Annotated in this window: 207 protein-coding genes, 3 tRNA genes, 2 pseudogenes and 2 riboswitches (2 of these 214 running past the window's edge); of the genes and pseudogenes, 134 read left to right on the top strand and 78 right to left on the bottom strand. The window is 67.5% G+C overall.

Annotated features, from left to right (window positions below; translation table 11 throughout):
* From MRBLAR12_RS17130 to sufU, 3 genes are all read left to right on the top strand, one after another.
* On the top strand, positions 1 to 335 hold the 3' portion of the coding sequence (locus MRBLAR12_RS17130; RefSeq protein ID WP_364747273.1) for a glycerophosphodiester phosphodiesterase. The gene continues 1,222 nt to the left of window position 1, outside the view; only the last 335 of its 1,557 coding nucleotides appear in the window; its start codon lies beyond the left edge, outside the window; it ends in the stop codon at positions 333 to 335.
* Between the two features lie 91 nt (positions 336 to 426).
* On the top strand, positions 427 to 1,734 hold the full coding sequence (locus MRBLAR12_RS17135) for a SufS family cysteine desulfurase (RefSeq protein WP_364747275.1): 1,308 nt from the start codon (positions 427 to 429) through the stop codon (positions 1,732 to 1,734).
* A gap of 11 nt (positions 1,735 to 1,745) precedes the next feature.
* A complete protein-coding gene (sufU, locus tag MRBLAR12_RS17140; RefSeq protein ID WP_229993208.1) occupies positions 1,746 to 2,201 on the top strand; it encodes a Fe-S cluster assembly sulfur transfer protein SufU in 456 nt (151 codons plus the stop codon).
* Positions 2,202 to 2,211: 10 nt separating this feature from the next.
* Here sufU and MRBLAR12_RS17145 read toward each other — a convergent pair whose 3' ends face one another.
* From MRBLAR12_RS17145 to MRBLAR12_RS17165, 5 genes are all read right to left on the bottom strand, one after another.
* Positions 2,212 to 3,525: a UDP-glucose dehydrogenase family protein gene (locus MRBLAR12_RS17145; protein WP_229993209.1), complete on the bottom strand. Its 1,314-nt coding sequence runs from the start codon at positions 3,523 to 3,525 to the stop codon at positions 2,212 to 2,214.
* A gap of 29 nt (positions 3,526 to 3,554) precedes the next feature.
* Entirely contained in the window at positions 3,555 to 3,956 is a 402-nt protein-coding gene (locus MRBLAR12_RS17150; RefSeq protein ID WP_229993210.1) for a VanZ family protein, read from the bottom strand.
* Between the two features lie 153 nt (positions 3,957 to 4,109).
* Positions 4,110 to 4,331 (bottom strand): SCO4848 family membrane protein, encoded by a 222-nt coding sequence (locus MRBLAR12_RS17155; RefSeq protein ID WP_229993211.1) that lies wholly within the window; start codon positions 4,329 to 4,331, stop codon positions 4,110 to 4,112.
* A 4-nt stretch (positions 4,332 to 4,335) separates the two neighbouring features.
* Positions 4,336 to 4,833, bottom strand: coding sequence for a DUF2505 domain-containing protein (locus MRBLAR12_RS17160; RefSeq protein ID WP_229993212.1), 498 nt, complete (start codon positions 4,831 to 4,833; stop codon positions 4,336 to 4,338).
* A gap of 48 nt (positions 4,834 to 4,881) precedes the next feature.
* Positions 4,882 to 6,447 carry an SDR family oxidoreductase gene (locus MRBLAR12_RS17165; RefSeq protein WP_229993213.1) on the bottom strand — a complete coding sequence of 522 codons (1,566 nt, stop codon included), beginning with the start codon at positions 6,445 to 6,447 and terminating at the stop codon, positions 4,882 to 4,884.
* A gap of 209 nt (positions 6,448 to 6,656) precedes the next feature.
* On the opposite strand from MRBLAR12_RS17165, the gene mfd reads away from it, so the two are divergent.
* A complete protein-coding gene (gene mfd, locus MRBLAR12_RS17170) occupies positions 6,657 to 10,328 on the top strand; it encodes a transcription-repair coupling factor (protein WP_229993214.1) in 3,672 nt (1,223 codons plus the stop codon).
* A gap of 4 nt (positions 10,329 to 10,332) precedes the next feature.
* Positions 10,333 to 11,175 carry a metal-dependent hydrolase gene (locus tag MRBLAR12_RS17175; RefSeq protein WP_229993215.1) on the top strand — a complete coding sequence of 281 codons (843 nt, stop codon included), beginning with the start codon at positions 10,333 to 10,335 and terminating at the stop codon, positions 11,173 to 11,175.
* Positions 11,176 to 11,276: 101 nt separating this feature from the next.
* On the opposite strand, the gene MRBLAR12_RS17180 is transcribed toward MRBLAR12_RS17175, so the two are convergent.
* The 6 genes from MRBLAR12_RS17180 to nirB form a co-directional block, all read right to left on the bottom strand.
* The gene (locus MRBLAR12_RS17180; protein WP_229993216.1) at positions 11,277 to 11,501 is read right to left on the bottom strand and encodes a hypothetical protein; all 225 of its coding nucleotides are present in this window, start codon (positions 11,499 to 11,501) and stop codon (positions 11,277 to 11,279) included.
* Between the two features lie 53 nt (positions 11,502 to 11,554).
* Positions 11,555 to 12,253 (bottom strand): deoxyribose-phosphate aldolase, encoded by a 699-nt coding sequence (gene deoC / locus MRBLAR12_RS17185; protein WP_364747280.1) that lies wholly within the window; start codon positions 12,251 to 12,253, stop codon positions 11,555 to 11,557.
* Between the two features lie 160 nt (positions 12,254 to 12,413).
* A complete protein-coding gene (locus MRBLAR12_RS17190; RefSeq protein WP_229993238.1) occupies positions 12,414 to 13,331 on the bottom strand; it encodes an FAD-dependent oxidoreductase in 918 nt (305 codons plus the stop codon).
* A gap of 183 nt (positions 13,332 to 13,514) precedes the next feature.
* Entirely contained in the window at positions 13,515 to 14,726 is a 1,212-nt protein-coding gene (locus MRBLAR12_RS17195; protein ID WP_229993218.1) for a uroporphyrinogen-III synthase, read from the bottom strand.
* A gap of 8 nt (positions 14,727 to 14,734) precedes the next feature.
* The gene (gene cobA, locus MRBLAR12_RS17200) at positions 14,735 to 15,769 is read right to left on the bottom strand and encodes a uroporphyrinogen-III C-methyltransferase (RefSeq protein WP_364747281.1); all 1,035 of its coding nucleotides are present in this window, start codon (positions 15,767 to 15,769) and stop codon (positions 14,735 to 14,737) included.
* A gap of 2 nt (positions 15,770 to 15,771) precedes the next feature.
* On the bottom strand, positions 15,772 to 18,453 hold the full coding sequence (gene nirB / locus MRBLAR12_RS17205; protein ID WP_290369345.1) for a nitrite reductase large subunit NirB: 2,682 nt from the start codon (positions 18,451 to 18,453) through the stop codon (positions 15,772 to 15,774).
* 257 nt (positions 18,454 to 18,710) lie between these two features.
* Here nirB and nirD point away from each other — a divergent pair, with 257 nt between their 5' ends.
* The gene (nirD, locus tag MRBLAR12_RS17210; protein ID WP_229993220.1) at positions 18,711 to 19,109 is read left to right on the top strand and encodes a nitrite reductase small subunit NirD; all 399 of its coding nucleotides are present in this window, start codon (positions 18,711 to 18,713) and stop codon (positions 19,107 to 19,109) included.
* Here the strand turns inward: nirD and MRBLAR12_RS17215 are convergent.
* Positions 19,106 to 20,845 (bottom strand): phospho-sugar mutase, encoded by a 1,740-nt coding sequence (locus MRBLAR12_RS17215; RefSeq protein ID WP_229993221.1) that lies wholly within the window; start codon positions 20,843 to 20,845, stop codon positions 19,106 to 19,108. The two genes, nirD and MRBLAR12_RS17215, sit on opposite strands and share 4 nt — an antisense overlap.
* Positions 20,846 to 20,973: 128 nt before the next feature.
* On the opposite strand from MRBLAR12_RS17215, the gene MRBLAR12_RS17220 reads away from it, so the two are divergent.
* Positions 20,974 to 21,453 carry an RrF2 family transcriptional regulator gene (locus MRBLAR12_RS17220; RefSeq protein WP_229993222.1) on the top strand — a complete coding sequence of 160 codons (480 nt, stop codon included), beginning with the start codon at positions 20,974 to 20,976 and terminating at the stop codon, positions 21,451 to 21,453.
* A 47-nt stretch (positions 21,454 to 21,500) separates the two neighbouring features.
* Here the strand turns inward: MRBLAR12_RS17220 and MRBLAR12_RS17225 are convergent, their stop codons facing one another.
* On the bottom strand, positions 21,501 to 22,319 hold the full coding sequence (locus tag MRBLAR12_RS17225) for a purine-nucleoside phosphorylase (protein WP_229993223.1): 819 nt from the start codon (positions 22,317 to 22,319) through the stop codon (positions 21,501 to 21,503).
* Positions 22,320 to 22,427: 108 nt separating this feature from the next.
* Here MRBLAR12_RS17225 and MRBLAR12_RS17230 point away from each other — a divergent pair, with 108 nt between their 5' ends.
* Both MRBLAR12_RS17230 and MRBLAR12_RS17235 read left to right on the top strand, forming a co-directional pair.
* Positions 22,428 to 23,843 (top strand): NAD(P)H-quinone dehydrogenase, encoded by a 1,416-nt coding sequence (locus tag MRBLAR12_RS17230; protein ID WP_229993224.1) that lies wholly within the window; start codon positions 22,428 to 22,430, stop codon positions 23,841 to 23,843.
* A gap of 34 nt (positions 23,844 to 23,877) precedes the next feature.
* Positions 23,878 to 24,570, top strand: coding sequence for a hypothetical protein (locus tag MRBLAR12_RS17235; RefSeq protein ID WP_364747285.1), 693 nt, complete (start codon positions 23,878 to 23,880; stop codon positions 24,568 to 24,570).
* A 122-nt stretch (positions 24,571 to 24,692) separates the two neighbouring features.
* Here the strand turns inward: MRBLAR12_RS17235 and MRBLAR12_RS17240 are convergent, their stop codons facing one another.
* Complete coding sequence (locus MRBLAR12_RS17240; protein ID WP_364747518.1) at positions 24,693 to 26,150, bottom strand: benzaldehyde dehydrogenase; 1,458 nt, start codon at positions 26,148 to 26,150, stop codon at positions 24,693 to 24,695.
* Positions 26,151 to 26,338: 188 nt separating this feature from the next.
* Here MRBLAR12_RS17240 and MRBLAR12_RS17245 point away from each other — a divergent pair, with 188 nt between their 5' ends.
* Complete coding sequence (locus MRBLAR12_RS17245; RefSeq protein WP_364747287.1) at positions 26,339 to 26,866, top strand: flavodoxin domain-containing protein; 528 nt, start codon at positions 26,339 to 26,341, stop codon at positions 26,864 to 26,866.
* 35 nt (positions 26,867 to 26,901) lie between these two features.
* On the opposite strand, the gene MRBLAR12_RS17250 is transcribed toward MRBLAR12_RS17245, so the two are convergent.
* The 5 genes from MRBLAR12_RS17250 to MRBLAR12_RS17270 all read right to left on the bottom strand — a co-directional run bounded on the left by MRBLAR12_RS17250 (position 26,902) and on the right by MRBLAR12_RS17270 (position 34,363).
* Positions 26,902 to 27,606 (bottom strand): hypothetical protein, encoded by a 705-nt coding sequence (locus MRBLAR12_RS17250; RefSeq protein WP_229993227.1) that lies wholly within the window; start codon positions 27,604 to 27,606, stop codon positions 26,902 to 26,904.
* 76 nt (positions 27,607 to 27,682) lie between these two features.
* Positions 27,683 to 28,321, bottom strand: coding sequence for a hypothetical protein (locus tag MRBLAR12_RS17255; protein ID WP_229993228.1), 639 nt, complete (start codon positions 28,319 to 28,321; stop codon positions 27,683 to 27,685).
* Positions 28,322 to 29,110: 789 nt separating this feature from the next.
* The gene (locus tag MRBLAR12_RS17260) at positions 29,111 to 30,670 is read right to left on the bottom strand and encodes an FAD-dependent oxidoreductase (protein ID WP_229993230.1); all 1,560 of its coding nucleotides are present in this window, start codon (positions 30,668 to 30,670) and stop codon (positions 29,111 to 29,113) included.
* Positions 30,667 to 32,949, bottom strand: coding sequence for a molybdopterin oxidoreductase family protein (locus MRBLAR12_RS17265; protein WP_229993231.1), 2,283 nt, complete (start codon positions 32,947 to 32,949; stop codon positions 30,667 to 30,669). The genes MRBLAR12_RS17260 and MRBLAR12_RS17265 overlap by 4 nt, the downstream gene beginning before the upstream one ends.
* Before the next feature lies 1 nt (position 32,950).
* Positions 32,951 to 34,363, bottom strand: coding sequence for an MFS transporter (locus MRBLAR12_RS17270; RefSeq protein ID WP_414645527.1), 1,413 nt, complete (start codon positions 34,361 to 34,363; stop codon positions 32,951 to 32,953).
* Between the two features lie 294 nt (positions 34,364 to 34,657).
* Here MRBLAR12_RS17270 and MRBLAR12_RS17275 point away from each other — a divergent pair, with 294 nt between their 5' ends.
* A complete protein-coding gene (locus MRBLAR12_RS17275; RefSeq protein WP_229993232.1) occupies positions 34,658 to 36,070 on the top strand; it encodes an MFS transporter in 1,413 nt (470 codons plus the stop codon).
* Between the two features lie 69 nt (positions 36,071 to 36,139).
* Here MRBLAR12_RS17275 and MRBLAR12_RS17280 read toward each other — a convergent pair whose 3' ends face one another.
* The 3 genes from MRBLAR12_RS17280 to MRBLAR12_RS17290 all read right to left on the bottom strand — a co-directional run bounded on the left by MRBLAR12_RS17280 (position 36,140) and on the right by MRBLAR12_RS17290 (position 39,682).
* Positions 36,140 to 36,871: a glutamine amidotransferase gene (locus tag MRBLAR12_RS17280; protein ID WP_229993233.1), complete on the bottom strand. Its 732-nt coding sequence runs from the start codon at positions 36,869 to 36,871 to the stop codon at positions 36,140 to 36,142.
* Between the two features lie 64 nt (positions 36,872 to 36,935).
* On the bottom strand, positions 36,936 to 38,786 hold the full coding sequence (locus tag MRBLAR12_RS17285; RefSeq protein WP_414645528.1) for an acetyl/propionyl/methylcrotonyl-CoA carboxylase subunit alpha: 1,851 nt from the start codon (positions 38,784 to 38,786) through the stop codon (positions 36,936 to 36,938).
* A 179-nt stretch (positions 38,787 to 38,965) separates the two neighbouring features.
* Entirely contained in the window at positions 38,966 to 39,682 is a 717-nt protein-coding gene (locus MRBLAR12_RS17290; RefSeq protein WP_229993234.1) for a Maf family protein, read from the bottom strand.
* 134 nt (positions 39,683 to 39,816) lie between these two features.
* Here MRBLAR12_RS17290 and MRBLAR12_RS17295 point away from each other — a divergent pair, with 134 nt between their 5' ends.
* The 4 genes and pseudogenes from MRBLAR12_RS17295 to MRBLAR12_RS17310 all read left to right on the top strand — a co-directional run bounded on the left by MRBLAR12_RS17295 (position 39,817) and on the right by MRBLAR12_RS17310 (position 43,260).
* Positions 39,817 to 39,984, top strand: coding sequence for a hypothetical protein (locus MRBLAR12_RS17295; RefSeq protein WP_223914108.1), 168 nt, complete (start codon positions 39,817 to 39,819; stop codon positions 39,982 to 39,984).
* A complete protein-coding gene (locus MRBLAR12_RS17300; protein WP_364747291.1) occupies positions 39,981 to 40,706 on the top strand; it encodes a cytochrome b N-terminal domain-containing protein in 726 nt (241 codons plus the stop codon). Before MRBLAR12_RS17295 ends, MRBLAR12_RS17300 begins: the two co-directional genes overlap by 4 nt.
* The gene (locus tag MRBLAR12_RS17305) at positions 40,703 to 41,656 is read left to right on the top strand and encodes a hypothetical protein (RefSeq protein ID WP_364747293.1); all 954 of its coding nucleotides are present in this window, start codon (positions 40,703 to 40,705) and stop codon (positions 41,654 to 41,656) included. Before MRBLAR12_RS17300 ends, MRBLAR12_RS17305 begins: the two co-directional genes overlap by 4 nt.
* Positions 41,657 to 41,843: 187 nt before the next feature.
* Positions 41,844 to 43,260: pseudogene (locus MRBLAR12_RS17310) on the top strand (DUF222 domain-containing protein).
* A gap of 133 nt (positions 43,261 to 43,393) precedes the next feature.
* Here the strand turns inward: MRBLAR12_RS17310 and MRBLAR12_RS17315 are convergent.
* The 3 genes from MRBLAR12_RS17315 to MRBLAR12_RS17325 all read right to left on the bottom strand — a co-directional run bounded on the left by MRBLAR12_RS17315 (position 43,394) and on the right by MRBLAR12_RS17325 (position 47,396).
* On the bottom strand, positions 43,394 to 43,846 hold the full coding sequence (locus MRBLAR12_RS17315; RefSeq protein ID WP_364747295.1) for a hypothetical protein: 453 nt from the start codon (positions 43,844 to 43,846) through the stop codon (positions 43,394 to 43,396).
* A 285-nt stretch (positions 43,847 to 44,131) separates the two neighbouring features.
* Positions 44,132 to 46,678 (bottom strand): MMPL family transporter, encoded by a 2,547-nt coding sequence (locus MRBLAR12_RS17320; protein WP_364747297.1) that lies wholly within the window; start codon positions 46,676 to 46,678, stop codon positions 44,132 to 44,134.
* 1 nt (position 46,679) lies between these two features.
* Positions 46,680 to 47,396 (bottom strand): TetR/AcrR family transcriptional regulator, encoded by a 717-nt coding sequence (locus tag MRBLAR12_RS17325; protein ID WP_229993237.1) that lies wholly within the window; start codon positions 47,394 to 47,396, stop codon positions 46,680 to 46,682.
* A 399-nt stretch (positions 47,397 to 47,795) separates the two neighbouring features.
* Here MRBLAR12_RS17325 and MRBLAR12_RS17330 point away from each other — a divergent pair, with 399 nt between their 5' ends.
* Complete coding sequence (locus tag MRBLAR12_RS17330) at positions 47,796 to 48,365, top strand: hypothetical protein (protein WP_364747299.1); 570 nt, start codon at positions 47,796 to 47,798, stop codon at positions 48,363 to 48,365.
* A gap of 131 nt (positions 48,366 to 48,496) precedes the next feature.
* Here MRBLAR12_RS17330 and MRBLAR12_RS17335 read toward each other — a convergent pair whose 3' ends face one another.
* The 4 genes from MRBLAR12_RS17335 to MRBLAR12_RS17350 form a co-directional block, all read right to left on the bottom strand.
* Positions 48,497 to 49,939 carry a dicarboxylate/amino acid:cation symporter gene (locus MRBLAR12_RS17335; protein ID WP_364747301.1) on the bottom strand — a complete coding sequence of 481 codons (1,443 nt, stop codon included), beginning with the start codon at positions 49,937 to 49,939 and terminating at the stop codon, positions 48,497 to 48,499.
* 260 nt (positions 49,940 to 50,199) lie between these two features.
* Positions 50,200 to 51,900 carry a DUF885 domain-containing protein gene (locus MRBLAR12_RS17340; RefSeq protein WP_414645529.1) on the bottom strand — a complete coding sequence of 567 codons (1,701 nt, stop codon included), beginning with the start codon at positions 51,898 to 51,900 and terminating at the stop codon, positions 50,200 to 50,202.
* Between the two features lie 96 nt (positions 51,901 to 51,996).
* Positions 51,997 to 52,251: an acyl-CoA carboxylase subunit epsilon gene (locus MRBLAR12_RS17345; RefSeq protein ID WP_414645537.1), complete on the bottom strand. Its 255-nt coding sequence runs from the start codon at positions 52,249 to 52,251 to the stop codon at positions 51,997 to 51,999.
* Entirely contained in the window at positions 52,251 to 53,834 is a 1,584-nt protein-coding gene (locus MRBLAR12_RS17350) for an acyl-CoA carboxylase subunit beta (protein WP_229993782.1), read from the bottom strand. The genes MRBLAR12_RS17345 and MRBLAR12_RS17350 overlap by 1 nt, the downstream gene beginning before the upstream one ends.
* Positions 53,835 to 54,037: 203 nt before the next feature.
* Between MRBLAR12_RS17350 and MRBLAR12_RS17355 the strand changes: the two genes are divergently transcribed.
* From MRBLAR12_RS17355 to MRBLAR12_RS17400, 10 genes are all read left to right on the top strand, one after another.
* Positions 54,038 to 54,928 carry an SDR family oxidoreductase gene (locus MRBLAR12_RS17355; RefSeq protein WP_229993781.1) on the top strand — a complete coding sequence of 297 codons (891 nt, stop codon included), beginning with the start codon at positions 54,038 to 54,040 and terminating at the stop codon, positions 54,926 to 54,928.
* A 186-nt stretch (positions 54,929 to 55,114) separates the two neighbouring features.
* Positions 55,115 to 56,053, top strand: coding sequence for a biotin--[acetyl-CoA-carboxylase] ligase (locus MRBLAR12_RS17360; RefSeq protein ID WP_364747304.1), 939 nt, complete (start codon positions 55,115 to 55,117; stop codon positions 56,051 to 56,053).
* Entirely contained in the window at positions 56,046 to 56,645 is a 600-nt protein-coding gene (locus MRBLAR12_RS17365) for a PH domain-containing protein (protein ID WP_229993779.1), read from the top strand. The genes MRBLAR12_RS17360 and MRBLAR12_RS17365 overlap by 8 nt, the downstream gene beginning before the upstream one ends.
* Positions 56,635 to 57,915 (top strand): adenylate/guanylate cyclase domain-containing protein, encoded by a 1,281-nt coding sequence (locus tag MRBLAR12_RS17370; RefSeq protein ID WP_364747306.1) that lies wholly within the window; start codon positions 56,635 to 56,637, stop codon positions 57,913 to 57,915. Before MRBLAR12_RS17365 ends, MRBLAR12_RS17370 begins: the two co-directional genes overlap by 11 nt.
* Before the next feature lie 155 nt (positions 57,916 to 58,070).
* The gene (locus tag MRBLAR12_RS17375) at positions 58,071 to 58,859 is read left to right on the top strand and encodes a PP2C family protein-serine/threonine phosphatase (RefSeq protein ID WP_229993777.1); all 789 of its coding nucleotides are present in this window, start codon (positions 58,071 to 58,073) and stop codon (positions 58,857 to 58,859) included.
* Between the two features lie 110 nt (positions 58,860 to 58,969).
* Positions 58,970 to 61,330, top strand: a complete 2,361-nt coding sequence (ligA, locus tag MRBLAR12_RS17380; RefSeq protein ID WP_364747308.1) for an NAD-dependent DNA ligase LigA — start codon at positions 58,970 to 58,972, stop codon at positions 61,328 to 61,330.
* Complete coding sequence (locus tag MRBLAR12_RS17385; protein WP_364747310.1) at positions 61,327 to 62,169, top strand: inositol monophosphatase family protein; 843 nt, start codon at positions 61,327 to 61,329, stop codon at positions 62,167 to 62,169. The genes ligA and MRBLAR12_RS17385 overlap by 4 nt, the downstream gene beginning before the upstream one ends.
* A 139-nt stretch (positions 62,170 to 62,308) precedes the next feature.
* Positions 62,309 to 62,812: a GNAT family N-acetyltransferase gene (locus tag MRBLAR12_RS17390; protein ID WP_229993774.1), complete on the top strand. Its 504-nt coding sequence runs from the start codon at positions 62,309 to 62,311 to the stop codon at positions 62,810 to 62,812.
* Between the two features lie 115 nt (positions 62,813 to 62,927).
* Complete coding sequence (locus MRBLAR12_RS17395; RefSeq protein ID WP_364747311.1) at positions 62,928 to 63,311, top strand: RidA family protein; 384 nt, start codon at positions 62,928 to 62,930, stop codon at positions 63,309 to 63,311.
* Positions 63,312 to 63,426: 115 nt separating this feature from the next.
* Positions 63,427 to 65,145, top strand: coding sequence for a SulP family inorganic anion transporter (locus MRBLAR12_RS17400; protein ID WP_229993772.1), 1,719 nt, complete (start codon positions 63,427 to 63,429; stop codon positions 65,143 to 65,145).
* A 36-nt stretch (positions 65,146 to 65,181) separates the two neighbouring features.
* Here MRBLAR12_RS17400 and MRBLAR12_RS17405 read toward each other — a convergent pair whose 3' ends face one another.
* On the bottom strand, positions 65,182 to 65,853 hold the full coding sequence (locus tag MRBLAR12_RS17405; RefSeq protein ID WP_229993771.1) for a response regulator: 672 nt from the start codon (positions 65,851 to 65,853) through the stop codon (positions 65,182 to 65,184).
* Complete coding sequence (locus MRBLAR12_RS17410) at positions 65,846 to 67,585, bottom strand: sensor histidine kinase (RefSeq protein ID WP_364747314.1); 1,740 nt, start codon at positions 67,583 to 67,585, stop codon at positions 65,846 to 65,848. The genes MRBLAR12_RS17405 and MRBLAR12_RS17410 overlap by 8 nt, the downstream gene beginning before the upstream one ends.
* Positions 67,586 to 67,754: 169 nt before the next feature.
* On the opposite strand from MRBLAR12_RS17410, the gene MRBLAR12_RS17415 reads away from it, so the two are divergent.
* The 4 genes from MRBLAR12_RS17415 to gatB all read left to right on the top strand — a co-directional run bounded on the left by MRBLAR12_RS17415 (position 67,755) and on the right by gatB (position 72,739).
* Positions 67,755 to 69,239 carry a CitMHS family transporter gene (locus MRBLAR12_RS17415; protein WP_229993769.1) on the top strand — a complete coding sequence of 495 codons (1,485 nt, stop codon included), beginning with the start codon at positions 67,755 to 67,757 and terminating at the stop codon, positions 69,237 to 69,239.
* A 140-nt stretch (positions 69,240 to 69,379) separates the two neighbouring features.
* Positions 69,380 to 69,676 carry an Asp-tRNA(Asn)/Glu-tRNA(Gln) amidotransferase subunit GatC gene (gene gatC / locus MRBLAR12_RS17420; protein ID WP_026537696.1) on the top strand — a complete coding sequence of 99 codons (297 nt, stop codon included), beginning with the start codon at positions 69,380 to 69,382 and terminating at the stop codon, positions 69,674 to 69,676.
* Positions 69,677 to 69,680: 4 nt separating this feature from the next.
* Positions 69,681 to 71,234, top strand: a complete 1,554-nt coding sequence (gatA, locus tag MRBLAR12_RS17425; protein WP_364747316.1) for an Asp-tRNA(Asn)/Glu-tRNA(Gln) amidotransferase subunit GatA — start codon at positions 69,681 to 69,683, stop codon at positions 71,232 to 71,234.
* A complete protein-coding gene (gene gatB, locus MRBLAR12_RS17430; RefSeq protein ID WP_229993767.1) occupies positions 71,234 to 72,739 on the top strand; it encodes an Asp-tRNA(Asn)/Glu-tRNA(Gln) amidotransferase subunit GatB in 1,506 nt (501 codons plus the stop codon). The genes gatA and gatB overlap by 1 nt, the downstream gene beginning before the upstream one ends.
* 3 nt (positions 72,740 to 72,742) lie before the next feature.
* Here gatB and MRBLAR12_RS17435 read toward each other — a convergent pair whose 3' ends face one another.
* Positions 72,743 to 73,651, bottom strand: a complete 909-nt coding sequence (locus MRBLAR12_RS17435) for a LysR family transcriptional regulator (RefSeq protein ID WP_229993766.1) — start codon at positions 73,649 to 73,651, stop codon at positions 72,743 to 72,745.
* 122 nt (positions 73,652 to 73,773) lie between these two features.
* On the opposite strand from MRBLAR12_RS17435, the gene tdh reads away from it, so the two are divergent.
* The 4 genes from tdh (at position 73,774) to MRBLAR12_RS17455 (ending at position 78,893) form a co-directional block, all read left to right on the top strand.
* On the top strand, positions 73,774 to 74,820 hold the full coding sequence (tdh, locus tag MRBLAR12_RS17440) for an L-threonine 3-dehydrogenase (protein ID WP_229993765.1): 1,047 nt from the start codon (positions 73,774 to 73,776) through the stop codon (positions 74,818 to 74,820).
* Positions 74,821 to 74,908: 88 nt separating this feature from the next.
* Positions 74,909 to 76,120, top strand: coding sequence for a glycine C-acetyltransferase (locus MRBLAR12_RS17445; protein WP_229993764.1), 1,212 nt, complete (start codon positions 74,909 to 74,911; stop codon positions 76,118 to 76,120).
* A gap of 389 nt (positions 76,121 to 76,509) precedes the next feature.
* The gene (locus MRBLAR12_RS17450; RefSeq protein WP_364747319.1) at positions 76,510 to 77,652 is read left to right on the top strand and encodes an NAD(P)/FAD-dependent oxidoreductase; all 1,143 of its coding nucleotides are present in this window, start codon (positions 76,510 to 76,512) and stop codon (positions 77,650 to 77,652) included.
* A gap of 11 nt (positions 77,653 to 77,663) precedes the next feature.
* Positions 77,664 to 78,893 (top strand): amidohydrolase family protein, encoded by a 1,230-nt coding sequence (locus MRBLAR12_RS17455; protein ID WP_229993762.1) that lies wholly within the window; start codon positions 77,664 to 77,666, stop codon positions 78,891 to 78,893.
* A 47-nt stretch (positions 78,894 to 78,940) separates the two neighbouring features.
* On the opposite strand, the gene MRBLAR12_RS17460 is transcribed toward MRBLAR12_RS17455, so the two are convergent.
* The gene (locus tag MRBLAR12_RS17460) at positions 78,941 to 79,621 is read right to left on the bottom strand and encodes a histidine phosphatase family protein (RefSeq protein ID WP_229993761.1); all 681 of its coding nucleotides are present in this window, start codon (positions 79,619 to 79,621) and stop codon (positions 78,941 to 78,943) included.
* Between the two features lie 100 nt (positions 79,622 to 79,721).
* Between MRBLAR12_RS17460 and MRBLAR12_RS17465 the strand changes: the two genes are divergently transcribed.
* Positions 79,722 to 80,489, top strand: coding sequence for a CPBP family intramembrane glutamic endopeptidase (locus MRBLAR12_RS17465; RefSeq protein WP_229993760.1), 768 nt, complete (start codon positions 79,722 to 79,724; stop codon positions 80,487 to 80,489).
* Between the two features lie 97 nt (positions 80,490 to 80,586).
* On the opposite strand, the gene MRBLAR12_RS17470 is transcribed toward MRBLAR12_RS17465, so the two are convergent.
* Complete coding sequence (locus MRBLAR12_RS17470; protein ID WP_229993759.1) at positions 80,587 to 81,225, bottom strand: VOC family protein; 639 nt, start codon at positions 81,223 to 81,225, stop codon at positions 80,587 to 80,589.
* Between the two features lie 170 nt (positions 81,226 to 81,395).
* Positions 81,396 to 81,511: riboswitch (SAM riboswitch) on the top strand.
* A 62-nt stretch (positions 81,512 to 81,573) separates the two neighbouring features.
* Between MRBLAR12_RS17470 and MRBLAR12_RS17475 the strand changes: the two genes are divergently transcribed.
* The 3 genes from MRBLAR12_RS17475 to MRBLAR12_RS17485 all read left to right on the top strand — a co-directional run bounded on the left by MRBLAR12_RS17475 (position 81,574) and on the right by MRBLAR12_RS17485 (position 85,818).
* Positions 81,574 to 82,890, top strand: a complete 1,317-nt coding sequence (locus MRBLAR12_RS17475) for a bifunctional o-acetylhomoserine/o-acetylserine sulfhydrylase (RefSeq protein ID WP_229993758.1) — start codon at positions 81,574 to 81,576, stop codon at positions 82,888 to 82,890.
* A 115-nt stretch (positions 82,891 to 83,005) separates the two neighbouring features.
* Positions 83,006 to 83,121, top strand: a riboswitch (SAM riboswitch).
* Positions 83,122 to 83,132: 11 nt separating this feature from the next.
* Positions 83,133 to 84,272, top strand: coding sequence for a homoserine O-acetyltransferase MetX (metX, locus tag MRBLAR12_RS17480; protein ID WP_229993757.1), 1,140 nt, complete (start codon positions 83,133 to 83,135; stop codon positions 84,270 to 84,272).
* A gap of 166 nt (positions 84,273 to 84,438) precedes the next feature.
* Positions 84,439 to 85,818: an MFS transporter gene (locus tag MRBLAR12_RS17485; RefSeq protein WP_364747323.1), complete on the top strand. Its 1,380-nt coding sequence runs from the start codon at positions 84,439 to 84,441 to the stop codon at positions 85,816 to 85,818.
* Positions 85,819 to 85,909: 91 nt separating this feature from the next.
* Here MRBLAR12_RS17485 and MRBLAR12_RS17490 read toward each other — a convergent pair whose 3' ends face one another.
* Positions 85,910 to 86,809: a LysR family transcriptional regulator gene (locus tag MRBLAR12_RS17490; RefSeq protein WP_229993787.1), complete on the bottom strand. Its 900-nt coding sequence runs from the start codon at positions 86,807 to 86,809 to the stop codon at positions 85,910 to 85,912.
* Between the two features lie 203 nt (positions 86,810 to 87,012).
* On the opposite strand from MRBLAR12_RS17490, the gene mmsB reads away from it, so the two are divergent.
* From mmsB to MRBLAR12_RS17505, 3 genes are all read left to right on the top strand, one after another.
* Positions 87,013 to 87,915: a 3-hydroxyisobutyrate dehydrogenase gene (gene mmsB / locus MRBLAR12_RS17495; protein ID WP_229993755.1), complete on the top strand. Its 903-nt coding sequence runs from the start codon at positions 87,013 to 87,015 to the stop codon at positions 87,913 to 87,915.
* 77 nt (positions 87,916 to 87,992) lie between these two features.
* Entirely contained in the window at positions 87,993 to 89,477 is a 1,485-nt protein-coding gene (locus MRBLAR12_RS17500) for a CoA-acylating methylmalonate-semialdehyde dehydrogenase (RefSeq protein WP_229993754.1), read from the top strand.
* 138 nt (positions 89,478 to 89,615) lie between these two features.
* Positions 89,616 to 90,182, top strand: coding sequence for an isochorismatase family protein (locus MRBLAR12_RS17505; RefSeq protein ID WP_229993753.1), 567 nt, complete (start codon positions 89,616 to 89,618; stop codon positions 90,180 to 90,182).
* On the opposite strand, the gene MRBLAR12_RS17510 is transcribed toward MRBLAR12_RS17505, so the two are convergent.
* Both MRBLAR12_RS17510 and MRBLAR12_RS17515 read right to left on the bottom strand, forming a co-directional pair.
* Positions 90,179 to 90,727: a hypothetical protein gene (locus MRBLAR12_RS17510; protein WP_229993786.1), complete on the bottom strand. Its 549-nt coding sequence runs from the start codon at positions 90,725 to 90,727 to the stop codon at positions 90,179 to 90,181. The two genes, MRBLAR12_RS17505 and MRBLAR12_RS17510, sit on opposite strands and share 4 nt — an antisense overlap.
* Positions 90,728 to 90,826: 99 nt before the next feature.
* Entirely contained in the window at positions 90,827 to 91,690 is an 864-nt protein-coding gene (locus tag MRBLAR12_RS17515) for an SGNH/GDSL hydrolase family protein (RefSeq protein WP_229993785.1), read from the bottom strand.
* A gap of 94 nt (positions 91,691 to 91,784) precedes the next feature.
* Between MRBLAR12_RS17515 and MRBLAR12_RS17520 the strand changes: the two genes are divergently transcribed.
* A complete protein-coding gene (locus MRBLAR12_RS17520; RefSeq protein ID WP_364747326.1) occupies positions 91,785 to 92,441 on the top strand; it encodes an alpha/beta hydrolase in 657 nt (218 codons plus the stop codon).
* Between the two features lie 51 nt (positions 92,442 to 92,492).
* Here the strand turns inward: MRBLAR12_RS17520 and MRBLAR12_RS17525 are convergent, their stop codons facing one another.
* Positions 92,493 to 92,729 (bottom strand): RNA-binding S4 domain-containing protein, encoded by a 237-nt coding sequence (locus tag MRBLAR12_RS17525; RefSeq protein ID WP_229993751.1) that lies wholly within the window; start codon positions 92,727 to 92,729, stop codon positions 92,493 to 92,495.
* Positions 92,730 to 92,762: 33 nt separating this feature from the next.
* Here MRBLAR12_RS17525 and MRBLAR12_RS17530 point away from each other — a divergent pair, with 33 nt between their 5' ends.
* The 3 genes from MRBLAR12_RS17530 to MRBLAR12_RS17540 all read left to right on the top strand — a co-directional run bounded on the left by MRBLAR12_RS17530 (position 92,763) and on the right by MRBLAR12_RS17540 (position 96,256).
* Complete coding sequence (locus MRBLAR12_RS17530) at positions 92,763 to 93,728, top strand: DMT family transporter (RefSeq protein WP_229993750.1); 966 nt, start codon at positions 92,763 to 92,765, stop codon at positions 93,726 to 93,728.
* A 135-nt stretch (positions 93,729 to 93,863) separates the two neighbouring features.
* Positions 93,864 to 95,249, top strand: coding sequence for a glycine--tRNA ligase (locus MRBLAR12_RS17535; protein WP_229993749.1), 1,386 nt, complete (start codon positions 93,864 to 93,866; stop codon positions 95,247 to 95,249).
* A gap of 2 nt (positions 95,250 to 95,251) precedes the next feature.
* The gene (locus MRBLAR12_RS17540; RefSeq protein WP_364747329.1) at positions 95,252 to 96,256 is read left to right on the top strand and encodes a GNAT family N-acetyltransferase; all 1,005 of its coding nucleotides are present in this window, start codon (positions 95,252 to 95,254) and stop codon (positions 96,254 to 96,256) included.
* Positions 96,257 to 96,327: 71 nt separating this feature from the next.
* Here the strand turns inward: MRBLAR12_RS17540 and MRBLAR12_RS17545 are convergent, their stop codons facing one another.
* The 4 genes from MRBLAR12_RS17545 to MRBLAR12_RS17560 all read right to left on the bottom strand — a co-directional run bounded on the left by MRBLAR12_RS17545 (position 96,328) and on the right by MRBLAR12_RS17560 (position 99,092).
* Positions 96,328 to 96,549 (bottom strand): hypothetical protein, encoded by a 222-nt coding sequence (locus MRBLAR12_RS17545; RefSeq protein WP_364747330.1) that lies wholly within the window; start codon positions 96,547 to 96,549, stop codon positions 96,328 to 96,330.
* Between the two features lie 20 nt (positions 96,550 to 96,569).
* Positions 96,570 to 97,439, bottom strand: coding sequence for a lysophospholipid acyltransferase family protein (locus tag MRBLAR12_RS17550; RefSeq protein ID WP_364747525.1), 870 nt, complete (start codon positions 97,437 to 97,439; stop codon positions 96,570 to 96,572).
* Between the two features lie 76 nt (positions 97,440 to 97,515).
* Positions 97,516 to 98,328 carry a DUF1295 domain-containing protein gene (locus MRBLAR12_RS17555; RefSeq protein ID WP_364747332.1) on the bottom strand — a complete coding sequence of 271 codons (813 nt, stop codon included), beginning with the start codon at positions 98,326 to 98,328 and terminating at the stop codon, positions 97,516 to 97,518.
* Positions 98,328 to 99,092 (bottom strand): alpha/beta hydrolase, encoded by a 765-nt coding sequence (locus MRBLAR12_RS17560; RefSeq protein ID WP_364747527.1) that lies wholly within the window; start codon positions 99,090 to 99,092, stop codon positions 98,328 to 98,330. Before MRBLAR12_RS17560 ends, MRBLAR12_RS17555 begins: the two co-directional genes overlap by 1 nt.
* Before the next feature lie 270 nt (positions 99,093 to 99,362).
* On the opposite strand from MRBLAR12_RS17560, the gene MRBLAR12_RS17565 reads away from it, so the two are divergent.
* The 7 genes from MRBLAR12_RS17565 to MRBLAR12_RS17595 all read left to right on the top strand — a co-directional run bounded on the left by MRBLAR12_RS17565 (position 99,363) and on the right by MRBLAR12_RS17595 (position 107,229).
* On the top strand, positions 99,363 to 100,736 hold the full coding sequence (locus MRBLAR12_RS17565) for an FAD-binding oxidoreductase (RefSeq protein WP_364747333.1): 1,374 nt from the start codon (positions 99,363 to 99,365) through the stop codon (positions 100,734 to 100,736).
* Between the two features lie 140 nt (positions 100,737 to 100,876).
* Positions 100,877 to 102,343, top strand: a complete 1,467-nt coding sequence (locus tag MRBLAR12_RS17570) for a YibE/F family protein (protein WP_364747335.1) — start codon at positions 100,877 to 100,879, stop codon at positions 102,341 to 102,343.
* Positions 102,344 to 102,444: 101 nt separating this feature from the next.
* A complete protein-coding gene (gene dusB / locus MRBLAR12_RS17575) occupies positions 102,445 to 103,623 on the top strand; it encodes a tRNA dihydrouridine synthase DusB (RefSeq protein ID WP_018774562.1) in 1,179 nt (392 codons plus the stop codon).
* Positions 103,616 to 104,905: a deoxyguanosinetriphosphate triphosphohydrolase gene (locus tag MRBLAR12_RS17580; protein WP_364747337.1), complete on the top strand. Its 1,290-nt coding sequence runs from the start codon at positions 103,616 to 103,618 to the stop codon at positions 104,903 to 104,905. The genes dusB and MRBLAR12_RS17580 overlap by 8 nt, the downstream gene beginning before the upstream one ends.
* A gap of 52 nt (positions 104,906 to 104,957) precedes the next feature.
* Positions 104,958 to 106,895 (top strand): DNA primase, encoded by a 1,938-nt coding sequence (gene dnaG, locus MRBLAR12_RS17585; protein ID WP_364747339.1) that lies wholly within the window; start codon positions 104,958 to 104,960, stop codon positions 106,893 to 106,895.
* Positions 106,896 to 106,948: 53 nt separating this feature from the next.
* Positions 106,949 to 107,021, top strand: a tRNA-Asn gene (locus MRBLAR12_RS17590).
* Between the two features lie 135 nt (positions 107,022 to 107,156).
* Positions 107,157 to 107,229: transfer RNA gene (locus MRBLAR12_RS17595), tRNA-Asn, on the top strand.
* A gap of 100 nt (positions 107,230 to 107,329) precedes the next feature.
* On the opposite strand, the gene MRBLAR12_RS17600 is transcribed toward MRBLAR12_RS17595, so the two are convergent.
* Together MRBLAR12_RS17600 and MRBLAR12_RS17605 are read right to left on the bottom strand one after the other, a co-directional pair.
* Complete coding sequence (locus MRBLAR12_RS17600) at positions 107,330 to 107,737, bottom strand: hypothetical protein (protein WP_229995753.1); 408 nt, start codon at positions 107,735 to 107,737, stop codon at positions 107,330 to 107,332.
* A gap of 465 nt (positions 107,738 to 108,202) precedes the next feature.
* Entirely contained in the window at positions 108,203 to 109,426 is a 1,224-nt protein-coding gene (locus MRBLAR12_RS17605) for a multidrug effflux MFS transporter (protein WP_229995752.1), read from the bottom strand.
* A gap of 184 nt (positions 109,427 to 109,610) precedes the next feature.
* Between MRBLAR12_RS17605 and MRBLAR12_RS17610 the strand changes: the two genes are divergently transcribed.
* The 6 genes from MRBLAR12_RS17610 (at position 109,611) to MRBLAR12_RS17635 (ending at position 114,293) form a co-directional block, all read left to right on the top strand.
* Positions 109,611 to 110,489 carry a phage holin family protein gene (locus MRBLAR12_RS17610; RefSeq protein ID WP_229995751.1) on the top strand — a complete coding sequence of 293 codons (879 nt, stop codon included), beginning with the start codon at positions 109,611 to 109,613 and terminating at the stop codon, positions 110,487 to 110,489.
* A 55-nt stretch (positions 110,490 to 110,544) separates the two neighbouring features.
* A complete protein-coding gene (locus MRBLAR12_RS17615) occupies positions 110,545 to 111,168 on the top strand; it encodes a CDP-alcohol phosphatidyltransferase family protein (protein ID WP_229995750.1) in 624 nt (207 codons plus the stop codon).
* On the top strand, positions 111,168 to 112,070 hold the full coding sequence (locus MRBLAR12_RS17620; protein WP_229995749.1) for a DMT family transporter: 903 nt from the start codon (positions 111,168 to 111,170) through the stop codon (positions 112,068 to 112,070). The genes MRBLAR12_RS17615 and MRBLAR12_RS17620 overlap by 1 nt, the downstream gene beginning before the upstream one ends.
* A 106-nt stretch (positions 112,071 to 112,176) precedes the next feature.
* A complete protein-coding gene (locus tag MRBLAR12_RS17625; RefSeq protein WP_229995748.1) occupies positions 112,177 to 113,373 on the top strand; it encodes a glycosyltransferase in 1,197 nt (398 codons plus the stop codon).
* Between the two features lie 143 nt (positions 113,374 to 113,516).
* Positions 113,517 to 113,590: transfer RNA gene (locus tag MRBLAR12_RS17630), tRNA-Ile, on the top strand.
* A 364-nt stretch (positions 113,591 to 113,954) separates the two neighbouring features.
* Positions 113,955 to 114,293, top strand: a complete 339-nt coding sequence (locus MRBLAR12_RS17635; RefSeq protein ID WP_229995747.1) for a helix-turn-helix transcriptional regulator — start codon at positions 113,955 to 113,957, stop codon at positions 114,291 to 114,293.
* Between the two features lie 101 nt (positions 114,294 to 114,394).
* Here MRBLAR12_RS17635 and MRBLAR12_RS17640 read toward each other — a convergent pair whose 3' ends face one another.
* Positions 114,395 to 114,958, bottom strand: coding sequence for a recombinase family protein (locus tag MRBLAR12_RS17640; protein ID WP_229995746.1), 564 nt, complete (start codon positions 114,956 to 114,958; stop codon positions 114,395 to 114,397).
* Between the two features lie 501 nt (positions 114,959 to 115,459).
* Here MRBLAR12_RS17640 and MRBLAR12_RS17645 point away from each other — a divergent pair.
* Both MRBLAR12_RS17645 and MRBLAR12_RS17650 read left to right on the top strand, forming a co-directional pair.
* On the top strand, positions 115,460 to 116,827 hold the full coding sequence (locus tag MRBLAR12_RS17645; RefSeq protein WP_364747343.1) for a sialate O-acetylesterase: 1,368 nt from the start codon (positions 115,460 to 115,462) through the stop codon (positions 116,825 to 116,827).
* 757 nt (positions 116,828 to 117,584) lie between these two features.
* Positions 117,585 to 117,686: pseudogene (locus MRBLAR12_RS17650) on the top strand (IS3 family transposase); the annotation flags it as partial.
* Positions 117,687 to 117,826: 140 nt separating this feature from the next.
* Here MRBLAR12_RS17650 and MRBLAR12_RS17655 read toward each other — a convergent pair.
* Positions 117,827 to 118,234 (bottom strand): YybH family protein, encoded by a 408-nt coding sequence (locus MRBLAR12_RS17655; RefSeq protein ID WP_364747344.1) that lies wholly within the window; start codon positions 118,232 to 118,234, stop codon positions 117,827 to 117,829.
* A 227-nt stretch (positions 118,235 to 118,461) separates the two neighbouring features.
* Here MRBLAR12_RS17655 and MRBLAR12_RS17660 point away from each other — a divergent pair, with 227 nt between their 5' ends.
* The gene (locus tag MRBLAR12_RS17660; RefSeq protein ID WP_364747346.1) at positions 118,462 to 118,935 is read left to right on the top strand and encodes a hypothetical protein; all 474 of its coding nucleotides are present in this window, start codon (positions 118,462 to 118,464) and stop codon (positions 118,933 to 118,935) included.
* A gap of 55 nt (positions 118,936 to 118,990) precedes the next feature.
* On the opposite strand, the gene MRBLAR12_RS17665 is transcribed toward MRBLAR12_RS17660, so the two are convergent.
* The 5 genes from MRBLAR12_RS17665 to MRBLAR12_RS17685 form a co-directional block, all read right to left on the bottom strand.
* Positions 118,991 to 119,131, bottom strand: a complete 141-nt coding sequence (locus tag MRBLAR12_RS17665; RefSeq protein ID WP_364747348.1) for a hypothetical protein — start codon at positions 119,129 to 119,131, stop codon at positions 118,991 to 118,993.
* Between the two features lie 211 nt (positions 119,132 to 119,342).
* Positions 119,343 to 119,906 carry a hypothetical protein gene (locus tag MRBLAR12_RS17670; RefSeq protein WP_364747350.1) on the bottom strand — a complete coding sequence of 188 codons (564 nt, stop codon included), beginning with the start codon at positions 119,904 to 119,906 and terminating at the stop codon, positions 119,343 to 119,345.
* A gap of 362 nt (positions 119,907 to 120,268) precedes the next feature.
* A complete protein-coding gene (locus tag MRBLAR12_RS17675; protein ID WP_364747352.1) occupies positions 120,269 to 120,946 on the bottom strand; it encodes a hypothetical protein in 678 nt (225 codons plus the stop codon).
* 363 nt (positions 120,947 to 121,309) lie between these two features.
* Entirely contained in the window at positions 121,310 to 121,636 is a 327-nt protein-coding gene (locus MRBLAR12_RS17680) for a hypothetical protein (RefSeq protein ID WP_364747353.1), read from the bottom strand.
* Positions 121,637 to 121,794: 158 nt separating this feature from the next.
* The gene (locus tag MRBLAR12_RS17685; RefSeq protein WP_229993444.1) at positions 121,795 to 121,932 is read right to left on the bottom strand and encodes a hypothetical protein; all 138 of its coding nucleotides are present in this window, start codon (positions 121,930 to 121,932) and stop codon (positions 121,795 to 121,797) included.
* Positions 121,933 to 122,013: 81 nt separating this feature from the next.
* Between MRBLAR12_RS17685 and MRBLAR12_RS17690 the strand changes: the two genes are divergently transcribed.
* Together MRBLAR12_RS17690 and MRBLAR12_RS17695 are read left to right on the top strand one after the other, a co-directional pair.
* Positions 122,014 to 122,343 (top strand): hypothetical protein, encoded by a 330-nt coding sequence (locus MRBLAR12_RS17690; RefSeq protein ID WP_356815720.1) that lies wholly within the window; start codon positions 122,014 to 122,016, stop codon positions 122,341 to 122,343.
* A gap of 306 nt (positions 122,344 to 122,649) precedes the next feature.
* A complete protein-coding gene (locus tag MRBLAR12_RS17695) occupies positions 122,650 to 123,840 on the top strand; it encodes an acyl-CoA dehydrogenase family protein (RefSeq protein ID WP_364747356.1) in 1,191 nt (396 codons plus the stop codon).
* 56 nt (positions 123,841 to 123,896) lie between these two features.
* Here MRBLAR12_RS17695 and MRBLAR12_RS17700 read toward each other — a convergent pair whose 3' ends face one another.
* On the bottom strand, positions 123,897 to 124,508 hold the full coding sequence (locus tag MRBLAR12_RS17700) for a M23 family metallopeptidase (RefSeq protein WP_364747357.1): 612 nt from the start codon (positions 124,506 to 124,508) through the stop codon (positions 123,897 to 123,899).
* Between the two features lie 709 nt (positions 124,509 to 125,217).
* On the opposite strand from MRBLAR12_RS17700, the gene rpsB reads away from it, so the two are divergent.
* From rpsB to MRBLAR12_RS17730, 6 genes are all read left to right on the top strand, one after another.
* On the top strand, positions 125,218 to 126,117 hold the full coding sequence (rpsB, locus tag MRBLAR12_RS17705) for a 30S ribosomal protein S2 (RefSeq protein WP_229993441.1): 900 nt from the start codon (positions 125,218 to 125,220) through the stop codon (positions 126,115 to 126,117).
* Between the two features lie 133 nt (positions 126,118 to 126,250).
* Positions 126,251 to 127,087 (top strand): translation elongation factor Ts, encoded by an 837-nt coding sequence (gene tsf, locus MRBLAR12_RS17710; RefSeq protein ID WP_364747359.1) that lies wholly within the window; start codon positions 126,251 to 126,253, stop codon positions 127,085 to 127,087.
* Between the two features lie 176 nt (positions 127,088 to 127,263).
* Positions 127,264 to 128,001, top strand: coding sequence for a UMP kinase (gene pyrH, locus MRBLAR12_RS17715; protein WP_018774549.1), 738 nt, complete (start codon positions 127,264 to 127,266; stop codon positions 127,999 to 128,001).
* 112 nt (positions 128,002 to 128,113) lie between these two features.
* On the top strand, positions 128,114 to 128,671 hold the full coding sequence (frr, locus tag MRBLAR12_RS17720; protein WP_018774548.1) for a ribosome recycling factor: 558 nt from the start codon (positions 128,114 to 128,116) through the stop codon (positions 128,669 to 128,671).
* A complete protein-coding gene (locus MRBLAR12_RS17725; RefSeq protein WP_364747362.1) occupies positions 128,671 to 129,591 on the top strand; it encodes a phosphatidate cytidylyltransferase in 921 nt (306 codons plus the stop codon). Before frr ends, MRBLAR12_RS17725 begins: the two co-directional genes overlap by 1 nt.
* Before the next feature lie 31 nt (positions 129,592 to 129,622).
* Positions 129,623 to 130,249, top strand: coding sequence for a DivIVA domain-containing protein (locus MRBLAR12_RS17730; protein WP_364747364.1), 627 nt, complete (start codon positions 129,623 to 129,625; stop codon positions 130,247 to 130,249).
* A gap of 145 nt (positions 130,250 to 130,394) precedes the next feature.
* Here MRBLAR12_RS17730 and MRBLAR12_RS17735 read toward each other — a convergent pair whose 3' ends face one another.
* From MRBLAR12_RS17735 to MRBLAR12_RS17750, 4 genes are all read right to left on the bottom strand, one after another.
* On the bottom strand, positions 130,395 to 131,858 hold the full coding sequence (locus MRBLAR12_RS17735) for a cation acetate symporter (protein ID WP_364747366.1): 1,464 nt from the start codon (positions 131,856 to 131,858) through the stop codon (positions 130,395 to 130,397).
* A gap of 40 nt (positions 131,859 to 131,898) precedes the next feature.
* Positions 131,899 to 132,294 (bottom strand): hypothetical protein, encoded by a 396-nt coding sequence (locus MRBLAR12_RS17740; protein WP_364747368.1) that lies wholly within the window; start codon positions 132,292 to 132,294, stop codon positions 131,899 to 131,901.
* Positions 132,291 to 133,010, bottom strand: coding sequence for a LytR/AlgR family response regulator transcription factor (locus MRBLAR12_RS17745; RefSeq protein ID WP_229993435.1), 720 nt, complete (start codon positions 133,008 to 133,010; stop codon positions 132,291 to 132,293). Before MRBLAR12_RS17745 ends, MRBLAR12_RS17740 begins: the two co-directional genes overlap by 4 nt.
* 98 nt (positions 133,011 to 133,108) lie before the next feature.
* On the bottom strand, positions 133,109 to 134,326 hold the full coding sequence (locus MRBLAR12_RS17750) for a sensor histidine kinase (protein ID WP_364747370.1): 1,218 nt from the start codon (positions 134,324 to 134,326) through the stop codon (positions 133,109 to 133,111).
* Positions 134,327 to 134,551: 225 nt separating this feature from the next.
* On the opposite strand from MRBLAR12_RS17750, the gene MRBLAR12_RS17755 reads away from it, so the two are divergent.
* On the top strand, positions 134,552 to 134,932 hold the full coding sequence (locus MRBLAR12_RS17755) for a DUF485 domain-containing protein (protein ID WP_229993433.1): 381 nt from the start codon (positions 134,552 to 134,554) through the stop codon (positions 134,930 to 134,932).
* On the top strand, positions 134,929 to 136,545 hold the full coding sequence (locus MRBLAR12_RS17760; protein WP_229993432.1) for a solute symporter family protein: 1,617 nt from the start codon (positions 134,929 to 134,931) through the stop codon (positions 136,543 to 136,545). The genes MRBLAR12_RS17755 and MRBLAR12_RS17760 overlap by 4 nt, the downstream gene beginning before the upstream one ends.
* Before the next feature lie 90 nt (positions 136,546 to 136,635).
* Here MRBLAR12_RS17760 and MRBLAR12_RS17765 read toward each other — a convergent pair whose 3' ends face one another.
* Both MRBLAR12_RS17765 and MRBLAR12_RS17770 read right to left on the bottom strand, forming a co-directional pair.
* Entirely contained in the window at positions 136,636 to 137,316 is a 681-nt protein-coding gene (locus MRBLAR12_RS17765) for a hypothetical protein (protein ID WP_229993431.1), read from the bottom strand.
* Positions 137,317 to 137,450: 134 nt separating this feature from the next.
* Positions 137,451 to 137,924, bottom strand: coding sequence for an Lrp/AsnC family transcriptional regulator (locus tag MRBLAR12_RS17770; RefSeq protein WP_229993430.1), 474 nt, complete (start codon positions 137,922 to 137,924; stop codon positions 137,451 to 137,453).
* Between the two features lie 195 nt (positions 137,925 to 138,119).
* Here MRBLAR12_RS17770 and pdhA point away from each other — a divergent pair, with 195 nt between their 5' ends.
* Genes pdhA through MRBLAR12_RS17785 form a run of 3 tightly spaced genes read left to right on the top strand, consistent with a single transcriptional unit; the run spans position 138,120 to position 141,723 of the window.
* The gene (gene pdhA / locus MRBLAR12_RS17775; protein WP_229993429.1) at positions 138,120 to 139,298 is read left to right on the top strand and encodes a pyruvate dehydrogenase (acetyl-transferring) E1 component subunit alpha; all 1,179 of its coding nucleotides are present in this window, start codon (positions 138,120 to 138,122) and stop codon (positions 139,296 to 139,298) included.
* Positions 139,298 to 140,308, top strand: coding sequence for an alpha-ketoacid dehydrogenase subunit beta (locus MRBLAR12_RS17780; RefSeq protein ID WP_364747374.1), 1,011 nt, complete (start codon positions 139,298 to 139,300; stop codon positions 140,306 to 140,308). The genes pdhA and MRBLAR12_RS17780 overlap by 1 nt, the downstream gene beginning before the upstream one ends.
* On the top strand, positions 140,305 to 141,723 hold the full coding sequence (locus MRBLAR12_RS17785; protein WP_364747375.1) for a dihydrolipoamide acetyltransferase family protein: 1,419 nt from the start codon (positions 140,305 to 140,307) through the stop codon (positions 141,721 to 141,723). Before MRBLAR12_RS17780 ends, MRBLAR12_RS17785 begins: the two co-directional genes overlap by 4 nt.
* A gap of 236 nt (positions 141,724 to 141,959) precedes the next feature.
* Here the strand turns inward: MRBLAR12_RS17785 and MRBLAR12_RS17790 are convergent, their stop codons facing one another.
* Positions 141,960 to 142,631: a TetR/AcrR family transcriptional regulator gene (locus MRBLAR12_RS17790; protein WP_290369351.1), complete on the bottom strand. Its 672-nt coding sequence runs from the start codon at positions 142,629 to 142,631 to the stop codon at positions 141,960 to 141,962.
* Positions 142,632 to 142,780: 149 nt separating this feature from the next.
* Between MRBLAR12_RS17790 and MRBLAR12_RS17795 the strand changes: the two genes are divergently transcribed.
* From MRBLAR12_RS17795 to MRBLAR12_RS17825, 7 genes are all read left to right on the top strand, one after another.
* Positions 142,781 to 144,388 carry a carboxyl transferase domain-containing protein gene (locus MRBLAR12_RS17795; protein ID WP_364747377.1) on the top strand — a complete coding sequence of 536 codons (1,608 nt, stop codon included), beginning with the start codon at positions 142,781 to 142,783 and terminating at the stop codon, positions 144,386 to 144,388.
* Between the two features lie 34 nt (positions 144,389 to 144,422).
* Entirely contained in the window at positions 144,423 to 146,585 is a 2,163-nt protein-coding gene (locus MRBLAR12_RS17800; protein WP_364747379.1) for an acetyl/propionyl/methylcrotonyl-CoA carboxylase subunit alpha, read from the top strand.
* Between the two features lie 96 nt (positions 146,586 to 146,681).
* Complete coding sequence (locus MRBLAR12_RS17805; RefSeq protein ID WP_364747381.1) at positions 146,682 to 147,845, top strand: acyl-CoA dehydrogenase family protein; 1,164 nt, start codon at positions 146,682 to 146,684, stop codon at positions 147,843 to 147,845.
* A 19-nt stretch (positions 147,846 to 147,864) separates the two neighbouring features.
* Positions 147,865 to 148,665, top strand: coding sequence for a CoA transferase subunit A (locus tag MRBLAR12_RS17810; RefSeq protein WP_229993423.1), 801 nt, complete (start codon positions 147,865 to 147,867; stop codon positions 148,663 to 148,665).
* Between the two features lie 2 nt (positions 148,666 to 148,667).
* A complete protein-coding gene (locus tag MRBLAR12_RS17815) occupies positions 148,668 to 149,429 on the top strand; it encodes a CoA transferase subunit B (RefSeq protein ID WP_290369350.1) in 762 nt (253 codons plus the stop codon).
* A complete protein-coding gene (locus MRBLAR12_RS17820) occupies positions 149,426 to 149,986 on the top strand; it encodes a MaoC family dehydratase (RefSeq protein ID WP_229993422.1) in 561 nt (186 codons plus the stop codon). Before MRBLAR12_RS17815 ends, MRBLAR12_RS17820 begins: the two co-directional genes overlap by 4 nt.
* Entirely contained in the window at positions 149,983 to 150,816 is an 834-nt protein-coding gene (locus MRBLAR12_RS17825) for an HpcH/HpaI aldolase/citrate lyase family protein (protein WP_364747384.1), read from the top strand. Before MRBLAR12_RS17820 ends, MRBLAR12_RS17825 begins: the two co-directional genes overlap by 4 nt.
* A 1,022-nt stretch (positions 150,817 to 151,838) precedes the next feature.
* On the opposite strand, the gene MRBLAR12_RS17830 is transcribed toward MRBLAR12_RS17825, so the two are convergent.
* Positions 151,839 to 152,558, bottom strand: coding sequence for a response regulator (locus tag MRBLAR12_RS17830; protein ID WP_364747386.1), 720 nt, complete (start codon positions 152,556 to 152,558; stop codon positions 151,839 to 151,841).
* Positions 152,555 to 154,135, bottom strand: a complete 1,581-nt coding sequence (locus MRBLAR12_RS17835) for an ATP-binding protein (protein ID WP_229993419.1) — start codon at positions 154,133 to 154,135, stop codon at positions 152,555 to 152,557. Before MRBLAR12_RS17835 ends, MRBLAR12_RS17830 begins: the two co-directional genes overlap by 4 nt.
* 172 nt (positions 154,136 to 154,307) lie before the next feature.
* Between MRBLAR12_RS17835 and MRBLAR12_RS17840 the strand changes: the two genes are divergently transcribed.
* The 3 genes from MRBLAR12_RS17840 to MRBLAR12_RS17850 are packed head-to-tail and all read left to right on the top strand — an operon-like array spanning position 154,308 to position 157,388.
* The gene (locus MRBLAR12_RS17840; protein WP_364747388.1) at positions 154,308 to 155,339 is read left to right on the top strand and encodes a Bug family tripartite tricarboxylate transporter substrate binding protein; all 1,032 of its coding nucleotides are present in this window, start codon (positions 154,308 to 154,310) and stop codon (positions 155,337 to 155,339) included.
* 2 nt (positions 155,340 to 155,341) lie between these two features.
* On the top strand, positions 155,342 to 155,863 hold the full coding sequence (locus tag MRBLAR12_RS17845; RefSeq protein WP_229993417.1) for a tripartite tricarboxylate transporter TctB family protein: 522 nt from the start codon (positions 155,342 to 155,344) through the stop codon (positions 155,861 to 155,863).
* Positions 155,856 to 157,388 (top strand): tripartite tricarboxylate transporter permease, encoded by a 1,533-nt coding sequence (locus MRBLAR12_RS17850; protein WP_229993416.1) that lies wholly within the window; start codon positions 155,856 to 155,858, stop codon positions 157,386 to 157,388. Before MRBLAR12_RS17845 ends, MRBLAR12_RS17850 begins: the two co-directional genes overlap by 8 nt.
* 118 nt (positions 157,389 to 157,506) lie before the next feature.
* On the opposite strand, the gene MRBLAR12_RS17855 is transcribed toward MRBLAR12_RS17850, so the two are convergent.
* The gene (locus MRBLAR12_RS17855) at positions 157,507 to 158,991 is read right to left on the bottom strand and encodes a lipase maturation factor family protein (RefSeq protein WP_364747390.1); all 1,485 of its coding nucleotides are present in this window, start codon (positions 158,989 to 158,991) and stop codon (positions 157,507 to 157,509) included.
* Positions 158,992 to 159,098: 107 nt separating this feature from the next.
* Between MRBLAR12_RS17855 and dxr the strand changes: the two genes are divergently transcribed.
* The 10 genes from dxr (at position 159,099) to MRBLAR12_RS17905 (ending at position 169,969) form a co-directional block, all read left to right on the top strand.
* On the top strand, positions 159,099 to 160,283 hold the full coding sequence (gene dxr, locus MRBLAR12_RS17860) for a 1-deoxy-D-xylulose-5-phosphate reductoisomerase (protein WP_364747392.1): 1,185 nt from the start codon (positions 159,099 to 159,101) through the stop codon (positions 160,281 to 160,283).
* 19 nt (positions 160,284 to 160,302) lie between these two features.
* On the top strand, positions 160,303 to 161,634 hold the full coding sequence (locus MRBLAR12_RS17865) for a M50 family metallopeptidase (protein ID WP_364747393.1): 1,332 nt from the start codon (positions 160,303 to 160,305) through the stop codon (positions 161,632 to 161,634).
* 126 nt (positions 161,635 to 161,760) lie between these two features.
* On the top strand, positions 161,761 to 162,459 hold the full coding sequence (locus MRBLAR12_RS17870; RefSeq protein WP_364747395.1) for a MarR family transcriptional regulator: 699 nt from the start codon (positions 161,761 to 161,763) through the stop codon (positions 162,457 to 162,459).
* Positions 162,456 to 162,998: a hypothetical protein gene (locus MRBLAR12_RS17875; RefSeq protein WP_229993411.1), complete on the top strand. Its 543-nt coding sequence runs from the start codon at positions 162,456 to 162,458 to the stop codon at positions 162,996 to 162,998. The genes MRBLAR12_RS17870 and MRBLAR12_RS17875 overlap by 4 nt, the downstream gene beginning before the upstream one ends.
* A 59-nt stretch (positions 162,999 to 163,057) precedes the next feature.
* Positions 163,058 to 163,348 (top strand): YciI family protein, encoded by a 291-nt coding sequence (locus tag MRBLAR12_RS17880; RefSeq protein ID WP_364747397.1) that lies wholly within the window; start codon positions 163,058 to 163,060, stop codon positions 163,346 to 163,348.
* Between the two features lie 48 nt (positions 163,349 to 163,396).
* Positions 163,397 to 164,563: a flavodoxin-dependent (E)-4-hydroxy-3-methylbut-2-enyl-diphosphate synthase gene (ispG, locus tag MRBLAR12_RS17885; RefSeq protein WP_028277109.1), complete on the top strand. Its 1,167-nt coding sequence runs from the start codon at positions 163,397 to 163,399 to the stop codon at positions 164,561 to 164,563.
* Positions 164,517 to 165,413 (top strand): GNAT family N-acetyltransferase, encoded by an 897-nt coding sequence (locus tag MRBLAR12_RS17890; protein ID WP_414645530.1) that lies wholly within the window; start codon positions 164,517 to 164,519, stop codon positions 165,411 to 165,413. Before ispG ends, MRBLAR12_RS17890 begins: the two co-directional genes overlap by 47 nt.
* Positions 165,414 to 165,845: 432 nt before the next feature.
* Positions 165,846 to 167,657, top strand: a complete 1,812-nt coding sequence (locus tag MRBLAR12_RS17895; RefSeq protein WP_229993409.1) for a proline--tRNA ligase — start codon at positions 165,846 to 165,848, stop codon at positions 167,655 to 167,657.
* 29 nt (positions 167,658 to 167,686) lie between these two features.
* Positions 167,687 to 168,481: a sulfite exporter TauE/SafE family protein gene (locus MRBLAR12_RS17900; RefSeq protein WP_364747399.1), complete on the top strand. Its 795-nt coding sequence runs from the start codon at positions 167,687 to 167,689 to the stop codon at positions 168,479 to 168,481.
* A 75-nt stretch (positions 168,482 to 168,556) separates the two neighbouring features.
* A complete protein-coding gene (locus MRBLAR12_RS17905) occupies positions 168,557 to 169,969 on the top strand; it encodes a pyridoxal phosphate-dependent decarboxylase family protein (RefSeq protein ID WP_364747400.1) in 1,413 nt (470 codons plus the stop codon).
* Positions 169,970 to 169,978: 9 nt separating this feature from the next.
* Here the strand turns inward: MRBLAR12_RS17905 and fdhF are convergent, their stop codons facing one another.
* The 5 genes from fdhF to MRBLAR12_RS17930 all read right to left on the bottom strand — a co-directional run bounded on the left by fdhF (position 169,979) and on the right by MRBLAR12_RS17930 (position 177,701).
* Complete coding sequence (gene fdhF / locus MRBLAR12_RS17910) at positions 169,979 to 172,663, bottom strand: formate dehydrogenase subunit alpha (protein ID WP_364747402.1); 2,685 nt, start codon at positions 172,661 to 172,663, stop codon at positions 169,979 to 169,981.
* A complete protein-coding gene (locus MRBLAR12_RS17915) occupies positions 172,651 to 174,351 on the bottom strand; it encodes an NAD(P)H-dependent oxidoreductase subunit E (protein WP_364747404.1) in 1,701 nt (566 codons plus the stop codon). The genes fdhF and MRBLAR12_RS17915 overlap by 13 nt, the downstream gene beginning before the upstream one ends.
* Before the next feature lie 84 nt (positions 174,352 to 174,435).
* On the bottom strand, positions 174,436 to 175,527 hold the full coding sequence (locus MRBLAR12_RS17920; RefSeq protein WP_364747406.1) for an aminoglycoside phosphotransferase family protein: 1,092 nt from the start codon (positions 175,525 to 175,527) through the stop codon (positions 174,436 to 174,438).
* A 67-nt stretch (positions 175,528 to 175,594) separates the two neighbouring features.
* Positions 175,595 to 176,323 (bottom strand): VIT1/CCC1 transporter family protein, encoded by a 729-nt coding sequence (locus tag MRBLAR12_RS17925; RefSeq protein WP_364747407.1) that lies wholly within the window; start codon positions 176,321 to 176,323, stop codon positions 175,595 to 175,597.
* A gap of 79 nt (positions 176,324 to 176,402) precedes the next feature.
* The gene (locus MRBLAR12_RS17930) at positions 176,403 to 177,701 is read right to left on the bottom strand and encodes a DUF4439 domain-containing protein (RefSeq protein ID WP_364747409.1); all 1,299 of its coding nucleotides are present in this window, start codon (positions 177,699 to 177,701) and stop codon (positions 176,403 to 176,405) included.
* Positions 177,702 to 177,805: 104 nt separating this feature from the next.
* Between MRBLAR12_RS17930 and rimP the strand changes: the two genes are divergently transcribed.
* The 6 genes from rimP (at position 177,806) to trxA (ending at position 184,450) form a co-directional block, all read left to right on the top strand.
* Positions 177,806 to 178,423, top strand: a complete 618-nt coding sequence (gene rimP / locus MRBLAR12_RS17935; protein WP_229993401.1) for a ribosome maturation factor RimP — start codon at positions 177,806 to 177,808, stop codon at positions 178,421 to 178,423.
* Complete coding sequence (gene nusA, locus MRBLAR12_RS17940) at positions 178,423 to 179,403, top strand: transcription termination factor NusA (RefSeq protein WP_018774503.1); 981 nt, start codon at positions 178,423 to 178,425, stop codon at positions 179,401 to 179,403. Before rimP ends, nusA begins: the two co-directional genes overlap by 1 nt.
* 269 nt (positions 179,404 to 179,672) lie before the next feature.
* Positions 179,673 to 180,005 (top strand): YlxR family protein, encoded by a 333-nt coding sequence (locus MRBLAR12_RS17945; RefSeq protein ID WP_364747412.1) that lies wholly within the window; start codon positions 179,673 to 179,675, stop codon positions 180,003 to 180,005.
* A 152-nt stretch (positions 180,006 to 180,157) separates the two neighbouring features.
* The gene (infB, locus tag MRBLAR12_RS17950; protein WP_364747413.1) at positions 180,158 to 183,061 is read left to right on the top strand and encodes a translation initiation factor IF-2; all 2,904 of its coding nucleotides are present in this window, start codon (positions 180,158 to 180,160) and stop codon (positions 183,059 to 183,061) included.
* Positions 183,062 to 183,353: 292 nt separating this feature from the next.
* Positions 183,354 to 183,863 (top strand): 30S ribosome-binding factor RbfA, encoded by a 510-nt coding sequence (rbfA, locus tag MRBLAR12_RS17955; protein ID WP_364747414.1) that lies wholly within the window; start codon positions 183,354 to 183,356, stop codon positions 183,861 to 183,863.
* Positions 183,864 to 184,012: 149 nt separating this feature from the next.
* The gene (trxA, locus tag MRBLAR12_RS17960; protein ID WP_364747415.1) at positions 184,013 to 184,450 is read left to right on the top strand and encodes a thioredoxin; all 438 of its coding nucleotides are present in this window, start codon (positions 184,013 to 184,015) and stop codon (positions 184,448 to 184,450) included.
* A gap of 100 nt (positions 184,451 to 184,550) precedes the next feature.
* On the opposite strand, the gene MRBLAR12_RS17965 is transcribed toward trxA, so the two are convergent.
* Entirely contained in the window at positions 184,551 to 184,760 is a 210-nt protein-coding gene (locus tag MRBLAR12_RS17965) for a hypothetical protein (RefSeq protein ID WP_026266615.1), read from the bottom strand.
* 91 nt (positions 184,761 to 184,851) lie between these two features.
* Positions 184,852 to 186,066, bottom strand: a complete 1,215-nt coding sequence (locus MRBLAR12_RS17970; protein WP_364747416.1) for a pyridoxal phosphate-dependent aminotransferase — start codon at positions 186,064 to 186,066, stop codon at positions 184,852 to 184,854.
* An 85-nt stretch (positions 186,067 to 186,151) separates the two neighbouring features.
* Between MRBLAR12_RS17970 and truB the strand changes: the two genes are divergently transcribed.
* Genes truB through MRBLAR12_RS17985 form a run of 3 tightly spaced genes read left to right on the top strand, consistent with a single transcriptional unit; the run spans position 186,152 to position 188,053 of the window.
* A complete protein-coding gene (gene truB, locus MRBLAR12_RS17975; RefSeq protein ID WP_364747417.1) occupies positions 186,152 to 187,132 on the top strand; it encodes a tRNA pseudouridine(55) synthase TruB in 981 nt (326 codons plus the stop codon).
* Positions 187,132 to 187,485 (top strand): hypothetical protein, encoded by a 354-nt coding sequence (locus MRBLAR12_RS17980; RefSeq protein ID WP_229993013.1) that lies wholly within the window; start codon positions 187,132 to 187,134, stop codon positions 187,483 to 187,485. The genes truB and MRBLAR12_RS17980 overlap by 1 nt, the downstream gene beginning before the upstream one ends.
* A gap of 19 nt (positions 187,486 to 187,504) precedes the next feature.
* The gene (locus MRBLAR12_RS17985; protein WP_364747418.1) at positions 187,505 to 188,053 is read left to right on the top strand and encodes a hypothetical protein; all 549 of its coding nucleotides are present in this window, start codon (positions 187,505 to 187,507) and stop codon (positions 188,051 to 188,053) included.
* Positions 188,054 to 188,113: 60 nt separating this feature from the next.
* Here the strand turns inward: MRBLAR12_RS17985 and MRBLAR12_RS17990 are convergent, their stop codons facing one another.
* Positions 188,114 to 188,668 carry an NUDIX domain-containing protein gene (locus tag MRBLAR12_RS17990; RefSeq protein ID WP_229993011.1) on the bottom strand — a complete coding sequence of 185 codons (555 nt, stop codon included), beginning with the start codon at positions 188,666 to 188,668 and terminating at the stop codon, positions 188,114 to 188,116.
* A 374-nt stretch (positions 188,669 to 189,042) separates the two neighbouring features.
* Here MRBLAR12_RS17990 and MRBLAR12_RS17995 point away from each other — a divergent pair, with 374 nt between their 5' ends.
* Complete coding sequence (locus MRBLAR12_RS17995; protein WP_229993010.1) at positions 189,043 to 189,747, top strand: GntR family transcriptional regulator; 705 nt, start codon at positions 189,043 to 189,045, stop codon at positions 189,745 to 189,747.
* A 40-nt stretch (positions 189,748 to 189,787) separates the two neighbouring features.
* On the opposite strand, the gene MRBLAR12_RS18000 is transcribed toward MRBLAR12_RS17995, so the two are convergent.
* On the bottom strand, positions 189,788 to 190,246 hold the full coding sequence (locus tag MRBLAR12_RS18000) for a PTS sugar transporter subunit IIA (RefSeq protein WP_229993009.1): 459 nt from the start codon (positions 190,244 to 190,246) through the stop codon (positions 189,788 to 189,790).
* Positions 190,246 to 190,476 carry a glucose PTS transporter subunit EIIB gene (locus MRBLAR12_RS18005; RefSeq protein ID WP_229993008.1) on the bottom strand — a complete coding sequence of 77 codons (231 nt, stop codon included), beginning with the start codon at positions 190,474 to 190,476 and terminating at the stop codon, positions 190,246 to 190,248. Before MRBLAR12_RS18005 ends, MRBLAR12_RS18000 begins: the two co-directional genes overlap by 1 nt.
* A gap of 204 nt (positions 190,477 to 190,680) precedes the next feature.
* Between MRBLAR12_RS18005 and MRBLAR12_RS18010 the strand changes: the two genes are divergently transcribed.
* From MRBLAR12_RS18010 to MRBLAR12_RS18070, 13 genes are all read left to right on the top strand, one after another.
* Entirely contained in the window at positions 190,681 to 191,931 is a 1,251-nt protein-coding gene (locus MRBLAR12_RS18010; RefSeq protein WP_364747419.1) for a PTS transporter subunit EIIC, read from the top strand.
* A gap of 46 nt (positions 191,932 to 191,977) precedes the next feature.
* Entirely contained in the window at positions 191,978 to 192,754 is a 777-nt protein-coding gene (nagB, locus tag MRBLAR12_RS18015) for a glucosamine-6-phosphate deaminase (protein ID WP_364747420.1), read from the top strand.
* Positions 192,739 to 193,578 (top strand): copper homeostasis protein CutC, encoded by an 840-nt coding sequence (locus tag MRBLAR12_RS18020; protein ID WP_229993005.1) that lies wholly within the window; start codon positions 192,739 to 192,741, stop codon positions 193,576 to 193,578. Before nagB ends, MRBLAR12_RS18020 begins: the two co-directional genes overlap by 16 nt.
* On the top strand, positions 193,568 to 194,794 hold the full coding sequence (locus MRBLAR12_RS18025) for an N-acetylglucosamine-6-phosphate deacetylase (protein WP_364747421.1): 1,227 nt from the start codon (positions 193,568 to 193,570) through the stop codon (positions 194,792 to 194,794). The genes MRBLAR12_RS18020 and MRBLAR12_RS18025 overlap by 11 nt, the downstream gene beginning before the upstream one ends.
* Positions 194,795 to 195,086: 292 nt before the next feature.
* Complete coding sequence (locus MRBLAR12_RS18030) at positions 195,087 to 196,142, top strand: DNA polymerase IV (protein ID WP_229993026.1); 1,056 nt, start codon at positions 195,087 to 195,089, stop codon at positions 196,140 to 196,142.
* A gap of 74 nt (positions 196,143 to 196,216) precedes the next feature.
* Complete coding sequence (locus MRBLAR12_RS18035; RefSeq protein WP_364747422.1) at positions 196,217 to 196,600, top strand: hypothetical protein; 384 nt, start codon at positions 196,217 to 196,219, stop codon at positions 196,598 to 196,600.
* A gap of 190 nt (positions 196,601 to 196,790) precedes the next feature.
* Entirely contained in the window at positions 196,791 to 197,774 is a 984-nt protein-coding gene (locus MRBLAR12_RS18040) for a bifunctional riboflavin kinase/FAD synthetase (protein WP_364747423.1), read from the top strand.
* Between the two features lie 95 nt (positions 197,775 to 197,869).
* Complete coding sequence (gene kynA, locus MRBLAR12_RS18045) at positions 197,870 to 198,724, top strand: tryptophan 2,3-dioxygenase (protein ID WP_229993001.1); 855 nt, start codon at positions 197,870 to 197,872, stop codon at positions 198,722 to 198,724.
* Positions 198,721 to 200,049 carry a kynureninase gene (kynU, locus tag MRBLAR12_RS18050; RefSeq protein ID WP_229993000.1) on the top strand — a complete coding sequence of 443 codons (1,329 nt, stop codon included), beginning with the start codon at positions 198,721 to 198,723 and terminating at the stop codon, positions 200,047 to 200,049. Before kynA ends, kynU begins: the two co-directional genes overlap by 4 nt.
* 138 nt (positions 200,050 to 200,187) lie before the next feature.
* Positions 200,188 to 200,457 (top strand): 30S ribosomal protein S15, encoded by a 270-nt coding sequence (gene rpsO, locus MRBLAR12_RS18055; protein ID WP_120953920.1) that lies wholly within the window; start codon positions 200,188 to 200,190, stop codon positions 200,455 to 200,457.
* Positions 200,458 to 200,704: 247 nt separating this feature from the next.
* A complete protein-coding gene (locus MRBLAR12_RS18060; protein ID WP_229992999.1) occupies positions 200,705 to 202,945 on the top strand; it encodes a polyribonucleotide nucleotidyltransferase in 2,241 nt (746 codons plus the stop codon).
* 105 nt (positions 202,946 to 203,050) lie between these two features.
* Positions 203,051 to 204,394, top strand: coding sequence for a M16 family metallopeptidase (locus MRBLAR12_RS18065; RefSeq protein WP_229992998.1), 1,344 nt, complete (start codon positions 203,051 to 203,053; stop codon positions 204,392 to 204,394).
* 136 nt (positions 204,395 to 204,530) lie between these two features.
* Positions 204,531 to 205,028 carry a DUF1579 domain-containing protein gene (locus tag MRBLAR12_RS18070; protein WP_229992997.1) on the top strand — a complete coding sequence of 166 codons (498 nt, stop codon included), beginning with the start codon at positions 204,531 to 204,533 and terminating at the stop codon, positions 205,026 to 205,028.
* Between the two features lie 91 nt (positions 205,029 to 205,119).
* Here MRBLAR12_RS18070 and MRBLAR12_RS18075 read toward each other — a convergent pair whose 3' ends face one another.
* From MRBLAR12_RS18075 to moaA, 3 genes are all read right to left on the bottom strand, one after another.
* Positions 205,120 to 205,401, bottom strand: a complete 282-nt coding sequence (locus MRBLAR12_RS18075) for a hypothetical protein (protein ID WP_229992996.1) — start codon at positions 205,399 to 205,401, stop codon at positions 205,120 to 205,122.
* A 101-nt stretch (positions 205,402 to 205,502) separates the two neighbouring features.
* Entirely contained in the window at positions 205,503 to 205,769 is a 267-nt protein-coding gene (locus tag MRBLAR12_RS18080) for a MoaD/ThiS family protein (RefSeq protein ID WP_229992995.1), read from the bottom strand.
* Positions 205,770 to 205,776: 7 nt separating this feature from the next.
* Entirely contained in the window at positions 205,777 to 206,916 is a 1,140-nt protein-coding gene (moaA, locus tag MRBLAR12_RS18085) for a GTP 3',8-cyclase MoaA (RefSeq protein WP_229992994.1), read from the bottom strand.
* 132 nt (positions 206,917 to 207,048) lie between these two features.
* Here moaA and MRBLAR12_RS18090 point away from each other — a divergent pair, with 132 nt between their 5' ends.
* From MRBLAR12_RS18090 to MRBLAR12_RS18120, 7 genes are read left to right on the top strand one after another with little or no spacing between them, the layout of a single operon-like run.
* A complete protein-coding gene (locus tag MRBLAR12_RS18090; RefSeq protein WP_229992993.1) occupies positions 207,049 to 207,792 on the top strand; it encodes a response regulator transcription factor in 744 nt (247 codons plus the stop codon).
* The gene (locus MRBLAR12_RS18095) at positions 207,779 to 209,176 is read left to right on the top strand and encodes a sensor histidine kinase (protein WP_229992992.1); all 1,398 of its coding nucleotides are present in this window, start codon (positions 207,779 to 207,781) and stop codon (positions 209,174 to 209,176) included. Before MRBLAR12_RS18090 ends, MRBLAR12_RS18095 begins: the two co-directional genes overlap by 14 nt.
* Before the next feature lie 35 nt (positions 209,177 to 209,211).
* Positions 209,212 to 210,912 (top strand): molybdopterin-dependent oxidoreductase, encoded by a 1,701-nt coding sequence (locus MRBLAR12_RS18100; RefSeq protein ID WP_364747426.1) that lies wholly within the window; start codon positions 209,212 to 209,214, stop codon positions 210,910 to 210,912.
* A gap of 26 nt (positions 210,913 to 210,938) precedes the next feature.
* On the top strand, positions 210,939 to 212,162 hold the full coding sequence (glp, locus tag MRBLAR12_RS18105) for a gephyrin-like molybdotransferase Glp (protein WP_229992990.1): 1,224 nt from the start codon (positions 210,939 to 210,941) through the stop codon (positions 212,160 to 212,162).
* A complete protein-coding gene (gene moaC / locus MRBLAR12_RS18110) occupies positions 212,150 to 212,686 on the top strand; it encodes a cyclic pyranopterin monophosphate synthase MoaC (RefSeq protein ID WP_414645532.1) in 537 nt (178 codons plus the stop codon). Before glp ends, moaC begins: the two co-directional genes overlap by 13 nt.
* The gene (locus MRBLAR12_RS18115; protein WP_229992989.1) at positions 212,683 to 213,195 is read left to right on the top strand and encodes a MogA/MoaB family molybdenum cofactor biosynthesis protein; all 513 of its coding nucleotides are present in this window, start codon (positions 212,683 to 212,685) and stop codon (positions 213,193 to 213,195) included. Before moaC ends, MRBLAR12_RS18115 begins: the two co-directional genes overlap by 4 nt.
* Positions 213,185 to 213,700 carry a molybdenum cofactor biosynthesis protein MoaE gene (locus tag MRBLAR12_RS18120; RefSeq protein ID WP_229992988.1) on the top strand — a complete coding sequence of 172 codons (516 nt, stop codon included), beginning with the start codon at positions 213,185 to 213,187 and terminating at the stop codon, positions 213,698 to 213,700. The genes MRBLAR12_RS18115 and MRBLAR12_RS18120 overlap by 11 nt, the downstream gene beginning before the upstream one ends.
* A 60-nt stretch (positions 213,701 to 213,760) precedes the next feature.
* Here the strand turns inward: MRBLAR12_RS18120 and MRBLAR12_RS18125 are convergent, their stop codons facing one another.
* Positions 213,761 to 214,156: a Clp protease N-terminal domain-containing protein gene (locus tag MRBLAR12_RS18125; RefSeq protein WP_364747431.1), complete on the bottom strand. Its 396-nt coding sequence runs from the start codon at positions 214,154 to 214,156 to the stop codon at positions 213,761 to 213,763.
* A 93-nt stretch (positions 214,157 to 214,249) separates the two neighbouring features.
* Between MRBLAR12_RS18125 and dapB the strand changes: the two genes are divergently transcribed.
* On the top strand, positions 214,250 to 215,008 hold the full coding sequence (dapB, locus tag MRBLAR12_RS18130; RefSeq protein WP_364747433.1) for a 4-hydroxy-tetrahydrodipicolinate reductase: 759 nt from the start codon (positions 214,250 to 214,252) through the stop codon (positions 215,006 to 215,008).
* A 5-nt stretch (positions 215,009 to 215,013) separates the two neighbouring features.
* Positions 215,014 to 215,496, top strand: a complete 483-nt coding sequence (locus MRBLAR12_RS18135) for a hypothetical protein (protein ID WP_229992984.1) — start codon at positions 215,014 to 215,016, stop codon at positions 215,494 to 215,496.
* 6 nt (positions 215,497 to 215,502) lie between these two features.
* On the opposite strand, the gene MRBLAR12_RS18140 is transcribed toward MRBLAR12_RS18135, so the two are convergent.
* Entirely contained in the window at positions 215,503 to 216,756 is a 1,254-nt protein-coding gene (locus MRBLAR12_RS18140) for a heparan-alpha-glucosaminide N-acetyltransferase domain-containing protein (protein WP_364747435.1), read from the bottom strand.
* Positions 216,757 to 217,058: 302 nt separating this feature from the next.
* On the opposite strand from MRBLAR12_RS18140, the gene MRBLAR12_RS18145 reads away from it, so the two are divergent.
* The 8 genes from MRBLAR12_RS18145 to MRBLAR12_RS18180 all read left to right on the top strand — a co-directional run bounded on the left by MRBLAR12_RS18145 (position 217,059) and on the right by MRBLAR12_RS18180 (position 225,894).
* On the top strand, positions 217,059 to 217,352 hold the full coding sequence (locus MRBLAR12_RS18145) for a hypothetical protein (protein WP_364747437.1): 294 nt from the start codon (positions 217,059 to 217,061) through the stop codon (positions 217,350 to 217,352).
* A 100-nt stretch (positions 217,353 to 217,452) separates the two neighbouring features.
* Positions 217,453 to 218,217: a carbon-nitrogen hydrolase family protein gene (locus MRBLAR12_RS18150; RefSeq protein WP_229992973.1), complete on the top strand. Its 765-nt coding sequence runs from the start codon at positions 217,453 to 217,455 to the stop codon at positions 218,215 to 218,217.
* A gap of 104 nt (positions 218,218 to 218,321) precedes the next feature.
* Complete coding sequence (gene dapA, locus MRBLAR12_RS18155) at positions 218,322 to 219,230, top strand: 4-hydroxy-tetrahydrodipicolinate synthase (RefSeq protein WP_229992972.1); 909 nt, start codon at positions 218,322 to 218,324, stop codon at positions 219,228 to 219,230.
* A gap of 60 nt (positions 219,231 to 219,290) precedes the next feature.
* Positions 219,291 to 220,982, top strand: coding sequence for a ribonuclease J (locus tag MRBLAR12_RS18160; RefSeq protein WP_229992971.1), 1,692 nt, complete (start codon positions 219,291 to 219,293; stop codon positions 220,980 to 220,982).
* 198 nt (positions 220,983 to 221,180) lie between these two features.
* Positions 221,181 to 224,114: an FtsK/SpoIIIE family DNA translocase gene (locus MRBLAR12_RS18165; protein WP_229992969.1), complete on the top strand. Its 2,934-nt coding sequence runs from the start codon at positions 221,181 to 221,183 to the stop codon at positions 224,112 to 224,114.
* A gap of 25 nt (positions 224,115 to 224,139) precedes the next feature.
* Complete coding sequence (pgsA, locus tag MRBLAR12_RS18170) at positions 224,140 to 224,778, top strand: CDP-diacylglycerol--glycerol-3-phosphate 3-phosphatidyltransferase (protein WP_290369337.1); 639 nt, start codon at positions 224,140 to 224,142, stop codon at positions 224,776 to 224,778.
* Positions 224,775 to 225,302, top strand: coding sequence for a CinA family protein (locus MRBLAR12_RS18175; protein WP_229992967.1), 528 nt, complete (start codon positions 224,775 to 224,777; stop codon positions 225,300 to 225,302). The genes pgsA and MRBLAR12_RS18175 overlap by 4 nt, the downstream gene beginning before the upstream one ends.
* 139 nt (positions 225,303 to 225,441) lie before the next feature.
* Entirely contained in the window at positions 225,442 to 225,894 is a 453-nt protein-coding gene (locus MRBLAR12_RS18180) for a helix-turn-helix domain-containing protein (RefSeq protein ID WP_066434909.1), read from the top strand.
* A gap of 39 nt (positions 225,895 to 225,933) precedes the next feature.
* Here the strand turns inward: MRBLAR12_RS18180 and MRBLAR12_RS18185 are convergent, their stop codons facing one another.
* On the bottom strand, positions 225,934 to 226,311 hold the 3' portion of the coding sequence (locus MRBLAR12_RS18185) for a MarR family winged helix-turn-helix transcriptional regulator (protein ID WP_229992966.1). 147 nt of this gene lie beyond the right edge of the window; 378 of the gene's 525 nt are visible here — the last part of the coding sequence; the start codon falls outside the window, past its right edge — the gene reads right to left on this strand; the stop codon is at positions 225,934 to 225,936.

The following is a 226,311-nucleotide window of genomic DNA, read 5'->3' on the forward strand; positions in this document are numbered from 1 at the left end:
CCGGCTATGTCCTGGACGTCGCCGGGGACGGCACGCTGGCGCTCTACCGGCACGACGCCGGCACCGCGGCCCCGGTCCGGCTCGCGGAGTCCGGCAGCCCGGCGCCCCGGCCCGGGGAGTGGATGAAGTTCGTGGTGACGCTGGGGCCGTGGCACATCAGCGTCCGCCGGGACGGGGGCGGCACCTCCGGCGCTAACGTCTCCGCCGAAGACACCCGCTACGGCGGGGCATGGCTGACCCTGCGGAAGAATTACGACGCCGGACCTCCCGTCGAGTTCCGCGGTGTGCGGGTCCGCGCGGTGGCCGCGCAGGAGGGCTGCGGGAACGTGGGATAATTAGGTTTAATCTGTGTGACGTATTTCGTGCCGCCGGCTGCCCGGCCGGCAGGGGTACGCCGCAGCGAACGCCGATCCAGGAGTCTCCGCCATGGTTGCCACCCCAGCCCACCTCCGCCGCTCTGCCGCTGTGCTCGGAAACGAGGAGGTTCTGAGGATCCGCAACGACTTCCCGATCCTGCAGCAGCACGTCAATGGCCGGCCCCTCGTCTACCTGGACTCCGGGGCCACCTCGCAGAACCCGCTCAGCGTGCTCGAGGCGGAGCAGGAATTCTACGAGCAGCGGAACTCCGCGGTCCATCGCGGGGCCCACCACCTCGCCGTCGAGGCCACCGAGGCCTTCGAAAACGCCCGGGAAACAGTGGCGGACTTTGTCGGCGCGGAGTGGGATGAACTCATCTGGACCTCCAACGCCACGGAGGGCCTGAACCTGCTCACGTACTCCTTCCTCAACGCGTCCCTGCCCGGCGCCGGACCCGAAGCGGCCCGGTTCGCCCTGGCCCCGGGCGACGAAATCGTGGTCACGGAGATGGAACACCACGCCAACCTGATCCCCTGGCAGGAGCTGGCGGCCCGGACCGGCGCTGTCGTGAAGTTCATCCCGATCGACGATGCCGGCGCCCTGGACCTGGCGGCCGCCGCCGGCCTCGTCGGCCCCCGCACCCGCGTCCTGGCGTTCACCCACGCGTCCAACGTCCTGGGCACCATCAACCCGGTGGCCGCCCTGGTTGCCCTGGCCCGGTCCGCGGGGGCCCTCGTGGTGCTCGATGCCTGCCAGTCCGCGCCGCACCTGCCCCTGGATGTCAAGGCCCTCGACGTCGACTTCGCGGTGTTCTCCGGCCACAAGATGCTCGCCCCCACCGGTATCGGCGCCCTCTATGGCCGCTCGGAGCTGCTGAACGCGATGCCGCCGTTCCTGACCGGCGGCTCCATGATCACCACCGTCACGATGGAACGGGCGGGTTTCCTGCCGAGCCCGCAACGCTTCGAGGCCGGCACCCAGCGCATTTCGCAGGCGGTGGCGCTCGCCGCGGCGGTAAACTACCTCAGCGAAACCGGGATGGACCGCATCCACGCCTGGGAAGCCGAACTCGGCCAGCGCCTGGTGCAGGGCCTGGGATCCATCCCCGGAATCCGGGTGTTGGGTCCCGCGGCGGGGCAGGAACGGATTGGCCTGGCGGCGTTCGACGTCGCGGGCGTCCACGCACACGACGTCGGCCAGTTCCTGGACAGCCGGGGCATCGCCGTGCGGGTCGGTCACCACTGCGCCCAGCCACTGCACCGCAGGCTGGGACTGACGGCGACGACGCGCGCCAGCACGTACCTCTACAACACCACGGACGATGTGGACGCGTTCCTGAACGCGGTCGCCGATGTCCGTGCCTACTTCCAAGCCTAGGACGGACATCCATGAGTCTTGACCAGCTCTACCAGCAGATCATCCTGGAACACGCCAAGGCCCGGCACGGCAGTGGCCTCGCCGCCGCGGACGCACCCAATGGCGCGAGCAGCGGCCAGTCCCACCAGCTGAACCCGACCTGCGGCGACGAAATCACGGTCCGGGTGTCCGTGGCCGGCGGGAAGGTCAGCGAGCTGCGCTGGGACGGCGACGGCTGCTCAATCTCGATGGCCTCGGCGTCCGTCCTGACGGACCTCGCCGAGGGCATGACGGTCGGGGAGCTCCGCACCGTCATTGACAGCTTCCGCGAAGTGCTGCGTTCGCGCGGCAAGGTGCCGGCCGATCCGGAGGTGCTGGGTGACGCCGCCGCGTTTGAGGGCGTGTCCCGTTATGCCGCCCGGGTCAAGTGCGCCATGCTCTCATGGGTCGCCGCGGAAGACGCCCTGGGCCAGGCGCTGGCAGCCTGAGCCCACCTCGTCACGGCCGGCCCAGGCCCTTGTAGATCCAACCGGCGGCCCGCCACTTCGCCGGATTCAGGACGTTGCGGCCGTCCAGGATGCGGGGCGCGGACACGAGCGCCTTGGCCGCGTGCGGATCAAGCTCCCGGTAGGCCTGCCACTCGGTCAGCAGCAGCACGGCGTCGGCCCTGTGCAGCGCCGTGTCCAGATCCGGCTCGAGCGGCAGCTCCGGGAAGCGCTTGGCGGCGTTGGCCAGCGCCTGGGGGTCCGTGACCGTCACCACGGCGCCCTGCAGCTGCAGCTGCGCGGCGGCGCTGAGCGCGGGAGAGTCCCGGACGTCGTCGCTCTCGGGCTTGAAAGCCGCCCCCAGCACGGCGATCCGCTGGCCCAGCAGGGACCCGCCACACAGTTCGCGCGTCAGTTCCACCACCCGGGTCCGGCGCCGCATGTTGATGGCATCCACTTCCCGCAGGAACGTCAGCGCCTGGTCCGCCCCCAGCTCACCGGCGCGGGCCATGAACGCCCGGATGTCCTTGGGCAGGCAGCCGCCGCCGAATCCGATGCCCGCGTTCAGGAACTTCCGTCCGATCCGCTCATCGAGCCCGATCGCATCAGCCAGCCGGGTGACGTCGGCCCCGGTGGCTTCGCAGACCTCGGCCATGGCGTTGATAAAGGATATTTTGGTCGCGAGGAACGAGTTGGCGGCCGCCTTGACCAGTTCCGCCGTGGCGTAGTCGAGCACGAGCCGGGGTGTCCCGCCGGCGAGCGGCGTCGCATAGACCTGGTCCAGGACGGCCACCGCGGGATGTTCTTCGTTGCCGTCCGGTGTCCCGTAGACGAACCGGTCGGGGTTCAGGGTGTCCGCCACCGCGTGGCCTTCGCGCAGGAATTCAGGATTCCACACCAGCGTGGCGCCGGGTTCCGTCTCCGCCAGCACGTCGGCCAGCCGAGCGGCGGTTCCCACGGGCACCGTGGATTTCCCGGCGACGACGTCGCCGGGGGAGAGCTGGGCCGCGAGGGACGCGACGGCGGCATCCACGTAACGAAGGTCCGCGCCGTTTTCGCCGCGCTTTTGTGGCGTTCCGACGCAGATGAAGTGGACCTCGGCGCCGCGGGCGGCCGCCATGTCGGTGGTGAACCGCAGCCGGCCCGAGTGGGCCAGCTCCGCGAGGAGGTCATCCAGCGCCGGTTCGTAGAACGGGGCCGTGCCAAGGGACAGCTGCGCCACCTTGTGCCCGTCCAGGTCGATGCCGACAACGTCGTGCCCCAGGCTGGCCATGGCTGCCGCATGGACCGCGCCGAGATAACCGCAACCGATAACCGAGATCCGCATAGCTGCCGTGTCCTCTCGCCGTGGATAGTTCACAGCGTACGTGCCGGGTCCGGGTTTCGTACACGGCCGTGGAATGCCATGAGCAACAGGGCCGCGAAGGCGCCGACCATGGCACCGAACGTGTTCGCGGCGACGTCGGCGACCGAGGGAAAGCGCGCCGGGAGGAAGACAAGCTGGGCGAGCTCAATGAGGACCGAGACGACGAAGCCGACGGCAACCCCGCCCCACCACAGCCGTGCGCCCAGGATCCGGGCCACCAGGGCGCCCAGGGGAAGGAACAGGAGCACGTTGGCGGCCAGTTCCACCACCCCGTAGTCGAAGGAGGCGGGGACGCCCCAGCGGTGCAGCTTCCGCAGCGCCCGCATCAGGAGATCGGACGATCCCTGGTCCACGGGAACGGGCCAGAGCGCAATAAGGCCAAGGGCAAGCACATAGGCGCCCAGTGCCCATATAGCCGCACGACGGGGTAGCAAACGGCGTCCCCTTTCAGCGGTCCACCTTTTTGCCGATTCTAGCCGCCAGCACGCCGCCAGGGCAGGAAATCCGGCACACCGGCGGTCGTATTACCGCCGGTGTGCCGGATGCTAGCCGATCAGCCCGGCAACGCCAATCGCCGCCGTCGCGGCCCCGAGCAGCATGGAGATGCTGACGAGGACCACGTGGACGGTCAGGAAGCGCGTGGCCTTGCCGTCGGCGTCACGGGCGCGCGGGTCCTTCATGACCCGGCGCAGGAACTGCGGCCAGACCACCAGGGACCAGACGCCGGCAATGACCAGGACGACGGCGAGGAACGCGGGCAACTCCACGGCGCTAGTGGCTCTCGAGCCAGGCCTGGGCCTGCTGGGACTGAATGTTCAGGGCCTTGCCGACCATCGGTTCGGCTGCATCGGCGATCTTGCCGCCAAGGAACGGCACTGAGGAGGTGACGTTGCCCTCAAGCTCGATCCGGGTGCTGCCGCCGTCGGAGACGAGGCGCTGGACAGCGTTCACGTCCAGCGGTGCGCCGGAGACCTTGAGGGAGATCTTGCTCTGCCGCGAGCCGTCGGCGGCGGGGGCCTCCCAGTCCTCCAGCTGGGTTACTTTCAGGCTTTCGCCGACAAATTTCCGCGCGATGTCAGGCATCCGCGTGGTGGGGATGGTCCGCACAGTGGTGGTGCTGAACGCGCCGGCGGGGTCTCCGTCAAGGGCGAAGGATTCCAGGGTGCCGCCGACGAGTTCGCTCGTGTGGCGCAGGAAGTCTTCATTGACGAAAACCGCGGTAACACGGTCAACGCTGTGCGGAACGGTAGTGGATGCACTCAGGGCCATAGGGGGGTCCTCCGTGATAGGGAAGTGGACGTTTCGGGCTCCAACATCCTACGTCGTGTGCCCGGCAGGCTTCGATTCGAGGTCTTCCAGGTCCCGGGCGGCGGCAGTGATATTCCGCGACATGGCCGGAAATATGACGCTGTGAAAAGGCAGCACGGCGAGCCAGTACAGACGGCCGCTGAGGCCTTTGGGGAAGAAGATGGCGCGCTGGCGGTAGCGGCTGCCCGCCCCCTCCGGCTCCACGGAAAGTTCGAGCCAGGCCCTGCCCGGGGCCCGCATTTCGGCCCGCAAACGCAGCAGCCGGCCACGGTCGATCCGCTCGACTCGCCACCAGTCCACCACCTCGCCCTCGGCCAGCAGGTGCGGGTGCCGGCGGCCCCGCAGCAGCCCCGCGCCGCCGGTGAGCTTGTCCAGCCAGCCGCGCACCTGCCAGGCAAGCGGCAGGGAGTACCAGCCGTTCCGGCCGCCGATTCCTTCGATGACGGTCCAAACGTGCCGCGGGTCCACGTCGCTGGGGAAGCTGCGCTCGTCCACGTACACCGTGTGGCCGGACCAGTCCGGGTCGCTCGGCAGGGGATCGGCGTCGACACCGGCACTGGCCCAGGTGGTTTCCACCTGACCGTCGCGTTCCTTGCCCAGGGCGAGGGCCACGGCCCGCCGGTAGGGGGTCAGGCCGACTTCCGGTACCCGGATGTACGCATCTATGTCGTGCTCGCCGGCGACGGCGTCGTGCTGGAGCGATTCCACGAGCGGCAGGGACATGGAGAGCGGGATCGGCGTAGTCAGCGCCACCCACACGCCGGCCAGCTTGGGGGCAGGGACCGGCAGCGCCAGAACCACCCGGTGCGGCAGGCCCGCCTCGGCCGCGTACTCCTGCATCATTCCCGCATAGCTGAGCACCTGGCGGCAGCCGATGTCGAACGTCCGGTTGATGGTTCCTTCCAGCGACGCCGCGGCCACGAGGTAGTACAGGACATCGCGGACGGCGATCGCCTCGATCTTGTTGCGCACCCAGCTCGGTGCCGGCATGAGCGGGAGCGTCTCAGACAAATGCCGGATCATTTCGAACGACGCCGAGCCTGAGCCAATGACGACGCCGGCCTGGAACACCACTGCGTCCACCGGGCTGTCCAAGAAAACTTTCCCCACCGCCTCACGGGAACGCATGTGGGTGGACAGCTCGGCCCCTGCCGGGTGCAGGCCGCCGAGATAGACAATCCGGTCCACTCCGGCCGCGGCTGCGGCCCGGGCCGCCGTCCCGGCCATCGCCTTTTCCTTGGCTTCGAATCCGGCCCCCGCCGCCATGGAATGGACCAGGTAGTACAGGACGTCGACGCCGCCGAGCGCCTCCCGCAGGGCCTCGCCGTCGTCGAGGCTGCTGTGGACCACCTCGACGTCATCCAGCCACGGCACGCCGGCGATCTTGGCCGGCGTGCGGACCACGACTTTGACCGTGTGCCCGGCTTCCAGGAGCCGGGGGACCAGCCGCCCGCCGATGTAGCCGGTGGCCCCGGTGACCAGCACGGTTTTCGGGGAGGCGGCCTTGGCGGAGACCGCCTGCGGGGCTGGAGCAGGCGTTCGGGCGGGTTCAGGGGTTGCTGTTGTGCCGTTCATGGTGACTCCTTGTCAGCCAGCAGTTGGCGGGTGGCCTACCAAGCGATTCGGTGCCCAGGGCACTTCGGATGGGCCACCCGCTCCTCCCGCCAGCCTAGCCTCGTCGGTCTGGCCCGGGGCTCCGCGGTAGGCTTGGAGGACCCGGGATTCTCACGAATTCCGGCTATTCGTGTTGCCTGCACCCCGTGATCACATCAGGAGCAACAGCTATGAGCCTCAACGGCCCCTCTCTCACCGGTTTGCGCCGTGTCCTCGCCGAAGACCGGAATTACGCCCGGATCCAGGCCGAGGCCGCCCGCGGGTTTGCCGCCCGCAGCGAGGACTACCAGATCAGCGCCCCGGCCGGAATGCGGTCCACATTGCTCGCCGAAATGGCGGACGGACTCACGGCGCATGCGGCGAACGAAACCGGCTCTGCCGGGGCCGGCTCTCCGGTGCCCGTGGTCCTGGCTGTCACCGCGACCGGCCGCGAGGCCGAGGACCTGACCGAGGCCCTGCGCGCCTTCCTGCCCGCCGACGCCGTGGCCGAGTTCCCCAGCTGGGAGACCCTGCCGCATGAGCGGCTCTCCCCGCGCTCGGACACCGTGGGCAGGCGGTTGTCCGTGCTCCGGCGGCTCGCGCACCCCGAATCGTCCACCGCCGGTGCTCTGCGCGTCGTGGTGGCCCCCGTGCGCGCCGTCGTGCAGCCGATCGTCGCAGGCCTGGGTGAATTGGTGCCCGTGACCCTGAAGCTCGGCCAGGAGGCCCCCTTCAGCAGTGTCGTCAAAAGCCTCGCCGACGCCGCCTACGCCCGGGTGGACATGGTCACGCGCCGCGGCGAGTTCGCCGTCCGCGGCGGCATGCTGGACGTCTTCCCGCCCACCGAGGACCACCCCATCCGGGTCGAGTTCTTTGGCGACGAGGTGGACCAGATGCGCTGGTTCGCCGTCGCCGACCAGCGCTCGCTGACAGCGCCCGGCCTGCACCATCCCACCGAACTCCATGCCCCGCCGTGCCGCGAAATCCTGATCACGCCCTCCGTCATGTCCCGCGCGGCCACCCTGAAGTCCCAGCTCCCGGCCGCCGCGGACATGCTGGAGAAGATCGCCGGCGGCATCGCCGTCGAGGGCATGGAATCGCTGGCTCCCGTGCTGGTGGACGCCATGGTGCCGTTCCTGGACCAGCTCCCGGCCGGTTCCATCTCGGTGGTGATCGAACCGGAGAAGGTCCGCACCCGGGCCCACGACCTCGCCGCGACCAACGAGGAATTCCTCGAGGCCGCCTGGTCCACGGCGTCCGACGGCGGCCCCGCGCCCCTGGCGCTGGACACTGTTTTGGCCTCTGCGGCGTCCGAAGCGCTGCACTCGGCCAGCTTCCGCTCGCTGACCGATACCCGCACCGCAGCACTGGAGCACGGCGTCTCCTGGTGGTCCATCACCTCGCTGGCCAGCGACGAAGAGCTGCTGCCCGACGTCGACGTGCTGAACCTGCACGCCCGGGAACCCCGCGGCTACCAGGGCGACGTGGCGGAAATGATGGACTTCATCGGCTCCCGCGTCCGGGACCAGTGGCGGATCGTCGTGGTCACCGAGGGTCCAGGCCCGGCGCAGCGCCTCGCGGAACTCTTCCACGACAACGACATCCCCTGCGCCCGGGTGGACACCCTCGAGGCGGACCCGCAGGCCGGGCTGATCGAGGTGACCACCGCCGCCGTCGGCCGCGGTTTTGTCCTGGATCCGCTCAAGCTGGCGCTGCTGACCGAGGCGGACCTCCTGGGCCGGACCTCCGCCGGGTCCACCAAGGACATGCGCCGGATGCCGTCCAAGCGGCGGAACGCCGTGGACCCGCTCCAGCTCGTGGCCGGGGACTCGGTGGTGCACGAACAGCACGGCATCGGCCGGTTCGTGGAGCTGATCCAGCGTCGGGTGGCCGGAGGAGGCGACGGGGTGCGCGAGTACCTGGTGCTGGAATATGCCCCGTCCAAGCGCGGAGCCCCCGGCGACCGGCTCTTTGTGCCCACCGACCAGCTGGACCAGGTCACCCGGTACGTGGGCGGGGACACTCCGGCGCTGAGCAAGATGGGCGGCGCGGACTGGGCCAGCACCAAGTCCAAGGCCCGCAAGGCGGTCAAGGAGATCGCCGGCGAGCTGATCCGGCTCTACTCCGCCCGGATGGCTTCCCGCGGCTACGCCTTCGGCCCGGACACCCCGTGGCAGCGGGAACTGGAGGAGGCCTTCCCGTACGTGGAGACCCCGGACCAGCTGACCACCATCAACGAGGTCAAGGCCGACATGGAGCGCGAGATCCCGATGGACCGGCTGATCTCCGGCGACGTCGGCTACGGAAAGACCGAGATCGCGGTCCGGGCTGCGTTTAAGGCCGTCCAGGATGGCAAGCAGGTGGCCGTGCTGGTGCCCACGACCCTCCTCGCCCAGCAGCACTACGAGACGTTCACCGAACGGTTTTCCGGGTTCCCGCTCGTCGTCAAGCCTCTGTCCCGCTTCCAGAGCGGCAAGGAGGCCAAGGAAACCGCCGACGGCGTCAAGAGCGGTTCCGTGGACGTCGTGATCGGCACGCACCGGCTGCTGTCCAAGGACTTCGGCTTCAAGGACCTCGGCCTGGTGATCGTGGACGAGGAGCAGCGCTTCGGCGTCGAACACAAGGAGGCGCTGAAGAAGATGCGCACCAACGTGGACGTCCTGGCCATGAGCGCCACCCCGATTCCGCGGACCCTGGAAATGTCCCTGACAGGCATCCGCGAAACCTCCACCCTGGCCACCCCGCCAGAGGAGCGGCACCCCGTGCTGACCTACGTGGGCCCGTACACGGACAAGCAGACCTCCGCCGCGATCCGCCGCGAACTGATGCGCGAAGGCCAGGTGTTCTTCGTCCACAACCGGGTGTCCACGATCGACCGCACCGCGGCGAAGATCCGCGAACTCGTCCCGGAGGCCCGGGTGGAGGTGGCGCACGGGCAGATGTCCGAGAGCCGGCTGGAACAGATCATCGTGGACTTCTGGGAAAAGCGCTTCGACGTCCTCGTCTGCACCACCATCATCGAGACCGGCCTGGACATCTCCAACGCCAACACCCTGATCGTGGACGGCGCGGACAAGTATGGCCTGTCCCAGCTGCACCAGCTGCGCGGGCGTGTGGGCCGCGGCCGCGAACGCGCTTACGCCTACTTCCTCTACCCCTCGGAAAAGCCGCTCGGCGAGGTGGCGCTGGAACGGCTCAAAGCCGTCGCGACGCACAATGAGCTCGGCGCCGGCATGCAGCTGGCCATGAAGGACCTGGAGATCCGCGGCGCCGGCAACCTGCTCGGCGGCGAGCAGTCCGGCCACATCCAGGGCGTCGGCTTCGACCTCTACATCCGGCTGGTCGGCGAGGCCGTGGCCGAATACCGGGGCGAGGCCGAGGAGAAGGCCGCCGAAATGAAGATCGAACTGCCGGTCAACGCGCACCTGCCGCATGACTACGTGCCGGGCGAGCGGTTGCGCCTGGAGGCCTACCGCAAACTCGCCGGCGCCATCACCTACGAGGCGATCGATGAGGTCCTCGCGGAGCTCGTGGACCGCTATGGCGAACTGCCGCTGCCCGCGACAAACCTGATCGACGTCGCCCGGTTCCGGGTGGGCGCCCGCGAGGCCGGATTGTCCGACGTCGCGCTGCAGGGCAACTTCATCAAGTTCTCCCCGGCGCAGCTGCCCGAGTCCAAGCTCATGCGCCTCACCCGGATGTACCCCGGCGCGCAGGCGAAGCCGGCCCTGGACGCAGTGCTTGTCCCGAAGCCCAAGACCGCCAGGATCGGCGGCCGGGACCTGCAGGACGCCGAGATCCTCGAGTGGGCCAACGGCGTCATCCGCAACATCTTCTCCGACGCCCCGTTAGCGGTGAAATAGAACAATGATGGGAGGACATCACGCCGCGTCGGGAGCCGCGGCGTGGGTAGCCATTGCCTCGACCGGCCCGTATGCGCTTGGCTGGTACCCGCTGGATCCCGCGGGAATCGTGATCGGTGCCATGGCGACGGCGGGGACTGCGCTGGTCTGCGACTGGGACCACCGCGCCAGCACTGTGGCGCATGCGCTGCCGCCGCTGTCCAACCTGGTGGCGCGCGGCATTGAGAAGGTCAGCGGGGGCCACCGGCAGGGCACGCACTCGGTGCTGGGCGCGGCGTTCTTCGTGCTGCTGGCCACGATCGCCGGGCAGTGGCAGGTGCAGACCCAGTGGGGGCTGCTGTCCGTCGGGGCCGGCCTGCTGTGCATGTTCATGATCAACATCGCGGTGAAGGCACTGAAGCTCTTTCCCAAGTACGGCTGGATCAGCAACTGGATCTTCGGGCTGCTCATGGCAGGAGTCGTGACGTGGTTTGCGCCGCACCAGTGGACCTGGCTGCCGGTCTCGATGCTCACCGGGGTGCTGGTGCACATTGTGGGGGACATGATCACCACCGGGGGAGTGCCGCTGCTCTGGCCGCTGGTGATCAAGCCGCCGAAGGTCCTGCGGAAACTGCCGCTGCTCAAGAACATCTGGAAGGCCAACGGGGCGTTCTCCATCCCGCTGCTGGGCCGGGCGGGCTCACGGCGGGAATGGTTCGTCCTCATCCCGGTGAGCGGCTATGCGATGGTGGGGATGTTTGGCGCCGGCCTGGCCGTGGCCAAAGCGCACTTCCCGGCAGCCCTGGCTCTGGGCACGGGGCTGGTCGAGGGCCTGGTGAAGGGCCTGCTCGGGCTGGTGTCCGGCTAGGCTGCGCTCCCCAGAAGACTGAGGCTCCCCGGGCACCAGAGGTCCTTAAATGACTGAAGCTCCGGAAGATCCGGAGCTTCAGTCATCAAGAATGGGGGAGCCTAGTTTTCGCCGGCCGAATCCGAGCGGCCCAGCAGCGTCTGCGGGATCCAGAACGAGAGGGCAAAGAGGACCAGGCAGACGGCCATCGGCCAGACGTTGTCCAGCGTCAGGAAGGCCAGGGAGTAGATCGCGCCGAGGAACAGGACCATCATCGGCACGAACAGGGCGATGCTGGATCCGAGGCTGTTCTCAACGCGTCGGGACTGGGTGGTGTTGCTGGACATTCGTTCCTCCTCGGCCCCGGGGGGCTCAAAACTGTGGGCGCTGCCGGCGTGGATCAGTACGCGGATGAACCCTGTTCACCCTTGACGATCGCGATGCCGGAGCTGGCGCCAATACGTGTTGCACCTGCAGCAATCATAGCCTGAGCATCGGCCAGGGAACGCACGCCGCCGGAGGCCTTGACCCCCAGGTCCGGACCGACGGTGCGCCGCATGAGCGCGACGTCCTCGGCCGTGGCCCCGCCGCCGTTGAAGCCGGTGGAGGTCTTCACGAAGTCCGCCCCGGCCTCCACCGCGGCCTCGCAGGCGAGCACTTTCTGGTCATCGCTCAGCAGAGCCGTTTCGATGATGACCTTCAGGATGGCCCCGCCCTCGTGCACGGCGTCGGCGACGGCGGCGATGTCATCCACCAGCGCGCCCTTGTCATTGGCACGGGCAGCGGCGATGTTGATGACCATGTCCACCTCTTCTGCACCGTCCATGACCGCGCCGCGGGCCTCGAAGGCCTTGACGTCGCTCGGCGTGGCGCCCAGCGGGAATCCCACCACGGAGCACGTCAGCACGCCGGATCCCTTCAGCGCGGTCTTGACGGTTTTGACCCAGACCGGATTCACGCAGACCGACTTGAAATGGTATTCGGCCGCCTCGGCGCAAACCTTGAGCACCTCCGCCTCGCTGGCCTCCGGCTTGAGCAGCGTGTGGTCGATGTAGGAGGCGATGTTGGGCGTGCCCGCGGTAGCGGCTTCGTGGCTCATGGTGGTCCCTTTCGTGGCGGGCCTGGGACGCGGCGGTCCCTTCCCGGGCCTTGTGGGCCTGCGGGCCCTGGCGGCGCCGCATGGTGCGCGGCTTATCAGGGAACCATCTTGCCATAGGAACATGCCCGGCGGACGCCCCAGCCGGGCCGCCCCCGCACACTCAGGCCGCGGCCGCCAGGGGCCGGCCCATGGTGGCCTGAAGCAACTGGGAGGCACACACCGACGCGGCCGACCCGGAGGCCACGAGCAGTCCCAGCCGGACGCCGTCGTAGGCCGCGGCGTCACCGATCGCCCATATGCCCGGCACGGAGGTGCGGAAGTCCTGGCCGATGACAATCCCGCCGCCGGGCGCGGTGGTGAGCCCGGCCGTGGCGGCCAGTTCGTCGCGGGCGATGCGCTCCTCGGCGAGGATCACGAGGTCACCGTTCATGCTGGAGCCGTCCTCGAAGACGATGCCGGACGCCGGCAGGACGGACCCGGCAATGGTGGGAACGACGGCGGCGGGGCGGACGGTGGTGCGGATGGGGCGGACGCCGCGGGCCCGGAGGACGGCCTCGGCCTGGCCGGCGGCCGAGCCCGTGCCGACCAGGATGCCCAGCGGGCGCCGGCCGAGGACCCGGGTGACGTCCTTGACGGCCTCGCCCAGCCGGGCGGCGTCGTCGATCGTGGAATAGCTCAGGCACCGGGCGGCGCCTTCCACCGGCGCCTCGGCGGGAGCGGAGCCCGTGGCGATGACGAGCTCGTCGTAGTCGAATTCCATGCCGTCGGCGGTGGTCACGCGGCGGTTTTCCGCGTCGATGTAGCTGGCCGGCTGGCCAAAGCGGATGGACACCTGGGGCAGGACGGCGAGCTCCAGCAGTTCCTCGGGGGCGTCGTCCCGGTTGCTGAGGACCGTGATGGCGCCGGCAAACGGGGTCCGGGTGAGCTGCCGGACGAGGGCCTGGGCGGCCCGGCCGGCGCCGGCGACGACGATCCTGGGCCGGGCTGCCGTCGTGACTGCTGTCTTGTAGGCGGAGGAGGAGGCGGCTGCCGTCGAGGTAGACGTGCCGGAGGTGGGAGACAATGCCGGAGCGGACATGTGCAGGCCCTTTCGCTGGGTGGCCATCGTGTGGCCGGTGTGCTTGATGAACCCCAGCGTAGGCGTCCGATTTTTCCGGGGTGTTTCCCGGGTGTTGCCGCTTTTGCCCTGCCTGTTCGCCAGTATTTACCGGCCGGTAATGCCGTGCGTCACACCTCCGCGGCGGCCCGTTCTGCCACTGCGTTACACGCGGATCCGGTAGCCGCGCTTCACCACGGTTTCCACGAGCCGGGTGTCCGGCAGCGCGGACCGCAGCCGGCTGACGGTCATGTCCAGGGCATGCACGGAACCGCGCAATTCCAGGAGGTCCGAGAGCGCCTCGCGGGACAGCACGGCCCCGCCGGCGCCGATGAGCGCGCGCAGCAGCAGCAGGGGCGCCGGTGCCATGTCGACCGCCTCGCCGTTGATCCGCAGCGAGCGGCCGCGCAGCTCCACGCTGCCGGAAACGGTGTCGAGCCGGCGGACGTGGTTGAGCGCCAGGTGCTCGCAGACCAGCCGGATCAGGGCGCCCATCCGGAAGCGTTCCGGGATCAGCGGATGCAGCCCGGCGTCGAGCAGCGGCTGCGCGGTGATGGGCCCGACGACGGCGGTCGCCACAGTGGTCTTCAGGCTCTCCACGAGCTGTTTGTAGACGCCCATCTCATGCGCCGTGCTCCACATCGCGTCCACGGCGGGGGCGCTGGTGAAGGTCAGGACATCGAGGTTGCCACTGCACGCGGCCTCGATGAGCTTGGGCAGCCGGTCGGCGCCGTCGGGCTTGACCCAGCGGTACGGGGTGACCGTCAGGACGGTGGCGCCGGACATGCGCAGGCGCTCGAGCTGGCGGACATCGGTGTAGCCGTGCAGCTGGACCGCGACTGTCTTGCCCCGCACACCCTCGGCAAGGAGCATGTCCACGAGCGTGGCGGTGGTTTCGTCGCTGCTGATTCCGACGTCGGCGAGCCCGGCAGCACGCACGGCGCCGCGGGCTTTGGGCCCGCGGACGAACATCCGTGTGGCCGAGAGGGTCTCCAGCAGCTGGTCGCCAATGCCAAAGGTGTCCGCGGCCTCGCACCAGCGGCGCATGCCGTAGGCGGTGGTGGCGATACAAAGGTCGGGCCGGGCGGCGATGATCGCCCGGGTGTCCTCGATCAGGCTCTGGTCCTCCCGGACCGGGGCGATCTTCAGCGCCGGGGCGTGAAGCACCTCGGCACCGCGGCGCTCGAGGGCCTCGATGAGGTCCTGCGAGCGGCGGTGCGAGGTGACGCCGATCCGGAAGCCGTCCAAAGGAAGGTCCCGTTCGGTCGCGTCGTCTGCAGGTTCCGGCGCGGGTGCGCCGGACGTGGCGGGGATCAACGGGGTTAAGGGTGCGCCGGGCTCCGGGAAGGTTGCGGCGACGGCGTTCAATGCGCTCATGGGAATCCTTACGCCTCCATCAGTGATGCGGCCAGTCGGTCGAGCTCTGCCGTGGCCTCGGCACAGCCCCGGTTGGCCTCGGCCACCCGGACAACGTCCCCGATCACCAGGACGGCGGGGTTACTGCAGCCCGCGGCTGCGGAGGTGATGGTGCCCAGCTCGGCGATCGTGGTGCGCTGGCCGGGGCGGTAGCCGCGTTCGACGACCGCCATCGGCATGTCGGCCCGCATCCCCGCCCGGCGGAGTCCGGCTGCGAGGTGGTGCAGGGTGCCGATGCCCATCAGGACCACAATGGTTCCGCCGAGCCCGGAAAGGTGCGTTAATTCGTTCTCAGTCAGCGGGGCATGGCCGGAGACCACGGTGAACATGTGGCTGACTTCGCGGTGCGTGACCGGGATGCCGGCGGCGGCCGGAACCGAGATGGCGCTGGTGACTCCGGAGATGACGCGGACCGGGACCCCGGCCGCGACGCAGGAGGCGACTTCCTCTCCTCCCCGGCCGAAGACATAGGGGTCCCCGCCCTTGAGGCGGACCACATTGTTGCCGGCCAGGGCGCTTTCCACCATGAGCTTTTCGATGTCGGCCTGGCTGACCTTGTGGTGGCCGGGCTTCTTGCCCACATCCACGAGCTCTGCCGAGGTCAGGGACGGCAGGTCCTGGTACGGGGCGAGCCGGTCATAGAAGACGGCGTCGGCGTCCCGCAGCGCCGCAACGGCCGCGATGGTGAGCAGCTCGGTGGTCCCGGGGCCGCCGCCGACGAGGGTGACGTGTCCTACCGGGCCGGCCGCTGGCTCGGCCGCCACCGGAATGCCGGTGGCATGGCACCGGCCCAGGAGGGCGTCCCAGCCGGGCTGGCCGTCGTCGACTGCCGCCACCAGGAACGGACGCTCGGGCAGCGGGCCGTCCATGCCGGCGCCCTGCGGCGTGCTGAGGCGGAACACGATGGCGCCGGCCGCTTCATAGCGCCGCACGGCCTGCCGCGCGGCGTGGTCCGCGCCCGTGACCAGGACTTCGCGTCCGGTGAGGTCAATGGTGAGCTGCATGGCTATACCTCGTTCTCGTCAAGCAGTTCCGGGGTGGTGGCGCGGACCGGAATGGAAGCGCCGATCAGGACTGGTTGCTGACCGGCCAGCGCCTTCTCCTCGGCCGTGGCGGGGCGCATCTGGCCGCGCTCGTCGGAGACGAAGGTAATGGAATCGTCCTTCTGGTCCGGGGCGTTGACGAAGGAGCGGAAGCGGCGGAGGCGCTCGGGATCCTTCAGGGTGTCGGCCCATTCGTCGACGTAGGTGTCAACGTGCTTGGCCATAGCGGCCTCAAGGTCCTCGGCGATGCCCAGGGTGTCATGCACCACCACGTCCTCGACGTGCTTAATGCCGCCGTCGAGCTCTTCCTGCCAGCGCGCGGTGCGCTGCAGGCGGTCGGCGGTGCGGATGTAGTACATGAAGTAGCGGTCGATGTACTTGATCAGGGTTTCGTCGTCGAGGTCCTTGGCCAGCAGCTGGGCGTGCGCCGGGGTGGCCCCGCCGTTGCCGCCGACGTACAGGTTCCAGCCGTCCGCGGTGGCGATGACGCCGACATCCTTGCCCCGGGCCTCCGCACATTCGCGGGCGCAGCCGGAGACGCCCATCTTCAGCTTGTGCGGGCTGCGGAGTCCGCGGTAGCGCAGCTCAAGCGCGATGGCCATGGCCACCGAGTCCTGGACCCCGAAGCGGCACCAGGTGGAGCCGACGCAGGACTTCACCGTGCGCAGGCTCTTGCCGTAGGCCTGGCCGGATTCGAAGCCGGCGTCCACGAGGATCTTCCAGATTTCCGGCAGCTGCTCCAGCCGGGCGCCGAACATGTCGATCCGCTGGCCGCCGGTGATCTTGGTGTAGAGGCCGTACTGCTCGGCGACAGCGGCGATCACGCCGAGCTTCTTCGGGGTGATCTCGCCGCCGGCGATGCGCGGAACCACCGAGTAGGTGCCGTCCTTCTGCATGTTGGCCAGGGCACGGTCGTTGGTGTCCTGCAGGGTGCCGCGGCCGGCGTCCAGGACGTAGGCGCTGTTCTGGCTGGCCAGGATGTTGGCGATGGTCGGCTTGCAGATATCGCAGCCGGCCCCGGTGCCGTACTTGGCCATGATCTCCTCGAAGGAGGTCAGTTCCAGGACACGGATGGCGTCGAAGAGTTCCTGGCGGGACAGCTCGATGTGTTCGCAGAGTGCCTTGGAGACCTCGACGCCGGACTTGGTCAGTTCGGTCTCGAGCAGCTTCTTGAGCATCGGCACGCAGGAACCGCAGCTGGTTCCGGCCCGGGTGCAGCCCTTCAGCTCGCCGAGTTCCTGGACGGGCGCGTTGCCGTCGCAGGCCCCGCAGCCGTTGACGGTGTCGCGGATGGTTCCCGCAGAGACGTTGTTGCAGGAACACAGGATGGCGTCGTCCGGCAGTTCGGTCTCCGGGGCCTCGCCGCCGCCGGCCGCGGTGAGGTAGGCGCCGGGTTCGGCGGCCAGTTCGCGGCCCAGCATGGGGCGCAGGGAAGTGTAGGGCGAGGCGTCGCCGACGAAAATGCCGCCGAGCAGGGTCTTGGCATCGTCGGTGGTGACGATCTTCTGGTAGACGCCGCGGGCGGGGTCGGCGTAGACAATTTCGAGCGCGTGTTCCGTGCGGGCGAAGGCATCGCCGAAGCTGGCGACGTCGACGCCGGAGAGCTTGAGCTTGGTGGCCGTGTCGAAGCCGGGGAAAGTTGCGTCGCCGCCGTGCAGCCGGTCCGCGACGATTTCGGCCATCGTGTTGGCCGGGGCCACCAGGCCCAGGCACATGCCGCCGAAGTTGGCGACCTCGCCGATTGCCCAGATGCCGGGAACCTCCGTGGAGCAGTCGTCGGAGATGACGACGCCGCCGCGCTGGCCGAGCTGGAACTGCTGCTCTGCACCCTCCGCAGCCCGGAAGAGCTCATCGCGGGGCCGCACACCGATCGCAACGATCACGATGTCGGCGTCGATGATCCGGCCGTCGGCCATGAGGACGCCGGTGACCTGGCCTTCGTCGTCGGAGAGGACCTCGGAGGGGAACACCCCGCCGTGGACGGTGAAGCCCTTGGCCTCGATGAGGCGGCCGAGCGCCTGTCCGGCACCCTCGTCCAGCTGGGTGTTCATGAGCCACGGCGAGCCGTTGATGACGATCGGGGTGGCGCCGAGCTGCTCGGTGCCGGCCGCTGATTCCAGACCCAGCAGACCGCCGCCGATTGTGACAGCGTTGACCTTGCGGCCAAGCTTCTCGGTGAGGTCCGCGATCGCCTTGTTGATGGACCAGACGTCCTCAAGGGTGCGGTAGACGTGGGTGAGTTCAGAGCCCGGGATGGGCAGACGGGCCGCGTCCGAGCCCGTCGCGACCACAAGCTCGTCATACTCAAAGACGGTTCCCGCCGCGGTCTTGACCGTCTTGCCGGCGGCGTCAATGCTGATGACGCGTTCGCCGGTCTTGAGGTTCAGGGCTGTGTGGTCCCACATGGAAGCGCTGCCCAGGGTGAGGTCGACGTCGCTGTCGGTCAGTGCCTTGCTCAGCGCGACGCGGTCGTAGGGGAGGTGGGCTTCCTCGGTGAGGACGGTAACGTGCCAGCCATCGAGTCCGCGGGCGTGCATGGCATCGGCAAAACGGTGCGCTGCGGGGCCGCCGCCGGCCACCACAATACGGCGCGGGGCGGCGCTGGCTGCGCCCTGGTTCGGGTGGCTTGAGGGGTGTCCGGTCACGGTGGGCCTTTCGCATGGGCCGCAGACGGTGCTCTGCAGCTTGTCGTCCCAGACTAGGCAACGGGAATTTCGCTTCAGTTTCCCTTATGTTTCGTGATCTTAACTTCTGCATCACGAATGCATTTCCGGCCGTGTTAGCTCTCTTTTACGCGCCGGACACATCCGGCGCGTCCGGATGAAACACCGCGGGCCTAGCTTGAATATGTGGCCGCAGCAGCGGTTCAGCCCGTAAAGGGATGTATCAGAGAGGGGCCGGGATGACCGCCGTACTAGAAACCGCAGTACTTGACGCAGTACCCGACATTGAGGACCAGACCGCTGAGCAGGCAGCCGCAGCCGGCTGGCACCGCGTGTGCGCCGTGGCGGACCTCGAACCCGCCTGGGGCGAGGCAGCACTGATTGCGGGCCGCCAGGTGGCCCTGTTCCGCACCGTGTCCGGTGAGGTTTTCGCCGTCGCGCAGGAAGACCCGGCCACCGGGGCGCACGTCATGGCCCGCGGCATCACCGGTTCCCGCGGGGACCGCCCCACGGTGGCTTCGCCGTTGCACAAGGAGGTCTACGACCTCGCTACGGGTGAGTGCCTCGGCAGCCCGGAACTCCGGCTCGCCACCTTCGGTACCCGGGTTGTGGGCGGGTACATCGAGGTAGAGCTCTAGAGGCCCAGGGCTTCGCGGACGTCCGCCAGGACGCCGTCCAGCGCGGCACGCGCCTCGTCCCGGGCCGCCGGAAGCTCGGCGGCCGAGCCGACGCTGCGGATGACTTCCAGGTAGCACTTGAGCTTCGGTTCCGTGCCGCTGGGACGGATGATGACGCGGCTGAGGTCCCTCGTCAGGTACATCAGGCCCTCGGTGGGCGGGAGTTGCTCGCTGCCCACGGCCAGGTCCGTGACGGCCTCGACGCCGGAGCCGCCGAACGATTCCGGCGGGCTGACGCGCAGCCGGTTCATCATCGCGTCCAGCAGGCCGAGGTCTGCCACCCGGATGCTGAGCTGGTCGCTCGCGTGCAGCCCGTGCACCAGGTAGAGCTCGTCCAGGGTGTCGAAGATGGTCTTGCCCTCGGCCTTTGCGGCCGCCGCGAGCTCGGCGATCAACACCGCCGCGGAGATGCCGTCCTTATCGCGCACCAGCGACGGGGCGACGCAATAACCCAGCGCCTCCTCGTAGCCGTAGACCAGTCCCGGCACGCGGGCAATCCATTTGAAGCCGGTCAGGGTTTCCTCGTGGGCGTAGCCTGCTGCGGCCGCGATCCGCGCCAACAACCGGGACGACACAATCGAGTTGGCGAACACGCCGGCCGGTGCCTCGCCGCCCGCGGCCTGCCGGGCTACGACGTGGGCGCCGAGCAGGGCGCCCACCTCATCACCGCGCAGCATGCGCCACGCGCCGGTGCCCGGGTCCTTCGCCGCCACGGCCGCCCGGTCGGCGTCGGGATCGTTGGCGATCACGATGTCGGCGTCCTCACGCGTCGCCGCCTCCAGGGCCAGGTCCAGAGCCCCGGGCTCTTCCGGGTTGGGGAAGTTCACCGTGGGGAAGTCCGGATCCGGGTGCGCCTGTTCCGTGACCAGCGTGACGTCGTCGAAACCGGCGGCGTTCAGCACCGCCACCGCCGTTTCCCCGCCCACGCCGTGCATGGGGGTCAGGACGATCTTCAGCCTGCGGGCCGGGAAGTTTTCCGGAACCGCCAGGGCCGCGACGGCGCGCTGGTATTCGGTGGCGATCGAGGGCTCCAGTACGGTCCACCCGTCGGCGGCCAGGAGGATGGAGTCCAGGTCGCCGACGGCGTCGATCTTCGCCGCTATCAGGGCGTCGTAGGGTGCCACGATCTGGGCGCCGCGGCCGCTTTCCTCAACCGCGTGGCGGCCCAGGTACACCTTGTACCCGTTGTCCTGCGGCGGGTTGTGGCTGGCGGTGACCATGACGCCGCCGTCGCAGTCCAGCGCCCGGACCGCGTACGCGAGCAGCGGGGTGGGCAGCGCGGCCGGCATCAGGAAGGTTTCGACACCGGCCGCGGTGAGGATCGCAGCGGTTTCTTCGGCGAAAATATCGGAGTTGTAGCGGGCGTCGTAGCCGACGACGGCGCGCGGCCGGGTGCCGGGGGAGGCCTGCTCGACGGCGTTGGTGAGGAAGGCGGTGAAGCCGGCGGCGGCGCGGCGGACCACCACGCGGTTCATCCGGTTCGGCCCCGGGCCAAGGGCCGCCCGTAGTCCGGCGGTGCCGAACTGGAGGGTGCCGCTGAAGCTGTCGGCCAGCTCCTGGCGGGCCGCGGCGACGCCGCCATCGGTGAGACGAATCAGCTCAGACAAGGTGGCGGCGGTGGCGGGGTCCGGGTCCCGGTTTGCCCAGTCTCGGGCATCGCTCAGGAGTCGGGCGAGTTCGGCATCAGAAGACGTCATAGGAACCAAACTATCGCCAATCGCGAGGGATTCCTGCCCAAAGAATCGGGAGTTGGGGTTTCAGTTCCATCTCAACGCCTCAAGCAGGACCTTGACACCCAAATTTCCGGACACGTAGCGTCTGGAATATGAAGATGGGCCGTGGCGTGGAATGGGCCGTGCACAGTTGCGTCAACATGGCATGGACACCGCCGGGCGAGCCGGTGAACAGCGCACGGCTGGCCGAATTCTACAGACTCCCGGCCGCTTATCTCAACAAGCAGTTTCAGTCGCTGGTCCGGGCCGGTGTGCTGGAGTCAGTCTCCGGGCCCCGCGGCGGATTTCTTTTGGCGCGCCGGCCGGAAAACATCACCGTGCTGGACATTGTGCTGGCGCTGGAGGGCCAGGACCCGGCCTTCCGGTGCGAGGCGATCCTCGGGAATGTCCCGGATCCGGATCGGCGGGATAACTTCGCACGGACGTGCCTTATTTCCCAGACCATGCGCCAGGCCGAACTCGCCTGGCGCCAGGCGCTGGCGCGCCAGAGCATCGCCGGAATCGCGGACTCGATCGAGCGGCGGTTCCCGTCGGACAAGGCAAAGGTCCTGGACTACCTGGCTGCGGAATAACCGCAGCGAGGTAGTCCAGGACCTAGCCGGCACCAGTAATGCAGTGATCAGAGCTTGGCGATGATCTCTGCGAGCAGCTTGGAAATCCGCGGTCCGGCGGCCTGGCCGGCCTCAAGGACTTCCCCGTGGCTGAGCGGCACGGGGCTGATCCCGGCGGCGAGGTTGGTCACGAGCGAGATGCCGAAGACTTCCATGCCGGCGTGGCGGCCGGCGATGGCCTCCAAGGCCGTGGACATGCCCACCAGGTCGGCGCCGATCCGTTTGGCGTACTGCACCTCGGCGGGCGTCTCGTAGTGCGGGCCGGTGAACTGGGCGTAGACGCCCTCCTCCAGGGACGGGTCCACTTCGCGAGCGAGGCCGCGGATCCGGGAGGAGTACAGGTCTGTCAGGTCCACGAACGTGGCGCCTTCCAGCGGAGAGGTGGCGGTGAGGTTGATGTGGTCGCTGATCAGCACCGGGGTGCCGGGCGTCCAGTTCTCGTTGAGCCCGCCGCAGCCGTTGGTGAGCACGAGGGCCTTGCAGCCGGCGGCCGCGGCGGTGCGTACGCCGTGAACCACGGCGCGGACTCCCTTGCCCTCGTAGTAGTGGGTGCGTGCGCCCAGGACGAGGGCCCGCTTTCCCTCTTTGGTCAGCACCGAGCGGATGGTGCCCACGTGCCCCACTACGGAGGGTGCGGAGAAGCCGGGGATTTCGGCGGCGGACAAGGTGGCGGTGGTCTCGCCGATCAGCTCGGCGGCGTCGCCCCAGCCCGAGCCGAGGACCAGCGCGACGTCATGGGAATCGACGCCCGTCTCTTCGGCGATGTAGTCGGCGGCGGCGCGGGCGGCGTCGAAAGGGTCCGTGTTCAGGAATTCTGTTGTACTCACCGGTACAAGTTATCGCGGCTCGGCCCTGCTGCCCAGCATGCGCGGCGGGACGAGCGCAGGGCCCGGATTCTTGGTGGCTCCGGTTCGGATGGTGGACAATGGTTGATTGTGACTACGCATCCTGACTTCAGCTCACCCCGCATCGCAATTCTCGGCGGAGGGCCCGGCGGCTACGAAGCCGCCATGGTCGCCGCTTCGCTGGGGGCGCAGGTCACCATCATCGAGCGTGCGGGACTCGGCGGCTCCGCGGTGCTGACCGACGTCGTGCCCTCCAAAACCTTGATCGCGACGGCGGACCTGATGACCCGCGTCGGTGAGGCGGGGGAGCTGGGCGTCAAGTTCGACGTCGACGGCGGCGACTTTGCCCCGTCGATGCGCGCGGACCTCAAGCACATCAACGACCGCCTGCTCCGCCTGGCGCGGAAGCAGTCCGAGGACATCCAGGCCGGGCTGGAACACCAGAACGTCCGCATCCTGATCGGCTCCGGCAAGCTGCTGGACAACCACACCATTGAGGTCCTGACCGCCGACGGCACCGAGACGGTGGAGGCGGACACCATCCTGCTGGCGGTCGGCGCCCACCCGCGCGAGCTGCCCACGGCGCGTCCGGATGGTGAGCGCATCCTGAACTGGGCCCAGATCTACAACATGGACGAACTCCCCGAGGAGCTCATCGTGGTGGGTTCCGGTGTCACGGGCGCGGAATTCGCCTCGGCCTACAACGGCCTGGGCTCCAAAGTCACCCTGATTTCCAGCCGCGACCGCGTGCTGCCGGGCTCGGACACCGACGCCGCCGAGGTCCTCGAGGGCGTCTTCGAGCGCCGCGGGCTGAAGGTCCTCTCCCGGGCCCGCGCCGAGACCGTGGAGCGCACGGAGGACGGCGTGGTGGTCACCCTCGGCGATGGTTCCAAGGTGACCGGCAGCCACTGCCTCGTCTGCGTCGGCTCCATCCCGAACACGGCCGGAATCGGCTTGGAGGAAGCCGGCGTCGCGCTCACCGAGAGCGGCCATATCAAGGTCGACGGCGTCTCGCGCACCACGGCGCCGAACATCTACGCCGCAGGCGACTGCACCGGCGTCCTGGCCCTGGCCTCGGTGGCCGCGATGCAGGGCCGGATTGCCGTGGCCCACTTCCTGGGCGACGCCGTCATGCCGATCAAGCTGCACCAGGTGGCATCCAACATCTTCACCTCGCCCGAGATCGCCTCCGTGGGCGTGTCCGAGGCGGAGATCGAATCCGGCAAGTACCAGGGCGACATCATCAAGCTGTCCCTGCGCAGCAACGCCCGCGCCAAGATGCGCAACCACCGCGACGGGTTCATCAAGATCTTCGCCCGCAAGGGTTCTGGCACCGTCATTGGTGGGGTGGTGGTGGGCCCGAACGCCTCCGAGCTCATCTTCGCGCTATCGATCGCCGTGACCCAGAAACTGCATGTCGACGACATTGCCAGCACCTTCACCGTGTACCCGTCGCTGAGCGGCTCCATCTCCGAAGCGGCCCGGCGGCTCCACGTTCACATGTAACAGTTCACATGTAGCAAAACCGGAGGCCGAAGCCATGCAGAGTCCCCGCTCGCTTGTTGAGCCGATGGAACAGAACTGTGCGCTGCCCTCCGGTGCGGAGGAACGCTTTGCCGGCTACGCCGTCATGGGCGTTCCGTTCAGCTCCGGCTACGTCCTGGCCTTTCGGCATTTTCCGGCGTCGTCCGTCGGCCCGGGCTACATCTCGGTCTGGATCCGCGACCCTGCCGGTGTCTGGACGATTCACAGCACCACCGACCCCGGGACCTCCTGCCCCCGCTACTTCGGCAGCGCCATCGGCTCGGCGTCCACTCGCCGGATCTCCATCCGGTGGCGCGACGGCTATTCCTTCAGCGTGGACGTCGGAGCCGGCGTGGACCTGAGCTGGGACCTGAAGCTGGCGGCGACGCCGGTCACCCGGCTTATGTCCGCGGTGTCCGGCGCCGTTCCGGAGCGGCTGTGGCGCAGCCGGACGTTCCTGCGTGCCATGGGGGCCGTTGCCGGCCCGGTGCTGGGGGCGGGGCACCTCGGGTTGACGGGCGCGGCGCCCAACGGCCAAACCTTTTTGGCGCGCCCGCGGCGGATGTGGTTCGTCCGCGATAGCAAGGCGCAGTTGCAGGGGCACAGCCTGGGACAGACGTCGGCACTGCCCGTCCAGGAACGGCTCGGGGAATTCTGGGTCCCGCAGCGCGGCATCTTCATGACCGGTTCGGTCTTATTCGAGCCCTAAGTACCGGGAGCGGCCATCTTACGGGCAGATCAGGGCGAATGACCGCCGGACATTCGCCCTGATCTGCCCGCGGAGTCCGGCTCCGCGCCATCCGCGGCGGGGAACTCCCGCATTTACCCGGCCTAAAACGGGTACGGTGCGATGTCCGGCCGCACGGTCAGCCACTGGATTTCCGTGAAGGATTCGATGTTGGCATGATGGCCGCCGATCCGCGAGCCGTTGCCCGAGTTCTTGACCCCGCCAAAGGGCGAGTTGGCCTCGTCGGACACCGTCTGCTCGTTGATATGGATCTTTCCGGAGTCGAGCCGGTCGGCGATCGCCATGGCCATCCCGACGTCGCCGAGGATTCCTATCGAAAGCCCGTATTCATTGTCGTTGGCCAGGGCAACGGCCTCGTCCACGGTGGAGAACTTCATCACCGGGGCGACGGGGCCGAAGATCTCGTCCTTCCACGCCGGGCTGGCGAGGTCGAGGTCGGCGAGCACGGTGGGCTGGTAGAACCGGCCGTCATGGCTGCCGCCGGCGGCCAGGCGCGCGCCGCCCTGCACCGCGTCCTGAACGATCGTGTCCACCCGGTGGAGCTGCTTCTCGTCGATCACCGGGCCCAGCGCCACTGTTCCGCTCTTCGGGTCGCCTACCGGTAAATGGCGGGCCTTTTCCGCCAGGGCGCTGACGTAGTCCTCGTAGATATCCTCGTGCACGATATGCCGGCCGGACGCCATGCAGATCTGACCCTGGTGCATGAAGGAGCCAAACGCGGCGGCGGAGACAGCTTTGGGGAAGTCGACGCCGGGCAGCACGATCAGTGCGTTGTTCCCGCCGAGTTCCAGATGGGCACGCTTGAGCAGCCGGCCGGCCGCCTCGCCCACTTTGCGCCCTGCCGCCGTCGACCCCGTGAAGGCGATGACGCGAACCTCGGGTGCCTCTACGACGGCCGAGCCGATCTCGGCGCCTCCGGGCAACAGGGAGAGCAGGCCGGGCGGAAGACCTGCCTCCTCGAACACCCGGACCAAGGTGACGCCACCACAGACCGCAGTGCGCGGGTCCGGTTTGAGCAGGACGGCGTTGCCAAGGGCCAGCGCCGGGGCGACTGCGCGGATGGAGAGGATCAGCGGAAAGTTGAAGGGTGCAATCACCGAAACGACGCCGACGGGCCGGCGCCGGGCGAAGGACCAGCGGCTCTCGTTCGAGGTCAGCACGTCGCCAGCTGGGAGTGAGGGCAGGGCGGAGGCGTCGTAGCATTCGTTGGCCGCGATGTGGGTTTCCAGCCCGGCTTTGGGCGGGATGCCGCCGGATTCGCGGACGATCCAGGCCTGGATTTCCGCCGAGTGTTCCTCCCAGAGCTGTCCCGCGCGGCGGAGCACGGCGGCGCGGTCCTCCGGGTTGCGGGCGGCCCAGTCCTTCTGCGCTTTCGCGGCCACCGCGGCGGCTTCGCGGACATCCTCCACTGAGGCCACGCCATAGCGGCCCAGCGTTTCTCCGGTGGCTGGTTCGACGGCGTCACCGGTCCCGCCGCGCCCGGGCCGCCAGCCGCTGAGGTAGATCTTGCCGTCCCAGAGGGCGGAGTCGAGCAGGGACATGTTGCGTCCTTTCATCGTGGGTCCTGCTTGTGTACCGGCCGGTCGAATCAGAACCGGACCGGGCCTTCGTCCATCACATGTCGGTACGCCGCCGCCGTCAAGAGTGCGGGCGTCAAGAGGGCCGTGCGTTGCCGCCCGCGGGACCTTCGGCCGTAGTGCGTCACAGCCGGGGGAGGTCAACTTGGCACATGGCCAAAATCTATATCCCCTACGGGACCGTTGAAGGACAAACAGCAAAAATCGCGGATTATATTGCCGAGGTAATCCGGGCGAACGGGCACCAGGCAGAGACGGCGGACCTCAAACATTCTGCAGACCCTCTGCCGGGCGGCTACGACGGCGTGATCGTGGCGGCCTCGGTGCACGTGGGAAAGCACGAGGGATACGTCGCAGACTTCGTCAAGAAGAACCGCGCTGAGCTCGAGCGGCTGCCTTCCGCCCTGGTTTCGGTGAGCATGGCCTCCCAAGGGGACGAGGAGACGGCGGAGGGCTACGTGGAGAAGTTTGAGCAGGACACGGGGTGGCGGCCCGCGCACGTCGGTTTGTTTGCCGGCGCCCTGCTCTATACCCACTACGGGTTCATCAAGAAGCTCGTCATGAAGAAGATCGCCAAGGACAAGGGATCCCTCGACACCGACACCACCCGGGACTATGTCTACACCGAGTGGGACGGCGTCCGGCGTTTCACCGAAGACTATCTGGCGGCATTCGCCTAGCGCGGGCAGTCAGAAGTAGGACTCAGAAGCAGGGATCAGGAGTAGGCGTACGGCGGAACGGTATCGCCGGGCGCAAAGGGCCGGTACCAGTGCTCGAAACCCAGCTTCCCGGCGTCGGCGTCGGCACTGTCCGGGCTGTCGCCGTCGTCGTCGGAGTACAGAGCGTCGCTTTCGGCGTCCTCCAGCAGGACTTCCCCGACGGCGGCCCGCCAGTTCTCCGGAAGGTCCAGTTCGTAGATTTCCTCAGTGATTTCCGCCTGATCGAGCAGGCAGCGGACGGCGAGTTCCGCTGCGAGGCATCCGGGCGCGGTCCAGCCCCGGACCAGGGACGCGGTGACATCTGCTGCGACCACGATGAACTTCTGGGTGAACTTCGCGTCGTAGCTGGCGGCGAACTGAGGCGGCAGCGAGGACAGGACGGAGGTCCCGGCGATGTCGGCCGGCGTGACAACCTCCAGCGTGCTGAGGGTGCCGAGATCGCGGAATAACTGGTCGATGAGGATGCTGGACGAGTTCCACAGGAGTCCGGCCAGCAGGCGGGTCTGGCCCACGGCCTTGTGACGGTCGTCCGGATCGACGGCGGCCATCTCGGCCAGGTCCTCGGGATCAAACTGGAGCCGCTGCTCGGCCGTCATATCATCCGGGTGCGGGTCGAGCCCGAGCAGTTCCAGGCTCAATCCGGTCAGCTTCCCGGCGTCGGCCAGCAACTCTTCGGTGATGTCGTCGTCTTCGGCGCTCATGCCCCCGATGCTACCCGCCGATTGCCCGTGGCCCGATTTGCGTTACGCGGCCGGGTTCGGCGGCGGCGCGGCAGTTTTAGGCGGCCGCCGGGTGAATGGTTCCCGACGTCGAACTGGCCCCAGCCATCCGGGCGGACAGCAGATAGGCGATCCCGCAGACCAGGGGAACCAGGCTGGCAGCGATCAGCGATCCGACCGCGCCCGACCTTCCGATGACCGTAATCAACAGCGGCAGAACCCCCAGGGCCACCAGCAGCCAGCCGGCCAGGGCGGTGAGTTTCAGCCCGAGGATGGCGGCCGGGAAAGCCAACGCGAGCACGCTGACGGCTATAACGGGGCCGTTGTCACTGAGGAAGGTGCTCAGGGCAGCGGGGTCGAAGGCGAGCCACACGCACGCGGCAATGAAGGCAGAGGCGAGGGCGAGCAGCAGGGGGGCGGTTGCCGCCGGCCAAAACCAGGCCGAGACCCCGAGGATGAGCATCGGCACGACCCAGGCGAGCGTTATCAGCGTTCCGGCTGTTCCGCCCGGCTCCTGCATCGCGAACCCGCCGATGAAGATTCCCCCGAGGACCGTGAACGCCGCCATGACGGCCGCTCCGGTGCGCGTCAGCGCGGCGGCCCGCCGCTGCGGATCCTTTTCTCGTGACATGACAACACCCATCACGACGGCGAACACAATTATTGCACCGAGCGCCAAAATAACCGGGACGTTCATGGAATGCCTCCTGCAGACGAACGGACCTCAGTCCATTGCATCGCTGCAGCAGCGGCTGCGCCAAGGGGAGAAAGGCCCGCTTCGCGACGGGGAGTCGAGTTGTGAGCGTTGAACGCACTGAACTCCGCGACGCCAGATTCCAGCGCAAAAGCGTCCCCGGCAACTTCCGGGGACGCTTTTGCGTTTGTCGGAGGTTACGGCGCAAGCAACTTGCAGCAACCGAACCCCTTCGCAATCCGGCGGGCATTCCGCCGCCCGTGGACCTCATCATCCGGACGGCGGGGAGGACCATGCGGACGACAATTCCCGTGCGGGCGATCAGGGATTAAGTCCTCTACCTCCGGGCGTGTCCCATATGCATAATGTCGCCATGTGGATCCCCGCTCTATTCCTAATCTTGGTCGTCATCTCGATACTGGTCACTTACTGGCAACTCACCTTGACCGGACTCGCCATTTGGGCGCTTGTGGCCTGGAAGAGGCACGCCGCGGCCGACACGAGGCCGAGCTACCCCCGGAAGCCCGTCCAGACCCGGCCTGTGTCTAAGCCTGTCCAGACGCGTCCTAAACCCAAGCCTGTCCAGACCCGGCCTGAGCCCAAGTCCAAGCCCCAGCCTGCCCGCGAGATGCCCGCGCCCGAATACCTGCCCAGGTGGACTGCGAACCGCCGGCTGGACGCAGGCCGCGAGCATGCCCAGTGGCAGAAGACGTTCGACAGCGCAGCGCAGTAAACGTTTCTGAACTGTGCCTCAGGCTGGTCCGGGCTCCCTGCCTTCAGGACACCCCACGATCAGGCAACCGCCCCCTGAAAGTGGGCCTCGATGATCCCCTTGATGTCGTCGTGGCAGCCGCCGCAGCCGGTGCCGGCGCGGGTGGCCGCGGATACCTCGGGCACCGTCCCGCAGCCATCGGAGGCAGCGGCGGCTATGGCCGTCCCGCTGACGCCCGCACACCGGCAGACCGTCCGGCCCGGGTCGGCGGAACCCGCGGCAGCGGCCTGGTCCGGCCCGTCCAGGCGCAGCAGCAGCGACCTGTCCGCGGGGAGTTCCGCGCCGCGTTCAAACAGCTGCACCAGCTCGGCCGAGGTGCGCGGCATACCCACGGACACGAGGCCCTCGAGCACGCCGGCCCGGGTGGTCATCTTCACGTAGCGGCCGTGCTCGGGATCGGCCCACTGGGCAATCTGCAGCCGCGCCCGGCCGTTCACGGCACCGGCCGTCAGGGCTTCCTCGTCCCACGGGTCTGCGGAAACATCCCCGGCCACGGCCATGTTCATGCCGCGGGCCTTGAGCACGATCACGCCCGGAAGCTCCGCCGCAAGGGACGGCAAGGCTTCCGCCTCGGCAGAAGCGCCGGACGCCAACAGGGTCAGATAGTCGGCGAGCCATTCGGCCTGCCGCCAGCCCGGGCCCACCAGGCCGGACGGGCCGCGCGCGGTCCGGCACTGAACGCACTCGGGGTCCGGGCAGCGGACTTCGGCGCAGTCGCCGATCGCAAAGATGTGGGGTTCGTGGTGGGCACGGAGCTTGTGGTCCACCAGGATCCCGGCGGCGGTGGAGAGCCCGCAGCCTTCCGCCAGTTCGGTCCGCGGCCGGACACCGCAGGAGAGCACCAGAAGGTCGCCGTCGATCGCGGAGCCGTCATCGAGCAGCAGGGCCGAGAAGCCGCCGTCGGGCGCGTTGTGCTCCACGCCGACCGAGCGGGCGTTGCCCGCCACCCGCACGCCGCAATTCCGCAAGGAAGCCGCGAGTACGGAGCCGCCGCCGCGGTCGATGTTCCGGCCCAGGGGGTGCGGGCCGTTGTGCACCACAGTCACGGTGGCGCCTTCCTCGGCCGCGGCGAGGGCCGTCTCCAGGCCCAGCACGCCGCCGCCCAGGACCACCACCCGCTTTCCGCCTGCAACGGCGGAATGGAGCACGGAGGCATCGCGGAGATCCCGCAGGGCGGTCACGCCCGGCGGCAGCACCGGCGCGGCCGGGTCCGGGTTGAGGCCGGTGAGGTTGGGGATGACAGGGCGCGAACCGGTGGCGAAGACGAGCCGCTCATAGCCGGGGGAGGTGCCATCGCTCAACAAAACTTGCTGCCGGGCACGGTCCACACGGCGGACGCGGACGCCCAGCCGGACGTCGACGCCGTCGGCCACCAACGCTGCCGCGTCGGCGAGGGCCAGGGCGGCCGGCGTGGTCCGGCCGACGCCAAGATCGGCCACCAGCACGCGGTTGTACGCCGCCTCGGGCTCGTCACCGATCACCGTCAGGTGGGCGATGCCGCTGCGCACGGCCGGCAACAGCTCGTCGATCAGCCGCGCGGCGACGGGCCCGAAGCCCACCACCACAATCCGCTCAGTCATGAGGTCTCCTCTGCTTGAAGAACGCGGGCCGGAACTCCGCTGCGATTGCCCGCCGCGCCCACGGAAACTGCGTCCCCGCACATCGCGCCGCCGGGAACCGCCAGGCGGATCCACACCTTGCTGGTCTTGAACTCGGGCATCCCGGATATGGGGTCCGTGGCGGACTCGGTGAGCCGGTTGGCGCTCTCGAGTTCCGGAAAATGGAACGGCAGGAACACCGTCTCCGGGCGGATGTCCGTGCTCAGTTCGGCCCGGCAGCTGACCACGCCTCGTTCGTTGGAAATCGAGACGTAGTCGCCGTCGGCGATTCCCTGGGCGGCGGCCGCGGCGGGGTGGAGCTGCAGCCGCGCCTCCGGCTGGGCTTCGGCCAGCGCGGCCACCCGGCGGGTCTGCGCGCCGGACTGGTAGTGCTCCATGAGGCGGCCGGTGATGAGGGTCATCGGCGTTCCGGACTGACCAACACCGGCGCGGTCCGCAGAGCTCGAAGAAACAGAACGACGCCGGGGCGTCACTGCCGTGAACACGGCCCGGCCGCCCGCGTGGGCAAAGGCCTCCAGGAAGAGCCGCGGCGTTCCTTCGCTTCCGGCGGGGTAGGGCCAGTAGGCGGCCTCGCCGCGGTCCAGCATGGCGTAGTCGATCCCGGAGTAGTCGGCCAGGCCGCCGGAGGACGCGAGCCGGAGTTCCTCGAACACGGTTTCCGGGTCCTCGCTGAACGCGGACGGCGCGTCCAGCATTTCGGCCAGCCGGGTCATGATCCACAGCTCGCTGCGGACACCGGGCGGGGGAGTGAGGGCCCGGCGGCGGCGCAGCACGCGGCCCTCGAGGTTGGTCAGGGTTCCTTCTTCCTCGGCCCACTGGGTGACCGGCAGGACCAGGTCCGCCTCGGCGGCGGTCTCGGAGAGGAAGAAGTCGCACACCACCAGGAAGTCCAGGCTGCGCAGGCCCGCGATCACGGCGTTCGCATCCGGGGCGGACACCGCCACGTTGGCGCCGTGCACGAAGAGGCACCGGACGCCGTCGGGCTGTCCAAGGGACTTGAGGAGTTCGACGGCGGGGAGGCCGGGGCCCGGGATCAGGGCTTCGGGCACGCCCCAGACCTTTGCCATGTGGGCGCGGGCGGCGGGATCGGTGATCTTCCGGTAGCCGGGGAGCTGGTCCGCCTTCTGGCCGTGTTCGCGGCCGCCCTGGCCGTTGCCCTGGCCGGTGAGTGTGCCGTAGCCGCTGCGCGCGGAGCCCGGCAGGCCCAGCAGGAGGGCGAGATTGATGGCGGCCGTGGCGGTGTCGGTGCCGTCGACGTGCTGTTCGACGCCGCGGCCGGTGAGGATATAGCTGCCGCCCTTGCCGGCGCCGTCGGCCAGCCGCCGGGCGGTTTCACGGATCAGACCGGCCGGGACGCCGGTGATCGACTGGACGCGTTCCGGCCAGAAGCTCGCGACGCTGCGGACCGCGGCTTCGTAACCGGTGGTCCGGTCCGCGATGTACCCGGCGTCGGCGAGGCCCTCGTGGATCACCGCGTGGGAGATCCCCAGGAGCAGGGCGAGGTCGGTGCCGGGCAACGGCTGCAGGTGCAGGCCGCCGCCGTCGGACGTGAAAGCGGCGGTGGCGGAGCGGCGGGGGTCGACCACAATCAGCCCGCCGGCGTCGCGCGCACCCTGGAGGTGCTGGACGAAGGGCGGCATGGTCTCGGCCACGTTGGAGCCGAGCATCAGGATGGTGCTGGCGGCGTCGAGGTCCGCCAGCGGGAACGGCAGCCCGCGGTCCAGGCCGAACGCGCGCATGCCGGCCGCGGCGGCCGAGGACATGCAGAACCGTCCGTTGTAATCGATCCGCGAAGTGCCCAGGGCCAGCCGGGCGAACTTGCCCAGCTGGTAGGCCTTCTCGTTGGTGAGGCCGCCGCCGCCGAACACGCCGACGGCGTCCGCCCCGTGCTCGGCGCGGGCCTGCTTCACAGCCGAGACGATCCGCCCGAGGGCCTCGTCCCAGCTGACCGGGCGGTGGACGCCGTCGGCGCCCTTGAGCAGGGGCTCCGTGACGCGGCCGGTGTGGTTCAGCAGTGAGGCCGAGGTCCAGCCCTTGCGGCACAGACCGCCGCGGTTGGTGGGGAAATCCCGGCCGGCGACTGTCAGAAGAGGCAGGGCGACGGGGGTGTCGGCCGCAGACTGCTCCGACACGGGGTCTGACCCCGGCTGGACAGCCGGGGTCAGAGCCGCTGGAGATGTGAGCGTCATGGCGCACTGCAGGGCGCAGTAGGGGCAGTGCGTGTCGGCGCCGGTGGTCATGTTAGACGTGTCCCATCGCGTTTCGGTTGGCGTTGCGGATGTAGAAGAACCAGCAGACCACCAGCATCAGGACGTAGGCCCCGATGAAGCCGTAGAAGGCTGACGTGTAGGAGCCGCTGGCGGTGTTGGAGGCGTTGAGGACCTGAGGGATGATGAATCCGCCGTAGGCGCCGATGGCCGAGATCAGGCCCAGGGCCGAGGACGCGAGCCGCTGGGTGGTCACCGTGCTGGCACCGGAGCGGGCGGCCCGGCTGGAGGTGGCGAAGATGATCGGGATCATGCGGTACGTGGCGCCGTTCCCGAAGCCGCTGGCGGTGAAAAGGAGCAGGAACAGGAACAGGAAGAGCCAGAAGTTCTTCAGCGGCAGGGTCCAGAGCATGGTCAGGGTGATGACGGCCATGGCCGCGAACGCCGCGACGGTCATGCGGGCCCCGCCCATCCGGTCCGCCAGGCGTCCGCCGAAGGGGCGGGCCAGGGATCCGACCAGCGGGCCGAGGAAGGCCAGGGACAGTGCCACAGTGCCGACGCCGATTGAGGAGAACGCCGGGAAGTAGTCCTTGATGAGCTTGGGGAACACGCCGGCGAAGCCGATGAAGGAGCCGAAGGTGCCGATGTACAGCAGCGCCATGATCCACAGGTGCGGTTCCTTGAGCGCGGCGAGCGAGCCCGCGACATCGCCCTTGGCGCTGGTGAGGTTGTCCATGTACTTCCAGGCACCGAAGGCTGCCAGGAGGATCAGCGGAACCCACATGAGGCCGGCGACGGGCAGGTTGACGGTGCCGGCTGCCAGCAGCGTGATGGCGATCGGAACGGCAAGCTGTGCGACGGCGGCACCGAGGTTGCCGCCGGCGGCGTTCAGTCCCAGGGCCCAGCCCTTTTCGCGGGCCGGGTAGAAGAAGGTGATGTTGGCCATCGAACTGGCGAAGTTGCCGCCGCCGAAGCCGGCGAGGGCTGCCACGAACAGCATGGTGCCGAAAGGGGTCTCCGGGTTGGAGACGCACATGGCCAGCCCGATCGAGGGGAGGAGCAGCAGCAGGGCCGAGGCGATGGTCCAGTTGCGGCCGCCGAAGCGGGGGACCATAAACGTGTAGGGGATCCGCAGCGTGGCGCCTACCAGGCTGGGCATGGAGATCAGCCAGAAGATCTCGCTGGTGGAGAATGTGAAACCAGCGGCGGGAAGCTGGACCACAACAATCGACCAGAGCTGCCAGACCACGAAGCCCAGGAACTCGGCGAAGATGGACCAGTTCAGGTTGCGCCGGGCGATGGAGCGGCCGGCCGATTCCCACTGTTCCTTGTTTTCTGCATCCCAGTTGGCGATCCAGCGGCCGGGCCGGTGGTCGAGGGTAAGGGCGTCGGTGCGGGCGGCGCCGGCATCTGCGGTGCCGATTTCGGCGGTGCGTTCAGCAGTCACTTAGGAGACCTCCTTGGGGGGTGTTGTCCTTCAAAGGTAGGGATGCCGCGTTTCAGGGACGGTCGCGGTTTATTAACGCGCTGTGACTTTTGCCTATCGGGGCTTTTATGACGGTGTGAGAATGGGTGTGACGACCACCACGTGAGACAACGACACGGTGTCCAAATAACGGACCATTTGTCCATTTACTGGACGGTGGGAACTAATATCGGACTTATACGAATCCCTAGCCGGCGGCCCCGGGCATCGGGCTCTTGGGGAACATCCGACCGGTCTTCATGAAAGCGTTACTACATGTCATCCACTGCAACCTCCGCGGAGCGTGGGTCTACCAAGCAGGTGAATTCGCGCGGCCGCGTGATTGTCGCCAGCCTGATCGGCACCACCGTCGAGTTCTATGACTTCTACGTGTACGCCACCGCTGCCGTGCTGGTTTTCCCGAAGCTCTTCTTTCCCGGGCAGAACGAGACCACCCAGCTGCTGGCATCCTTCGCTGTATTCGGCGTCGCGTTCATCGCCCGCCCGCTCGGCTCGGTGGTCTTCGGCCACTTCGGTGACAAGTTCGGCCGCAAGGGCACGCTCGTTGCCTCGCTGCTGACCATGGGCATTGCCACCTTCCTGATCGGCTGCCTGCCGACGGCGAGCGTCCCGGGCTGGGCCTTCTGGGCCCCGGCGCTCCTCGTGGTCCTGCGCTTCTGCCAGGGCCTGGCCCTCGGCGGCGAATGGAGCGGCGCGGCGCTGCTGGCCACCGAAAACGCCCCGTCGAACAAGCGGGCCATCTACGGCACGTTCCCACAGCTGGGAGCCCCGATCGGCTTCATCATCGCCAACGTGATCTTCCTGGTCTTCAGCTACACCCTGACGCCGGAGGCCTTCATGGAATGGGGCTGGCGGGTGCCGTTCCTGCTCAGTGCCGTCATGGTCATCATCGGCCTCTACGTGCGCCTCAAGCTGATCGAAACCCCGGCCTTCACCAAGGTCCTCGAATCCAATGAGGTTGCCAAGCTGCCGCTGGCACGGGTCTTCAAGACCAGCTGGCGTCCGCTGATCCTGGGCACGTTCATCATGCTCGCCACCTACGTGCTCTTCTACCTGATGACCACGTTCACGCTGACCTACGGCACCCGGGCGTCCAGCCTGGACACCGCTAAGGCCGCCGCCGAAAAGGCCGGCAAACCGATGACCGAGGCCGCTGCCGCAGCGTTCGTCCCGGGCCTGGGCTACAGCCGGAACGACTTCCTCTGGATGCTGATCGCCGGCGTCGTATTCTTCGGTATCTTCACGCTGGTCTCCGGCCCGCTGGCTGAGAAATTCGGCCGCCGCAAGATGCTGATTGTTGTAACTTCCGGCATCCTCGCCTTCGGCCTGCTGTTCGTTCCGCTGTTCAGCGCCGGATTCGTGGGCGCCATGGCACTGCTGATCATCGGCTTCTCGCTCATGGGCCTGACGTTCGGTCCCATGGGTGCGCTCCTGCCGGAGTTGTTCCCGGGCAATGTCCGGTACACCGGCTCCGCCATCAGCTACAACGTCTCCAGCATCCTGGGTGCAGCCGTGGCTCCGTTCATCGCCGTTTGGCTCTGGGAACTGGCGGGAGGCAGCACAGTGCTGGTGGGCGTCTACCTCGCCTCCATGGCCGTGCTGACGCTGATCGCCCTGTTCGTGAGCAAGGAAACCCGGGACATCGACTACACCAACAATGTGGCCTAACGCTCTCCACTAAGGCAAAAAGCCCGGTGTGTTCAGTGAACACACCGGGCTTTTCCGTGGGCGGGGCCCTCAGCCGGCGTAGCGCTCCACGAAGTTCCGCAGGATTTTCATCGGTTCCGTCGCGGTGAACCGTCGGGCGTCCTCCATGAGCATTTCGGCCGATTCCGGCGGGAAGTAACCGGCGTGGCGGTAGATATCGATCCTCGTGACGAGCCCTTCGGCATCGAGCTCAGGGTGGAACTGGGTGGCGTACAGGTTGGTCTTGATCCGGAACATGTGCACCGGGCAGGCGGCCGAGCTCGCCAGCAGCACCGCGTGGGAGGGCAGGACGGTGCAGGCTTCCTTGTGGCCGGTGAACGCCGTGAAGCTCTCCGGCAGTCCGCGCAGGAGGGGATCCTGCAGCCCTTCCGCCGTCAGTTTGATGGTTACACCGCCGAGGCCTTCACCGTAGGTCCGGTCGATCACGGCGCCCTGATGCAGTCCGAGGGTGCCGACGCCGTAGCAGGCGCCGAGGAACGGGAAGTCCTCGGCCACGATCCTGTCCAGCAGCCCGGCGAGTTCTCGCTCCACCCGGTGCTGGGTGGCGCTCTTGTGCTCGGCCGGGTCGCTGGAGGTGAAGGGACTGCCGCCCACAATGACGCCCGAATAGTCCGACAGTTCCAGGTCAGGCAGCGGTGCGGCTTCCATCCGGATGCGGTGCAGCTGCTCCGGCTTGAGCCCGCAGTAACGAAGATAGGCGCGGTATTCTTCCTCGGCGGCGGTGTCTTCCGCGCGCGAGGCGAGGAGCAGGAATGGCTTCACACACCTAGTCTCTACTGGCCGGTCACGGAGGCGCCAGAGGCGCGCCCGCGACCGGCAGCGTCGACTACTCCTCGCCGTCCTCGATCATGGCGATCACGGCGCCGGCGGAGACAGTCTCGCCGGCCGCCGCGGAGAGGCCGATCACGATCCCGGCGCGGTGGGCGGTGAGCGGCTGTTCCATCTTCATCGCTTCGAGCACGACGACGAGATCGCCCTCGGCCACGGTGTCACCTTCGGCCACGGCCACCTTCACGATGGTCCCCTGCATGGGGGAGGTCAGCGCGTTGCCGCTCGCGGCCACGGCTGCGCCGCCACCGCGGGAGCGCTTCTTGGCCTTGGCCGGCTTGGCGCCTGCCGCGTTGCTGATCGAGCCCAGCGACGCCGGCAGAACCACTTCCAGGCGCTTGCCGCCGACCTCGACGACGACGCGCTGGCGGTCGCCGGAATCGGCCGCTTCGGTCTCGGTGCCCGTGGGGGTCCAGGCGGGAATGTCGTTGACGAACGCGGTCTCGATCCAGCGGGTGTGCACCTTGAACGCGCCGTCGGCCGGTGCGAAATCGGGGTTGGTGACAACCGCGAGGTCGAACGGGATGACGGTGGGGATACCTTCCACCACCATTTCCTCAAGGGCGCGGCGGGACCGCTGCAGGGCCTGGGTGCGGGTGGCGCCGGTGACGATCAGCTTCGAGAGCATGGAGTCGAAGTTGCCGCTGATGACATCGCCCTGCTCCACGCCGGAATCGATGCGGACGCCGGGTCCGGTGGGGTTCTTCAGTGTCGTGATGGTGCCCGGAGCAGGCATGAAGTTGCGTCCCGGGTCCTCGCCGGTGATGCGGAATTCGATCGAGTGGCCGCGGACTTCCGGGTCGCCGTAGCCGAGTTCTTCGCCCCAGGCCAGCCGGAACTGCTCGCGGACGAGGTCGATTCCGGTGACTTCCTCGGAGACGCAGTGCTCCACCTGGAGGCGGGTGTTGACCTCGAGGAAGGAGATGGTGCCGTCCTGGCCGACGAGGAATTCGCACGTGCCGGCGCCTAGGTAGCCGGCTTCCTTGAGGATGGCCTTGGAGGATTCGTAGAGCCGGCGGTTCTGTTCCTCGGTGAGGAAGGGGGCCGGGGCTTCTTCGACGAGCTTCTGGTTACGCCGCTGGAGCGAGCAGTCGCGGGTGGAGACCACCACGACGTTGCCGTGGGCGTCGGCGAGGCACTGCGTCTCGACGTGCCGCGGGGCGTCCAGGAAACGCTCGATGAAGCACTCGCCGCGGCCAAAGGCGGCGGTGGCCTCGCGCACGGCGGATTCAAAGAGTTCGGGGATTTCTTCGCGGGTGCGGGCCACCTTGATGCCGCGACCGCCGCCGCCGAAGGCCGCCTTGATGGCGACCGGCAGGCCGAACTTGTCCACGAACTCGAGGATTTCCTCGGCGGATTCGACCGGGTCGGCGGTGCCGGGGACCTGCGGGGCGCCGACCTTCTCGGCGATGTGGCGGGCCTGGACCTTGTCCCCGAGAGCAGAGATCGCTTCGGGGGAGGGCCCGATCCACGTGATGCCGGCACCGATCACCTTGGCGGCGAATTCGGCATTCTCGGCCAGGAAGCCGTAGCCGGGGTGGATGGCGTCCGCGCCGGACTGGCGGGCGACGTCGATGATCTTGTCCATCACGAGGTAGGACTCCGCCGCGGTGTTGCCACCGAGGGCGTAGGCCTCGTCGGCGAGCCGGGCGTGGAGCGCGTCGCGGTCGGGGTCCGCGTAGACAGCCACCGAGGCGATGCCTTCATCGCGGGCGGCGCGGATGATGCGCACCGCAATTTCTCCGCGGTTGGCGATCAGCACCTTGGTCAGTCGGCGGGTGCCCGCGGCTGTAGATGACTGTGTTGATCCCGGCACGGTGGGTGCGGACTGCTCCGAATTTGCTGACAAGGCGTCTCCTTCTTTCCTTCAGGGAGCCTAGCGCGGTTTTGAGGGTTCCGCCGATATTACTTGCGGATTCCGCGCGTATACGGCCCTTCCTTTGTAGGGTTGCCACAAAGGGCGGCGAAATGGCTCACTCCGCGCTCACTCTGTCGCTGCTCTGTCTCTGCTCTGTCCTTACTGCGTCCTCACTCGGCGCGGACGTCCGCCGGGTCCACGGCCCCGCCCGTCCAGAGCTCGGTGATGCCCACATTTGCCTGGCCGAGCAGCGCGCGCAGGGTAGAGATGGAGAGCCCGACGACGGTGTGGGGGTCGCCGTCGACCTTGCGGATGAACGCCCCGCCATAGCCGTCGATCGTGAAGGAGCCGGCGCACTGGAGCGGCTCGCCGGTAGCGATGTAAGTTTCGATTTCCTCGGCGCTCATCTCCATGAAGTGCACCTCGGCGGAGGACACCGAGCCCAGGGTGGCGCCGGTGCCGCGTGCGGTGCCGGCGCCGTCGTCGTCCGCCCCTTCGCCGTCGGTATCGCCATCGGTATCGCCGTCCGTGTCGCGGCAGTCCACGAGCCAGTGGCCGGTGTGCAGGACGCCCATGCTGCCGCTCATGCGGAGCATGCGTTCGCGGGCGACGTCGGCAGTGTAGGGCTTGCCGTGGGCCTCGCCGTCGAACTCGAAGACCGAGTCGCAGCCGATCACGATTGCACCGTCCGCCTCGGGCAGCGAAGCGACGGCCTCGGCTTTGGCCCGGGCGAGCAGGAGGGCAGTGTCATGCGGATCCGTTACGCCATAGCGGGCCTGGACGGCGTCCTCGTCCACATCCGAGACGAGGACCTCGTGCCGGATGCCGGCATGGCTGAGCAGCTTGGTGCGGGCGGGGGACTGGGAGGCAAGAATGAGGCGGGTCACCGTTCCAGCCTAATCCACCGCAGCACAGCCACACGGGGTCCCGGATGGGCGCCTGGACGGGGCAGAAGACCCTGTTTGCGGATACGTGACAGTGGTGGAGTTGAACCGGCATCCTAAAAAGAATCGAGCAGCTCATGTCTGGATGGCTCGTGGCAAGCGTTGGCATGGTTGGTGATGGAACATATTTTGGCTGGGACGGCTTCACCATCCAATCCGGAAACCTGATCGTGATCGTCGTGATGATCATCTTGTTCATCCTGGCCTTGGTCCTGCCTTTTCCCGGAGGGAAGCGGCGGAAATGACTGCCCCTGCAACACCGGGACACGGCGCGCAGGTCGATGAAACAGACGCCCGCACCTTGACCGGCAGGGCCCGCCGGTGGCTCCTGAGGAAGCTTCCGCCGGACAAACTCTTGCCCGAGGACCAGCCAAGCTTTGTGGCATCCTGGGCGTACGTATTCGGCATGGGGGCGATCGCGTCCCTGCTGTGGATCATCGTTTCCGGGATCGTGCTGGGACTGAACGGACCCCAGTGGTATCACGTGTCCTCGCTGGGGAGTTTCGTCAACAGCACGCATTTGTGGAGCGTGGAGTTCTTCTTCATCTTCATGGTGGTGCACCTGTGGCTGAAATTCTGGATGGCGGCCTGGCGCGGGGGCCGGGTCCTGACCTGGATCACCGGCGTGATCTCCTTTGTCGTTTCCATCGTGGCGGCCTTCACCGGGTATCTGCTCCAGACGAACTTCGATTCGCAGTGGATTGCCTTCGAAGCGAAGGATGCGCTGAACGCGGTCGGAGTAGGCGCTTGGTTCAATGTGGCCAACGTCGGTCAGCTCTTCACCTGGCACGTCACGCTGCTGCCCTTGGCCGTGGGCGCTGTGGTGGTCCTGCACGTCCTGCTGGTCCGGGTCCACGGCGTTGCACCTCCACTAGATGCCGCGCAGTCCGACGCCCAGCTGCTTCACAACCGCCCGGAGGCCACCGAACCTCCGAAGGCCACCGAATCCGGGGGCGCAGTGCAATGACCAGGAAAAGCAGCAGTACCTCCTGGCGGAAGGCGGACGACGTTGCCAGCAGGCCCTGGACGGGCAGCGTCCGCGAATATGACCTCATCAAAGAACTGATCATCGGCGTTGTGGTGGTCGGCCTGCTCGTGCTCGGTGTGTCCGCCATCTTCGGGTCCCCTGATGAGCCCAGCGTGAGCCTCAAGACGTGGGCCACGGCCGCCCCCGCGGATTTCGTTGGCACCGCCGCGAAAGAGCTTGCCGGCACCAGCGATACTGCCGGATACGGGCCGCCCTACAACTCGACCCCGGACGCGACGCAGAAGATCGGCCCCGTGGACCTTCAAAGCCTCTCCGGCGTCCGCCTTCCGGTTGATACCGCCAATGACTTCGTGATCGCCCCGCTGGCGACGCTGCCGTCGCCGCCGGCAGAGCTGGCGAGCTGGACGGCCGCCACGGATCAGCAGCGCTCAGCCTGGGCAGCTGCCTATTCGGACGCCCTTGCCGCTGCGCCGGATAACGACCCGGCCCAGGTGGGCGACGGCGACTATGGCCCGGTCCCTGCACTGACCGGAGCGTTGCTGGATATGGCGCGCCAAGGCAGTTTGGACGGCGTGCTGCAGAACGGTGGAAACTTCTACAACATGAACTACACGCGCGGCCTCCTCTTTTTGGGCGACGGCGGCTACTTCCCGGATCTTGCGGCCAGCCAACACCTCTCCGGGGATCAGTGGGGCGTGATGAACGAAACCGGCGATACGCCTGGGCAGTCCTGGTTGTGGCTCTTCTCGCTCCTTTACCAAGTGGAACCGTTCAAGTCCGCGCCCAATGCCGATGCCCTCGTAGTCGTCACGATGTTCGTGCTGACGGCGTTGCTGGCCCTGTTGCCGTTCATCCCCGGACTACGGTCGCTGCCGCGGGTGATCCCCCTCCATCGCCTGATCTGGAAGGACTACTACCGCAACCGCTGAGTCTGCCGGCAATCCGTGACGCCTAGCTTCGGCTGAGGAGTACAGGCGCGTTATTGTCAGAGGTCCCTGAAACACTGGATTCATGGACGGCAATTACGGGCCCGAAGTGGCTCCGGCAGGACACGGCGACGGTGGCTTCAGCCGCGCCGGGAGCGGCGCGGCCGCCGGACCGCTGGGTTCCGTGCGCATGGCCACGGACAGTGCCGGGATCATTGACAGGATCCGGGAACTGGAAGACTGGAAGTCCGCCGCGTCCGCGGAACAGGCCCGGCTCGCCGTGGCCTTCGACCTGCTCCAACGCCGCGAACAAGCCCGGCTCGGGGTCCCGGCCGAGAAGCTCGGCGCCGGGATCGGCGCGCAGATCGCCCTGGCCCGGCGCGAATCCCCGGCCAAGGGCGGCCGGCTCCTGGGCCTGGCCAAAGCCCTCGTGACCAAAATGCCCCACACCCTCACCGCCCTGCAGACCGGTCAGCTCAACGAATGGCGCGCCACCCTGCTCGTGCGCGAAACCGCCTGCCTGACCGCCGCGGACCGGGCCGCCGTCGACGCCGACCTCGCCGCCGACGCCGGGACGTTCGCCGGCGCCGGTGACCGGTCCCTGGTCGCCGCGGCCCGGGCCGCCGCGTACCGGCGTGACCCCCGCTCCGTGACCCAGCGCGCCGCGCACGCCGCCACCGAGCGGCACGTCAGCCTCCGCCCGGCCCCCGACACCATGTGTCATCTGACCGCCCTGCTGTCCGTGGCCCAAGGCGTCGCCGTCTACAAGGCGCTGAGCGGGCACGCCGACACCCTCCGCGCCGCCGGGGACCCGAGGGGCCGCGGGCAGCTCATGGCCGATGCCCTGGTCGAACGCACCACCGGGACCCCGGGCGGGATCAGCGGGGTCGAGATCCAGCTCGTCATCACCGACCGCACCCTCTTCCAGGCCGGCGCCGAACCCGCCCGGCTCCCCGGCTACGGCACCGTCCCCGCCGCCTGGGCCCGCACCCTCATCAACGGCACGGCCGGCGCCCACAGCGGTGACGGCGGCAGTCCCCCTGGACCCGGCGCCGCGGCCCCGAACACGGACAGAAACGATGACGGCCAGTCCGGCGGTCGCCCTGGACCGGGCGGCACCCGCCGGGAGCGGCGATGACCCCGCGTTCCGACTCTGGCTCCGGCGGCTCTACACCCACCCCGGGTCCGGCGACCTCGTCGGCATGGACTCCCGCGCCCGGCTCTTCCCGCCCGGCCTGCGCCGCTTCATCCAGGCCCGCGACGACACCTGCCGCACCCCCTACTGCGACGCGCCCATCCGCCACCTGGACCACATCATTCCCTGGCACACCGGCGGCCCGACCACCACGGACAACGGCGCCGGCCTCTGCGAAGCCTGCAACCACACCAAAGAAACCCCCGGCTGGAGAGCCCGCCCCGCACCCGGTCCCCGCCACACCCTCCAGCTGACGACACCGACAGGCCACACCTACAACTCCACCGCGCCACCGTTGCCCGGATCGCCTGCCGGCGAAGCGAGCGCGGATTCCCGCCGCCAGCGCCGCGACGAGCGCCACCGCACGAAGACGCTCAAGCGTATGCGGCCCTCAGGCTCACTGGCGGCCTGAGCGGCCCGGAGGCTTGACGTGGTTTGAGAAGCACTTTCTACCGGTGAAGGAAGCGGGACGGTTCGACGAGTCGGCTGGTTAGGAATCGCTCAATGGCAGTGAACACCTGAACGTGCGCGGCCAAGGAGGCACGTCAGTCGTTCGGGACTTCCAACGAGTGATTGGCGTCCAGAATGTCAACGAACGTCGGTGCGGTTTCTGACAACGCAGCGGTTGCCCAAGACTTGTCTTTGGATCCACCGATGAGCAGATCCGGATTACTTGTTTCAGCAAGTGTCCGCCGAATGACGTCATCCGTGAGGATAGGAGTGAGCCAAATAGCTGGCACTTGAGCCTCTTCTGCCCAAGGAATGGAGAACGTGCCAAACGACTTGGCCACGATGAGTCGATGGTCGGCGTGCGGAAACTCGGCGAACGCCTGTTGAACTGCACGAGCCGCGAACCCGTGGGGGTCATCCCCAGGTTCATCATCGTCGGTCCAGCGAATTGCCTGCACTTGCCAGCCGCGGTCTCTCAACTGTTCTGCAGGCCAGTAAAGAAGAGGCGATTCGACCTTGTACCCCGCACCTGGCACGAGCACAGTCACGTTGGTCTCTCACCGTGAGTGGACTCACAGCCCGGCCAGAGGAAAGTTTCCATGCCGGAGATACTACCGACAGGGCTTGCTTTCCGGCCGGATGGCAGAAGGTGATGAGCAGAATGTGACCGCTGCGGCGTTGGTGGGGAACCGGCGTCGAACGGATCTCAAGCTGTCCAGGCTTGCACGCACAAAAAAGCCGCCCGCCGATCGGAATGATCAGCGGGCGGCTTTAGGGCAACTCGGCTTCAGGGCAACTCGATTTTGGGGCGACTCATCGGCCAACCGTGAGTGTCAGCGCGCGCCGATCTCCTCCGGCTCGGGCTCGCTGTCGGCCGAGGCTGAGGCCGAAGCCGCGGGCCGGAGCTTCGCGCCTTCAACATCCACATCCGGCAGGATCCGGTTCAGCCAGCGGGGCAGCCACCACGCCTTATCGCCGAGCAGGTACATCACGGCCGGAACAATCGTCATGCGGACCACAAACGCGTCCACCAGGACACCGAAGGCCATCGCGAAGCCCAGCGGCCGGACCATGTTCAGGTGCGAGAAGATGAAGCCGGCAAACACGCTGACCATGATGATGGCGGCGGCGGTGACCACGGTCGCGGCATGGCTGAAGCCGGTGCGGACCGCATGCTTGGCCGATTCCCCGTGCATGAATGATTCGCGCATGCCGGAGGTGATGAACACCTGGTAGTCCATGGCCAGGCCGAACAGCACGCCGATCAGGATGATCGGCAGGAAGCTCAGCACTGCGCCCGGGTTTTCGACGCCGAACACGGGACCCAGCCAGCCCCACTGGTAAACCGCGACGACGGCTCCGAAGGCGGCCGCCAGCGAGAGCAGGAAGCCGCCCGTGGCCAGCAGCGGCACGACGATCGAGCGGAACACGAGCAGCAGCAGGATCAGCGACAGTCCGACGACGATGCCCAGGTACGGGGGCAGGGCGTCGCCGAGCTTTGTGGAGACGTCGACGTTGCCGGCTGTCTGGCCCGTGAGGCCGATGCTGACACCGGTGGAGTCCTTGATGCGGTCCTTTTCGGCGCGGAGCTCGGAGACCACCTTGACCGTGCTGGCGCTGGCGGGGCCCTCCTTGGGAATGACCTGGAACACCGCGGTGCGGCGGTCCTCGCTCAATGCCACCGGAACGGCTGCGGTGACGTTGGCCGTGCCGCGGAGGATGCCGGCGACGTCGAGCTGCATTGCCGTGGCTTCGTCCTCGCTCAGGCCGGCGGGGAAGTCGCCCACCACCACGATCGGGCCTGTCATGCCTTCGCCGAAGCTGCGGCCGGTGACGTCGTAGGCCTTGAACGCCTGTGACTCAACGGGCTCGGACCCGCCGTCGGGCAGCGCGAGACGCAACTGGCTGGCCGGCAGCGCCACGATGCCCAACAGCAGGACACCGGCCAGCAGCGCCAGGACCGGGTGCCGGGTGACAAGGCCGCCCCAGCCCTGTTTGCTGCGGCGTTCGTCGCGGGCACGGTCCGCGCTTTCGTGGCCGGGGGCGGCGTTGTGCTTCTCCGCCTTGGCCCAGACGCGGCGGGAAATGAGCCTGGGCCCGATCAGGGACAGCATGGCAGGGGTGAGGGTCAGGGCGACGACGACGGCGACTGCCACCGTTGCGGCGGCGGACAGGCCCATGACGGCCAGGAAGGGAAGGCCCGGAATAACGAGGGCCGCAAGGGCGATGATGACCGTCAGGCCCGCGAACAGCACGGCGTTGCCGGAGGTGCCGGTGGCGAGGGCGACGGATTCCTCCCCGTCCATGCCGGCCAGGAGCTGGCCGCGGTGCCGGTTGACGATGAAGAGCGAGTAGTCGATGCCGACGGCGAGGCCCAGCATGAGCGCCAGCATCGGGGAGATGGAACTCATGTCGACGGCGCTGCTGAGCGCGAAGGTGCCGCCGACGCCCACGGCCACACCGACCAGGGCCATCAGCAGGGGGAGACCGGCGGCGATGAGGGTTCCCAACATGACGATGAGCACCAAGGCCGCGATGGCAATGCCGAGGATCTCGGAGATGCCGAACAGCTCCGAGACGTCCTCGGTGATTTCCTTGCTGGCCAGTGCGGTCACGCCGTCAGAAGAGACTTCGTGGGCGATGTCCTGGACCTGCTGGCGGACTTCGGGGGCCAGCCCGTTGATCGAGGTCTTGAACTGGACCTGTGCGATCGCCGCCGTGCCGTCTTCGGAAACGAACCGCATGCCCTGCGAGGCTTCAAGCTGGCGCTTGGCGAGGGCGAGCTTGGCCGCGCCGGCCTCAAGTTCTTTGGTCCCGGCGTCGAGCTTTTCCTGGCCGGCCGCGAGGGCAGCCTTCTGCTGGCCGAGCTGGGCGTCGATGGCCTCGGCGGACATGCCGGCCGCGGTCATCTGCTCCTCGGCGGCGGCCAGCTTGGACTTGCCAGCGGCCAGTTGGGCGGCTGAGGCGTCCAGCTGCGCTTTGCCTGCGGAGGCCTGCTGCTCGCCGGCGGCAAGGTCCGCGACGGCCTTGTCCAGCTGGGCCTGGGTGGCGAACGGGTCCACGGTGCCCTGAACGTCGGGAAGGGTTTTCAGCTTGGCCAGGGCAGCGGAGACCGCGTCTTTGCCGGCCTGGGTGAATTGGCCGTCCTTCGACTCGAACACGATGCCGGCCGAGCCGCCCGAGGACTTGGGCAGTTCCCGCTTCAGCTTGTCCGCCATCTGCTGGGTTTCAGTGCCCGGAATCTGGAAGTTGTTGGACATGGTGCCGTGAAAGGCCGCCGCCGCGCCGCCGACGGCCACCAGGACGGCGAGCCAGAGGGAGATGACGAGCCAACGGTGGCGGTAGGAAAACTTGCCGAGACGGTAGAGCAATAGGGCCATGTCAGTGCCGATCTTGGGAAGGGGTGGCGGGGGAGTGTGATGCGAAACCGGAGCCGAGCAAGCTCATGGAATCAATGAGGAGCTGGCGCAGGTTGGACAGGGAATCCGGGCTGAGGTCGCCGCCGCACCGGGCGAACCAGACATCCATGGCGGCCTTTCCGCACGAGATGATGGAGCCCGCGAGGGCGCGGAGGTACAGTTCGTCGATCTCGACGCCGGAGCCCTGGGCGAAGCGCTCACGGGCGGCGTCGATGATCTCAACGGTGCAGTGGTCCCAGGCTTCCAGTTCGGAACGGCTGAGCATCGGGTTCGCCTGGCCCATGCTGTACAGCTCGGCTATGGGCGCCACTGTCATGGGGTCGGCGAGTTCAACCAGGGCCGCCCGCGCAGATTCCAGGATGGGCTCGCCAGCAGGGCGGAGCCGGAACTGCTGGAGTGCCTTGTCCAGGAACCCGTGGGTCACCGAGGCAATGACCACTTCGGTGCTGGCGAAGTAGTTGAAAAACGTGCGGCGGGATATGCCGGCTGCCTCGGCAATGTCCTCCACCGTGAAGTTTCCGGGACCCCGCGTGCGGAGCAAGTCCATGGCGGCGTCCGTGATGGCCTGCCGGGTGGCCGCCTTATTCAGTTCGCGGCGCGATGGCGGTGCGGCGCCGGATTCGCCGGACTCACCGGATGGCGAAGCCTGGGCGGCGGAAGGAGGTGGTGGTGTGGACACGCGCTTACACTACGTGCATGTTTGCACTCTGCGCAAGTATTTTTAGGAGTCCGGTAAGCGTGGAGTCAGGGCTTGAGCGGGACCTCCGTGCCGCCTGAATTGGTCTGGCCGCCTGAATTGGTCAGGCCGCCGGAATTGGCCCATGACTTCGCCGAAGACGGCGTCGATCCGATGGCCCGGAGTGTCATTCGATGTCACGATCAGCATGCCCGGAGCCTACCCACCTTTGCCGCCCGCGCGACCGATGCCATGCTGCACAGTATCCCTGCCGGATTCACAGGAAAGTGAAAGCTGGGAAACAGCTATCCCTGCTGGGGCGGATGCAGACTGGAGGTGCTCGCGGAGCAGAACCATCAGCTTCAAGCGCCGTCACCACTGCGCAGATCCAGGAGACAGCACATGTCACGCACAACCAAAATCGCGCTCGGCCTCGGGGCGGCGGCCGTGGCACTGGGCGCCGGGCTCGGAGTCGCCGGGATGGCCTCCGCCACCACGGCGCCCACCCCCACCCCCACCCCCACCCCCAGCTCGAGTGCCCCCGGGACCAACCCTGCCGACGGCTACGGCATGCGCGGTGGACGCCACGGCCACGGCGGCGCGGAGTTCGGCGCCCGCGCCAAGGAGCTCGCGGCCAAGCTGGGTGTCGACGAGGCCAAGGTCGCCGACGCTCTGAAGGCCTTCCGCGAAGCCAACAAGCCCACCACCCCGCCGGCCCCCGGGCAGCCAGGACAGAAACCGGACCGTGCCGCGATGGAGAAGGCCCTGGCCGCATCCCTGGCGAAATCGCTCGGCATCGAGGAAGCCAAGGTCACTGCCGCCCTGGAGGAACTGCGCACCGCCGAGCAGGCCAGGCATGCGGCAGCCCTGAAGCCCCGGCTGGACCAGGCCGTCAAGGACGGCACCCTGACCCAGGCAGAAGCGGATGCCGTCACCAAGGCCGCCGAAAAGGGTGTGATCGGCGGCCGCTAGGCTGCTGTGGAATTGGGCCGGTGGATTTGGGCCGATGGATTTAGGTCAACGTTGGTTAAAACCAGAGAAGTCCCCGGGGGGTCCCGGGGACTTCTCCTGTACACGCTTCCTGTAAAACGCTCGTTCAGCAGCTACGCCTTCGCGTCGGCCAGTTCGCGTTCGTCCCGTCCACTCGCGGGAGCTGCGGCAGCGGACGGATCAACGGCGGACGTGTCGACGTCGTCGCTGAACGGGTCGCCGTTGCGCGGCGCGTTGTACAGCGCTTCGTCCAGGATGCCCTGGCGCTTTGCCACGATCGCCGGGATCAGGGCCTGCCCGGCCACGTTGACGGCGGTGCGGCCCATGTCCAGGATCGGGTCGATGGCCAGCACGAGGCCGACGCCGGCCAGCGGCAGTCCCAGCGTGGAGAGCGTCAGCGTCAGCATGACGACGGCGCCCGTGGTGCCGGCGGTCGCGGCGGAGCCGAGGACGGACACCAGCGCGATCAGCAGGTACTGGGTGAAGTCCAGCTGGATGCCGAAGAACTGGGCCACAAAGATCGCCGCCACGGCCGGGTAGATCGCGGCGCAGCCGTCCATCTTGGTGGTCGCGCCGAGCGGCACCGCGAAGGAGGCGTAGGCGCGGGGCACGCCCAGGTTCCGCTCGGTCACGCGCTGGGTCAGCGGCAGCGTGCCGATCGAGGAGCGTGAGACGAAGGCCAGCTGCACGGCCGGCCACACACCGGAGAAGTACTGCCTGACAGACAGGCCATGGCTGCGGACCAGGGCGGGGTAGACCACGAACAGCACAAGCGCCAGGCCGATGTAGATTGCCACAGTGAACTTGCCGAGCGAGCCGATGGTGTCCCAGCCGTAGACGGCCACGGCGTTGCCGATCAGGCCCACGGTGCCCAGCGGCGCGATCCGGATGATCCACCAGAGGACTTTCTGGATGACGGCGAGGGCGGACGCGTTCAGGGCCAGGAAGGGTTCGGCCGCCTTGCCCACTTTGAGGGCGGCGATGCCGACGGCGATCGCGATCACGAGGATCTGGAGGACGTTGAAGCTCACAGCGGTGGTGGCGACGCCGTCGGTGACCGTGGTGCTTGCGCCGAGGCCCAGGAAGTTCTTCGGGAACAGCCCGGTGAGGAAGGCCCACCAGTCACCGGACTTGCCGGCGTACTTCGCTTCCTGGCTGATGCCGGTGCCGGCGCCGGGCTGCAGCAGCACGCCCAGGCCGATGCCGATCAGGACGGCAATCAGCGAGGTGATCGCGAACCAGAGCAGCGTGTTCCAGGCCAGCCGGGCAGCGTTGGAAACGGCGCGCAGGTTGGAGATTGAGCTGACGACGGCGGTGAAGATCAGGGGGACCACGGCGGTCTGCAGCAGCGAGACGTAGCTCGAGCCGATGGTCTGCAGCGTGGTGCCGAGGGCGTTGGGGTTTGCCTTGGTGCTGCCGGTGTACTTGGCCAGCAGGCCAAGGCCCAGGCCGACGATCAGGGCGGCGATGATCTGGAAGCCGAACGAGCCGGCCCATTTGGGCAGCTGGAACCCGGTCTTTCCAGCAGGTGCGGGGGTGCTTGTCTGAGTGGTCACCGGAACACGCTAGGACCGTCACGAATAGCATGACCAACGGATGTTGAGAAATGTTACGCGGCGGTATTTTCGCCGCGACGGCCAAATCCCGGGAATTCTGCCGGAAGACTGCCCGATTGTGAAGTTATTCCCGGGCGGAATGTGGTGATTGTCTCGTCCCGGGCGCCGCCGGTCACGCGAGATGGCAGTTCGCGGCAGTGTTTTTTGGGAAACACTGCCGCGAACTGCCATGCCGAGTTTCGGTTCGCGCGGAACGCGACCTACCCCAGCAGCGCGCGCTTGAGGGTGTCGAGGCCCACCGAGCCGATGTTCAGGGCCTTTGTGTGGAAGGCCTTGAGGTCGAAGCCGGGGCGGGATTCCAGCTCTGCCCGGATCTGCTCCCAGAGCCGCTGGCCCACCTTGTAGGACGGTGCCTGTCCCGGCCAGCCCAGGTAGCGCGTGAACTCGAACTTCAGCTGGCCCTCACTGATCGGCAGGTTGGCGCGGAGGAACTCAAAACCCTTGTCCGCTGTCCAGATGCCGCTGCCCCAGCGCTTGGGGACCTCAAGCTCCAGGTGCACGCCGATGTCGAACACCACGCGGGCCGCACGCATGCGCTGCATGTCCAGCATGCCCATGTGGTCGCCCGGATCGCCGAGGTAGCCGAGTTCCTGCATGAGCCTCTCCGCATAGAGCGCCCAGCCTTCCCCGTGGCCCGAGGTCCAGCACACGCTGCGGCGCCACTTGTTCAGCAGCTCGCGGCGGTAGGTGGCGGTAGCAACCTGGAGGTGGTGGCCGGGTACGCCCTCGTGATACACCGTGGTGGTTTCGGCCCAGGTGGTGAAGGTGTCTTCGCCGGCCGGCACGGACCACCACATCCGGCCGGGACGGCTGAAGTCCTCCGAGGGGCCCGTGTAGTAGATGCCGCCCTCGTCGGTGGGTGCGATCCGGCACTCCAGCGTTTTCATGACGTCCGGGATCTCGAAGTGGACGCCGGCGAGCTCCGCGACGGCTTTGTCGGAAAGTTCCTGCATCCAGGCCTGGAGGGCGTCGGTGCCTTTGAGCTGGCGGGCGGGATCGTTGTTCAGGATCTCCTTGGCTTCCTCGACTGTGGCGCCGGGCCGGATTTCCCCGGCCACGCGTTCCTGTTCGGCGATGAGGCGGTCGAGTTCCTGGACGCCCCACGCGTAGGTCTCCTCCAGGTCCACGGTGGCGCCGAGGAAGTCCCGGGATGCCAGGGCGTAGCGCTCGCGGCCCACGGCGTCCTTGGCCGGGGCGACGGGCAGGAGTTCGGCCTCGAGGAAGCCAGCGAGCCGGGAGTACGCCACCCGGGCGGCGGCCGTGCCGGCGTCGAGCTGGAACTGCAGTTCCGCCGGGAGCGGGCCCTCCGCGGTCTTGGCGCCGGCGGCGAGCTTCGCGAAGAAGCCGTCTTCCGCAGCGTGCTTGGTGGCCTGCTCGATCACGATCGACACCTGGCGGGCAGCGGCCACCTTGCCGTCCTGCATCGCCGAACGCAGCGACTCGATGTACCCGTCGATCGCGGCGGGGACATTGTGCGCCCGGCCCGCGATGTGCCCCCACTGCCCGGCGGTGTCCGTCGGCATGAGGTCAAAGATCGCGCGGATGTCCTGGGACGGGGACGCGATGTTGTTCAGATCGGCCGTGTGCCAGCCCGATTCGTGGATTTCCAGCTGCAGGCCCAGCCGCTCGTGCATGGCGTCGAGGGTGACGGCGTCGACGTCGTCAACCGGCTCCAGCCCGTCCAGCGCCGCGAGGGCCTCGCGCGCGGCGGCCGCGAATTCCTCGTGGCCGGAGGGGGAAAAGTCCTGGTACTCGGTCTCGTGCCCGGGCAGGCCGAGCTCGGTAGCGAAGCTCGGGTTGAGCCGGATCAGGGTGTCCGTGTAGGCGTCGGCGACGGCGTCAATGGCGGTCTGCGGGCGTGCGGGGGCAGTGTTGTCTGAGGCGATGATTTCGGTAGTCACCCGACGAGACTAGCCCGGCCGCGGTGGTTATGAAAGAGTCACTGAACTTTTTTCCGGGGCAGGGTGAGAAACAGGCTGCCGCCCAGCCGAGGACGCTCAGCCGAGGCTGCGGCGCCAGGCTTCCGGGCCGGGCCTGGGTGCCAGCCGAAGCTGCTGCCGGCGGACCCAGTGCCGGACACCGGGGCTTTCCGGTGCGGCCTGCTGGGCCTGCCCCAGGGACAGCACGACGGCGGTCAGCGCCGCCAGCTCTTCCGGCGTCGGTTCTCCCTTGGCGACGGAGAACAGGACCTCGGGTGTGGCCTCCGGCCCGGTGGCTGGCTCGAGGGGGCTGGTGGCTGGGCCGGTGGGGATCACAGCGGGATGTTCCCGTGCTTCTTGGCGGGCAGGGCGGCCCGCTTGTCCCGGAGGGCGCGCAGACCCTTGATGATCTGCACCCGGGTCTCGGACGGTGCGATGACGGCGTCCACGTAGCCGAGCTGGGCGGCCTGGTAGGGGTTGAGCAGCTCTTCCTCGTACTGGCGGATCACCTCGGCGCGCTTGGCCTCGACGTCGCCGCCGTTCTCTGCCACCGCGGCGAGTTCACGGCGGTACAGGATGTTCACGGCGCCCTGGGCGCCCATGACGCCGATCTGGGCGGTGGGCCAGGCGAGGTTGAGGTCCGCGCCAAGCTTCTTGGAGCCCATCACAATGTAGGCCCCGCCGTAGGCCTTGCGGGTGATCACGGTCAGCTTGGGCACGGTGGCCTCGGCGTAGGCGTACAGCAGTTTCGCGCCGCGGCGGATGATGCCCTGGAACTCCTGGTCCTTGCCGGGCAGGAAGCCCGGGACATCAACGAGCGTGATGATGGGGATGTTGAAGGCATCGCAGTGCCGGACGAAACGGGCGGCCTTCTCCGATGCCGCAATGTCCAGGGTGCCGGCGAACTGCATGGGCTGGTTGGCCACGATGCCCACTGTGTGGCCCTCCACCCGGCCGTAGCCGATGATGACGTTCGGGGCGTAGAGGGACTGCATCTCCAGGAAGTGAGCGTCGTCGACGATCTGCTCGATGACCTTGCGCATGTCGTACGGCTGGTTGGCCGAGTCCGGGATCAGCGCGTCCAGGGCGAGGTCGTCGTCGTCGACCTCCAGCTCCTGGGAGTGCTCCAGCGCCGGAGCTTCGGCGAGGTTGTTGGAGGGCAGGAAGTCCAGCAGTTCGCGGACGAACTCGACCGCGTCGGCTTCGTCGGAGGCCAGGTACGTCGAGGTGCCGGTGTTGGCGTTGTGCTGGCGGGCACCGCCGAGGGTTTCCATGTCCACGTCTTCGCCGGTGACGGTCTTGATGACGTCCGGGCCGGTGATGAACATGTGGGAGGTCTTGTCCACCATGACCACGTAGTCGGTCAGGGCGGGGGAGTACGCCGCGCCGCCGGCGGAGGGGCCCATGATGAGGGAGATCTGCGGGACGACTCCGGAGGCGTGGACGTTGTTGCGGAAGATGTCCGCGAACATGGCCAGGGAGGCGACGCCCTCCTGGATGCGGGCACCGCCGCCGTCGAGGATCCCGACCACCGGGCAGCCGTTGCGCAGTGCGAACTCCTGGACCTTGACGATCTTTTCGCCGTTGACCTGGCTCAGCGAGCCGCCGTAGACGGAGAAGTCCTGGCTGTAGACCGCGACCGGGCGGCCGTCCACCGTGCCGTAGCCGGAGACGAGCCCGTCGCCCAGCGGCTTCTTCTTCTCCATGCCAAACGCGGTGGAGCGGTGCACGGCCAGCGCGTCAAATTCGACGAAGGAGCCGGCGTCCAGCAGCAGGTCGATGCGCTCGCGGGCGGTGTTCTTGCCGCGCGCGTGCTGCTTGGCGATCGCTTCCGGACCGGAGGGCTGCTCGGCACGGGCCTGGCGGTCGCGGAAATCTGCAATCTTTCCCGCAGTCGTGGTCAGATCGTGGCTCATCAAATGTCTCCGGCTCTGTCGCTATGTTGTACGGCGCCCGTCTGCGGTGTCCTTTGGCTGGAATCCACAAAAGCAGGGCTCTGCTGGCAAGTCTAGTGACGGTATTGGCAGGTGCCGCTGTAGGGAACCTACAATTTTCCCGCCGCGAAGCTCCCGCACCGCTTTGTTACCCGTCGGTAACATCAGTCCGCTAGAGTGTGGGCATGACTTCAAGCAATGATGCTTCGGGCACCGCCGCAGGGCCGTACCAGGCCGCCGGTTCCCTTCAGGGCCGCACTGTCCTCATCTCCGGGGGCAGCCGCGGCATCGGCCTGGCGATCGCGCTCCGCGCAGCCCGGGACGGCGCCAACATCGTCCTGATGGCCAAGACCGGCCAGCCGCACGCCAGGCTGGAAGGCACTGTCTATACCGCCGCCGAACAGATCGAGGCCGCCGGCGGCCAGGCGTTGCCGCTGGTCGGCGACGTCCGCAACGACGCCGACGTCGCCGGCGCTGTCGGCGCCGCTGTGGACCGCTTTGGCGGGATCGACGTCGTCATTAACAATGCTTCGGCGATCGATCTCTCCGCGACCGACGACGTGGACATGAAGCGCTACGACCTCATGCAGGACATCAACGTCCGTGGCACCTTCCTGCTCTCGAAGATGGCGCTGCCGGCCCTGCGGGCATCCGAGGCCGGGCACATCCTCACGCTCTCCCCGCCCCTGAACCTGGACCCCAAGTGGGCCGGCCTGCACCTGGCCTACACCATGGCGAAATACGGCATGAGCCTGACCACGCTGGGGCTGGCCGAGGAGCTCAAGGCCGACGGCGTCACCGTGAACTCGCTCTGGCCCTGTACGTTGATCGACACCGCGGCGATCCGCAACATGCCCGGCGGCGACAGAATCGTCAAGGGCGCCCGCAGCCCCGAAATCATGGCCGACGCCGCCCACGCCGTGCTGACCGGCGCCAATGCGGTTCCGGCTCACGGCAGCCGGAGCGGAAACTTCTACACGGATGAAGAAGTTCTGGCGGCGGCAGGGGTGACGGACTTCAGCCCGTACAGCCTCGGCGCGCCGGAGGATCAGCTGGTGCCGGACATCTTCCTCTGAACTTGCTGAGTGTTTTCGGCCGCCTGCCCTGCGGAAATTCCCCTGCTTTGAGGATCTGACGCCGAAAATCCCCGGCGTGTCCGGCCGACCCGCCGGACATGCCGGCCAAAGGTGGGGAGTTTCAGCAGAGGTTTTGAGTCAACGGGGGCGGGAGCCTCGGTGCGCTTTCCTCGGTAGGATTCAAGCATGGAAGCCGTGCAGGAAACCCCGGACCGTCCGCCCCTCGACCTGAGTGCCCTCAGCGATGAGGCGTTCCTGTCCGCCAACGGAATTCCGCGGCTGACGGTGGTTGAGTCCACCGGCTCCACCAATGCCGATCTCCTCCGCGGCGTGACCGAGGATCCCACCGCCTGGCCGGACCTGTCGGTGCTGACCGCCGAGTACCAAAGCGCCGCGCGCGGCCGGCTCGACCGCCGCTGGGAGGCGCCGGCCCGCAGCTCCGTCTCCGTCTCGCTGGTGCTGCGGCCCGTCAACGCTGCCGGCCGGCCGCTGCCGACCCACAGCTACTCCTGGCTCTCCCTCCTGGCCGCCCTTGCCCTGCGTGAGGCCCTGACGGAAACGGCTGGCCTTCCGGCGGAACTCAAATGGCCCAACGACGTCCTGGTGCGGGGCCGGAAGATCGCAGGCATCCTGGCCCAGCTCGGTCCGCTCGGCGGCGCCGGCACGCCCCCGGTCATCCTGGGAACGGGCCTGAACGTCACGCTGACCGAGCCCGAGCTCCCGGTCCCCACCGCCACGTCCGTGTTGCTGGAGAATCCGGACACGGTGGACCGGACGGAGCTCCTGAAGAGCTACCTGTCCCGCTTCGCCACCCTCTACCGGAGTTTCTGCAACGCCGACGGCGACCCCTCCGCCGGCATGGCCGGCGGCCCGTCGCTGCATAAGAGGGTGGAACACCTGCTGTCGACCCTCGGCAAGCAGGTCCGTGCCCAGCTCCCGGGCGATCACGAGATTATTGGCCACGCCACGCGCCTGGACGAATACGGTTCGCTCCTGGTGGTCGACGCCGCGGGCCATGAGCATGTGGTGACGGCCGGCGACGTCGTGCACCTGAGGCCGTGGAGCCCGGCCGGAACCGGCGGGCAGGGCGACGGCCGCGGCGGCGCGGAAAGCGGTTATGCGTAAAGTGCTCCTGCCGGGAGAGCAAGTGATTGTGGTGACCCGGCCCCAGCCCAGGATGCTCATTGTCCCGGGGCTGATGTTCATTGTCGTTCCGGCGTTGGCGGCCTACGCCTGCGCCTGGGTTGTCAAGGGCGGGCCGGCGCGGCTCATTCCGCTCATCCCCAAGGACTGGACGCCCTGGCTGGTTGCCGTGTGCCTGGGGTTGGCGGCGTGGGTGCTGGTGGGCTACTGCCTCTCGCGGGTCATTGCGTGGCACGCCACCCGCTACATCCTGACCAGCCAGCGCTTAGTTACCCGGTACGGCATGTTACGGCGGCGCGATGAACAGGTTGCCCTCGCCGCCGTCCGCCATGTGGCCATTGAGCAATCGTTGTTGCAGCGGCTATTGCGCTCCGGGAATATATCCTTGGAGACCGGGTACCCCGTTGGAATGGTGGTCCCAGATGTCCCGGAGGTCGCGACATTCCGCAACTTCATGCTGGACGCTATCGGCGATCTCCCCAAGGACGAGGTGTTCGGGGCCGATGGCATGACCTACAACCCGGGCGAGGCCTGGCCATGGGAGACGAGAGAAGGTGGAAGAGATGAACGCTGAGAACGTCCACCAGGACATCGACCTCGCTGCCCCTGATTTGCCCCGGGAGCCCGAAGACGTCGCCGGCCCGGCTGCGCCCGGCAGCGGCGCCGAGACCGCCTTCGACACTGAAGCCGGCGCGCTCATCGGTCCCGAAGCCGAATTCGAACCCGCCGAATCCGAATCTGAACCCGCCGAACCCGAATTCGAGCGCGCCCCGGAACCTGCCACTCCGCCTACTGGAACGATGTCCGCCGAACGGCTTGCCGCCAAGGCCCTCGAAGCCCGCCTGCTGGGCGGCGAACGCAAGCTCCGGCGCCGTGAAGTCGCCGCCGGCGCCGGACTCTCGCTGCTCTCTGCCCGGAAACTCTGGCGCGCCCTCGGCTTTCCCAACCTCGGGGATGAGGATGTGGCCTTCACCGAGCGCGACCAGTCCGCCCTGTCCACCATCGTGGACCTCGTGCGTGACGGCAAGCTCACGGAGGAAGCCGCCATCTCCATCACCCGGGCCATCGGTCAGATGACCGACCGGATGGTCGTGTGGCAGATCGAGGCCCTGGTGGAGGACATGGTCCAGGAACAGGGCGTGCCGGACGCCGTCGCGCGCAAGCGGCTGGTCAGCGAGCTGCCGAACCTTATTGACGCCCTCGAGGAAATGCTCGTCTATTCTTGGCGCCGGCAGCTCAACGCCGGTGTGCAGCGCCTGGCCGTCCGGGCCGAGGCCGGACTGCAGTCCAGCGAAGAGGGCCGCGAAGGCGACGAGGACGATTCGCCGCTGCCGCTGGCCCGGGCCGTTGGCTTCGCCGATCTGGTGTCCTACACCAGCCTGTCCCGCCGGATGAACGAGAAAACCCTCGCCCAGCTGGTGCAGCGCTTCGAGAACAAATGTGCCGAAATCATCTCCGTCGGCGGCGGCCGGCTGGTCAAGACCGTCGGCGACGAAGTCCTCTACATTGCCGAGACCCCCGCGGCCGGCGCCGAGATCTCCCTGGCACTGTGCCGTGCCTTCACCGAGGACGAGATCCTGCCCCAGGCCCGCGTGGCCATGGTCTGGGGCCGCATCCTCTCCCGCCTCGGCGACATCTACGGACCCACCGTCAACCTCGCCGCCCGCCTGACGGCCCTCGCGGACCCCGGAACGGTACTGGTGGATTCGATGACCGCGGCCGCGCTGGAGCAGGACGAACGCTTCGTCCTCGTGCCCCGCCCGGCCGAGGACGTCCGCGGGTTCGGTGAAATCCACCCGGTGCAGCTGCAGCCCGGCAGCGGCCGGGGCCTGATCCTGGACTGATCGCCGGATCAGCCCGGCGGTAGCCCGTGGCGGGCTTCTCAGTTGTGCGGCGCATATGCAATAGTCGGACCGGCAGTTGCGATCCGGCCGGGTTTGTGACCGCCGTCAACCCTCGCGCACCACCGCAGCCGCGCACCACTTCATTGAGGACCGCCATGAACCCAACGCCAGACGCCCCCTTCCCGCCGTCGGACGGGAAACGGGGACCGCGCCTGCGCTGCGGGTACGGCACGGACCGGGGACTGCGCCGGGAGGCGAACGAGGATTCCTTCATTGCCGCAGACCCCGTCTTCGCCGTGGCGGACGGCATGGGAGGGCATGAGGCGGGCGAAGTTGCCAGCGGCATCTGCGTGCGCACCCTGGCCGAGCTGCCACAGTTCAAGACCGGCAGCCGGGACGCGACGGCGGACATCCTCCAGGAGTACCTGCTCATGGCTGACGCCGGCATCCGTCACGCCACCGGATCCCGCGCCGGAACCACCTTGTCCGGCGTCGTGGTGGTGGAACAGCTGGACGTTCCGTACTGGCTTGTCCTCAACATCGGTGATTCACGCACCTACCGGTACAGCCACGGCCAGCTCGCCCAGATCAGTGTGGACCATTCCGAGGTGCAGGAACTCCTTGACACCGGGCAGATCACCGAAGCCGAGGCCGCCGTGTATCCGCGCAGGCATGTCGTGACGCGAGCCCTGGGAACCGGACACGACTCCGAGGCCGACTACTGGCTGCTGCCCCTCGAAGACGGCGACAGGATCCTGGTCTGCTCCGACGGGCTCAACGGGGAACTGGGCGATGAGCAGATTGCCGGCATCCTTGCGGCCGAAGCGGACCCCCAGGCGGCGGTAGACGAACTGATCCAGGCGGCACTGCGCAGCGGCGGCCGGGACAACATCACGGCGATCGTGGTCGACGCCCGGACTGCAAACGAGGATGCGCCCGTCTGACCTCGGCCCCTTGACCGGCCCCACGACCGGACCCCTGACCGGACCATGGGCCGGCCCGGGGCCCTACCCCTGGACCGGACAATGTCGTGGATCTAGGGCAGGATAGGTCTGTGAGCACAGGGAAGACCGCAGCAGAGACCGCAGCAGGGATTGAAAAAGCAGCCGAAGCAGCCCCCGGGCACGCCACGGATCCTCGAGGTCCCGACGGGGGGCAGGTCCCGTCCGGGGACATCCGCGCGGAGTATGAGGACCTTGTGGAACAGGTCCGCAAACACCGTTTTGCGTACTACCAGGAGGACGCTCCGATCATCTCCGACGCCGAGTTCGACGAGCTTTACCGGCGGCTGGAAACGATCGAGGCCATGAATCCGGAACTGGTGGCCAACGATTCGCCCACGCAGGAAGTCGGCGGCGAGGTGTCAGCGGCGTTTACCGCCGTCCAACACCTGCAGCGCATGTACAGCCTGGAGGATGTCTTCTCGCTCGAGGAGCTTGAGGCCTGGATGGTGAAGGCCGAGGCGGGCGTCGCCAAGCTCGGCAACGGCAGCAATGGCGGCAACCCGCCGTCGTGGCTCACCGAACTGAAGATCGACGGCCTGGCCGTCAACCTGCTCTACCGCGACGGGGCGCTGGTCCGGGCCGCCACCCGCGGCGACGGCACCACCGGCGAGGACATCACGCACAACGTCCTGACCATCAAGGAAATCCCGCAGCAGCTCAGCGGCAGCGGCTTCCCGGCGGAGATGGAAGTCCGCGGCGAAGTGTTCATCCCGTCCCAGGCCTTCGCGGAATTCAACGAAGCCCTGATCGAGGCCGGCAAAGCGCCGCTGGCCAACCCGCGCAACGCCGCAGCCGGCTCGCTGCGGCAAAAGGACCCCGCCGAAACCGCCAAGCGTCCGCTGCGGATGTACGTCCACGGCATCGGCGCCCGCGAGGGGCTCGACATTGCCAGCCAGTCGGAGACTTACCGCAAGCTCGCCGAGTGGGGACTGCCCACGAGCCCCTACTTCGAGGTCCTCGCCGGGCTGGCGGACGTGCTGGACTTCATCAAGCGCTACGGCGACAAACGGCACAGCCTCACCCACGAGATCGACGGCATTGTCATCAAGGTGGACGACTTCGCCACACAGCGGGCGCTGGGTTACACCACCCGGGTGCCGCGCTGGGCCGTGGCCTACAAGTACCCGCCCGAAGAGGTCCACACCAAGCTGCTCGACATCGCCGTCAACGTCGGCCGCACCGGCCGGGTCACCCCGTACGGCGTGATGGAACCAGTCAAGGTTGCCGGCTCCACCGTGGAAATGGCCACCCTGCACAACCAGGAAGTAGTCAAGGCCAAGGGCGTGAAGATCGGCGACATCGTGGTGTTGCGGAAGGCCGGAGACGTCATTCCGGAAATTGTGGGCCCGGTCCTGGCGCTGCGGGACGCCCAGGACCCGCCCGTCCGCGATTTCATCATGCCCACCGAATGCCCCGCCTGCGGCACGCCCTTGGCCCCCGGAAAGGAAGGGGACGTGGACATCCGCTGCCCCAACTCCCGGTCCTGCCCGGCGCAGTTGCGCGAGCGCGTCTTCCACCTCGCCGGCCGCGGTGCCTTCGACATCGAGGCCCTCGGCTGGGAAGCCGCCATCGCCCTGACCCAGCCCGCCGAGCCCGCAACGCCGCCGCTCACCACCGAGGCGACCCTGTTCAACCTCACTCCGGAGCAGCTCGCGGACGTCCGCGTCCGCCGGGAGAAGCGCTCCAAGGGCGTGGGCACGGGGGAAATCGAGCTGGTGCCCTACTTCTACACCAAGGCCACCACCAAGACCCCGTCCAAGCCCACGGCCACCACGGACAAGCTCTTCCGGGAATTGGAGAAAGCGAAGTCCCAGCCGCTGTGGCGGGTCCTCGTGGCCCTGTCCATCAGGCACGTCGGCCCGCGGGCCTCGCGCGCCCTTGCTACCGCGTTCGGCAGCATGGACGCCATCCGGCGGGCCTCCGAGGAGGAGCTCGCCAGCGTCGACGGCGTGGGTCCGGTCATCGCCCAGGCGCTGACCGAATGGTTTGCCGAGGACTGGCACCGCGACATCGTGGACCGCTGGGCGGACGCCGGCGTCCGGATGGCGGACGAACGCGACGAGTCCACGCCCAGGACCCTGGAAGGGCTGACCATCGTGGTGACCGGAAGCCTCGAGGGCTTCAGCCGCGATGAAGCCAAGGAAGCCATCCTGATCCGCGGCGGCAAAGCGGCCGGCTCGGTCTCGAAGAACACCAGCTACGTGGTGGCGGGCGATAACGCCGGCACCAAACTGGACAAGGCCGAACAACTCGGAGTCCCGGTGCTGGATGAGGACGGCTTCCGGGCGCTGCTGGCGGACGGGCCGGCCCGGACCACCGCGGACAGCGTTACGGACGGCGTCCCGGAAGGCGTCCAGGATACTGGCGACGACGGCGAGTTCCTCGGCGTCGAGGCTGCGGCGACCGAATGAGCACGCGCCCCGCCGGTCCTCCCGAGTCCGCGCCCGGCATTCCTGCCTTGCTGGAGCTGGCCAAGTCGGCCGCGGCGGCGGGGGCCGCTGTCCTGGCCACCCGGAAAACCGCCGCCCTGGACGTCAGCAACAAGGGCGACTCAGGAGACTGGGTGACGGCCTTCGACCTCGCCGCCGAGGCCGCCGTCCGGGACGTCATCACCGCCGCCCGGCCGTGGGACATCATCACGGGGGAGGAGGGCGGCACCGTCCTGCCGGCGGCGCCCAGCGGCTACCGCTGGTCCATCGACCCGCTCGATGGCACCACCAATTTCATCCGCAACATCGTCTACTACGCCACCTCCGTGGCAGTGGCGGACGCCGACGGCGTCTGGCTGGCCGGCGTCGTCAGCGCACCGGCGCTGGGACGCACCTACTACGCGTCCCGCGGCGAGGGGGCCTGGCTCCAGGAGCAGGGCCAGCTGACCGCCCTCTTCGGGCCGGTCCCCGGCCGCACCGGCCAGATCCTGGCCACCGGCTTCAGCTACGATCCCGACGTCCGGGCGGAACAGGCCACAGGCCTCGGCAGCCTGATGGACGGCTTCGCCGACATGCGCCGGCTCGGCTCGGCGGCGCTGGACCTCTGCCTCGTGGCGGACGGCACCCACGACGCCTACGGTGAGCGTGGGCTCAACGAACACGACTTCGCCGCCGGGGCCCTGATCGCCGAGGAAGCAGGCTGCTGGGTGCGCAGGCCGCGGCTCACCAGCCCCCTGGCCGGCGGCCCCTCCGACGACGAGCGCCTCGCCGCATGGACGTGCGCCGGACCGCTGGAACTCTCCGGCAAGTTCCCGCTCTAACGTCGTCTCGCCGGGCCGGCCCTGGCCGGAATGATGGGCCCGAATGATGCTCCTGAGTGATGGGCCTCCGAGTGATAGTTCAGTCACGGAAACGGCTTTTCCGGGCACGGCCCGGTCCGGGCGCCCGTACCATTGACAGGTGCCTTCGCAGATCCTCATTCGCCCCGCCGTTCCGGCCGATTACGACGCCATAGCGCGCATCACCCGGGACGCCTACCTGGCGGCGGGCTATTTTGAGAGCGCCGACCACCCGTACATGCAGCAGATCCAGAAGGTCGGGCAGCGCGCGTCCGCCGCGACGGTTTGGGTCGCGGAGCGCGAGGGCCGGATCCTGGGCTCCGTGACGCTGGCGGTCGCCGGTGAGCCCTACGCGGACATCGCCCAAAGCGACGAGCTCGAGTTCCGGATGCTCGTGGTGGACCCGTCCGTCCAGCGCAGCGGCGCCGGCAAGGCCATGGTCCAGGCCATCATCGACCACGCCAAGGCCCTGCCCGGAATCCACGCCGTGGCCCTCACCACGGGCGAGAGCTGGGAAAGTGCCCACGGCCTCTACCGGAAGACCGGCTTCCTGCGGGCGCCGGAGCGCGACTGGCTGGTGCCGGGCACAAACATCAAACTGCTCGTTTACCGCCAGGAGCTCTAGCCAGGGCAGAGGCCCCGCGCAGGGCCGCCGACACAAAGCAACCCGGTTTGGCAGCTCTTGGCCCTGGCGACCTAAAGTTGTGCCGATCCCCTGCGGCAACTGCGAAAGGCCCACCATGCGCAAGACCTTCGGTACCGGCTCCACCTGGGAACAGGCCCTCGGCTATTCCCGGGCTGTCCAGGTGGACAACACCCTTTACATCTCCGCGACCGCCGCCAGCGGCGAGGACGGAGTTGTGGGCGACGACTTCTATGCCCAGACCAGCTACATCCTGCAGAAGCTCGGCGCAGTGCTGGCCGAGGCCGGCTTCGGCTTCGAGGACGTGGTGCAGTCCAAGCTGTACCTGACGGACATCAGCAAGTGGGAAGAGGCCGGCCGCGCCCACGGCGAGGTCTTCGGCGACATCCGTCCCACGCTGTCCCTCGTGCATGTGCTGCCGTTCCTGGATCCCAAGATGCTCGTCGAGATCGAACTCGTCGCCCAGAAGAGCGCCAGCTAGAAACCAACGCGGGGTCTTACCGCCCGTTCCGGCGCTCCCCTTGGGCCGTGGCTGACCCCGCGTTGCTGGAACCGGGACTCTGGCGGAACGTCCGGACTTGGAGTATGAAGGGCGCATGACCAAGGCGCACGGGCAGGGGCCTACCAGGATTCCCCTCATCGGCCAGTTCCGCTCCTATGACCGCTCGTGGCTGCGGGGCGATCTGATCGCCGGCGTCACCGTCGCGGCCCTGATCGTTCCTAAGAACCTGGGCTATGCAGGCATCGCGGGGATTCCGCTGCAGAACGGGCTGTATGCCGCGGCCGCCGGCGCCATCGTGTACGCGATCTTCGGCACGTGCCGGCAGATCTCGATGGGGCCCAGCTCGGGTCTGGCGGCGGTGGCCGCGAGTGCCGTGCTCGCGGCAGGCATCACCGGCGAGCAAGATATCGCCTCGTTCGTTGCGGGAATCACCCTCGCCGCCGGGATCCTGTTCCTGCTTCTTGCCGTCTTCAAGATGGGCTGGATTGCGCAGTTCCTCTCGAAGGCCGTGGTCACCGGCTTCCTTTTCGGCGCGGCGATCGACGTCGTCATCGGGGAGCTCCCCAAGCTCACCGGTACCGAGGTCACCGGCTCCAACCCGATTCAGGAACTGTGGTCCTGGCTGGGGACCCTGGGCGAGGCGCAGCCGACCACCGTACTGGTGGGAGCCATCGCCCTGGCTGTCGTCTTCGGGCTGAAAGCTGTCGCGCCTTCAGTCCCAGGTGCCCTGGTCCTGGTGGTGGGCGGATTGCTGGCTGAGGCGCTGTTCGATCTCGGGGCCAAAGGGGTTGCACTGGTGGGGGACGTGCCCAGTGGGCTGCCCTCGCTCGAGGTCCCGGACGGCCAGCTGATGTGGGACCACGTGGGGACCGTGGCTCTCGCGGCGGTGGCGGTGGTCCTGATCGGCTTCTCCCAGACCGCCGGGGATGCGAGGGCGTTCGCTGCCAAGCACCGCTACCAGATCGACATCAACCAGGAATCGATTGCCCAGTCGCTGGCCAACATTGCCGCTGGACTGTTCAAGGGGATGCCCGTCTCGACGAGTCTGTCAGCGAGCTCGCTGAACGACCACTCCGGGGCGAAGACCGGCCTTGCCTCCCTCACTTCTGGGGTCACAGTTCTGCTGACGCTGCTCTTCCTGGCGCCGCTGTTCTCGAACCTGCCTAAGCCCGTGCTGGCGGCGCTGATCATCGAGGCCGTCGTCATGGGCATGATGAACTTTCCGGAGATGCGGCGGCTTGCCCGGGTGCAGAGGTTCGACTTCTGGATTGCGGTCGCAGCGATCATCGGCACCCTCATCTTCGGCGTGCTCGCGGGCGTCGTGATCGGGATCGGCCTCTCGATCTTCTGGCTCGTCCGGGTGGCCACTCACCCGGAGATGCCGTCGCTGGGCCGCGAACCGGGCACCCAGGTCTTTCGTGAAGCCGATGGGCACCCCAGCGACGAAATCGTTCCCGGCGTTGCCGTGATCCGGTTCGACGGCGGCCTGTTCTTCGCCACCGCCGACGCGCTGGAGGACCGGCTGCGCGAGGTCATTCATTCAACACCGGGGCTCACTGGCATTGTGCTCGACTGCGGCGGGATCAATTTCGTCGACTCCCAGGGTGCAGCAAAGATGGCGGACATCGCGACCCTCGCCCGCGAGTCGGACGTCAACTTGCGTCTGACCCGGCTCAAACCCGCGGTTCGGGCGGTCCTGGAGCGCGACGGCGTGATCGAGCGCATCGGGGCGGACATGATTCACGGCAACGTCTACCGGGCCGTGCAGGCGGAGCAGGCCGCAGCCCGGAAAGAGCGTGACGGGACCAGCTAGAAGCGTTGCCCGTGTCCCGGTGCTGCCCAGCCGGGGCTAGTGGCCGGCCGTGGCCGGGATCCCGTAGCGGTGCTCGGGCCGCCCGGTGGTGCCGTAGCGCAGCTGGATGTCGACGGCCCCGTCGTCCGCCAGCGCGGACAGATACCGTTGGGCGGTGGCCCGGGACACGCCTACACGGGCAGCGACGTCGGCGGCCGAATACTGCTCACCGGGAACCAGGGATTCCAGCACCGCGGCCTCGGTGGCCGAACGGGGACGCGCCGAGGCGACCACGTCGCCCGGGATCAGGGCGCGTTTGGCGCGCTCCACCGTCTCCTGGCTGACGGACCCCGGCTGCGCCAGGATCCGGCGGTAGCGTGCATAGGAGCGCAGCTGCTGCGAGAGGGATTCGGACGTAAACGGCTTGAGCAGGTAGCCCAGTGCCCCGCGACGGAACGCCAGGCGCAGCGAGGCCGTGTCCGAGGCCGCGCTGAGGACCACGGTGTCCACGTCCAGCTGGTGCAGCAGGTCCAGGCCCGAGGCGTCCGGGAGGTAGACGTCCAGCAGTACCAGGTCCGGGCGCAGGCTGTGGATGGCCTGCAGGGCCTGCGACGCCGAGCCGGCCGGCGGCAGCGCCAGGAACCCGGCCACCGAATCCACGTAAGCGGCATGCAGCTTGGCGACGTGGAAATCATCGTCGACAATCAGCACCCTGAAATCTTCAGACATCGTTGTCCTCTCCGCTTGATTCAGTGGTTCCCGGCATTGTTGGCCCGGATTCGGTGGTTCCCGGCAGGGTGGCGACGAACACGGCGCCCGGGCCGCCGGGGGAGCCGGCTTCGAGCAACCGCACGTCTCCGCCGCGGCGGCGCGCGAGCTGCCGGGACAGCGCCAGCCCCAGGCCCTGCCCGGCACCCGCCCGCGCCGGCCGATCCGAGGTCGTATAGCCTTCCGTGAAGACCCCTTCGGCCTCCGCGGCTGTCAGTCCGGTGCCCAGGCCGTCACCGGAATCCGCCACCACAATGTGAAGTGTGCCGGCGCCTCCGTTGATGCCCGGTTCGTCCAGGACTTCCACTTCCACCCAGCGCTCGGCCGCCGAACCGGCGACGGCGGCGTTCACGGCGTTGTCGATCAGGTTCCCCAGCACGGTGGTGACGTCCTGCGGTTCGGTGACGTGGCCGCGGACCACGGATTCCGGGCCGAGGCGCAGGCTCACGCCACGCTCGTCCGCCTCGACGCCCTTGGCGCCCAGGAAGGCCTGCAGGTAGGGATCCTGAAGCAGCTCAGCCTGGTCCACCGGGAACGCCAGCGGCCCGGTGCCCGCCAGCTTGGCCAGATAGTCCTGCGCCTGCTGGGGCTGGCCGATGCTCATGAAGCCTGCGATCGTGTGCAGCTGGTTGGCAAATTCGTGGCGCTGCGCCCGCAGGGCAGCGGACATGGTGCCGACGGCGTCGAGCTGGCGGGTCAGCTGCTGCAGCTCGGTGCGGTCCCGGAGCATCACCACCCAGCCCAGGTCCTCGCGGCGATGCAGGGCCTTGCGGGCGCTCGCCACCAGGACCCGGCCGCCGGCCACGAGCTCCACCGCCTCGCCCTCCGCCGCGTCGGCCCGGGTCAGGGCCTTCAGCTGCGCCGGCACCGGCGCGGCAGCCCAGGCGGTGCCCGCGAGGTCGGGGACGCCGAGGAGCCGCTGGGCAGCGGCGTTGAAAACGCTGACCCTGCCGTCGGCCGCAACGCCGATCACGCCGTCGTCGACGCCCTGCAACACGGCCACCTGGTCGTGCACCAGGGTGCTGATCTCCTCGGGCTCCAGTCCGAGCGTCAGCCGCTGGAGCCGCCGCCGCAGCAGGAAGGAGGCCAGCACGCCGGCCAGCAGCGCGCCGGCGGCCGTGGCGGCGATGGGGATGATGTCCCGGGCCAGGCTTTGGCTGATTGTTTCGGTGGAGTACCCCACGCTCACCTCACCCACCACCGCTCCGGAATCCGGGGCGTACACCGGGACCTTGGCGCCGGCGGACGGTCCCAGCGTGCCCGTGTTGCGGGTGGTGACCTCCCGGCCGGCAAGGGCCTCCGAGGGGTCGGTGCTGACCTTTTCACCCAGCCGTTCCGCGTCCGGGTGCGCCAGCCGGATACCGGTCTCGTCCGTGATGACCACGAACAGCGCCCCGGTGCGGGTGCGGGCACCCTCCGCGGCAGCCATCAACGGACCGGACAACAGCTCGGCCGCGGGGGGAGCGGCGGGAAGGGCGCTGATGGACCGGACCTGCGACCGCACGGACGGGTCCGAGGCCACCGTCCGGGCCAGGGTCAGCGCCTGGTTCTCCGCCTCCCGGCCCAGCCGGTCGTAGGTCAGCCAGGCATGGACGGCGCTGCTCAACAACACCACCAGCGCCACGACGCCGAGCTGCAATAACAGTGTCTGGGTCGAAAAGCGCAGGGCCGGCAGAGCTGTGCGGCGCTTCATCGGGCTCCTGCCTGGGGTTGGAACGGACGTGAGCAAAATGCGCAAAATGCATCCAATAAGCAGTATGCCAATCAATTGAGCCAAAGGCCCAGTCGTGACGGGCGCCACTCTAACGTCTGTAGTGCGCATCACACCGGAGTGGTGTCATTCAACGAAGAAGGAGCCGGCCGTGCTGGTATTACTAGGATTCGCCATGATCGCGGTATTCATGGTGCTGATCATGACGAAGAAGTTGACGCCCGTGCTGGCGCTCATCATCGTCCCCACAGTCTTCGGGCTTTTCGCCGGCGCGGGCCTCGGCATCGGCCCGATGGTGCTGGACTCGATGAAGTCCATGACCTCCACGGCGGCGCTGCTGATGTTCGCGATCATCTACTTCGGTTTGATGATCGACGTCGGGCTCTTTGACCCGCTGGTCCGGTTCATTCTGCGCAAGCTCGGCAACGACCCCGCCAAGGTGGTCCTCGGCACGGCCATCCTCGCAGCAGCTGTTTCGCTCGACGGCGACGGCTCCACCACCTTCATCCTGACCACCGCGGCCATGCTGCCGGTCTACCTGCGGCTCAAGATGAGCCCCGTGGTCCTGACCTGCGTGGCCGGCCTTGCCAACGGCACCATGAACATCCTGCCCTGGGGCGGTCCCACCGCCCGCGCCGCAACCGCGCTGAAGCTCGACGTCAACGACGTCTTCGTGCCCATGATCCCGTCCCTCATCGCAGGACTCATTGTGGTGCTGGTCTTCTCCTGGCTGCTCGGCCTGCAGGAACGCAACCGCCTCCGCAGCACCGCCCCCGAGATCTGGGGCGTCCCGGATTCAGCTGAATCGTTCGACGGCGGCAGCCGCACCGGCCGCTTTGGCTTCGGCCGCAAGGGCGCTGGCCCCAAGGTTTCCGGCCCCGCCGGCGGCATTGCCGCCGTCGGAAGCCCCTCAACCGGCGGTTCCTCCGTTGCAGTGCTTGAGCGCACCGAGGACCTGGTTGACGACCGCGACTCCGCCATGGCCGACACCGCCCTGGACCCCAACCGCAAGACCCTGCGTCCCAAGCTGTTCTGGTTCAACCTCGGCTTGACGGCCGCGGTCATGGTGACGCTCGTCGCCAACGTCATTCCGCTCCCGTTCGTCTTCATGGTGGGCTCCGCCATTGCACTGCTGGTCAACTTCCCCAAGGTCAAGGACCAGAGCGCCCAGCTGATCGCCCACGCACCCTCGATCGTCGCCGTCGTCAGCATGGTCATGGCCGCCGCGGTCCTGACCGGCGTCCTCAACGGCACCGGCATGGTCAAGGCAATGTCGGAATGGCTGGTCCAGATCATCCCGTCCGACATGGGCCCGCTGATGGCCATCATCACCGGCGTCCTGAGCATCCCGATGACGTTCTTCATGAGCAACGACGCCTTCTACTTCGGCGTCCTGCCGGTCCTTAGCGAGACGGCGGCCCACTACGGCGTCAGCGCCGCCGAGATGGCCCGCGCTTCCATCACCGGCCAGCCCTTCCACCTGCAGAGCCCCCTGGTCCCGGCGATCCTGCTCCTGGTCTCCCTCGCCAAGGTGGACCTGGGCGACCACCACAAGAAGGTCCTCTGGCGCACGGCCGTGATCTCCCTGGTCATGCTCGGAGTAGGAGTCCTTACGGGAGCCATCGGCATCGGCTAACCAACCCCACGAGATGACAGTTCGCGGCAGTGTTTGTACAAAACACTGCCGCGAACTGTCGTCTCGGCGTCCGACGGTAACAGCAGTTCAACCCACGTAGACTGGGACGGAAAATAATCCTTTACTTGCAGGGGAGATCCATGGCTGCGATCAACCGCGACGACGTCGCGCATCTCGCGCAACTCGCGCACATCGAGATGAGTGCTGAAGAGCTGGACAGGATGGCCGGCGAACTCGCCGTCATCGTGGATTCAGTGAAGTCCGTCAGTGAAGCTGCCGGTGATGACGTCCCGGCCACGTCCCACCCGATTCCGCTGACCAATGTGTTCCGCGAGGACGTCGTGGGCCACACGTTTACGGCCGAGCAGTCCCTCTCCGGTGCCCCCGACGCGTACGAAGGCCGTTTCAAGGTCCCGGCAATCCTGGATGAGGACTAAGACCATGACTGAGAACAACGAACTGATCCGCCTCTCCGCCGCGGCGCTCGCCGAGAAGCTGGCCGCCCGGGAGGTCACCGCCGTCGAGGTCACCCAGGCCTACCTGGACCGCATCGCCGCCGTCGACGGCAAGGTCCACGCCTTCCTTCACGTCAACGCCGACGAGGCGCTCGCCGTGGCCGCCGAAGTGGACGCGATCCGCGCCGCCGGCGGTGCCGCCGCCGCCGAGCTCCATGTCCTCGCGGGCGTGCCGATCGCCGTCAAGGACCTCATTGTCACGATCGGGCAGCCCACCACGGCCGGCTCGAAGATCCTCGAAGGCTGGAACAGCCCCTACGACGCCACGGTGGTCGAGCGCCTGCGCGCCGCCAAGATGCCGATCCTGGGCAAGACCAACCTGGACGAGTTCGCGATGGGCTCGTCCACCGAACACTCCGCGTACGGCCCCACGCACAACCCGTGGGACCTGGACCGCATCCCCGGCGGCTCCGGCGGCGGTTCCGCTGCCGCCGTCGCGGCCTTCGAAGCCCCGCTGGCCCTCGGCACCGACACCGGCGGGTCCATCCGCCAGCCCGGCGCCGTCACCGGCACGGTCGGCGTCAAGCCCACGTACGGCGGCGTCTCCCGCTACGGCGCCATCGCCATGGCCTCCTCGCTGGACCAGATCGGCCCGGTGTCCCGCACCGTGCTGGACTCGGCCCTGCTGCACCAGGTGATCGGCGGACATGACCCCCGCGATTCCACCTCGCTGCCGGATCCGCTCGAGGACCTCGTGGCCGCGGCCCGGACCGGCAACGTCGAGAGCATGAAGATCGGCATCATCAAGGAGCTCCACGGCGAGGGCTACCAGGCCGGCGTCGAGAACCGCTTCAACGAATCCCTCGAGCTGCTCAAGGGCGCGGGCGCCGAGATCGTTGAGGTCTCCTGCCCCAACTTCAAGTACGCCCTGGGCGCCTACTACCTGATCATGCCCTCGGAGGCCTCCTCCAACCTGGCCAAGTTCGACGGCGTCCGCTACGGCCTGCGGGTCCTGCCCGAAGAGGGACCGCTGACGATCGAACGCGTCATGGGCGCCACCCGCGCCGCCGGCTTCGGCGATGAGGTCAAGCGCCGCATCATCCTGGGCACCTACGCCCTGAGCGCCGGCTATTACGACGCCTACTACGGTTCGGCCCAGAAGGTGCGCACCCTGATCCAGCGCGACTTCGAGGCCGCGTTCGCCAAGGCCGACGTGCTGATTTCCCCGACGGCGCCGACCACGGCGTTCAAGCTGGGCGAGAAGCTCAACGACCCGCTGGCGATGTACCTCAACGACGTCGCCACCATCCCGGCCAACATGGCAGGCGTCCCAGGCCTGTCCCTGCCCGGCGGCCTGGCTGACGAGGACGGACTGCCTGTCGGCATCCAGCTGCTGGCCCCGGCCCGCCAGGATGCCCGGCTGTACCGCGTCGGCGCAGTCCTGGAATCCCTGCTCGAGGCGCAGTGGGGCGGCCCGCTGCTGGACAAGGCTCCTTCCCTTACTGACGCTGCCGTTTCAAGCCACGGAGGTTCACACTAATGACTGACGCAACCCTCAGCTTCGAAGAGGCGATGGAGAAGTACGATCCCGTCCTGGGCTTCGAGGTCCACGTGGAGCTCAACACCAAGACCAAGATGTTCTCCTCCGCGCCGAACGTCTTCGGCGACGAGCCCAACACGAACGTCAACGAGGTGGACCTTGGCATGCCCGGCGTGCTGCCGGTGGTGAACAAGACCGCGATCGAGTCCTCGATCAAGATCGGCCTGGCGCTGAACTGCAAGATCGCCGAGAAGTGCCGCTTCGCCCGGAAGAACTACTTCTACCCGGACACCCCGAAGAATTTCCAGACTTCCCAGTACGACGAGCCCATCGCGTACGACGGCTACCTGGACATTGAGCTCTCCGACGGCACCATGTTCCGCGTCGAGATCGAACGCGCGCACATGGAGGAGGACGCCGGCAAGCTGACCCACATGGGCGGCGCCACCGGCCGCATCCAGGGCGCGGACTACTCCCTGGTGGACTACAACCGCTCCGGCGTGCCGCTGGTCGAGATCGTCACCAAGCCGATCGAGGGCGCCGGCAGCCGCGCACCCGAACTCGCCAAGGCCTACGTGGCCGCGGTCCGCGAAATCGTCAAGAACCTCGGGGTCTCGGACGCCAAGATGGAACGCGGCAACGTCCGCTGCGACGCCAACGTCTCGCTGCGCCCGCACGGCCGCGAACGCTTCGGCATCCGCTCGGAAACCAAGAACGTCAACTCGCTGCGCGCCGTCGAACACGCCGTCCGCTACGAGATCCAGCGGCACGCCGCCGTCCTGGACTCCGGCGAGCCGGTCACGCAGGAAACCCGCCACTGGCACGAGGACACGCGGACCACGACGTCGGGCCGGGCCAAGTCGGACGCCGACGACTACCGCTACTTTCCGGAGCCTGACCTGGTCCCGATCACCGCGTCCCGCGAATGGGTCGAGGAACTCCGGGCCACCTTGCCCGAGCCGCCGGCCGCCCGCCGCAAGCGCCTCCAGGCCGACTGGGGCTACTCGGACCTGGAGTTCCGCGACGTCGTCAACGCCGGCGTCATGGACGAGATCGAGGAAACCATCGCGGCCGGCGCCACCGCCACCGTGGCCCGCAAATGGTGGATGGGCGAAATCGTTGGACGCGCCAAGAACGCCGACGTCGATCCCGGCCAGCTCGGCGTCGCACCGGCGACCATCGTGGAACTGAACCAGATGGTCGAGGACGGCAAGATCAACAACAAGATGGCCACCGAGGTCCTCGACGGCGTGCTCGCCGGCGAAGGCACCCCGGCGGAAATCGTCGAAAAGCGCGGCCTCGCCGTGGTCTCCGACGACGCACCGCTGCTCGAAGCCATCGACGCGGCCCTCGCCGCGCAGCCCGGCGTCGCGGACAAGATCCGAGGCGGCAAGATCCAGGCCATCGGCGCGATCGTCGGCGCCGTCATGAAGGCCACCCGCGGCCAGGCCGACGCCGGCCGCGTCAAGGAGCTGATCCTGGAACGCCTCGGCGTCGAAGGCTAGCCCCTAGCCGCCCACTAAATCGGTCATGATGGTCTGCAGAGCTTCGCAGACCATCATGACCGATGTGCGTTTAAGGTTCTCCGGCCTGGCCAGGAGGTCGATCCGGCGCCGGGTGCTGATGCCCTCCAGCGGCCGCAGCACAATGTCCGGGTTCAACACCGGCCGTGCGGTGTGCCGCGGCAGCAGCCCGATCACGCCGCCAGCCGCCACGAGCGCCGCCACAGTCGAGTAGTCGTTGATACGGTGCACGATGTTCAGCTCACGGCTGGAGACCGCCGCGACGGCGGACAGCACGTCTGCCGGGGAGTAGCCGGCACGGCTCGTCACCCACGGTTCGCCCACGACGTCGTCGGCGGTCACTGCCGGCTGGCCGGCCAGCCGGTGCCCGGCCGGCAGGGCCACGTCCAGCGGCTCGTGCGCGAGCGGGATCACCGCGACGCGTTCCTCGGGCCAGCGCGGGCTGTGATCCATCCGGTGCGCCAGGACCAGGTCGTAGCGGGCCGTCAGTGCCGGGAAATCCTGCTGGGCGACGTCCTCGTCGGAGAGTAGGATCCGGGGTTGCCCGGGGCCGTCCAGGAGCCGGGCCAGCGGCGCGAACAAGGCCTGCCCGGCACTGTGGAAACCGCTGAGCGTCACCGGCGCCACCGGCGAGCCGTGGTAGGCGCCGATCGCCATCTTCGCATCCGCCATCGCGCTGACCACCGCGGCTCCGGCATCCGCCAGGACCTGGCCGGCCTCCGTGAGCACCAGGTTCCGGCCCTCCTTGCGCGTCAGCGGCACCTCAACGGTCTTCTGCAGCGCGGCCAGTTGCTGGGACACGGCCGACGGCGTCACGAGGAGGGTTTCGGCGACGGCCTTGACGCTGCCCAAGGCTCCGAGTTCGCGCAGCATCTCCAACTGGTGGATTTCCATGCCAGCCATTCTATGCAACAGCATTTCCTAATTCGTCGATTGAGAAAAATTCGGTTGTGCTAATGCTTTCTGATGGGTCTAATGGGGTGAGTTGTCCCACAAAAGCACAGTTAGGAAGGCCCATGAAGGCTCTCTACAAGGCCGGCGCCCACGCAGGGTTCGAGCTCGTCGACCGTCCCGAGCCGAAGACCGGCCCCGGCGACGTCAAGATCCGCGTCATGACCACCGGCATCTGCGGCACCGACCTGCACATCCAGGCCTGGGACGCCTGGGCGCAGGGCATCATCAACGCCCCCCTGATCGCCGGCCACGAGTTCTACGGCGAGGTGGTGGAGACCGGCGAGGACGTCCTGGACGTCAAGGTGGGGGACCGGGTCTCCGGTGAAGGCCACATCGTCTGCGGCATCTGCCGCAACTGCCGTGCCGGCCGGCGGCAGATGTGCATCAACACCGTCAGCGTCGGCGTCCAGCGCGACGGCGCCTTCGCCGAGTTCGTGGTGATCCCCGAGACCAACGTCTGGGTTCACCAGGACCCCTCCGTCACGCCGGAACTCGGCGCCATCTTCGACCCCTTCGGCAACGCCGTCCACACCGCCCTGAGCTTCCCGCTCGTCGGTGAGGACGTCCTGATCACCGGGGCCGGGCCCATCGGCCTGATGGCGATCGCCGTCGCCCGGCACGCCGGGGCGCGGAAGATCGCGATCACCGACGTCTCCGCGCCGCGGCTGGAACTGGCCCGCAGGCTCGGCGTCGACCTCGCGATCGACGTCTCGAAGATGCGGGTCAAGGACGCCCAGCGCGAACTCGGCATGCGCGAAGGCTTCGACATCGGCATGGAAATGTCGGGACACCCCACCGCGCTGCCTGAGATGATCGACAACATGAACCACGGCGGCCGGATCGCAATGCTGGGACTGCCCAGCCAGTCCATCGACATCAACTGGGGCAAGGTGGTCACGCACATGCTGACCATGAAGGGCATCTACGGCCGCGAAATGTTCGAGACCTGGTACGCGATGAGCGCCATCCTCTCCTCCAACCCGGTCCTGCACGCGAACATTTCGGCCGTAGTCACGGACACGCTGCCGGCCACCGACTGGGAAAAGGGTTTCGAGGTGGCCCGCGCCGGAGTCGGCGGCAAGGTGGTCCTCGACTGGACCGTTTTCTAGGCCCGCCGCTTTTCAGAACCCCCCTGCCAGACACCGCCTTCCACGCACAGCATTTGCCCCCGCATCCAACCAGCCGAGGAGCCAACCCATGTATTCCGCCATCAAGGACCAGCTGCAGCACGAACTCGATGAGATCCGCAGCGCCGGACTGTTCAAGACCGAGCGGCACATCGACTCGCCGCAGGCCAACCGCATCAAGGCCGGGCAGATCGGCGAGTCCGGCGCCGACGTGCTGAACTTCTGCGCCAACAACTACCTGGGCCTCGCCGACCACCCGGACATCATTGCCGCGGCGAAGACCGCGATGGACACCCGCGGCTTCGGCATGGCCAGCGTGCGCTTCATCTGCGGCACCCAGGACCTGCACCTGGCACTGGAGCAGCGCGTCTCGGCGTTCCTCGGCACTGAAGACACCATCCTGTTCTCCAGCTGCTTCGACGCCAACGGCGGCGTGTTCGAGTCCCTCTTCGGCCCGGAAGACGCCGTCATCTCCGACGCCCTGAACCATGCCTCCATCATTGACGGCATCCGGCTCTGCAAGGCCCAGCGCTTCCGCTACGCCAACCAGGACATGGCGGACCTTGAGGCGAAGCTGATCGCGGCCAGCACGCAGGAGAACCCGGCGCGCCGCAAGATCATCGTCACCGACGGCGTCTTCTCGATGGACGGCTTCCTGGCCCCGCTCGAAGCGATCTGCGACCTCGCCGAAAAGTACGACGCCCTGGTCATGGTGGACGACTCCCACGCGGTGGGCTTCATGGGCGCCACCGGTGCCGGCACGCCGGAACACGCCGGCGTCTCAGACCGCGTGGACATCTACACCGGCACGTTCGGCAAGGCACTCGGCGGCGCGTCCGGCGGCTACGTCTCCGGCCGCAGTGAAGTCATCGCCATGCTCCGCCAGAAGGCCCGCCCGTACCTGTTCTCCAACTCGCTGGCCCCGGCGATCGTCGCGGCCACGCTCAAAGCCTTGGACCTCGTGGAAAACTCCGGCGAACTGCGCGGCAAGCTCTTCGCGAACGCGGAGCTCTTCCGGAACCGCATGAGCGAGGAAGGCTTCGACTTGCTCCCCGGCGAGCACGCGATTGTCCCGGTAATGTTCGGCGACGCCGTCATGGCGGCCAAGGTGGCCGACGCCATGCTCCACAACGGCGTCTTCGTCACGGCGTTCAGCTACCCAGTGGTGCCCAAGGGCGCCGCGCGGATCCGCGTCCAGCTTTCGGCCGCGCACAGCACGGACGACGTCGAGGCCTGCGTCCAGGCATTCGTGCGCAGCCGCGCGGCGGTGGCCGCAGCCTAGGGCGGCTGATCCCTGAGGCCGGGCCCCAGTTCAGCACGGGGTCCGGTCTCACTCCAGGGGTCCGGCCTGCCCCGGCCGTGCTCGTTCATCCAGGCTTCCTCCACTGGCTTATCCGCGGGACATGCCCAGCTCCGGCAGCGAGGACTGGACATAATGCCACTTCGTCCAACGGCCACGACCAACGAAGGGCATGTCCCGGGCCGGCATGCGGCAACGAGGGACATGTCCAGCGATGCGGACCGGGGAAGGGCATGTCCCGGGCCGGCACGCGGCAACGAGGGACATGTCCAGTCGTGCGGACCGGGGAAGGGCATGTCCCGGGCCGGCACGCGGCCGCGCTGGCGCAGGTGTTGGAGCGGCCTGACGCCACAATCTGCAAGGATGGGACCATGTCAGCTCATTACGATGTCGTAATTGTCGGCGGCGGTATCGCCGGCCTGTCCCTTGCCTCCACCCTGGCCGGGCAATGCAGCGTGGCCCTGATCGAAGCCGAGCAGACCCTGGCCTACCACACCTCGGCCCGCTCGGCCCGGCAACTGATTCCCAGCTACGGCCCGCCCGTGGTCCAGGAACTGACCGTCCGGACCCTGGACCTCATCGCGGCCCAGGACGCCGAACGTCCGGAACCGGTGCTCACGCCGCGCAGCTTCATGCTGATCGGGGACGACGCCACCGTCCGGGCGGAGGCCAGCGGCCACATGCGCCCCATCACCCACGCCGAGGCGCTGGAGCTGTGCCCCGCCCTTGTCCCGGAATCCTTCAGCGCCGCCGGCCTGGACACGGGATCCTTCGCCTGCAACGCCCCCGTCCTGCTCGAGGACCACCGGCGCCGTGCCGAGGCCGGCGGCGTGGACATCATCACCGGCGCCAGGGTCCATTCGGCCCAGCGGCTCGGCACCGGCTGGGAACTGGGTGCCGGGCAGGAAGGCTTCCAGTCCGCCGTCGTGGTCAACGCCGCCGGCGCCTGGGCAGACGAACTCGCCGTCCTCAGCGGCGTCGAGAAGCTGGGCCTGCAGCCGTACCGGCGCACCGCGGCGATCGTCGACGTTGAGAATCCCCTCCCGGAGGCCTGCCCGATGGTGGCGGCGGCCGATGACAGCTTCTATTTCCGGCCCGACGACGGCCAGGTCCTGATCTCGCCCGCCGAACACGTGCCCAGCGGGCCCGAGGACGCCCGGCCCTATCCCGGCGACATCGAACGGCTCGTCGCCCGGCTCAACACGATCACCACACTCGGGATCCGGGGCGTCCGCACGGCCTGGACGGGGCTGCGGACGGAGGCGGCCGACGGCGTCCCCGTGGTGGGGTTCGACGCCGAGGCCACCGGATTCTTCTGGCTCGCCGGCCAGGGCGGGTACGGATTCCAGACCTCATCCGGCATCGCGGAACTGGCCGCCGGGCTGATCCTGGCCGGCCAGGGATCCGCAGCCGCAGCCGCAGCTGCCCCGGCTGTGCCCTCCGCGCGGGACGCTAGTCCGGCATCCCGGACAGCGGAGGCGCTGGCCGCAACCCGCTGGTCCATCCGGCGCTGAAGAATGGATCCATGAGCACCCTCATCACCAATATCGCCGAACTGATGACCCAGGACGCGGAACACCGCGTCCTCCGCGACGCGGCGGTGGTGATCGAGGGGGAGCGGATTTCCTGGCTCGGCCCCGCGGCGGACGCTCCGGCGGCCGACGAAGCCGTGGACGCCGGGGGCCGGGCGCTCCTGCCGGGCTGGGTCGATTCGCACACGCACCTGATCTTCGCAGGGGACCGCACGGCCGAGTTCGAGGCCCGGATGGCGGGGGAGAGCTACAGCGCCGGCGGGATCGCCGTGACCACCGGTGCCACCCGGAGCACGAGCGACTTCGACCTCACCCGGCTGGCGATGGGCCGCGTCGCGGAGGCCGTGTCACAGGGCACCACTTACCTGGAGACCAAAACAGGCTACGGCCTGGACCTCGAGAACGAGGCCCGCAGCGCCCGCATCGCCTCTACCGTGGCGGACGAGGTGACCTACCTTGGGGCGCACCTCGTTCCCGCCGGGATAGACGCAGAGGACTACACCGAGCTGGTCTGCGGGCCGATGCTCACCGCGGTCAGGCCCTACGTCCGCTGGGCCGACGTCTTCTGCGAGCAGGGCGCCTTCAACGAGGACCAGTCCCGCCGGGTGCTGCTGGCCTGCAAGGCGGCCGGGCTGGGGCTGCGGGTCCACGGCAACCAGCTCGGGGAGGGTCCCGGCGTCCGGCTGGCCGTGGAAGTCGGCGCCGCGAGCGTGGACCACGTGAACTACCTTTCTGCTGCGGACGTCGACGCGCTCGCCGCCAGCTGGTCCGGCTGGGACGGCGGCGGCAACGGCACGCCTGGAGCCGGGCAGCGCGGCACGGTGGCCACCTGCCTTCCGGCCTGCGATCTTTCCACCCGGCAGCCGCTGGCCCCCGGCCGGGAGCTGCTCGACGCCGGCGTGCAGCTGGCGCTGGCGTCCAACTGCAACCCCGGCACGTCCTACACGAGCTCCATGGCCTTCTGCGTCACCACCGCCGTGCTGCAGATGCGCCTCAGCGTCCATGAGGCGGTGCGCGCCGCGACCTACGGCGGCGCCCTGGCCCTGGGCCGGGAGTCCGGGAGGGACGTCGACGGCGAACGCGCGGTGGGCTCGATCGCCGTCGGACACCGCGCGGACCTGCACCTGCTCAACGCGCCTTCCGCCACGCACCTGGCCTACCGGCCCGGCATCCCCCTGACGCACGCGGTGTGGCGGGCCGGCGCAGCGCAGCCGGTCCGTTAGCCAGGCCGTCCGTTAGCCAGGCGGCTCTCTGATCCGGCTCGAGCCGGTTAGAACACCATGGGCGGAGCGTCGAGGACGGTCTCGTCCACGCGCCTCTCCTCCCACTGCGTGAACGGCTTGTCGAGCTCGTACTTGCCGCGCGAGGTGCGCAGCAGGGTGCGGACCTCGGCGTTTTCCGGGTTGTTCAAGGACTCAAAATATTCCACGGACCAGTGGAACCAGCGCATGCAGAACAGCCGCATGGTCAGCCCGTGCGTCACGAACAGTGCGTTCGGGGCATAGCTGGGCTTCGACCAGTGCCGGTGCAGGGTTTCCATGAAGGAGGAAATCCTGTCGTACACATCCGAACCGGACTCGCCCTCGCGGAAGCGGTAGAAGAAGTGCCCGTAGGCGTTGCGGAGCTCCTTCTGGTCCTCGATGTCGCCGGCGATCTGAAAGTTGGCCCAGTCCTGTTCGCGCAGGCGCGGTTCCTCGATCACCCGCTCCACGAGGGGACCGAGGTTGAGCGCCTCGAGGGTCTGGTAGGCGCGCAGGTACGGGGAGACGTAGACGCACACCGGACGGCCGCCCAGCTGGCGCCGGACCTCCTCCCCGGCCGCGGTGGCCTGCTCCAGGCCCAGGGGTGTCAACGGGATCCGGTAGTCCGGAACACGGTTGTAGATCGAGGTATCGGCATTGGCGGCAGACTGGCCGTGCCGGATCATGATGATTTTCCGGGGCGCACTCATAATCCCCAAGCATAGGGCTCCCAAAAAGCCGGTGGCACCGGCGCGGCCGGCACCACGCGGGCACCAGCAAACAATCGGCAACTGCAGGCAAGATAGGAACATGTTGGTTCCCTCCCGCCGTCGGCTGCGGTTCGAAATGTTGATTGTCCTGGGCCTGTCGCTGGGGCAGTCCGCGGTCTACTCCCTGGTGCAGTTGCTGGACAAGATGACCACGGCGCCACTGGCCCAGGGGACGTCCACGCTGAACCGTTCGCAGAGCCCGCGCGAATACTTCGACCTCACCTACCAGATGCTGGACATCTTCTTCGCGCTGGTCCCGGTGGCCCTCGTGATCTACTTCCTCACCGAACACTGGCCGGCCGGAGAGCGCGGAACCTCGGCGTTCCGAAAGATCGGCTTCGACTTCGCCCGGCCCGGCAAGGACCTCCTGCAGGGGCTGGGGCTCGCCGCGCTCATCGGCATTCCGTCCCTGGGACTCTACGCCGCCGGCCGGGCGCTGGGGATCACGACGTCGATCATCCCCAGCGCGCTGGACCCGTACTGGTGGACCGTGCCGGTACTGGTCCTGTCCGCGATCCGGCACGGGATCGTGGAGGAAGTGATTGTGGTGGGCTACCTGCTGGACCGGCTCGGGAAACTGGGCTGGGGCATGCCGGCGGCCATCGCCGCCAGCGCCCTGCTCCGCGGCAGCTACCACCTGTACCAGGGGTTCGGGCCGTTCATCGGCAACGCGATAATGGGCGTCGTCTTCGCGCTGGTCTACACGCGGACCAAACGGGTGATGCCGCTCGTGATCGCCCACGCCATCCTGGACACCGTGGCGTTCGTGGGATTCAGTCTGTTCGGCAAGGCCGTGGGCCTGGGCTGAGTACCTGGCCGGCCTTTAAATGATCTCGGCCGCCATCTCCTAGGTGACATCGTTGGCACCTAAGAGATGGCGGCCGAAGCGTGGGGCAGGTGGAGCGTTAGATCGTGACCGCTCCGGAGGCTGTCTCGAAGGTGACAGAGAGGATGCCCGGAGTACCGTGCGGCGCGATCCAGTTCACGGCGACGTCTTCCAGCGGCTTTTCAACCGGCTCGCCCAGCCATTCCGTCACGCGCGCTGCCGAACCGGCAATGGTCAGTGCGGACATCTTGACTTCGCTCGCGTAGGCGTTGGACGGGTGCAGCTCCGGGTCGCCCTCCCATTTGAGCATGTAGGGCACTTGGGGGTCCGCGATGAGCCCCAGGATGCCGATCTGCTTCCAGACCAGTTCGCGGCCGTCCGGAAACTTCCGGTTGCCGTTGACGGCCGCGCGGCCCAGCCGCTCCTCGAACGGGGCGAGATCGTCAACCTCGACGCACCAGCCCATCCAGCCGCCGCCCGCTTCCGAGCGTGCCCGGACTGCCTGGCCGAACGGGGCCTTGTCCGATGCCGGGTGGTTCAGGACCTCCACGACTTCCAGGTACTTGTGTCCCGCGAGCGGGATAATCATGTTGCGTGTCCCGAAACGGGGGTGCACTCCACCCTTCACGGCTTCAACGCCGAGGGCAGACGCAATACGTTCAGTGGTGGCTGCCAAGCCATCGTGTTCACAGGCGTAAGAGACGTGATCCATGCGCATGCCATCATCTTGGCACTTTGTGATGGACCTCTCAGCTTAGGTTCCCCTAACCGTCATGGGATGTCCGACGGCGGCAGGCGCGGTGTCCCGCGAGGCGCCGCCACGGCAACCGTCTTCATCTTCGTCACAAAGCTATCCAGGGCTCCGCCGCCATTCCTACACTGAAGCCAGGTCATGAGTGCCAGCGCACAGCCCCGGCTTGCTGGCCGGCAACCCTCGTATCGCGGTGGGGTGCCCCGGGTGAAGACCTGGCCGTCCGGCGCCCGCCGGAGGGCAAGCGCGGCGCCTGTGCCGGTCCGGGCCCAAAGCCCTGGCCGGTGCTGTGCCCGGTCCCTTTGAGGAGCATCAATGTCCAACGCCTGGTCCTTCGAAACCCGCCAGATCCACGCCGGCCAGGAGCCGGACAGCGCCACCGGCGCGCGGTCCCTGCCCATCTACCAGACGACGTCGTTCGTGTTCCCCAGCGCCGAAAGCGCCGCCAACCGCTTCGCACTCGCCGAACTCGCCCCCATCTACACCCGGATCGGCAACCCCACGCAGGACGCCGTCGAGCAGCGCGTGGCCAGCCTGGAAGGCGGCCTCGCGGCCCTGCTGCTCAGCTCCGGCCAGGCCGCGGAGACCTTCGCGATCCTCAACGTCGCCGAGGCCGGGGACCATGTGGTGGCCAGCCCCAGCCTCTACGGCGGAACCTACAACCTGCTCGCCCACACGCTGAAGAAATTCGGCATCTCCGTGACCTTCGTGGAGGACCCGGACAACCTGGACCAGTGGCGGGACGCCGTCCGGTCCAACACCAAGCTGTTCTTCGGCGAAGTGGTCTCCAACCCCCGCCAGGACGTCCTGGACATCGAGGGCATCTCCGATGTGGCGCACGAGGCCGGGGTGCCGCTGATCGTCGACAACACGCTCTCCACCCCGTACCTGATCCGGCCCATCGAGTGGGGCGCGGACATCGTGGTCCACTCCGCCACCAAGTACCTCGGCGGCCATGGCGCCGCGATCGCCGGCGTGATCGTGGACTCCGGCAACTTCGACTTCGGCAAGGACCCGGAGCGGTTCCCCGGTTTCAACACCCCGGACCCTACCTACAACGGCCTGGTTTACGCCCGCGATCTCGGTGCGGAGGGGGCGCTGGGCGCGAACCTTTCCTACATCCTCAAGGCCCGCGTCCAGCTCCTGCGCGACCTCGGCTCCGCCGTTTCCCCGTTCAACGCCTTCCTCATCGCCCAGGGCATCGAAACGCTGAGCCTGCGGGTCGAACGCCACGTGGCCAACGCCACCAAGGTGGCGCACTGGCTGGAGGCAAGGGACGACGTCGAATCGGTCGCCTACGCCGGGCTGCCGTCCAGCCCCTGGTACGAGCGAGGCCGCAAGTACGGGCCCAAGGGGACCGGCGCCGTCGTGGCGTTCAACATCGCCGGGGGAGCCGAGGCCGGCAAGCGGTTCGTCGATGCGCTCGAACTGCACTCGCACGTCGCGAACATCGGCGATGTCCGTTCCCTGGTAATCCACCCGGCGTCGACCACCCACAGCCAGCTCTCGCCCGAACAGCAGGCGATCGCCGGCGTCAATCCTGGGCTGGTGCGGCTTTCGGTGGGCCTGGAACACATCGACGACATCCTCGCGGACCTCGACGCCGGATTCCGCGCGGCCAAGGGCGCCTAGGCAAGCAGGGCGGCCGGCGGCCGGTGTCCCCTCGACGGGACGGCCGGCCGCCGGGCTGTCACATGGAAGTCACAATCTTCGTGATTTCCGCCCCCTGTTTCGTAGACTCGTACCAGGTCATGAGTGCCAGTGACAGCCCCGGCTTGCTGGCCGGCAACCCTCCTATTGCGGCGGGGTGCCCCGGGTGAAGACCTGGCCTGCCGGTCAGCTGACGGCAGGCAAGCGCGAAGATAGGTCCTCACATGACGATTGCCGTCACCCGCACGGGTGCTCCCGAAACCAAGCCATCCCGCAACCCGGACGGGACCGTCCAGTACGTCCGGATCGGCGACCTGCAGCTCGAATCAGGGATTCCGCTGCCCGATGTGGTCCTCGCCTACGAGACGTGGGGGACCCTGAACGCGGACGCCTCCAACGCCGTCCTCATAGAACACGCCCTGACCGGCGACACGCACGTGACCCGCGGCGACAGCGAGGAACCCGGCTGGTGGGAACAGCTCGCCGGACCCGGGGCTCCCGTGGACACTGACAAGTACTTCGTCGTTTCAATCAACATCCTGGGCGGCTGCCACGGTTCCACGGGACCCTCCACCCCGGCCCCCGACGGGCGCCCCTGGGGATCGCGGTTCCCGCTCGTCACCCTGCGGGACACCGCCGCTGCCGAGGCGCGGCTGGCCGACGCCCTGGGCATCGGCAGCTGGTATGCCGTGCTGGGCGGCTCACTCGGCGGCGCGCGCGCACTCGAATGGGCCGTCACGTTCCCCGGCCGGGTCCGGCGCTGCGCCGTGATTTCCGTCGGCGCCAGCAGCACGGCCGAACAGATTGCCTTCGCGCAGGCCCAGACCCTGGCCATCCGCCAGGACCCCCATTTCAACGGCGGAAATTACTACGGCGGCCCGGAACCCGAAGCAGGTCTCGCCCTCGCCCGCCGCATCGCGCACATCACCTACCGCTCGGCGGCCGAACTGGACGGCCGGTTTGGCCGGAACGCCCAGGAGTCCGAGGCGACCCTGGAAGCCGGGTCGCTGGCCGGACGCGGGCGCTACCAGGTGGAAAGCTACCTGGACCACCAGGGCAGCAAACTGGTCCGGCGCTTTGACGCGAACAGCTACATCGCCATCACCGAAGCCCTCATGAGCCACGATGTCTGCCGGGGGCGCGGAAGCCTCGGGGAGGCCCTGGCTCCGGCCACCGCAGAGTTCCTGGTGGCGGCCGTGGACTCGGACCGCCTGTATTTCCCGGCCCAGTCCCGTCAACTGGCCGAGGCCTTGCCGGGCGGCCCGGAACTGCACATCATTGAAGCGCCGATCGGCCACGACGGCTTCCTGACCGAAATCGGCCAGCTCAGCGCCCAGCTGCGGGAGGCCTTCTTCGGCCACTAGACCACATCGGTTGTGCATTTTTGCAGACGCGCTCTGCACTAATGGCCGTTGATGCTCAGGGCGGGAGCGTCCATACTCATGGGGAATGACGCCATGTGCCCTACATCACGGGCGTCCTCAGCCCAATGGTCCACAGGGTGTCGACGGAGACACCGAAGGAGTCACGATGAGTACGGAAAACGCCGCGAGGCGCGCTGAAGAAACGGACGTCAAATCGTCCGGCCTGAAGAAGGTAGTCACGGCCTCCATGGCCGGCACGGTGGTTGAGTGGTACGAATTCTTCCTCTACGCCTCCGCCGCCACCCTTGTCTTCGGCAAGCTGTTCTTTCCCAATACCGGTTCGGAATTGGACGGCATCATTGCCGCGTTCGTCACCTATGCGGTCGGCTTTGTTGCCCGCCCCATCGGTGGCATCGTCTTCGGCCACTTCGGCGACAAGTTCGGCCGCAAGAAACTGCTCCAGCTGAGCATCATCCTTGTCGGCGTTGCCACCTTCGCGATGGGCTGCCTGCCGACTTTCCAGCAGATCGGCTACTGGGCCCCGGCCCTGCTGGTCTTCCTGCGCTTCGTCCAGGGCTTCGCCGTCGGCGGTGAGTGGGGCGGCGCAGTCCTCCTCGTTGCCGAGCACAGCCCGAGCAAGTCCCGCGGATTCTGGTCAAGCTGGCCGCAGTCGGCGGTTCCGATGGGCAACCTGCTGGCCACCGGTGTGCTGTTCACCCTGTCCGCCACGCTGTCCTCCGCCGAGTTCCTCAGCTGGGGCTGGCGTGTGGCCTTCTGGCTCTCTGCTGTGATCGTGATCGTCGGCTACTACATCCGCACTAAGGTCCAGGACGCCCCGATCTTCCTGGAGGCCCGCAAAGAGGTCACCGTTGAGAACAAGGGCTACGGCGTCGCCGAAGTCTTCCGCCGCTACCCGCGCGGCGTCTTCACCGCCATGGGTCTGCGCTTCGCGGAGAACATCCTCTACTATCTTGTGGTCACCTTCTCCATTACCTACCTGAAGGTGATTGTCCAGACGGACACCTCGCGGATCCTGCTGCTGCTGCTCGTTGCGCACCTGGTCCACTTCGCCGTGATCCCGATGGTCGGCAAGCTCTCGGACAACGTCGGCCGCAAACCGGTCTACATGGCCGGCGCTGTCCTCGGCGGCACGTGGGGCTTCTTCGCCTTCCCGATGATGGACACCAAGAACGACCTCGTCATCTTGGCCGCGATCACCATCGGTCTGCTGTTCCACGCGCTCATGTACGCCGGCCAGCCGGCACTCATGGCCGAAATGTTCCCGACCCGGATGCGCTACTCCGGTGTCTCGCTGGGCTACCAAGTCACCTCGATTGTGGCCGGTTCGCTGGCTCCGATCATCGCCGTCGCCTTGCTGAGCCAGTACAAGTCCTCCACGCCGGTGGCGATTTACCTCCTCGGCGCCTGTGTGGTCACGATGGTGGCCGTGTTCTTCCTCAAGGAAACCCGCGGCATCTCCCTGCGCGACGTCGACGCCGCCGATGCCCGTGGCACGGCCGATCTCCTCGCCGCCACCAAGAAGTAACAACGGACTAACACGGCAACAGCCCGGGCCCCGCACTGCGGGGCCCGGGCTGTTGCCGTGTGTGCCGGCAGGCTCAGCCCGCCAGGGCGGCTCAGCCCGCCAGGACCGCCTGGCGGTCGGCAATCTCGGTCCGGATCGCCTCCAGCACGGCACGGACGGGGGCGGAACGCAGCGACTCGGGCCTGGCCACTGCCCAGATGGGCAGCTGGCGCTGGAAGTCGTCCGGCAGGACGGGCAGGAAATCGGGGCTTCCGGCCACCAGGAAGTTGGGGAGCAGGCCTATCCCGGCGCCCCGCCGGACGGCTTCGAGCTGGGCGAAGACGCTTGTGGCCTGGAAGCTGGACCGCGGCACCGGCAGCTGCGTGGAGCGGTGCCCCAGCTCGGCCACCTGGAGCGCCGATTCCACGTAGGAGACAAAGCCGTGCTGGCGGACGTCGTCGAGCGTTGCCGGAAGCCCGTGCTCCTGGGCATATCCGGGACTGGCGTACAGCCTGAGGAAATAGTTGCTCAGGAAGATGGCCTGGGCGTTTGCGGTGTCCATGTTGCCCACCACCACTTCCAGGTCCACGCCGGAGCGGTTTTGGCTCACCTTGCGTGTGGCGCTGAGCAGCTCAACGTTGAGCAGCGGATTCGCCCGCTGCAGCCGCACGAGGGCCGGGGCCAGGAATTCGGCGCCGAAGCCGTCCGGGGTGCTGATCCGGACAAGGCCGGAGACCACGTCGCCGGAGCGGGCAATGCTGCTGGACAGGGCACCGAGAGTGCCCTCGATGGCCTCCGCGGCCGCGACGGCCTGGCTGCCGAGCTCGGTCAGCTCCCAGCCGTGCGGGCTGCGTTCCAGCGTCCGGCCGCCGAGCTGCTTGTCCAGGGCCAGGACGCGGCGGGAGATGGTGGTGTGCGTGGTGCCGAGCGTCTCCGCCACCGCGTTGAACCGGCCCAACCGCGCCACGGTCAGCAGGATCAGCAGGTCATCGGGGCTCGGAAGCCGGCGCAGGTCCACTTTTGTCCCCTCTTCAGCGAGTGTCGTCAACGGATATGGGTAGGCAGCGCCGCCAGTGTGCATTTGTGCACATGGCATCTGTGATTTTTTCCCTTGATTGCACTCTATCAGGGGTGTGATGGTGGACACAGGGATGCCGGGGTTTCGGCTTTCAGCCCGGAGCGCCCGGCAGCACATCAAGCAAAGGAGCTTAAGCCATGGCAGTCATCGCCTGGATCGGACTCGGAAACATGGGCGGGTCCATGTCCGTCAACCTCTCGAACGCCGGACATGAGGTCCGCGGCTTCGATCTCAACACCGCAGCCGTTGCTGCCGCCGAGGCCGGGGGAGTCAAGGCCGCAGGCAGCATCGCCGAGGCCGTCGACGGCGCCGACGTCGTCTTCACCATGCTCCCCAAGGGCGAGCACGCCCGCGCCGTGTATCTGGGCGAGGACGGCGTCCTGGCCCACGCGGACACCCGGACCCTGCTGGTGGATTCCTCCACGATCGATATTGCCTCCGCGCAGGCCCTGCACGACGCCGCCGCTGCCGCCGGCTTCCGCTTTGTCGACGCGCCCGTCTCGGGCGGCATGAGCGGCGCAAAGGCCGCCACCTTGACGTTCATGATCGGCGGCGAGGCCGGCGCGGTTGCCGAGGCCACCGAATACATCCGACCCATGGCGGCGAACATCATCCCCACCGGCGGCGCCACCACCGGCCAGGCCGCGAAGATCTGCAACAACCTCATGCTCTTCATCAACCTCGCCTCCACCGCCGAGGGCGCAGTCCTCGCCGACCGCCTCGGCCTGGACAAGCAGGTCTTCTGGGACATCGCGTCGGTCTCCTCCGGCGACAGCTGGGCGCTGCGCACCTGGTACCCCGTGGCCGGTGTCGTGCCCACCGCGGCATCCAACAACGACTTCGCCCCGACCTTCACCACGGAGCTGGCCAACAAAGACATTGGCCTGGCCATCAGCGCCGCGCGCGACACCGGCACCCCGCTGGAAATCGGCGAGCACGTCCAGCAGCTCTTCCAGCGGCTCATCGACTCCGGCCAATCCGGCCAGGACTGCTCGATGATCGTCAAGCTCGTCGACGGCACGCTCGACCCCGCCAACTAGGCGCCCTGCCCAACAGCACGCAATCCTTCAGGGCCCACAACTTCACGGCCCTGCCCTTCACGAAAGAGACCCACCCCATGGAACGCATTCCGCACTACATCAACGGCGCCCTGATTTCCGACGCCGAGCGCTTCGGCCCCGTCTTCAACCCCGCCACCGGCGAGCAGGAGAAAGAGGTCGCCCTGGCCTCCGCCGCCCGCGTCGAGGAGGCCGTCGCGGCCGCCCGCGCCGCCCTGCCCGGCTGGCGCGCCACGAGCCTGGCCAAGCGCACCGGCATTTTCTTCAAGGTCCGTGAACTGCTCATGCAGCGCCGGCCCGAACTGGCGGCCCTGCTGACCAGCGAGCACGGCAAGGTCCTCTCGGATGCGGAAGGTGAAATCACCCGCGGCCTGGAGAACATCGAATTCGCCACCGGGCTGGCCCACATGCTTAAGGGCGAGCGCTCCGAGCAGGTCTCCGGCGGCGTCGATGTCCACTCGGTCCGCCAGCCGGTCGGCGTCGTCGCCTGCATCACGCCGTTCAACTTCCCCGCCATGGTGCCGTTGTGGATGATCGGCAGCGCCCTGGCCTGCGGCAACACCGTGTTGCTCAAGCCCAGCGAAAAGGACCCGTCCTCCGCCATCTTCATCGCCCAGATCTTCGCCGAGGCCGGACTGCCGGCGGGCGTGCTCAACGTGGTCCACGGCGACAAGGAGGCCGTGGACGTGCTGCTGGAACACCCGGACGTCAAGGCGATCAGCTTTGTCGGCTCGACGCCGATCGCGCAGTCCATCTACCAGCGCGCCGCCGATCACGGCAAGCGCGTCCAGGCCCTGGGAGGCGCGAAGAACCACATGGTGGTCCTGCCCGATGCGGACCTCAACATGGCCGCGGACGCCGCTGTCTCGGCCGCCTACGGTTCCGCCGGGGAGCGCTGCATGGCAGTCAGTGTCCTGGTCGCCGTCGGCAGCATCGCCGATGAACTGGTGGACGCGATCAGCACCCGCATGGCCACGCTAACCATCGGCCCGGGCACGGACCCGGCCTCCCAGATGGGCCCGCTCATCACAGCCGAGCACCGTGACAAGGTGGCCTCCTACGTTGCCGGCGCGGCCAACGAAGGCGCCACCGTGGTGGTGGACGGCCGCGAGCACGAATTCGACTCCAACGGCTTCTTCATCGGCGTGAGCCTGATCGACCACGTCAAGCCCGGCATGAAGGTCTACGACGACGAGATCTTCGGCCCCGTCCTCTCGGTGGTCCGTGTCGAGACGTACGCCGACGCCGTGAAGCTGGTCAACGACAACGAGTTCGGCAACGGCGTGGCGATCTTCACCCGCGACGGCGGCGCCGCCCGGCAGTTCGAATTCGACGTCGAGGCCGGCATGGTGGGCGTCAACGTGCCCATCCCGGTGCCGGTGGGCACGTTCTCCTTCGGCGGCTGGAAGAACTCCCTCTTCGGCGACACCCACATGTACGGCCCGGAGAGCATCCGCTTCTACACCCGCGGCAAGGTTGTCACCACCCGCTGGCCGGACCCGTCCACCTCGGTGATCGACCTCGGCTTCCCCCAGGTCGACTGACACTTCACCGCTCCAAGCAACGCGGGGTCACTTCGCGCCCATCCGGCACCGGATCATGGGCCGCAAGTGGCCCCTCGTTGCTTTCCGGCTCCGGGATTAGAGTAGGCAGGCAGGGAGGGCCACGATCCGGGAGGCACCATGACCACGCTCATCAACCGCCCCAACACGGCACTGCTCGTCGTCGACATGCAGGTCGGCGTCGTCGCGGAGGCTTACCGCCGTAACGACGTCGTCGCGACCATCGCCGCCCTCGTGGACAAGGCGCGCGGCGCCGGGGTTGACGTCGTCTGGGTGCAGCACAACGGCGAGGAACTCCCGCGCGGCAGCGACGGCTGGCAGTATGTGCCGGAGCTCGCGCGGCGCGATTCAGAGCCGCTCGTGGCGAAGGAGTACAGCGACGCGTTCGAGGCGACCGACCTGGAGGCCGTGCTGGCCGCCCGCGGCATCGGCCGCTTCTTCCTGGCCGGTGCGCAGACCGACGAGTGCATTCGCTCCACCCTCCACGGCGCGATCACCCGCGGCTACGATGTCACGCTGGTCGCCGACGCCCACACCACCGAGGACCTGACCGAATTTGGCGCACCGCCGCCGGAGCTGGTGGTGGCCCACACCAATTTGTACTGGCAGTACCACAAGGCTCCCGGGCGGACGGCCGGAACGGTCAACGCAGCCGACGTCGACTTCGCTAGCCCTGCAGGAGCCTAGCCCTTCATGATTTCAGCGCGCTGGGCCATGTAGTCCTCCATGGACAGCTTGCCGTCGCTGTACTGCTGGTCGAGTTCGGCCAGCTTGCGGGCACGGTAGCCCTGCGCTGGCGACGGCGCCTGGGGCACCTCGGGAGTCTGCGGCTGTCCGGCTGCCGGCGCCGGTTCGTGCCGCTGCGGAGGGTTGTTCAGGTACTCAGGGCTGTCCTCGTAGGGAACGGGGGACTGGTAGCCGGCCGGACCCGGGTACTGCTGACCGGGGTACGGCTGGTTCGGGAACGGCTGGTTGGGGAACCGGGGACTGGGGTACGGCTCGTTGCCCGGTCCCGGCTGCCTCGGGGCGCCCAGCTGGCCGAAGCCACCAAAGTAGTCCTGCTGTGTGTAGCCGTCCCGCGGCTGGTTGCCCTGGTTGCCGGGGTTGTTCTGGTTTCCGGGGAACCCGCCGAATTGCCCCGGCGTGCCCTGGTTCCGGCCGCGGGCGGACCTGCGGTAGAGGCGCATGGCCACGGGAATCAGGAACGACAACACGATGATCCAGAAGAACATGCTGCTCACGGTATGGGGCCTTTCAGCTGCTGGGCCTTCTCATCTGCGGGCTCATCTATAGGGCCGGAGAAGTGTTCTTCCAGCTTATGCCCCGCAGGCTCAGGACCGCACCGCATCCTCGGCGCCGGGCGGACCTTCGCCGGAGCCGAGCGGAACGCCGGGACCGAACACCGGGCCGGCCAGGGGCCGCTTGGCCGTCACGCCGTCGCCCGAGGAGCGGTGCCGCAGCCGCCGCACCACCCAGGGGACAAAATACTCCTTGGCCCACACAAGGTCGCCGCTGCGCGCCTCGCGCCAACCGCGTTGCGGCAGCGGTTTGGGGGCGAGGGGCCGGAGGGTGTGCTCGACGTTCAGCGAGTCCAGCACCATGGCCGCGATGGTGTGGTGGCCCAGCGGTGAGAAGTGCAGCCGGTCAGCATTCCACATCTGCGGGTCATTGAGCTGGCGCAGGGACCACATGTCCGCGATCACGGCGTCGTGGCGCGCGGCGATGGTACGCAGGTTCTCGTTGTAGATGGCCACCTTGCTGCGGATCCGGCCCAGCACCGTGGAGCCCGTGTCAGGGCCGTTGAACAGGACCACGGTGGCGCCGCCCAGGCTCAGGATCTGCACCACCGAGTCCAGCTTTTCGGCCAGCACGTCCGGATCCCCGCCCGGGCGGATGAGGTCGTTGCCGCCGGCGGAGAGCGTGATGAGATCCGGCTTGAGGGACAGACAGTGCGCCATCTGCTGGTCGACGATCTGCTGCAGGAGCCGGCCGCGGACGGCCAGGTTGGCGTACGCGAAGTCGTTGTGCCCGCGGCTGAGTTCCTCGGCGACCCGGTCTGCCCAGCCCCGGTGGCCGCCCGGGCTGGCCGGTTCAGGGTCGCCGATGCCTTCTGTGAAAGAGTCGCCCATGGCCACATAGCGGGTCCACGGGTGGGTTACGACAGTGTCGGCTGAGGGGTCCGGTGAATTTTCCATGGCTTCGGTTTCGCTCACCCCCATATCCTGCACTGTTCACGTTAAGCTACGCCACCGTAGGTTGTTACCGCCGGGTAACTGTAAGAATGGTTCCATGACTCACGCTGATGCCCTCCCGGCCCCTGTCGTTCTTTGGTCCAAGCCGGAGCAGGAGCGGGCCGGCAAACCGTTGCTGGTCCTGCTGCATGGCTACGGCGCCAACGAACAGGATCTGCTCAGCCTGGCGGAGATGCTCCCGCAGGATTTCGCAGTGGCCTCGTTGCGCGCCCCGCTTCCCATGGGCCCGGGCTTCACCTGGTTCCCGCTGACAGCGTCCATTGACTATTCGCTCGACGCCGTCAAGGTCGCCGCCGCGTATGTCCAGGACTGGCTCGACGGCGTCAAAGCCAACCACCCGTCGGTGACGCTGCTGGGGTTCTCGATGGGCATGGCCATGGCCACCACGTTGCTGCGGCAGCGGCCGGCTGACTTCGCCGCCGTCGTCGGCCTGTCAGGGTTTGTCGTCGACGCCGGCGAGGACCCCAGTTTCCGCGACGGCGAACTGGACGGCACCGTGCCGCTGTTCTGGGGCCGGGACCAGCAGGACCCGGTGATCACCGCAGACAAGATTGACTACACCATCGGCTGGGTCCGCAAGCACGTGAAGCTCACCAAGGTCCTTTACACGGGCATGTGGCACGGCATCAACCAGCAGGAAATCGGCCACGTCTCGGAGTTCCTCACGCACGTGGTGCTCAACTCCAAGAAGTAGGTGCGCCCGTAGACGTCAGGCGCGCCACATGAATTAGGTGCGCTCGGGTGGCTAGGAGGCGGCGGGCGCGCTGATCCGCACGGTCCGGCCGCTCACGGTGACGGTGTCGCCGTCGTGAAGCTGGCGGCCGCGGCGCTCGTCGATTTCGCCATTGACCTTGACCAGCCCGTTCTTGATCAGTTCTGCGGCCTCCACACCGTCTTCCACCAGATTCGCAAGCTTCAGCAGCTGGCCCAGCCGGATCATGCTGTCGCGGATGGTGATGTCTTCGAATTCTGGATTGCTCATACAAGCAATGATGCCTGACCTAAGGTGGCACCAATGACCCACACCCCCCGGCTCCCGCTGATCGTGGGCCTTCCCATGGCCGTCGCGACCGGACTGTTCATCCCGGTCCAGGGCCGGATCAACGGCGCCCTCGGGGTGGCGCTTGGGGACGGAATCGGCGCCGCCGTCGTCAGCTTCAGCACCGGGCTGGTGGTGATGACGGCCATTTCGCTGGCACTGCCCAAAGGACGGGCCGGGCTGGCGCGGATCCTGCCGGCCGTGCGCGAGCGGCAGTTTCCGCCCTTTTACGTGATGGCCGGCTGCATTGGGGCCGTCTTCGTCTTCGCCCAGTCCTTCACCGTGGGACTGCTCGGCGTCGCCCTCTTCACGGTGGCCGCCGTGACGGGACAGACCCTCAGCGGCCTGCTGGTGGACCGGATGGGGATCGGACCGGCGGGGAAGAGGCCCATTACCGGCATCCGGGTGCTGGGCAGCGTGCTCACCGTCGCCGCCGTCGCCTGGGCGGTCTCGCCCAGGTTCAGCGCCGGGGAATCCGTGCTGCAGTTGTTTGTGCCCGTGCTGCTGCCGCTCCTGGCCGGGTTCCTGATGAGTTTCCAGCAGGCCATGAACGGCACAGCCACCGTGCACTACGGCACCCCCATCGCCGCGACGTTGGTGAACTTCATCGCCGGAGCCGCCCTGTTGTGGGCGGCGTGGCTGATCAAACTCGCGGTGGCCGGCGCCGGCAACCCCCTGCCGGCGCAGTGGTGGTATTACCTTGGCGGCCCGCTCGGCTGCATCTTCATCGGCATCGGCGCCCTCCTGGTCCGCAGCCTGGGCGTGCTGGTCACCGGCCTCGGGATGATCGCCGGTCAGCTGCTGGGATCCCTCGGACTGGACCTGATACTGCCGGTGCCTGGAACTGTGATCGCGCTCCCGACAGTCCTGGGCACCGTGCTGACGCTCGGCGCCATCATCCTGGCCACGCTGCCCTGGCCCCGCGGGGCGCTGAAGCGGTAGCGGGCCGGTAGGCTTGGAGTTTGCATCGCACTGTTCGTTTCCCCCGTCTCGTTTCCCCCGTCCGGCAACCAGCCGGTGACCCGGGGCTGACACCGCGGACCGCACCCAGCGGCCCTGTACAAAATTGGAGTTCCCATGGCAGCAAAATCCGTCCTTGACCAGATTATTTCCCTCGCCAAGCGCCGGGGATTCGTTTTCCAGGCCGGTGAAATCTATGGTGGCTCCCGTTCTGCCTGGGACTACGGGCCGCTCGGCGCCGAGCTCAAGGAAAACATCAAGCGCCAGTGGTGGCAGTCCGTGGTCCGCGGCCGCGAAGACGTTGTAGGCCTGGATTCCTCCGTCATCCTGCCCCGCCAGGTCTGGGAAGCTTCCGGCCATGTCGATGTCTTCTCCGACCCGCTGGTGGAGTGCCTGTCCTGCCACAAGCGCTACCGCGCGGACCACCTCGAAGAAGAGTACGAGGAGAAGAAGGGCCGTCCGGCCGAGAACGGCCTCAAGGACATCGCCTGCGCCAACTGCGGCACCCGCGGCCAGTGGACGGAGCCCCACGAATTCTCCGGCCTGCTCAAGACCTACCTCGGCCCCGTTGCCAGCGAGGAGGGCCTGCACTACCTGCGGCCCGAAACCGCCCAGGGCATCTTCGTGAACTTCGGCAACGTCCTGACCACCTCGCGGAAGAAGCCGCCGTTCGGCATCGGCCAGATCGGCAAGTCGTTCCGCAACGAGATCACGCCCGGCAACTTCATCTTCCGCACCCGCGAGTTCGAGCAGATGGAGATGGAATTCTTCGTCGAGCCCGGCACCGACGAGCAGTGGCACGAGTACTGGATGAAGGAACGCATGTCCTGGTACACGGGCCTGGGCATCCGCGACGAGAACCTGCGCTTCTTCGAGCACCCGCTGGACAAGCTCAGCCACTACTCCAAGGGCACCACCGACATCGAATACCGGTTCGGCTTCCAGGGCTCGGAGTGGGGCGAGCTCGAGGGCATCGCCAACCGCACCGACTTTGACCTCTCCACCCACGCCAAGGCCTCCGGCGCGGACCTGAGCTACTTCAACCAGGCCACCAACGAGCGCTACACCCCGTACGTGATCGAGCCCGCCGCCGGCCTCACCCGCTCGTTCATGGCCTTCATGATCGATGCCTACACCGAGGACGAGGCCCCCAACGCCAAGGGCGGCGTGGACATCCGCACCGTGCTCAAGCTCGATCCCCGCCTGGCTCCGGTGAAGGCCGCCGTGCTGCCGCTGAGCCGCAACGAGGACCTGTCCCCGAAGGCCAAGGACCTCGCGGCCCAGCTGCGCAAGAGCTGGAACATCGAGTTTGACGACGCCGGCGCCATCGGCCGCCGCTACCGCCGCCAGGACGAGATCGGCACCCCGTTCTGCATCACCGTGGACTTCGAGACCCTGGACGACCAGGCCGTCACCATCCGCGAACGCGACACCATGAGCCAGGAACGCGTTTCCCTGGACAAGGTGGAGGGTTACCTGGCCGCACGGCTGATCGGCGCCTGATCATGGCCATCGCATACCGGGAATGGCGGGAGGGCGACGACCTCGCGCTGCTGGAGATCTGGGGCGGTCCTGAGACGGTCCAGGCCGGACAGTTCCGCGGCACGCTTGCGCCCTCGGGCAATTCCCCGTGGCGCCGCTGCATCGTGGCCGAGGACGTCGTGGACGGCGTCGCCATTCCCGTGGCGGCTGCCGTGGTCCACGAGGCCTCGCTGCACCCGGAACGGCTCTGGGCGTATGTCGAGGTCGCCCGGGACCACCGCCGCGCCGGCCTCGGGTCCACTCTGCTGACCATGCTGCGGCACGAGGCCGCCCAGGCGCCGTCGGGCGTGTCCAAACTGCGCTGCAAAGTGGAGCCGGGCACCCCCGGGGCGGCGTTTGCCGAGGCCGCGGGCCTGGCCCCGATCCAGCGCTCCCGCCTCGTCGTCGTTGACCCGGCGCCGCTCAAGCTGCCGGTGTTCGGCGACGGTTCGGAGTCCGCGGCCACTGATCAGGTCGAAGACCTGGCCACGGGCTCGGTGGAGCTCAGCGACGTCGTGGGACGCTACTACACGGCCGTGCACGGCTGGGACAGCCCGGGGGAGCTGAGCGTTGCCGCAGTGCAGCGTTTGTTCCTGGATGATCTCAGCGGCGCCCACGGAGCGATCGTGCTGCGGGCGCCCAAGGCCAGTGCCTTCGGGCACGGCATCGCGGCGAGCCGGAAGGGCCGGCTGGAGGGGTTCGCCATCAGCTACGCCCAGGGAATTCCCGGGGCCGACGCCGACGGTGCCGGTGCGGACGCGTCGGCCGGGCCAACTGAAGTCTTCCTCGGACACGAACCCAAGCTCGACGCGGATCAAGCCCGGGCCGCCGTCCGGGATCTTCTGGCCCTGATCGCCTACCAGCACCCGGTGATGCTGGAACTGGACGACGCGATGACCGCCCTGCGCGCCGTCGTCGAACCGCTGCTCGTGAGCGGAAAAGCCCATGTCCAGGGCTCGGAAACCCTGGTCGTCTCCGACGCGGCGTAAGCCTTAACCAAACTGACCCGCAGCCACAGCTGCGGGTCAGTTTGGTTAAGCACAGTTACCGTCAAACACCGTTATTTTGGGATCACCGGCGGCACGAACTCGAAGCTCATGCCCAGCAGCCAGACCAGCAGCAGGACCACCGGCAGGTGGAACACGAACTGCAGGAAAGTGAAGCCCACCAGGTCCCGGGCGCGCAGCCTCAGCACCGCGAGCAGGTCGACTCCGAGGTCCCCGGCAGCGCGGATCGAGCCGCCCTGCGGCGCTGCATTTTGTACCCCATGGAGCTTAGTCAAGACGATGGCGGAAACCGGTCTTATCGGCGCCTGGCACCTGCGCGCCGCGGACCGTCGGCCTCGTCGAGCCGGCGCCGTTCCTCCTCCGTCGGGGCGCCGCCTCCGAGCCCGGCCGGCATCCACCAGGCACCGGGCGCGGGTTGCTGGGGGAAGTCGGCCATGCCGGCGTCGATCCCGTCCTGGAGCGTCTTGGCCAGGCGTGCCGTGGCCGGCCGGGCGTCGTCGGCCGGGCCCGGGAGCGAGCCCGGAAGGATCGGCTCGCCCACGTGGATGCGGACAGGGGCGCGCCAGGCGCGCCGCGGCGAGAAGGCATGATGGCGGGTCATCAGCCGGTGGGCGCCCCAGATGGAGACCGGGATGATCGGCACGCCGGCTTCGGCGGCCATTCGCACGGCACCGGTCTTGCATTCGCGCACCGTGAAGCTGCGGCTCACGCCCGCCTCGGGCAGGATGGCGATGTACTCGCCCTCCCTCAGCCGGGCGACCGCGGCGTCGTAGGCGCGGGCTCCCGATCCGTACCCGACCACAACATGCCCGGCTGCACTGACCGCGGGCCCGGCAAACCAGTGGTCGGCGGCTCCCTGCGTGACGAGGAAGCGCAGCTGGGCCCGGTTGTGCCACCACAGCAGCATCTCGGCGAAGGCAAAGTCGAGGTAGCCGAAGTGCGTGATCGCGACGACGGCACCCTGGCCAGGCACCACCGGCCGCGACGGGCACCGGTGGGCGGCACCGCGGGCGCCGTCTCGGGTGGAAGCATTGAGCGGCCCGGGCTGGAGCAGGTGCTCCCGGCCCGTGACGAGGACACGGATCCGGAACAGCCAGCGCAGCGCCAGCCCGGTGCGGACGATGAAACGGTAGAAGCGGTCGTTGGGTTCCGGCCGCCAGCTCAGGGTCCGCCACCTCAGGGTCCGCCAGTTCAGGCGCCGCCAGTTCAGGGCAGGCCGGCCCTGTCCCGGGCCGCGCATGTCAGTGCCCCACGGTCCGCCGCCGGGGCGGCAAGGGCAGGAAACCGGAGGTGGATTCGATGTATTCCTTGTAGCCGGGCCGTGCGGCCATCGCCTTTTCCGTCAGCGGCTTCCCGGTCTTGCCGGCAAGAGTCCAGATCATCAGGGCGGGGGAGAGGATGGTCAGCACGCCGGGCCAGGAATCGGCGGCCACGAGGAAGAGCCCGGCCCAGACGGCGGCGTCGCCGAAGTAGTTGGGGTGGCGGGTATAGCGCCACAGCCCAGTGTTGAGGACGGTGCCACGCCTGGCGGGATCGGCCTTGAACTGCGTCAGCTGCCAATCGCCGGCCGTCTCGAACACGAAGCCAAGGATCCAGAGCAGGACACCGGCGAACGCCAGCCAGCCCAGGGTTCCGGTGGCGAACATGCCGACCTGGATGGTGAGCGAGACGAAGAACATCACCACACCCTGGGGCAGGTAGACCCGCCGCAGGGCGTAGACGTTGCGTGATCCGGGTGCTGCGGAGAGCATGTCCACATAGCGTGGGTCCTCGTGGCCGCCGCGTGCACGGAGCCCGATGTGGACGGCGAGGCGGATGCCCCAGACCGCGACCAGGACAAGGAGCAGCAGCCGGCGGCCGGCGTCGCCGTATCCGGCGGAGAGCACCCAGGAGATGCCGGCCACCACCACGAAGCCCAGGCCCCAGACGGTGTCGATGACGGAGTGCCGGTTCTGCCGCACGGCAACCGCGAAGGTCAGGCCCAGCAGCAACACGAGTCCCGCGATGACCCACGGCAGGCTGGCCAGGAAGGCATCAAGCGGGAACGTCGGCATCACAGCACCACCGGCAGGCGTGTTCCGGCCGCCGGCGGGGCGCTGCGCAGCGCGCTGCGTAAGGCGTCCGTGGCGCCGGAGACATCAGCCCCCGTGGCCTCGCCGAAGGCATCCAGGACGAAGCCGTTCGCCAGCACGTTCCACAGTGCCAACCGGCGGATCATGAAATGGCCGGCACTCTTGAGGGAGACGTAGTCAACGGACGCGGCGACGCCCTCGGCGCGACGGGCATAGTCCAGTGAGTTCGCCGGGCTGGTCCAGCGGTCGTCGGTGCCGTGGACGATCAGGACCCGGCGGCCGGCGACGGGTTGGACCGGGGTTTTGTGATTGAGCCATGGGGCGAGCGCGACGACGGCCTCGACCTGCGGGTCGTCGGCCACGCACAGCGCCGTGAGGCCGCCCATGGAGTGGCCCAGCAGGTACACCGGCACGCCAGGATGTTCCTGGCTGATCCTGGCGAGCGCCCAGCGGGCATCATGAACGGGGGACATGTCTTCCCCGTTCCAGCCGCGGTACCGGTTGCGCAGGGTCCACACAGCCAGCCCGTGCGGGCCGCCCTGCCTGTTCAGTGCCCGGGCGAAGGGCCGCATCCGGGCCGGGCTCAGGTGCCGGCCGCGGACCGCGTCGTAGCTGTCGGCCCGCCCGCCGTGCAGGACCAAGGCAACTGCGCGGGTTTCCCCGGCGGCTTCGGCGATTCTCAGCACGGCCTTGGCGGCGGGCCCGGATCGGCCCGCCCCCGGCTCGCGGTCGTCTAGTTTACGCATGGCCACGCGTGTGTCCTTCCGTCTTTCGTCCGTCAATAACCAACCCTAGGTTGCAGCCTCCGCCCGTCAAGGCAGGTGGTGCCCAGTGTGGATTCGGAGCCGGTGCCCGCGGTGATGGGTGCGGCCGGCAGGCGCGCATTTTGACGGCGCCCTTGACGGGGAAATGCGGGAGGAGTAGGCATGTGCAGGTAAACCTCCGGGCGTCACGCCGGCTGGGAGCGCAGAGAACCGTCCGGGTTGAATCCCACGACGAAATCGACGGTATAGAAAATGAACGGAACAAAGTTCGATAGCCTGCGCGAGCAAGTCCGCGGCCAGATCATCACGCCTGGTGACGCGGACTACGACGCGGCGCGTGCGGTGTACAACGGCATGATCGACAAGCGGCCGGCCGCGGTGGTCCGCGTATCCCAGGTGGCGGATGTCATAGCCTGCGTCAACTTCGCCCGGGACAATTCCCTGGACCTTGCCATCCGCGGCGGAGGCCACAGCGCTCCCGGATTTGGCACCTGGGACGACGCCCTGGTCATCGATTTTTCGAACACATCCGGCGTCCGGGTCGATCCGGCAAACAAGACGGCGAGGTCCGAGGCCGGCGCAACCTGGGCCGATTTCAACCACGCCACGCACGCCTTCGGGCTGGCGACTACGGGCGGCATCATCGGCTCGACGGGCGTCGCAGGGCTCACACTGGGCGGCGGCATTGGCTACCTCGCGCGGAAGTATGGGCTCAGTTGCGACAACCTGATCGCTGCCGACGTCGTTACAGCGGACGGTAAGTTCCTAACTGCCAGTGAAAGCGAGAATGAGGACCTGTTCTGGGCGCTGCGCGGCGGCGGCGGGAACTTCGGCGTAGTCACGTCGCTGGAATACCGGCTGCACCCGGTGGATATGGTTCACGCCGGCATCATCATCTATCCGATGGAGCATGCAGAAACTGTGGCGAAGTTCTACCGGGATCATTTGGATTCAGCGCCGGAGGAGTTTGGAGCGTTCCTGGCATTCGCTCTCGGGCCACCTGTGCCGTTCCTGCCCGAGGAATGGCACGGGAAACCGGTAGCCGTGGTTGTCGGCATGTGGACGGGCGATCAGGCCGAAGGGCCCAGCCGCTGGAAGCCCTTCCTGGACGTCGCCCCCGTGGCGGGTTCCATGGTGGGGCCGATGCCCTACCCGGCTCTGAACCAGGCCTTCGACCCCCTGATGCCCAAGGGTCTGCAGGCCTACTGGAAAGCCGATTTCCTCGCGGAGCTCAGTGACGGAGCCATCGCCGCGCACCTCGACTTTGGGAGCAGAGTACCCAGCGTGCAAACCGCCGTGCACTTGTATCCCATTGACGGAGCAGTGCAGCGAGTAGGTGCGGACGATACGGCATTCGCCAACCGGAACGTCAAGTTCGCGCCGGTGATTGCGGGCATCTGGCAGGACCCGGCGGAGAACGAGGCAAACATCGCCTGGGTCAAGGAATATGCGGCGGCACTGCGCCCCTACTCGGCGCCGGGCGGCTACATCAACTTCATGGACCGCGATGACTTGCCCCGGGTCGCGGAGAATTACGGGCCCAACTTCAGCAGACTCCGGGAGGTCAAAGCCAAGTACGATCCCCAGAACCTCTTCCACATCAACCAGAACATCCCGCCGGCGTAACCGCGATGTCCTGCCGGCACTCCGGCACGCCGGGGCACGCCGCACACCGGGGCACGCCGCATCTGCGCGGCGTGTCCCGTCATCCGTCCGGACAGCCCCCGCCCACGCCGTAGAGTTTTCGGCATGAGGTTGAACTGCTGATGGGCGCTGGACACTCGCACTCTCACACTGACGATGTCGAGCCCACACCCCAGACGCTCGCGGCGCGGAAGAAGGCCAACTGGATCCTGGCTGCCATCCTGATCCCGCTGACGCTGCTGACCCTGGCGGCCATGGCCTTCATGTGGCCGTCGGGAAGCAAAGAGGGCATCACCCTGGCCAGCCCCTACGCCGCGGCCCCGGGCGTGACGTTCGACACCGGCAAGATCCAGCGGGTCGTCGTCGGCAGCTGTTCGGATGCCCAGGCCGGCGGTGACGCCGCGGCGCAGGGCACACCCGGTTCCGGCACCACCCCGCAGCCCCCGAACGAGGGCTCGCAATGCACGTTCGCCTACACCGAGCCGGACAAGGGCGGCAACCCGGTGAAGGTGGTCATCAACCCGGACATCGCGAAATCCCACGGTGTGAAGCCCGGGGACAACATCCGCTACCTGAACCTCTCCAAGGTGCAGGGCGCCGACGGCCAGGGCGCGCCCGCCTATGTCTTCGTCGACTTTGTCCGGACACTGCCCATCATCTTCCTGGCCGTGCTGTACGCCGTCGTCGTGATCGCGGTGGCGCGCTGGCGCGGCCTGCGGGCCCTGATCGGACTTGTCGGCGCCTACGTCGTGCTTGTCTCGTTCATGCTGCCCGGGCTGGTCGAGGGAAAGCCGCCGCTGCTCCTGGCGCTCGTGGGTTCCACGGTGATCATGATCGGGGTGCTCTACTTCGCCCACGGCTTCTCCGCCCGCACGTCGACGGCGCTGCTCGGGACAATGTTCGGCCTCGCCATCACAGCGCTGCTGGCGGCCTGGGCCACCGACGCCGCAAACCTCGCCGGTGTGGGCAGCCACGACGCCGCTACGCTCACCAACATGTCGGACAACATCTCAATCTCCGGGATCATCCTGTGCGGACTGATCATTTCCGGTCTGGGCGTGCTCAATGACGTCACCATCACGCAGTCGTCGGCCGTCTGGGAACTGTGGGAACTCGCCCCGGAAACCAGTGCGCGGCAGCTCTTCACGTCCGCGATGCGGATCGGCCGGGACCACATCGCCTCCACGGTCTACACCATTGCATTTGCCTACGCCGGCGCGGCCCTGCCGATCCTGATCCTGGTCATGCTCTATGAGCGCCCGCTCGGGGACGCCCTCACCAGCGCCGAACTCTCCGAGGAAGTCATCAGAACCCTCGTCGGCTCCGTTGGGCTCGTCCTGGCCGTGCCGGTCACCACGCTCATCGCCGTGCTGGTGGTCAAGGCCACGGGGATTAAGGGCGGCGCGGTTAAGGGCGGGGAGTCCGCAGGGATCGAGCCCGACTGGGTCGGGTCCGACGGCGGCGGGTCAGGCTGGAGCGAATCCGACGGGATCGCGCCGGACGGGTTCGCGGCCGACGAGTTCGAGCCTGACGGCGCCGGTGCCGGTCCTGCCACGCGCCGCGGGCGGCGTGCCGCACTGCGGGGCTGACGCGGGCCCTGGCGGCACGCGAAAGTTTCCACATAGCCGGTCATTTCCACATAACCGGAGCGGGACCGGGCCGATTTGCCCGTCTTTGAGACAATGGACGGGTGACTGTTGTAGCAACGCCTCCCGCCCCCAAGCTGGAACTCCCGCCCCTGAAGCTGGGCCCGATCACCGTGGACACCCCCGTGATCCTGGCTCCCATGGCGGGCATCACCAACTCCGCCTTCCGCAGGCTGTGCCGTGAATACGGCGGCGGCCTGTATGTGGCGGAGATGGTCACCTCGCGTGCGCTCGTGGAGCGCACGCCGGAATCGCTGCGCATCATCTCGCACGACGACGACGAGAAAGTCCGCTCCGTCCAGCTGTACGGTGTGGACCCCGTGACCGTCGGCCAAGCCGTCCGGATGCTCGTCGAGGAGGACCGGGCAGACCACATCGACCTCAACTTCGGCTGCCCTGTGCCCAAGGTGACCCGCCGCGGCGGCGGCTCGGCCCTGCCGTGGAAGATCGACCTCTTCACCTCGATCGTCCAGACCGCGGTGAAGGAAGCCTCCAAGGGCAACGTCCCGCTGACCATCAAAATGCGCAAGGGCATTGACGAGGACCACCTGACGTACCTCGATGCCGGCCGGATTGCCCGTGATTCCGGCGTCGCCGCCGTCGCACTTCACGGCCGCACGGCCGCACAGTTCTATTCCGGCCAGGCCGACTGGTCCGCCATTGCCCGGCTGCGCGAAGCCCTGCCGGACATTCCCGTCCTTGGCAACGGAGACATCTGGTCCGCGGAAGACGCGGTCCGGATGGTCCGCGAAACAGGTGTGGACGGCGTCGTCGTCGGCCGCGGCTGCCAAGGCAGGCCTTGGCTGTTCGGCGATCTCATGGCCGCGTTCGAAGGCAGCGACCAGCGGCACCGGCCGGATCTGCGCCAGGTGGCCGAAAGCGTGTACCGGCACGCCGAGCTCATGGTCGAGACGTTCGGGGACGAGGGCAAGGCCCTGCGCGAAATCCGCAAGCACATTGCCTGGTACTTCAAGGGCTACGTGGTCGGCAGCGAACTGCGGACCAAGCTGGCACTCGTCACCAGCCTCGAGGTGCTGCGCGGGACCCTGGACCAGCTGGACCTCGACTCGCCGTATCCGGGGGGCGACGCCGAGGGCCCGCGCGGCCGCGCCGGCTCTCCGAAAAAGCCTGCGCTGCCGAAGGACTGGCTGCTGAACCGGACGCTGGATGACGCGCAGACCCGCGACATCTCCTTCGCTGAACTGGACGTCTCCGGTGGCTGAGACCCGGACCACCGCCCCCGTCCTGGACGGCTACACCTCCCGCGACTGCGCCCGGTGGGTCGAAGAGCCGCCCAAGAGCACCTACCGGTCGGACTTCGAGCGCGACCGTGCGAGGGTCCTGCATTCCTCGGCTCTGCGCCGGCTCGGCGCGAAGACCCAGGTGGTGGCGCCGGATACTGACGACTTCGTCCGGACCAGGCTCACCCATAGCCTTGAGGTTGCCCAGGTGGGCCGCGAACTGGGCCGTGCGCTCGGCTGCGACCCCGACGTCGTGGACACGGCCTGCCTCAGCCACGACCTCGGCCACCCGCCCTTCGGCCACAACGGCGAAGCCGCCCTCAACGAGGTGGCCCATGGGATCGGCGGCTTCGAAGGCAACGCCCAGACGCTGCGGCTGCTGACCCGGCTGGAGCCAAAGGTCCTTGCCGCCGATGGCCGGCCGGCTGGCCTGAACCTGACCCGGGCGAGCCTCGATGCCGCCGCCAAGTACCCCTGGTCCGCCGTGAACGCGCCGGTCATCCACGGGGAGCGGACCAGCAAGTTCGGCGCCTACGAGGACGACCTCCCCATTTTCGACTGGATCCGCGACGGCGCCCCGGAACGCCGGTCCTGCCTCGAAGCGCAGGTCATGGACCTGGCGGACGATATCTCCTACTCGGTGCACGACGTCGAGGACGCGATCGTGGCAGGCCATTTCCAGCTGCGCTGGATGGATAACCCGGACCACCGCGCCCGCGTCGTCGGCTACGCCAAGCAGTGGTACCTGCCGCACAACGATCCCGCCGCGATCGACGCCGCATTGGCCCGGCTGGAGGCCACGGACGTCTGGGTGCGCGAGGCCGATGGCAGCCGCAAGGCCATGGCGGCGCTCAAGGACATGACCAGCCAGCTCATCGGCCGCTTCTGCCAGAGTGCGCTGGAGGCCACCCGCACGGTCTACGGCCCGGAAAACCTGACCCGCTACAACGCGGAGCTGATTGTCCCGGATGAGACCGTCATGGAAATCGCGGTGATGAAGGGCCTGGCCACCACCTTCGTCATGACCACCGAACACCGGCAGCCCATCTATGAGCGCCAGCGCGAGGTCCTGCATGCCCTGGTCACCGCGCTCAGCGCCACGGGTGACCGCCACCTGGAGCCGATGTTCGCCGCCGACTGGCTCGACGCCGCGGACGACGCCGCGCGGCTGCGCGTGGTCATCGACCAGGTCGCCTCGCTGACGGACGGCTCAGCGCTGGCCATGTACGAGCGCCTCGTGGGCAGCCTGCCGTCGCTGTGGTGAGCGCCGCCGTGGCCGGACAGTCGGCGTCGTACCCGGGGACTAGGATGGCACTGTGGCCGGCCTGATCAAACGCGAAGACATCGATGAAGTACGCCAGCGCACCGACATCAAGGAAGTCGTCGATGGCTACGTGACGCTCAAGGGAGCCGGGCTGGGGTCCTACAAGGGCCTGTGCCCCTTCCACGACGAGCGCTCACCCTCCTTCACGGTCCGTCCCCAGGTTGGCCGGTACCACTGCTTTGGCTGCGGCGAGGACGGCGACGTCATCTCCTTCGTCCAAAAGCTGGACCACACCACTTTCCACGAGGCCGTCGAAAAGCTGGCCCACCGGATCGGCTTCGAACTCCACTACGAGGACGGCGGCTCCGGTCCCAACCGGGAGGACATCGGCCGGCGCCAGCGTCTGCTGGACGCGCACAAGTTGGCCGACGAATTCTTCCGTGCCCAGCTGATCACCCCGGGCGCGGCCGAGGGCCGCAACTTCCTCTACGGACGGGGCTTTGACCGTGCGGCGGCGGAACAGTTCGGTGTGGGCTACGCGCCGCAGGGCTGGGACTCGCTGCTCAAGCACCTCCGCGGCCGCGGCTACACGGATGCCGAGCTCAAGCTCACCGGGATGTTTTCCGAAGGCGGCCGGGGGATCTACGACCGTTTCCGCGGCCGGCTGATCTGGCCCATCCGGGACATCGCCGGCGACACCATCGGCTTCGGTGCCCGCAAGCTCTATGAAGACGACCAGGGCCCGAAGTACCTGAACACCCCCGAAACCGCGCTCTACAAGAAGTCCCAGGTCCTCTACGGCATCGACCTCGCCAAGCGCAGCATCGCCAAGGACCGCCAGCTCGTGGTGGTGGAAGGCTACACCGACGTCATGGCCTGCCACCTGGCCGGCATTCCGACGGCGGTGGCCACGTGCGGCACCGCCTTCGGCACCGAGCACATCAAGATCGCCCGCCGGCTGCTCTCCGACGACGGCAGCGGGGGAGAAGTCATCTTCACCTTCGACGGCGACGCCGCAGGCCAGAAGGCGGCACTGCGCGCCTTCGAGGAGGACCAGCGGTTTGTCGCGCAAACGTTCGTGGCGGTGGAACCCAGCGGCGCAGACCCCTGCGAACTCCGCCAGTCCAAGGGCGACTCCGCCGTCCGGGACTTGATCGGGAGCCGCCGACCGCTGTTCGAGTTCGCCATCCGTGCCACCCTGAAGCGGCACAATCTGGACACCGTCGAGGGCCGGATCGCTGCCCTGCGCGAATCCGCGCCTGTGGTGGCGCAGATCCGCGACGCCGGCATCCGGCCGGCCTACGCCCGGGAGCTCGCCGGCTGGCTGGGGATGCCGGTCGAGGAGGTCAGCAGGGCCGTCGGAGCCGCGACCAAGCGTGCCGCACAGGCTGCCTCGGCCCCGCCGGGCGGCGGCCATGGCGGCGGGCAGGGACATCCCGGGTCCGGCCGCGGCTTTGCCGGGACTGGGCCGGGCGTTGCCCCCTTGCCGCCGTCGGCGGTGCTCCCGTCCTTCAACCGTCCTGATCCCCGGGACCCCGTGGCAGCGATGGAACGCCAGGCACTCGAGGTCGCGCTGCAGGAACCCGGCATGCTCGAGGGCGAGACGTGGCAGCGCTTCTCGGAAGCGCGGTTCTCCACGCCCGCCTATCTGGCCATCCACGAGGCCATCCGGGCCACCGGACTCGGGTTTGCCGGGGACCCGGTGCGCTGGGTGGAGCAGCTGCTGCAGGAGGTCCCTGAGCCGTTGCGCCCGCTCGTGTCCGAACTCGCGGTGGTGCCCTTGCCGGCCAACACGCCCGAAGGTGTCCTGCGCTACTGCAAGGACATCCTTGCCCGCTTGTTCGAACTCCAGATCACCCGGGTCAAGGCCGAGAAGATGGGCCAGTTGCAGCGTCTGGACGCCTCGGCCGATCCCGAGGATTTCCAGCGCCTGAACCGCGAACTCATGCAACTGGAGATGCAGCGGCGGTCCCTGCGCTCGGACGCCTGAGCCGCCGATTTCGTTTCCCGGGCTGGTGTTTGCTAGGCTTATACCCGCTCCATTCCTCCTTAGCTCAATTGGCAGAGCATTCGACTGTTAATCGAAGGGTTGCTGGTTCAAGTCCAGCAGGAGGAGCGCGCAGTCCCCGTTCCGGGTTCCGGAACGGGGACTTTTTTATACCCGGAGGGGGTATTTAGCGGCTGGCCGGCACTGGTCCCTTCGCCGATTTCCCTACCGGCAAAACGTTTGCTAATGTCGTACCTGCTTCATTCCTCCTTAGCTCAATTGGCAGAGCATTCGACTGTTAATCGAAGGGTTGCTGGTTCAAGTCCAGCAGGAGGAGCGGACAGGTCCCGCGGCCGGTGAAAACCAGCCGCGGGACCTTTTTTGTTGCCCCGTGGTTATGGTTCCGTTCCGTGGTCCGGGCGCTTCAGGTGCCGGACTCAGACGAAGTACATTTCCACCTGGAGGAAGCGCTGGGCCTCGGCCACCGCGGCCTGGAACGCCTCCAGCTCCGTGGGGGACTTCCGCGGCTCGCGCGGGTGCCACTCATGCGGCGCCGAGTGCACCTGGGTGAATCCGCCGCCCGGGGGCGCATAGAAGATGCCGAACCGTTGCACCGGCCACTCCGGGGAAGATTCCGGTGCCACGAGGAGGGCGGAGTCGTATGCCGGGTTGTACCACTGGGCAATCGGACGGCGGCGGTCTTCGGTGAACAGGCCGGAGGCGTACAGGGCCGCCGACTGGGGACTGGTCTGACTGCACAGACGATCCCACCACAGGGGCAGGATTCCGGCGTCGCACCGCTGCCAAGTGGCCGGAAGGGGCGGGGGGTCCTGCCTGTCGGGCATGAAATAACTTTATCGCCCGCCGCGGACGCCGAACAGGGTGCGAGCGGGCCAGGGCCAGGGAGTGAGGGGTCGAGGAGTCCGCGGTGCCCGGGGGACATGCTCACTGCTGCTCTTGGCGCGTGGACATAGTGCCAATATGCCCAGCCCCGGGCGCCAAGAATGGGCACGTCCCGCCGGGGCCGCCGCGAAAAATGGGCATGCCCCGCCCGGGACGCCGCGAAGAATGGGCATGCCCCGCCCTGGTCCGATCAGTGAGGTGCCCGGAGGGACATGCTCAGTCCTGGTGAGGTGCCCATGGGGACATGCTCAGTGCTGGTCCTGGCGCGTGGACATAGTGCCAATATGCCCATTCCCGGGCGTCAAGAATGGGCATGTCCCGCCGGGGATGCCGCGAAGAATGGGCATGTCCCGCCGGGGTGCCGCGAAGAACGGGCACGTCCCGCCGGAGAGCGCGGCGGCCCGGCCCTACTGGATAGGGGGCACTGTGCTGGGCCGAACAACCAGCCACAGCGCAGCGGCCGCCAGCAGGATGCAGGCTGCCTGGACGGCACCCATGGGGGTTGCGGAGTCGACGCCGAGCCAGCCGACCACCGGGGAGACCAGGCCCGCCATCATGAAGGTCGCCGCGCCAAGAAGTGAAGCCGCGGTTCCGGCCTGGGCGCCGTGTTTGGCCAGGGCCAGCACCTGCACGGTGGGGAAGGTGAAACCGGCGCCGAGGATGTAGAACCACAGCGGCACCAGGATGCCCCACAGCCCGAATCCCAGCTGGTCGAAGACGACAATCAGGACGGCCATGATGAACATCCAGGCCGTGGAACAGGCCAGGATCCATTGCGGCGGAACGCGCCTGATGAGCCGTGCACTGGTCTGCACGCCTGCCACGATGCCGAGTGAGTTGATGCCGAAGAGCAGGCCGTACTGCTGGGGAGTGAAACCGTAGACATTCTGGAACAGGAACGGCGAGGCGGAGAGATAGGCGAAGAGGCCCGCGAAGTTCATGCCGCCCACCAGCAGCAGGCCCACGAAGATACGGTCGGAGAACAGCACTTTGTAGCGCTGGCGCGCGGTCATCCCGGATTTGCCGCGCAGCTCCGGGGGCAGGGTCTCCCGGATCACGAACAGGGCCGCGATGATGACACAGGTCCCGTAGGCGGCCAGGAACAGGAAGATGCCGGGCCAGGGCATCAGCAACAGCAGCTGGGAGCCGATGACCGGGGCGAGGATCGGGGCCAGCCCGTTGACCAGTGCCATCCTCGAGAACATCCGCACCATCGCGTAGCCGCTGAACAGGTCACGGACCATGGCCATGGCCACCACACCGCCGCCGGCGGCCCCGATGCCCATGAGGACACGGAAGAAACCCAGCGTGGCGATATCCGTGGACTGGGCCGCGCCCAGGGAGGCAGTGATGTGGACCGCCGTCGCCAGGATCAGGGGCAGCCTCCGGCCGAACTTGTCGCTCAGCGGGCCCACCACCAGCTGTCCCAGCGCGAAACCTATGGTCGTCCCCGTGAGCGTCAGCTGCACCGCGGCCTCGGAAACGCCAAGGCTGTCTTCCAGGGCCGGGAACGCGGGCAGGTAGAGATCCACTGTGAACGGCCCAAGTGCCGTCAGGGCGCCGAGCGTCAGGATATAGAGGAATTTGCGACGCCGGCTCAGGGAATCACCGGGATTGGGGGGTGTGCTCACAGAGGTCCATCCTAGGGCCCGCAAGGGCGGCAGGCCGGTGGTTGCGCGGGCGCGCCACACCTTGCCCGAAAGGGCCTCCCAAGAGCCGAAATGATAGTTTTGACACCGGGGTCTGTGCGAAGCTGTCCAGACCCGGCAAGCCCGCGCGAGCGGATCGACGGATGGCACCAGTTAGGCGGGACCGATGAGCGGACGTCACAGCGGCGGGACAGGCAGCGGGTTGCGCATTTCGGCGCTGCCGAAAACCTTGAAGATGATCTTCAGGCTGGCCCCCCGCCAGCTCAATGACGAGATAGCTCTGGCCAAGGCCGAAATCAAGCGCAAGGGGATCCAGCTCGGTGTTGCCGGCGCCTTCTTCGGCGTTGCCCTGGTCTTCGTTGCGCTCCTGGTGATCGGTCTGATGGTCGCCGCGATCATGGGTCTGGCCACGATCATGCCGGCGTGGCTCGCAGCCTTGTTGGTTTCCGCCGTCTGCCTGATCATCGCCACGATCGGGGCGCTCATCGGGCTGAACAAGTTCAAGGCGGTCATGCCGCTGGTCCCCGAGGAAACGATCCGGGGACTCAAGTACGATCTCGGCATCGCCAAGGAAGGCTCCGCCTTCGACGCAGCGATCCTGGATCCGAACTCCGAACAGTACAAAGCCGCCAAGGCCGCCAAGGAAGCCGCCGCCGCTAAGGAAAAGGCGGAAAAGGAAGCCAGGGCGGCCGCAAAGCCCGACTTCGGGCCCGCCCCCACAGAGGCCGAACTCCGACGCCGTCTGGACCAGCGGCGCACGCATCTCACCAGCGTGCGGGACGACCTCGGCCGGGAACTCGATGTCAGGACCCAGGCGCAGACGCTGCTGGCCGCCACCCAGGCCAGGTTGCAGGTCGGCAAAGGGCAGCTCAGCGACAAGATCGCAGGCTTCCGCTCCGCAGCCCGCTCCTCGGCGGGGACGCCCACATCCGCTGACGGGCAAAACCTGACCGGCCAGATCAAGGACCGCTGGAAGCCCCTTGCCGTGCTGGCCGCGGCGGCCGCTGCCCTGGCTATTCTGCTGCGCAAGCTGATCAAGGGCTAGGCAGACCCCTGTACCGAAACGCCAAACTGTTGCCGTCCACGGAAGGGGGGAATCGATGAAGTTCATCGGCGCTGGCGCCCGCCCCGGGCAGCCCCTTGTGCACCGCGACGCAATCTTCACGGTTCCAAATGTCCTGACCGTGGTGCGCTTCCTTGGTGTTCCCCTCTTCATCTGGCTCGTCCTCTCGGAACACGAGTACGGCTACGGCGCCCTCGTGCTCGCCATCATGGCCAGCACTGACTGGGTGGACGGCTACATCGCCCGCCGCTTCAACCAGATGTCCAACCTCGGGCGGGTCATGGACCCGATTGCCGACAGGCTCTCGCTGATCGCCGTGGCCGTGACCCTCGTGATCGCCGGTGTCGTCCAGTGGTGGTATCTGGTCGCACTGCTGGTCCCGGACGCGGTCCTGCTGGCCCTGTCGCTGTTCTATTTCCACGGGCACCCGGATCTGCCGGTGAGCCGCATCGGAAAGATCCGGACGGGTCTGCTTCTGGTGGGCACACCGCTGCTGGTGCTGTCCAAACTTCCGGTGCCTGCCGCGAACGTCTACGCCGTGGTCGCGTGGATCTTCCTGGGACTGGGACTCGTGGGGCACTGGATCGCGGCCTACAACTACGTCTGGGCCATCATCGGCAAGGGCAGGCAGCTTCGGGCGCACGACGGCGGCTCCCACTGATGGTCTGGCTTGCGGTCTTGCTTGCGGTCCTCGGCGCCTTTTGCCTGGCGTTTGGGGCACAGCGCCAGGGCAGTGCGGTCAAGGCCGATACCGGCGGACTGGCGCTGAGCACCCACGGCCTGCTGCGGCTCGTGCGCAACCCGCGCTGGGTATTCGGGTTCCTGCTGCTGTGCGTCGGGATGGGGATGAACGCGATCGCCCTCGTCATGGCGCCCTTGACGGTGGTGCAGCCGATCGGCGCGATCGCCCTGGTCATCACTACCGTGGTCAACACCAAGGACCAGGGCCTGAGCATGAACCGGGCCACCATCGTGGCCATCTCGCTCTGCGTGACCGGCTCAGCGCTGTTCGTGCTGCTGGCCGTCACCGCCACGCAGGAGAATCACAACGTCAGCAGCGAGGACGAGCTGACCATCGTGCTGCTCCTGGCCGTGGCGGTCGCGGCGTTTGGCACGCTCGCCGTCCTGTTCAGGCACCGCATGAGCGCCTTCGTCTACATCCTGGGCGCCGGGGTCCTGTTCGGCTTCGTGGCGGTCCTGACCCGCATCATCGGCAGGCACCTGCTCGATCCCAACGGACAGTTCCTGCTGAACGTGCCGTGGTACAGCGTTGTGGCGATTATTGCTGCCGGCGCTCTGGGATCGTGGTTTGTCCAAAGCGCGTACTCGAGCGGACCGCCGGATCTCGTGATCGCAGGATTGACCGTGATCGACCCCATTGTGGGCATCGCGATCGGCATCGTCATTCTTGGAGAACTGCGTCCAGATGTCCAAGCCGTGACGGCTATTGCCATGGGGACGGCCGCATTGCTTGCTATCGTGGGAGTCATAGCCCTCTCCAGGCACCACCCGGAAGTCACCAAGCGCAAGAAGGACGCGCGGAAGGCAGCGGGCAGGTCCTAGGGCGTCAGTCCAGATTCCGGCTGCGGGCCCCGGCGCGCCTGTGCCGACCGCCAACCGGCCGCCATTGATCCAGCTGTCCGCACAGCGACCACCAGGAGCCCTTCACGTGACCAAGTCCGACAACCAGCCCCCGCTGACCATCCTGATTGCCGCTGACACGTACCCGCCCCACGTCAACGGCGCCGCCCAGTTCGGCTACCGCCTCGCCAAGGGCATGACGGCCCGCGGACACAAAGTGCATGTCCTGGCCTGCCGCCCGGGCAAGGGCGCCAGCTACAGCGAGTTCAGCGATGAGGCCACCGTGCACCGCCTCCGCTCCCATTCCGTGCCCACGCACGAGTACTTCCGGGTCACCTTCCCGTGGGAGATCAAGAAGGAAATCGGACTGTTGTTCGACCGCATCCAGCCGGACGTGGTGCACATCCAGAGCCACTACATGATCGGCGAGCACGTCCTGTACGAGGCCGTGAACCGCGGCATCCGGGTGGTGGCGACGAACCACTTCATGCCGGAAAACCTGAACCCCTTCCTGCCGTTCCCGCAATGGTTCAAAGACATCATTGGCCGGATCTCCTGGCGGGACATGGGCAAGGTCATGGGCCAAGCCGACGTTGTGACCACACCCACGCCGCTCGCCGCAACAGCCATGCACCAGCATGCCTTCCTCCGTAAGGTCCTGCCCCTCTCCAACGGCATCGACGCTGCGGCCTACGAACTGGGTCCCGACGAAACCGTGGAACGCCACGCCAGCCCGACCGTACTCTTCGCCGGCCGGCTGGCGGAGGAGAAGCACGTGGACGTGCTGATTGACGCCGTCGCCAAGACGCCAAAGGACCTGGACATCCACCTGGAAATCGTCGGCGGCGGAGAAGTCCGCCCGGCCCTCGAAGCCCAGGTCGCACGGCTCGGGCTGACGGACAGGGTCAGGTTCCTGGGCATGGCCAGTGACGCCGACCTTCGCAGGGCCTACATCACGGCCGACGTGTTCTGCATGCCCGGCACGGCGGAACTTCAGTCCCTGGTGACCCTGGAGGCGATGTCGGCGTCGACTCCGGTGCTGCTGGCCAACGCCATGGCGCTGCCGCACCTGGTGCGCGACGGGGAGAACGGCTACCTCTTCACGCCCAATGACAGCGATGACCTCGCCGCCAAGCTGGCGCGTGTCTTCTCGCTGCCCGCTCACGAGCTCGCGGCGATGGGCAAGACCAGCCGTGAAATGGTGGAGAACCACGGCATCGCGCGCACGCTGCAGACGTTTGAGGACATCTATCGGGGCGCCAGCTACGACGACCTCGTCGTCTAGGCAGGCTCCGGGTCGGCCGGCCGGCTGGATGCGGGCCGTGCCGACCGGTGGCCGCGTGCACGTGTGATGCGTCTAGTATTGCTAGAGTATTTTTGCCCGGACTCAATCCGGCCCCCGCGGGCCAGGTCCGGCTCCGGGCACAGGGGGCTATAGCTCAGCTGGTTAGAGCGCGGGACTCATAATCCTAAGGTCCTCGGTTCAAGTCCGAGTAGCCCTACTGAAATAGAGAGGCCAGGTTCCTTGCAAACAAAGGGAACCGGGCCTCTCTTGCTGTCTCCGGCGGGTGAATGGTTGACAGAATGGGCCGTCGATGCGTTCCCTGCTTTTCTTGGCTGTTCCCCAGCTATTGGATAGTTTTTGGATAGTCGGCAGGGTCGGACGAGGCCCTGTTTTCCGCGTGATGTAGCTGGATTCAGTCCGATAGTGGCGCCCGGAGCGGCGGAAGCAGCCAAAACGGTGCAGGGATTGAAGCGCTGTGGACTTCGGCCGCTACTTCTGGGAAGTTCGGATGACGAAAGATGAAGCACGCCAGCCATGCCATTCCCTTTACGGGATGGGCGCGAGCCTTTGGAGGTCGATCGATGAAGCGCGAGGAGATGCAGGCGAAGGTCCAGCGGCTTGTGGACGCCATGCCGGAGCCGTCGCAGGAACCAGCCAGAGGAGTAGCTGCAATCCTGAACTCTTCGCAGGTGCCGCAAGCCCTGCCACTTGAGCCGCCCGCGACACCTGCAAAGGCGGGACCGGAGGTTCCGGCCATGCTTAGCCGTGAAGAGGTTGCCAGGCGCCTCGGCGTCAGCACTCGCTGGCTGATTCGCAACGCCGCAAGCGGCGCCGACTACTACAAGCTTCCGGGCGGCACGATCCGCTACAGCGAGACAGACATTGCCAACTGGCTTCGCCAGCGGCGAGTGACGGACTAGCCGAGAATCGGGCTCACACGCCACTGATTAACCTCAGCGACGACAAAAGCCCCAGCCGTTGATGGCTGAGGCTTTTCTGTGTCCGACGCCGTTAGAACGGCTTACAGCGCGTTCATGCGGCGGTACAGCGTTGCGCGACTCATGCCGAGATCACGCGCCGCATCGGTTGCTGGCTTGCCCGCGTCTATCAGGTGCTTGGCATTCTTGATCTGGCTCTCGCTATAAGTGTTCTTACGCCCGCCAATGCGGCCGGCGTCGCGCGCTTTGCGCATTCCATCCGCTGACCGTTCCCGAATGAGGGACCGTTCCATCTCCGCCAGTCCGCTCATCATCGTCAGAACCATGCGACCCGCTGAACTGCGGGTATCAATGTCGAGTCCAAGAATCTTGACGTGCACGCCGCGCCTCGTTAGCCCGTCGATCAGGGCAAGCAGGTTTACGGTGGAGCGGCCCAGTCGGTCAAGGGTGGTGATGACCAGCGTGTCGCCCTCATGTAGCGCCTTGAGCGCCGCCGTAAGGCCGGGGCGCTCGGCCTTGGCTCCGCTGATGCCATGATCCATATACAGATCGTCAGCGCGGACGCCAGCCGCCTTGAGGTCAATCTCCTGGCGCTCGGTGTTCTGGTCCTTGGTGCTGACTCGTGCGTATCCAATGAGCTTGTTCATGGTGTCCCCTATGCCCAAGAGACACCATCGGTATCTCACTAGGTGCTTTCCTAACAACATGGTGACACATGTTAGTGAGACACACAAGCGAGATACACAAGCGAGACACTAGGCGCCTTGCCGGCAACGGCCTTCGTCCTGCCCATAGTGGGCGTTCACACGGGCATGCCCGGACACTTCCGCCCGCCCGGCTGGTGGAACCGTCCCGCAGCGCGGCCCGATGGACAGCCGGCCGCCCGAAGGAACATGTGCCCGGACGGGCGAATCAGGACTGCCGGCGCCCGGGGTTGCCGGTGAATCCATCGCCTCGGGGCGGGTGGGTCAAGAAAACTGCAGGGTCCTTGGATAAGACTGTTCATGATGGCCGGTCCGGGGCTGTGTTGGTGCACCTGACGGGGCTGGCTGCCGGTGAGGGAGGCGTCTAGGGCGGGTGGGTCTGCGGCTTTGCAGGTCCGGGTGCTGGGCCTCCCGCTAACGGAATGGGGATCCGTGAAAAGACGCATGTCAAAGGTTCGGGGCCTGCTGGTCGGTCTGGCGGTTTCTGCGATGATGCTGGCAGGCGTGCCGGTGCAGGCGGCGGAGGCGGTCACCGTACTGCATGTGTTCCTGGCGGCGGGGCAGTCGAACATGTCCGGGCGGGGTCTGCCAGGCGGCACCACCGATGATCCGGTGGATCCGCGGATCTTCCAGTACGGCGCCAAGGACCGCAGGTTCCGGACGGCCACGGTGCCCCTAGACATGCACGACACTGCGAGCGGGATTTCGCCTGCCACGACGTTTGCCCGTGAGTATTTGAAAACCCAGCCCGCCAACGTTGGGGTTCTCATCATCCCGGCGGCGCACGGCGGCACCGGGTTCACGAGCGACTCGTCCTCACTCACATGGTCTGTCGGCGCGGCTACATCGTCCGCGCGTGACCTCCCGGAGTTGGCGGTGAGGCAGACGCATGAGGGCATCGCGGCGGCGAGGGCGACCGGCCGCACGGTGGATCTCAAAGGCGTTCTCTGGCACCAGGGCGAGAATAACTCGTCGATGACGACCTCCGCGTACAGCGCGAAGTTGGATAAACTCATTGCGTTCTTCCGGTCCCGGTTGGCCGCGTCGAAGCTCCCCTTTGTGGTGGGGCAGATGACGCCGGAGGGCATCGAAGCCACGCCGGGCAGGGTCAACATCGACAGGAGCCACCGGGAAACGCCGGCGCGCGTCTCCTCCACGGGTTTTGCACCCTCCAAGTCCGGAGCCGTGAATGAGGGCGACCTGATCCACTTCAACCGGGCCGGCGTCCAATACCTGGGGAAAACGTACCTTTCCGGCTACTGGCACGCAGCCAAGATCACTTACGGTCCGGTTCCGACAATCCGCGGGATCCGGAAGGTCGGGTCCACGCTGTCCGCGGTGCCAGGGACCTGGGGACCGGCGCCGGTGAACTTGGCCTACCGGTGGTACCGATCGGGCAACGAGATCAGAGATACCTACGGAACCAGCTACAAGCTGCGCTCCGGCGATGCGGGCCGGTCCATCACCGTGAAGGTCACCGGTTCCAAGACCGGCTACACGACGGCCTCCAGGACGTCCGCAGGGACCTCAGCGATCGCCAAGGGCACGCTCACCGCACCCACGCCCACGATCACTGGCACCGCGGCGGCCGGGTCCACCCTCACGGCTGTCCCCGGGGCGTGGGGCCCGCCGCCGGTGACACTGACCTACAAGTGGTACCGCTCGAACATTCTGATCAGCGATGCCAGCTCCGCCACGTACAAGGTCCGCTCCGGTGACCGGGGACGGACCATCACGGTAAAGGTCACCGGTTCCAAGAGCGGCTACAACACCGCCTCCGAAACCTCCACCGGCACCAAAGTCGCCGGGTAGCACCCGGTGGAACGGGGCGGAGCCATTCACCTCCCGCGGCCTGCTCCAGCCGGCCTGTCACGGGCCGTGCCGGTCCTGATGGCTGACCCCGCTGCAACACACCATCTGTTCAACGAACCGGGGAAACTTCCTTGAAAGTCTCACTGCTCACCGCTGCAGCACTGATCAGTATATTCGGGACGAGCGACGACTTGACGCCTCAATCCGTGCGTTTGACTTGCGCTTTCGAGCCAACTGTGTTTGGCAGGTTCCTCCATGTCCCCCCAGTAGCGGATGGAAGCCTCAGTGAAGGCGCCCGCGCTCTCCTCGGGGATCGAGCGCGGGGGCTTTTCTGAATCCTGTGATGGTTGCGTCTCGGCGCAGGCCGCTCAGACCGGCTCCATCTTCAAGGGACGATGGAGCCGGTCTCTGGGGTGCTAATCGTCATTCCTAGGGAGAAATGACGCCGTGGCGTGCCCCTAACCGGACTGCTGTGCCACAGTATAAAAGTAGGCGCCTGACCTGCATGTTTCCGTGGCCGGCTCCTGGCAGATAATCGCACCAGCCATTACACAGGCGCGGCGGGTTACGGACAGTCACGCCCGCACCACCCCTTCCGCAGCTCTATTCCTCGACTGGCCCGGGCCGGCTAAATGCCCGGGGGTGGCGGCCCTACCACCGGATTCCATCAAAGTGCATGCGGGAAATCCTAGAACCAGGCCACCGCTGTCCGGCCGCTAACGCGACGACCGAGCCGGTTGCATGGCGCTAAGACGCTGAGGACTGGGTCCACTACTACAATCACCATCGACCGCACAGCGGCATCAAAGGCCACTCACCCATCCAGCGCGTTCACAACCTCCGTGAGAGTTACAACTAGCGTTGACGATCTCGGGAGTGAGGGTCGAGGTCGTTGAGCGTTTGGATCCAAAACCAAAAGAACCGACGGAGGGCGACGACCCACATGATCTGATCCCCTTGAGCCGAAGAACTGGAAACGAACGGCGGGAATCTCGTGCGCTAGTTAGGCAGGACAGCGTCCGGGGGACGGGGTGTGATGACCGGGTCTGCGTGGCGATGCACCAGTGCCCACGTGTCGCCCTCGGGGCGATAAACACTCGTTACACGCAAATCAAACTGCGATATTTCGTCTCCTCCTCCAAGCTTGGCCTGCCAATCCTCTGCGAGATCGGAAGTGACATGCCTGGTGAGGCCATCAACAGCAGTGACACGTCCATCCTTGAACCGGGCAGCGGCTGAATCGAGGGCCTTAGATACCTGATCCCAGCCCACAACCGGAGGACCCCAGGGATTCGCAAGGGACCCATCCTCGCCGTGGGAGAAAATGGCCTTGGCGGGTTCCGGGTCTCCTTTGGCAAAGTCATTCATTGTTTGATGGAACCGGCCGACGACTTCGTCAAGCTGCATTGTTCCCACCCTCTGACTGGTGCTGGCGTCCCAGGCACGAATTCTACGCCTCGGGATCCCGCCCGTCACCATCTGCCTAAGTCGATCAAAACGGGCACAAATGGCAACGGGCGGTCCTCAAGGGAGGGCTGGGATGTCGGTCAAATGTCTCAAGATCATCGAATGCGTATCTCAGTTTCAGGGGCTGACAGGCCACACGGAGGTAAGCACAACACAGGAGCAGATAGATGAACGGTCCCGACGTCGAGCAGCGCGGCAACCAGTTTCCGATCTTCCCGCAGCAGCCACCGCTTCCAGCGCCGCCGCGTCGGGGGATCGATAAGACAACCTGGTTCGGTATCTCGGTTGGCATCCTGGTCGTGTTCGGACTCGGCGCGGCCACTGGCTCCGCCGTTAGCGCTCAGGCTAAGCCCAAGTCCACGCCAGCCGTCGCTGTTACTGCTAAGCCGACGACCGTAGAGGTCACGCCAGCGTCGTGCATCGAGGCGCTGGACAAGAGCAATGCGTGCATACTGCTCTCTCCAGCTCTCTCCAGCAATTTGAAGGAGTCCATAGAGGACGCCCTCAGGGCGATTGTCGACGGAGATTCCAAGGCTGAAGATGCAGCGCTTGGAGATATGCGCGACGCGCAGAACGGTATGCAGGCGCTCCTTGCCCCGGTAGCCACAGCCACAAAGGAGTGCACCTCAAAGGCCAAGTAGGCCCAGCGTGAGGCCACTCAGCGCAGGCCAAAGGCTCGCGGCTGTAGCTCGCTGTCTAGTGGCAGGAGCATGTGCAATGGGACGCCAGCATGAGGAAGTCATAGTCAGGCTCCCAGTCCTCATATGCGGGCCGCTGAGCGGGCGCCAGTAGCTCGTCAAGCATCTTGCCGACGACCACTACGTCTATCTTCACCATGCCCGAGACACTAGGACGCAGGGCCGACAGTGGCCCGCGTGCTGCCTGCTTTCGGACAGGGGTGGGGGTGCCCCTCGAAGCTGCGGCCGGCCTGTCCCGGGCGTAACAGCGCCTGTTGTCGCTCTCGGGTTGTCAGGTCCACGAACCCGACACATCCCTAAGCAGCTAACGCAGAAAGGGGAGCCCTTCGGGGGCTCCCCTTTACTGTTTGCTACTGATTCCAGATCATGGGCAGCTTGTGTGTGATCGCAAAGCCAACCTCAGCGAGCGAGCGTGGCGTCTCGTTGGGTTTGTACCACTGGCCAGACGGTGCCGCCTTGCGTGCGGCGGTGTTCCTCGTGTGCTGCTCCTGGTCGACTTCGGTTAGATGGCTTGGGCGAACACAGCGCTTCCTCTTCGGGTCGTTGTCCCAGTCCGTGCATCCGTGGTCAAGCTGAATCGCGGGAGTAAGCACCCTGCCAGTCAACTGCTCATAGAGCCAGCGGTGGGCCTTGACCTCACCCCCTCCTTGTCCAAGGTTGAACTTGGCATAGCCGTCGTCATTGACGATTCCGGAATAGATCCAGCATCCAATCTCATCATCGGCGGTCAAGTGGCGGGCGAACTTGTCTAGCTTCGGTTCATCCCGTGGCCCGCGCATATTGTCCAGTACCGGCGAGCCGTGCCGGCGGTGATTGGAGTAGTGGCTCCCGCACCAGCCAAGCGTCTTGGCTTCCTTTGCGCATCCGTCGACCGAGCAAGGCGGCTTTGGCTTGGCCGCTGCCTTGGGCTTCAACTCCGTTGAGCCTGTGGTGATCTGGCGGTTGTAGTGGAGGCGGCAAAGGCCGGTTGCGTGGTGTGGCCGCCGGCACTCGGCCACGCTGCATCCCCTGACAAGGCCCCGCGGGGCAAGCTTTGCGTTCTTCTCCCGCCGTGACTTCTCATAATGCGTCGACCACAGCGTGTGAAAGACGCCAGTGCGCGGCTTGGTGCATCCGTCAGCGGTGCATGTGGTGGCAGTCCAGTCGATCGGACCTACATCGAGCAATCCCTTTGGCTAGTAGTGTGGTGGTGTAGCACGCGGCCCCCGCAGGGGCCGCGCTAGTGGCTTGGTGGCCTACTGGCCGTACTTGGCGCGGTCGGCGTTTTATGCGTCCGTTAGGGCGGTACGCGGCGCGTCAGCAGCAGCGGCGGCGGCAAGCCCGGGCGGAGGGCTTCTTTCTTGACAGCGAAGGCGGCGGCGTCGGCCGCCTCGTCAATGGCAGACGTCAGCATGGGGACGCGGTAGACGGAGCCATCAATGACCAGCAGTTCATCACCGACTGAGCCGTGCGGCTCCAGTCCCGGCTGAAGCCAGCCGTCCGTGCGGATAGCACGCGCGTCCGTAAGTGCAGCCACATAGGCGTCATGGGCAGCCCCGAACCGCGCAACCAGCGGAGCCAGGGCCTCGGACACCTTGGCTACAGCCTCAGCGATGAGGGAAGCCTTCTCGGCGTCGGACAGCAGGCCTTCGCTGTGACGCAGCTCTTCATTGCGCAGAGCCATGGTGGCGAGGTCAAATGCCGTGACCGCGTTGCTCTCGATGGCCTTCAGGGAATCAATGCGGTTGCCTGCGAGCTCAATCTCGGCGCGCCGGTTCACGACGTCGGCCACGTTGGCGCGCTTGCCGCCGGCGGCGTCCTGCTCAATCAGTGCGGAGTGCTTGCCGTCGGCCTCGGACAGCTCCAGCTGTGCGGCCTCCAGCCGGTTCATGACATCGGCCAGGGCCTCGTTGGTGGCGGCGGCCGCAGCGCGGGCGGCGATCAGGGCGGCGGGGGTGTTCTTCTTGACGGTCATTGTGAATCTTTCGGTAGGTTATGGTGCTTAGGGCGACAGCCCGTCAGCGGTAGGCCGTGCAGTGGTTGAAGCAATGGGCGTCAGCCCGAATGGCCAATGGCGGCGTGCACGTCTGAAGCAGTCAGCACGGGCTTACGGCTGGCGCCGACGCCCTGCCCGGTTAGCGGGGCAACAGAGTCGCCAGATCACAGGGCAACGAATAGGCAACCCGGACCCCTGAAAGGGCCGGACCTGCCGCCGTGTTGATGGGTGAGATTGCGAGCAGGTTGCTACGTAGCTCCGTAGTGCCCCTGTTCTTCTCCTCTGCGCTGAACCGGCGGAGCCGTGTTCAGTAGAAGCTGCTTATGTAAAGTGCAACGCCAGTTAGAACGGTGGATGCTGGTCTCCCCAAGGCGCATTCTTGCCGTCGAGGGAGGCGTCCGACTGCCACCAATCGAGCTCGGCGGCCGTCCAGAAGTGGCCCTGTAGCGGGGAAGCTACAGCCCATTCAGACGGCAGGGCCGCCCCAGAGCCCGGCACTGTGGCCATGTGGACGCTGGTGGCGTTGAAGCGGCGCTTGCTGTCCAGAAGCGCCGCCGCCCTGCCTTGCTCCCAATGACTCGTAGTCGTCCTGACACTCTGGCCTGTGTCGGCCGCTATGGAGGCGCGGTCAACGGCTGTGAGCCCGTCGGGATTCACCGCTTCAGCCATTGCCGTCCTAGTGCGCTTCTCTGCCGGTAGTAGTGGTGCTCCGGCTATGGCGCTCAGGTAGGAGTCCTTTTGGAAGTAGGGGAGTGCATGCCGGGCTGCCGCCTCCCGCACTTGCCGCAGTGAGTAGGCAGCGGCGTCCTCAGTAGCGACGCTCCACACTAGGCGCGCACGCCCCACTTGGCATCCGCCCGCAAGTCAGCGGCCCGCTTGCCGGCGGCGCGGCGCGAATTCCTGGCTTCGACGGCGGCGCGTGTTTCGTAGTTGCTGACGGTGCGTTCCGCGGGCAGCTTGGGCACTGGCAGCTCCAGCGGTAATCCGGCCTGGGGTCCCGTCCTGATGCGTTCTCCGACAAATCCCAACCGGGCCAGCGTCGTCAGGTGAACGCCCGCCGCATGATTCGGCAGGCGCAGTTCGTTGCGAAGCTGTTGCCACGTGCGGTGCACAGTGGTGGTGCCGTCCAGATTGGCGGCCAGCCACTCGGCTACGCGCAAATCCCCGGCAGTAAGTCCGGGGTGGCGCTCATGGCAGCCAGCCAGCGGCGCTTGAAGAGGTTCAGTCTGCATATCCGCGTAGGCTCAAACGTGAAAGTTGTGCAGCGGATAGCTGGCCATGCCACAGCCCTTCTCACGCTGGATACCTACGCGGGGTTGTTCGATGAAGACCTTCACGAGAGCGCCGCACGGCTTGATGTCAAGCTCAATTTCTAACGTGGTGGATAGTCGGAGGATAGTCATCCCCTGAAGTTCCCTCTAGTGGCGCGGAATTATCCAAGGTCTCATAATCCTAAGGTCCTCGGTTCAAGTCCGAGTAGCCCTACATTTTTGCGAATCCTCCTCACCCGGGGTCCGCACCACGGGAGCCGTGGCTGACGTTCGACGTCGGCCGCGGCTCTTTTTTGTCGGGCCGTCGCTTGCAGGAGGCACCAGACTGAGATATGTTACTCGTGAGTAACATATCTCAGGGGCGAAACCCGCGTCCTTTTGGTCGCCGCTGATCACGAGTGAAGGAACACCATGCCCAAGGCTGCAATCGACATTCATAACCTGCCCTACGCTGACGGCGACTTCTTCGCGTTCGAGCAGTTGCTCAGCGCCAAGGAGCAGGACCGGCTGGCCGAGGTCCGCGAGTTCCTCACCCGTGAAGTCAGGCCGATCGCCGTCGATTGCTGGAATCGCGCTGAGTTCCCCATGGAGCTGATCCCGAAGCTTGCCGAAATTGACCTGGTCAGCCCAGTCAGGAGGCAGGGCTACTCGAACCTCTTCGCCGGAATCCTGCACGCCGAAGCCACCCGCGCGGACACGTCGATCGCGACGTTCATGGGCGTCCATGACGGGCTCTTCACCGGCTCCATCGAAGCCCTTGCCTCCAAGGAGCAGCAGGACGCGTGGCTTCCCGATATCTACTCGCTCAAGAAGATCGGAGCCTTCGGCCTCACGGAGCCCCTTGGCGGCTCCGACGTCGCCGGCGGCACGCGCACCACAGCACGGCGCGACGGCGGGAACTGGATCCTCAACGGAGCCAAGCGCTGGATCGGCAACGCCACTTTCTCCGACTGGGTGGTCATTTACGCCCGCGACGTCGATGACAACCAGGTCAAGGGTTTCCTCGTCGACACCAAGACCGAGGGGTACAGCGCCGTGAAGATCGAGAACAAGATCTCGCTGCGCACGGTCCAGAACGCCGACATCACGCTCGATAACGTGGTGGTGCCGGACTTCTTCAAGCTCGCCAACGCCAACAGCTTCCGCGACACCAACAAGGTCCTGAAGGTCACCCGCCTCGCGGTGGCCTGGCAGGCGGTGGGCCAGCAGCTCGCGGCCTTTGACGTCGCCCGGCGCTACGCCGTGGAGCGCAGCCAGTTCGGCCGCCCGATTGCCTCCTTCCAGTTGGTCCAGCACCAGCTCGTGCAGATCCTCGGTAACGCGGTCAGCTCGATGGGCATGATGGTGAGGCTTTCCCAGTTGGAGGACGCGGGGGAGGCGAAGGACGAGCAGTCCGCCCTGGCCAAGGCGTTCACGACCGCGCGCATGCGCGAGAGTGTGGCCCTGGGCCGGAGCATCCTTGGCGGCAACGGAATCGTGACGGACTTCGAGATGGCCAAGGTCTTCGCGGACGCCGAAGCCATCTATTCCTACGAGGGCACGCACGAGATCAACACCCTGGTCACCGGCCGGGCGATCACGGGAATTTCCGCGATCGTCTAATGCGCGCCCAATAGCCGCCGCGACAGCCTGGGGTCCGTGCATGGGCGGGCCGATCGTCAGGGGCCGGCATCCAGGGGCTGGAGCAGGACAGAAGGTCTCAGGTCCATCACGAACGCCAGCGGGTTGACGTAGTCTTCGCCCCGGCGGACGCCCCAATGGAGGCAGGGCGGCCCCGGGCCGCAGTGGCCGGCCTGTACCTGCCCCAGGACGTCGCCCTCTGCCACGGCGGACCCCGCCGTAAACGAACTCGCCACCGGCTCGAAACTGCTGCGCAGCCCGTTGCCGTGATCGATTGTGATGACCGGCCGGTCCACCACCGTCCCGACAAAGCTCACCGTTCCGGCGGCCGGCGAGATGAGCGGGGCACGATCATGTGCCGCCGCAATATCGACACCGCGGTGACCGCTGAGCCACGGCCTGTCCGGGGGGTCGAAGGCGCGCAGAACCGCAGGGCGCGGGCTGAGCGGCCAGCTCCAGTCAAGTGCCGGGACTGGTCCTGCCCTGGGGGTGCCCCGGCCGGTGGAAGCCGGAACCAGAGTGGAATCCGAAGCCGAAGCCGAAGCCGAAGCCGGAGTGGAAACCGAAACCTGGGAGGCCGCGGCGACGGAATCTGCGGGGATGGGGGACAGTGCCAGAAGCAATGCTGCAAGGCCGGGGGAGAACTTCATGGCCCCAGCCTGCCGCGGGAGCGTGCTGGGCGGAATCTCCCACGACGGCTATGTGGATAAGCTTCCGGCGCGGTCGCTAGGCGCCGGCGCCCCGGCCTCCGACCACGTGACGAGGCATGCCGCCGCGACGGGCGCACCCGCCACGACCGGGATGCCGCCGCGACGGGCGCACCCGCCACAACGGGCGCAAACCGCCACAACGGGCGCAAACCGCCCCGGTACTGATGCCGCCACGACGCGCGCTGGCCACGATGGTTACCGGCCACGACGCATGCCGCCCGGCTTCGCTTCAAGGCGCCGCGGAAGGTGCTCAACCACCCCCGCCACAGGCCCGGAACGCCGCCCCGTTGCCCGGCGAAAACCGTCCTTCGGGGCGGGGGCGCTGTAGTACACTTGGTGGAGCAGTTTGCTGTGCCCTCACGCTTGTTAGTCACGATAAATCGTGGTTGCCGAAGCCGGCACGCCTCATTCAGGGGTGCGGGGGAGCAGCAGCTGACTACGCGTATCCAGCCCTCCTCAAAAGAAGCCTGAAACTTCCGATGCGGAGGACTGCGCTTCCTGCGGTCCGTTCCTTTGGGCACGGATGGGAAGCGCAGTGGATGCCAGGAGCAACGCCCGCCCCGGGCGAATGCTAAACAACCGTCAACTATTGGCAGGGTAAGAGAGCCATGGGCTCTCTCATGAATGACCTGCCGGAAGGAGCGTCGGCATGCCCGTCGTAACTATGCGCCAGCTGCTTGACAGCGGCGTCCACTTTGGACACCAGACCCGCCGTTGGAACCCGAAGATGAAGCGCTTCATCTTCACGGAGCGCAACGGTATCTACATCATTGACCTGCAGCAGTCGCTGTCCTACATCGACCGTGCCTACGAGTTCGTGAAGGCCACCGTTGCACACGGCGGCACCGTTCTCTTCGTCGGCACCAAGAAGCAGGCGCAGGAATCCATCGCCGAGCAGGCCACCCGCGTTGGCCAGCCGTACGTCAACCAGCGTTGGCTCGGCGGTATGCTGACCAACTTCCAGACGGTCTCCAAGCGCATCCAGCGCATGAAGGAACTCGAAGAGATCGACTTCGACGACGTCGCCGGTTCGGCTTACACCAAGAAGGAACTGCTGCTCCTTCGCCGCGAACTCACCAAGCTGGAAACCAACCTCGGTGGTATCCGCAACCTGACGAAGGCGCCGTCCGCGCTGTGGATCGTTGACACCAAGAAGGAACACCTTGCTGTCGATGAAGCCAAGAAGCTGAACATCCCGGTTGTGGCCATCCTGGACACCAACTGCGATCCCGACGAAGTTGACTTCCCGATCCCGGGTAACGACGACGCCATCCGCTCCGTCAACCTGCTGACCCGCGTTGTCGCCGACGCCGTTGCTGAGGGCCTCATCGCCCGCAACCAGCGCGCCACCGGCACCACGGAAGCTCCGGAAGAGCCGCTGGCCGAGTGGGAGCGCGAGCTCCTCGAAGGCAACAAGGCTGAAGCTGCTGCAGCGCCCGCCGCTGAGGCTGCCCCGGCTGCTGAGGAAGCACCCGCCGCTGAAGCTGCTCCGGCTGCTGAGGAAGCACCGGCTGCTGAAGAAGCACCGGCCGCCGACGAAGCCAAGTAGTCAGACAAGTAAATCTGGATCTCCCCACATGCGCTCAGCTGCATAGGGGGTACCGACAGGATGGCCGCTCACTCGGTGAGCAGCCGTCCTGTCGGTCCGTACACCACATAAATTTCTAGACAGAGGGGTTCACATGGCGAACTACACTGCCGCTGATATCAAGGCTCTGCGCGAGCGCACCGGCGCCGGCATGATGGATGTCAAAAAGGCTCTTGACGAAGCCAACGGTGACGCCGAGAAGGCCATCGAAATCATCCGCATCAAGGGCCTGAAGGGCGCCACCAAGCGCGAAGGCCGCTCCACCGCTGAAGGCCTGGTTGCTGCCAAGGTCGCCAACGGCGTCGGCGTGATGATCGAAGTCAACTGCGAGACCGACTTTGTGGCCAAGGCCGACAAGTTCATCCAGCTGGCTGACAAGGTCCTGGCCGTGGCCGTCGAGTCCGGCGCTGCCGACCTCGAAACCCTGCTGGCCACCGACGTCGACGGCAAGCCGCTGTCCGAGGTTGTCATTGAAGAGGGCGCCGTTCTGGGCGAGAAGGTTGTTGTCCGCCGCATCTCCCGCATCGAGGGCGCAACGGTCGACGCTTACCTGCACAAGACCTCCAAGGATCTCCCGGCCCAGGTCGGCGTGCTGTTTGCTGTTGACGGCGAAGGCAAAGCAGCTGCCACCGCAGCCCACGACGTCGCCGTTCACATCGCCGCGATGTCCCCGAACTACCTCGCCCGCGAGGATGTTCCGGCCGAGCTCGTCGAGTCCGAGCGCCGCATCGCCGAGGAAACCGCCAAGGCCGAGGGCAAGCCCGAAGCCGCGATGACCAAAATCGTCGAAGGCCGCGTCACCGGCTTCTACAAGGGCGAGGTTCTCCTCGACCAGGCATTCGCCAAGGATGCCAAGAAGTCTGTCGCCCAGGTCCTCGAAGAGGCCGGCGTCAAGGGAACCGCTTTCACGCGCTTCCGCGTCGGTTCCTAGTCAGAGACTAGCCAGACACCAGTCAGGCAATAGCCAGGCACGCTAAGGGGGTGGTCACCACGGTGGCCACCCCTTTTGCATGCACGCGCGAGGCACCGGTTCCGGCCATGGCCGGAATGCCGCCTTGGGCGCCCAGCACGATAACCTAACTCAGAGTTCACCAACGGGAAGGCACCATGGAAACCGTCACCACTTCAGCCCAGCCAAAGAAGAACAGGCGCCGCGTCCTCTTGAAGCTCTCCGGCGAGGTCTTCGGCGGCGGGAAACTTGGCGTTGACCCGGATACCGTCCGCGGCGTGGCCAAACAGATCGCCGCCGCAGTCCCCGACGTCGAGGTCGCAATCGTCGTCGGCGGAGGCAACTTCTTCCGGGGCGCCGAACTGTCCCAGAGCGGCATGGACCGCTCCCGCGCCGACTACATGGGCATGCTCGGAACCGTCATGAACTGCCTCGCCCTCCAGGACTTCCTGGAGCAGGCCGGGGTGGAAACACGCGTGCAGAGCGCCATCACCATGGGCCAGGTCGCCGAGGCGTACATTCCCCGCCGCGCCATCCGCCACATGGAAAAGGGCCGGGTTGTCATCTTCGGCGCCGGCGCCGGCCTGCCATACTTCTCCACGGACACCGTCGCTGCCCAGCGCGCCATGGAGGTCCACGCCGACGTCGTCCTGATGGCCAAGAGCGGCGTCGACGGCGTCTACACCGCGGACCCGAAGAAGGACCCGACGGCGGAGAAGCTGCACCGCCTCAGCTACGACGACGCGCTCCGCCGCGACATCCGCGTGATGGACCAGACCGCGATGACCATGTGCAAGGACAACAACCTCACGATGGTGGTCTTCGGCATGGAAGGCGAGGGCAACGTCACCCGCGCCATCCGGGGTGAAGACCTGGGCACCGTCGTCACCCCGTAGCAACGGCTAGGATGTTTTCAGGACCTTTCCGCTGCCAGGCGGAAGACACAGGCGCACAAGAAGACGTGCCGCGCCCCGGCCCCCGGGACGCACCAATTTCTGAGGAGAGACCGTGATCGAAGAAACCTTGCTCGAAGCCGGGGACAAGATGGACAAGGCAGTTGAGGTAGCCAAGGAAGACTTCGCCTCGATCCGGACCGGCCGCGCGACACCTGGCCTGTACAACAAGGTCATCGTGGAGTACTACGGCACGCCGACGCCGCTGCAGCAGCTGGCCTCCTTCGCGGTCCCGGATGCCCGCACCATCCTCGTCACCCCGTACGACAAGACGGCCCTGCGCGACATCGAACGCGCCCTCAGCGACTCCGAGGTGGGCGCCAACCCCTCCAACGACGGCAACGTCATCCGGATCACCATTCCCGAGCTGACTTCCGAACGGCGCAAGGAATACGTCAAGATCGTCAAGTCCAAGGGCGAGGACGCGAAGGTGTCCATCCGCAACATCCGCCGCAAGGCCAAGGAAACACTGGACAAGCTCGTCAAGGACGGCGACGCCGGCGAAGACGAGGGCGCACGCGGCGAGAAAGAACTCGACGCCATGACCAAGGCGCACGTGGACGGGATTGACGAGCTGCTCAAGCGCAAGGAAGCTGAGCTGCTCGAGGTCTGATGGATCAGGCACAGGAGGCCTCCGGGCCGCGCGCCCGGAGGCGGGGGAAGCAACGCGAAAACCCGACGCCCAAAGCGGGCCGGAACCTGCCCGCCGCCATCGGCTCGGGCGTTGGTATGCTCGTGTGCGTCCTCGGCGGCCTGCTGTTCCTCCCGCTCGGCTTCGTCCTGGTGACGGCTACCTTCGCGATCTTCGGCGTCTGGGAAATCTTCCGTGCGCTGGAGGCCGCGGGCACCCGCCTGCCGATCGTCCCGGTGATGGTCGGCACGGTCGCCATGCCGATCGCCGCCTACTTCGGCGGCCTCGAAAGCCTGCTCTTTGCCATGCTCGTCAGCAGCGTGGCAGTGCTGTTGTGGCGGACCCTGGAAGGCGCCGCGGGTTCGGCGCGGAGCATCTTCGCGGGGGTCTTCACCCTGTCCTGGGTGCCGTTCCTGATCAGCTTCGCAACGCTGCTGTTGCACACCGCCGACGGCGAGACGCCGGTGGGCCTGTGGCCTGACGGGGTGATTCCGCCGGGAGCGTGGCAAATCGCGACCCTGCTGCTCCTGGTGGTGGCCAACGACACCTTCGGCTACCTCGTGGGCGCATCCCTGGGCAAGCATCCGATGGCCCCCAAGATCAGCCCCAAGAAGACCTGGGAAGGCTTCGCCGGCTCCATCGCCGGGGCCGTCATCGTGGGCGTGCTCGCCATGGTCTTCGTGCTGGGTGAGCCGTGGTGGTTCGGCGTCGTGCTCGCTGTGGGCATGGTGGCAGCCGCCACCGCAGGCGACCTCGCCGAATCGATGGTCAAACGCGAGCTCGGCATCAAGGACATGAGCAGCATCCTCCCCGGTCACGGAGGCGTCATGGACCGCCTGGACTCGATTGTCTTCGCGTCGCCGGTGGCGTTCATCCTGTTCTCGGCCCTCGCTGGCGCCTAAAAGCACCGAACCAGCACTTCCGGCGCCTAGAATGGTGCCGAGCAAACCAGCCGAACGGCATCAAAGGAACAAAGTAACAGTGGACATTCAACGGCAGATTCCTGCGTCATTTGACCGTGTGCAGCGGAACCAGTATGGCTACAACGCCAGGCAGGTCGACGATTTCCTGCAGCGCGCACGGGTGTCATTTGAAGCTCCGTCCTCCGCCTCCCGCGCCATCAAGAGCTCGGACGTCCGCGCAGTGTCCTTCGACCCCGTGAAGGGTGGCTACGTGGCTGCCGGCGTGGACGCCGCGCTGGACCGGCTCGAAGACGCCCTGGCCCGGCGGGAACGCGATGAGCTGGTTGCCGAACGCGGCGAGGAAGCCTGGCTGCGAGAAATCGGCCGGCTCGCGGGCGTCCTGCGCGGACGCCTGCACCGCCCGGACGGCCAGCGCTTCCGGCGCCCGTCCAAACCCAAGTCCCGCAGCTACAACACCACCGACGTCGACGATTTGTGCCACGAGCTGATCGGCTACCTCGAGGAGGACCAGCCGCTGAGCGTGGACAACGTCCGGCGTGCCGTGTTCCGCCCCGCCGTGGGCCGGGAGGGTTACGAGGAAAGCCAGGTCGACGCGTTCCTGGAGCGCGCCGTGGAGCTCATGGCGGCCATCGACTAACCACGCCCCACGCCGGCGCCCCAGCCCGGTGCCCACCTGCCAGGGCCGCCCCACGCCGGCGCCCCAACCCGGTGCCCACCTGCCGGGGCCGCCCCACGCCGGATTGCCGGCGCCTGATCGCCGACGCCGGGTCAGCGTTGTCCAGTCACCGCTCCGTCGCGAGCGGCCGTTCCGGGGTGTGCAGCCGGGTCATGACCCGCGTCATGGTCCGCGGCACCCGGCCCCGCGTGGCCCGGGAGACCAGCACCGTGACGGCGAACGCCGCCGGGACCGTCCAGGCGGCGGGCTGCGCCAGCCACGACGGCGACTGGGCAGCACCCAGCACAGAACCGGCCACCATCGCGCTGCCGCAGAGCACACCGCCGGTCGCCATGCCGGCGATTGCCCCGGCGTCCGTCAGACCCCGCCACCAGATGCCCAGCAGCAGCACCGGGCAGATAGTGGACGCCGTAAAGGCAAACACGAGCCCCACGCTGCCGGCCAGGGCCAGCGATTCGGTCATCGACGCGATCCCCAGCGGGACAATGGCCGAGATCAATGCCGCCAGCCGGAAGCCCCGGACACTGCCGCCGAACACGTCCTGGCTGATCACGCCTGCCAGGGAGACCACCAGGCCGGACGTCGTCGACAGGAACGCCGCGAACGCACCGGCCACCACGAGCGCCGTCAGCAGGTCGCCGGCCATCCCGCCGATCATCCGGCCCGGCAGCAGCAGCACCAGCGCATCGGCCTGGCCGCTCTGGGCAAGGTCCGGCGCGAACATGCGCCCGAGCATGCCGTACGCCGTCGGGAACAGGTAGAAGGCCGACAGCAGGCCCAGGACAATCAGGGTGGTCCGCCGGGCGGACTGCCCGTCCGGATTCGTATAGAAACGGACCAGCACGTGCGGGAGCCCGAGTGTTCCAAAGAGCAGGGCCACGAGCAGCGAAATGATCTGATACGGGCCCGCGGGGGCCAACGCCGTCGGATTGGCGGCGGGGGCCGCCGCGGCGGATTCGCCGCCGCCCAGCGCAAACAGCAGGAACACTATTGGCACCGCCAGCGCGGTCAGCTTGAGCCAGTACTGGAACGCCTGGACGAACGTGATGGAGCGCATCCCGCCCGCCACCACAGTGATGCAGACGACGCCGACCACCGCCACCGGGCCCACCCAGGCCGGCAGGCCCGTGGTGATCCGGATTGCCAGGGCGGCGCCGTGGAGCTGCGGGACGATGTAGAGCCAGCCGACCAGGACCACCACCAGGCTTGTCACGCGGCGGACGGCACGAGAATCCAGGCGTGCCTCGGTGAAATCCGGAATCGTATAGGCGCCGGAGCGGCGCAAGGGAGCGGCGACGAACAGGAGCAGCATCAGGTAGCCGGCCGTGTAACCCACCGGGTACCACAAAGCATCAGTGCCGGAGAGCAGGATCAGTCCGGCCACACCAAGGAAACTCGCGGCGGAGAGGTACTCGCCGCCGATCGCCGAGGCATTCCACCACGGCTTGACCGTCCGGGAAGCCACGTAGAAGTCCCCGGTGGTGCGTGAGACCCGCAACCCGTAGAAACCGATGACGGCCGTAGCGAGCGAGACCGCGGCGAACGCCGCCAGCCCGACGACGGGGTTCACGTTCCGCTCACCCGGAACGTCAGCTGCCCGGCCATGTCCCTCACTTGTCGCCGGCGAGGTCCCGGTAGCGGGCCTCGTTCCTGGTGGCGGTCCGCACGTAGAGCCAGGCGCTGAGACCGATCACGGGATAGATTCCGGCACCCAGCAGGACCCAGTCGAAAGGCAGGCCGGCAATGGTGGAGTCCGCCAGGCCCGGGACCAGCCCGAGCATGAGCGGGAAAGCGAGCAGGATCAGCAGGAAGCCCAGGCCCACCACGAGGCCCAGGCGCAGCTGGGACCGGATGAGTGAGCGGACGAACAACTGGCCGGCGTCGGATTCCTCTGCCGCCTCATGCGCGGCCGCCGCGGAGCGCCCGCCGGCCAGGGCGGCGCCGTCTGGCGTGACAGTGCCGGTTGGCGTGAGGCTGCGGGGCGCTGTGACCCGGACCCGCGTCATGCCTGCGGCCGGATACGGTTTGCTTCGAGCTTTTCCCGGACCGCCGGCAGGTGCCTGCGGCTGATAGGCAGTTCGGCCCCTGCCACGGTGACGCTGGGCCGCGCCGCGGCAAGCCTCATGTGGCTGATGTGGCTCAGCGCGGTCAGGTAGGAGCGGTGGATGCGGAGGAACCCGGCGTCGGCCCACTGCTGCTCGAGGTCGGCCAGCGGAACCCTGATGAGGTAACTCGCCTCCGCGGTGTGCAACCGGGCGTAGTCGCCCTGCGCCTGGACGTACGTGACATCATCGCGCCGGATCATCTTGGTGGTCCCGCCCAGATCCACGGTGATCATTTCCGGTGCCGGGGCACCGTCCTTGAGCAGCTCGCTGATGCGGCCGATCGATTTCGCCAGCCGTTCGGCGCGCACGGGCTTGAGGAGGTAATCCACGGCCGCGAGCTCGAAGGCCTCCAGCGCGCAGTCCTCATCCGCGGTCACGAAGACTACGGCGGGAGGGTGGGCGCTGCGGGAAATGACCCGGGCAATATCCAGCCCTGTGAGCGCCGGCATGTGGATGTCGAGGAAGACGGCGTCGACTTCCTCGGCCTCAAGCGCCCGCAGGGCCTCGGCACCGGAGGAGGCACGGTGGATGGCGCCGATCCGGTCATCCTTGCCGAGCAGGAAGGCCAGTTCCTCGACGGCGGGGAGCTCGTCGTCGGCGACGAGGACGTTAATCATGGCTCTAGCCTACTGCCGCAGCCGTTTTGACCGGCTCAGGCCGTCAGCCATGTGCAGCCGCCGGGGACACCAAGACAGGACGGCGGAACCGTCCCGGATCAGGCGTCGTGCCGGGGCTGGGACTTGGGGACGCGCATCGTGATCAGGGTACCTTCGCCCGGTGCCGTCTCGATCACGAGGCCGTTGTCGTCACCGTAAACCTGCCGCAGGCGGGCGTCGACATTGCGCAGCCCCACGTGCTCGCCGTCGCTGTGCCCGGCAAGGACGGAGCGCAGCTGCTCCGGGTCCATGCCGACGCCGTCGTCCTCGATCGTCACCTCGGCGAACGCGCCGGAGTCGTTCGCCGTGATGGAGATGTGGCCCGGCCCCTCCTTGGCCTCCAGACCGTGCCGCACCGCGTTTTCCACCAGCGGCTGCAGGCTCAGGAAGGGGATCACCGTGCTGAGGACCTCCGGAGCGATCCGCAGGCTGACCTGCACCCTGTCCCCGAACCTGGCCCGTTCCAGGAGCAGGTAGCGGTCGATGCAGCGCAGCTCCTCGGCCAGGGTGGTGAAGTCACCGTGGCGGCGGAAAGAGTAGCGGGTGAAATCGGCGAACTCCACGACGAGCTCGCGCGCGCGAACCGGATCCGTGTTGATGAAGGAGGCGATCGCGTTGAGCGAGTTGTAGATGAAGTGCGGGCTGATCTGGGCGCGGAGGGCCCGGACCTCCGCTTCCATCAAGAGGGTGCGGGAGGCATCCAGTTCGGCGAGTTCCACCTGCGTGGCCACCCAGTCGGCCACCTCGCCGGTGGCACGGACCAGTCCGGCGCCGGCAGCCGGCGCGAAGGCCGCGACCACGCCGACCACGCGGGCGCCGGCCCTGATCGGGGCGATCACGACGGCGCGCTCCACCTCCGGCGTCAGCGGCCGGCCGCCGTCGCCTGCGGCAAGCAGCTGAAGTTCGCCCGCGGGAATCACGGCGAGGTGGCCGCCGTCGAGCACTTTGGCCGCGAGCCCCATCAGGGCGGGCTTGAGCTCCTCGCCGGCACCGTCCCACGCGAGCACGCCCGTTGTGTCGGTGATGGCCAGGGCGTCGCAGCCCAGCAGGCTGCGCAACTGCTTGCTGGCCTTGGCCGCGCCGGCCGGGTTCAGGCCCGTCCGCAGGTACTGGCCGGCACGGGAGGCGGCATGCAGCGTCTTGTACGTGGCCCGCTCCGCATCGGTGCCCAGGTCCCGGAAGGAGCGGAGGACCTTGAGACCCACGGCGACGACGGCCGCGATCGCCAGGGCAATCACCGCGACTGAGGCGGCGGTGAGCAGGGGAGAATCCGGCATGGTGCCAGCCTACCGTCGGGGCCGGCGCGTGCCCCTTTCGGCGTCCTGGGGCACCGTTTGGCGCAGCATGGGGACCGCTGGGCGACGCAGGTGGCGCGGGTTCTGGAACGCACGCGCGCCACGGTACACAGTGATTGAAGTCACATTGGCTCGAGGGGTGTATGCGGTGTCCCGCGAGACCACGGCAGCCGGTGTGGGCTCACCAGTCTCAATGAGGAGGAACCGATGGGTCACGACGCCCAAGAAACGGACGCAGCGGCGGCCGTGGACTTCAAGGAAGTCCAGTCGACGGAGCAGTTCAAGGAACTGCGCAAACGTCACCGCAGCTTTGTCTTCCCGATGTCCATTGCATTCCTGCTCTGGTACTTCGCGTATGTCCTGCTGGCCGACTATGCGGTGGAATTCATGTCCACGAAGGTCTGGGGCAACATCAACATCGGCCTGATCCTGGGCCTGCTGCAGTTCGTCTCCACGTTTGCCATCACCGGCTGGTACGTCAGCTACTCGAACCGCAAGCTCGACCCCATTGCCTCTGAAATCCGCCACGGAATCGAAGGGCACGAATTCGACAAGCACGGCAACCCGGTAGGCGGAGCAGCAAAATGACACTCATGGTCCCCGCGGTCAATGTCGCCGCACTCAAAGACACCACCCTGCTGAACATGGCCATCTTCGCCCTGTTCGTGGCGGTCACCATGGTGATCGTCTTCCGCGCCAGCCGCAACAACAAGACCGCAGCCGACTACTACGCCGCCGGACGCTCCTTCACGGGTTCGCAGAACGGCACGGCGATCGCCGGCGATTACCTCTCCGCGGCTTCCTTCCTGGGCATCACCGGCGCGATCGCCATCAACGGCTACGACGGCTTCATGTACTCCATCGGTTTCCTCGTCGCCTGGCTCGTTGCCCTGCTGCTCGTGGCCGAACTGCTCCGCAACACGGGCAAGTTCACCATGGCCGATGTTCTGTCCTTCCGGCTCAAGCAGCGCCCCGTGCGCATCGCGGCCGCCATCTCCACCCTCGCCGTCTGCTTCTTCTACCTGCTGGCGCAGATGGCCGGTGCCGGCAGCCTCATCTCCCTGCTGCTGGGCATCAGCGACTGGGGCGGACAGGCCCTGGTGATCATCGTCGTCGGCGTCCTCATGATCATGTACGTGCTGATCGGCGGCATGAAGGGCACCACCTGGGTCCAGATCATCAAGGCCATGCTGCTGATTGCCGGCGCCGCGGTCATGACCTTCTGGGTCCTGGCGATCTACGGGTTCAACCTCTCTGATCTGCTCGGCGGTGCAGTGGAAACCGCGAAGAATCCCGCCGTCCTGAACCCCGGCCTGCAGTACGGCAAGTCCGATACCTCCAAGCTCGACTTCATGTCCCTGGGCCTGGCGCTGGTGCTCGGCACCGCGGCCCTGCCGCACGTGCTGATGCGCTTCTACACCGTGCCCACGGCCAAGGAAGCCCGCAAGTCCGTGGTGTGGTCCATCTGGCTGATCGGCATCTTCTACCTCTTCACGCTGGTGCTCGGCTACGGCGCAGCGGCACTCGTCGGCGCGGACACCATCAAGTCCGCTCCGGGCGGCGTCAACTCGGCCGCACCGCTGCTCGCGTTCCACCTCGGCGGACCGTTGTTGCTCGGCTTCATCTCCGCGGTGGCCTTCGCCACGATCCTCGCCGTGGTGGCCGGCCTGACCATCACCGCTGCGGCGTCCTTCGCGCACGACATCTACGCCAACGTGTTGGCCAAGGGGAAGGCCGACGCCGACACCGAGGTCAAGGTTGCCCGCCGCACCGTGGTGGTGATCGGCCTGCTGGCCATCGCCGGCGGCATCTTCGCCAACGGACAAAACGTCGCGTTCCTCGTGGCGCTCGCCTTCGCTGTGGCGGCGTCCGCCAACCTTCCGACCATCCTCTACTCGCTGTTCTGGCGCCGGTTCACCACCCAGGGAGCCGTATGGAGCATGTACGGCGGATTGTCCGCGGCCATCATCCTGATTGCGCTCTCCCCGGTGGTGTCGGGGGCCAAGACGTCGATGATCCCAGGCGCCAACTTCGCTGTCTTCCCGCTGAGCAACCCGGGCATCGTCTCCATCCCGCTCGCGTTCTTCCTCGGATGGCTCGGCACCGTCCTGGACAAGCGGAAGGAAGACGCCACGAAGCAGGCCGAAATGGAGGTCCGTTCCCTGACCGGGGTGGGTGCCGAGAAGGCTACCAACCACTAGGACCGGCATACCAACGGCAGGAGCTCCCGTGCGGCAGCACGGGAGCTCCTGCCGTTGGATGGGCGCCGGCCGCGCAAGAGTCTTCCGAGGTCAGCGTTGGGGCCGCAGCCGAATGTTCACCATCTTCAGCTCGTCGCGGCCCTCGAAGCGGTAGGCCAGCTCCACGCGCTTGGTGTCGCAGTCGATGGAACCCGCGACGTCGGCCGCGTTGGAGCCGTTGTTGGAGCTGACGTTGAGGCTTGAAAAGTTTGGTTTACAGCTGCCGTCCAGCTCCAGGCTTTCCACCCCCGCGGCGAACTCCTCCGGGGAAATCTTCTGCATGAGGGCGGGGTCCAGGTACTTCTCGTAGGCGGTGCTCGCCTCGCCGGCGATGATCAGCTTCGTGAAATCGTCCGCGATGCCCCGTGCCTGGTTGGTTGCTCCGCCCACCACGCTGATGAGGATGACGACGCCGGCCGCTACCAGCAGCAGGACCCCGCCGACGATCCCGAGGACGATCCACAAGGCCTTGCGGCTCTTTTTGGGGGGAGGCTGGCCGGGGCCGCCGTAGTATGGCGGCGGCTGCCCCGGTCCGCCGTAGTACGGCGGTGCGCCGTTCGCAGGTGGCGGGTTGCTGGGCGGCGGGTAGTTGGGAGGTGCACCGTTGCCGGGCGCCCCGGGCGGGGCCGCATAGTACGGAACGGGCGGCTGACCGGGCGCCGGGTGGCCGGACGCAGGCTCATGCCCGGGCTGCGGCGGTACCGGGCGGTGCGGTTCCTCGGGACTGCTCACGGTTCAAGCCTTTCCGGCAGTCCAGACAGCCACTGCCTGTTGCGCAGGGCCGCGTGCGCGGACCCAAGGACTCAGGAAGACCCAACGGACACAGCCTAGCGCCGCGGCCGCCCGCGGCACAGATGAGGAGCCGATCAGTTGTCGGCGGATCCGCGTTCGAGCAGCGGCTGAATCCGGAACGGGATCAGCTCACCCATCGCCAGGGCGGTATCGGTCCGGTCCACGCCGTCGCAGGCCAGGATCTTGCCGTTAATCCGGAACAGGTCCTCGGCGTCGAGTGCCACCACCCGCAGGAGCAGATCGGCCGAGCCTGTCAGGCCGTAGCCCTCCAGGATTTCCGGAATCCCGGCCAGCTCGAGCGCCAGGGTGCCGAGCTTCTGTTGCTGGACGTGGACGGAGATGAAAGCCATCAGCGGGTACCCCAAGGACACCGGATTGATGCGTCGCTCGAAGGAGAGGAACACATGCTTTTTCTCCAGCTGGGCCATCCTGGCCTGCACCGTATTGCGCGACAGGCCCAGCTTCTGGGCGAGGGCCACCACGGTCCGCCGGGGGTCCCGGGCCATGGCCGAAAGCAGGCGGGTGTCAGTGCCATCCAAGGGTTGCATAATGCGCAAGATTAGCACGGTCCGGTGGCGTCAAACAGTGCATAATGCTCAACATTTTTACGTGCGGTTGTACCCGATGAGCATTGTGAGTAGGGTCACAATTATCCGGGGCAACGGCGCCCGGGCGGCTGGCGCGCCGCGGGATCACGAGTCCTGCGAGTTCCGGTCAGACGACGTCAGAAGGTGCGGACAACAGTGTTTACCGACGACGCGGGCAAGGGCGGCATTTCCGCCGGGGGCCCCGGGAACAGTGAAAATTCAACGAGGCGGACTGGCGGGGATCTCGTCCAGCTCATCACTCCGGCGGGTGAGCGCATCAGCCATCCGGAGTTCGATCCCTGGCTCCAGGACGTCAGCGACGAGCAGCTTGGCTCGCTCTACGAGGACATGGTGGTCATCCGCCGGATCGATGCCGAAGCCACTGCCCTCCAGCGGCAGGGCGAACTGGCACTCTGGCCCCCGCTGCTTGGCCAGGAAGCATCCCAGATCGGCTCGGCCCGCGCGCTGCGCGACGACGACTTTGTTTTCCCCAGCTACCGCGACAACGGCGTGGCCTACTGCCGCGGAGTGAAGGTTGAGGACCTGGTCCGCGCCTGGCGGGGCAACGCCTCCGCCGGCTGGGACCCGTTCACCGTCAACGTTGCCACCCAGCAGATCATCATCGGTGCGCAGAGCCTGCACGCCACGGGCTATGCCATGGGCATCCAGAACGACGGCGCCGACTGCGTTGCCGTGGCCTATTTCGGCGACGGTGCCACGAGCGAAGGCGACGTCAACGAAGCCATGGTCTTCGCCGCGAGCTTCCAGGCGCCGGTCGTCTTCATCTGCCAGAACAACCACTGGGCCATCTCGGAGCCCGTCCGGCTGCAGTCCCACATTCAGCTGGCGGACCGCGCCTCAGGCTTCGGCATCCCCAGCATGAGGGTCGATGGCAACGATGTGCTCGCCGTCATGGCGGCCACCCGCATCGCCCTGGACCGCGCCCGGCACGGCGGGGGACCCACCTTTATCGAGGCCGTGACCTACCGGATGGGCCCACACACGACGGCGGATGACCCCACCCGCTACCGGGATGCCAACGAGCTCGAGGACTGGGCCGCCAAGGACCCGATTTCCCGGGTGAAATCGCTGCTGGACCGCAAGGGACTGCTGACCGCGGACCTTGAGGCCGCCGTCGCCGCGAAGGCCGACGCCGTGGCCAAGGAACTCCGGGCCGGCACCATCAACATGCCCGAGCCGCAGCCGCTGGATATCTTCAAGCACGTTTACAGCACACCTAACTCCTGGCTGGACCGCCAGCAGGACCATTACTCCCGTTACCTGGCTTCCTTCGGCGATCCCGCAGAAGCCGCTTCAGAAGAAGGTGCACGCTGATGACGCAGATGACCTTTGCCCGAGCCATCAATTCGGGCCTGCGCAAGTCCCTCGAAAACGATCCCAAGGTGATCCTGATGGGGGAGGACATCGGCGCCCTCGGCGGAGTCTTCCGTGTCACCGACGGGCTGCAGAAAGACTTCGGGAAGCACCGCGTCGTGGACACCCCGCTCGCCGAATCGGGCATCATGGGCACCGCGGTCGGCCTGGCGTACCGCGGCTACCGCCCGGTGGTGGAGATCCAGTTCGACGGCTTCATCTACCCGGCGTTCGACCAGATCGTCAGCCAGGTCGCCAAGATGCACTACCGCACCCAGGGCGCGGTCAAGATGCCCATCACCATCCGCGTCCCGTTCGGCGGCGGCATCGGCTCGCCGGAACACCACTCGGAATCGCCCGAGGCCTACTTCACCCACACCTCGGGGCTGCGCGTGATCAGCGTGTCCAACCCCCAGGACGCGTACACCATGATCCAGCAGGCCATCGCCTCCGATGATCCCGTCCTGTACTTCGAGCCCAAGCGGCGCTACCACGACAAGGGCGAGGTGGACGAGACCGTCGACCTGAGCGCTGCGCTGTCCATGGAAAAGGCCCGCGTGGTCACCGAGGGCAACGACGTCACCCTCGTGGCCTACGGCCCGCTGGTCAAGACCGCCCGCGACGCCGCACTGGCGGCCGCGGACGAAGGCGTCTCGGTCGAGGTCATCGACCTCCGCTCGCTGGCACCGCTGGACTTCACCACTCTTGAGGCCTCTGTCCGCAAGACCGGCCGGCTGGTCATCACCCACGAGGCCGGCCAGTCCGGCGGGCTCGGCGCCGAAGTTGCCGCGAGCATCACCGAACGCTGCTTCTACCACCTCGAAGCCGCCCCGGTCCGCGTGACCGGCTTCGACGTTCCGTACCCGTACTCCAAGCTGGAAATGCACCACCTGCCGGGCCTTGACAGGATTCTCGACGGCGTCGACCGTGCCCTGGGCCGCCCCAACTCCCTCAGCGGGCTGGAAGGATGAGCGCCACAATGATCAAGGAATTCAGGCTGCCGGACCTCGGCGAAGGACTGACGGAATCGGAAATCGTCGCCTGGAAGGTCGCGGTAGGGGACACCGTCACCCTCAACCAGATCATCGCCGAGGTGGAGACAGCTAAGGCCGTCGTCGAGCTGCCTTCGCCGTTCGCCGGCGTCGTCGCCGCGCTGCACGAGCAGCCGGGCACCGTGGTCGAGGTCGGCAAGCCGATCGTGTCCTTCGAGATTGAGGACGACGGCGCCGGCGATTCCGGCGGCGGTGCCGGTACCGCCGTAGGTGCCGGTGCAGACGCCGCCGCCAAACGCGAGCCGAACCTGGTGGGCTACGGCGCCGTCCTCGAAGCCTCCGGCCGGCCCGCCCGCCGCACCCGCACCTTCGCGGCCCCGGCGGCGGCGTCTCCGGTCGCACCCGCCGAGCCCGTCGCGCCGGTCCGCGCTGCTGAGCCGGTTGAATCCAAGGCTGTCGAAACCGCGCCGGGGGAGCGTCCGCGGTCCACGCCGCCGGTGCGGAAGCTGGCCAAGGATCTCGGCGTCGACCTCGAGGCCGTGACCGGCACGGGGGAGCACGGGCTGATCACCCGTCAGGATGTCCTGAATTTCGTCGGCGGCGGGGACCTGACCGCAGCCGCCCAGGAACTCGCCGGCGCGCCGGCGCAGTCAGTTGGGGCACAGTCCACCGGGCGCGTCCCGGCCGGGGGCGAACGGGAGACCCGCACGCCGATCAAGGGCGTGCGGAAATTCACGGCCGCCGCCATGGTGGCCAGCGCCTTCACCGCACCGCACGTCACGGAGTTCCTCACCATTGACGTCACCCCCACGATGGAGCTGCTGGCACGGCTGAAGGCCAGCCGCGCGTTCGCCGGCTACAAGCTCACACCGCTGACGCTCGTGTCCAAGGCCGTGCTGATCGCGCTACGCAACCACCCGACGCTCAACGCCAGGTGGGACGAGGCCAACCAGGAGATCGTCCAGTTCAACTATGTGAACCTGGGCATCGCGGCCGCGACCCCGAGGGGCCTGACCGTTCCGAATATCAAGGACGCGGACCGGATGTCCCTCATGGAGCTCTCCACCGCGCTGACGGAACTGACGGACACGGCCCGGGCCGGGAAGACGGGCACCGAGGCGCTCTCCGGCGGCACAATCTCCATCACGAACATCGGCGTCTTCGGCATCGATGCCGGCACGCCCATCCTGAACCCGGGGGAGGCAGCCATCCTGGCCCTCGGCGCGGTGCGGAAGATGCCGTGGGAGTACCAGGACGAGGTCGCGCTGCGCCAGGTCATGACGCTCAGCCTCTCCTTCGACCACAGACTGGTCGACGGCGAGCAGGGCTCACGGTTCCTGCAGGACCTCGGGACCATGCTGGCCGATCCGGGCATGGTCCTGGCGATGGTCTAGGCACCCCAGATCACAACTGCCGGCTGCCCTTCCCGCCAAGGAAGGGTGGCCGGCAGCGTTGTTGTCCGCAGGAGTGTCTTGTGGGCGGGGTGGTTTCCGTCCGGGGGCACATTAAGGGCAATGTTCGACGGCGGGGCCCTGGTTCACGGCATGTCCGCGCCAAAGTGCCCTCGGGCTGCGCCGTGGACACGTGGACACGCGGAACCGTGGAGTGCGTTGCGCGGTGGGGGAGTTGCCTAGCCGAGCGGCTCGGGCGCGGCCGGTGCCATGAGCGCGGCCAGCGCCATGCTTTCCAGCAGCGGCCTGGCGCGGCGGACGCCGATCCGGCGCCCGTGGCTGCGCACCGAGTGCGGGGTCGAGTTGATCAGGCCGAAGGTGGCATGTGCCCGCATCCGCAGTTCGGCGGCCTCCGTGCCCTCGTGCAGCCCGGCCAGCACGTCCACCCAGAGTTCAACGTAGTTGCGCTGGAGCGTGCGGACCTCGGCCTGGTCCTCACCGGCCAGGTTGCTGAAGTCCTGGTCCTGGACCCGGATGACGTCGGGGTTGCTCAGGGCAAAGTCGACGTGGAAGGCCACGAGGCCGCCCAGCGCCGCCAGGTCGTCGTCGGAATCGGCCACCACCTTGCGGCCGCCGTCGAGCAGGTCCTTGCTCACGCTCAGCAGCAGCGCGCCGAGGACGGCCTGCTTGCCGGCGAAGTGGCGGTAGACCGCCGGCCCGCTGACGCCGGCCGCGGCCCCCAGATCCTCCAGGGAAACGCGGTTGAAGCCCTCGAGGGCGAAGAGCGCAGCGGCGGCGGACAAGAGGGCCTGCCGCCTGTTCGCCTTGGCCTGGCTGCGCTGTGTTGACGGGGCCGGGGTGGAGGCTGCCTGGGCGGACGGAAGCTGGGCGGTCTGGCTGGGCTCGGTCACCGGCGCATCCCCTCGTTGCGAATGATCCCTGTGTTGGACATCACAGTTAATAGAGACTAACCTAAATCTCAGTTATGCGGTACTAACCGAAACAGCCGGGCGGCGTGAGTCGCCGGTCCGGCGCGCAGGTCAGGGAACGGAATCAGTCAATGGAGACAATCGCCAGCCGGGTGGATGCGATGAGCACAGCCTATGCCGCGAACCGGGAGGCCCAGCTGGGGCTGGCCGGCGAGTTGAGGGAACGGCTCGCCGCCGCAGCGCTGGGCGGGCCGGCAAAGTCCCGGGAACGCCACGTTGCGCGCGGCAAGCTCCTGCCGCGCGAGCGCATCGACCGGCTGCTGGACGACGGCAGCCCCTTCCTGGAGATCGCCCCGCTGGCGGCGGACGGCATGTACGACGGCGACTCGCCCGGTGCCGGCGTCATAGCCGGGATCGGCCTGGTGCACGGCCGGCAGGTGCTGGTCATTTCCAACGACGCCACGGTCAAGGGCGGTACCTACTACCCGATGACGGTCAAGAAGCATCTCCGGGCGCAGGAAATCGCCCTGGAGAACCGGCTGCCCTGCATCTATCTCGTGGATTCCGGCGGCGCGTTCCTGCCTAAGCAGGACGAGGTCTTCCCGGACAAGGAACACTTCGGCCGGATCTTCTTCAACCAGGCAAGGATGTCCGCGGCGAAGATCCCGCAGATCGCCTCCGTCATGGGCTCCTGCACCGCCGGCGGCGCCTATGTCCCGGCGATGAGCGACGAGACCGTGATTGTCCGCAACCAGGGCACCATCTTCCTGGGCGGCCCGCCGCTGGTGAAGGCCGCGATCGGCGAGATCGTCACGGCCGAGGAACTCGGCGGCGGCGACGTGCACTCGAAGATCTCCGGAGTCACGGACCACCTGGCCGAGAACGATGAGCATGCCCTCCAGATCGTCCGCGACATCGTCTCCACCCTGCCCCGGCCCGCCGCCCCCGTCTGGGACGTGGATACCGTCGTCGAACCCGTCGCCGACCCGGAGGAGCTCTACGGCGCCGTTCCCACGGACGTCAACGCCCAGTACGACGTGCGTGAGGTCATTGCCCGGCTTGTGGACGGCAGCAAGTTCCACGAGTTCAAGAAGAACTACGGCACCACCTTGGTCACGGGCTTCGCCAAGCTGCACGGCCACCCGGTGGGGATCGTGGCGAACAACGGAGTGCTGTTCAGCGAGTCCTCACTCAAGGGCGCGCACTTCATCGAACTCTGCGATCAGCGCGGCATCCCGCTGATCTTCCTGCAGAACCTCTCCGGCTTCATGGTCGGCAAGGACTACGAGCAGGGCGGCATCGCCAAGAACGGCGCCAAGATGGTCACCGCCGTCGCCACCGCCCGCGTCCCCAAACTGACCGTGGTGATCGGCGGGTCCTTCGGCGCGGGGAACTACTCCATGTGCGGTCGGGCCTATTCGCCGCGCTTCCTGTGGATGTGGCCGGCGTCCCGGATTTCCGTGATGGGCGGCAACCAGGCCTCCAGCGTGCTCGCCACCGTGAAGCGGGACCAGTACGAGGCCCGCGGCGAGGAATGGTCCGCCGCGGACGAGGAAGCGTTCAAGGCCCCGATCAAGGCCCAGTACGAGGACCAGGGCAGCCCCTACTACTCCACCGCCCGCCTCTGGGATGACGGCGTGATCGACCCCGCGGACACCCGCACCGTCCTGGGACTGGCGCTCGACGTCGTCTCCCGCACCCCGCTGCCGGAGACCTCCTTCGGCCTGTTCCGGATGTGAGCCAGCTGTGACTATTTCTTTGTCGACTGCACCTTTGACACCCCAGAAGCCCCTGTTCGGCACCGTGCTCGTCGCCAACCGCGGCGAGATCGCCTGCCGCGTCATCCGGACCCTGCGCGCCCTGGGGATCCGTTCGGTGGCCGTCTATTCCGACGCCGACGCCGGCGCGCGGCACGTGCGGGAGGCCGACGTCGCGGTCAGGATCGGCCCGGCCGCCGCCACCGAGAGCTACCTGAAGATCGAGGCCATCCTGAAGGCCTGCCGCGACACCGGCGCCGAGGCCGTGCACCCGGGCTACGGCTTCCTGAGCGAGAACGTCGACTTCGCGCGTGCCCTGGCGGACGCCGGGATCACGTTCATCGGCCCCGGCGTCGAATCCCTGAACGTCATGGGCGACAAGATCCGCTCCAAAAACCACGTCACCGGCTACGGCGTCCCGGTGGTCCCGGGCATCGCCGAACCGGACATGACGGACGCGCAACTGATCGAGGCCGCGGCCGGCGTCGGCTTCCCGCTGCTGATCAAGCCCTCCGCCGGTGGCGGCGGGAAGGGCATGCACATCGTGGAACGGCCCGAGGACCTCGAAGCCACCCTGGCCACCGCCCGGCGGGTCGCGGCGAGTGCCTTCGGCGATGACACCCTGTTCCTGGAACGGCTCGTGCTCACCCCGCGCCACATCGAGGTGCAGGTCCTCGCTGACAACCACGGCAACGTCATCCACCTCGGGGAGCGCGAGTGCTCCCTGCAGCGCCGCCACCAGAAAGTCATCGAGGAGGCGCCGTCCCCGCTGCTGGAATCCCTGCCCGACGGCGCGGACATCCGGGCCCGTCTCGGCGAGGCCGCCTGCAACGCCGCGCGCAGCGTCAACTACTCCGGCGCCGGCACTGTCGAATTCCTGGTCTCGGACAACGCCCCGGACGAGTTCTTCTTCATGGAGATGAACACCCGTTTGCAGGTCGAACACCCCGTCACCGAGATGGTCACCGGCATCGACCTCGTTGAATGGCAGGTCCGGATCGCCGCCGGCGGGGAACTCACCGTCCGGCAGGACGACGTCGTGCTCAACGGCCACTCGGTGGAGGCCCGCGTGTACGCGGAGGTTCCGGAGAAGAACTTCATGCCCTCCACCGGCAGGGTCCTGGTGCTGGACGAACTGCCCGGTGACGCAGATGGCCAAGTCCGGGTCGATTCTGCCCTGCTGGAGGACCTGGAGATCTCTTCCAGCTATGACCCGATGATTTCCAAGGTCATCGCGTGGGGTCAGGACCGCACCGAGGCCCTCGACACCCTGGACCGGGCACTCGCCGGCTACACGGCGCTTGGCATCGACACCAACGTTGAGTACTTGCGGCTCCTGATCAACGACGCCGACGTCCGGGCCGGGCGCCTCGACACCGGTCTGATAGAGCGCAAAATGCCGGAGTTCTCCTTCCGCCGCCCGGGCGACTTCGAGATCGCTGCCGCGGCGCTCTACGCAGCTGCCACGCAGGAGCACGATGCGCAGGCCGCCGGGAAAGGCCCGTGGGACCTTCGCGACGGTTGGAGGCTTGGTGCCCCCGCCCCACGGCGGATCAGCCTTGGCACTCCCGACGGCGGTGTCGCGACGGTTGAGGTGTCCGGCGCCGTGGGGCAGGGCACGGCGGCAGTGACCGTCGACGGCGGGCCGCAGCGCACGGCTTCGCTTCGCTTCCCCAACCGCAACCACGCAGAGCTGACCCTGGGCGGCGAAGCCCGGGTGTACTCGCTCGTGGCCGTGTCTCAGGGACCGATCCGCCCAGACCGGGACAACAACACGACGCCCACGGAACTTTTCCTCGGCAACGAGGGCTGGTCCTGCCGCCTGGAGGTGCTCACCCGGGAGACCCGGCTCGCCCGGGTGCTGGCCGCGATCGAACGCGAGGAAGGCGCCGCTGACCCGGCGGTGCGCTCGCCGATGCCCGGCACCGTGGTGTCCGTGTCCGTCAGCAACGGTGACGCCGTGGAAGCCGGCCAAGTGCTGCTCTCCGTGGAGGCTATGAAGATGGAGCACCAGCTCGTGGCGCCCCTCGACGGAACCGTCCACATCAGCGTCGGGCCAGGCGACCTCGTCAAGGCAGACCAGGTGCTGGCGACGATCCACCCCGCCGTCCCGGCCGAGCCTTCGAAGGCCGAGGACACGATCGAGGAAGCGGTCATCGCGATGGGCGCGGCCGAATGACCGCACCGTACTGACGCCCGCGGAGCAACGCCCGCCGCTGACCCAACACCCCTTTCAACAGACCACAGAAATACCTCAGACACAGGAGTCACTCCCATGGCAGATTTTGAACTCAGCGAGGATTACCAGGACCTCAGCAACACCGTCCGCGAATTCGCCGACGAAGTGGTGGCCCCGGTTTCCGCCAAGCACGACGAGGAACACAGCTTCCCCTACGAAATCGTCGCCCAGATGGCGGACATGGGCCTGTTCGGCCTGCCGTTCCCGGAAGAGTTCGGCGGCATGGGCGGCGACTACTTCGCCCTCGCCCTGGCCCTGGAACAGCTTGGCCGGGTGGACCAGTCCGTCGCCATCACACTCGAGGCCGGCGTCTCCCTCGGTGCCATGCCGATCCACCGCTTCGGCAACGCCGCCCAAAAGGAGGAGTGGCTGCCGCTGCTGGCCTCCGGCAAGGCGCTCGCCGGCTTCGGCCTGACCGAGCCGGAAGCCGGCTCGGACGCCGGCGGAACGAAGACCACCGCCAAACGCGGCGGCGGAGAGTGGGTCATCAACGGCAACAAGGAGTTCATCACCAACTCCGGCACCGACATCACCAGGCTCGTCACCGTCACCGCGGTGACCGGCCAGGACGAACGCCCGGACGGCAGCATCAAGAAGGAAATCTCCACCATCCTGGTGCCCACCAACACCCCGGGCTTCAAAGCCGAGAAGGCCTACAACAAGGTCGGCTGGAACGCCTCGGACACCCACCCGCTGACGCTCAACAACGTCCACGTCCCCGAGGAAAACCTGCTGGGCACCCAGGGCCGCGGCTACGCCAACTTCCTCTCCATCCTGGACGAGGGCCGGATCGCGATCGCAGCCCTGGCCGTCGGCGCGGCCCAGGGCTGCGTGGACCTGTCGGTGAAATACGCCAAGGAACGCAGCGCGTTCGGGCAGAACATCGGCAAGTACCAGGCCATTGCGTTCAAGATCGCCCGGATGGAAGCACGCGCCCACACGGCCCGCCTGGCCTACTACGACGCTGCCGCCCGGATGCTTGCCGGCAAGCCGTTCAAGACGCAGGCGGCCATCGCTAAGATGGTCGCAGGCGAGGCAGCCATGGACAACGCGCGGGACGCCACCCAGGTGTTCGGCGGCTATGGCTTCATCAACGAATTCACCGTGGCGCGCCACTACCGCGACTCCAAGATCCTTGAAGTCGGCGAGGGCACCACGGAGGTCCAGCTGATGCTGATCGCCCGCGAACTGGGACTGTAGCCGGCCGGAAGGATCACCGATGATCAACAAAGTTGTTGCCAGCGCAGCCGAGGCTGTCGCGGACATCCACGACGGCGCCTCCCTCGCCGTCGGCGGGTTCGGGCTGTGCGGCATCCCCGTGACCTTGATCGAGGCCCTGCACGAGCGCGGCGCCACGGACCTGGAAACCGTCAGCAACAACTGCGGCGTGGACGACTGGGGCCTCGGGATCCTGCTCAAGGACGGCCGGATCCGGCGCACCATCAGCTCCTACGTGGGGGAGAACAAAGAGTTCGCCCGGCAATACCTCGCCGGCGAGCTGGAGGTGGTCCTCACCCCGCAGGGTACGCTGGCCGAAAAGCTGCGCGCCGGCGGGGCCGGCATTCCCGCCTTCTACACGCCGGCCGGCGTCGGAACCCAGGTGTCTGACGGCGGCCTGCCGCAGAAGTACGACGCCGACGGCAACGTAGCGATCGCCTCTGCCGCCAAGGAAGTGCGCAGCTTCCACGGCGCCGACTACGTGCTGGAAGAATCGCTCACGCCCGACTTCGGCCTGGTTCACGCCTGGAAGGGTGACCGCCACGGCAATCTCGTCTTCCACGCCACCGCCATGAATTTCAACCCGCTGTGCGCCATGGCCGGGAAGATCACGATCGCCGAGGTCGAGGAACTTGTGCAGCCGGGGGAACTGGACCCGGAGCACGTCCACGTCCCTGGGATCTTCGTCCAGCGCGTGGTGCTGGCCCCGCAGGGCGAGAAACGCATTGAGAAGCGGACGGTTGCGGTGACCACCGGGGCCTCCGGCGCACCAAAGCAGGCGCCAGAGCAGGCAGGAGCATAGCCGTGGAAACGAACAAAGCCCAAGACGCCCCGCCCCGTCCCGAGGCCGTGCGCCACGAATACCGGCGCTCCGCGCTCGAACACCCCGCCGGTGTTGAGAGCAAGGGCTGGACCCGCAATGAACTCGCCGCCCGGGTGGCGCAGGAACTGCACAACGGCCAGTACGTCAACCTCGGCATCGGCATGCCGACGCTGATACCCAATTACATTCCGGCCGGCGTCGAGGTGGTGCTGCATTCGGAGAACGGCATCCTGGGCGTCGGACCCTACCCGGCCGAGGACCAGATCGATCCGGACCTGATCAATGCCGGCAAGGAAACCGTCACGGTCAACAAGGGCGCGGCGTTCTTCGATTCGGCCGCCTCCTTCGGCATGATCCGGGGCGGCCACGTCGATGTGGCCGTGCTCGGCGCCATGGAGGTCGCCGCCAACGGCGACCTCGCCAACTGGATGATCCCGGGCAAAATGGTCAAGGGCATGGGCGGTGCGATGGACCTCGTGTTCGGGGCCAAGAAGGTGATCGTGATGATGGATCACGTGGACCGCAACGGGAGGCCGAAAATCGTGGAAACCTGCACACTGCCGCTGACCGGCAAGGGCTGCGTGGACCGCATCATCACCGACCTCGCCGTGATCGACGTCGTGACCGACGCCGGGCCGCCCCGGCTGGTGCTGCGCGAACTGGCGCCGAACGTGTCCGTGGAGGACGTCGTGGCGGCCACCGGAGCCGAACTCTTTGAGGAAGACCAGGAACTGACCGTATGAGTGACGCAGACCGATCCGCCCCTAGCCCCGTTGCCGGCACCCCCCGGGTGATCGAGCAGCGCGGCCTCTATTTCGACGAGCTGGAGGAGGGCGTGGTCTACGCCCACCGGCCGGGCCGGACCGTCACGGAGACGGATAACGTCCTGTTCACCACCATGACCATGAACACCCAGGCCCTGCACCTCGACGCGGCCTGGAGCGCCGGGCAGCCGTTCGGCCAGCGGCTGATGAATTCGATGTTCACCCTGGCCACCGTGGTGGGCCAGTCCGTGCCGCAGCTGACCCAGGGCACCATCATCGCCCAGCTGGGCCTGACGGACGTGTCCTTTCCGCGCCCGCTGTATCACGGGGACACCCTGTACACGGAGACGGTGGTCACCGGGAAACGGCTGTCCGCGTCCCGCCCGGGCCAGGGCATCGTGACCATGCAGCACACGGGGCGGAACCAGCGCGGGGACGTGGTGGCGCTCGCTGCCCGCAGCTGCCTGATGTGGACACGCGAGGCCCACGCAGCTGCCGAGCTGGAAGCCGCGCAAAAGGGGACAATAGAGACATGAGTTTCCTGATGGGTCCTGCCCTGCTGTTCTGCCCCGCCGACCGCCCCGAGCGGTACCAGAAAGCCGCCGAGCGCTCCGATACCGTGATCGTTGACCTCGAGGACGCCGTCGCCCCCGCCGACAAGCAGCGGGCCCGCGGCGCCATCCTCGCCCAACTCGGCGCCACCGGCGACGTCCCGGAACTGGATCCGAGCCGCACGATCATCCGGGTCAACCCGGCCGGCACGGACGAGTTCGAGAAGGACCTGCACTGCCTCAAGCACACGCCCTACCGGCACGTCATGCTGGCCAAGGCCGAGAGCGCCGCCCAGCTGAAGGAGCTCGAGGGCTACAGCGTGGTTGCCCTCTGTGAGACGGCCGCAGGTGTCCTCAATGCCGCCGCCATCGCCGCCGAACCCAATGTGGTGGCCTTGATGTGGGGTGCGGAGGACCTGCTGGCCTCGCTCGGCGGAACCTCCAGCAGGACGGAAAGCGGCGGCTACCGGGCCGTCGCGCTACACGCCCGCTCCAGCGTGCTCCTGGCCGCCGGCGCCTTCGGCAAGGACGCAATCGACGCCGTCTACGTCAACATCCCGGACCTGGCCGGGCTGGCCCTCGAATCCCGTGACGCCGTGGCGTCCGGATTCGCGTCCAAAGCCTGCATCCACCCGGACCAGGTGGCCGTGGTCCGCGAAGCTTACGCGCCAACAGAGGCCGACGTTTCAGCGGCAGCCGAGCTGCTCGCCGCTGCCTCCGCGGCAGGCACGGGCGTCTTCCAGTTCAAGGGCAAGATGATCGACGGACCCATCCTCAAGCACGCCGCGTCCACGCTGCGCCGCGCGGGCCGGTAGCCGCCGGAAGTTCCCGCCCCTCGCCCAGCTGCCCACCGACGTGTGCCCACCGACGTGTGCCCAGGTGAGGCTCTGCCGTGTGAAACGTCGATTCGCCACAGATGGCCGGATTGGCGGTCCTATTGCGGCCATCTGCGTCGAATGGGTGTGGCTGGGCGGTTTCGTGGGTGCCGATGTAGGGCCCTGCCCGGCTGGACGTCGTCGATTCGCCACGGATGGCCGGGCTGACGGGTCCTATTGCGGCCATCTGCGTCGAATGGGTGCCCCGTGGCTCTGAATCCTCGGCCCGTCCCCGAGGGCCTGTGCCCATGGTCCCTGGGATGGCTGGGCGGTTTCGTGGGTGCCGACACTCCTGTGTTGCCGGGCGGTTTCGTGGGTGCCGATGTAGGGCCCTGCCCGGCTGGACCTCGTCGATTCGCCACAGATGGCCGGACTGACGGGCCCTATTGCGGCCATCTGCGTCGAAAGGCTGCCCCGTGACGCTGAATCCTCGACCCGTCCCCGAGGGCCTGTGCCCATGGTCCCTGGGTGGCCGGGCGGTTTCGTGGGTGCCGACACTTCCTGTGTTGCCGGGCGGTTTCGTGGGTGCCGATGTAGGGCCCTGCCCGGCTGGACGTCGTCGATTCGCCACGGATGGGCGGATTGGCGGTCCTATTGTGGCCATCTGCGTCGAATGGGTGCCCTGTGGCTCTGAATCCTCGACAGTCCCCGAGGGCCTGCGCCCATGGTCCCTAGGTGGCCGGGCGGTTTCGTGGGTGCCGATGTAGGGCCCTCCCCGGCTGGACGTCGTCGATTCGCCACGGATGGCCGGATTGGCGGGTCCTATAGCGGCCACCTGCGTCGAATGGGTGCCCTGTGACGCGCAACCCCTGGCCCGTGGCCCGCATTTGTGCCAGGCGTCCCGGGCTGTCCGCGCCTAAGACTGGACATGCTCAGTGCTGCCTCCAAGAACTGGACATGCTCAGTGCTGCCTCCAAGATGTAGACATGCTCAGTGCGTTCCGTACCGAAGACTGGACATGCTCAGCGTTTCCACAGGTACCGGTTCTCCGGCCGCCCAGCCGCACCATAACGGGGCGTGAGCCTTGCGAAGCCGTGGATGACCAGATATTCGAGATAACGCCGGGCGCTGACGCGCGACAGTCCGAGCTCGACCGCCAGGCCGGCCGCCGAGACGTCCTCGGGACTGGCCCTCAGCGCCTCGATGACGGCGTCCAGCGTGGGCCGGGACAGCCCCTTCGGCAGCCTGGCCAGCGGCTCGGCAGACTGTCCCGCAGGGGTTTCCGCCGCCGCGGGCCGGCGGGTGGGAGCCACCAGGCGGTCGATGCTTGCCTGGTCCAGCGGCCCGGCGGCTCCGGAGGCCAGCTCCTCCCGCAGCATGACGTACTCGTCCAGCCGTTCGATCAATGCCTGCGAGGAGAAGGGCTTGACCAGATAGTGCAGCACCCCGCCGGCCATCGCGCCCCGGACCGTGTCGAGCTCCCGGGACGCAGTTATCACGAGGACATCCACCGGCCGCCGGCGCCCGCGCAGCCGCTGCAGGACGTCCAGGCCGGACATGTCCGGCAGGTGAATGTCCAGCAACACCAGCTCCGGCCCCAACTCCGCGGCCAGATCGAGGCCCTGTTGCCCGGTGTGGGCCATGGCCACGACGTCGAATCCGCCGCGTGCCAGCAGGAACCCGTGATGGATCCCGGCCACTGCTACGTCATCGTCAATGATGAGGGTGCGTATGGCGCTCATTGCTTTTGTAGTTCCGCCTCTTTTGTCCTGAGCACTACCGAGAAGCAGGCTCCGCCCAATGCCGATGAGGAGACCGCCGCCCGGCCTCCGCGCCGGAGGGCAACCCGCTGGACCAGGGCAAGCCCAAATCCGCGGCTGTTGATTCCCTCGGCCTCCTTGCTGGTCACGCCGGGCTCGAACACTTTAGCGCGTTCCGCAACCGGGACGCCCGGTCCGTCGTCCTCCACCACGATGGTCCGCCCGCCGTCGGCGCTCTCGCCCAGCCGGACGGCAACAGTGCTGTCGTAGCCGGCAGCGTCCACAGCGTTGTCGATCAGGTTGCCCAGAACCGTAATAACGTCGCCCGAGTCATCGGCGGAGCACAGCGACTCAGGGCTGACGATGATCTCGATGCCGCGCTCGGCGCAGACTGTGGACTTGGCGATCAGCAGGGCCTGGACCCCGTGATCGGTGATTCCGGCCGCCTGCGGCCGGTTCGCGAAAACGGCGTCGTTGTGGCTGCGGCCCAGGTATTCGATGGCCTTGTCCTGCTTTCCGAGCTCCAGCAGTCCGGAAATGACGTGCAGCTTGTTGGCGAATTCGTGCGCCTGGGCGCGGAGGGCCTGCGTCACGTCCACGGCGCCGTCGCGGTCACGCAGGACGGTGTGCAGTTCGGTGCGGTCCCGCAGGATCAGCACCTTGCCGACTTCGCGGCCGTCGACGGTGGCCGCATTGACCTTGCCCAGCAGGATCCGCTCGCCCGAGAGCACCAGTTCCTCCGTGGCGGACCCGGCCGAGAGCAAGCGGAGGACCGCCGGTTCCAGGCTCGCCGCGGCGGGCGTCCCGGTGATGTCCCCGGCCAGCGCCAGCAGGCGGCGGGCCTCATCATTGACCAGCGCGATCCTGCCGTCCACGTCCACCGCCACGAGCCCTTCGCCCAGGCCGTGGAGCATGGCGTCGCGCGTTTCAAGCAGGGCCGCGATGTCCTCGGGCTCAAGCTTGTAGATCCGCCGCCAGACCAGTTTCGAGACGTACATCGCGCCAAGGGAACTCAGCAGCGCCGCCCCGAGCAGCCAGCCGAACAGCTGCGGCATGTCCTCATGGAGGTCGGCGGCCAGGGTGCTCTCCAAAACTCCCACGGAAGCGGAGCCGATCACCGTGCCGGCCGCATCGAAGATGGGAACCTTCACCCGCCAGGATTCACCGAGCGTGCCCGTCTGGGTGCCAACATAGATCTCCCCGGACAGGGGCACAGAGGGATCGGTGGAGACCGGCCGCCCGATTTCCGCCGGATTGGGGTGCGACTGGCGGACACCGTGCCGGTCTGTCACCACCACGTACGTGACATTGGATGCCTGCCGGATGACTTCCGCGATCGGCTGGATGGTCTGGGCCGGCGAGGGCGTTCCGAACGCGTTGATGACGGACGGCAGCTGGGCAACACTTTCGGCCACGCCGATCAGGCGGCCCTTGTAGGCGTCCCGGAGCTGTTGTTCCTGCATCCGGATGGTCACCGCCCCTACCGCCGTGAGGACAGCCAGCACGATGCCCAGCTGCAATGCGACCAGCTGGAACCGTAGGGGAATTCTGTGAAACATGTCACAAGTTTCGCATTGGGAGCGCCGGCCGCCCGCCAAAAAGACGGCCGCGGCCGTGACCAATATGACCACTACTACCTCTAAGGCCAAATTCTGTTGCCCTTCGCTGGGCGCTCCTAGGGTCAGTGACGTGATTCCGATGATGTGCATCACATTCGCTCAAGGAGAAACCATGACTTCGCAGAACTTTTTCACGCGGCCCACCCACACCCGCCGCGCCGCCTTCATTGCCGGAGCCGCCGGAGTCGTCCTGGCCCTGTCCGCCTGCGCAGGAAGCGGAACCGGCGCGGCTGCCGGCGCGTCCGGGGGCGCCGACCCGATCAAGAAGCTCAGCATCATCGTCCCCGCCAACCCGGGCGGCGGCTGGGACCAGACCGGACGCGCCATGCAGCAGGACCTGCAGTCCAACAAGCTCGTCTCCTCCGCACAGGTCACCAACATCGGCGGCGGCGGCGGGACCAACGGGCTTGCCAAGCTGGCCACGGAGAAGGACGTCAACACCCTTATGGTGATGGGCTACGTCATGGTGGGCGCAGTCGAAACCAACGGAGCCAAGACCCGGCTCGAAGACACCACCCCGATCGCGCGGCTCACCGAAGAACCCCTGGTCCTCGTGGTGCCGGCGTCGTCGAAATACCAGTCCGTCGCCGACCTCGTGGCGGACATCAAGGCCAACGGCAAGGGCGTGTCCATCACCGGCGGCTCGGCCGGCGGCGCGGACCACATCCTGGCCGGGCAGATCCTGAAATCCCAGGGCGTGGAGGCGGACAAGCTGAACTACATCGGCTACTCCGGCGGCGGCGAATCCATCGCGGCGCTGCTCGGCAACAAGGTCCAGGCCGGCATCTCCGGCGTGGGCGAGTACGCCGAACAGGTCAAGGCCGGCAAGGTCCGGGCGCTCGCCGTCTCCGGGAAGGCCGAGGCCCCGGCGCTTCCCGGCGTCAAGCCGCTCAAGGACCAGGGGATCGACGTCGTGCTGACCAACTGGCGCGGCGTGGTGGCCCCCGGCTCCATCGACGACGCCCAGCGCGCGAAGCTGACCGACGTCGTCACCAAGCTGCACGCCTCCGCGGCCTGGAAATCCACCCTGTCCAAGAACAACTGGGACGACGCCTTCCTGGCCGGTGACGGCTTCACGACCTTCCTGACCGAGGACATCGCCAAGGTCAAGACCACGCTGACCCAGATCGGCCTGGTCAAGTAAGAATGTCTTCTCTCGCAACAACGCCCGCCAAACGCCCGACGGGGGAGATCCTGTTCGCCCTCGTGTTCGTCAGCGTGGGCGTCGCGGGCCTGGCGACGGCGGGATCCATTCCGATCCCGCCGTCGGAGACCGGCATCGGCCCGCGCGCCTTCCCCTACATCGTGTGCGGCATGCTGGTGCTGTGCGGCGCCGGGGTGGTCCTGCAGGTCCTCCGCGGCAAGGTTGGCCAGGCCGAGGACAGCGAAGACCTGGACGTGACCGCCAAGACCGACTGGGTGGCCCTCGCCAAACTGGTGGGCTTCGTGGTGCTGCACATCTTCCTGATCGAGCCGGCAGGCTGGCCGGTGGCCGCCGCCGTGCTCTTCAGCGGTGCCGCCTGGTCCCTGGACGCCAAACCCCTCTGGAAGGCGATCACCGTGTCCGTGATCCTGGCGCTGGTGCTGCAGTACGTCTTCGGCGGGCTGCTGGGCGTATCCCTGCCGCCGGGGCCGCTGCTCGAGGGGGTGGCCTTCTTCCATGGATAGCTTCATGCTCCTGCTCGAAGGATTCGCCACCGCGCTGCAGCCTGTCTACCTGCTCTACGCCCTGGGCGGGGTCTTCGTCGGCACCGCCGTCGGCGTGCTCCCCGGCATTGGCCCCGCCATGACCGTGGCCCTGCTCATGCCCATCACCTATGCCCTGGAACCGGCCGCGGCGCTGATCGTGTTCGCCGGGATCTACTATGGCGGCATGTACGGAGGTTCCACCACCTCCATCCTGCTGAACACGCCGGGCGAATCCTCCTCGATCGTCACGGCGCTCGAAGGAAACAAGATGGCCAAGGCCGGCAGGGGAGCGGCGGCCCTGGCGACGGCGGCGATCGGATCCTTCATTGCCGGGACCATCGCCACGGTCCTGCTGACCTTCCTGGCGCCCGTCGTGGCCGACTTCGCCGTCGGCCTCGGCCCCGTGGACTACGTGGCCCTCATGGTGGTGGCCTTCCTGACCGTCGGCGCGCTGTTGGGCGCCTCCGTCCTGCGCGGCCTAGCCTCCCTTGCCCTCGGGCTGTTCATCGGCCTGATCGGCATCGATGACAGCACGGCCCAGCAGCGCTTCACGTTCGAGAACCCCACCCTGGTGGACGGCATCGACATGGTCCTGGTGGCCGTGGGCCTCTTTGCCCTCGGCGAGGCACTCTACGTCGCTTCCAAGCTGCGGCACGGCCCCGTGGAGCTCATCCCGGTCAGCAAGGGCAAGAACGCCTGGCTGTCCAAGGAGGACTGGAAGCGGTCCTGGAAACCGTGGCTGCGCGGAACCTTCATCGGGTTCCCGATCGGCACCGTCCCGGCAGGCGGCGCGGACGTCTCCACGTTCCTGTCCTACGCCGCCGAGCGGAAGCTGGCCAAGGGCGCCAACAAGGCCCAGTTCGGCAAGGGCGCGATCGAAGGCGTCGCCGGGCCGGAAGCGGCCAACAACGCCGCGGCCGCCGGTGTCCTGGTGCCGTTGCTGACCCTCGGCATCCCGACGACGGCGACCGCGGCCATGATGCTCACGGCGTTCCAGCGCTACCAGATCCAGCCCGGCCCGCTCCTGTTCGAAAACCAGGGGGCGCTTGTCTGGACCCTGATCGCGTCGCTGTATGTCGGCAACCTCATGCTGCTGGTCCTGAACCTGCCGCTGGTGGGCCTGTGGGTGAAGATCCTGCAGATCCCGCGGCCCTACCTCTACGCCGGCATCCTGGTCTTCGCCGCCCTGGGCGCCTTCTCGGTGAACTTCTCGCCAAGCGACGTCGGCATCCTGCTGGTGGTGGGCATCCTGGGCTACTTCATGCGCCGCTACGGCTATCCTGTAGCGCCCATGGTGGTGGCAATGATCCTGGGACCGATGTTCGAGGTGCAGCTGCGGCGCTCGCTGCAGCTCTCGCAGAACGACCCCACGGCCCTGTTCTCCTCGCCGTTCGCCTTGGTGGTGTACGTCTCCATGGCGCTGATCTTCGTTGCCTCGTGGTGGCTCCGCCGCCGCCAGGCAGCGGTGGAGGCCGCGCCGGCGCAGGAGCAGGTGTCCGTCTAGGCGCGGGCGTTCCCGATTGCCGCAGATGGCCGGAATGACGACCCTCGTTCCGGCCATTTGTGGCAAACGGCCGCACGAGAACGCACCGGCCGGCGCTGGGCCGCCCGGAACACGGGCCTCAGGCGTCCGGCGGCAGGCGCGAGGGCGGGATGACGACATACAACGGAGTCCGGATCCAACGCTGGCCGCTCGCATGGAACTCGGCCCGGGTGGAGAAACGGTAGAGGTAGCTGCTGGCACGCACCCAGTGGGGCCGTTCGCCGTCGAACGGGTCATGGCGCAGCAGCCGCAGCGTGGGCCGGTCCGCCGCCAGCAGCCTGGCCAGGAACGCGTAGAACCATTCCTCGTGCACGGTACGCAGCGGCAGGAACCACATCAGCCAGTCAAGCCTCAGGTGGTATGGGGCGAACTGGCGCGGGATGCGCCGGAGGTCTCCCGGTTTGCCCTTGAACCCATACTCCCGCCAGTCCGCATCATCCCCGGGTTCCGCGTCGAGGGTCCCCTCCACCACGATCTCGATCCGCCGCTTCGTGACCGTGCCGAACGCGCCGTAGGTGTTCACCAGCTGCCAGCGGTTGAAAGATGCGTTCATCAGCTGATGGTGGGAAAAGAGATTCTCGATCGGCCGGTAGCTGAGCACCACGAGCAGCACTGTGGCAACCAGGACCACCACCAGCCACGCGACCGGCGCCTGGCTGCCGGCCCCGGCGCCTGCGCCTGCGGACGCGGACGCGGACGCGGCGTGCCACTCAAGCGGGATTGCCGGAAGCACGGCGTGCGCCACGGGATCGCTGACCGCCGCGAAGGCCAGGATGATAGCCATCCAGTTCAGCCAGGCGAAGTTTCCGCTCGCCACCAGCCACAGCTGGGTGAAGATGATGATCCCGGCGGCGGCGCTGGCCAGTGGCTGCGGGGCAAAGAGGAAGAACGGCACCACCAGCTGGGCGAAGTGGTTGCCCAGGACCTCCAGCCGGTGCCAGGCCTTGGGGAGCAGATGCGCCTGCCGGCTCAGCGGCCCCGGCATCGGCTGGGTCTCGTGGTGGTAGTACAGGGCTGTCAGGTCCCGCCACTCCGGGCCGCCCCGGATCTTGATCAGGCCGGCGCCGAACTCCAGCCGGAACACCAGCCAGACCAGCAGGATCAGGATCGGCCTGGGCGGGGGAGTCTGGTCGGAGCCCAGGAAGGCCACTGTGAACCCGGCCTCCAGCAGCAGCATCTCCCAGCCGAAGCCGTAAAACGTCTGCCCCACGTTCACGATCGACATGTACAACAGCCACAGGGTCAGGAACGCGATGAGCGGAACCCAGGGCGGCCCGAGCTGGGGCAGCCCGGCGATGAGCGTGGCGGCAATGGCCATGCCGCTCCAGCAGACCGTCCGCAGCAGCCGGTCCGAGTAGCGCCAGCGGAACAGGCTGGGCCGGCCCAGGCGGTTGAAGCCTTCGAGATACGTCGGCACCGGCAACAGGCCGCGCTCGCCGAGGAGGGCCGGGAACTGGTTGAGCGAGGAGAGGAAGGCCACGAAGAAGAGGGTGGCGGTGCTGCGCTGCAGCACTTGCCGGGCGAACTCGTACTCCGGCGCGTCGAACCACGCGGTCCACTCCACGTTTTCCACGTTACGCCTCCGGCCTGCTGCGTCAACGCATGGCTGCGACCCGCCGCGCGTGGAAACGGGCAACCCGAGCACGGAACGCGGTGCGGGATACTTGAAGCATGCAGCCGCGCAAAATCGTCCTCCTCGGGTCCACCGGTTCCATCGGCACACAGGCGATTGACGTCGTCGACGGCGCCCCGCACCTGTTTGAGATCGTGGCGCTCAGCGCCGGCGGCGGCAACCTCGAACTCCTGGCCCGGCAGGCCGTCCACACCCGCGCCTGGGCCGTCGGAGTCGCCTCCGGGGAGGCCTCCGCCCTCCGGGATATGATCGACGACGCCGCCCGCGCGGCTTCAGTGACGGGCTACCGTCCCGAGATCATCACCGGCCCGGATGCCTCCACCCGGATCGCGGAAATCAGCGCCGACGTCGTCATCAACGGCATCACCGGCTCAATCGGACTTGCCCCCACCCTGGCAGCCCTGAAGTCCGGTGCCACGCTGGCCCTGGCGAACAAGGAGTCCCTGATCGTCGGCGGCGCCCTGGTCAAGGCCGCGGCCCGCGAAGGGCAGATCGTGCCTGTGGATTCGGAGCATTCGGCCATTGCCCAATGCCTGCGCTCCGGCTCCGCCGCGGAAGTGGACCGGCTGATCCTGACGGCTTCCGGCGGCCCGTTCCGCGGCAAGACCCGGGCCGAGCTGCATGACGTCTCGCCGCAGGACGCCCTCGCCCACCCCACGTGGGACATGGGCCTCATGGTCACCACCAACTCCGCCAGCCTGGTCAACAAGGGCCTGGAGGTGATCGAGGCGCACCTGCTCTTCGACATCCCGCTGGAGAAGATCGACGTCGTGGTCCACCCGCAGTCCGTGGTGCACTCCATGGTCCAGTTTGTCGACGGCTCCACGATCGCCCAGGCCTCGCCGCCGGACATGCGCCTGCCCATTGCCCTCGGTCTCGGCTGGCCGGACCGTGTCCCCGGTTCCGCCAGCGCCTGCGACTGGAGCAAGGCCACCAGCTGGACGTTCGAGCCGCTGGATGCCGCGGCCTTCCCCGCCGTCGCCCTCGCGAAGGCTGCCGCCCGGCAGGGCAGCACCTTCCCGGCCGTGTTCAATGCCGCGAACGAGGAGGCGGTGATGGCCTTCCACGCCGGGCAGATCCGGTTCACCGACATCGTGGACACCATCGACGCCGTCCTCAGCGAACACACAGGATCCTCCGGGCTGACGGTGGAGTCAGTGCTGGATGCTGAAAGATGGGCACGCGCCCGCACCCACGAACGTTTAGCCGTCAGAAGCGTCTAGGAAGCAGCAGATCACGCACATGAGCCCCGTCCTCCTCTTTATCCTCGGTGTCATCTTCGTGGCGATCGGCATTGCCGTGTCCATTGCCCTGCACGAAGTCGGGCACCTGGTCCCGGCCAAGCTGTTCAAAGTCCGCGTCACCAAGTACATGATCGGATTCGGACCCACCGTCTGGTCCAAGAAGCGGGGCGAAACCGAGTACGGCCTCAAGGCCATCCCGCTGGGCGGCTATGTGTCCATGATCGGGATGTACCCGCCGAACAAGGAAGACGGCACCGTCCGCGCCTCCAGCACCGGCATGTTCCAGTCGCTGGCATCCGATGCCCGCTCCCTGGCCCACGAGGAAATCGGCCCCGGGGACGAAAAGCGGGTCTTCTACCGGCTGCCGGTCTGGAAGAAGATCATCATCATGCTCGGCGGGCCCGCGATGAACCTGCTGATCGGCGTCGTGCTGACCGCGGTGCTGCTGATGGGATTCGGTACCGCCAGCCAGACCACCACTATCGCGGACGTCTCCAAGTGCCAGGTCAAGGCCGGCGAGACCGTGGACCCGGATTCCGCCGACTGCAAGCTCACGCCCGCCGCGGCCGCGGGCCTGTTGCCGAACGACACCATCACCTCCTTCGACGGCAAGGCCGTCACCGGTTGGGACGAACTCACCGGCTGGATCCGGGCCTCGGCGGACAGACAGGTCAGCATCACCGTGGAGCGCGGCGGCGCCACGGTCTCCACCACCGTCATGCCCGTGCTCTCCGCCCGCCCGGTGATCGGTCCCGACGGCCGCCAGGCCAAGGCCGCTGACGGAAGCCTCCAGTACCAGGACGTCGGCTTCCTGGGCATCGGCGCCCAGACGGTACTCGTGCAGCAGCCGGCGTCGTCCGTGCTGCCGATGGCGGGGGAGAACATTGCGCAGGTTGCCGGGGTTGTGGTGAACCTGCCGGCCCGCGTGGCCGGCGTGGCCAAGGCAGCCTTCAGCGAGGAACCCAGGGACCCCAACGGCCCCATCAGCGTGGTGGGCGTGGGCCGCGTGGCCGGCGAGGTCGCCGCCATGGAGGAGGTCCCGCTGCAGTCCCGCTTCGCCGCCCTGATAGGTTTGCTGGCCGGACTCAACTTCGCCCTGGCCGTCTTCAACCTGATCCCGCTGCTGCCGCTCGACGGCGGCCACGTGGCGGGCGCGCTGTACGAGGGGGCCCGCCGCCAGATCGCCAAGCTGTTCGGCCGCCCGGATCCCGGAGCCTTCGATATCGCCAAGCTGCTCCCGGTGACCTATGTGGTGGCGGTGCTGCTGATGGGCATGGGAGCCTTGTTGATCTACGCGGACATCGTCAAGCCGGTCAATCTCTTCGGATAAGGGGCAGCCGCCGCGGCCGTTCCAGCCAAATGCCGCTGACTTTCACTTATAAGCTTATTTCAGCTGATTTTAAATAATCAGTTGTAAGTGATTGATTATTCAGGATCACCTCCCTAGGCTGGGGTCATGTACGTCATGACAATCGACCAGCGCGGCAGCACCGGCGACGTCGACCGCGTCCCCGGCCTCCTCAAGGAAGTCAGCGCACTTTCCACTGCAGGGCGCTTTGAACGTTCGGTGGGCGACGAGGTCCAGGGCGTCGTGGAGCGGGCCGACGAGGTTGTGGAGATCGCCCTGCATGCCCTGCGCAGCGGCCGCTGGTACGTCGGAATCGGGGTGGGGGAGGTGGACCTGCCGCTGCCCGCCAGCCCGCGGGAAGGCTCCGGTCCCGCCTTCGTGGCGGCCCGGGCCGCCGTTGACCGGGCCAAAGGGGCGGCCGCCCATGTGCCGCTCGCCGTGGTCGCCGGCCGCGGCCGGCGTCGGGCAAGTGCAGCGGTAGGCGCAGCAGCGGCCGCGGACGGCGCCAACGGGTCCCGGGGGGCCAAGGCCTGCGCCAATGCCGAGGCGGTGCTTCGACTGATTGGTCGCCTGGTCCAGGACCGGACCGCGGCGCAATGGAAAGTCGTGGACGTGCTGCGCTCGGTGCGGCACGACACCCACGGTACCCACGGCACCCAAAAAGTTGCGGCGCAGCAACTCGGAATCACGGAGCAGTCGGTGAGCCGCGCAGTCCTCCGCTCGGGCTGGCAGGAAGAATGGGCGGCGAGGCCGGCGGCAGAAATGTTGCTGGCCCTCGCCCACGACACCGTAGAAGGAGAAAAGTGAACGCCCTCTGGATCACGCTGGCCCTGCTCACCGCAGGCTTCGCCGGCTGGCCGGTCACCGCCTGGGTGTTCCGTCTCGCCCGAACCATAGATGACCGGACTTTAGATGACGGGACCGACGCCGGCAGCACGGCCGGCGCGGCGGGTACTCCCGGAGGGGACGCGGCCGAGGACCCCTCCGCCGACTCCACCACAGACCCCGAAATCCAGCCGACCCCTGATGCCGCCCCGGACGCCGCGCCAGCCGCCGCGGCGGCCGCAGCGCCGGACGCGGCCCCGCCCGCCGACACCGTCAGCAGCGTGCGCATCCTGCGCGGCGGCGCCATCATTGGCATCCTGGAGCGGTTCGCCGTGTGCATGGCAATCCTCGCCGGCCAGCCCGTCGCCATCGCCTATGTCGTGGCGATCAAGGGCCTTGGCCGGTTTGCCGAGTTGAAAGCCACACCGGTTGCCGCCGAGCGGTTCATCATCGGAACCCTCACCTCCATGCTCTGGGCAGCCGGCGTTGCCGCCCTGACCAAGGTCCTCTTCCTCGGCTGACCGCGCGCCCCGGAGCCCCCCGGATGGGAACCGGGCAAACAGGGCGATAGTGTATCCATATGACTGTTTTTGCTGTGGAGTACGTGTACGACGCCGAATCTTCCGAGGTCCGCGATGCCAGCCGCCCGGCGCACCGCGAATGGACGGCAGGGCTGGCCCGCGAGGGCGCCCTGCTGGCCAGCGGCCCCTACGGCGACGGTGCGGGCGCGCTGCTCATCTTCAAGGCGTCCGACGAGACGGCCTTGAATGACCTCCTGCGGCAGGACCCCTTCGCAGCCGCCGGTGCCATCTCGGGCACGCGCACCACCGTGTGGGCACCGGTGACCGGTCTTCTGGCCGAGCACGCCTAGCCCGTCCCGCCCACACCTTCGCTTCATCGAAACTAAAAGGGAGTCCATGTGACCTCGGTCAGCCTGGGAATGCCGTCAGCACCGCCCCCCGTTCTCGCCCCGCGCCGGAAGACGCGCCAGATCAAGGTGGGATCCGTGGGCGTCGGCTCCGATTCGCCCATCAGTGTCCAGTCCATGACCACGACGCCGACCACCGACATCAACGCCACCCTGCAGCAGATCGCGGAGCTCACGGCTTCCGGCTGCGACATCGTGCGCGTCGCCTGCCCGTCCGCCGATGACGCCGAGGCGTTGCCGATCATCGCCAAGAAGTCCCAGATCCCGGTGATCGCGGACATCCACTTCCAGCCGAAGTACGTCTTCGCCGCGATTGAGGCCGGCTGCGCCGCCGTGCGCGTGAACCCGGGCAACATCCGCAAGTTCGATGACCAGGTCAAGGAAATCGCCCGGGCCGCCAAGGACCACGGCACCTCGATCCGGATCGGCGTCAACGCCGGCTCCCTGGAACCCGGCATCATGAAGAAATACGGCAAGGCCACCCCGGAAGCCCTCGTGGAATCCGCCGTCTGGGAAGCCTCGCTCTTCGAAGAACACGGTTTCCACGACTTCAAGATCTCCGTCAAGCACAATGACCCGGTCATCATGGTTGCCGCCTACGAGATGCTGGCCGAAAAGGGCGACTGGCCCTTGCACCTCGGCGTCACCGAGGCCGGACCGGCATTCCAGGGCACCATCAAGTCCGCGACGGCGTTTGGCGCGCTGCTCTCCCGCGGAATCGGCGACACGATCCGCGTCTCCCTCTCGGCCCCGCCGGTCGAGGAAATCAAGGTGGGCAACCAGATCCTGCAGTCGCTCAACCTGCGCCCCCGCAAGCTGGAAATCGTCTCCTGCCCGTCCTGCGGCCGCGCCCAGGTGGATGTCTACACGCTCGCCGAGCAGGTCACGGCCGGCCTCGAAGGCATGGAGGTCCCGCTGCGCGTGGCGGTCATGGGATGCGTAGTGAATGGTCCCGGCGAGGCCCGCGAGGCCGATCTCGGCGTTGCCTCGGGTAACGGCAAGGGCCAGATCTTTGTCAGGGGCGAAGTCATCAAGACTGTCCCGGAGGATCAGATTGTTGAGACACTGATCGAAGAAGCCATGCGTATCGCGGAAGAGATGGGGGACGCCGATGGCGAAGATGCTGTCAAGGGTAGCCCCGTGGTTAGCGTCTCGTAGGGACGACGCCGCTCCCGGCGTCGTTGTCCGCGTCCTTGGGGGCGCCGACACCGGAGCCCTGCTGGCGCTGGCACACCGGGACGCCGTCGCCAATGTCTTCATCCTCTCGCACCTGGAGGCCGCCGGCACGGCGTCCCCCACGGCCGGGGGCGCCAGCATTCTTGGCGTGTTCGACGGCGACATCCTCCTCGGCGCCTGCTGGGCCGGCGCCAATCTGGTGCCGATCGAGCTGGCCCCCGACCTCGCGGGCCTCGTTGCCATGGCCGCGCACCGCTCCGGGCGCCGCTACGCCTCGATCTTTGGCCCCGCCGAAACTGTCCTGGCCATCTACGTGGCCCTGGAACAGCTCGGCCAGGTGGCCCATGAAGTCCGCGACCACCAGCCCCTGCTGACGATCTCGGGCCCGCCCGCTGTCCGGCCCGAGCCCGCACTCGACTTTGGCCAGCTGGCTGACTTCGACAAGATCCTGCCCGCGTGCGCGGCCATGTTCGAGGAGGAAGTGGGCTATTCGCCCTACCTGGGCGGCAGGGAGTATTACAGCCGCCGCGTCAGAAGCCTCGTCCGCCAGGGGCATTCCCTTGTGCACGTGAACGCGGACGGCCAGGTTGTCTTCAAGGCCGAACTCGGTGCCGTCACGCAGGAAGTGACCCAGGTCCAGGGCGTTTGGATGAATCCCGAGTTCCGCGGACTGGGACTGAGCGCGGGCTACATGGCCGCCGTCGTCGTCCTCGCGCAGACCCTCGCGCCGGTCACCAGCCTGTACGTCAACGACTTCAATTCAAAGGCGCGCGCCACCTACGACCGGGTGGGCTTCCACCAGGTCGGGACGTTCGCCACGGTGCTCTTCTAGCCGGCGCCGCCGGCCGTCATCTGCTGGGCACCCCGCAACGGACTTGTACGGACACGAAGGAATTATGCGGTTGCAGACTATTGATTCCCGGCCGCGTGTCACATAGGTTCTACCTAGCCGTGTCGCACAGGCGCGAGCGTTCCCCAGCGCATTTTTTCGGGGAAGGCGACGTCTGGAGGCGACACCAAGTAGCTCGCAGCCTGAGATCTGGGGGTGCTGGGGCCACGGGAGCCACGCCATGACGGGATGACCAGCCGGAAACGGCCAGGGGCTTCCACAGTTATGGCGTGGCTCTTCCACGTCCTGCGCACTGCCCCAGCGCGTCCGCCGCAGGGCCGCCGCGGCAAAGGGGTGCGCTCCGGACGGTAGATTAGTACCTAGATGCTTTTCCCGGTTTTGCCCGCACTTTCCCCAGAAACGGATATCCCACCTGTGGTCCTTCGACTCTCCAAGCTGTTCCTGCGCACCCTGCGCGAAGATCCCGCCGACGCCGAGGTAGCCAGCCACCGGCTCCTGGTCCGGGCCGGCTACATCCGGCGGGCCGCGCCGGGCATCTACACCTGGCTGCCGCTGGGGCTGAGCGTGCTGCGCAAGGTGGAGCAGGTCATCCGCGAGGAAATGACCGCCATCGGAGCCCAGGAAGTCCACTTCCCGGCGCTGCTGCCCAAGGAACCCTACGAGGCCACGAACCGCTGGACCGAATACGGCGAGGGCATCTTCCGGCTCAAGGACCGCAAGGGCAACGACTACCTCCTGGCCCCCACGCACGAGGAAATGTTCACCCTGCTGGTCAAGGACCTGTACTCCTCGTACAAGGACCTGCCGCTGAGCATCTACCAGATCCAGAACAAGTACCGCGATGAGGCACGTCCCCGGGCCGGCCTGCTGCGCGGCCGCGAATTCATCATGAAGGATTCCTACTCCTTCGACGTCGACGACGCCGGACTGGATGCCAGCTACGCCGCCCACCGCGGCGCGTACCTGAAGATCTTCGAGCGCCTCGGCCTCGAGGTGATTCCGGTTGCTGCCACCGCCGGCGCCATGGGCGGGTCCAAGAGCGAGGAATTCCTGCACCCCACCGAGATCGGCGAGGACACGTTCGTGCGCTCGGCCGGCGGCTACGCGGCCAACGTCGAGGCCGTCACCACGGTGGTCCCGGCGGACATCGACTTCAGCAACGCCCCGGCCGCCGAAATCCGGGACACCCCGGACACGCCCACCATCGAAACGCTCGTCGACGCCGCCAACGTCCTCGTTCCGCGCGCAGAGGCCGACGGCGGCCCCTGGACCGCCGCCGACACGCTCAAGAACGTCGTGCTCGCCGTGACGCTGCCGACCGGCGAACGCCAGCTCGTCGTCATCGGCCTCCCCGGCGACCGCGGCGTCGACCTCAAGCGCGTCGAAGCGAACATTGGCTCGTTCCTGCCGATTGCCGGCGAGATCACGCTCGAAGCCGCCAACGACGACGACCTCAAGAAGCAGCCCCTGATCGTGAAGGGGTACCTCGGCCCCGGCATGTCCCTGGACGCGCCGCTGCTGGGCACCGAGGGCGCCGCCAAGATGCTCTACCTCGTGGATCCCCGCGTCGTCAGCGGCTCCGCCTGGGTCACCGGCGCGAACGAGGCCGGCAAGCACGTCTTCGGCCTCGTCGCCGGACGCGACTTCGGCTGGGACGGCGTCATCGAGTGCACCGACGTGCGCGCCGGCGACGAGGCCCCGGACGGTTCCGGTCCGCTCGAAACCGCCCGCGGCATCGAAATGGGCCACATCTTCCAGCTGGGCCGGAAGTATGCCGCGGCACTGGATCTGAAGGTCCTGGACCAGAACGGCAAGCAGGTGGTGGTGACCATGGGTTCCTACGGCGTCGGCGTCACCCGCGCCGTGGCAGCCCTGGCCGAGTCCAACCACGATGACAAGGGCCTCGTCTGGCCGCGCGCCGTCGCCCCGGCCGACGTCCACGTTGTGGCCGTGGGCCGCGGTGAGGAAATCTTCGCTGCCGCCGAAAAACTGTCCCTGGAGCTTGAAGCTGCCGGCCTCGACGTCATCTATGACGACCGCCCAAAGGTTTCCCCCGGCGTGAAGTTCGGCGACGCCGAACTCGTCGGCGTCCCCACCATCCTCGCCGTCGGGCGCGGACTCGTGGACGGCGTCGTGGAGATCAAGGACCGCCGCAGCGGCGATGCCGAGAACGTAGCCGTTGACAAGGCTGTTGACTACGTGGTCAACGCCGTGCGCAACAGCTGATGCTGCGCCGTCCTAAGCCGTACTAAGTAGTGGTCTCCGGACTCGAGTCGATCCAGCTCGGAACTGTCATCCTGATCGTCGTGGCGGGCCTGGCGGCGGGCTGGGTCGACGCCGTCGTCGGTGGCGGCGGGCTCATCCAGCTCCCGGCGATGCTCCTGGTGCCGGGCATCAGCCCGGTCCAGGCGCTGGCGACCAACAAGATGGGCTCCATCTTCGGCACCACCACGAGTGCGGTCACGTATTACGGCCGTGTCCGGCCCGATCTGCGCACCGCACTGCCCATGGCGGGGATCGCGATGGCGGGCAGTTTCGGCGGGGCGGCGCTGGCCGCCAACCTGCCCGCAAGCGTGTTCAAGCCGATCATCGTGGTGGCGCTGATCGCCGTCGCCCTTTTCACCGCCTTCCAGCCCGGCGTCGGTGAGCTGACCAAGCTGCGCCACGAGGGGCACCGGCACTACGTGGTGGCCTGCGTGATCGGCGGCGTGATCGGCTTCTATGACGGCATGATTGGCCCCGGCACGGGCTCGTTCCTGATCATCGCCCTCGTCTCGGCCATGGGCTACGCCTTCCTGGAAGCCAGCGCCAAGGCCAAGATCGTGAACATGGCCACCAACGCCGGAGCCCTGCTGTTCTTCATTCCGCACGGTGCCGTGCTGTGGGGGCTGGGGCTGCTGCTGGGCCTGGCGAACATGGCCGGCGGCTACCTCGGTGCCCGGACTGCGGTCCGGCAGGGGAGCAGGTTCATCCGGATCGTGTTCCTGGTGGTCGTGGGTGCGCTGATCATCAAGCTCGGCTCCGACGTTTGGCAAGATAACTTCGCTTAGGCCGGCAGTTCCGGCGGCTCGGGCAGGCTGGTAAAGGGACTCCCGGTCCGCTGGCCCCGGGCGTAGCATGCAGCTATGTCAGCAGGTGAGGAACGCTATCGGGATGCCCTGGAGGCCGCGGCCGGGCACGCACGCCGGTGGCTCGAGAGCCAGGGAACACGCCACATCGGGCCACAGGTAACGGCGGCCGAGCTCGCGGCCGACTTCGGCGGACCGCTGCCCAAAGAGGGCATGCCGGCCGCGGAAGTCGTGGACTATCTCGCGGCCAAGGCCGAACCCGGGCTGATGGCCATGCCGTCCGGACGGTTCTTCGGCTGGGTCATCGGCGGCACACTGCCGGCTGCCCTGGCGGCCGACTGGCTGCTCAGCGCCTGGGACCAGAATGCGGGGCTGCGCTTCGCCACGCCCGCCACCGCCGCGATCGAGGAAGCCGCCGGCAAATGGATTCTTGAGCTGCTGGATCTACCCGAAGAGTCCGGCGTCGGCTTTGCCACCGGCGCCACCATGGCCAACTTCACTTCACTCGCCGCCGCCCGCTGGCGGCTCATGGCCGATGCCGGCTGGGATCTCGACGGCGACGGTCTCGCCGGTGCGCCCCGGATCCGCTGCTTCGTGGGGCAGGAACGTCACGACACCATCGACCTCGGCCTGCGCTACCTGGGCCTCGGGCGTCCCATTGTGGTGCCCTCCGACCGTCAGGGGCGCATCATCCCGGCCGAGCTGGATTGCGCCCTGGACCTTGCGCTCGGCGCGGGGGAGGACGGCCGCCCGGTCCCTGCCCTGGTGTGCCTGCAGGCCGGCAACCTGCATTCGGGCGCCTTCGACCCCTTCGCCGAGGCCATCGCCGTCGCGAAGGCGCATGGCGCCTGGGTGCACGTGGACGGGGCGTTCGGACTCTGGGCGGCCGCCGTGCCCGAGCTGTCCGCCCTGACTGCGGGAATCGGCCTGGCCGATTCGTGGGGGACGGATGCGCACAAGACCCTCAATGTCCCCTACGACTGCGGGATCGCGATCGTGCGCGACGCCCAGGCCTTGCGGTCGGCGATGGGTCTGCGCACCAGCTACCTGATCCAGGCCGCGGACGGTGCCGGGGACCCGTTCGAGTCCGTGCCTGAACTCTCCCGCCGCGCGCGCGGCGTCCCGGTGTGGGCGGCGCTGAAATCCCTGGGCCGCGACGGCGTCGCCAGCCAGGTCCGCACGCTCGTGCAGCGGGCCGCGCAGTTGGCCGAACAGCTCGCGGCGCTGGACGGCGTCGAGGTGCTCAACGACGTCGATTACACCCAGGTGTCCCTGGCGTTCGGGGACGACGCCGTGACGCGCGCCGTGACGGAGCGGATCATCGGCGACGGCCGGGTCTGGATGTCCGGTTCACACTGGCAGGACCGCGATATCCTGCGGATCTCGGTGAGCAACTGGAGCACGGACGACGCCGACGTCAGAGTCGCCGTCGACGCCGTCCGCGACGCATTGGCGGCCGTACGGGGCTAACCGCGGGGATTATCCGGTTACGCGGATCCGAAAGATGTGGACGGCGGTCACCTTGTATTCAGGGCACCCCGTAACCTCATCCTCCACGGAAGATGTCAGGCTGTTCACCGTTGCCCCGGGGAAGTGGAAGCCCGCGAACACCTGGCCCGGTTCCATATCGTCCGTGATCCTGACCCGCAGGACCGCCGTTCCATGCCGGCTGCCCAGCCGGACAAGATCACCGTCGCGGACGCCCAGTGCCGCCGCGTCCCCGGGTTCGACGTCGACCGTCTCTTCTGCGAGCAGGCGCAGGTTGTGCGTCCGACGGGTCATGCTGCCGGAGTTGTAGTGCTCTCCTCTGCGCCCGGTGATCAGCAGGAACGGGAACTCCGCGTCGCATTCCTCGCCCGGCGGCAGATAGGGCCGGGCGGCCAGGTGCGCCAGGCCGTCCGGCGTGGCGAACCGGTCCTGATAGAGCCGTGGTGTTCCGGGGGAATCGGCAGACCCGCACGGCCAATGCAGCGGGCCGTCCCGGTCCAGGCGTGGGTGCGAGATTCCACCGAACAGCGGCGCCACTGTGGCACATTCCGCCATGGCCTCCGCCGGTGTGGCGCAACCGAGGTCCGCCCCCATGCGGGCAGCGACGGCGTGCAACACGGCGAAGTCCGTGCGGACGCCGGCCGGGGGCGCCACGGCTTCCCGGACCCGCTGGAAGCGCCGGTCGAAATTGACGAACGTGCCGTCCTTCTCAAGCCAGGCGGCCACCGGGAAGACGACGTCCGCCGCTGCTGCCGTGGGGGAGAGGAACAGATCGTTGCAGATCACCAGCGGGCAGGCAGTCAAGGCCGCCCGCACCGACGTGCTGTCAGGGTCCGTGGCGAGCACGTCCTCCCCGATCACCCACAGCGCTTTCGAGGCCCCGTTCCGGGCGGCCTCGAACATCTGCGGGATCCGAAGCCCGGGTCGCGGCGGCACATCGGCCTGCCATGCCACGCCACACCGGTCCCGCGCTGCGGGGTCCAGGACCTTCTGGTAGCCGGGCAGCAGGTCGGGCAGGGCCCCCATGTCCGACGCGCCCTGGACATTGTTCTGCCCGCGCAGCGGGTTCACCCCTGCGCCGGCACCGGGCCCCACGGCGCCGCGCAGGAGGGCCAGATTGGACAGAGTCCGGACACCGTCCGTGCCGTGCCGATGTTCGGTCACTCCGAGTCCGTAGAAGATTGCCGGAGCCGCCGCCTGGCCGTACATCACAGCCGCCCGCACCAGGTCCTCCGCCGGGACACCGGAGATGCCTGCGACACGCTCCGGCGGATAGTCGCCTAGCAACGCCAGCAGCTCCTCGTAGCCGCTTGTGTGCGCGTCGAGGAAGTCGGTGTCCACGAGTCCCTCGCGGGCCAGGACGTGTGCGAGGCCATTAAACACGGCCACGTTGGTACCCGGCCGGGGCCGAAGGTGGATGTCGGCGTGCCGGGCCAAAGAGGTGCGCCGGGGATCCACAACCACCAAGCGGACGCCGTCCATGACCCGCTGGAAGATCCGGGAACCGACGACCGGGTGCGCCGCCGTGGGATTGGCGCCTGCGAGGAGGATCGCGTCGCACCGGTCGAGGTCATCGAACGGGTTCGTCCCGCCGCCCAGGCCAAACGTGGCGGCCAGGCCGGCCGCCGAGGGGGCGTGGCAGAGCCGGGCGCAGTTGTCCACATTGTTGGTCCCCATGAGGGCCCGGGCGAACTTCTGGGCCAGGTAGTTCTCCTCGTTCGTGGCCCGGGCCGAGGAGATGAGGGCGAATCCGTCCGGGTCCGCATCCCGAATTTCGGACAGCCTGGCGGCCACGTAAGTCGTCGCCTCCTCCCAGGACGCTGGCGTCAGGGTTCCGTCCCTGCGGATCAGCGGGGTGGTCAGACGGTCCGCGGAACCGAGGAACCCATGGGCGAACCGTCCTTTGACACACGCGTGGCCGCGATTCACCGAGCCGTCAGCAGCGGGCCGGACGGTCATGATCACGTTGTCACGGGTGGCGACCTCCAGGCTGCAGCCGACCCCGCAGTACCCGCAGGTTGTGCGCGTCTGCCGTTCGATCGGCAGCAGATTGAGCAGCCCGGGCTCGGAGAGCGCGCCGGTGGGGCAGGTGTTCACGCACGCCCCGCACGAGACACAATCGGACTCCGCCCAGGGACCCCCGGTTCCCGGCGCCACCACCGTGGCGGCTCCGCGGCCCACGAGGGTCAGGGCGAACGTGCCCTGGATCTCTGCGCACGCGCGGACGCACCGCCCGCAGGCGATGCAGAGGTCGCGGTCAAGCTTGACGTACGGGTGGGAGTGGTCATTTCCGCGCTCCGGTGGCAGGACCGAACCGGCCGGGGCAGTCACCCCGTAATCGGCGCATTGCCGGACCAGTTCGCTGCGGTCGGCGGGGACATCCAGCGCCCGGGCGGGCAGCCCCGCGACGATGGCCCGCAGGGCCTCACGCCGCATCGCCCGGGACGCCTCGACAGTGATGCGCAGTCCGTCCTCGGCCGGGGTGCTGCAGGCGGCCGCCGGACCGCGGCCGGTGATGCCGACCAGGCACGTCCGGCACGAGGCCACCGTTGTGAGCCGGTCATCGTGGCACAGCGTCGGGAGGGCCAGGCCGGCCGCCCGCACCGCGTCGAGCACCGTAGCACCGGCGGCAACCTCGACCTGACGGCCGTCGACCAGGAGTTTCACGACCGCCATCCATCCAGTCCGTAGACGCGGGCGAGGCTTCGCACCGCGGCCGGCACCCGGCGGCCGAAAGCGCACAGGCTGCCCGCCGCCATTGTGCGCAGCACTTCGCTGCGTTCGCGGCGAATGTCCTGGTCATCCGGCCGCTCCGACAAGGCCCGGCCGCGCCATGCCCCCACCCGGCAGGGCGAGCATTGGCCGCAGCTCTCCGCGGCGGCAAAGTCCCACAGGTTCCGCAGCACTTGGCTGCCGGACAGCCTGTCATCGAAGGCGACGATTCCTGCGTGGCCGAGGGCTGCTCCGTGCCTGGTCAGCGCGGCATCACTCAGCGGCACATCCATGTCCTCGGGGCCGACGAAGCCGCCTAGGGGTCCGCCGATTTGAAGGGCGCGCAGTGTTGCACCGTCCCGAAGGCCGCCGCCGAGATCCTCCACGATCCGCCTCACCGGCGTGCCGATCTCCACCTCGTAGGCGCCGGGTCGGAGGAACCGTTCGGACAGGCAAGCGACCACTGTGCCGGCTTCATCCGCGGTCCCCATCGCCGCGTACGCTGGTCCGCCGTGCTGCACTATCCACGGCACCGCGCTGAGGGTTTCCACGTTGTTGACCACCGTGGGCCAGCCGTGGAGTCCGCGCGCGGTGGGAAACGGCGGACGGGGCCGCACGACGCCGCGCAGACCTTCGAGCCCGTTCAGCAGGGCCGTTTCCTCACCGGAGACGTACGACCCTGCGCCAACAGCTACGTGGACCTCCAGGCTGAATCCGCTGCCTCCCACGTCCGGGCCGAACTGCCCGGCAGTGCGTGCCTCGAGCAGCGCTTCCTGCAGGCGGGCGACCGCGTCGGGATACTCTGAGCGGACAAACACGACGCCGGTGGCTGCACCGACGGCGAAGCAGGCAAGGGCAAGACCTTCGAGCACACGGTGCGGGTCCCGTTCCATGAGCAAGCGGTCCGCAAAGGAACCGGGGTCGCCCTCATCGCCGTTTGCCACGACCACCCGCGGTGCAGGGTGCTCCAGTGCGGCCCGCCATTTCGCGGCGACGCGGAAGCCGGCCCCTCCCCGTCCCTTCAGCCGGGCGGATTCGACCTGGCTGAGGACAGCTTCGGGTGTTCCTGAGGCCACGACGGCGGGCCAGACCGACCAAGGTGTCGACGCTCCGAGCAGTCCGGCGGTCACTACGGAGAACGTACTGTCCCGGTACACCGGGATGGGCGGGGCTTTCTGCGGTGACGTTCCCAGCAATTGAGCCGGCAGGTCGGCCCCGGCACACGCGTTCTCGCCGTCGAGGGCTGCCGGTCCGCAGAAGCAGTAGCCGAGGCAACGCACTTCCTGGAGTGATAAGGCGCCGTCCGAACTTCGGCTCCCCGCCTCCACTCCCAGGGCAGCCTCCACGTCCGCCATGTGCCTGCCTCCGGACGCCGCGAAGCAGGCGGCTGCGCCGCAGACCCGGACGTGCCGGGTTCCGCGCGGTGCGGAGAAATCGGCGAAAAACGAGGCCGGTCCCTCGGCCGCTGCCGCGGGGAGCCCGAGCGCGCGGGCAATCGCGGCAGGAGCAGCATCCGGGGTGCGGAGCATGGTCCTGACGTCCCCGATCGGCCGCCCGAAGCGGGCCGCATACCGGAGGAACGGATCGTCATTGTTCCGGTACTCCTGCCCACCGGGGTCGGCGGCTGAGCGCCCGCCAGGGGAATCGTGCATGCATCCAGCCTTCTCCCCGGGACCCCCAGTCGGGGAAGAGCCTAAAGACCCCGGAAGGTGAAGTGCCTCCGGAACGGGCCGGCCCTAGCGTCGATCCTCCGCCCAGTGGGCCGGGTCCTCGCCCGGTCCGGGCAGCTCCTGCGGAGCGGGCAGGCCGGGAAGCGTCCGGCCCGCCAGCGTGCTCGCCACCCACAGCGATCGGGCCAGATCGCCGTCGTGGTGACGCTGCGAGGCGTACCCCAGGGCGTTCTCCACCTCGCGGACCAGGCTCCACTGCCGGGCGGTCTCGGCGTCCAGACCGGCGGCCGCACTGAAATCCCCGCAACGTGCGAGCAGGGCCCGTCCGGGATCTTGCTGCGGCAACTCGCGGAGCCTGTTCCACAGCACGGGGGCCACGGCAAATTCGGCCTCGCCGATCATGGGCTGGGGATCGATCGCAGCGTACGGCTCCAGCCCCGCCGGCGCGTCCTGACGAGTGCCCGGTCCCGGCACGCCGGGCCGGGCGAGGATATTCAAGTAGTGCAGGTCTGCGTGGACCAGGACGTCCTTGCCTGACCGCCTGCCCACGGCGCCGCGGGTCTGGCAGACCTCAAGCGCTGCCTCGAGCAACCACCGGGGAAATGGCCGCGCCAGCTGCTCCCATGTCGCGGGGAGTTCATCGCTCCACTGTTCGGCCCGGGCCGCCACGTGGTCGATTTCCTGCCACCCGGGCCGGTCATCGGGGACCACGCTGAGCTGGCGGACCACGCCGCCCCACACAGTCACCGCCGTTTCCAAAGGGACATCCAGGAGGGAGCGGCAGGCATCCAGGCGCTCCAGGAGCAGGGCGCAGGATCCGGCGTCGGCGGCCAGGAGCCTGACGGCGCCATGGCCTCCCCACAGGGCGAGGGCGTGGTGTTCGCGGGTGGCCTCCTCATGCGCGAAGGCCACCTTCAGTACAGCCAGGCTGCCGTGGCCGCCGGATCCGTCCCCGTCCCGGCGCCAGACGGGGATGACGACGCCGCCGTGACCGTTCCACGGATGGGCGCCCGTCTCCAAGTCCGGCAGAAGCTCCCACTGCTCGAGGAATTGTTCGATCAGGCCAGGAAGTGATGCCAGCCAGGCACGTCCGTCAGGCGTGCGGGAGTAGCGGCGGGAAAGATCGGGCGGGATGGGGACGACTGGGATGGGGCTCACGGGACCTATCGTAGGTGCCGGAGTGCTTGATGCAGGCTTGGCAGGTGTCAGGTTGGGCGCAGCGGGCTTAGACGATGCCGCTCGCGCCGAGCGCGCTGCCGATCGCGAACGTGGCCACCAAAGCCGCGGCGCCGCCAATCACCACGCGGATGGCTGCCCTGAGCTTCGAGCCGCCGCCTATCCACGCGCCGACGGCGCCGGTGGCCGCCAATGCTACGAGCACGGCCACGAAGGTCAGCGGGATCCTGATGTTTTCCGGCGGGAGCAGGATGGCCAGCATGGGTAGGATCGCGCCAATGAGGAAAGCGATGGCAGAAGCGAACGCCGCGTGCCACGGACTCACGATGTCGGTTTCGTCAATGTGGAGTTCGGCTGAGAGGTGCGCGCCGAGGGCATCGTGTGCCGTGAGCTCCTTGGCCACCGTCCGTGCCGTCGCGGGGCTCAGTCCTTTGCCCTGGTAGATCGCGGCGAGTTCCTCGAGCTCCTCCTCGGGTTGTTCCGCCAGTTCCCGGCGCTCCTTCTCGATCAAGGCGTGCTGGCTGTCCTTCTGGCTGCTGACGGAGACGTATTCGCCGAGGGCCATCGAGATGGCGCCGCCCACGACGCCTGCGACGCCCGCGACCAGGATCGGCCCGGTGTCCGTCGTGGCGCTGGCGACACCGACGACGATCGCGGCGACCGAGACGATGCCGTCATTGGCCCCCAGGACGCCCGCGCGGAGCCAGTTGAGGCGGTGCGCGATGTCGTTGTGGTGCGGCTCGTTCTCGTGCAGGGTTGCGGCGCCGGTCGTGTCCATGACTACAGCAAATCACCCGGGCCAAAGGCATGCCAGTATTCCGAGGCTAACCAAAATAAGCCGAGGCTTGGTCGCGTGCTCAGTTTGCCGGCTGTGACGGCGGCGTGGTGGGTTCCAGGCCCGGCAGCGTGGCGGGGTCAAGGCCCGGCAGGGCGCCGGGATCCGTGCCCCACAGCACGGCCCGCTTCCCGGCACCGAGCAGGGCCGCGATGGCCCACTGCCGGGTCTCACCTTCGCTCAGGGCCACGAGGTCGCCGTACGGGGGCAGCGCGGCGGCCTCCAGGCTGCCGAGGCCGGCGGCTGGGGAGGCCAGGAAGGACTGACCCAGCGTGTAGCCGGCCTCCCGCGGCGGAACAGTGGAGCAGTGCAGCCGGCTCAGCAATTCCGCGCCGCCGAGGAGCGCGTCATGGCGGGCCAGTTCCTCGGCCGCGGATTTCGCCGCGGCGCCGCCGAGCCGGGGCAGCGCCACCTGGTAGCCGTAGATGGTCTGCGCTTCGGTCCGGACCACCGCCGCCAGGGCACCGCCGAGGCCGGCCGCGGCCGCGGACTGCCCTGCCGAGGACTGCCCGGGACCGGGCTGCCCGGCGGAGGACTCGGCGGCACCGGATTGCGGAGTCGCGGACGGGGACGGGCATGTGCCGGACAGCCGCGGTGCGGCCACGTCGACGGCCGGCGCCGCCGTCCCGGTGCCGGCGGCGAGGGCGGTAGCCTGCAGCAGCTGGGCGGTGCCGACTGCAGCCAACAGCCGTGCAATGCCGCCGTCGGCCACGGCAGCGTCTGCGAGGCGCTGGTTCCCGCTGTCCGCGAGAGCCGCCACGAGCCCGGCGGCGGTCGAAGGCAGGGGTGCGGCGGTCGCTCCGGCACTGGACTGGCCGGCACTGGACTGGCCGGCACTGGACTGGCCGGCACTGGTCTGGCCGGAAACGGACGGAGCCGTTGTGGCGGAGGAAGTTGCCGGGGCCGGGGGCGTTGCCCGGCCGGAGTCAGCGGCCGCTGCGCTGGCTGCGTCCGCAGGACTTTCCCCCGGTGCCAGCAGGGCCTGCGCCTGGGTTGTCAGCAAGGTTACAGTCCGTTCGATGGCAGGGTTCCCGGCACCGGCCGAAGGGCCGTCCGTGCTGCCCGCCGAGCTGTCTTTTGAACCGTCTTGCTTCGCGGTGCCAAGCTGGCTGCCAGCGTCCTTCAACCGCACGGTGTCTGCCAGTGCAGCGGCGCGCGCCTGTTCGGAAAAGGGCGGATCCGCAGGTTCCGGCGGCCGGGCCGGCATCAGGACCACCCCCAGGCTCACCACCGCCAGGGCGAGGCACGCCAGCAGCACGTAGCGGGGGAGCGACCGGGGAAAGTGATCCTGCCATCGCTTTTCCCTGGTGTCGTCGTTCACAACAGACCATGTTGTCATGCCGGTCCGGAACACGTGCACCACGCCGCCCGGAAAATCGCTAGGCTAGTACACACAACATTATCTAGCGGGAGGCGGCCGGCATCATGACGAACGCAGAAGCCACGACTTCAACAGACCGGACCGGGACGGGGAAGGCTGAAGCCGCACCCGTTCAAAATGTCGAGGCCGAGCGCCTTCACGCACTCCTGGAACCCGCAGTGCTGGCGAACCGGTTGTATCTGGAGGACGTTTCCATCCATGTCGCCGGCGCCAACCGGGTGGTCCACGTAGTGGTGGACCTGCCGCAGGAGGAGACCGGCGGCGTCGGGCTCGACGTCATCGCGGAGATCTCCAAGACCCTCTCCGACACCCTGGACAATGACCCCAGCATGGACGCGCGTCCCTATGAGCTCGAGGTCTCCTCACCCGGCGTCGGACGTCCACTGACGGAGGAGCGGCACTGGCACCGCGCCCGCGGACGGATGGTCAACGTGAACGTGATCCAGGGTGACAACGTCACCGGCAGGGTCCAGTCCGTGGATGATGGGGGAGTCACCCTCGTCCCGGAAATTGCCGTCAAGAAGGGCATGAAACCCAAACAGGGTGAACCCGTCAAGCTTCCTTTCGACAGGATCCGCAGCGGAAAAGTCGAGATAGAGTTCAGCCACCTCGAAGAGGCCGGTCTGGAAAAAGCAAACAATGGACCTTCTGAGGAGGCCTGATGGATATTGACATGAGCGCGCTGAGACTTCTGGAGCGTGAGCGTGAAATCCCGCTGGATCTCCTGATTCCGACGATCGAGCAGGCCCTGCTGGTGGCCTACCACAAGACCCCCGGCGCCTTCGAAAAGGCCCGTGCCGAGCTCGACCGCAAGAGCGGCCACGTGACCATCTGGGCCACCGAGATCGACGACGACGGCGCCCCGATCGGCGAATTCGAGGACACCCCCGCGGGCTTCGGACGCATCGCGGCGAGCACCGCGCGGCAGATCATCCTGCAGCGCCTCCGGGACGCTGAGGACGACAACGTGCTGGGCCAGTTCAAGGGCCGTGAAGGTGAGCTCGTGGCCGGCACCATCCAGCAGGGCAACAACCCGCACATGATCCAGGTCAACCTGGGCACGGTGGAGGCACTGCTGCCGCCGCCCGAGCAGGTTCCCGGCGAGAAGTACATCCACGGCAACCGGCTGCGCGCCTTCGTGATCGACGTCCACCGCGGCACCAAGGGCCCGTCCATCACGCTGTCCCGCTCCCACCCCGGGCTCGTCCGGAAGCTCTTCGAACTCGAAGTTCCCGAGATCGCGGACCGTTCGGTCGAGATCGTGGCGCTTGCCCGCGAAGCCGGCCACCGCACCAAGATCGCCGTCAAGGCAAACACCCCCGGCGTGAATGCCAAGGGTGCCTGCATCGGTGAAATGGGTTCTCGTGTCCGGGCGGTCATGACGGAACTGAACGACGAAAAGATCGACATCGTTGACTACAACGACGATCCGGCGACCTTCATCGCCAGCGCCCTCTCGCCGTCGCGCGTGAACTCGGTCACGATCACCGACGAGGCGACCCGTTCTGCACGGGTGGTCGTTCCCGACTACCAGCTCTCCCTGGCCATCGGCAAGGAGGGCCAGAACGCCCGTCTCGCCGCCAAGCTCACGGGATGGCGAATCGACATCGTCTCCGACGCCGCCGTCAACACCGGAAAATAGCTCGCAAGCGCGCAGCACACGAACACAGGCGCCGGGCCGCCGTCGTGGCCCGGTGAGCGTGTGCACTCTCACGGGTCAGCCGTGATTTCCAAGCTGACCGGCACGCCTGGGTTCGGGACCCGGGCGCCGGAGGGGCTAGAATAGAAGATGACCGCGCCTAACGGGCGGTATCCGTGTGTCTTTGGCGCGTCTGGGTTTTCCCAGATTCCCGGGACGCAGTGATACACCAAGCAGTTGTACTGGCAGGAAGATACTCGAACGTGGCACATGTGCAACACCTCGGGAATCAGCCGCAGCGCACTTGTATCGGATGCCGACAAAAAGGGTCGCGGTCGGAGTTACTCCGGCTCGTCGCCGGCGCCGGTGGTTCGTCCGCCGTCGTGGTGGATGAACGACGCCGGATGGCTGGCCGGGGAGCATGGCTGCACCCCAGCGAAAAGTGCCTGGCACTGGCGGTCAAACGTCGAGCGTTCGGTCGCGCCCTCAAGGGCGCAGCCGGTACAGCTGATGTGGAACGCCGGATCACTGCCGGCACGGAAGCCGTGGGCACCCCGGTGGCCGCAGCAACAACCGTCCAACCTGAAAGCGGGTCAGAAAACTGATGGAAACCCGATGAGTTCCCAGCGATGAGTGCGCAACGATGACAACTTTGTTGCGCTCTGCAATGGGCCTTTCAGCTGCATTCGCGGCGGAGGCCCGCAGTAAGAAGTAGACGGTTCGTGCCTGGCTCGGTGCGGACCGAGACAGGAGAAATGTGGCCAAGGTCCGCGTACATGAGCTTGCTAAAGAGCTCGGTATTACTTCCAAAGATGCAGTAACCAAACTGCAGGAACTGGGCGAATTCGTTCGCTCCGCCTCGTCAACTATCGAGGCTCCCGTTGTGCGGAAACTGCGCAACGCTTTCCCCGACGCCCCCGCAGCTTCGAAGTCCGAAGCTCCGGCGTCCGCCCCCCAGGCATCTGCCAGCCCGGCAGCGACCCGTCCGGCGCCTGCGCCTGGCCCCGCTGCGCCCAAGGCTGCGGAACCCAAGGCTGAAGCTCCGGCTCCGGCCGCTGCGGCACCTGCCGCTGCGCCCGCCGCTCCGGCAGCCCCCGCCGCCCAGGCTCCGGCAGCCCCCGCCGCCCAGGCCCCGGCTGCTCCCTCGACGGGCATCAAGCCCGGCGCGCGTCCGGCCCCCAAGGCTGAAACCCCGGCTGCTCCGGCACGCCAGGGCGGTTCTGCACCGCGTCCGGGCGGTCCCCGTCCCGGCAACAACCCCTTCGCCACGTCCCAGGGCATGCCCCGCGGCCGCGGCGGCGACAACGATCGTCCCTCGCGTCCGGGCAACAACCCGTTCGCTCCGTCCCAGGGCATGCCCCGTCCGGGCGGAAGCCGCACCGAGGGTGAACGCCCCGGTGGTCCGCGCCCCGCAGCAGGCGCAGGCGGCCCCCGTCCGGGTGGTCCCCGTCCGGCAGCAGGCGCAGGCGGCCCCCGCCCCGGCGCCCCGCGTCCGGCCGGCGCTCCCGGCGCCGGTCGTCCGGCAGGAGCCGGCGGCAACCGCCCGACTCCGGGCATGATGCCTAACCGCACCGAACGTCCCGCACCCGCTGGTGCCGGCCGTCCCGGCGGCGGAGGCCGTGGTCCGGGCCGTCCGGGTGGCGCTCCAGGTACCGGTGCTCCCGGTGCCGGTGGCGGCGCTCCGGCCGGTGGTGGCTTTGGTAAGGGCGGTCGCGGTCGCGGCGGCACCCAGGGTGCCTTCGGTAAGGGCGGCGCAGGCCGTGGCAAGCAGCGCAAGTCGAAGCGTGCCAAGCGTCAGGAACTGGAGCAGATGAGTGCTCCGTCGCTGGGTGGCGTGAGCGTACCCCGCGGCGACGGCAACACCGTAGTGCGGCTTCGCCGTGGCTCGTCCATCACGGACTTTGCCGACAAGATCGAGGCGAACCCCGCCGCACTGGTGACGGTCCTCTTCCACCTCGGCGAAATGGCCACGGCCACGCAGTCGCTGGATGAAGAGACCTTCGCGCTGCTCGGCGAGGAGCTTGGCTACAAGCTTCAGGTTGTGTCCCCGGAGGACGAGGAGCGCGAGCTGCTCTCCACCTTCGACATCGACTTCGACGCCGAACTGGAAGCCGAAGGCGATGAAGACCTCGAGGCACGTCCTCCGGTTGTCACCGTCATGGGTCACGTTGACCACGGTAAGACCCGGCTGCTCGACGCCATCCGCAAGTCCGACGTTATGGCGGGCGAGCACGGCGGCATCACGCAGCACATCGGTGCCTACCAGGTCACCCACGCCCACGAAGGCATTGATCGGAAGATCACCTTCATCGATACTCCGGGCCACGAGGCGTTCACCGCCATGCGTGCCCGTGGTGCCAAGGTCACCGACATCGCCATCCTGGTGGTCGCAGCGGACGACGGCGTTATGCCGCAGACCGTTGAAGCCCTCAACCACGCCCAGGCGGCCAACGTGCCGATCGTCGTGGCCGTGAACAAGATCGACAAGGAAGGCGCCAACCCGGACAAGGTCCGCGGCCAGCTGACCGAGTACGGCCTGGTTCCGGAAGAATACGGTGGCGACACCATGTTCGTGGAGGTCTCGGCCCGACAGAACCTCAACATCGACGAGCTCCTCGGCGCCGTTCTGCTCACCGCAGACGCTGCCCTGGACATGCGCGCCAACCCGAACAAGGACGCCCGCGGTATCGCGATTGAAGCCAACCTGGACAAGGGCCGCGGTTCCGTGGCCACCGTCCTGGTTCAGTCCGGTACCCTGCACGTCGGCGACACCATCGTGGCAGGCACGGCCCACGGCCGCGTCCGTGCGATGTTCGACGACGACGGCAGCGCGCTGACCGAGGCCGGCCCGTCCCGCCCCGTGCAGGTGCTGGGTCTGTCCAACGTCCCGCGCGCCGGTGACACCTTCTTCGTGACCGCTGACGAGCGCACCGCCCGCCAGATCGCCGAGAAGCGTGAAGCCGCCGACCGCAACGCCGCACTGGCCAAGCGCCGCAAGCGGATCAGCCTGGAAGACTTCGACCAGGCCGTCGCCGATGGCAAGATCGACACCCTCAACCTCATCCTCAAGGGTGACGTGTCCGGTGCCGTGGAAGCCCTCGAAGACGCGCTGCTCAAGATCGACGTCGGCGAGGGTGTCCAGCTCCGCGTCATCCACCGCGGTGTCGGTGCGATCACGCAGAACGACGTCAACCTGGCAACGGTCGACAGCGCCGTCATCATCGGCTTCAACGTCAAGCCCGCCGAGCGTGTTGCCGAACTGGCAGACCGCGAAGGCGTGGACATGCGCTTCTACTCCGTCATCTACGCAGCAATCGATGACATTGAGGCAGCCCTCAAGGGCATGCTCAAGCCGGAGTACGAAGAGGTCCAGCTTGGCACCGCCGAGGTCCGCGAAGTGTTCCGTTCCTCCAAGTTCGGCAACATCGCAGGCTCGATCGTCCGCTCGGGTGTTATCCGACGCAACGCCAAGGCACGCATCACCCGCGACGGCAAGATCATCGGTGACAACCTCACCGTTGAGACGCTCAAGCGCTTCAAGGATGACGCCACCGAGGTCCGCACGGACTTCGAGTGTGGAATCGGTCTTGGCTCGTTCAACGACATCACCGAAGGCGACATCATCGAGACCTTCGAGATGCGCGAAAAGCCGCGCGTCTAGGTTGGTTTAGCAGTACAGGTGCGGGGTCGTTGGATTTTCCGGCGGCCCCGCACTTTTCCGCCGTAGAGGGGGCCCCGCCCCTACGCTGGGTGGCCGACGTCTTACGACGTCGGCCACCCAGCTCCGGCAGGCCCGATGCCACTCCCGGGCCCCCTCCACGGCTCCAAAGGGCCGCCGGAAGAAACCAACGGGAGTCCGTCGTAGACTCGCCTTAGGGGCGTGGCATCAAAACCCAACTGGTGTACGGCCACCGTTACCGCGCCGTCGTACATCCAAATTTTTAGGAGTGGAAATGGCTGATCCCGCACGGGCTGCCAAGTTGGCGCAGCGGATAAAGGTTGTCGTTGCCGAGGCGCTGGGCCGGAGGGTGAAGGATCCCCGACTGGAGGGCGTCACCGTGACCGACTCGCGGGTGACCAACGACCTGCAGCACGCAACTGTTTACTACACCGTGTTCGGTGACGAAGTGGCCCAGGCCGATGCCGCCAAGGGGCTCGAGAAGGCCAAGGGTGTGCTGCGGCAGGAAGTCGGCCGGAACATCACCGTGCGGCTGACACCGACGCTCGAATTCGTGGCCGACCAGATCCCCGTCACCGCCTCGAACCTTGAGGAACTGCTCCGCGCGGCGAAGAAGCGCGACGCCGAGGTGGCCGCGCTGGCCGAAAGCGCCACGCACGCCGGGGACGCCGATCCTTACAAGAGTGATACGCCCCAGGACGTGGAGCTCGACGAGGACGACTTTGACGAAGAGGACCTGGACCTCATCGACAACGACGCGATCGATGAGGACCGCAACAAGTAAGAGAGCCTTCAACAGCAGGGGCCGGAACCGGAAACGGGTCCGGCCCCTGCTGTTTCTGTATCCGGGGACCTTCGACCCTTGGCCCGTTGAGGGGCATGGGAGTCCCATGGAACCATGACTGCACGTATGCGCAGGGCCATCGGAGTGCCGTGGAATCCAGCCTGACCAAGTGCCCGCATTGCGGGAAGACCAACCGGCTTCCCGCGGCCGCTGCGGGGCACCCGCGCTGCGGCAACTGCGGCAAGGACCTTCCCTGGATCGTGTCGGCGTCGGACGCCGACTTCCCGGTTGTCGCGGAGCAGTCTTCCGTTCCGGTTCTCGTCGATTTCTGGGCGGCGTGGTGCGGGCCGTGCCGGATGGTCAGCCCGGTGCTGGACAAGTTGGCGCAGGAGCGGGCCGGGAAGTTCAAGCTCGTGAAGGTCGACGTCGACACCTCCCCGGGATTGTCGCGGCGGTTCGATATCCAGGCCATCCCAACGTTGCTTGTCATCAAGAAGGGGACGGTGGCGGCCCGCCAGGCTGGCGCGCCGCCGGCCGCGGCCCTCCGCAGCTGGCTCGATGAGGTATTGGCGGCAAATCCGGGATGAGCGCCGGTTGGGTCGGGGTTGGCACGCAGATGAGGTCGAGATGGCAGATCACGGCAGTGCACGGGCAAAACATTGCCGCCAAATGCCATCTCGAAATGCCCTAGCGGCGCTTGGAGCGTCCCCGGGCTCCCAGTCCGCCGCCCAGCACGGGAGATCCCATGCCGAGGAGGTAGCCGAAGTCATACCAGTTCCCCGCGCGGGCGGAGTTATAGAACGGGAACTCACTCCAGAAACCGAAGACATGGGCGATCAGGACGATCCATGCCGTCAGCCCATTCCAGAAACCCCACAGCAGGTCTTGCCACCACACGATGTACTCCCTTGGCCGGAATCCACGGCGCCCGGACGGGCCAGGACAACCCGAAGCCAGGATGGCGGGCCAGCCTGGAAGCGCCGTGTGCTCAGGCTAGGGCGCCAGCTTCTCCGGCGGTAGGGCCGGTGGACCCGTCGGGGTCTGCTGCCAGTTCGCGTGCAGGGATACGCCGGAGGCCCTCCACAAGATCGGCCTGGTTTCCGCAGAGCGCAATGCGGATCCAACCCTCGCCAATAGAGCCGAACGCCGTGCCGGGGGCGAAGGCCACGCCGGAGTCCGCCAGGAAGCGGCGCGTCCATGTCCGGACATCCCCGCCGCTGGCATGTGAGACGTCCGCCCACAGATAGAACGCGCCTTGGGCCGCGAGGTAGGGGATGCCATGGGAGCTCAGCACCGCCGAGGCCGCGTCCCGGTTGGCCCGGTAATGGGCGTGGGCATGGCTGACGTAGTCCTGCGGACCGGTCAAAGCTGCCAGTGCCGCGTACTGCGAGGGGGAGGCCACACAGGACACGATCGACTCCATGACGTTATTCATCTTCTGCTCCAGCCCGGGCGGGCAGATCAGCGCGCCGATGCGCAGTCCCGTCAGCCCGTAGGTTTTGGAGAGCGTGAGCGAGGTGAACACGCGCGCTTCGCCTGGAACGTCGCTGTCGAAGCGGGCCGGGCTGACGTGCGGCACATCGTAAGTGAACGCCTCGTAGCATTCGTCGGAGATGACCCACAGATCGTTGCGCCTCGCCAGCTCCACGAGGCGGCGCGTCAGGTCCTCGCCCAGGACGGCGCCGAGCGGGTTGGACGGAGAGTTCAGGATCAATACCTTGGTCCGCGGCGTGATGAGCGCCTCGATGTCCTCGATCCGCGGCTGGAAATCGTGCTCCGGGTACAGCGGGTAGCGTACGGGCACGGCGTGCAGCAGGCTGCTCGTCATCGCGAAGGTGGGGTAGCCGGGGTTGGGAATGAGGATCTCGTCCCCGGGGGAGAGCAGCAGGCTCATGGCAAAGTGCAGGCCTTGCTGGGCGCCGTCGACCACATAGACGCGCCCGGCGCCGACCGGCGTCGCGTTGTGTTCCCGGAAGCGGGCGGCGAAGGCCTCCCGCAATGCGGGGATCCCGGCGTTAGGGGTGTAGTTGGTCTCGTCCCGGTCCAGGCACGCCATCCCGGCCTCGAGGACGTGGCGGGGGACTGCGAAGCCCGGCTCCCCGATACTGAGCACGATCGCACCGGGCGTTCCCCAGGCGGCTTCGGTGATCTCGCGGATCTGGTTGATCGGGACGTCGCGGACATGTGCGGCAAGCTCGGGCATGTGTGCCATCCTAACGCCCGGCGTCCGCGGTGGGCGCGGGGGCCGTGGGCGGTGGGGCGCGGCTGGCCCGCATATACTGGGAGGCGTGCTTTCTGGACTGGTGATAGTAGACAAGCCGCAAGGTTGGACCAGCCACGATGTGGTTGGACGGATGCGGCGGATCGCCGGTACCCGAAAGGTCGGCCACGCCGGGACGCTCGATCCGATGGCCACCGGCGTTCTCGTGGTGGGCATCAACAAGGCAACCCGGCTGCTGACCTACATTGTGGGCACCTCCAAGACTTACACCGCCACCATCAGGCTCGGTGAATCCACCGTGACGGACGACGCCGAAGGCGAGGTCACCGCCACCCGCAGCGCCGCCGGGGTCACCGAAGACGCTGTCCGCGCCGGAGTCGCCGCTCTGACCGGGGAAATTGAACAGGTTCCCAGCAGTGTCAGCGCCATCAAGGTCAACGGTGAACGCGCCTACGCCCGGGTCCGGTCCGGTGAAGAGGTCAAGCTCGCGGCCCGTCCCGTGACGATTCACCGCTTTGAGGTCCACCAGGTCCGCCGCGTGCACGATGGCGACGCAGACCGGGAAGCCCTGGACGTCGATGTCACGGTGGAGTGCTCTTCCGGCACATACATCCGTGCCCTGGCGCGCGACCTCGGTGAGGCACTCGGCGTCGGCGGCCACCTGACGGCACTGCGCAGGACCCAAGTGGGTCCCTACACGCTTGAGCAGGCACACACCCTTGAACAATTGGCGGAGAAGCTGGACGTCCTGGAGATCTCGGACGCGGCCCGGGCCCTAATGCCGAACCGTGAACTCAGCGAGGCGGAGACCACCGAGATTTCCTTCGGCCGCAGGGTCGCCGCAGGAGCCGCAGCCGGCACGCCGGAGGCAGCGACCGCGGACAAGCCGGCAGCAGCGTTCGCGCCGGACGGTACGCTCGTGGCGCTCCTGGCCGACGCGGGAAGCTACGCCAAGCCCGTGCTGGTGTTCGCGCCCGATAACGAAAAGCGCTCCACTGAAAAGGGCGCCACCGAAGCGGGCGGCAACGAACAGCGGGCCGGGCAATAGTGGACGCGTATTTCTACATCATCCTTGTGGTTGGCCTGCTCTCCAGCATCATCTGCGTCGCCGCGGGCATCCTGAAGAAGGCGCCCAACGACACGACCATACTGTCGGTGGCCGCCGTCGAACTTGCCCTCCTGGTCTATCTGGTGGGCTCGATTGTCCGGGTGGCCAGCGGGGAGCAGATCGCGGGGGAGTCCTGGGAGTTCTGGGGCTATCTGGCGACAGCGCTGATCCTCCCGATCGGCGCCGTGTATTGGTCCATCCTGGAGCGGACCCGCTGGAGCAACTTCGTCCTGGCCGCGGTCGGCGTCACTGCCCTGGTGATGGCGGCCCGTATGAACCAGATCTGGTATTGAGATGGAAGAGGCAGAAAACGTGAACGCAAAATCCTCCCAGGAGGGCACAGGCAACCCGGCGGGGTCGGCCTCCGGCATCACCGGGGCAGCGGACGCCGGGCCGGCAGCTGCTGGTTCCACTGCGACTGGTGCCACACAAACTGGGACGGCGCAAACTGCGCCGGCGACCGACACCCGCAACACTGGGCCGGGACGGCTGCTGATTGCTGTCTATGCCGTGTTTGCGATTTCGGCGACCGCCCGGGCCGGCTACCAGATTCTCACGAAGTTTTCCGAGGCGCCCCTGGCATATTTGCTGTCCGCCTTCGCCGCAGCCGTCTACGTAGTTGCCACCGTGTCCCTCGCGAAGCCGGGCCGCACCGCGTTCAAAGTTTCCGTGGCGGCAGTCCTGGTGGAGCTTGTGGGCGTCCTCGTGGTGGGGGCATTGAGCGTATTCGACTCGGTGAACTTCCCGCACGAGACGGTGTGGTCCTTGTTTGGCCGCGGCTACGGATTCATCCCGCTCCTGCTGCCCATTCTGGGACTCATCTGGCTGTATCGCCGGCGTCCCGCGCCCCGGCAGCACTAGGCCGGGCTGCCCCGTCCGGGGCTTGCCCGGGCACTCGGCTGGCTACCTCCGGCCGGCTGGTTACGGCCGGCTGGTGATGCGCCGGGCCTCCGTGAGCCTGCTGCGCAGTCCGGGCCAGGCGGTGGCGAAGCCCGGGTGCAGTTTCTTGCCGCCGACTGCGTCAACCCCCACCCACTGCAGTTCGAGACTTTCCGGATCACTGATGGCGGCCTCGAAGGGCTGCAGTGCCTCGGCAACCACCGTGGTGTAAGTCCAGTAGCCGACGTCGAACACCGACGTGAACAGGACACGGACGTTCTCCGGAGGCACGGCCGCTTCCTCGCGTGCTTCCCGCAACGCCCCGTCGATGGCCCCTTCCCCTTGGTGCAGGGCACCTCCCGGGAGCCCCCACGTGCCGCCTTGATGGCTCCACAAAGCGCGGTGTTGGAGAAGGATTCCCTTTGCGGCGTCGTGGACCAGGAGCCCGGCGGAACCGAACCGACCCCAGAACCGTCCGTGCTCGCCCTCGACCCAGGCGTCACCGGGATCGCGTGGACCCAACGGGTGGCGCAGGCCGCCCGGCACCGGTCGTGCGAATGGTGATTCCCCCGCTTGGGGCGCGGCTGTGCTGTCCATCCCTACAGCTTGCCACGCGCCAGTCCATACGACGGCGGATCGTGTACGCAGTGTTACGGGCTGAACCGCTGCCCACGGATACTCGCTCAGCGGTCTTCGACCAGGGATCGTTGGCCAATGGTCTTCGACCGAAGCCTGCACCTAGGCCTTCACTCGAAGGGCCTCACCAAATAATTGAGATCAAACCAGACCACGGCGTCGGCCAAACCAGCTTCAAGAGCCAGCAGGGCTGGTCGTGAGTATTCCGGTAGGCCGTGTCAGGGTTCACGTGGCATAATCCGAGTAGGTGGTCCTTACCGGATCGCTCCACTAACAAAGGGGCCGATTTGCCAGCCGCACGCACGAGCACGGCACCTGCCACCCAGGTGCATATCGTGAACAGTCAGGTACCCAAGCACGAGCAGCTGCGCTCGATTATCCTCAAGGTGGCCAAAGAGGAACTCGAACCCGGCGCCCGCCTCCCCAGCGAGCGCGAACTGATGGACGCGTACGGCGTCAGCCGTATCACCGTCCGGGCCGCCATCGGCCGACTCGTCACCGAGGGCCACCTCGTGCGTGTCCCGGCCAAGGGCACATTCGTAGCCGACTCGGCAGTTCAGTCCACCCTCCACCTGGCGTCCTTCACCCAGGAGATGGAGGCCCAGGGTCATACCCCCAGCACCGTGGTGCTCCTGGCGGAGCTCGCGGCCGCGCCGAAGGACACGGCGGACGCCCTGGGCCTGTCCCAGGGTGCCGAGGCGATCCACCTGCGCCGGCTGCGTCTCGCCGACGGCCGGCCGGTCAGTGTCGACGACGCCTGGTACAACCCGGAACATGCCAGTGGGCTCCTCGACATTGACCTCACCGGCTCGGTTTACAAGGCCCTGGCCGCCCAGTTCGGCAAAGAGATTAACCGCGCCCGCCAGACCGTGCGCGCCGAGGGCGCCCCGGCGGATGTCGGGGCGCTCCTCGGCACCGGGACGGGCGCGCCGGTCCTGTTCTTCGACCGCACCTCCTACTCGGGCCAGCTCGCCATCGAGCACACGCGTTCGTGGTACCGATCTGACAGGTACTCGCTGAACATGGAGGTGCGGCTGTAGCGGGAAGGGCTCCGGCTTTGTTTCCGTGACCCCGCCCTGCCTACGGCACCGAGAACAGCTCGGCGCCGGCCGCCACGGCGCCTGAGGCAATCGGCGTCGCCGTGTCCGGCTTGGTGTCCAGTACGACGATGGGGCTCACGAGGGAATATCCGGCGGCCACAGCGGCAGCCGGATCCACGCGCATGATCAGTGCACCGGCGTCGACCGTCGCCCCCTTGTCAATGAGCAGCTCGAACCCCTCGCCCTGAAGCTTGACGGTGTCGATCCCGACATGTGTAAGCACGCCCCTGCCGGCGGTGTCGACGACGATGAAAGCATGCGGAAGCAGCTTGATGATCTTCCCGGCAACCGGGGAGACGACGTCAAATGTTTCGCCCTCCGGCGGCTCAATGGCCGCGCCGGAGCCGACCATCTGGGCAGAGAACACCGGGTCCGGGACCTCACCGAGGGGCATAACCCTGCCGGCCAGGGGTGCGTGGATGAGGAGTGCCTCCGTCATCAGAGGAGGTCCTCGATGTCGTCGGCGAGTGTGTCCGCCTCCGGGCCCACGATGACCTGAACAGCTGTGCCCGCGGTGAGTACGCCGTGCGCCCCGGCTGCCTTCAGGGCCGCCTCGCTCACGAGTGAGGAGTCCTTGACCTCAGTGCGCAGGCGGGTGATGCACGCCTCGACTTCGACGATGTTCCCAGCTCCGCCGAGTCCTTCAATGATCTTTTCTGCCTTTGACATGGCATGCCTCTCTCATTGCGCCCCCTTCCGGGGGCACTTCGGATCCGTGGCCAAGCGGCCCCGGTGTGGCCAGGATGAGTCAATCCGTCCGGCGGATCGACTGCCTTGACAGGTCCGCGTGGGATGAATCACACTGGTTATAACCAGACAGTACCGGCTGAGCCGATCTTCCACAAGCCCTTCCTAAACGCAAAGGTGCCTCTCATGTCAGTCCCTGAATCCATCGCCACGGCGCCGGAGAAGAAGGCGAATGCCGCCTTCTCGAACCTCCAGCGGTTGGGCCGCACGCTCATGCTTCCGATCGCGGTTTTGCCCGCCGCGGGTATCCTCCTCCGGGCCGGTCAAGTGGACCTTTTGGGCGCCATCCCCGGCTTCGAAGGCGGTGCCTCCGTGGTCGAAGCCGCCGGCAGCGCGGTCTTTACGTGGCTTCCGCTCATCTTCGCCATTGGTATCGCCATCGGCTGGGCCAAGAAGTCCGACGGGTCGACCGCTCTGGCGGCCGCCGTCGGCTACATGGTGATCGATGGGGTCTTCAAGGCAATGTCTCCACTCGTTCTTGCCGGGCAAGTGGATCCCGCGGGCAAACCCGCCGTCATCAATTACGGCGTTCTTGCCGGCATCGTCGTCGGGTTGTTCTCGGCTATCCTGTGGCAAAAGTTCTACCGCACCAAGTTGCCGGACTACCTGGGCTTTTTCAGCGGCCGGCGCCTCGTGCCCATCCTGACGTCCCTCACCGCCCTCGTGGTCGGCGTGATCATGGCCCTGCTCTATTCAGCGTTCAACGCGGGGCTGTCCTGGGTTGGCGAGATCGTGGCCGGAAACGCTGTCCTTGGCGGCGGGCTTTACGGTTTTGCAAACCGTATGCTCATCCCGGTGGGGCTCCATCACGTCCTCAATTCGGTGGTCTGGTTCCTCGTAGGCGACTTCAATGACGCCTCCGGTCAGCTTGTCCGCGGCGACCTCAACCGCTTCTTCGCAGGTGATCCGACCGCCGGCGTGTTCATGACAGGGTTCTTCCCCATCATGATGTTTGGCCTCCCCGCGGCCGCTTTCGCCATCTGGCGCCACGCCAAGCCGTCACAACGGAATCTTGTCGGCGGGATCATGCTCTCCACCGGCCTGACGGCCTTCCTGACCGGGATCACCGAACCACTTGAGTACGCCTTCATGTTCGTCGCGTGGCCCCTCTACATCGTCCACGCCGTCCTGACCGGCACCTCGCACGCGCTCGTCAATGCACTGGGAATCCACGACGGCTTCACGTTCTCCGCCGGCCTGATCGACTTCGTCCTGAACTTCAGCAAGGCACAAAACGCCTGGATGCTCATCCCCATCGGGCTCGGCTACGCGGCCATCTACTACTTCCTGTTCTCCTTCGTAATCAAGCGCTGGAACCTGCGCACTCCCGGACGCGGGGACGACGAAGTCACCGTCGAGACCGAACCCGCGAAATAGCCACACAGCCCACCCGCACTGACAGCCACAGGGAGTACACCCCAGCATGGAAATCATCATCCTTCCCGGCGCCGAAGACGTCGCCCACACCGCAGCGGACATCATTGAGGAGCGCCTCCGCAGCGGTCCGTCCGTCTTGGGCCTCGCGACCGGCTCGACGCCCCTCGGGACCTACCGCGAACTTATCGACCGCCACCGCCGCGACGGGCTGAGCTTCGCCGCCGCCCAGGCGTTCCTCCTCGACGAGTACGTCGGACTGCCAGCTAGCCACCCCGAGTCCTACCACTCGGTGATCCGGCGCGAATTCACGGACAGCGTGGATTTCCCCGCCGACGCCGTGCACGGACTCGACGGCGCATCGTACCCGGCGGCGGAGGCCGCCCGGTACGACGCGAGTATCTCTGCAGCCGGAGGTGTGGATGTTCAGATCCTCGGCATCGGCACCGACGGGCACATCGGCTTCAACGAGCCCATGTCGTCCCTCGCGTCACGGACCCGCATCAAAACGCTCACCGGCCAGACCCGCCGCGACAACGCACGCTTCTTCGCTGGCCTCGACGAGGTCCCAGAGCACGTACTCACCCAGGGTCTTGGAACGATTCGGCAAGCCCGACATCTTCTGCTACTCGGGCTGGGCGAGGCGAAGGCCGACGCCGTTGCGGCGGCTGTTGAGGGGCCGGTCGCCGCTATCTGCCCCGCCTCGGCGCTCCAGCTCCATCCACATGTGACCGTTCTCCTGGACACGCCGGCAGCGTCCAAGCTCGCCCACACCGAGTACTACCACTACACGTTGGGACGGAAGCCGGCATGGCAGGGCTTCTGAGCGGCGCGGAAGCCGGCACAGCGGGGCTTCTGAACGACGCGGCCGCCGGGGAGCTGCGCCCTGTGCCGGACCTCGAGTTCGCCGTCGAAGACGTCACCGGGATGCGGATCTCCGCGGCCGTCGGCGCCACGCGCGTCGAGCTGTGCGCCGCGCTCATCGCGACGGGCGGCATCACCCCTGACATGCGGATGGTGGACATGGCGTGCGAGGCCGGGCTGCCCGTCCATGTCCTCGTCCGGCCCCGGCCGGGAGGGTTCGCCTACACACCCGAGGAGCTCCGGATCATCGAACGTGACGTGGTGGCGGTGCTGCGGGCAGGGGCGGCCGGCGTCGTGGTCGGCGCCCTGGCACCCGACGGCGGACCGGACGCCGTCGCGCTCACCCGGATTGTCGCCGTCGCGCGTGCCCAAAAGCCCGCCGCACAGCTGACCTTCCACCGCGCATTCGACGCCGCACTGGCCGCCGGCGCGAACCCCGCCGACGCGCTCGGGCGGCTCGAAGACGCCGGCGTGAACCGGGTGCTCACCAGCGGCGGCGGAACCGACTGCACACAGGGGATCGGAATGTTGGCTCGGCTCGTGGAACTCGGACGGGACCACGCGCCGGGAGTACAGATCATGGCTGGCGGCGGAGTGACTGTGGACATCGTGCCGCGGCTCGTGACAGCAGGAGTGCATGCGGTGCACTCATCGGCGCGCCCGCGGCCCGCATCTCCCCTGGATACGGGCGCCGGCGTCCGGCCGGAGGCGATGGACCCGGAACTCGCAGCGGGCATCGCGGCAGCGCTGCGGACCGCGGACAGGATCACTGAACATGGTGAATGAGGTCGTGACGCTTCGTGGCCGCATCGTCACCGGTAGCCTGGCCATCGACGACGGCGTGATCGCCGTGGCCGGTGACCGCATCAGCTACGTCGGACCGGCTTCGGCATTCCCCGGAATTGCTGATCTGGAGCAGAACCGCCCGGCGCGGGACGGCCGGTACACCCTGCTGCCGGGCCTCGTGGACCTGCACTGCCACGGCGCCGCAGGATCCGATTTTTCCGAAGGCTCGGCGGCCGCGGCACGCTCGGCAGCCCGATTCCTGCACCGCCGCGGAACCACGACGCTGCTGGCCAGCCTCGTGACCGCCTCCACCCACGACCTGCTCCGGAATCTCGACGCCTTACGCCCCGTGGCAGAGGAAGGACTCATCGCCGGGTCACATCTGGAAGGCCCCTTCCTGTCCCCGCACCACCACGGAGCCCACGATCCCGCCCTGCTACGGGATCCCGATCCCGCTCTGATGGGTGAACTGCTGGCGGCGGCGGGGACCAGTCTTGTCTCCCTGACCTGCGCAGCCGAACTTCCAGGCGCCCAGCGCCTGGTCGACCAGCTCACGGCCAGCGGAGTGGTTCCCTCTCTGGGCCACACCGCAGCAGACACGGCGACCGCGGCCGGGTTCCTCGGCCGCGCGGCCCTCGGCCTGCGGCGGGCCGGACACCGCCAGGGGAACCCGGTTCCCCGGCGACCCACGGTGACGCACCTGTTCAACGCCATGCCGGCGCTGCATCACCGCTCACCCGGTCCGGTGGCCGCCAGTCTCAGCGAAGCGCACGCCGGCAGGGCCGTCATTGAACTCATCGCCGACGGCGTCCACCTCGCCGCGGATACCGTCCGGATGATGTTCGACCTCGTCGGTGCTGAGAATATTGCCCTCGTCACTGATTCCATGGCGGCCACGGGCCTGCAGGACGGACGTTACCGGCTGGGAAACCTGGCCGTCACCGTACACGAGGGGGTCGCCCGGCTCGACAGCACCGGCGCGATTGCCGGCGGAACCGCAACCCTCCTTGACGTGGTCAGGGCCACCGTAGCAGCAGGAGTATCAGTGCAGGACGCGGTCCGGTCAGCCAGCGCCGTCCCGGCATCAGTTCTCGGCCTGTCCGGGCATGTCGGCGACCTTCACAAAGATATGCGGGCCGACATTGTCGTCGTCGATTCCGAATTAACCCTCGCCGGCGTGTTGCGGCACGGCAGATGGATCGAACCACTGCCGTGAAAGGAACCGCGCCCTCCGTTGCCCGGAACCTCGAAGCCCGAGAAGCAAACCCCACCTATCCCTCGCGCTCGATGCAGTACGAGTGGCCGGGCGGCCATCACCCTGGACTCGTCCGTTCCCTGTACTTGGCGCGGACCGCGCCACACTCGGCACAGGTGCGGTGCAGGTCGTCGGCGGCGCTGGATTTCAAAGAAGGCCAGGAGGCCGCCGGCTCCGCGGCCAAGCCCGGTGGAGAACCGATGCTTGCCAGGAATGTTTAGGGCAGACTGGTGGCGTGAGCGGAATCCGATGGGTGCTGCACGTCGATCTCGACCAGTTCATCGCGGCGGTCGAAGTGCTCCGGCGGCCGGAGCTTGCGGGCAAGCCGATCATTGTCGGCGGTCGGGGCGACCCCACGGAACGAGCTGTGGTGTCGACCGCGTCCTACGAGGCCAGGGCGTTCGGTGTGGGTTCTGGAATGCCCTTACGCATTGCGGCCCGGAAAGTGCCCGACGCCGTGATCCTGCCCGTCGACCACGAGGCTTACCTGGCGGCGTCTGAAACGGTGATGGCTACCCTGCGCGCGCAGCCCGGCGCCACCGTGCAGGTGCTGGGTTGGGATGAAGCCTTTGTAGGCACGGAGACAGAGAATCCGGAAGCCTACGCCCGGCAGGTGCAGGCCGCTGTCCTGGAGCGAACGCAGCTGCATTGCAGCGTGGGCATCGGCGACACCTTGGTCCGGGCCAAGGTGGCCACCGGTTTCGGCAAGCCGGCCGGCGTCTTCCGCCTCACTTCCGGGAACTGGCTCGACGTCATGGGCAGCCGGCCCACCAAGGACCTGTGGGGCGTCGGAACCAAAGTGTCGGGCCGGCTGGCCAAACTCGGCATCAACACAGTCGCCGAGCTCGCCGCGTCCGACCCCCAGGACCTGGTCCCGGAGTTCGGCCCCAAGATGGGTCCTTGGTACGCGGAGCTCGGACGCGGGGACGGCGCCAGCGTCGTGGACGACACCCCGTGGGTTGCCCGCGGGCATAGCCGGGAGACCACCTTCCAGCGCGACCTCACCGAGCCCGTCCAGGTGGACGACGCCTTGAGGGAGCTGACAGCGCATGTCCTTGAGGACGTTGTGGCCGAAGGACGGCCCGTGGTTGGGCTGACCCTCAAGGTTCGGTACGCGCCGTTCGTCACCAAGACCCACGCGAGGAAGATTCCCGAGACCTTCGACCGGAACGAAATCCTCGCACGGGCCTTGGACCTCGCAGCCGGAATCGAGGCGGGCCGTCCGATCCGACTCCTGGGCCTGCGTGCCGAATTGGCAATGCCCGACGATGCCCGAACGGGACATACGCCGACGCGCGGTGGTTGGTGACGGCGTCGCTCCCTGGCCCAGCCGGGCCGAAAGTCTCTGAACCACGCACACCTCTGCGCGCCTAGGGTGAAGACATGGACCATCGCCGTCTGCTGCTGCGGGTTGTGAAGTCGATTCACACCATTGCCTGGTTCACGATCGAGGCCTGCATGGCCTACGTCCTGTACACCGGAGTCAGGGGCCGCACCGACCGGAAGACAGGCGTGGCCGCCGTCGTGGTCGCGGGCGAAACGGTGATCTTCGCCGCCAATGGCTTTCGCTGCCCGCTGACCGCTGTCGCCCAGGACCTCGGGGACAGCGACGGCTCGGTCACGGACATCTACCTCCCGCGGTGGTTCGCGAGGATGCTGCCCGGAATCCACGTCCCCCTGATCCTCGCCGCCGTCCTGCTGCACTGGCGGAACTGGCGGAATCACGCGGTCCGGGACAGCCAGCGGAGGCTGTTGCTCGGGCGATAGTCAGCACCTGCCCGGACACGGTCGACCTGCCGCCCCTACATCGCGGTCCCGCAGGGTGTCCCCGGGCGAGGCTGCCCGGAAGCCTACGAACCGTCCGGGAGCGGCCCGGAATGCGGGTAATCTTAGAGAGTTCCGGAGCCGGCACGGTCGCTCCGGGGGAGTTCATGGCAGGCAGCAAAAGGCGAGGTTGATGGTCCACATCTGGAACGATCTGTCCGAAGTCCCGGCGGACTTTGGTCCTTCGGTTGTCACTTTCGGCAATTTCGACGGCGTGCACCGCGGCCACCAGCAGGTGCTGTCGCAGCTGATCCGCACCGCCCGATTGAACCACGCCCGCGCCGTCGCGATCACCTTCGATCCGCACCCGGCGCAAGTGCACCGTCCCGAGTCGGCTCCCGAGCTGATCATGGGGCTGGAGGACAAGCTGGTGGCCCTGGGCGAGCTCGGCCTCGATGCCGTGCTGGTGATGAAGTACTCGATGGAACTCGCCAGCCTGACCCCTGAAGAATTTGCCGCCGCGGTCCTGGTGGACGGCCTGAAGGCAAGCCACGTGGTGGTCGGCCACGACGCCCGGTTCGGCCGCGGCAATTCCGGGGACCTCTCCACCATGCAGGAGCTGGGGCGGAAGCTCGGTTTCGAGGTGCTGGTCATCAGCGAGTTCGGCTCTGAAGGCTTCCCCATCCACGACGACGACGGGACGGACCGCCGCTGCTCGTCCACGTGGGTCCGTGAGGCCCTGCGCGAGGGCGACGTTGCCACCGCCGCTGCGGTGCTGGGCAGGCCGCACCGGATGCGCGGCGAGGTGGTGCACGGTGCCGCACGCGGCCGCGACCTCGGCTTCCCCACGGCAAACCTCGCCCCGACGGCCAGCGGGTACATTCCCGCCGACGGGATCTACGCCGGCTGGCTCGTCGACCAGGCGGGCACCCGCTGGCCTGCCGCCATCTCCGTGGGCTCCAACCCCACGTTCGACGGCGTGAGCCGTCAGGTTGAGGCCCATGTGATCGACCGCCCGGAAGAGTCCCCCGACGAATTTGATCTGTACGACCAGACAGTTGTGGTGGAATTTGTCACCAGGCTCCGGGGCATGGTGGCGTACCGTGGGCCTGAGGCATTGGTGGATCAGATGCGCCTGGACGTCGTCCAGGCGCACGTCATCCTGTTCGCCCGCTGACAACCGGCCCGAACGACACCAAACCCCGCGCTGGCGTGTTCCCACGCACTGAAGCCGCGCTGATTCACAGCCACTTGGCAAGGAAGGCAAGAGACGTGACCATCGAGAAGAACACGAGGGAACTGGACCAGGACATTGTCCGGGACTTCAGCACGCGCATGAGCTACGCGTCGTACCTGCAGTTGCCCACCCTGCTCAGCGCCCAGCAGCCGGTCAGCACTCCGGAACACCACGACGAGATGCTGTTCATCATCCAGCACCAGACCACGGAGCTGTGGCTGAAGCTGGTACTGCATGAGCTTCGCAGCGCTGCCGCCTGGCTGCGATCGGACGACCTCGGGTCCGCCCTGAAGGCGATCGCCCGGGTCAAGCACATCCAGAAGACGCTCACCGAGCAATGGTCCGTGCTGGCCACCCTGACACCTACCGAGTACTCCCAGTTCCGCGGCTTCCTCGGCAACTCGTCCGGATTCCAGTCCAGCCAGTACCGCGCGGTCGAGTTCCTTCTGGGCAACAAGAACGCCAAGATGCTCCCGGTGTTCGAATCGGACCCCGAGGCCCACGGGATGCTGCGCGAACTGCTCGAAGCCCCCAGCATCTACGACGATTTCCTCGCGTATCTCAAGCGCCAGGGCTTTGACGTCCCGGCCTCCGTGCTGGAGCGCGACGTCACCAAGGCCCACGAGTTCTGCCCTGAGCTCGTCCCGGTGTTCAAGTACATCTACGAAAACGCCGCCGACAACTGGGGCGCGTACGAGGCTTGCGAGGAACTCGTGGACCTTGAGGACAATTTCCAGCTGTGGCGTTTCCGCCACCTGCGCACCGTCCAGCGCACCATCGGCATGAAGGCCGGCACCGGCGGATCCAGCGGTGCCGCGTTCCTGCAGAAGGCCCTCGAGCTGACCTTTTTCCCTGAGCTCTTCGCCGTGCGGACGGAGATCGGCCAGTGAGCATCTCCGCCGGCACCGACGCAACGGACAATCTGTGGCAGCGCGCCCTCGATCTCGACGCCGCCGATCCGCTGGCCGGCTACCGCGACCACTTCGTCGGCACGGACACGGATTTGTCCTACCTTGACGGCAACTCCCTGGGCCGGCCGCTCAAGCGGACCGTCACGGACATCAGCAGCTTCATCCAGGACAGCTGGGGCGGCCGCCTGATCCGGGGCTGGGACGAGGAATGGCTCGAACTGCCCCAGGCCATCGGCGACCAGCTCGGCCGCGCAGTGCTCGGCGCGGCGCCCGGGCAGACCATCATTGCCGATTCCACCACCGTGGTGCTGTACAAGCTCATCCGCGCCGCCCTGGCAGCTGTGACGGATCCGGCGCGGACGGAAATCGTCCTGGACACGGACAATTTCCCCACCGACCGGTACCTGGTGGAGGGAATCGCGCGCGAAGAAGGCCTGACCCTGCGCTGGATCGACGCCGATCCCGCCTCCGGTGTCACGGTCGAGCAGGTGCGGGCCGCCACGGGCCCGGCCACCGCCGTCGTGGTCCTGAGCCAGATTGCCTACCGCTCCGGTTTCCTCGCGGACCTTCCGGCTATCACCGCGGCAGTCCACGACGCCGGCGCCCTGGTGGTGTGGGACCTGTGCCACTCCGCCGGGTCGGTGGAGATCGCTTTGGACGACGCCGACGTCGACTTCGCGGCCGGCTGCACGTACAAGTACCTGAACGGGGGACCGGGATCGCCCGCGTTCGCCTACGTCAACACCCGGCACCTGGCCGGACTTCAGCAGCCGATCTGGGGCTGGATGGGACGCAAGGACGCGTTCGAAATGGGTCCCGGCTACGAGGCCGCCCCCGGCATCCGGGGCTTCCTCAGCGGCACCCCGGCCATTTTCGGCATGCTCGCCATGCGCGGCACCCTGGACCTGATCGAGGAAGCGGGGATGGCTGGCCTCCGGGAGAAGTCACAGCTGCTCACGGCCTATGCCCTCGAACTCTTCGACGCCTGGCTGGCACCGGCCGGTGTGCAGCTGTCCACCCCGCGGGACCCGGCACTGCGCGGCAGCCACGTGACGGTGGACCACCCTGCCTTCCGTGAAATGACGGCCGTGTTGTGGGATCAGGATGTGATTCCCGATTTCCGTGCCCCGCAAGGCATCAGGATCGGGCTGTCACCCCTGAGCACCTCCTATGCGGAGGTGTACCGCGGCGTCGCCGCGATCCGGGAGCTGCTTTCGGGCCAGGAAAGCGGAGACGCATCCCAGGGCGGCGCGGCCGGCGCGGCTGGCAGTTTCGACAAGACCACGGACGTGCCACTAAACTGAACGTTGGATCCGGCTGCAGTCCGTGGCGGCTGGCTCCTGTTGTGTACGGAATGCCCGGCTTCGGCGGGGGATTCCGGGACGGCACCCCCGGCAGTGAATTACTGATTCGGGCCTCACGGCACATCTCTAGGAGTTATTGTGGCACTTGAAGCCGCTGTAAAGCAGTCCATCATCAAGGATTTCGCAACGTCCGAGGGCGACACCGGTTCGCCGGAGGTCCAGGTTGCAGTCCTGACTCAGCGGATCAAGGATCTCACTGAGCACATGAAGGAGCACAAGCACGATTACCACACCCAGCGCGGTCTGCTGGCCATGGTTGGTCGTCGCAAGCGCATGCTCACCTACCTCAAGAACACTGACATCACCCGCTACCGTCAGCTCATCGAGCGCCTCGGCCTGCGTCGCTAGTCAGCTTTAAGGGGCGGCCCCTTCCGGACCGGAAAGGGCCGCCTTCTTCAGGAAAAAACTAAACAGGAGGATCAACCGCATCACGCATTCGCGGTCCTCGGTAGTGATCCCCGGGAACGGCCTCAAGGAATGAGGCCCGGCCCGTGGGTCTCGATCGATGACCGGGTGCAGTGCAGGCCAGTAGACAGATGCTGGACTGGGTTGATGCGGCTGGGCTCCGTGAACCATGAAACGGAGGTGACTCTCTATGGAGGGTCCCGAAATCCAGTTCTCAGAAGCAGTCATTGACAATGGCCGCTTCGGCAAGCGTGTAATCCGCTTTGAAACCGGCCGCCTTGCGAAGCAGGCAGCCGGCGCAGCGATGGTCTACATCGACGAAGAGACCGCGCTGCTGTCCGCAACCACCGCCGGCAAGCACCCGCGTGAAGGTTTCGACTTCTTCCCGCTGACTGTCGACGTCGAAGAGCGTATGTACGCCGCCGGCCGCATCCCGGGCTCGTTCTTCCGCCGCGAAGGCCGTCCCTCCACGGAAGCCATCCTGGCCTGCCGCCTCATGGACCGCCCGCTGCGCCCCGCGTTCGTCAAGGGCCTGCGCAACGAGGTCCAGATCGTCGTCACCGTGCTGTCCATCAACCCGGACGAGCTCTACGACGTCGTCGCGATCAACGCGTCCTCGATGTCCACCCAGCTTTCCGGCCTGCCCTTCTCCGGCCCGATCGGCGGCGTCCGCGTTGCCCTCGTTGCCGACGAGAACGGCTCGCAGTGGGTTGCGTTCCCGAAGCACTCCCAGCTCGAGAACGCCGTCTTCAACATGGTCGTTGCCGGCCGCATCGCCGGTGACGACGTCGCCATCATGATGGTTGAAGCCGAAGCCACCGACAACTCCTGGAACCTCATCAAGGAACAGGGCGCCACCGCCCCGACCGAAGAGGTTGTCTCCGAAGGCCTCGAGGCTGCCAAGCCGTTCATCAAGGCCCTCTGCGAAGCACAGTCCGACCTGGCAGCACGCGCCGCCAAGCCGACCGTCGAGTTCCCGGTCTTCCTGGACTACCAGGACGACGTCTACGCCGCTGTGGAGTCCGCTGCCGCCGAGAAGCTGGCCGCTGTCTTCCAGATCGCCGACAAGCAGGAACGCGACACCGCTTCGGACGAGCTCAAGGACGAGGTCACCTCTTCCCTTGCCGGCCAGTTCGAAGGCCGCGAGAAGGAGCTGTCCGCAGCCTTCCGCTCCGTCACCAAGCAGGTTGTGCGCCAGCGCATCCTCAAGGACCAGATCCGCATCGACGGCCGTGGCCTGACGGACATCCGCCAGCTCACCGCCGAGGTTGAGGTTCTGCCCCGCGTCCACGGCTCGGCCATCTTCGAACGCGGCGAGACCCAGATCATGGGTGTCACCACGCTGAACATGCTCAAGATGGAACAGCAGATCGACTCGCTGTCTCCCGTGACGCGCAAGCGCTACATGCACAACTACAACTTCCCGCCGTACTCCACCGGCGAGACCGGCCGCGTCGGTTCCCCGAAGCGCCGCGAAATCGGCCACGGTGCCCTCGCAGAGCGCGCCATCATGCCGGTGCTGCCCTCCCGCGAGGAATTCCCTTACGCCATCCGCCAGGTGTCTGAGGCTCTCAGCTCCAACGGTTCGACGTCGATGGGTTCCGTCTGCGCCTCCACGCTGTCCCTGCTCAACGCAGGCGTGCCGCTGAAGGCTGCCGTTGCCGGTATCGCCATGGGCCTGGTCTCTGACCAGGTTGACGGCCAGACCCGCTACGCCGCCCTGACCGATATCCTCGGCGCCGAAGATGCCTTCGGCGACATGGACTTCAAGGTTGCCGGTACCTCCGAGTTCGTCACGGCCATCCAGCTGGACACGAAGCTCGACGGCATCCCCGCCTCGGTCCTGGCCGCCGCCCTGAAGCAGGCTCGTGAAGCGCGCCTGCACATCCTGGACGTCCTGAACTCCGCGATCGACACCCCGGACGAGCTCTCCGAGTTCGCGCCGCGCGTCATCGCGGTCAAGATCCCGGTAGACAAGATCGGCGAGGTCATCGGCCCGAAGGGCAAGATGATCAACCAGATCCAGGAAGACACCGGAGCCGACATCTCGATCGAGGACGACGGAACTGTCTACATTGGCGCCACCAACGGCCCGTCTGCCGACGCAGCACGGTCCGCGATCAACGCCATCGCCAACCCGCAGATCCCGGAAATCGGTGAGCGCTACCTGGGCACGGTCGTCAAGACCACCACCTTCGGCGCCTTCGTTTCCCTGACCCCGGGTAAGGACGGCCTCCTGCACATCTCCGAGCTGCGCAAGATCGCCGGCGGCAAGCGCGTGGACAACGTCGAGGACGTCGTCTCCGTGGGCCAGAAGATCCAGGTGGAAATCACCAAGATCGACGACCGCGGCAAGCTCTCCCTCTCACCCGTCGTGGCTGAGGGTGCGGACGCAGACAACGCTGAGGTCTCCGCGGACGCCGCAGAGTAGTCTCTCCTGAGTCAAACAGCGGGGCCGGTGGATCATCCACCGGCCCCGCTGCTGTTAAAGGTAGGATTGCAGGCAGATTTGGCACGTGTTCAATGAAAGGCCTTGATGACTGTCGTCCCCCTGCCGCTAGAGCAGAACCAGCACGCTGACACCCTGATCCACGGAGCCGACGGCGGTTCCGAGGTGCGACGCTCGGTCCTGCCCGGCGGCGTCCGCGTGCTCACCGAAGCGATGCCCGGCCAGCGCTCTGCCACGATCGGTTTCTGGGTCGGGGTGGGCTCCCGCGACGAGGCTCCCGGCCAGCACGGCTCCACGCACTTTTTGGAGCATCTGCTCTTCAAGGGCACCAAGCGCCGCACCGCGCTGGAGATCGCGTCGGCCTTCGACGAGGTCGGCGGGGAATCGAACGCCGCCACCGCGAAGGAGAGTACCTGCTACTTCGCCCGCGTGCTGGACACGGACCTTCCCATGGCGATCGACGTCATCGCTGACATGATCACCGGCGCCGTCCTGGACCCGCAGGAGATGGAGCAGGAGCGGGACGTCATCCTCGAGGAAATCGCCATGGACAGCGACGATCCCACTGACGTCGCGCACGAGAACTTCGTCGCCGCAGTGCTGGGAACGCACCCGCTGGGGCGCCCCATCGGCGGCACCCCGGCAGCGATCCGGGCCGTGGCGCGCGACTCGGTGTGGGACCACTACCGCCGCTACTACCGTCCCGACGAGCTCGTGGTCACCGCGGCCGGCGGGCTGGACCACGACGTCGTCTGCGGGCTCGTGGTGGATGCCCTCCACTCTGCCGGCTGGAACCTTGAGGCCGCTGCCGCGCCCGTGCAGCGCCGCTCCACCGAGCGCGCTGCGATCACCGGCACGGCCGGCCTGCATGTGGTCAAGCGCCCGGTGGAGCAGGCCAACATCATCATGGGTTGCCCCTCGCTTGTCGCCACGGACGACCGCCGCTTTGTCATGAGTGTGCTCAACGCCGTCCTCGGCGGCGGCATGTCCTCCCGGCTCTTCCAGGAGGTCCGGGAAAAGCGCGGCCTCGTCTACTCGACGTACTCGTTCGCGTCCTCCTACGCCGACGCCGGCTACTTCGGCATGTACGCCGGATGCACGCCGTCGAAGGTCCGGCAGGTCGTTGAGCTGCTCGGCGCCGAACTGGACAAGCTGGCTGCGGACGGCATCTCCGACGAGGAGCTCCGGAAGGCCGTGGGTCAGCTGTGCGGCGGAATCGTGCTGGCGCTGGAGGACACCGGTTCCCGGATGTCCCGGCTGGGCCGCGCGGAACTGGTCTCCGGCGAGTACCAGGACATCGATGAAACCCTCCGCCAGATCAAGGCCGTCACGGCAGCGGAGGTCCAGGAGCTCGCCCGTGAGCTCGCGGCCGCCCCGCGAACCGTCACGGTGGTCGGCCCGTTTGAGGAAACCGAGACGTTTGGGCTCTAGGTAATTCCGGGCCGATAGCTGCACTGTGGGCCCTGTATAGCGCGACTGGGCACGGCCGGTCGGGGCGCGGCCGGTCTTTACACCACAGCAGGCGCGGCGTCATGATGGTGGCGGGGTCACTCGGGAGGAACTCCATATGGGAGAAACTGTGGACCGGCCACTGCCAGGCAGTGCATGCGAGGCGCTTGAGGCGTTCCTGGGCCATTGGACGGGGACCACGCACTGGGAGGCAACCGCGTGGGGTCCGGCGCGCAGCGCGGACACCGAGATCATCTTTTCCCGGGCGGCTGCCGGGCTTGCCGTCACCCAGAGCTACCGGCATACGGATGCGGACGGGACCCGTTCCGAAGGCCACGGTGTCTTCACGTCGGATCCGGACCACCCCGACACCTTCTGGTACCACGTCAACAGCCTGGGGCTGCCGCCCGAGGCGCCGGCGCGCGCCAGCGTGGATGGCGGCACGTTGACTGTGGAACGGCGCAGTGACCGCGGCACCGCGCGGCACACCTTCCGGGTGGAGGACGGCGAACTGACGCACGCTGCCGGTCTCCGCCTGGGCAGGGCGAGCGACTTCACCCCCTTCATGACCACTGTGTGCCGCCGCGTCGCTGAGGGCGCGTCCATCCCGGCGTGAAGCCCCGGGCTGCGGCGCCGGGCTCGGCGCCGGATTTTAGGGTGGGTTATTCCGGGCCGGTTCGCGGCCGGGGGTTCTCCGGTCCGCGCCTTCAGGATGCGGCCTCGAGGATCCGGGTCTTGGGAGCCCCCTGAAGGGCCGGGGCGGCGTCGTCGGAGTTCCAGACCTTCGCCCGAAGATTGGCTAACAGGGCTTCTGCCTGACCGCGCTGCTCGAAATCCAGCTCGACCACCACATAGAGCGGGTCGTCCACCGGGCGGCTGATGCGGTAGGCAGTGACTCCGGATGCTGCGCGGTTCACCGGGTCGCGGTCGAAAGCCGCTTTCCACATCCCGAAATCCTTGACCTGATGCTCGATCTGCAAGGTAAACATGGCACTCTCCTGACTGGTGTTTGCCGCCCGCGGGGGATATGCCACACTCTAGGACCGGTCAGGCCCGCGCGACACCCCAGAAAAGCCTGGGCGTGCTGCGCCTACCCGCCGGCGAACGGCGGCAGCACGTCCACGACGTCGGCCGGCTTGAGCGCCGCGGCGTGGTCCCGCACGGCAACTTCGTTGAGCAGGAAGCTGGAGCGGGACAGGATGCGGGCCAGCGGCGGCGTACCGGCGGGCGGTTCGGGGCGCTCGACGGCGAGGATCGCCTCGAGCAGCGAAGCGAGGGTGTCGCCGTCGGCGAGGTCGTAGCGTTCCTCATCCACGCCGGCGGCAGCGCGCGCCGCAGCGAAGTAGCGTACGTTCACGAAAAAATCAGCCTCCGATGGCGCTCATGCTGCGGTCCGGCTGGACGAAGTCGGGGGAGCCGAGGCCCACGTGGTCCATGCCGTGGGCCTTGGGCTTGATCCACATGGCATCCTGCCAGCGTTCGGCGAGCTGTTCGTCGCTTGCGCCCTCGCGCAGCAGGCCAAGCAGGTCCACTTCCTCGCGTGAGAACAGGCAGCTCATGATCTTGCCCTCGGCGGTGATGCGCGTGCGGCGGCAGTCGGAACAGAACGGCTCCGTGACGGAGGCGATGATGCCCACGGTGCCGAGCACGGGGCCGGTGGCCTGGTCGGTGCCGGGAACACGGGCCCTGACCTCGAACCGTTCCGCCGGGGCGCCGTCGCGGTCCCGCGGGTCGGATCTGAGCACGTAGTCGGCGGAGAGAAGTTCGCGGATCTCCGCGGCGGTGATCATGTTCCGTCGGGTCCAGCCGTGGTCCGCGTCCAGCGGCATCTGCTCGATGAAGCGCAGTTCATAGCCGCGGTCCAGTGCCCAGGCCAGCAGGGCCGGGGACTCGGTGTCGTTGATCCCCCGCATGAGCACAGCGTTGAGCTTGACCGGGCCCAGGCCTGCAGCCCAGGCGGCGTCGACGCCGGCGAGGACCTTGTTCAGGAAGGGGCGGCGGGTCAGCTTCGCAAAAGTTTCCTCGTGCAGGGAATCCAGTGAGACGTTGATCCTGGAGAGTCCCGCAGCCTTGAGTCCGGCGGCCTTCTTGTCCAGGCCGACGCCGTTGGTGGTCATTGAGATCGGCAGCCCGGGGTGGGCCTGGCGGAGCGCGCCGATGATCTCCAGCAGGTCCGCGCGCACCAGGGGCTCGCCGCCGGTCAGCCGCAATTCACGTACGCCGAGCATGTCGACGCCGATCCGCACGATCCGGACGATTTCCTCCGCGGACATCACCGCCTGCTTGGACAACCACTCCAGGCCCTCGGCCGGCATGCAATAGGTGCAGCGCAGATTGCACTTGTCCGTCAGTGAGAGGCGCATGTCCGTGGCGCGGCGGCCGTAGCGATCCACCAGCCCGGCAGGCAGGCCCTCCGGGCGCCCGGACAGTGAGGTTGCAGGAGGCATCCCCGCTCCGGGACTGCCTGCCGCGCGGGGCTGGGGCATACCCAGTTGAACTGTCATAGAGTCAGGCTACGCCACCTCGCGGCCCACGTCACAGCCGCATGACGGCACGAATCTTACGTGTTCGGGAAGGATGTCCTGCGGGGATCCGGAGCCCTGCCCGCGGCGCGGCCGCGAACCTATGCTTGAAGCGTGAACAACACCCAGCCGGCCCCGGACGCAACGGAACACCGACGCATCCTCCTCGTCGAAGACGAGCCGACCATCGCCGGAGTGGTTCGCGACTACCTCGTCCAGGCGGGATTCCAGGTGGTCCTCGCCGCCGATGGGTTCACGGCCCTGGGCCTCGCAGCCGAACGCCGCCCGGACCTGGTGCTGCTGGACCGGATGCTGCCGGGCCTGGACGGCGTGGAAGTCTGCCGGCGGCTCCGTGCGGCACACAGTGTCCCGGTCATCATGCTCACGGCGCTGGGGACGGAGGATGACCGCATCCTTGGCCTGGAAGCCGGCGCGGACGACTACGTCACCAAGCCGTTCTCGCCCCGTGAGCTCGTGCTGCGGGTCCGCTCGGTCCTGCGCCGGAGCATTCCCGAATTCAGCCCGGAGCCCTCCGTCGAAGTGGGCGGCTTCGACCTCAGCCCGGCTGCGCGCACGGTTTCCCGCCATGGCAGGCCCTTGGCGCTGACGGCCCGGGAGTTCGATCTGCTGGCCTTCATGCTCCGCCGTCCCCGGCAGGTCTTCAGCCGAGAGGAACTCATGAAGGCCGTCTGGGGCTGGGACTACGGGGACCTGTCCACGGTGACGGTCCACGTGCGGAGGCTGCGGGAGAAGATCGAGGACGACCCCACCCGCCCCTCCGTGCTGAAAACGGTGTGGGGCGTGGGCTACCGGCTGGACCCCAGCGACGAGGAAGAGTCCGCCCGTGCAGACCTCTGAGCTCCTGATCATCATCGGCTGGGCCGTGGCATGGGGAGCCGTGATCGGGGCCGCCTCATTGCTCATCCTGAAATCGCTGCGCAGGGCATCCTTCGCGGTCCAGATCTGCGTGGTGGTGCTCGCCGCCGTGGCGGTCCTGACGGCCGGAATGGTCAGCGCCTTCAACGCCATGTTCATCTCGGCACGGGACCTCGAGGTCATGTGGTACGTCCTGGCCGTAGCCTCGGCGGTTGCCGTTTCGATCGCCCTCGTGCTGGGATCAAGGGTCTCCCGGAACGCCAAGGCGCTGGCCGACGCCGCCCGGAGCATCGGCCGCGGGGAGAGCCCCGGGATCCAATCCCCGGTGATGAGCCACGAACTTGCCGCCCTCGCCGCCGAGCTCGAATCCAGCAGCCGAATGCTGGAGGCATCCCGGCAGCGTGAGGCCGCCGTCGAGAACGCCCGCCGCGAGCTGGTCAGCTGGATTTCCCACGACCTGCGGACGCCGCTGGCGAGCATGCGGGCCATGACCGAGGCCCTGGAGGACGGCATGGCGGCGGACGTTCCCGCCTATTACCGCAAGATCATCGCCCAGACCGACGTCATGGCCGGCATGGTCAACGACCTCCTGGAGCTGTCGAAAATCCACGCCGGAACCATGCGGCTCAAGGCCGAGCCGTTGGACCTGTACGACCTCGCCAGCGACGCCATTGCCGATCTCGCCGCGCTGGCGCAGCAGCACGGCATAACGCTCGACGGCGGCGGCCGGCGGGAGAGCCTGGCCCTGGCCGACGGCCCGTCGATGGGGCGCGCCATCCGGAATGTGGTGCTTAACGCGATCGTCCACAGCGCCCCAGGTTCCCGCGTCACCGTGGAAGTCGGCCGGCAGGGGGACCGGGCCGTGGTCGCGGTCACCGACGGCTGCGGCGGGATCCCCGAGGAAGACCTGCCGCATGTGTTCGAGACCGGCTGGCAGAAGGATCCGGCCCGGAAGCGGCCCGGCCGTTGGGCCGCCGGGGACGACGGTGCTGTGGGGGACGGTGCTGTGGTGGATGGTGTTGTGGTGGACGGTGCTGTGGGGGACGGTGCCGCGATAGGCGGCGACCTGGTGCCCGGGCCGGCTGAGCCGGCAGGCGCCATGCGCTACAGCGGCGCCGGGCTTGGCCTGAGCATTGTCGCCGGAATAGTCAGTGCCCATCAGGGCACCGTCACCGTGGAAAACGTCGACGGCGGATGCCGGTTCTCGCTGCTGCTCCCGGGCCAGGGATCTGCCGGCCAAGAGTCAGCTGCGGCCGCACCAGCTGCCGGCGTGGCACCTGCACCGAGAGCCGCTACTGAGGGAGCAAAGGACGGGAGTCCGCGCGACGCGGCGGACGAACAACTCCGGGCGGGACGGGCACAGTGAGCAGCGGCGTTGGCTTTGACGGGCAGGGGCAGGAAATGGACGGAACAGTCGCCGGCAGGGAACAGCAACAAGGGGGAACGCAGGGGCAGCCAGGACCGACCGGGCAACCGCAAGCCCAACAGCCGCGCACCCGGGACCGGCGGGCGCGGGACCTGTGGGCCGCCGGGGCCGGACTGGTGGCCGTGGGGACCGCGGTGGTGCTCGGTGAGCTCGCGGCCAGCCTGGTGAGCCCCACGGTTTCTCCCGTGACGGCCGTGGGAGGTGCCGTAATCGATACCGTCCCGCCGGGCGTCAAAGAGTGGGTTATCTCCGTGTTCGGCACGGCGGACAAGGTGGCACTCCTGGTCGGCATGTCGCTGGTCATCGCCGCACTCGCGGCCCTGTCCGGCGTCCTTGAAGTGCGGCGCCGTTTCGCCGGAGTGATTCTCATCGCGGTGTTCGGCGCGGTGGGCCTCGTGGCCGTGGTGAGCCGGGCCGACCTGACCGCCAACGCCATCCCCGTCCCGGTGCTCGTGGCACTGGTGGGAATCGCACTGTTGCGGTGGCTCATCCGGAAACTGTTGGAGTGGAAACCCGACGGGGACGGAACCCCGGCGGCGGAGCCGGCCTCATTGGAAACCCCAGCCGCCTCGCAGCATGAGGACGCTGCAGCCAATGACGCCGGGCCCGCGCGGCGCCGTTTCCTGCTGGCCCTTGGCGGGACCGCCGGGGTTGCCGCCGTCGCCGGTGTGCTCGCCTCCACCCTCAGGGGAGCGGCCGCCGTCGTCAGTGATGTGCGCAGCAAGCTGGTCCTCCCGGGACCCGCCGCTCCCGCGCCGCCCGTACCGGCGGGAGCCGAGATCAGGCTCCGCGGCCTGAGCCCGCTCGTGACGCCGAACAGGGAGTTCTACAGGATCGACACTGCCCTGCGCGTCCCGCTGGTTGACCCGGAGGCATGGACCCTGAAGGTCACGGGCCTGGTGGAACGCGAAATCGAGCTCGACTTCGCCACTCTCCTGGCCAAACCTATGACGGAACGCCACGTGACCATCGCCTGCGTCTCCAACCAGGTGGGCGGGGACCTGATCGGCAACGCCCGCTGGCTCGGCTGGCCCGTGCGCGAACTGCTTGCCATGGCCGGCCCCAAGGCCGGGGCGGACATGGTGCTCTCCCGCAGCACGGACGGCTGGACAGCCGGGACTCCGCTCGAGGCCCTCACGGACAGCCGCGACGCCCTGCTGGTGGTGGGAATGAACGGTGAACCGCTCCCGCTGGAACATGGATTCCCCGTCCGGCTGATCGTGCCCGGGCTGTACGGCTACGTCTCGGCCACGAAATGGGTCACCGAGCTGAAAGTGACCCGTTACGCTGACGACGTTGCCTACTGGACGCCCCGCGGCTGGAGCGCGCGCGGGCCCATCAAGACCTCGTCCCGGATTGACGTGCCGCGAGACGGGACCAGCGTGACGGCCGGGACGGTGGTGTTCGGGGGAGTCGCGTGGGCCCAGCACACGGGCATTGGGAAGGTGGAGCTGCGGGTCAACCGCGGCGACTGGCGCCAGGCCGAGCTGGCCCCGGGAATCTCCAAGGACACGTGGTACCAGTGGAAGCTGGGTCTGCCGCTGACGCCGGGACAATACGAGATCCAGGTCCGGGCCACCACCCTCGACGGCGTACCGCAAGTCGAGGAGTCGGCCCCCGTCGCGCCGAGCGGAGCCACCGGCTACCACACGGTTAGAGTGGATGTGAAGTCCTAGCGAGCCGAGTAAAGGTCAGGAAACGCATGCACCGCACCGAGACAAGGCACGTCAGCGTTCAAGCGCACCGGGACAAGGTGCGCGCACTGCTCGCCCCGCTCCGCACCGAGGAACGGGTGGAACGGCTCCCGCTGCTCGAGGCCTTGGGCCGGGGACTTGCCGCCGACATCCTGGCGCCGCTGGATCTTCCCCCCTTTGCCAACTCGCAGATGGACGGCTTCGCGATCCGCAGCGCCGACGTGCCCCACGGCGGCACCGAACTGCGCGTCGTCGCGCCCGTCCCGGCCGGTGCCGCACCGGCAGAACTGGCCGCCGGCACGGCCGCCCCAATCATGACCGGCGCGATGATGCCGGCCGGGGCCGACGCCGTCGTACCCATTGAGCAGGCCGTGCCCGATTCCTTCCCCGCGCCCGGGGAGCCCGCCACGGTCCACCTGCCCGCCGCGGCTGCCGGAACGTTTGTGCGCGGTGCCGGCAGCGACATCCGCTCCGGTGAGCTCGCCCTCGGGGCGGGGACCTTCCTTGGCCCCGGCCAGCTGGGACTGCTGGCGGCACTGGGCTACACGGATGTGCCCGTCCGTCCCTTCCTGCGGGTTCTCCTGGTCACCACCGGCGACGAAGTCGTGGAACCGGGCAATCCGCTGGGACCGGGCAAGATCTTTGACTCCAACGGCACCCTGCTCGAGTCCTCCATGCGCCAAGCCGGGCTTCAGGTCACACGGACCGGGGTTTCCACGGACCGACCGGATGAGCTCGCCGCGTTGCTGCGCCGGCATGTGCCCGCCGTGGACCTGATCGTCACAACAGGCGGCGTCAGCAAAGGTGCCTATGAGGTGGTCCGGCAGGCGATGGCCGGACACGACGTCGAGTTCGGCGCCGTGGCGATGCAGCCCGGCGGTCCGCAGGGGATCGGCACTTTCGACGGTGTCCCCGTGCTGGGGTTCCCCGGTAATCCGGTGAGCTGCCTCGTGTCCTTTGAAATGTTCCTGCGCCCGGTTCTCACGGAGCTTTTCGGCGCTCCGGCGCTCCGGCCCGCGGTCCGCGCGCGCCTCGCCGAACCGCTGACCTCCCCGCCGGGCAAGCACCAGGTCCGGCGCGGCACACTGGCCCCGGACGGCACCGTCCGGTTGGAGGGCGGTGCGGGCTCACACCTGGTCCACGCCCTGGCCCGTTCCAATGCCCTGGTCCATGTTCCCGAGGGGACAGCGGCGCTCGCAGCGGGCGACGAAGTGGAAGTATGGATCCTGTGAATGAAGCAGAAAACCCTGAAGCGGATGCCGCACCAGCGGACCACCCCACGTCGGATATCACCCGCCTGACCCACCTCCGCCACGACGGCACTGCCCAGATGGTGGATGTGTCCAACAAGGCAGAGTCCACGCGGGAGGCCACGGCCACCGCGACTGTCCGCAGCACGGCCGAGGTCCTTGCCCTCCTCGGCGGCGGCGAGCTCCCGAAGGGCGACGCCCTGGCCGTTGCCCGCATCGCCGGGATTATGGCGGCCAAGAAGACGCCGGACCTGATCCCGCTGTGCCACCCGCTGCCCATCGCCAAGGTCACCGTTGACTTTGAGCTCGACACCGACTCCGTGACGGTGTTTGCCACGGTCAAGACCCGCGGCGTCACCGGGGTCGAGATGGAAGCGCTGACCGCGGCGTCGGTCGCGGCACTGAGCGTGTACGACATGATCAAGGCCGTGGACAAGCACGCGGTCCTGACCGATATCAAAGTGCTCGCCAAAAGCGGCGGCAAGAGCGGGGACTGGACCCTATGAACATGCCCGAACCGCACCGCCACGGCGAAGCCACCGGCCGGAAGGCCGGCGTCGTGATCGCCTCCACCCGGGCGGCCGCCGGTGTCTATGAGGACCTCACGGGTCCTGTGATCATCGATTGGCTTACCGAACACGGCTTTGAGCCGTTTCCTGCCATGGTGGTGCCTGACGGGGCGCCGGTGGGGGCCGCGCTCCGCGCCCTGCTGAGCCAGCAGCCGGCCGTCATCATCACCAGCGGCGGCACAGGACTGAGCCCCACTGACGCAACACCTGAGCAGACCCTGCCCCTGCTGGACCGGGAAATCCCCGGCATCATGGAAGGCATCCGCAGCGCCGGGGCGGCCAAGACGCCGATGGCCATGCTCAGCCGGGGCCACGCGGGCGCGGCCGGACAGACGTTCATCGTGAACCTCCCCGGATCGCCGAAGGGCGTGATGGACGGCCTGGGCGTGCTCGATCCCATTCTTGGACATCTTTGCGACCAGCTGGAAGGCAGTCATGGGCACTGAAACTGGATTTGAAATCGTGCACGCCGTGCTGAGTGCCGAGCCGATTTCCGTGGAGCAGGCCATCGCGGCGGTCGAGTCGGACACCGCAGGGGCGGTGGTCAGCTTCAGCGGCGTCGTCCGCAACCACGACGGCGGCAAGCAGGTTTCCCGGCTCAGCTACAGCGCCCACCCGACGGCGCACCAAGTGATGGCTGACGTCGTCGCCGCGCTCGTGGCGGAGCACTCGGTCCCGGCCGGCAACCAGGCGCTCGACGGATCCCCGGCTGCCGGTGCCGCCGGCGCCGACGAACGGCGGCACCAGCCGGTGCGGATCTGGGCGGCCCACAGGATCGGCATGCTGGAGATCGGCGATCCGGCCCTGGTCTGCGCCGTCTCGGCAGCCCACCGCGGCCAGGCCTTCGAGGTCTGTGCCGAACTCGTGGACCGGATCAAGGCCCAGGTGCCGATCTGGAAAGAACAGTTTTTCGCCGACGGCACGGTGGAATGGGTCGGAGCGGGGGAGTAAGCACGCGGTGGGGGTTGCCTCTCAGCCGAGGGTGGTGACCGGCAGCAAGTTAGCTCGCGATCAGGAGGAAAGGACCCTGCGCCGGACCTCGGCCCGGTCCACCCCCAGTTCATTGAGGAGCGCAGCCGCAGGGTCATGTTCCTCGCGGTCCAGCAGCGACAGCAGAAGATTCGCGGTGGTGATCTGTCGTGACTTCTGGTCAATGGTGTACCGAAGCATGCCTTCCATCACGGACCGGGCACCGGAGCTGAAGGGCGGCTTTTTTCCCCGGCCGGGCATAGTGACGCGTTCAAAGCCTTGGGCATCTATTCCGATTGACGCGAGTGCCGTGCGGTCAAGCGCCGCTGCAGCTGCCCTTGCCTGATCGAGTGTGACCCCAAGAATGCCGGCCGGACCGGGATCGTGAAGCGCCCCCAGCAGCAGATGATCAGTGGGCGCGTCAATCCAGCCTGACAAGTGAGGGGCTGGTGTGAACCGTCGGGTCGGCGGGCTTGTAACCCAAGGCCGCCGGTTCCGGAACGCAGCGGCCCCGGCGGTAGGGTTGATGGCATGACCGAACAACTCTCAGTCGCCGTGCTGGGCGCCAACGGGCGCATGGGCGCAGAGGCCGTGAAGGCCATCGATGCCGCCGCGGACCTGACCCTCGTCGCGGCCCTTGGCCGCAACGACTCCCTCGACACGCTTGTCAGCTCCGGCGCACAGATCGTGGTGGACCTGACTGTCCCTGATAGCACCGAGGCGAACGTCCGGTTCGCCGTCGAACACGGCATGCACGCCGTGGTGGGCACCACCGGCTGGGATGCCGACCGGCTCACGGGGCTGGAGGAGCTCCTCGCCGCCCGGCCCGGCGTCGGCGTGCTCATCGCCCCCAACTTCGCCCTCGGCTCGGTCCTGGCCTCCGCCTTCGCCGCCAAGGCTTCCAAGTACTTCGAGTCCGTTGAAATCATTGAACTGCACCACCCTGACAAGGTGGATGCCCCCTCCGGCACGGCTGTGCGCACGGCGCAGCTGATCTCGGCCGAGCGCGCAGCCGCTGGCGTGCCTTCCAGCCCGGACGCCACCGCCACGGAGCTCGATGGCGCCCGCGGCAGCGACGTCGACGGTGTCCGCGTCCACAGTGTCCGGCTCAGCGGCCTGGTCGCGCATCAGGAGGTCCTGATGGGCGGGCCGGGGGAGCAGCTGACCATCCGCCACGACTCCTTCGACCGCGCCTCCTTCATGCCCGGAGTGCTGCTGGGGATCCGCAACGTCGCCGCACACCCCGGTCTCACGGTGGGACTCGACGGCTACCTGGACCTGGGACTCTGAGTCCGATGTCCGCCGCCTTGACAGCCCTGAAAGCCAACCGCACCAAGATCTGGGTGGGGGCCGTCACCCTGCTGCTTGTGTTCTACCTGGTGGTGTCACTTCAGCGTTCCGTGCTCCTGATGTCGGACCCCAGCCTCGTAGCGAAGGCGATCGGCGTCGCTTACCTGGTGCTGCCGGTCATCGGCGCCTGGGCACTGATCCGGGAGCTGCTGTTTGGCGCCCGCACCGAGAGGTTGGCGAAGATCCTCGAAGCCGAGGGTGGCCTGCCGGAGGACACTCTGCCCCGCACGCCCGCCGGCCGGATCATCCGCGAAGCCGCCGACCTCGAATTTGAGAAGTACCGCGCCGAGGCCGAAGCCGCCCCCGAGGACTGGCGTTCCTGGTTCCGGCTCAGCTGTGCCTACGATGCCGCCGGAGACCGCAAGCGGGCCCGCGCTTCGATGCGCGACGCCGTACGGATGTTCCGCGCCGGAGTGCAGAAGCCCTAGCCGAATTTAGCGCAAGCGCGTCGGCTGGCGGGCCAGGGCCGGCCGGTAGCTGCCCACCTGGTTGGCCGCATGGGTCACCCACTCCAGCGGCCCGCGCCACGCCAGTGACGCGAAGACCGCGCCAGTCACCAGCACCCCCACGGCCTGCGCCCAGTACACACCCTCCACGGTCCAGCCGGGCAGCAGCGGCTGATCGTGCAGGGCCGCCATGATGCACAGATGAGCTGTGTAGAGGCTCAACGTCATGGCCCCGGCTCCGCGCAGCGGGAGCAGCAGATCGAGTTCCAGCCAGTTGCCCAGCCGGCCCAGCAGAAGACACACGCCGATCACGGCGGCAGCTGTCCCCGAGGTGTGCAACAAATCCAGTGTGGTGCCGGCGTGCGGTGCACTGGTGGCCAGCCACCACGCTGAGCCTGACTGTTCGACGCCGGCAAGGTTGACCTGCAGCAGGCTCTCCAGCGGGTAGGCGGGATCGCCAATCTGCGCCTCGAGCGCCTGCCTGCCGCCCCAGTCCTCCATCATGACTATCCCCAGCCACTTGGAAATGACGGCCACCGCGGTTCCGGCGGCCAGCAGCAGGAACGGCACGGCTGCTTTGGACAGCGCCATCCGGCCGATCACCAGCCCCACGAGGAGATAGGCGATCCACTGCAGGACAGGGTAGTAGCCCGTGAGGAAGAGGTCGCCAAGCAGTCTTGCCGGTGTGGGCAGGTCCTCCCAGCTGGGGTTATGCCCCAGCCGCAGGGGCGGATCGGCGGACAGCAGCCAGGGCCGCAGCAGGTAGGCCAGGACAGGGGCTGCCAGGATCCAGAGGGCCGCGAGTGCGATCAGGCGTCTCACCCCGAGCCCGATGAAGGGCAGTACGCACACGAACAGGAGGGCATAGTGCACCAAAATTATGGCGATGTTGACTTCCAGCCCGCCCAGGGAGAGCCCGACGGCGCCGATCACGAGCGCCCGTAGGGCGATGCCCCGGCGGGCCGCCCAAAGCTCGGGGCCTTGGAGCGGCTGCTGCTTCCCGGTGGACAAGGCGAGGCCGACTCCGGCCAGCACCGCGAACAGTGCGGCTGCCCGTCCGGAAAACGCAAGCCCGATCCAGGTGGGCGTGAGCTGCGGGTCCGACTCAAAGGTCGCCAGCACGTGCGTGGCCATCATGGCCAGCAACGCCAGCCCGCGTGCGGCGTCAATGCCAGCCAGCCGGGCGCCGGAGGAGGGGCCCTTGACTGTCCGGGAAGCAGTGGTCGTTCCGCGCGCGGTCATCATCTGATCGTCTCATGTTCGGCCGGACCACAGCTCCAGCCCTTCTACGAAAGGGTCTTGTATTCGAATATATGTTCGAATACGATGGGCGCATGAACAACGCCTCAGAGTCTGCCTTCCTGAACCCGGAATTTGGGGACCGAGAATTCACAGGCCCAGATTTCCTAGGCCGGGAAGTTACAGGCCGACAATTTCCGGGCCCCGGCCCTTCGGGCCCTCGCCCGTCAGGCCCTGATCGGGCCAGCACCCCGCCCGGCGGACGGACCTGCGGTGGTGAGTCGGGGGCCGGTGTCCTCAAAGCTATGAGCCCCGGCGTCGTGGACTTCCTCTTCCGGCGCTTGGTCGCCGGCGAGCCGGCCGAGGACGTTCAGTGGGGCAGGGAAGGCACGGCGTTGGCTGTGCAACCGCCGGGAGCGGAGCTTGCCCGCCGGCTGGCCGAGACCGACATCGACGCCCTCACTCCAACAGAGTTGTTCCACTACGTGCGGGCGGCCCAGCGCCTTGCCGCTTGGGCGGAGGAACTTCGGGAAACCGCCGTCGGGCGTTACTGCTCGGCATCATCGGCACCCTCCGGCGGCGCCGCCGCGTCCACCTGACTGCCATCCAGGCCGCCTGTATGACCTGCCGTCCTGGCCGCCGGCGGGACCTGAGGGGCAAGGGCTGATCATCGAAAGAGGAGGTGCTTAGGATGGCAGGGTGACCACTGGCTCGATTACTGCGCTGACGCTGTCCGCCGTCCAATACGAGGCCCTGGAGGGCGGCATTGCCGCCAACGTGCCCGAACACATCCGGCTGATCGAAGACGCCGAGTCGCACGGAGCCCGGCTGGTAATCTTTCCCGAGCTCTCACTGACGGGTTACCGGCTGGACCTGCTGGAGGGGCCGGGGGAGTGGCTGAGTGCTGCAGACGGGAGGCTGGACGGCATCCGGGAAATCTGCCGGCGCACCGGAATAACGGCCGTGGTCGGAGCCGCGTTCCAGGAGGAGGACGGCACGCCGCGGTTGGCTTCCCTCGCAGTCCACCCTGGAGGCACCATCGAGACCAGTTTTAAGACGCACCTGCACGGTCCGGAGCAAGGTCTCTTCGTGGCCGGCAGCCACCCCGCCGTCCTTGAGATCGACGGCTGGAAGGTCGCCTTGGCAATCTGTTTCGACGCCGACCGCCCCGGCCACGCGGAATGGGCCGCGGAAGCCGGTGCGGACATCTATGCCGTCTCGGCTCTCTATACTGCCGGAGAAGACCACAGGCTGGGGCTGCACCTTGGCGCCCGCGCCATGGACAACCGGATGTTCTCCGTCCTGGCGAACCTGGCAGGCGCCACGCCGCTCGGAGCCTCCTGCGGTCTGAGCGGCTTTTGGGGCCCTGACGGGCTTCCGTTCCGGCAGGCGGCCGGCACCGGCACCGAGGTGTTGACCGCGAGCCTCCAGTACAGCGTCCTGGCGCGGTTTCGGCGGCACTGACTCCGGCCGGAGGGCCTAAACGTGACGTGTGGGCCGGCGACTTTGACGTTCGTCACACCATCGCCATTGTCCTAACATGCCGCGGACAAGGTAACGTTTTTCATATGGCTGACTCTGATATTCGCTCTTACACGTTCGGGACCCTCGTGACTGCCATGGTCACGCCATTCACAACGGACGGTGAGGTCGACTACCGGCAGTCGGCGGAACTGGCGAGCAAGCTCGTCGACGACGGCAATGATGCCCTCGTTATCTCCGGCACCACGGGGGAGACCTCCACGCTGGAAGACGACGAAAAAGAGAAGCTCTTCCGCGTCATCGTCGAGGCCGTCGGCGACCGCGCCAAAGTCATCGCCGGAACCGGAACCAACCACACCTCGCACTCGATCGAGATGGCCAAGCGCGCCGCCAAGGCCGGAGCACACGGCCAGCTGATCGTCACGCCGTATTACAACAAGCCAAGCCAGGCCGGCATTCAGGCGCACGTCGAGGCCGTGGCCGACGCCGCCGACCTCCCCGTCATGGTCTACGACATCCCCGGCCGCGCCGGCGTGCCCATCCTGCCCGAGACCATGATCCGGCTCGCCGACCACCCCAAGATCGTTGCCCTCAAAGATGCGAAGGCAGATTTCGCCGCGGTCACGCGCGTTCTGGCCAACACCGATCTTGATGTCTACTCCGGCGATGACGGCCTCACGCTGCCGTGGATGGCCGCCGGCGCCGTCGGGCTGGTCAGCGTCTCCGCGCACGTCGCGACGCGGCAATTCCGTGCACTGATCGATGCCGCACTTGCAGGCGATTTTGCTACCGCCCGCACCATACATTTCGAACTGGACCCCGTGGTCCGCGCAGTGATGACCCACATTCAGGGTGCTGTCGCTGCCAAGCAGGTTCTTAAGTGGCAGGGAGTCCTGCCCAACTCGGTTGTCCGTTTGCCCCTCGTGGAGCCGGGCGAGGCCGAGATCGCAACCATCCGCGAGGATTTGGCGGAAGCGGGCATGGTCTTTTCCTGATCCGGAGCCACTCCTGATCGTTAAGAACCAGCCCGGCCTCCGCCTGGAAAGTAGTGCACTATGACCCAAACCGCCCTTCCCGGCCTGACCACGCCGCCCCGCCTCCCGAAGAACACCCTGCGGATCGTTCCGCTCGGCGGACTCGGGGAAATCGGTCGCAACATGACCGTCTTCGAGATCGATGGCAAGCTCCTCATCGTTGACTGCGGCGTACTCTTCCCCGAGGAGACCCAGCCCGGCGTCGACCTGATCCTGCCGGATTTCTCCTACATCGAGAACCGTCTCCAGGACATCGTCGCCGTCGTCCTGACCCACGGTCACGAAGACCACATCGGCGCCGTCCCCTACCTCCTGCGCCTGCGCGCCGACATTCCCATTGTCGGTTCACAGCTCACTTTGGCCCTCATCGAGGCCAAGCTGCAGGAACACCGGATCAAGCCCAACACGAAGATTGTCGTCGAGGGCCAGGTCGAGAAGTACGGGCCCTTCGAATGCGAGTTCGTCGCCGTCAACCACTCCATCCCGGACGCCCTGGCCGTGTTCCTGCGCACCTCGGGCGGCACCGTCCTGCACACCGGTGACTTCAAGATGGACCAGCTGCCGCTGGATGGCCGCATCACCGACCTCCGGCACTTCGCCAAGCTGGGCGAAGAGGGCGTGGACCTGTTCATGTCGGATTCGACCAACGCCGACGTCCCGGGCTTCACCACCGCCGAGAAGGAAATCGGACCCACCCTGGACCGGCTGTTCGGGCAGGCCTCCAAGCGCATCATCGTCGCCTCCTTCTCCTCCCATGTGCACCGCGTCCAGCAGGTCCTCGACGCCGCCGCCAACCACAACCGCAAGGTTGCTTTTGTGGGCCGCTCCATGGTCCGGAACATGGCCATCGCCGCGAAACTGGGCTACCTGGAGGTGCCGGCCGGAATCCTGGTCGACATCAAGAACATCGACAACCTGCCGGACAACCGGGTCGTGCTGATGTCCACCGGCTCCCAGGGTGAGCCGATGGCGGCCCTGTCCCGCATGGCCAACGGCGACCACCGCGTCGTCGTCGGCGAGGGCGACACCGTCATCCTTGCCTCGAGCCTGATTCCGGGCAACGAAAACGCCGTGTTCCGCATCATCAACGGCCTGCTGAAGCTCGGCGCCGACGTCATCCACAAGGGCAACGCCAAGGTGCACGTCTCCGGCCACGCCGCCGCCGGCGAGCTGCTGTACTGCTACAACATCCTTGAGCCGCTCAACGCCATGCCGGTGCACGGCGAAACCCGCCACCTCATCGCCAACGGCAAGATCGCCCTCGAATCCGGCGTGCCGGAGGAAAGCATCCTGCTCGCGGACAACGGCACCGTGATCGACCTTCGCGATCACCAGGCCGACATCGTGGGCCAGGTCGAGGTCGGATTCGTCTACGTCGACGGCTCCAGCGTCGGCGAAGTCACGGAAGCGGACCTCAAGGACCGCCAGACTCTGGGCGACGAGGGTTTCATCTCCATCATCACCGTCATCCACCGTGCCACCGGCAAGGTGGTGTCCGGGCCGGAGATCCACGCCCGCGGCGTGGCGGAGGACGACTCCGTCTTCGACGAGATCATCCCCAAGATCAACGAGGCCCTCGAAGAGGCCGTACTGAACCGCACGGACCACACGACGCACCAGCTGCAGCAGGTCGTCCGCCGGGTCGTAGGCACGTGGGTCAACCGCAAGCTGCGCCGCAAGCCCATGATCATCCCGGTGGTCCTTGAGGCGTAAGCCTCAGTTGGTTCACCGGGCGTAGATCCTTCACACCTACCGGGCGCATGCCTGGTGAACGGCCTTCCCGGCCAACCCGCAGCGTGAGCGCCGCGGGAGGCCGGGGAGGCCGTTTTTCCGTTGCGGCCGGCGGCAACATGATCCAGGATGCCCCGGAAATTCGGGGTTTTCGGCCCGGCATCCGGTACCGTGGCGGGTATGGCGACTCGTACTTCTTCCGCGCCTAGAGGAAACTCAAGCGGCAAATCAGGCAGTTCTCCCGGCCGGGGGTCCAGTCCCGCCGCATCCAAATCCGCCCGGCCGCGGGGCACCGCAGGTAGAACCGCAGCCACCGCGCGGACCCGGCAGTTGGCCGTAGTAGAGCCGCACCAGCCCTGGGTTGTCCGGGTGTTGGCCGGTGCATGGCTGGGCATCGCCCACGTGATCGGCGCCGGCATCAGGCGCGTCGGCCACGACGTCAGCGACCTCGCTCCCGAGGACCGCCGCGACGGTGCCGCCCTGTTCAACCTGGCCTTGGGAGTCTTCGTTGCCACCTTCGCGTGGTGGGGGTTCCAGGGCTGGTTGCCCGATGCCATCTTTGCGATCGTCAACGGCACTTTCGGCTGGATGTCCCTGCTGCTGCCGCTCATGCTGTTCGTGTGCGCCTTCCGCCTGTTCCGCCAGCCCGACGACGGCCGCGGCAACAACAGGATCGGCATCGGCTTCCTCATCATGACGTTCGCCGGATCCGGCCTGGCCCACATCATCGGCGGCCAGCCGACGGTCGCCGACGGCTTCGACGGCTTGCGCAGGGCCGGCGGCATGCTCGGTTACCTCGCCGCCGCCCCGCTCGCTGCCCTGCACACCGCAGTCCCGGTCGCGGTGTATGGCCTGCTGGCCTTCACTTCGCTGCTGATCGTCACCGCGACCCCCTTCGGCGCCATCCCCGGCCGCCTGCGGGACGCCTACGAGCACCTGATGGGCATCGACCTGCAGGACGACGACGCCGGCGACCGCCACGACCGCAGCTACCTGTACGAGAACGACGCCCCGGCACCGGCCAAGAAGAAGCGCAAGCGCCTCTTCGGCAAGGACCACGACGACGAGTCCGGCCTGGAAGGCTACGTCGGCGACGAAGCGTTCGAGCGGGCGGTCATCGCAGATGAGGAAGCAGCCGGCGAGGCGCCTTCTGCCAAGGGGGCGAAGGGCGCCAAGGCGGGCGCCGGTGTCGCGCCCGGTGTGCGCCGTCCCACCCAGGCCGAGATCGCCGTCGAAAAGATCAAGGCCGCCCAGGGCCTCGGCACCGCAGGGTCCATTGGCGAGAACGCCACCGAGGCCATCCCCCTGGTCACTCCGGGGATGGTGGCCGCAGGATCGCTCAATCCCACCGCCGCCGCGGCCGCCGCGAAGGTCCCCTCCAACCCGGTGGCGCCGGCACCGCTGCCCACCCCGATTCCGCAGCGCACCGAACAGCTCTCCCTGGCCGGCGACGTCACCTACACCCTGCCGGCGTCGGACGTGCTCACGCCCGGTTCCATCCCCAAGGAACGCACCGAGGCCAACGACGCGATTGTCGCCTCGCTCACCGAGACCCTCAACCAGTTCAACGTGGAAGCCCAGGTCACCGGCTTCAGCCGCGGCCCGACCGTGACCCGCTACGAAATCGAACTGTCCCCGGGCACCAAGGTGGAGCGGGTCACCGCCCTGTCCAAGAACATCTCCTATGCGGTCGCCAGCTCGGATGTGCGCATCCTCAGCCCCATCCCGGGCAAGTCCGCCATCGGCATCGAAATCCCCAACACAGACCGCGAAACCGTGTCCCTGGGCGACGTGCTCCGCAGCCAGAACGCCCGCCGCACCGACCACCCCATGGTCATGGGCGTCGGCAAGGACGTCGAGGGCGGGTACGTCGTGGCCAACCTGGCCAAGATGCCGCACTTGCTCGTCGCAGGTGCCACCGGAGCCGGCAAGTCCTCGTTCGTGAACTCGATGATCACCTCGATCCTGATGCGGGCCACCCCGGACGAGGTCCGCATGGTCATGGTGGACCCGAAGCGCGTGGAACTTACGGCCTACGAAGGGGTCCCGCACCTCATCACGCCGATCATCACCAACCCGAAAAAGGCCGCCGAGGCCCTGCAGTGGGTGGTCCGGGAAATGGACGCCCGCTATGACGACCTCGCCAACTACGGCTTCAAGCACATTGACGACTTCAACAAGGCCGTCCGGGCCGGCAAGGTCCACCCGCCGGTCGATTCCAAGCGCGTCATCAAGCCGTACCCGTACCTGCTGGTGATCGTGGACGAACTCGCTGACCTCATGATGGTGGCCCCGCGCGACGTCGAGGACTCGATTGTCCGCATCACCCAGCTGGCCCGCGCGGCCGGCATCCACCTGGTCCTGGCCACCCAGCGCCCGTCAGTGGACGTCGTGACCGGCCTGATCAAGGCGAACGTGCCCTCCCGCATGGCCTTCGCGACCTCCTCCGTCACCGACTCCCGGGTGGTCCTGGACCAGCCGGGCGCCGAAAAACTCATCGGCCAGGGCGATGCCCTCTTCCTGCCGATGGGAGCCTCGAAGGCGATGCGCGTCCAGGGCGCCTGGGTCACCGAGTCCGAGATCCACAAGGTGGTCGAGCACGTCAAGGGCCAGCTCAAGGCCGTCTACCGCGACGACGTCGCTCCCGAGGCGCAGAAGAAGCAGATCGACGACGACATCGGGGACGACCTCGAGGTCCTGCTCCAGGCCACCGAGCTCGTGGTCACCACCCAGTTCGGTTCCACATCGATGCTGCAGCGCAAGCTCCGGGTCGGCTTCGCGAAGGCCGGGCGCCTCATGGACCTGCTCGAGTCCAGGGGAGTGGTGGGACCCTCCGAGGGTTCCAAGGCGCGCGACGTGCTGGTCAAGCCGGACGACCTCGCCGCCGTGCTGGCCGCGATGAAGGGCCAGGACGGCCCGGTGGCCGCTGACTCGCAGACCGCGGCCCTGAGCGATAACGCCAACGCGAACATCGGCCAGGGTGGCTACGCGGAGGACCTCGTGGCGGCTGACCTGGAGAACCGCACCCAGGCGATCGACTACCACGACGGCGCCGACGGCGGCTCCAATGACGAGGACGGTTCAGAGGACGCCTGGTCGCTCACCGGCCGGTAGGGTGCAGAGACGGTAGCCTAGGAAGGTGAATAGCGCCGAAGCCAACGCCGGATCCGCCTCGCGGATCTGGAACCTGCCGAATATCCTCACGATGCTGCGGATTGTGCTGGTGCCGGTCTTCGTCTGGTTCCTCATCCTCGACGCCCCGGGACTGCAGGCGCAGAACGGCGTCTGGCGCTGGGCCGCCGCCTTCGTTTTCGCCGTGGCCATCTACACGGACAAGCTCGACGGCGACATCGCCCGCTCCCGCGGCCTCGTCACCGACTTTGGCAAGATTGCCGACCCGATCGCCGACAAGCTCCTGATCGGCTCCGCGCTGGTCATGCTCTCGCTGCTCCAGGAACTGCCGTGGTGGGTCACCATCCTGATCCTGGTCCGGGAGTGGGGCATCACCGCGCTCCGGTTCTTCGTTATCCGCTACGGCGTCATTCCGGCCTCGCGCGGCGGGAAGCTTAAGACGGTGGTGCAGACAGTGGCCATCTTCCTGTACGTCCTTCCGCTGGCATCCATGGCCCCGTGGCTGAGCGTTGTGGCGTTCGTCGTGATGATGGCTGCACTGGCCATCACACTGTGGACCGGGGGCGAATACGTCATTGAGGCCCTCAAGCTGCGGGCCGCCGGCATCAGGGCAGAGAAAGAACGGGTAAGGGAAAACGAGCAATGAACTATCCGGAGCCCAGTCATCCCAACCTGCACCCGAACCTGCACCGCCTGGCGGAACAGGCCGTCACCGGCGCCCTCGGCCGCGGCATGACTGCCGCCACCGCCGAATCCCTCACCGCCGGGATGGTCACCGCCGTGCTGGCCGACACGCCCGGCGCCTCCGGGATGCTGCAGGGCGGTGTGGTGTCCTATGCCAACAAGGTCAAGGCCGACGTCCTGGGCGTCCCCGGCGAACTGCTCGACGCCGTCGGCTCCGTGGACGGCCAAGTCGCCGCGGCCATGGCCGACGGTGCGCGCCGCATCTGCGGCGCCGATATCGGTGTGTCCACCACGGGCGTGGCCGGGCCCGAACCGCACGACGGCAAAGCGGTGGGCACGGTCTTCATCGGCATCGCCACAGCGGGGGGATCGACGTCGTACCCCTATTCGTTTGAAGGCAGTCGCGCCGAGATCCGCGCACTCGCTTGCGGTGCCGCCCTGGAACGTCTGCTGGAGGCCCTATCTTCCGAAGGCTACCGGGCGTAAAGTTGCCGGGAACAAAAGTTGATTCCGAATAGTTGTTACATTGTGTCGCTTCCAAATAAGGGAGGCGCCTAGGATGAAGTCATCAGCAGAGTCCGCCCCCACCGGCGGACTCGACAGTACGAGGAGCAAGGCGATACAGATGGTAAAGCAGCCCGTATCCGTTAACGGCGTTGTCCGCTGGAAGGATGTGGGCCTCGCCGATCAGGCCAAGAGCGAACAGAAGGAGCGCAAGATGGTTGTACTTCGTCACGAAATCGGTGATGTCCTGCGCGATGTCCGCCAGCGCCAAGGCCGCACGCTCCGCGAAGTCTCGCACAGCGCCCGTGTTTCCCTGGGCTACCTGAGCGAAGTGGAACGCGGCCAGAAGGAAGCCTCCTCGGAGTTGCTGTCCTCGATCTGCTCGGCCCTCGATGTTCCGCTTTCGAGCATGCTCCGCGAAGTCAGCGACCGTGTTGCGGTCGCCGAGGGCGTCGCGGTTCCGGACACCGTCCCCCAGGAGTTCGCGCAGCGCTACGGCCGCGACCTCGACCGAGAGCTCAACTCCGACCTCAACGACGAGCTGGCGAAGGGCCTCCTTTCCGGAGCCCGCTAAACGCCAACTCACCCAAGACGCAAGAAAAGGACCTCCGGCTCAGGCCGGGGGTCCTTTGATGTGTTCGTCCCGGGGGAACCCGTCGCGTTCGTAGGTGGCATTGAGTTTCGCCATATACATGGCAAGGGCCTGCAGGTCCTCGGCCGGCCACTCTGCCAGACGTTCCCGAAACACCTCACGGCGGGCGTCCTGGACCTGGTGCATCCTTTCCTCGCCTTCAGGCGTCAGACGGATGGACTGCGCCCGGCCGTCCAGGGGGTCCGCCTCCTTCGACACCAGGCCGAGGCCCTCGAGGAAGGCGATCTGCCGGCTCACCGAAGGCTTGCCGACGCCGATGCAGGATGCGAGGTCAGTCAGCCTGATGGGGCCCTGCTTGCGGATCACGCTGAGCAGCCCGTAGGCGGCCGGTTCCATGTC

It is taken from the genome of Arthrobacter sp. LAR12-1-1.1 (assembly GCF_040676555.1).
In the GTDB taxonomy this organism is placed as follows: Bacteria; Actinomycetota; Actinomycetes; order Actinomycetales; family Micrococcaceae; genus Arthrobacter.

Bases quoted from the DNA above. Each gene is read 5' to 3' on its own strand.
- MRBLAR12_RS17135 (WP_364747275.1), top strand. From the start codon at position 427: ATGGTTGCCACCCCAGCCCACCTCCGCCGCTCTGCCGCTGTGCTCGGA.
- sufU (WP_229993208.1), top strand. From the start codon at position 1,746: ATGAGTCTTGACCAGCTCTACCAGCAGATCATCCTGGAACACGCCAAG.
- MRBLAR12_RS17145 (WP_229993209.1), bottom strand. From the start codon at position 3,525: ATGCGGATCTCGGTTATCGGTTGCGGTTATCTCGGCGCGGTCCATGCG.
- MRBLAR12_RS17160 (WP_229993212.1), bottom strand. From the start codon at position 4,833: ATGGCCCTGAGTGCATCCACTACCGTTCCGCACAGCGTTGACCGTGTT.
- MRBLAR12_RS17165 (WP_229993213.1), bottom strand. From the start codon at position 6,447: ATGAACGGCACAACAGCAACCCCTGAACCCGCCCGAACGCCTGCTCCA.
- mfd (WP_229993214.1), top strand. From the start codon at position 6,657: ATGAGCCTCAACGGCCCCTCTCTCACCGGTTTGCGCCGTGTCCTCGCC.
- MRBLAR12_RS17175 (WP_229993215.1), top strand. From the start codon at position 10,333: ATGATGGGAGGACATCACGCCGCGTCGGGAGCCGCGGCGTGGGTAGCC.
- MRBLAR12_RS17180 (WP_229993216.1), bottom strand. From the start codon at position 11,501: ATGTCCAGCAACACCACCCAGTCCCGACGCGTTGAGAACAGCCTCGGA.
- deoC (WP_364747280.1), bottom strand. From the start codon at position 12,253: ATGAGCCACGAAGCCGCTACCGCGGGCACGCCCAACATCGCCTCCTAC.
- MRBLAR12_RS17190 (WP_229993238.1), bottom strand. From the start codon at position 13,331: ATGTCCGCTCCGGCATTGTCTCCCACCTCCGGCACGTCTACCTCGACG.
- MRBLAR12_RS17195 (WP_229993218.1), bottom strand. From the start codon at position 14,726: ATGAGCGCATTGAACGCCGTCGCCGCAACCTTCCCGGAGCCCGGCGCA.
- cobA (WP_364747281.1), bottom strand. From the start codon at position 15,769: ATGCAGCTCACCATTGACCTCACCGGACGCGAAGTCCTGGTCACGGGC.
- nirD (WP_229993220.1), top strand. From the start codon at position 18,711: ATGACCGCCGTACTAGAAACCGCAGTACTTGACGCAGTACCCGACATT.
- MRBLAR12_RS17215 (WP_229993221.1), bottom strand. From the start codon at position 20,845: ATGACGTCTTCTGATGCCGAACTCGCCCGACTCCTGAGCGATGCCCGA.
- MRBLAR12_RS17220 (WP_229993222.1), top strand. From the start codon at position 20,974: ATGAAGATGGGCCGTGGCGTGGAATGGGCCGTGCACAGTTGCGTCAAC.
- MRBLAR12_RS17235 (WP_364747285.1), top strand. From the start codon at position 23,878: ATGCAGAGTCCCCGCTCGCTTGTTGAGCCGATGGAACAGAACTGTGCG.
- MRBLAR12_RS17240 (WP_364747518.1), bottom strand. From the start codon at position 26,150: ATGTCCCTGCTCGACTCCGCCCTCTGGGACGGCAAGATCTACCTCAGC.
- MRBLAR12_RS17245 (WP_364747287.1), top strand. From the start codon at position 26,339: ATGGCCAAAATCTATATCCCCTACGGGACCGTTGAAGGACAAACAGCA.
- MRBLAR12_RS17250 (WP_229993227.1), bottom strand. From the start codon at position 27,606: ATGAGCGCCGAAGACGACGACATCACCGAAGAGTTGCTGGCCGACGCC.
- MRBLAR12_RS17255 (WP_229993228.1), bottom strand. From the start codon at position 28,321: ATGAACGTCCCGGTTATTTTGGCGCTCGGTGCAATAATTGTGTTCGCC.
- MRBLAR12_RS17260 (WP_229993230.1), bottom strand. From the start codon at position 30,670: ATGACTGAGCGGATTGTGGTGGTGGGCTTCGGGCCCGTCGCCGCGCGG.
- MRBLAR12_RS17265 (WP_229993231.1), bottom strand. From the start codon at position 32,949: ATGACCACCGGCGCCGACACGCACTGCCCCTACTGCGCCCTGCAGTGC.
- MRBLAR12_RS17275 (WP_229993232.1), top strand. From the start codon at position 34,658: ATGTCATCCACTGCAACCTCCGCGGAGCGTGGGTCTACCAAGCAGGTG.
- MRBLAR12_RS17295 (WP_223914108.1), top strand. From the start codon at position 39,817: ATGTCTGGATGGCTCGTGGCAAGCGTTGGCATGGTTGGTGATGGAACA.
- MRBLAR12_RS17300 (WP_364747291.1), top strand. From the start codon at position 39,981: ATGACTGCCCCTGCAACACCGGGACACGGCGCGCAGGTCGATGAAACA.
- MRBLAR12_RS17305 (WP_364747293.1), top strand. From the start codon at position 40,703: ATGACCAGGAAAAGCAGCAGTACCTCCTGGCGGAAGGCGGACGACGTT.
- MRBLAR12_RS17320 (WP_364747297.1), bottom strand. From the start codon at position 46,678: ATGGCCCTATTGCTCTACCGTCTCGGCAAGTTTTCCTACCGCCACCGT.
- MRBLAR12_RS17330 (WP_364747299.1), top strand. From the start codon at position 47,796: ATGTCACGCACAACCAAAATCGCGCTCGGCCTCGGGGCGGCGGCCGTG.
- MRBLAR12_RS17350 (WP_229993782.1), bottom strand. From the start codon at position 53,834: ATGAGCCACGATCTGACCACGACTGCGGGAAAGATTGCAGATTTCCGC.
- MRBLAR12_RS17355 (WP_229993781.1), top strand. From the start codon at position 54,038: ATGACTTCAAGCAATGATGCTTCGGGCACCGCCGCAGGGCCGTACCAG.
- MRBLAR12_RS17360 (WP_364747304.1), top strand. From the start codon at position 55,115: ATGGAAGCCGTGCAGGAAACCCCGGACCGTCCGCCCCTCGACCTGAGT.
- MRBLAR12_RS17365 (WP_229993779.1), top strand. From the start codon at position 56,046: ATGCGTAAAGTGCTCCTGCCGGGAGAGCAAGTGATTGTGGTGACCCGG.
- MRBLAR12_RS17370 (WP_364747306.1), top strand. From the start codon at position 56,635: ATGAACGCTGAGAACGTCCACCAGGACATCGACCTCGCTGCCCCTGAT.
- MRBLAR12_RS17375 (WP_229993777.1), top strand. From the start codon at position 58,071: ATGAACCCAACGCCAGACGCCCCCTTCCCGCCGTCGGACGGGAAACGG.
- MRBLAR12_RS17385 (WP_364747310.1), top strand. From the start codon at position 61,327: ATGAGCACGCGCCCCGCCGGTCCTCCCGAGTCCGCGCCCGGCATTCCT.
- MRBLAR12_RS17395 (WP_364747311.1), top strand. From the start codon at position 62,928: ATGCGCAAGACCTTCGGTACCGGCTCCACCTGGGAACAGGCCCTCGGC.
- MRBLAR12_RS17400 (WP_229993772.1), top strand. From the start codon at position 63,427: ATGACCAAGGCGCACGGGCAGGGGCCTACCAGGATTCCCCTCATCGGC.
- MRBLAR12_RS17405 (WP_229993771.1), bottom strand. From the start codon at position 65,853: ATGTCTGAAGATTTCAGGGTGCTGATTGTCGACGATGATTTCCACGTC.
- MRBLAR12_RS17410 (WP_364747314.1), bottom strand. From the start codon at position 67,585: ATGAAGCGCCGCACAGCTCTGCCGGCCCTGCGCTTTTCGACCCAGACA.
- gatC (WP_026537696.1), top strand. From the start codon at position 69,380: ATGGCTGCGATCAACCGCGACGACGTCGCGCATCTCGCGCAACTCGCG.
- gatA (WP_364747316.1), top strand. From the start codon at position 69,681: ATGACTGAGAACAACGAACTGATCCGCCTCTCCGCCGCGGCGCTCGCC.
- gatB (WP_229993767.1), top strand. From the start codon at position 71,234: ATGACTGACGCAACCCTCAGCTTCGAAGAGGCGATGGAGAAGTACGAT.
- MRBLAR12_RS17435 (WP_229993766.1), bottom strand. From the start codon at position 73,651: ATGGAAATCCACCAGTTGGAGATGCTGCGCGAACTCGGAGCCTTGGGC.
- tdh (WP_229993765.1), top strand. From the start codon at position 73,774: ATGAAGGCTCTCTACAAGGCCGGCGCCCACGCAGGGTTCGAGCTCGTC.
- MRBLAR12_RS17445 (WP_229993764.1), top strand. From the start codon at position 74,909: ATGTATTCCGCCATCAAGGACCAGCTGCAGCACGAACTCGATGAGATC.
- MRBLAR12_RS17450 (WP_364747319.1), top strand. From the start codon at position 76,510: ATGTCAGCTCATTACGATGTCGTAATTGTCGGCGGCGGTATCGCCGGC.
- MRBLAR12_RS17455 (WP_229993762.1), top strand. From the start codon at position 77,664: ATGAGCACCCTCATCACCAATATCGCCGAACTGATGACCCAGGACGCG.
- MRBLAR12_RS17460 (WP_229993761.1), bottom strand. From the start codon at position 79,621: ATGAGTGCGCCCCGGAAAATCATCATGATCCGGCACGGCCAGTCTGCC.
- MRBLAR12_RS17465 (WP_229993760.1), top strand. From the start codon at position 79,722: ATGTTGGTTCCCTCCCGCCGTCGGCTGCGGTTCGAAATGTTGATTGTC.
- MRBLAR12_RS17470 (WP_229993759.1), bottom strand. From the start codon at position 81,225: ATGCGCATGGATCACGTCTCTTACGCCTGTGAACACGATGGCTTGGCA.
- MRBLAR12_RS17475 (WP_229993758.1), top strand. From the start codon at position 81,574: ATGTCCAACGCCTGGTCCTTCGAAACCCGCCAGATCCACGCCGGCCAG.
- metX (WP_229993757.1), top strand. From the start codon at position 83,133: ATGACGATTGCCGTCACCCGCACGGGTGCTCCCGAAACCAAGCCATCC.
- MRBLAR12_RS17485 (WP_364747323.1), top strand. From the start codon at position 84,439: ATGAGTACGGAAAACGCCGCGAGGCGCGCTGAAGAAACGGACGTCAAA.
- mmsB (WP_229993755.1), top strand. From the start codon at position 87,013: ATGGCAGTCATCGCCTGGATCGGACTCGGAAACATGGGCGGGTCCATG.
- MRBLAR12_RS17500 (WP_229993754.1), top strand. From the start codon at position 87,993: ATGGAACGCATTCCGCACTACATCAACGGCGCCCTGATTTCCGACGCC.
- MRBLAR12_RS17505 (WP_229993753.1), top strand. From the start codon at position 89,616: ATGACCACGCTCATCAACCGCCCCAACACGGCACTGCTCGTCGTCGAC.
- MRBLAR12_RS17510 (WP_229993786.1), bottom strand. From the start codon at position 90,727: ATGTTCTTCTGGATCATCGTGTTGTCGTTCCTGATTCCCGTGGCCATG.
- MRBLAR12_RS17515 (WP_229993785.1), bottom strand. From the start codon at position 91,690: ATGGAAAATTCACCGGACCCCTCAGCCGACACTGTCGTAACCCACCCG.
- MRBLAR12_RS17520 (WP_364747326.1), top strand. From the start codon at position 91,785: ATGACTCACGCTGATGCCCTCCCGGCCCCTGTCGTTCTTTGGTCCAAG.
- MRBLAR12_RS17525 (WP_229993751.1), bottom strand. From the start codon at position 92,729: ATGAGCAATCCAGAATTCGAAGACATCACCATCCGCGACAGCATGATC.
- MRBLAR12_RS17530 (WP_229993750.1), top strand. From the start codon at position 92,763: ATGACCCACACCCCCCGGCTCCCGCTGATCGTGGGCCTTCCCATGGCC.
- MRBLAR12_RS17535 (WP_229993749.1), top strand. From the start codon at position 93,864: ATGGCAGCAAAATCCGTCCTTGACCAGATTATTTCCCTCGCCAAGCGC.
- MRBLAR12_RS17540 (WP_364747329.1), top strand. From the start codon at position 95,252: ATGGCCATCGCATACCGGGAATGGCGGGAGGGCGACGACCTCGCGCTG.
- MRBLAR12_RS17555 (WP_364747332.1), bottom strand. From the start codon at position 98,328: ATGCCGACGTTCCCGCTTGATGCCTTCCTGGCCAGCCTGCCGTGGGTC.
- MRBLAR12_RS17560 (WP_364747527.1), bottom strand. From the start codon at position 99,092: ATGCGTAAACTAGACGACCGCGAGCCGGGGGCGGGCCGATCCGGGCCC.
- MRBLAR12_RS17565 (WP_364747333.1), top strand. From the start codon at position 99,363: ATGAACGGAACAAAGTTCGATAGCCTGCGCGAGCAAGTCCGCGGCCAG.
- MRBLAR12_RS17570 (WP_364747335.1), top strand. From the start codon at position 100,877: ATGGGCGCTGGACACTCGCACTCTCACACTGACGATGTCGAGCCCACA.
- MRBLAR12_RS17600 (WP_229995753.1), bottom strand. From the start codon at position 107,737: ATGCCCGACAGGCAGGACCCCCCGCCCCTTCCGGCCACTTGGCAGCGG.
- MRBLAR12_RS17610 (WP_229995751.1), top strand. From the start codon at position 109,611: ATGAGCGGACGTCACAGCGGCGGGACAGGCAGCGGGTTGCGCATTTCG.
- MRBLAR12_RS17615 (WP_229995750.1), top strand. From the start codon at position 110,545: ATGAAGTTCATCGGCGCTGGCGCCCGCCCCGGGCAGCCCCTTGTGCAC.
- MRBLAR12_RS17620 (WP_229995749.1), top strand. From the start codon at position 111,168: ATGGTCTGGCTTGCGGTCTTGCTTGCGGTCCTCGGCGCCTTTTGCCTG.
- MRBLAR12_RS17635 (WP_229995747.1), top strand. From the start codon at position 113,955: ATGAAGCGCGAGGAGATGCAGGCGAAGGTCCAGCGGCTTGTGGACGCC.
- MRBLAR12_RS17640 (WP_229995746.1), bottom strand. From the start codon at position 114,958: ATGAACAAGCTCATTGGATACGCACGAGTCAGCACCAAGGACCAGAAC.
- MRBLAR12_RS17645 (WP_364747343.1), top strand. From the start codon at position 115,460: ATGTCAAAGGTTCGGGGCCTGCTGGTCGGTCTGGCGGTTTCTGCGATG.
- MRBLAR12_RS17655 (WP_364747344.1), bottom strand. From the start codon at position 118,234: ATGCAGCTTGACGAAGTCGTCGGCCGGTTCCATCAAACAATGAATGAC.
- MRBLAR12_RS17660 (WP_364747346.1), top strand. From the start codon at position 118,462: ATGAACGGTCCCGACGTCGAGCAGCGCGGCAACCAGTTTCCGATCTTC.
- MRBLAR12_RS17665 (WP_364747348.1), bottom strand. From the start codon at position 119,131: ATGGTGAAGATAGACGTAGTGGTCGTCGGCAAGATGCTTGACGAGCTA.
- MRBLAR12_RS17675 (WP_364747352.1), bottom strand. From the start codon at position 120,946: ATGACCGTCAAGAAGAACACCCCCGCCGCCCTGATCGCCGCCCGCGCT.
- MRBLAR12_RS17680 (WP_364747353.1), bottom strand. From the start codon at position 121,636: ATGGCTGAAGCGGTGAATCCCGACGGGCTCACAGCCGTTGACCGCGCC.
- MRBLAR12_RS17695 (WP_364747356.1), top strand. From the start codon at position 122,650: ATGCCCAAGGCTGCAATCGACATTCATAACCTGCCCTACGCTGACGGC.
- MRBLAR12_RS17700 (WP_364747357.1), bottom strand. From the start codon at position 124,508: ATGAAGTTCTCCCCCGGCCTTGCAGCATTGCTTCTGGCACTGTCCCCC.
- rpsB (WP_229993441.1), top strand. From the start codon at position 125,218: ATGCCCGTCGTAACTATGCGCCAGCTGCTTGACAGCGGCGTCCACTTT.
- tsf (WP_364747359.1), top strand. From the start codon at position 126,251: ATGGCGAACTACACTGCCGCTGATATCAAGGCTCTGCGCGAGCGCACC.
- pyrH (WP_018774549.1), top strand. From the start codon at position 127,264: ATGGAAACCGTCACCACTTCAGCCCAGCCAAAGAAGAACAGGCGCCGC.
- MRBLAR12_RS17725 (WP_364747362.1), top strand. From the start codon at position 128,671: ATGGATCAGGCACAGGAGGCCTCCGGGCCGCGCGCCCGGAGGCGGGGG.
- MRBLAR12_RS17730 (WP_364747364.1), top strand. From the start codon at position 129,623: ATGGTGCCGAGCAAACCAGCCGAACGGCATCAAAGGAACAAAGTAACA.
- MRBLAR12_RS17740 (WP_364747368.1), bottom strand. From the start codon at position 132,294: ATGACGCGGGTCCGGGTCACAGCGCCCCGCAGCCTCACGCCAACCGGC.
- MRBLAR12_RS17745 (WP_229993435.1), bottom strand. From the start codon at position 133,010: ATGATTAACGTCCTCGTCGCCGACGACGAGCTCCCCGCCGTCGAGGAA.
- MRBLAR12_RS17750 (WP_364747370.1), bottom strand. From the start codon at position 134,326: ATGCCGGATTCTCCCCTGCTCACCGCCGCCTCAGTCGCGGTGATTGCC.
- MRBLAR12_RS17755 (WP_229993433.1), top strand. From the start codon at position 134,552: ATGGGTCACGACGCCCAAGAAACGGACGCAGCGGCGGCCGTGGACTTC.
- MRBLAR12_RS17760 (WP_229993432.1), top strand. From the start codon at position 134,929: ATGACACTCATGGTCCCCGCGGTCAATGTCGCCGCACTCAAAGACACC.
- MRBLAR12_RS17770 (WP_229993430.1), bottom strand. From the start codon at position 137,924: ATGCAACCCTTGGATGGCACTGACACCCGCCTGCTTTCGGCCATGGCC.
- MRBLAR12_RS17780 (WP_364747374.1), top strand. From the start codon at position 139,298: ATGACGCAGATGACCTTTGCCCGAGCCATCAATTCGGGCCTGCGCAAG.
- MRBLAR12_RS17785 (WP_364747375.1), top strand. From the start codon at position 140,305: ATGAGCGCCACAATGATCAAGGAATTCAGGCTGCCGGACCTCGGCGAA.
- MRBLAR12_RS17795 (WP_364747377.1), top strand. From the start codon at position 142,781: ATGGAGACAATCGCCAGCCGGGTGGATGCGATGAGCACAGCCTATGCC.
- MRBLAR12_RS17805 (WP_364747381.1), top strand. From the start codon at position 146,682: ATGGCAGATTTTGAACTCAGCGAGGATTACCAGGACCTCAGCAACACC.
- MRBLAR12_RS17810 (WP_229993423.1), top strand. From the start codon at position 147,865: ATGATCAACAAAGTTGTTGCCAGCGCAGCCGAGGCTGTCGCGGACATC.
- MRBLAR12_RS17820 (WP_229993422.1), top strand. From the start codon at position 149,426: ATGAGTGACGCAGACCGATCCGCCCCTAGCCCCGTTGCCGGCACCCCC.
- MRBLAR12_RS17825 (WP_364747384.1), top strand. From the start codon at position 149,983: ATGAGTTTCCTGATGGGTCCTGCCCTGCTGTTCTGCCCCGCCGACCGC.
- MRBLAR12_RS17830 (WP_364747386.1), bottom strand. From the start codon at position 152,558: ATGAGCGCCATACGCACCCTCATCATTGACGATGACGTAGCAGTGGCC.
- MRBLAR12_RS17835 (WP_229993419.1), bottom strand. From the start codon at position 154,135: ATGTTTCACAGAATTCCCCTACGGTTCCAGCTGGTCGCATTGCAGCTG.
- MRBLAR12_RS17840 (WP_364747388.1), top strand. From the start codon at position 154,308: ATGACTTCGCAGAACTTTTTCACGCGGCCCACCCACACCCGCCGCGCC.
- MRBLAR12_RS17845 (WP_229993417.1), top strand. From the start codon at position 155,342: ATGTCTTCTCTCGCAACAACGCCCGCCAAACGCCCGACGGGGGAGATC.
- MRBLAR12_RS17850 (WP_229993416.1), top strand. From the start codon at position 155,856: ATGGATAGCTTCATGCTCCTGCTCGAAGGATTCGCCACCGCGCTGCAG.
- dxr (WP_364747392.1), top strand. From the start codon at position 159,099: ATGCAGCCGCGCAAAATCGTCCTCCTCGGGTCCACCGGTTCCATCGGC.
- MRBLAR12_RS17865 (WP_364747393.1), top strand. From the start codon at position 160,303: ATGAGCCCCGTCCTCCTCTTTATCCTCGGTGTCATCTTCGTGGCGATC.
- MRBLAR12_RS17870 (WP_364747395.1), top strand. From the start codon at position 161,761: ATGTACGTCATGACAATCGACCAGCGCGGCAGCACCGGCGACGTCGAC.
- MRBLAR12_RS17880 (WP_364747397.1), top strand. From the start codon at position 163,058: ATGACTGTTTTTGCTGTGGAGTACGTGTACGACGCCGAATCTTCCGAG.
- MRBLAR12_RS17890 (WP_414645530.1), top strand. From the start codon at position 164,517: ATGGCGAAGATGCTGTCAAGGGTAGCCCCGTGGTTAGCGTCTCGTAGG.
- MRBLAR12_RS17905 (WP_364747400.1), top strand. From the start codon at position 168,557: ATGTCAGCAGGTGAGGAACGCTATCGGGATGCCCTGGAGGCCGCGGCC.
- fdhF (WP_364747402.1), bottom strand. From the start codon at position 172,663: ATGGCGGTCGTGAAACTCCTGGTCGACGGCCGTCAGGTCGAGGTTGCC.
- MRBLAR12_RS17915 (WP_364747404.1), bottom strand. From the start codon at position 174,351: ATGCACGATTCCCCTGGCGGGCGCTCAGCCGCCGACCCCGGTGGGCAG.
- MRBLAR12_RS17925 (WP_364747407.1), bottom strand. From the start codon at position 176,323: ATGGACACGACCGGCGCCGCAACCCTGCACGAGAACGAGCCGCACCAC.
- rimP (WP_229993401.1), top strand. From the start codon at position 177,806: ATGACGAACGCAGAAGCCACGACTTCAACAGACCGGACCGGGACGGGG.
- nusA (WP_018774503.1), top strand. From the start codon at position 178,423: ATGGATATTGACATGAGCGCGCTGAGACTTCTGGAGCGTGAGCGTGAA.
- rbfA (WP_364747414.1), top strand. From the start codon at position 183,354: ATGGCTGATCCCGCACGGGCTGCCAAGTTGGCGCAGCGGATAAAGGTT.
- MRBLAR12_RS17970 (WP_364747416.1), bottom strand. From the start codon at position 186,066: ATGCCCGAGCTTGCCGCACATGTCCGCGACGTCCCGATCAACCAGATC.
- MRBLAR12_RS17990 (WP_229993011.1), bottom strand. From the start codon at position 188,668: ATGGACAGCACAGCCGCGCCCCAAGCGGGGGAATCACCATTCGCACGA.
- MRBLAR12_RS18000 (WP_229993009.1), bottom strand. From the start codon at position 190,246: ATGACGGAGGCACTCCTCATCCACGCACCCCTGGCCGGCAGGGTTATG.
- MRBLAR12_RS18005 (WP_229993008.1), bottom strand. From the start codon at position 190,476: ATGTCAAAGGCAGAAAAGATCATTGAAGGACTCGGCGGAGCTGGGAAC.
- MRBLAR12_RS18010 (WP_364747419.1), top strand. From the start codon at position 190,681: ATGTCAGTCCCTGAATCCATCGCCACGGCGCCGGAGAAGAAGGCGAAT.
- nagB (WP_364747420.1), top strand. From the start codon at position 191,978: ATGGAAATCATCATCCTTCCCGGCGCCGAAGACGTCGCCCACACCGCA.
- MRBLAR12_RS18020 (WP_229993005.1), top strand. From the start codon at position 192,739: ATGGCAGGGCTTCTGAGCGGCGCGGAAGCCGGCACAGCGGGGCTTCTG.
- MRBLAR12_RS18025 (WP_364747421.1), top strand. From the start codon at position 193,568: ATGGTGAATGAGGTCGTGACGCTTCGTGGCCGCATCGTCACCGGTAGC.
- MRBLAR12_RS18035 (WP_364747422.1), top strand. From the start codon at position 196,217: ATGGACCATCGCCGTCTGCTGCTGCGGGTTGTGAAGTCGATTCACACC.
- MRBLAR12_RS18040 (WP_364747423.1), top strand. From the start codon at position 196,791: ATGGTCCACATCTGGAACGATCTGTCCGAAGTCCCGGCGGACTTTGGT.
- MRBLAR12_RS18060 (WP_229992999.1), top strand. From the start codon at position 200,705: ATGGAGGGTCCCGAAATCCAGTTCTCAGAAGCAGTCATTGACAATGGC.
- MRBLAR12_RS18065 (WP_229992998.1), top strand. From the start codon at position 203,051: ATGACTGTCGTCCCCCTGCCGCTAGAGCAGAACCAGCACGCTGACACC.
- MRBLAR12_RS18070 (WP_229992997.1), top strand. From the start codon at position 204,531: ATGGGAGAAACTGTGGACCGGCCACTGCCAGGCAGTGCATGCGAGGCG.
- MRBLAR12_RS18075 (WP_229992996.1), bottom strand. From the start codon at position 205,401: ATGTTTACCTTGCAGATCGAGCATCAGGTCAAGGATTTCGGGATGTGG.
- moaA (WP_229992994.1), bottom strand. From the start codon at position 206,916: ATGACAGTTCAACTGGGTATGCCCCAGCCCCGCGCGGCAGGCAGTCCC.
- MRBLAR12_RS18100 (WP_364747426.1), top strand. From the start codon at position 209,212: ATGGACGGAACAGTCGCCGGCAGGGAACAGCAACAAGGGGGAACGCAG.
- glp (WP_229992990.1), top strand. From the start codon at position 210,939: ATGCACCGCACCGAGACAAGGCACGTCAGCGTTCAAGCGCACCGGGAC.
- moaC (WP_414645532.1), top strand. From the start codon at position 212,150: ATGGATCCTGTGAATGAAGCAGAAAACCCTGAAGCGGATGCCGCACCA.
- MRBLAR12_RS18115 (WP_229992989.1), top strand. From the start codon at position 212,683: ATGAACATGCCCGAACCGCACCGCCACGGCGAAGCCACCGGCCGGAAG.
- MRBLAR12_RS18120 (WP_229992988.1), top strand. From the start codon at position 213,185: ATGGGCACTGAAACTGGATTTGAAATCGTGCACGCCGTGCTGAGTGCC.
- dapB (WP_364747433.1), top strand. From the start codon at position 214,250: ATGACCGAACAACTCTCAGTCGCCGTGCTGGGCGCCAACGGGCGCATG.
- MRBLAR12_RS18135 (WP_229992984.1), top strand. From the start codon at position 215,014: ATGTCCGCCGCCTTGACAGCCCTGAAAGCCAACCGCACCAAGATCTGG.
- MRBLAR12_RS18140 (WP_364747435.1), bottom strand. From the start codon at position 216,756: ATGACCGCGCGCGGAACGACCACTGCTTCCCGGACAGTCAAGGGCCCC.
- MRBLAR12_RS18145 (WP_364747437.1), top strand. From the start codon at position 217,059: ATGAGCCCCGGCGTCGTGGACTTCCTCTTCCGGCGCTTGGTCGCCGGC.
- dapA (WP_229992972.1), top strand. From the start codon at position 218,322: ATGGCTGACTCTGATATTCGCTCTTACACGTTCGGGACCCTCGTGACT.
- MRBLAR12_RS18160 (WP_229992971.1), top strand. From the start codon at position 219,291: ATGACCCAAACCGCCCTTCCCGGCCTGACCACGCCGCCCCGCCTCCCG.
- MRBLAR12_RS18165 (WP_229992969.1), top strand. From the start codon at position 221,181: ATGGCGACTCGTACTTCTTCCGCGCCTAGAGGAAACTCAAGCGGCAAA.
- MRBLAR12_RS18175 (WP_229992967.1), top strand. From the start codon at position 224,775: ATGAACTATCCGGAGCCCAGTCATCCCAACCTGCACCCGAACCTGCAC.
- MRBLAR12_RS18180 (WP_066434909.1), top strand. From the start codon at position 225,442: ATGGTAAAGCAGCCCGTATCCGTTAACGGCGTTGTCCGCTGGAAGGAT.